219 protein-coding genes, 6 tRNA genes and 1 other RNA gene (2 of these 226 only partly in view) are annotated in these 225,414 nt (G+C 68.9%); 88 read left to right on the top strand and 138 right to left on the bottom strand.

All coding sequences use genetic code 11. From position 1 onward, the window contains the following. The 3 genes in view from ASE12_RS19035 to ASE12_RS19025 are tightly spaced (at most 3 nt apart) and all read left to right on the top strand, a layout consistent with a single transcriptional unit that may run on beyond the window. On the top strand, positions 1-651 hold the 3' portion of the coding sequence (locus ASE12_RS19035; protein ID WP_056404204.1) for a carbohydrate ABC transporter permease. 288 nt of this gene lie to the left of the window's left edge; only the last 651 of its 939 coding nucleotides appear in the window; the start codon falls outside the window, past its left edge; its stop codon occupies positions 649-651. A gap of 1 nt (position 652) precedes the next feature. After that, the gene (locus ASE12_RS19030) at positions 653-1,495 is read left to right on the top strand and encodes a carbohydrate ABC transporter permease (protein WP_056404202.1); all 843 of its coding nucleotides are present in this window, start codon (positions 653-655) and stop codon (positions 1,493-1,495) included. Positions 1,496-1,498: 3 nt separating this feature from the next. Beyond that, positions 1,499-2,662 carry an ABC transporter ATP-binding protein gene (locus ASE12_RS19025; RefSeq protein WP_056404200.1) on the top strand — a complete coding sequence of 388 codons (1,164 nt, stop codon included), beginning with the start codon at positions 1,499-1,501 and terminating at the stop codon, positions 2,660-2,662. 49 nt (positions 2,663-2,711) lie between these two features. Here ASE12_RS19025 and ASE12_RS19020 read toward each other — a convergent pair whose 3' ends face one another. From ASE12_RS19020 to ASE12_RS19005, 4 genes are read right to left on the bottom strand one after another with little or no spacing between them, the layout of a single operon-like run. Beyond that, the gene (locus ASE12_RS19020; RefSeq protein ID WP_200955053.1) at positions 2,712-3,566 is read right to left on the bottom strand and encodes a ParB N-terminal domain-containing protein; all 855 of its coding nucleotides are present in this window, start codon (positions 3,564-3,566) and stop codon (positions 2,712-2,714) included. 1 nt (position 3,567) lies between these two features. After that, positions 3,568-4,194, bottom strand: a complete 627-nt coding sequence (locus ASE12_RS19015) for a metallophosphoesterase (RefSeq protein WP_056404198.1) — start codon at positions 4,192-4,194, stop codon at positions 3,568-3,570. 40 nt (positions 4,195-4,234) lie between these two features. Then, the gene (locus tag ASE12_RS19010; RefSeq protein WP_056404197.1) at positions 4,235-4,576 is read right to left on the bottom strand and encodes a DUF4233 domain-containing protein; all 342 of its coding nucleotides are present in this window, start codon (positions 4,574-4,576) and stop codon (positions 4,235-4,237) included. Continuing rightward, positions 4,573-5,910 carry a folylpolyglutamate synthase/dihydrofolate synthase family protein gene (locus ASE12_RS19005; protein ID WP_056404195.1) on the bottom strand — a complete coding sequence of 446 codons (1,338 nt, stop codon included), beginning with the start codon at positions 5,908-5,910 and terminating at the stop codon, positions 4,573-4,575. Before ASE12_RS19005 ends, ASE12_RS19010 begins: the two co-directional genes overlap by 4 nt. A gap of 131 nt (positions 5,911-6,041) precedes the next feature. On the opposite strand from ASE12_RS19005, the gene ASE12_RS19000 reads away from it, so the two are divergent. Together ASE12_RS19000 and valS are read left to right on the top strand one after the other, a co-directional pair. Then, positions 6,042-8,159 (top strand): MMPL family transporter, encoded by a 2,118-nt coding sequence (locus ASE12_RS19000; RefSeq protein WP_056404193.1) that lies wholly within the window; start codon positions 6,042-6,044, stop codon positions 8,157-8,159. Between the two features lie 81 nt (positions 8,160-8,240). Beyond that, on the top strand, positions 8,241-10,820 hold the full coding sequence (gene valS / locus ASE12_RS18995; RefSeq protein ID WP_056404192.1) for a valine--tRNA ligase: 2,580 nt from the start codon (positions 8,241-8,243) through the stop codon (positions 10,818-10,820). 7 nt (positions 10,821-10,827) lie between these two features. Here the strand turns inward: valS and ASE12_RS18990 are convergent, their stop codons facing one another. The 17 genes from ASE12_RS18990 to ASE12_RS18910 form a co-directional block, all read right to left on the bottom strand. Further along, the gene (locus ASE12_RS18990) at positions 10,828-11,832 is read right to left on the bottom strand and encodes a cytochrome d ubiquinol oxidase subunit II (RefSeq protein ID WP_056404189.1); all 1,005 of its coding nucleotides are present in this window, start codon (positions 11,830-11,832) and stop codon (positions 10,828-10,830) included. Continuing rightward, positions 11,829-13,229, bottom strand: a complete 1,401-nt coding sequence (locus ASE12_RS18985) for a cytochrome ubiquinol oxidase subunit I (RefSeq protein WP_056404188.1) — start codon at positions 13,227-13,229, stop codon at positions 11,829-11,831. Before ASE12_RS18985 ends, ASE12_RS18990 begins: the two co-directional genes overlap by 4 nt. 84 nt (positions 13,230-13,313) lie before the next feature. Next, positions 13,314-14,468, bottom strand: coding sequence for a trans-acting enoyl reductase family protein (locus ASE12_RS18980; protein WP_056404186.1), 1,155 nt, complete (start codon positions 14,466-14,468; stop codon positions 13,314-13,316). Positions 14,469-14,504: 36 nt separating this feature from the next. Continuing rightward, positions 14,505-15,776 carry an ATP-dependent Clp protease ATP-binding subunit ClpX gene (gene clpX / locus ASE12_RS18975; protein ID WP_056404185.1) on the bottom strand — a complete coding sequence of 424 codons (1,272 nt, stop codon included), beginning with the start codon at positions 15,774-15,776 and terminating at the stop codon, positions 14,505-14,507. 133 nt (positions 15,777-15,909) lie between these two features. After that, positions 15,910-16,512: an ATP-dependent Clp protease proteolytic subunit gene (locus tag ASE12_RS18970; protein ID WP_056404183.1), complete on the bottom strand. Its 603-nt coding sequence runs from the start codon at positions 16,510-16,512 to the stop codon at positions 15,910-15,912. After that, positions 16,509-17,087, bottom strand: coding sequence for an ATP-dependent Clp protease proteolytic subunit (locus ASE12_RS18965; protein ID WP_157413119.1), 579 nt, complete (start codon positions 17,085-17,087; stop codon positions 16,509-16,511). Before ASE12_RS18965 ends, ASE12_RS18970 begins: the two co-directional genes overlap by 4 nt. A gap of 139 nt (positions 17,088-17,226) precedes the next feature. Then, complete coding sequence (locus ASE12_RS18960) at positions 17,227-18,234, bottom strand: Gfo/Idh/MocA family oxidoreductase (RefSeq protein WP_304439353.1); 1,008 nt, start codon at positions 18,232-18,234, stop codon at positions 17,227-17,229. Further along, complete coding sequence (locus ASE12_RS18955) at positions 18,219-19,370, bottom strand: Gfo/Idh/MocA family protein (RefSeq protein ID WP_157413060.1); 1,152 nt, start codon at positions 19,368-19,370, stop codon at positions 18,219-18,221. Before ASE12_RS18955 ends, ASE12_RS18960 begins: the two co-directional genes overlap by 16 nt. Beyond that, positions 19,367-20,245, bottom strand: a complete 879-nt coding sequence (locus tag ASE12_RS18950) for an ATP-binding cassette domain-containing protein (protein WP_200955052.1) — start codon at positions 20,243-20,245, stop codon at positions 19,367-19,369. Before ASE12_RS18950 ends, ASE12_RS18955 begins: the two co-directional genes overlap by 4 nt. After that, positions 20,242-21,333 carry an ABC transporter permease gene (locus ASE12_RS18945; RefSeq protein ID WP_056404179.1) on the bottom strand — a complete coding sequence of 364 codons (1,092 nt, stop codon included), beginning with the start codon at positions 21,331-21,333 and terminating at the stop codon, positions 20,242-20,244. Before ASE12_RS18945 ends, ASE12_RS18950 begins: the two co-directional genes overlap by 4 nt. Before the next feature lie 98 nt (positions 21,334-21,431). Further along, positions 21,432-22,394, bottom strand: coding sequence for a sugar ABC transporter substrate-binding protein (locus ASE12_RS18940; RefSeq protein WP_056404178.1), 963 nt, complete (start codon positions 22,392-22,394; stop codon positions 21,432-21,434). 51 nt (positions 22,395-22,445) lie between these two features. Beyond that, positions 22,446-23,942 (bottom strand): CoA-acylating methylmalonate-semialdehyde dehydrogenase, encoded by a 1,497-nt coding sequence (locus tag ASE12_RS18935; protein ID WP_056404176.1) that lies wholly within the window; start codon positions 23,940-23,942, stop codon positions 22,446-22,448. Continuing rightward, complete coding sequence (iolD, locus tag ASE12_RS18930) at positions 23,939-25,867, bottom strand: 3D-(3,5/4)-trihydroxycyclohexane-1,2-dione acylhydrolase (decyclizing) (RefSeq protein ID WP_056404174.1); 1,929 nt, start codon at positions 25,865-25,867, stop codon at positions 23,939-23,941. The genes ASE12_RS18935 and iolD overlap by 4 nt, the downstream gene beginning before the upstream one ends. Then, positions 25,864-26,703: a 5-deoxy-glucuronate isomerase gene (gene iolB, locus ASE12_RS18925; protein WP_056404172.1), complete on the bottom strand. Its 840-nt coding sequence runs from the start codon at positions 26,701-26,703 to the stop codon at positions 25,864-25,866. The genes iolD and iolB overlap by 4 nt, the downstream gene beginning before the upstream one ends. After that, positions 26,700-27,593 (bottom strand): hypothetical protein, encoded by an 894-nt coding sequence (locus ASE12_RS18920; RefSeq protein WP_056404170.1) that lies wholly within the window; start codon positions 27,591-27,593, stop codon positions 26,700-26,702. The genes iolB and ASE12_RS18920 overlap by 4 nt, the downstream gene beginning before the upstream one ends. Next, positions 27,593-28,540, bottom strand: coding sequence for a 5-dehydro-2-deoxygluconokinase (gene iolC, locus ASE12_RS18915; protein WP_255355475.1), 948 nt, complete (start codon positions 28,538-28,540; stop codon positions 27,593-27,595). The genes ASE12_RS18920 and iolC overlap by 1 nt, the downstream gene beginning before the upstream one ends. A gap of 112 nt (positions 28,541-28,652) precedes the next feature. After that, positions 28,653-29,546: a TIM barrel protein gene (locus tag ASE12_RS18910; RefSeq protein ID WP_056404168.1), complete on the bottom strand. Its 894-nt coding sequence runs from the start codon at positions 29,544-29,546 to the stop codon at positions 28,653-28,655. Between the two features lie 122 nt (positions 29,547-29,668). Here ASE12_RS18910 and ASE12_RS18905 point away from each other — a divergent pair, with 122 nt between their 5' ends. Further along, the gene (locus ASE12_RS18905; RefSeq protein WP_056404167.1) at positions 29,669-30,406 is read left to right on the top strand and encodes a GntR family transcriptional regulator; all 738 of its coding nucleotides are present in this window, start codon (positions 29,669-29,671) and stop codon (positions 30,404-30,406) included. A 63-nt stretch (positions 30,407-30,469) separates the two neighbouring features. After that, positions 30,470-31,111, top strand: a complete 642-nt coding sequence (locus tag ASE12_RS18900; protein WP_056404165.1) for a flavin reductase family protein — start codon at positions 30,470-30,472, stop codon at positions 31,109-31,111. Here ASE12_RS18900 and ASE12_RS18895 read toward each other — a convergent pair. The 6 genes from ASE12_RS18895 to ASE12_RS18870 form a co-directional block, all read right to left on the bottom strand. Next, on the bottom strand, positions 31,102-31,584 hold the full coding sequence (locus ASE12_RS18895; protein WP_056404164.1) for an SRPBCC family protein: 483 nt from the start codon (positions 31,582-31,584) through the stop codon (positions 31,102-31,104). The two genes, ASE12_RS18900 and ASE12_RS18895, sit on opposite strands and share 10 nt — an antisense overlap. 30 nt (positions 31,585-31,614) lie before the next feature. Next, positions 31,615-32,874 (bottom strand): triacylglycerol lipase, encoded by a 1,260-nt coding sequence (locus tag ASE12_RS18890; RefSeq protein ID WP_056404162.1) that lies wholly within the window; start codon positions 32,872-32,874, stop codon positions 31,615-31,617. Positions 32,875-32,931: 57 nt separating this feature from the next. Beyond that, positions 32,932-34,299 (bottom strand): trigger factor, encoded by a 1,368-nt coding sequence (gene tig / locus ASE12_RS18885; protein ID WP_056404161.1) that lies wholly within the window; start codon positions 34,297-34,299, stop codon positions 32,932-32,934. Between the two features lie 152 nt (positions 34,300-34,451). Then, positions 34,452-34,904 (bottom strand): VOC family protein, encoded by a 453-nt coding sequence (locus tag ASE12_RS18880; RefSeq protein ID WP_056404158.1) that lies wholly within the window; start codon positions 34,902-34,904, stop codon positions 34,452-34,454. A 22-nt stretch (positions 34,905-34,926) separates the two neighbouring features. Further along, entirely contained in the window at positions 34,927-35,808 is an 882-nt protein-coding gene (locus ASE12_RS18875) for a zinc-binding dehydrogenase (RefSeq protein ID WP_235508947.1), read from the bottom strand. A gap of 222 nt (positions 35,809-36,030) precedes the next feature. Beyond that, on the bottom strand, positions 36,031-36,501 hold the full coding sequence (locus ASE12_RS18870; protein ID WP_056404156.1) for a nuclear transport factor 2 family protein: 471 nt from the start codon (positions 36,499-36,501) through the stop codon (positions 36,031-36,033). A gap of 170 nt (positions 36,502-36,671) precedes the next feature. Here ASE12_RS18870 and sigJ point away from each other — a divergent pair, with 170 nt between their 5' ends. Continuing rightward, complete coding sequence (gene sigJ / locus ASE12_RS18865) at positions 36,672-37,592, top strand: RNA polymerase sigma factor SigJ (protein ID WP_056404971.1); 921 nt, start codon at positions 36,672-36,674, stop codon at positions 37,590-37,592. Positions 37,593-37,600: 8 nt separating this feature from the next. Here the strand turns inward: sigJ and ASE12_RS18860 are convergent, their stop codons facing one another. Beyond that, positions 37,601-39,244, bottom strand: a complete 1,644-nt coding sequence (locus ASE12_RS18860; protein ID WP_056404154.1) for an alkaline phosphatase — start codon at positions 39,242-39,244, stop codon at positions 37,601-37,603. 95 nt (positions 39,245-39,339) lie between these two features. After that, positions 39,340-39,416 (bottom strand) — tRNA-Pro (locus ASE12_RS18855). A 31-nt stretch (positions 39,417-39,447) separates the two neighbouring features. On the opposite strand from ASE12_RS18855, the gene ASE12_RS18850 reads away from it, so the two are divergent. After that, the gene (locus ASE12_RS18850; protein WP_056404152.1) at positions 39,448-39,993 is read left to right on the top strand and encodes a hypothetical protein; all 546 of its coding nucleotides are present in this window, start codon (positions 39,448-39,450) and stop codon (positions 39,991-39,993) included. A 47-nt stretch (positions 39,994-40,040) separates the two neighbouring features. Next, positions 40,041-40,114: transfer RNA gene (locus tag ASE12_RS18845), tRNA-Gly, on the top strand. Between the two features lie 183 nt (positions 40,115-40,297). On the opposite strand, the gene ASE12_RS18840 is transcribed toward ASE12_RS18845, so the two are convergent. Next, positions 40,298-40,843, bottom strand: coding sequence for a type 1 glutamine amidotransferase domain-containing protein (locus ASE12_RS18840; protein WP_056404151.1), 546 nt, complete (start codon positions 40,841-40,843; stop codon positions 40,298-40,300). 151 nt (positions 40,844-40,994) lie between these two features. On the opposite strand from ASE12_RS18840, the gene ASE12_RS18835 reads away from it, so the two are divergent. Continuing rightward, complete coding sequence (locus tag ASE12_RS18835) at positions 40,995-41,663, top strand: tripartite tricarboxylate transporter TctB family protein (protein WP_056404149.1); 669 nt, start codon at positions 40,995-40,997, stop codon at positions 41,661-41,663. Between the two features lies 1 nt (position 41,664). Here ASE12_RS18835 and ASE12_RS18830 read toward each other — a convergent pair whose 3' ends face one another. Further along, the gene (locus ASE12_RS18830; protein ID WP_056404147.1) at positions 41,665-42,237 is read right to left on the bottom strand and encodes a YdeI family protein; all 573 of its coding nucleotides are present in this window, start codon (positions 42,235-42,237) and stop codon (positions 41,665-41,667) included. 40 nt (positions 42,238-42,277) lie between these two features. On the opposite strand from ASE12_RS18830, the gene ASE12_RS18825 reads away from it, so the two are divergent. Continuing rightward, complete coding sequence (locus ASE12_RS18825) at positions 42,278-43,144, top strand: oxidoreductase (RefSeq protein ID WP_056404146.1); 867 nt, start codon at positions 42,278-42,280, stop codon at positions 43,142-43,144. On the opposite strand, the gene ASE12_RS18820 is transcribed toward ASE12_RS18825, so the two are convergent. The 7 genes from ASE12_RS18820 to ASE12_RS18790 all read right to left on the bottom strand — a co-directional run bounded on the left by ASE12_RS18820 (position 43,065) and on the right by ASE12_RS18790 (position 49,864). Next, the gene (locus tag ASE12_RS18820; RefSeq protein ID WP_056404144.1) at positions 43,065-44,237 is read right to left on the bottom strand and encodes a PP2C family protein-serine/threonine phosphatase; all 1,173 of its coding nucleotides are present in this window, start codon (positions 44,235-44,237) and stop codon (positions 43,065-43,067) included. The two genes, ASE12_RS18825 and ASE12_RS18820, sit on opposite strands and share 80 nt — an antisense overlap. 13 nt (positions 44,238-44,250) lie before the next feature. Further along, on the bottom strand, positions 44,251-45,063 hold the full coding sequence (locus tag ASE12_RS18815) for an Fpg/Nei family DNA glycosylase (RefSeq protein ID WP_056404141.1): 813 nt from the start codon (positions 45,061-45,063) through the stop codon (positions 44,251-44,253). Further along, complete coding sequence (locus ASE12_RS18810; protein WP_056404140.1) at positions 45,056-45,514, bottom strand: ribose-5-phosphate isomerase; 459 nt, start codon at positions 45,512-45,514, stop codon at positions 45,056-45,058. Before ASE12_RS18810 ends, ASE12_RS18815 begins: the two co-directional genes overlap by 8 nt. 33 nt (positions 45,515-45,547) lie before the next feature. Further along, entirely contained in the window at positions 45,548-47,086 is a 1,539-nt protein-coding gene (locus ASE12_RS18805) for a CDP-glycerol glycerophosphotransferase family protein (protein ID WP_157413059.1), read from the bottom strand. Positions 47,087-47,102: 16 nt separating this feature from the next. Continuing rightward, positions 47,103-47,996 (bottom strand): alpha/beta hydrolase, encoded by an 894-nt coding sequence (locus ASE12_RS18800; RefSeq protein WP_056404136.1) that lies wholly within the window; start codon positions 47,994-47,996, stop codon positions 47,103-47,105. A 78-nt stretch (positions 47,997-48,074) separates the two neighbouring features. Then, positions 48,075-48,719: a DsbA family protein gene (locus ASE12_RS18795; RefSeq protein ID WP_056404134.1), complete on the bottom strand. Its 645-nt coding sequence runs from the start codon at positions 48,717-48,719 to the stop codon at positions 48,075-48,077. Next, positions 48,716-49,864 carry a glutamate--cysteine ligase gene (locus ASE12_RS18790; RefSeq protein WP_056404133.1) on the bottom strand — a complete coding sequence of 383 codons (1,149 nt, stop codon included), beginning with the start codon at positions 49,862-49,864 and terminating at the stop codon, positions 48,716-48,718. The genes ASE12_RS18795 and ASE12_RS18790 overlap by 4 nt, the downstream gene beginning before the upstream one ends. A gap of 152 nt (positions 49,865-50,016) precedes the next feature. Between ASE12_RS18790 and pepN the strand changes: the two genes are divergently transcribed. After that, positions 50,017-52,536: an aminopeptidase N gene (gene pepN / locus ASE12_RS18785; RefSeq protein ID WP_056404969.1), complete on the top strand. Its 2,520-nt coding sequence runs from the start codon at positions 50,017-50,019 to the stop codon at positions 52,534-52,536. Between the two features lie 63 nt (positions 52,537-52,599). Here the strand turns inward: pepN and ASE12_RS18780 are convergent, their stop codons facing one another. Both ASE12_RS18780 and ASE12_RS18775 read right to left on the bottom strand, forming a co-directional pair. Further along, a complete protein-coding gene (locus ASE12_RS18780; RefSeq protein ID WP_056404131.1) occupies positions 52,600-53,583 on the bottom strand; it encodes a hypothetical protein in 984 nt (327 codons plus the stop codon). Positions 53,584-53,714: 131 nt separating this feature from the next. Continuing rightward, complete coding sequence (locus tag ASE12_RS18775; protein ID WP_056404129.1) at positions 53,715-53,999, bottom strand: hypothetical protein; 285 nt, start codon at positions 53,997-53,999, stop codon at positions 53,715-53,717. 33 nt (positions 54,000-54,032) lie between these two features. Here ASE12_RS18775 and ASE12_RS18770 point away from each other — a divergent pair, with 33 nt between their 5' ends. Both ASE12_RS18770 and ASE12_RS18765 read left to right on the top strand, forming a co-directional pair. Next, positions 54,033-54,956, top strand: a complete 924-nt coding sequence (locus tag ASE12_RS18770; protein ID WP_056404127.1) for a mechanosensitive ion channel family protein — start codon at positions 54,033-54,035, stop codon at positions 54,954-54,956. Further along, positions 54,953-55,339, top strand: coding sequence for a globin (locus tag ASE12_RS18765; RefSeq protein ID WP_056404125.1), 387 nt, complete (start codon positions 54,953-54,955; stop codon positions 55,337-55,339). The genes ASE12_RS18770 and ASE12_RS18765 overlap by 4 nt, the downstream gene beginning before the upstream one ends. Here the strand turns inward: ASE12_RS18765 and ASE12_RS18760 are convergent. The 3 genes from ASE12_RS18760 to ASE12_RS18750 are packed head-to-tail and all read right to left on the bottom strand — an operon-like array spanning position 55,323 to position 57,802. Next, complete coding sequence (locus ASE12_RS18760) at positions 55,323-56,048, bottom strand: thioesterase family protein (protein ID WP_056404123.1); 726 nt, start codon at positions 56,046-56,048, stop codon at positions 55,323-55,325. The genes ASE12_RS18765 and ASE12_RS18760 overlap by 17 nt on opposite strands. Positions 56,049-56,069: 21 nt before the next feature. Then, positions 56,070-56,294, bottom strand: a complete 225-nt coding sequence (locus ASE12_RS18755; RefSeq protein WP_056212772.1) for a biotin/lipoyl-binding carrier protein — start codon at positions 56,292-56,294, stop codon at positions 56,070-56,072. Then, a complete protein-coding gene (locus ASE12_RS18750) occupies positions 56,294-57,802 on the bottom strand; it encodes an acyl-CoA carboxylase subunit beta (RefSeq protein ID WP_056404121.1) in 1,509 nt (502 codons plus the stop codon). Before ASE12_RS18750 ends, ASE12_RS18755 begins: the two co-directional genes overlap by 1 nt. A 169-nt stretch (positions 57,803-57,971) precedes the next feature. On the opposite strand from ASE12_RS18750, the gene fabG reads away from it, so the two are divergent. From fabG to ASE12_RS18735, 3 genes are read left to right on the top strand one after another with little or no spacing between them, the layout of a single operon-like run. Beyond that, positions 57,972-58,727 carry a 3-oxoacyl-ACP reductase FabG gene (gene fabG / locus ASE12_RS18745; protein WP_056404120.1) on the top strand — a complete coding sequence of 252 codons (756 nt, stop codon included), beginning with the start codon at positions 57,972-57,974 and terminating at the stop codon, positions 58,725-58,727. A 1-nt stretch (position 58,728) separates the two neighbouring features. Then, positions 58,729-59,757 (top strand): phosphotransferase family protein, encoded by a 1,029-nt coding sequence (locus ASE12_RS18740; protein ID WP_056404118.1) that lies wholly within the window; start codon positions 58,729-58,731, stop codon positions 59,755-59,757. 10 nt (positions 59,758-59,767) lie between these two features. Further along, positions 59,768-60,385: a TetR/AcrR family transcriptional regulator gene (locus tag ASE12_RS18735; protein ID WP_056404115.1), complete on the top strand. Its 618-nt coding sequence runs from the start codon at positions 59,768-59,770 to the stop codon at positions 60,383-60,385. A gap of 138 nt (positions 60,386-60,523) precedes the next feature. Here ASE12_RS18735 and ASE12_RS18730 read toward each other — a convergent pair whose 3' ends face one another. Together ASE12_RS18730 and ASE12_RS18725 are read right to left on the bottom strand one after the other, a co-directional pair. Then, on the bottom strand, positions 60,524-60,916 hold the full coding sequence (locus ASE12_RS18730; RefSeq protein WP_056404113.1) for a holo-ACP synthase: 393 nt from the start codon (positions 60,914-60,916) through the stop codon (positions 60,524-60,526). Further along, positions 60,913-69,903 carry a type I polyketide synthase gene (locus tag ASE12_RS18725; protein ID WP_056404112.1) on the bottom strand — a complete coding sequence of 2,997 codons (8,991 nt, stop codon included), beginning with the start codon at positions 69,901-69,903 and terminating at the stop codon, positions 60,913-60,915. Before ASE12_RS18725 ends, ASE12_RS18730 begins: the two co-directional genes overlap by 4 nt. 185 nt (positions 69,904-70,088) lie before the next feature. Between ASE12_RS18725 and ASE12_RS18720 the strand changes: the two genes are divergently transcribed. The 4 genes from ASE12_RS18720 (at position 70,089) to ASE12_RS18705 (ending at position 74,336) form a co-directional block, all read left to right on the top strand. Beyond that, complete coding sequence (locus ASE12_RS18720; RefSeq protein ID WP_056404110.1) at positions 70,089-71,030, top strand: oxidoreductase; 942 nt, start codon at positions 70,089-70,091, stop codon at positions 71,028-71,030. Next, a complete protein-coding gene (locus ASE12_RS18715; protein WP_082582396.1) occupies positions 71,027-71,599 on the top strand; it encodes a TetR/AcrR family transcriptional regulator in 573 nt (190 codons plus the stop codon). Before ASE12_RS18720 ends, ASE12_RS18715 begins: the two co-directional genes overlap by 4 nt. Before the next feature lie 88 nt (positions 71,600-71,687). Then, complete coding sequence (locus ASE12_RS18710) at positions 71,688-72,647, top strand: LysR family transcriptional regulator (RefSeq protein WP_056404106.1); 960 nt, start codon at positions 71,688-71,690, stop codon at positions 72,645-72,647. A gap of 87 nt (positions 72,648-72,734) precedes the next feature. Next, a complete protein-coding gene (locus ASE12_RS18705) occupies positions 72,735-74,336 on the top strand; it encodes a M4 family metallopeptidase (RefSeq protein ID WP_082582395.1) in 1,602 nt (533 codons plus the stop codon). Between the two features lie 58 nt (positions 74,337-74,394). Here ASE12_RS18705 and ASE12_RS18700 read toward each other — a convergent pair whose 3' ends face one another. The 3 genes from ASE12_RS18700 to ASE12_RS18690 are packed head-to-tail and all read right to left on the bottom strand — an operon-like array spanning position 74,395 to position 77,540. Beyond that, positions 74,395-75,147: an SDR family oxidoreductase gene (locus tag ASE12_RS18700; protein ID WP_056404103.1), complete on the bottom strand. Its 753-nt coding sequence runs from the start codon at positions 75,145-75,147 to the stop codon at positions 74,395-74,397. After that, positions 75,147-76,364 (bottom strand): acetyl-CoA C-acetyltransferase, encoded by a 1,218-nt coding sequence (locus tag ASE12_RS18695; protein ID WP_056404100.1) that lies wholly within the window; start codon positions 76,362-76,364, stop codon positions 75,147-75,149. Before ASE12_RS18695 ends, ASE12_RS18700 begins: the two co-directional genes overlap by 1 nt. A gap of 30 nt (positions 76,365-76,394) precedes the next feature. Then, positions 76,395-77,540 (bottom strand): acyl-CoA dehydrogenase family protein, encoded by a 1,146-nt coding sequence (locus ASE12_RS18690; RefSeq protein ID WP_056404098.1) that lies wholly within the window; start codon positions 77,538-77,540, stop codon positions 76,395-76,397. A 99-nt stretch (positions 77,541-77,639) separates the two neighbouring features. Here ASE12_RS18690 and ASE12_RS18685 point away from each other — a divergent pair, with 99 nt between their 5' ends. Then, positions 77,640-78,215: a TetR/AcrR family transcriptional regulator gene (locus tag ASE12_RS18685; protein ID WP_082582394.1), complete on the top strand. Its 576-nt coding sequence runs from the start codon at positions 77,640-77,642 to the stop codon at positions 78,213-78,215. Here the strand turns inward: ASE12_RS18685 and ASE12_RS18680 are convergent. Continuing rightward, the gene (locus tag ASE12_RS18680; RefSeq protein ID WP_056404094.1) at positions 78,212-78,757 is read right to left on the bottom strand and encodes a YceI family protein; all 546 of its coding nucleotides are present in this window, start codon (positions 78,755-78,757) and stop codon (positions 78,212-78,214) included. The genes ASE12_RS18685 and ASE12_RS18680 overlap by 4 nt on opposite strands. Positions 78,758-78,856: 99 nt before the next feature. Here ASE12_RS18680 and ASE12_RS18675 point away from each other — a divergent pair, with 99 nt between their 5' ends. Continuing rightward, positions 78,857-79,330 (top strand): MarR family winged helix-turn-helix transcriptional regulator, encoded by a 474-nt coding sequence (locus ASE12_RS18675; protein WP_056404093.1) that lies wholly within the window; start codon positions 78,857-78,859, stop codon positions 79,328-79,330. On the opposite strand, the gene ettA is transcribed toward ASE12_RS18675, so the two are convergent. The 5 genes from ettA to ASE12_RS18650 all read right to left on the bottom strand — a co-directional run bounded on the left by ettA (position 79,327) and on the right by ASE12_RS18650 (position 86,258). Beyond that, entirely contained in the window at positions 79,327-81,009 is a 1,683-nt protein-coding gene (gene ettA / locus ASE12_RS18670; RefSeq protein WP_056404092.1) for an energy-dependent translational throttle protein EttA, read from the bottom strand. The genes ASE12_RS18675 and ettA overlap by 4 nt on opposite strands. 42 nt (positions 81,010-81,051) lie before the next feature. After that, positions 81,052-81,495, bottom strand: coding sequence for a single-stranded DNA-binding protein (locus ASE12_RS18665; protein WP_056404091.1), 444 nt, complete (start codon positions 81,493-81,495; stop codon positions 81,052-81,054). Between the two features lie 110 nt (positions 81,496-81,605). Continuing rightward, complete coding sequence (locus ASE12_RS18660) at positions 81,606-83,255, bottom strand: GTPase (RefSeq protein ID WP_056404090.1); 1,650 nt, start codon at positions 83,253-83,255, stop codon at positions 81,606-81,608. Then, entirely contained in the window at positions 83,252-84,967 is a 1,716-nt protein-coding gene (locus ASE12_RS18655; protein WP_235508946.1) for a GTPase domain-containing protein, read from the bottom strand. The genes ASE12_RS18660 and ASE12_RS18655 overlap by 4 nt, the downstream gene beginning before the upstream one ends. A 103-nt stretch (positions 84,968-85,070) precedes the next feature. Further along, positions 85,071-86,258, bottom strand: a complete 1,188-nt coding sequence (locus ASE12_RS18650; protein ID WP_056404089.1) for a PrsW family intramembrane metalloprotease — start codon at positions 86,256-86,258, stop codon at positions 85,071-85,073. A 93-nt stretch (positions 86,259-86,351) separates the two neighbouring features. Here ASE12_RS18650 and ASE12_RS18645 point away from each other — a divergent pair. Beyond that, positions 86,352-86,428, top strand: a tRNA-Arg gene (locus tag ASE12_RS18645). Positions 86,429-86,478: 50 nt separating this feature from the next. Here the strand turns inward: ASE12_RS18645 and ASE12_RS18640 are convergent. Further along, positions 86,479-86,766 (bottom strand): hypothetical protein, encoded by a 288-nt coding sequence (locus ASE12_RS18640; protein ID WP_056404088.1) that lies wholly within the window; start codon positions 86,764-86,766, stop codon positions 86,479-86,481. A gap of 74 nt (positions 86,767-86,840) precedes the next feature. On the opposite strand from ASE12_RS18640, the gene ASE12_RS18635 reads away from it, so the two are divergent. From ASE12_RS18635 to ASE12_RS18625, 3 genes are read left to right on the top strand one after another with little or no spacing between them, the layout of a single operon-like run. Then, positions 86,841-87,179 carry a helix-turn-helix transcriptional regulator gene (locus tag ASE12_RS18635; RefSeq protein ID WP_056404087.1) on the top strand — a complete coding sequence of 113 codons (339 nt, stop codon included), beginning with the start codon at positions 86,841-86,843 and terminating at the stop codon, positions 87,177-87,179. Further along, positions 87,176-87,625, top strand: a complete 450-nt coding sequence (locus ASE12_RS18630; protein ID WP_056404086.1) for an SRPBCC domain-containing protein — start codon at positions 87,176-87,178, stop codon at positions 87,623-87,625. The genes ASE12_RS18635 and ASE12_RS18630 overlap by 4 nt, the downstream gene beginning before the upstream one ends. Before the next feature lie 18 nt (positions 87,626-87,643). Then, positions 87,644-88,438, top strand: coding sequence for an alpha/beta fold hydrolase (locus ASE12_RS18625; protein WP_056404085.1), 795 nt, complete (start codon positions 87,644-87,646; stop codon positions 88,436-88,438). Here the strand turns inward: ASE12_RS18625 and ASE12_RS18620 are convergent. Together ASE12_RS18620 and ASE12_RS18615 are read right to left on the bottom strand one after the other, a co-directional pair. Then, positions 88,424-88,999, bottom strand: coding sequence for a hypothetical protein (locus tag ASE12_RS18620; RefSeq protein ID WP_056404084.1), 576 nt, complete (start codon positions 88,997-88,999; stop codon positions 88,424-88,426). The two genes, ASE12_RS18625 and ASE12_RS18620, sit on opposite strands and share 15 nt — an antisense overlap. A 46-nt stretch (positions 89,000-89,045) precedes the next feature. Beyond that, positions 89,046-89,927, bottom strand: coding sequence for a LysR family transcriptional regulator ArgP (locus tag ASE12_RS18615; protein WP_056404083.1), 882 nt, complete (start codon positions 89,925-89,927; stop codon positions 89,046-89,048). A gap of 70 nt (positions 89,928-89,997) precedes the next feature. On the opposite strand from ASE12_RS18615, the gene ASE12_RS18610 reads away from it, so the two are divergent. Genes ASE12_RS18610 through ASE12_RS18600 form a run of 3 tightly spaced genes read left to right on the top strand, consistent with a single transcriptional unit; the run spans position 89,998 to position 91,354 of the window. After that, a complete protein-coding gene (locus ASE12_RS18610; protein WP_056404082.1) occupies positions 89,998-90,624 on the top strand; it encodes a LysE/ArgO family amino acid transporter in 627 nt (208 codons plus the stop codon). Next, on the top strand, positions 90,621-91,001 hold the full coding sequence (locus ASE12_RS18605; protein WP_056404081.1) for a CrcB family protein: 381 nt from the start codon (positions 90,621-90,623) through the stop codon (positions 90,999-91,001). The genes ASE12_RS18610 and ASE12_RS18605 overlap by 4 nt, the downstream gene beginning before the upstream one ends. After that, positions 90,998-91,354, top strand: a complete 357-nt coding sequence (locus ASE12_RS18600; protein ID WP_056404080.1) for a CrcB family protein — start codon at positions 90,998-91,000, stop codon at positions 91,352-91,354. Before ASE12_RS18605 ends, ASE12_RS18600 begins: the two co-directional genes overlap by 4 nt. On the opposite strand, the gene ASE12_RS18595 is transcribed toward ASE12_RS18600, so the two are convergent. Further along, positions 91,355-92,068, bottom strand: coding sequence for a thioredoxin domain-containing protein (locus ASE12_RS18595; RefSeq protein WP_162255527.1), 714 nt, complete (start codon positions 92,066-92,068; stop codon positions 91,355-91,357). A 57-nt stretch (positions 92,069-92,125) separates the two neighbouring features. After that, positions 92,126-92,890: a thioredoxin domain-containing protein gene (locus ASE12_RS18590; RefSeq protein WP_056404078.1), complete on the bottom strand. Its 765-nt coding sequence runs from the start codon at positions 92,888-92,890 to the stop codon at positions 92,126-92,128. A gap of 135 nt (positions 92,891-93,025) precedes the next feature. Between ASE12_RS18590 and orn the strand changes: the two genes are divergently transcribed. Further along, positions 93,026-93,649: an oligoribonuclease gene (orn, locus tag ASE12_RS18585; protein ID WP_056404077.1), complete on the top strand. Its 624-nt coding sequence runs from the start codon at positions 93,026-93,028 to the stop codon at positions 93,647-93,649. Positions 93,650-93,710: 61 nt separating this feature from the next. Beyond that, a tRNA-His gene (locus ASE12_RS18580) sits at positions 93,711-93,786 on the top strand. A gap of 36 nt (positions 93,787-93,822) precedes the next feature. Here ASE12_RS18580 and ASE12_RS18575 read toward each other — a convergent pair. Genes ASE12_RS18575 through glpK form a run of 3 tightly spaced genes read right to left on the bottom strand, consistent with a single transcriptional unit; the run spans position 93,823 to position 97,915 of the window. Next, positions 93,823-94,596: a DUF4097 family beta strand repeat-containing protein gene (locus ASE12_RS18575; protein WP_056404076.1), complete on the bottom strand. Its 774-nt coding sequence runs from the start codon at positions 94,594-94,596 to the stop codon at positions 93,823-93,825. Next, the gene (locus ASE12_RS18570; RefSeq protein WP_056404074.1) at positions 94,596-96,344 is read right to left on the bottom strand and encodes a glycerol-3-phosphate dehydrogenase/oxidase; all 1,749 of its coding nucleotides are present in this window, start codon (positions 96,342-96,344) and stop codon (positions 94,596-94,598) included. Before ASE12_RS18570 ends, ASE12_RS18575 begins: the two co-directional genes overlap by 1 nt. Before the next feature lie 44 nt (positions 96,345-96,388). Beyond that, positions 96,389-97,915 carry a glycerol kinase GlpK gene (glpK, locus tag ASE12_RS18565; RefSeq protein WP_056404073.1) on the bottom strand — a complete coding sequence of 509 codons (1,527 nt, stop codon included), beginning with the start codon at positions 97,913-97,915 and terminating at the stop codon, positions 96,389-96,391. Positions 97,916-97,956: 41 nt separating this feature from the next. Here glpK and ASE12_RS18560 point away from each other — a divergent pair, with 41 nt between their 5' ends. Continuing rightward, positions 97,957-98,622, top strand: a complete 666-nt coding sequence (locus tag ASE12_RS18560; protein WP_056404071.1) for a histidine phosphatase family protein — start codon at positions 97,957-97,959, stop codon at positions 98,620-98,622. Between the two features lie 12 nt (positions 98,623-98,634). Here ASE12_RS18560 and ASE12_RS18555 read toward each other — a convergent pair whose 3' ends face one another. After that, a complete protein-coding gene (locus ASE12_RS18555; RefSeq protein WP_056404069.1) occupies positions 98,635-99,621 on the bottom strand; it encodes a pirin family protein in 987 nt (328 codons plus the stop codon). Positions 99,622-99,695: 74 nt separating this feature from the next. Here ASE12_RS18555 and ASE12_RS18550 point away from each other — a divergent pair, with 74 nt between their 5' ends. After that, positions 99,696-100,370 (top strand): DNA alkylation repair protein, encoded by a 675-nt coding sequence (locus ASE12_RS18550; RefSeq protein ID WP_056404067.1) that lies wholly within the window; start codon positions 99,696-99,698, stop codon positions 100,368-100,370. Between the two features lie 3 nt (positions 100,371-100,373). On the opposite strand, the gene ASE12_RS18545 is transcribed toward ASE12_RS18550, so the two are convergent. After that, the gene (locus ASE12_RS18545; protein ID WP_056404065.1) at positions 100,374-101,000 is read right to left on the bottom strand and encodes a UdgX family uracil-DNA binding protein; all 627 of its coding nucleotides are present in this window, start codon (positions 100,998-101,000) and stop codon (positions 100,374-100,376) included. Positions 101,001-101,052: 52 nt separating this feature from the next. Here ASE12_RS18545 and ASE12_RS18540 point away from each other — a divergent pair, with 52 nt between their 5' ends. From ASE12_RS18540 to ASE12_RS18520, 5 genes are all read left to right on the top strand, one after another. Next, complete coding sequence (locus ASE12_RS18540) at positions 101,053-102,615, top strand: NAD(P)/FAD-dependent oxidoreductase (RefSeq protein ID WP_056404965.1); 1,563 nt, start codon at positions 101,053-101,055, stop codon at positions 102,613-102,615. Further along, positions 102,606-102,678: transfer RNA gene (locus tag ASE12_RS18535), tRNA-Lys, on the top strand. The genes ASE12_RS18540 and ASE12_RS18535 overlap by 10 nt, the downstream gene beginning before the upstream one ends. 60 nt (positions 102,679-102,738) lie before the next feature. Beyond that, positions 102,739-103,092, top strand: a complete 354-nt coding sequence (locus ASE12_RS18530; protein ID WP_056404063.1) for a TraR/DksA C4-type zinc finger protein — start codon at positions 102,739-102,741, stop codon at positions 103,090-103,092. Between the two features lie 39 nt (positions 103,093-103,131). Continuing rightward, entirely contained in the window at positions 103,132-103,398 is a 267-nt protein-coding gene (locus ASE12_RS18525; RefSeq protein ID WP_056404061.1) for a zf-TFIIB domain-containing protein, read from the top strand. 153 nt (positions 103,399-103,551) lie between these two features. Beyond that, positions 103,552-104,403, top strand: coding sequence for an NAD-dependent epimerase/dehydratase family protein (locus ASE12_RS18520; protein ID WP_056404059.1), 852 nt, complete (start codon positions 103,552-103,554; stop codon positions 104,401-104,403). Here ASE12_RS18520 and ASE12_RS18515 read toward each other — a convergent pair. Next, positions 104,400-104,984, bottom strand: a complete 585-nt coding sequence (locus tag ASE12_RS18515; RefSeq protein WP_157413058.1) for a YitT family protein — start codon at positions 104,982-104,984, stop codon at positions 104,400-104,402. The two genes, ASE12_RS18520 and ASE12_RS18515, sit on opposite strands and share 4 nt — an antisense overlap. 36 nt (positions 104,985-105,020) lie before the next feature. Here ASE12_RS18515 and ASE12_RS18510 point away from each other — a divergent pair, with 36 nt between their 5' ends. Further along, entirely contained in the window at positions 105,021-105,317 is a 297-nt protein-coding gene (locus tag ASE12_RS18510; protein WP_056404056.1) for a DUF503 domain-containing protein, read from the top strand. Positions 105,318-105,324: 7 nt separating this feature from the next. Next, positions 105,325-105,939 carry an FMN-binding negative transcriptional regulator gene (locus ASE12_RS18505; protein ID WP_056404054.1) on the top strand — a complete coding sequence of 205 codons (615 nt, stop codon included), beginning with the start codon at positions 105,325-105,327 and terminating at the stop codon, positions 105,937-105,939. 66 nt (positions 105,940-106,005) lie between these two features. On the opposite strand, the gene ASE12_RS18500 is transcribed toward ASE12_RS18505, so the two are convergent. Both ASE12_RS18500 and ASE12_RS18495 read right to left on the bottom strand, forming a co-directional pair. Continuing rightward, complete coding sequence (locus tag ASE12_RS18500; RefSeq protein ID WP_056404052.1) at positions 106,006-107,622, bottom strand: hypothetical protein; 1,617 nt, start codon at positions 107,620-107,622, stop codon at positions 106,006-106,008. Positions 107,623-107,984: 362 nt separating this feature from the next. After that, positions 107,985-108,791, bottom strand: a complete 807-nt coding sequence (locus ASE12_RS18495; RefSeq protein WP_157413057.1) for a DUF4118 domain-containing protein — start codon at positions 108,789-108,791, stop codon at positions 107,985-107,987. Between the two features lie 212 nt (positions 108,792-109,003). Between ASE12_RS18495 and ASE12_RS18490 the strand changes: the two genes are divergently transcribed. Continuing rightward, a complete protein-coding gene (locus tag ASE12_RS18490; RefSeq protein ID WP_369797232.1) occupies positions 109,004-110,854 on the top strand; it encodes an amino acid transporter in 1,851 nt (616 codons plus the stop codon). Positions 110,855-110,863: 9 nt separating this feature from the next. On the opposite strand, the gene ASE12_RS18485 is transcribed toward ASE12_RS18490, so the two are convergent. From ASE12_RS18485 to kdpF, 6 genes are read right to left on the bottom strand one after another with little or no spacing between them, the layout of a single operon-like run. Continuing rightward, positions 110,864-111,538, bottom strand: a complete 675-nt coding sequence (locus ASE12_RS18485) for a response regulator transcription factor (RefSeq protein WP_056404046.1) — start codon at positions 111,536-111,538, stop codon at positions 110,864-110,866. Beyond that, positions 111,535-114,048, bottom strand: coding sequence for an ATP-binding protein (locus tag ASE12_RS18480; RefSeq protein WP_235508945.1), 2,514 nt, complete (start codon positions 114,046-114,048; stop codon positions 111,535-111,537). Before ASE12_RS18480 ends, ASE12_RS18485 begins: the two co-directional genes overlap by 4 nt. A gap of 27 nt (positions 114,049-114,075) precedes the next feature. Continuing rightward, positions 114,076-114,654, bottom strand: coding sequence for a potassium-transporting ATPase subunit KdpC (kdpC, locus tag ASE12_RS18475; RefSeq protein WP_056404042.1), 579 nt, complete (start codon positions 114,652-114,654; stop codon positions 114,076-114,078). Between the two features lie 2 nt (positions 114,655-114,656). Then, on the bottom strand, positions 114,657-116,675 hold the full coding sequence (gene kdpB / locus ASE12_RS18470) for a potassium-transporting ATPase subunit KdpB (RefSeq protein WP_056404041.1): 2,019 nt from the start codon (positions 116,673-116,675) through the stop codon (positions 114,657-114,659). Then, the gene (kdpA, locus tag ASE12_RS18465) at positions 116,672-118,330 is read right to left on the bottom strand and encodes a potassium-transporting ATPase subunit KdpA (protein ID WP_056404039.1); all 1,659 of its coding nucleotides are present in this window, start codon (positions 118,328-118,330) and stop codon (positions 116,672-116,674) included. Before kdpA ends, kdpB begins: the two co-directional genes overlap by 4 nt. A 7-nt stretch (positions 118,331-118,337) precedes the next feature. After that, complete coding sequence (gene kdpF, locus ASE12_RS19900; RefSeq protein WP_082582392.1) at positions 118,338-118,427, bottom strand: K(+)-transporting ATPase subunit F; 90 nt, start codon at positions 118,425-118,427, stop codon at positions 118,338-118,340. A 98-nt stretch (positions 118,428-118,525) separates the two neighbouring features. Between kdpF and ASE12_RS18460 the strand changes: the two genes are divergently transcribed. From ASE12_RS18460 to ASE12_RS18450, 3 genes are all read left to right on the top strand, one after another. Then, the gene (locus ASE12_RS18460; RefSeq protein ID WP_056404037.1) at positions 118,526-118,891 is read left to right on the top strand and encodes a cupin domain-containing protein; all 366 of its coding nucleotides are present in this window, start codon (positions 118,526-118,528) and stop codon (positions 118,889-118,891) included. An 88-nt stretch (positions 118,892-118,979) separates the two neighbouring features. Beyond that, complete coding sequence (locus ASE12_RS18455; RefSeq protein WP_056404963.1) at positions 118,980-120,029, top strand: CoA ester lyase; 1,050 nt, start codon at positions 118,980-118,982, stop codon at positions 120,027-120,029. A 9-nt stretch (positions 120,030-120,038) separates the two neighbouring features. After that, the gene (locus ASE12_RS18450; RefSeq protein WP_056404035.1) at positions 120,039-120,914 is read left to right on the top strand and encodes a CoA ester lyase; all 876 of its coding nucleotides are present in this window, start codon (positions 120,039-120,041) and stop codon (positions 120,912-120,914) included. Between the two features lie 60 nt (positions 120,915-120,974). On the opposite strand, the gene ASE12_RS20180 is transcribed toward ASE12_RS18450, so the two are convergent. The 4 genes from ASE12_RS20180 to ASE12_RS18435 form a co-directional block, all read right to left on the bottom strand. Next, positions 120,975-121,223 carry a hypothetical protein gene (locus tag ASE12_RS20180; protein ID WP_157413056.1) on the bottom strand — a complete coding sequence of 83 codons (249 nt, stop codon included), beginning with the start codon at positions 121,221-121,223 and terminating at the stop codon, positions 120,975-120,977. A 360-nt stretch (positions 121,224-121,583) separates the two neighbouring features. Next, complete coding sequence (gene phoA / locus ASE12_RS18445) at positions 121,584-122,999, bottom strand: alkaline phosphatase (RefSeq protein WP_056404034.1); 1,416 nt, start codon at positions 122,997-122,999, stop codon at positions 121,584-121,586. A gap of 226 nt (positions 123,000-123,225) precedes the next feature. Continuing rightward, entirely contained in the window at positions 123,226-124,344 is a 1,119-nt protein-coding gene (locus tag ASE12_RS18440; protein WP_056404033.1) for an aromatic acid exporter family protein, read from the bottom strand. A gap of 31 nt (positions 124,345-124,375) precedes the next feature. Next, the gene (locus ASE12_RS18435) at positions 124,376-124,624 is read right to left on the bottom strand and encodes a DUF3618 domain-containing protein (protein ID WP_056404031.1); all 249 of its coding nucleotides are present in this window, start codon (positions 124,622-124,624) and stop codon (positions 124,376-124,378) included. Between the two features lie 73 nt (positions 124,625-124,697). Between ASE12_RS18435 and bcp the strand changes: the two genes are divergently transcribed. The 3 genes from bcp to ASE12_RS18420 all read left to right on the top strand — a co-directional run bounded on the left by bcp (position 124,698) and on the right by ASE12_RS18420 (position 127,292). Then, positions 124,698-125,168, top strand: a complete 471-nt coding sequence (gene bcp / locus ASE12_RS18430) for a thioredoxin-dependent thiol peroxidase (protein ID WP_056404029.1) — start codon at positions 124,698-124,700, stop codon at positions 125,166-125,168. 546 nt (positions 125,169-125,714) lie between these two features. Beyond that, positions 125,715-125,796 (top strand) — tRNA-Leu (locus tag ASE12_RS18425). Positions 125,797-125,912: 116 nt separating this feature from the next. After that, a complete protein-coding gene (locus ASE12_RS18420; RefSeq protein WP_056404028.1) occupies positions 125,913-127,292 on the top strand; it encodes a bifunctional 2-polyprenyl-6-hydroxyphenol methylase/3-demethylubiquinol 3-O-methyltransferase UbiG in 1,380 nt (459 codons plus the stop codon). Positions 127,293-127,299: 7 nt separating this feature from the next. Here ASE12_RS18420 and ASE12_RS18415 read toward each other — a convergent pair whose 3' ends face one another. Beyond that, complete coding sequence (locus ASE12_RS18415; protein ID WP_056404027.1) at positions 127,300-128,058, bottom strand: SDR family oxidoreductase; 759 nt, start codon at positions 128,056-128,058, stop codon at positions 127,300-127,302. 89 nt (positions 128,059-128,147) lie between these two features. Here ASE12_RS18415 and ASE12_RS18410 point away from each other — a divergent pair, with 89 nt between their 5' ends. Next, a complete protein-coding gene (locus tag ASE12_RS18410) occupies positions 128,148-128,546 on the top strand; it encodes a hypothetical protein (RefSeq protein ID WP_082582388.1) in 399 nt (132 codons plus the stop codon). Here the strand turns inward: ASE12_RS18410 and ASE12_RS18405 are convergent. The 3 genes from ASE12_RS18405 to ASE12_RS18395 are packed head-to-tail and all read right to left on the bottom strand — an operon-like array spanning position 128,536 to position 130,507. Beyond that, entirely contained in the window at positions 128,536-129,162 is a 627-nt protein-coding gene (locus ASE12_RS18405) for a GntR family transcriptional regulator (RefSeq protein ID WP_056404025.1), read from the bottom strand. The genes ASE12_RS18410 and ASE12_RS18405 overlap by 11 nt on opposite strands. Further along, a complete protein-coding gene (locus ASE12_RS18400; RefSeq protein ID WP_056404024.1) occupies positions 129,159-130,052 on the bottom strand; it encodes a DMT family transporter in 894 nt (297 codons plus the stop codon). Before ASE12_RS18400 ends, ASE12_RS18405 begins: the two co-directional genes overlap by 4 nt. A 29-nt stretch (positions 130,053-130,081) precedes the next feature. Continuing rightward, entirely contained in the window at positions 130,082-130,507 is a 426-nt protein-coding gene (locus ASE12_RS18395; RefSeq protein ID WP_056404022.1) for an SRPBCC family protein, read from the bottom strand. 58 nt (positions 130,508-130,565) lie between these two features. Between ASE12_RS18395 and ASE12_RS18390 the strand changes: the two genes are divergently transcribed. The 3 genes from ASE12_RS18390 to ASE12_RS18380 all read left to right on the top strand — a co-directional run bounded on the left by ASE12_RS18390 (position 130,566) and on the right by ASE12_RS18380 (position 133,047). Next, on the top strand, positions 130,566-131,744 hold the full coding sequence (locus ASE12_RS18390; protein WP_056404021.1) for a benzoate/H(+) symporter BenE family transporter: 1,179 nt from the start codon (positions 130,566-130,568) through the stop codon (positions 131,742-131,744). Position 131,745: 1 nt separating this feature from the next. Further along, on the top strand, positions 131,746-132,210 hold the full coding sequence (locus ASE12_RS18385; RefSeq protein WP_056404961.1) for a tRNA (cytidine(34)-2'-O)-methyltransferase: 465 nt from the start codon (positions 131,746-131,748) through the stop codon (positions 132,208-132,210). Positions 132,211-132,357: 147 nt separating this feature from the next. Beyond that, the gene (locus tag ASE12_RS18380; RefSeq protein ID WP_056404019.1) at positions 132,358-133,047 is read left to right on the top strand and encodes an SGNH/GDSL hydrolase family protein; all 690 of its coding nucleotides are present in this window, start codon (positions 132,358-132,360) and stop codon (positions 133,045-133,047) included. Here the strand turns inward: ASE12_RS18380 and rdgB are convergent. The 13 genes from rdgB to ASE12_RS18315 all read right to left on the bottom strand — a co-directional run bounded on the left by rdgB (position 133,044) and on the right by ASE12_RS18315 (position 142,743). Then, the gene (rdgB, locus tag ASE12_RS18375) at positions 133,044-133,655 is read right to left on the bottom strand and encodes an RdgB/HAM1 family non-canonical purine NTP pyrophosphatase (protein WP_056404017.1); all 612 of its coding nucleotides are present in this window, start codon (positions 133,653-133,655) and stop codon (positions 133,044-133,046) included. The genes ASE12_RS18380 and rdgB overlap by 4 nt on opposite strands. Next, positions 133,652-134,371, bottom strand: coding sequence for a ribonuclease PH (rph, locus tag ASE12_RS18370; RefSeq protein WP_056404015.1), 720 nt, complete (start codon positions 134,369-134,371; stop codon positions 133,652-133,654). Before rph ends, rdgB begins: the two co-directional genes overlap by 4 nt. A gap of 13 nt (positions 134,372-134,384) precedes the next feature. Further along, on the bottom strand, positions 134,385-135,149 hold the full coding sequence (locus ASE12_RS18365) for an MBL fold metallo-hydrolase (protein WP_056404012.1): 765 nt from the start codon (positions 135,147-135,149) through the stop codon (positions 134,385-134,387). Then, a complete protein-coding gene (gene murI, locus ASE12_RS18360; protein ID WP_056404011.1) occupies positions 135,146-135,952 on the bottom strand; it encodes a glutamate racemase in 807 nt (268 codons plus the stop codon). Before murI ends, ASE12_RS18365 begins: the two co-directional genes overlap by 4 nt. A gap of 90 nt (positions 135,953-136,042) precedes the next feature. Continuing rightward, a complete protein-coding gene (locus tag ASE12_RS18355) occupies positions 136,043-137,020 on the bottom strand; it encodes a ribose-phosphate pyrophosphokinase (protein WP_056404009.1) in 978 nt (325 codons plus the stop codon). Between the two features lie 49 nt (positions 137,021-137,069). After that, positions 137,070-138,017: a PLP-dependent cysteine synthase family protein gene (locus ASE12_RS18350; RefSeq protein WP_056404008.1), complete on the bottom strand. Its 948-nt coding sequence runs from the start codon at positions 138,015-138,017 to the stop codon at positions 137,070-137,072. Position 138,018: 1 nt separating this feature from the next. Next, positions 138,019-138,297, bottom strand: coding sequence for a MoaD/ThiS family protein (locus ASE12_RS18345; RefSeq protein WP_056404006.1), 279 nt, complete (start codon positions 138,295-138,297; stop codon positions 138,019-138,021). Next, positions 138,297-138,758, bottom strand: coding sequence for a Mov34/MPN/PAD-1 family protein (locus ASE12_RS18340; RefSeq protein ID WP_056404004.1), 462 nt, complete (start codon positions 138,756-138,758; stop codon positions 138,297-138,299). The genes ASE12_RS18345 and ASE12_RS18340 overlap by 1 nt, the downstream gene beginning before the upstream one ends. 72 nt (positions 138,759-138,830) lie before the next feature. Next, complete coding sequence (locus ASE12_RS18335) at positions 138,831-139,688, bottom strand: ABC transporter permease subunit (RefSeq protein WP_056404002.1); 858 nt, start codon at positions 139,686-139,688, stop codon at positions 138,831-138,833. Continuing rightward, the gene (locus ASE12_RS18330) at positions 139,681-140,589 is read right to left on the bottom strand and encodes an ABC transporter ATP-binding protein (RefSeq protein ID WP_056404000.1); all 909 of its coding nucleotides are present in this window, start codon (positions 140,587-140,589) and stop codon (positions 139,681-139,683) included. The genes ASE12_RS18335 and ASE12_RS18330 overlap by 8 nt, the downstream gene beginning before the upstream one ends. Continuing rightward, positions 140,586-140,834, bottom strand: a complete 249-nt coding sequence (locus ASE12_RS18325) for an SHOCT domain-containing protein (RefSeq protein ID WP_056403997.1) — start codon at positions 140,832-140,834, stop codon at positions 140,586-140,588. Before ASE12_RS18325 ends, ASE12_RS18330 begins: the two co-directional genes overlap by 4 nt. 119 nt (positions 140,835-140,953) lie before the next feature. Beyond that, entirely contained in the window at positions 140,954-141,616 is a 663-nt protein-coding gene (locus tag ASE12_RS18320) for a response regulator transcription factor (RefSeq protein WP_056403995.1), read from the bottom strand. After that, a complete protein-coding gene (locus tag ASE12_RS18315) occupies positions 141,613-142,743 on the bottom strand; it encodes a sensor histidine kinase (protein ID WP_056404959.1) in 1,131 nt (376 codons plus the stop codon). Before ASE12_RS18315 ends, ASE12_RS18320 begins: the two co-directional genes overlap by 4 nt. 113 nt (positions 142,744-142,856) lie before the next feature. Here ASE12_RS18315 and ASE12_RS18310 point away from each other — a divergent pair, with 113 nt between their 5' ends. Together ASE12_RS18310 and ASE12_RS18305 are read left to right on the top strand one after the other, a co-directional pair. Next, positions 142,857-143,441, top strand: a complete 585-nt coding sequence (locus ASE12_RS18310; protein ID WP_056403994.1) for a TetR/AcrR family transcriptional regulator — start codon at positions 142,857-142,859, stop codon at positions 143,439-143,441. 18 nt (positions 143,442-143,459) lie between these two features. Then, positions 143,460-144,353, top strand: coding sequence for an alpha/beta hydrolase (locus ASE12_RS18305; protein WP_056403992.1), 894 nt, complete (start codon positions 143,460-143,462; stop codon positions 144,351-144,353). A gap of 9 nt (positions 144,354-144,362) precedes the next feature. On the opposite strand, the gene ASE12_RS18300 is transcribed toward ASE12_RS18305, so the two are convergent. Both ASE12_RS18300 and clpS read right to left on the bottom strand, forming a co-directional pair. Then, positions 144,363-144,947 (bottom strand): DUF2017 domain-containing protein, encoded by a 585-nt coding sequence (locus ASE12_RS18300; RefSeq protein WP_056403990.1) that lies wholly within the window; start codon positions 144,945-144,947, stop codon positions 144,363-144,365. Further along, positions 144,944-145,240, bottom strand: a complete 297-nt coding sequence (clpS, locus tag ASE12_RS18295; RefSeq protein WP_056212624.1) for an ATP-dependent Clp protease adapter ClpS — start codon at positions 145,238-145,240, stop codon at positions 144,944-144,946. Before clpS ends, ASE12_RS18300 begins: the two co-directional genes overlap by 4 nt. A gap of 75 nt (positions 145,241-145,315) precedes the next feature. On the opposite strand from clpS, the gene ASE12_RS18290 reads away from it, so the two are divergent. The 6 genes from ASE12_RS18290 to ASE12_RS18265 all read left to right on the top strand — a co-directional run bounded on the left by ASE12_RS18290 (position 145,316) and on the right by ASE12_RS18265 (position 150,116). Then, positions 145,316-145,681: a hypothetical protein gene (locus ASE12_RS18290; protein WP_056403988.1), complete on the top strand. Its 366-nt coding sequence runs from the start codon at positions 145,316-145,318 to the stop codon at positions 145,679-145,681. Position 145,682: 1 nt separating this feature from the next. Continuing rightward, positions 145,683-146,174: a hypothetical protein gene (locus tag ASE12_RS18285; RefSeq protein ID WP_056403985.1), complete on the top strand. Its 492-nt coding sequence runs from the start codon at positions 145,683-145,685 to the stop codon at positions 146,172-146,174. Positions 146,175-146,269: 95 nt separating this feature from the next. After that, positions 146,270-147,568 (top strand): nicotinate phosphoribosyltransferase, encoded by a 1,299-nt coding sequence (locus tag ASE12_RS18280; protein WP_255355473.1) that lies wholly within the window; start codon positions 146,270-146,272, stop codon positions 147,566-147,568. After that, a complete protein-coding gene (locus ASE12_RS18275) occupies positions 147,565-148,116 on the top strand; it encodes an isochorismatase family protein (RefSeq protein WP_056403981.1) in 552 nt (183 codons plus the stop codon). The genes ASE12_RS18280 and ASE12_RS18275 overlap by 4 nt, the downstream gene beginning before the upstream one ends. Before the next feature lie 219 nt (positions 148,117-148,335). Further along, positions 148,336-149,628 (top strand): GNAT family N-acetyltransferase, encoded by a 1,293-nt coding sequence (locus tag ASE12_RS18270; protein ID WP_056403979.1) that lies wholly within the window; start codon positions 148,336-148,338, stop codon positions 149,626-149,628. A gap of 2 nt (positions 149,629-149,630) precedes the next feature. Continuing rightward, a complete protein-coding gene (locus ASE12_RS18265; protein ID WP_056403977.1) occupies positions 149,631-150,116 on the top strand; it encodes a GNAT family N-acetyltransferase in 486 nt (161 codons plus the stop codon). Here the strand turns inward: ASE12_RS18265 and ASE12_RS18260 are convergent. From ASE12_RS18260 to ASE12_RS18230, 7 genes are all read right to left on the bottom strand, one after another. After that, positions 150,113-151,138 (bottom strand): LLM class flavin-dependent oxidoreductase, encoded by a 1,026-nt coding sequence (locus ASE12_RS18260; protein WP_235508943.1) that lies wholly within the window; start codon positions 151,136-151,138, stop codon positions 150,113-150,115. The genes ASE12_RS18265 and ASE12_RS18260 overlap by 4 nt on opposite strands. A 50-nt stretch (positions 151,139-151,188) precedes the next feature. Then, complete coding sequence (locus tag ASE12_RS18255) at positions 151,189-153,705, bottom strand: hypothetical protein (protein ID WP_056403973.1); 2,517 nt, start codon at positions 153,703-153,705, stop codon at positions 151,189-151,191. A 67-nt stretch (positions 153,706-153,772) separates the two neighbouring features. Next, positions 153,773-154,645, bottom strand: coding sequence for an oxygenase MpaB family protein (locus ASE12_RS18250; RefSeq protein WP_056403971.1), 873 nt, complete (start codon positions 154,643-154,645; stop codon positions 153,773-153,775). A 39-nt stretch (positions 154,646-154,684) separates the two neighbouring features. Beyond that, positions 154,685-155,629: an alpha/beta hydrolase gene (locus tag ASE12_RS18245; protein WP_056403969.1), complete on the bottom strand. Its 945-nt coding sequence runs from the start codon at positions 155,627-155,629 to the stop codon at positions 154,685-154,687. Positions 155,630-155,723: 94 nt separating this feature from the next. Then, a complete protein-coding gene (locus tag ASE12_RS18240; RefSeq protein WP_056403967.1) occupies positions 155,724-157,418 on the bottom strand; it encodes a DEAD/DEAH box helicase in 1,695 nt (564 codons plus the stop codon). Beyond that, complete coding sequence (locus ASE12_RS18235) at positions 157,408-157,677, bottom strand: DUF3039 domain-containing protein (protein ID WP_369797230.1); 270 nt, start codon at positions 157,675-157,677, stop codon at positions 157,408-157,410. The genes ASE12_RS18240 and ASE12_RS18235 overlap by 11 nt, the downstream gene beginning before the upstream one ends. A gap of 34 nt (positions 157,678-157,711) precedes the next feature. Continuing rightward, positions 157,712-158,260, bottom strand: coding sequence for a YqgE/AlgH family protein (locus tag ASE12_RS18230; RefSeq protein ID WP_056403962.1), 549 nt, complete (start codon positions 158,258-158,260; stop codon positions 157,712-157,714). A gap of 63 nt (positions 158,261-158,323) precedes the next feature. Here ASE12_RS18230 and ASE12_RS18225 point away from each other — a divergent pair, with 63 nt between their 5' ends. After that, complete coding sequence (locus tag ASE12_RS18225; protein ID WP_056403959.1) at positions 158,324-159,073, top strand: MerR family transcriptional regulator; 750 nt, start codon at positions 158,324-158,326, stop codon at positions 159,071-159,073. A 70-nt stretch (positions 159,074-159,143) separates the two neighbouring features. Here ASE12_RS18225 and ASE12_RS18220 read toward each other — a convergent pair whose 3' ends face one another. Next, the gene (locus tag ASE12_RS18220) at positions 159,144-159,659 is read right to left on the bottom strand and encodes a hypothetical protein (protein ID WP_056403957.1); all 516 of its coding nucleotides are present in this window, start codon (positions 159,657-159,659) and stop codon (positions 159,144-159,146) included. A 141-nt stretch (positions 159,660-159,800) separates the two neighbouring features. Here ASE12_RS18220 and ASE12_RS18215 point away from each other — a divergent pair, with 141 nt between their 5' ends. Next, a complete protein-coding gene (locus ASE12_RS18215; protein ID WP_056403954.1) occupies positions 159,801-160,451 on the top strand; it encodes a TetR/AcrR family transcriptional regulator in 651 nt (216 codons plus the stop codon). A 73-nt stretch (positions 160,452-160,524) separates the two neighbouring features. On the opposite strand, the gene ASE12_RS18210 is transcribed toward ASE12_RS18215, so the two are convergent. From ASE12_RS18210 to ASE12_RS18200, 3 genes are read right to left on the bottom strand one after another with little or no spacing between them, the layout of a single operon-like run. Beyond that, positions 160,525-161,562, bottom strand: a complete 1,038-nt coding sequence (locus ASE12_RS18210; protein ID WP_056403951.1) for a DUF3048 domain-containing protein — start codon at positions 161,560-161,562, stop codon at positions 160,525-160,527. A 54-nt stretch (positions 161,563-161,616) separates the two neighbouring features. Next, positions 161,617-161,976: a histone H1-like repetitive region-containing protein gene (locus tag ASE12_RS20280; protein WP_162255526.1), complete on the bottom strand. Its 360-nt coding sequence runs from the start codon at positions 161,974-161,976 to the stop codon at positions 161,617-161,619. Positions 161,977-161,979: 3 nt separating this feature from the next. Continuing rightward, positions 161,980-162,984 (bottom strand): OmpA family protein, encoded by a 1,005-nt coding sequence (locus ASE12_RS18200; RefSeq protein WP_056403949.1) that lies wholly within the window; start codon positions 162,982-162,984, stop codon positions 161,980-161,982. A 109-nt stretch (positions 162,985-163,093) separates the two neighbouring features. Here ASE12_RS18200 and ASE12_RS18195 point away from each other — a divergent pair, with 109 nt between their 5' ends. Beyond that, the gene (locus ASE12_RS18195) at positions 163,094-167,650 is read left to right on the top strand and encodes an ATP-dependent helicase (RefSeq protein ID WP_056403947.1); all 4,557 of its coding nucleotides are present in this window, start codon (positions 163,094-163,096) and stop codon (positions 167,648-167,650) included. Continuing rightward, on the top strand, positions 167,643-168,422 hold the full coding sequence (locus ASE12_RS18190) for a DNA-formamidopyrimidine glycosylase family protein (RefSeq protein WP_056403943.1): 780 nt from the start codon (positions 167,643-167,645) through the stop codon (positions 168,420-168,422). The genes ASE12_RS18195 and ASE12_RS18190 overlap by 8 nt, the downstream gene beginning before the upstream one ends. Here ASE12_RS18190 and ASE12_RS18185 read toward each other — a convergent pair. Together ASE12_RS18185 and ASE12_RS18180 are read right to left on the bottom strand one after the other, a co-directional pair. Then, positions 168,419-169,456, bottom strand: a complete 1,038-nt coding sequence (locus ASE12_RS18185) for a hypothetical protein (protein ID WP_056403940.1) — start codon at positions 169,454-169,456, stop codon at positions 168,419-168,421. The genes ASE12_RS18190 and ASE12_RS18185 overlap by 4 nt on opposite strands. Before the next feature lie 111 nt (positions 169,457-169,567). Further along, a complete protein-coding gene (locus tag ASE12_RS18180; protein WP_056403937.1) occupies positions 169,568-171,043 on the bottom strand; it encodes an NAD(P)/FAD-dependent oxidoreductase in 1,476 nt (491 codons plus the stop codon). A gap of 108 nt (positions 171,044-171,151) precedes the next feature. Here ASE12_RS18180 and ASE12_RS18175 point away from each other — a divergent pair, with 108 nt between their 5' ends. Continuing rightward, complete coding sequence (locus ASE12_RS18175) at positions 171,152-171,772, top strand: vitamin K epoxide reductase family protein (protein ID WP_056403933.1); 621 nt, start codon at positions 171,152-171,154, stop codon at positions 171,770-171,772. Here the strand turns inward: ASE12_RS18175 and ASE12_RS18170 are convergent. After that, positions 171,769-172,059 carry a 4a-hydroxytetrahydrobiopterin dehydratase gene (locus ASE12_RS18170; protein ID WP_056403930.1) on the bottom strand — a complete coding sequence of 97 codons (291 nt, stop codon included), beginning with the start codon at positions 172,057-172,059 and terminating at the stop codon, positions 171,769-171,771. The two genes, ASE12_RS18175 and ASE12_RS18170, sit on opposite strands and share 4 nt — an antisense overlap. Positions 172,060-172,089: 30 nt before the next feature. Continuing rightward, entirely contained in the window at positions 172,090-172,578 is a 489-nt protein-coding gene (locus ASE12_RS18165) for a hypothetical protein (protein WP_056403928.1), read from the bottom strand. A 136-nt stretch (positions 172,579-172,714) separates the two neighbouring features. On the opposite strand from ASE12_RS18165, the gene ASE12_RS18160 reads away from it, so the two are divergent. Both ASE12_RS18160 and ASE12_RS18155 read left to right on the top strand, forming a co-directional pair. Then, a complete protein-coding gene (locus ASE12_RS18160; RefSeq protein ID WP_056403926.1) occupies positions 172,715-173,221 on the top strand; it encodes a sigma-70 family RNA polymerase sigma factor in 507 nt (168 codons plus the stop codon). Then, entirely contained in the window at positions 173,218-173,886 is a 669-nt protein-coding gene (locus tag ASE12_RS18155; RefSeq protein ID WP_056403923.1) for an anti-sigma factor, read from the top strand. Before ASE12_RS18160 ends, ASE12_RS18155 begins: the two co-directional genes overlap by 4 nt. A 132-nt stretch (positions 173,887-174,018) precedes the next feature. Here the strand turns inward: ASE12_RS18155 and ssrA are convergent. The 9 genes from ssrA to ASE12_RS18115 form a co-directional block, all read right to left on the bottom strand. Next, positions 174,019-174,387: a transfer-messenger RNA gene (ssrA, locus tag ASE12_RS19890) on the bottom strand. 101 nt (positions 174,388-174,488) lie between these two features. Further along, the gene (locus tag ASE12_RS18150; protein ID WP_162255525.1) at positions 174,489-175,865 is read right to left on the bottom strand and encodes an MFS transporter; all 1,377 of its coding nucleotides are present in this window, start codon (positions 175,863-175,865) and stop codon (positions 174,489-174,491) included. A gap of 112 nt (positions 175,866-175,977) precedes the next feature. Beyond that, the gene (locus ASE12_RS18145; protein WP_056403920.1) at positions 175,978-176,853 is read right to left on the bottom strand and encodes an amidohydrolase family protein; all 876 of its coding nucleotides are present in this window, start codon (positions 176,851-176,853) and stop codon (positions 175,978-175,980) included. Positions 176,854-176,855: 2 nt separating this feature from the next. Further along, positions 176,856-177,329 carry an SsrA-binding protein SmpB gene (gene smpB, locus ASE12_RS18140; protein WP_056212575.1) on the bottom strand — a complete coding sequence of 158 codons (474 nt, stop codon included), beginning with the start codon at positions 177,327-177,329 and terminating at the stop codon, positions 176,856-176,858. 29 nt (positions 177,330-177,358) lie between these two features. After that, a complete protein-coding gene (locus ASE12_RS18135) occupies positions 177,359-177,838 on the bottom strand; it encodes a type II toxin-antitoxin system RatA family toxin (protein WP_056403917.1) in 480 nt (159 codons plus the stop codon). Between the two features lie 7 nt (positions 177,839-177,845). Beyond that, the gene (locus ASE12_RS18130) at positions 177,846-179,093 is read right to left on the bottom strand and encodes a peptidoglycan DD-metalloendopeptidase family protein (RefSeq protein ID WP_082582383.1); all 1,248 of its coding nucleotides are present in this window, start codon (positions 179,091-179,093) and stop codon (positions 177,846-177,848) included. 110 nt (positions 179,094-179,203) lie between these two features. Further along, positions 179,204-180,118, bottom strand: coding sequence for a permease-like cell division protein FtsX (gene ftsX, locus ASE12_RS18125; protein WP_082582382.1), 915 nt, complete (start codon positions 180,116-180,118; stop codon positions 179,204-179,206). 9 nt (positions 180,119-180,127) lie between these two features. Further along, positions 180,128-180,817: a cell division ATP-binding protein FtsE gene (gene ftsE, locus ASE12_RS18120; RefSeq protein WP_056403906.1), complete on the bottom strand. Its 690-nt coding sequence runs from the start codon at positions 180,815-180,817 to the stop codon at positions 180,128-180,130. Between the two features lie 47 nt (positions 180,818-180,864). Next, on the bottom strand, positions 180,865-182,073 hold the full coding sequence (locus ASE12_RS18115; RefSeq protein ID WP_082582505.1) for an ROK family transcriptional regulator: 1,209 nt from the start codon (positions 182,071-182,073) through the stop codon (positions 180,865-180,867). A 109-nt stretch (positions 182,074-182,182) separates the two neighbouring features. On the opposite strand from ASE12_RS18115, the gene ASE12_RS18110 reads away from it, so the two are divergent. The 5 genes from ASE12_RS18110 to ASE12_RS18090 all read left to right on the top strand — a co-directional run bounded on the left by ASE12_RS18110 (position 182,183) and on the right by ASE12_RS18090 (position 188,087). Continuing rightward, positions 182,183-183,715 carry a sugar ABC transporter ATP-binding protein gene (locus ASE12_RS18110; protein ID WP_200955049.1) on the top strand — a complete coding sequence of 511 codons (1,533 nt, stop codon included), beginning with the start codon at positions 182,183-182,185 and terminating at the stop codon, positions 183,713-183,715. Then, positions 183,712-184,725 carry an ABC transporter permease gene (locus ASE12_RS18105; protein ID WP_056403901.1) on the top strand — a complete coding sequence of 338 codons (1,014 nt, stop codon included), beginning with the start codon at positions 183,712-183,714 and terminating at the stop codon, positions 184,723-184,725. The genes ASE12_RS18110 and ASE12_RS18105 overlap by 4 nt, the downstream gene beginning before the upstream one ends. A 44-nt stretch (positions 184,726-184,769) precedes the next feature. After that, positions 184,770-185,816, top strand: a complete 1,047-nt coding sequence (locus ASE12_RS18100; RefSeq protein WP_056403898.1) for a substrate-binding domain-containing protein — start codon at positions 184,770-184,772, stop codon at positions 185,814-185,816. 79 nt (positions 185,817-185,895) lie between these two features. Further along, positions 185,896-187,083, top strand: coding sequence for a Gfo/Idh/MocA family protein (locus tag ASE12_RS18095; RefSeq protein WP_056403894.1), 1,188 nt, complete (start codon positions 185,896-185,898; stop codon positions 187,081-187,083). Continuing rightward, positions 187,080-188,087: a sugar phosphate isomerase/epimerase gene (locus ASE12_RS18090; RefSeq protein WP_056403890.1), complete on the top strand. Its 1,008-nt coding sequence runs from the start codon at positions 187,080-187,082 to the stop codon at positions 188,085-188,087. The genes ASE12_RS18095 and ASE12_RS18090 overlap by 4 nt, the downstream gene beginning before the upstream one ends. Positions 188,088-188,200: 113 nt before the next feature. Here ASE12_RS18090 and prfB read toward each other — a convergent pair whose 3' ends face one another. After that, complete coding sequence (prfB, locus tag ASE12_RS18085) at positions 188,201-189,307, bottom strand: peptide chain release factor 2 (protein ID WP_056403888.1); 1,107 nt, start codon at positions 189,305-189,307, stop codon at positions 188,201-188,203. 22 nt (positions 189,308-189,329) lie between these two features. Then, positions 189,330-189,512 carry a DUF5302 domain-containing protein gene (locus ASE12_RS18080; protein WP_056212555.1) on the bottom strand — a complete coding sequence of 61 codons (183 nt, stop codon included), beginning with the start codon at positions 189,510-189,512 and terminating at the stop codon, positions 189,330-189,332. 117 nt (positions 189,513-189,629) lie between these two features. On the opposite strand from ASE12_RS18080, the gene ASE12_RS18075 reads away from it, so the two are divergent. Both ASE12_RS18075 and ASE12_RS18070 read left to right on the top strand, forming a co-directional pair. Further along, positions 189,630-190,046, top strand: coding sequence for an HIT family protein (locus tag ASE12_RS18075; RefSeq protein WP_056403885.1), 417 nt, complete (start codon positions 189,630-189,632; stop codon positions 190,044-190,046). Between the two features lie 82 nt (positions 190,047-190,128). Next, positions 190,129-191,370, top strand: coding sequence for a carboxypeptidase regulatory-like domain-containing protein (locus ASE12_RS18070; protein WP_056403882.1), 1,242 nt, complete (start codon positions 190,129-190,131; stop codon positions 191,368-191,370). Between the two features lie 60 nt (positions 191,371-191,430). Here ASE12_RS18070 and ASE12_RS18065 read toward each other — a convergent pair whose 3' ends face one another. After that, complete coding sequence (locus ASE12_RS18065; RefSeq protein ID WP_056403879.1) at positions 191,431-191,883, bottom strand: helix-turn-helix domain-containing protein; 453 nt, start codon at positions 191,881-191,883, stop codon at positions 191,431-191,433. Positions 191,884-191,973: 90 nt separating this feature from the next. On the opposite strand from ASE12_RS18065, the gene ASE12_RS18060 reads away from it, so the two are divergent. Next, positions 191,974-192,570, top strand: a complete 597-nt coding sequence (locus ASE12_RS18060; protein WP_056403876.1) for a dihydrofolate reductase family protein — start codon at positions 191,974-191,976, stop codon at positions 192,568-192,570. Then, entirely contained in the window at positions 192,567-192,953 is a 387-nt protein-coding gene (locus ASE12_RS18055; RefSeq protein ID WP_056403875.1) for a PPOX class F420-dependent oxidoreductase, read from the top strand. Before ASE12_RS18060 ends, ASE12_RS18055 begins: the two co-directional genes overlap by 4 nt. Here ASE12_RS18055 and ASE12_RS18050 read toward each other — a convergent pair. The 8 genes from ASE12_RS18050 to ASE12_RS20275 form a co-directional block, all read right to left on the bottom strand. Next, on the bottom strand, positions 192,950-193,348 hold the full coding sequence (locus tag ASE12_RS18050) for a pilus assembly protein TadG-related protein (RefSeq protein ID WP_056403870.1): 399 nt from the start codon (positions 193,346-193,348) through the stop codon (positions 192,950-192,952). The two genes, ASE12_RS18055 and ASE12_RS18050, sit on opposite strands and share 4 nt — an antisense overlap. Next, on the bottom strand, positions 193,345-193,770 hold the full coding sequence (locus ASE12_RS18045; RefSeq protein WP_056403868.1) for a hypothetical protein: 426 nt from the start codon (positions 193,768-193,770) through the stop codon (positions 193,345-193,347). Before ASE12_RS18045 ends, ASE12_RS18050 begins: the two co-directional genes overlap by 4 nt. Further along, a complete protein-coding gene (locus ASE12_RS18040) occupies positions 193,767-194,153 on the bottom strand; it encodes a TadE/TadG family type IV pilus assembly protein (protein WP_056403866.1) in 387 nt (128 codons plus the stop codon). The genes ASE12_RS18045 and ASE12_RS18040 overlap by 4 nt, the downstream gene beginning before the upstream one ends. Positions 194,154-194,156: 3 nt before the next feature. Further along, positions 194,157-194,318 carry a hypothetical protein gene (locus tag ASE12_RS20430; RefSeq protein WP_200955048.1) on the bottom strand — a complete coding sequence of 54 codons (162 nt, stop codon included), beginning with the start codon at positions 194,316-194,318 and terminating at the stop codon, positions 194,157-194,159. A gap of 12 nt (positions 194,319-194,330) precedes the next feature. Then, positions 194,331-195,245, bottom strand: a complete 915-nt coding sequence (locus ASE12_RS18035; protein ID WP_235508942.1) for a type II secretion system F family protein — start codon at positions 195,243-195,245, stop codon at positions 194,331-194,333. Beyond that, complete coding sequence (locus ASE12_RS18030; protein ID WP_056403864.1) at positions 195,242-196,102, bottom strand: type II secretion system F family protein; 861 nt, start codon at positions 196,100-196,102, stop codon at positions 195,242-195,244. The genes ASE12_RS18035 and ASE12_RS18030 overlap by 4 nt, the downstream gene beginning before the upstream one ends. Beyond that, positions 196,090-197,328: a CpaF family protein gene (locus tag ASE12_RS18025; protein ID WP_056403861.1), complete on the bottom strand. Its 1,239-nt coding sequence runs from the start codon at positions 197,326-197,328 to the stop codon at positions 196,090-196,092. The genes ASE12_RS18030 and ASE12_RS18025 overlap by 13 nt, the downstream gene beginning before the upstream one ends. Before the next feature lie 106 nt (positions 197,329-197,434). After that, the gene (locus ASE12_RS20275) at positions 197,435-198,463 is read right to left on the bottom strand and encodes a putative Ig domain-containing protein (RefSeq protein WP_162255524.1); all 1,029 of its coding nucleotides are present in this window, start codon (positions 198,461-198,463) and stop codon (positions 197,435-197,437) included. A gap of 451 nt (positions 198,464-198,914) precedes the next feature. On the opposite strand from ASE12_RS20275, the gene ASE12_RS20270 reads away from it, so the two are divergent. Continuing rightward, entirely contained in the window at positions 198,915-199,328 is a 414-nt protein-coding gene (locus ASE12_RS20270; protein WP_162255523.1) for a hypothetical protein, read from the top strand. 61 nt (positions 199,329-199,389) lie between these two features. Here ASE12_RS20270 and ASE12_RS18010 read toward each other — a convergent pair whose 3' ends face one another. After that, positions 199,390-202,701, bottom strand: coding sequence for a hypothetical protein (locus tag ASE12_RS18010; protein WP_157413051.1), 3,312 nt, complete (start codon positions 202,699-202,701; stop codon positions 199,390-199,392). 206 nt (positions 202,702-202,907) lie between these two features. Here ASE12_RS18010 and ASE12_RS18005 point away from each other — a divergent pair, with 206 nt between their 5' ends. Beyond that, positions 202,908-203,426, top strand: coding sequence for a DinB family protein (locus ASE12_RS18005; RefSeq protein ID WP_056403848.1), 519 nt, complete (start codon positions 202,908-202,910; stop codon positions 203,424-203,426). Here the strand turns inward: ASE12_RS18005 and ASE12_RS18000 are convergent. Continuing rightward, the gene (locus ASE12_RS18000; protein WP_082582380.1) at positions 203,423-206,185 is read right to left on the bottom strand and encodes an Ig-like domain repeat protein; all 2,763 of its coding nucleotides are present in this window, start codon (positions 206,183-206,185) and stop codon (positions 203,423-203,425) included. The two genes, ASE12_RS18005 and ASE12_RS18000, sit on opposite strands and share 4 nt — an antisense overlap. 149 nt (positions 206,186-206,334) lie before the next feature. On the opposite strand from ASE12_RS18000, the gene ASE12_RS17995 reads away from it, so the two are divergent. Continuing rightward, on the top strand, positions 206,335-207,006 hold the full coding sequence (locus ASE12_RS17995; RefSeq protein WP_235508941.1) for a response regulator transcription factor: 672 nt from the start codon (positions 206,335-206,337) through the stop codon (positions 207,004-207,006). A gap of 9 nt (positions 207,007-207,015) precedes the next feature. Here the strand turns inward: ASE12_RS17995 and ASE12_RS17990 are convergent, their stop codons facing one another. Both ASE12_RS17990 and ASE12_RS17985 read right to left on the bottom strand, forming a co-directional pair. Next, complete coding sequence (locus ASE12_RS17990) at positions 207,016-208,662, bottom strand: histidine kinase (RefSeq protein ID WP_056403844.1); 1,647 nt, start codon at positions 208,660-208,662, stop codon at positions 207,016-207,018. Continuing rightward, positions 208,662-209,012, bottom strand: coding sequence for a response regulator transcription factor (locus ASE12_RS17985; protein ID WP_056403841.1), 351 nt, complete (start codon positions 209,010-209,012; stop codon positions 208,662-208,664). The genes ASE12_RS17990 and ASE12_RS17985 overlap by 1 nt, the downstream gene beginning before the upstream one ends. A gap of 110 nt (positions 209,013-209,122) precedes the next feature. Here ASE12_RS17985 and ASE12_RS17980 point away from each other — a divergent pair, with 110 nt between their 5' ends. The 3 genes from ASE12_RS17980 to ASE12_RS17970 all read left to right on the top strand — a co-directional run bounded on the left by ASE12_RS17980 (position 209,123) and on the right by ASE12_RS17970 (position 215,020). Further along, positions 209,123-212,881 (top strand): Ig-like domain-containing protein, encoded by a 3,759-nt coding sequence (locus tag ASE12_RS17980; protein WP_056403840.1) that lies wholly within the window; start codon positions 209,123-209,125, stop codon positions 212,879-212,881. Positions 212,882-212,985: 104 nt separating this feature from the next. Continuing rightward, on the top strand, positions 212,986-213,639 hold the full coding sequence (locus ASE12_RS17975) for a GIN domain-containing protein (RefSeq protein ID WP_056403836.1): 654 nt from the start codon (positions 212,986-212,988) through the stop codon (positions 213,637-213,639). A gap of 100 nt (positions 213,640-213,739) precedes the next feature. After that, positions 213,740-215,020, top strand: a complete 1,281-nt coding sequence (locus ASE12_RS17970; protein WP_056403834.1) for an HNH endonuclease signature motif containing protein — start codon at positions 213,740-213,742, stop codon at positions 215,018-215,020. A 67-nt stretch (positions 215,021-215,087) separates the two neighbouring features. On the opposite strand, the gene ASE12_RS20170 is transcribed toward ASE12_RS17970, so the two are convergent. After that, the gene (locus tag ASE12_RS20170; protein WP_162255522.1) at positions 215,088-217,868 is read right to left on the bottom strand and encodes an Ig-like domain repeat protein; all 2,781 of its coding nucleotides are present in this window, start codon (positions 217,866-217,868) and stop codon (positions 215,088-215,090) included. A gap of 184 nt (positions 217,869-218,052) precedes the next feature. On the opposite strand from ASE12_RS20170, the gene ASE12_RS17960 reads away from it, so the two are divergent. Both ASE12_RS17960 and ASE12_RS17955 read left to right on the top strand, forming a co-directional pair. Further along, positions 218,053-220,809, top strand: a complete 2,757-nt coding sequence (locus ASE12_RS17960; RefSeq protein WP_056403826.1) for a penicillin acylase family protein — start codon at positions 218,053-218,055, stop codon at positions 220,807-220,809. Between the two features lie 11 nt (positions 220,810-220,820). After that, positions 220,821-221,396: a hypothetical protein gene (locus ASE12_RS17955; protein ID WP_157413049.1), complete on the top strand. Its 576-nt coding sequence runs from the start codon at positions 220,821-220,823 to the stop codon at positions 221,394-221,396. Here the strand turns inward: ASE12_RS17955 and ASE12_RS17950 are convergent. Together ASE12_RS17950 and ASE12_RS20425 are read right to left on the bottom strand one after the other, a co-directional pair. Next, a complete protein-coding gene (locus ASE12_RS17950) occupies positions 221,387-221,977 on the bottom strand; it encodes a TetR/AcrR family transcriptional regulator (protein WP_056403822.1) in 591 nt (196 codons plus the stop codon). The two genes, ASE12_RS17955 and ASE12_RS17950, sit on opposite strands and share 10 nt — an antisense overlap. Positions 221,978-221,999: 22 nt before the next feature. Next, positions 222,000-222,254, bottom strand: coding sequence for a hypothetical protein (locus ASE12_RS20425; RefSeq protein ID WP_056403819.1), 255 nt, complete (start codon positions 222,252-222,254; stop codon positions 222,000-222,002). A 143-nt stretch (positions 222,255-222,397) separates the two neighbouring features. Between ASE12_RS20425 and ASE12_RS17940 the strand changes: the two genes are divergently transcribed. The 3 genes from ASE12_RS17940 to ASE12_RS17930 form a co-directional block, all read left to right on the top strand. Then, the gene (locus ASE12_RS17940) at positions 222,398-223,114 is read left to right on the top strand and encodes a response regulator transcription factor (protein ID WP_056403815.1); all 717 of its coding nucleotides are present in this window, start codon (positions 222,398-222,400) and stop codon (positions 223,112-223,114) included. 5 nt (positions 223,115-223,119) lie between these two features. Further along, positions 223,120-224,535 carry a cell wall metabolism sensor histidine kinase WalK gene (locus ASE12_RS17935; RefSeq protein ID WP_056403811.1) on the top strand — a complete coding sequence of 472 codons (1,416 nt, stop codon included), beginning with the start codon at positions 223,120-223,122 and terminating at the stop codon, positions 224,533-224,535. An 87-nt stretch (positions 224,536-224,622) separates the two neighbouring features. Next, on the top strand, positions 224,623-225,414 hold the 5' end (the start) of the coding sequence (locus ASE12_RS17930) for a glycosyltransferase family 39 protein (protein ID WP_056403808.1). The gene runs 1,230 nt beyond the window's last position; 792 of the gene's 2,022 nt are visible here — the first part of the coding sequence; its start codon is at positions 224,623-224,625; the stop codon falls past the right edge of the window.

Below are 225,414 nucleotides of genomic sequence, written 5' to 3'. Positions count from 1 at the left end.
GTCACCGTGACGATCGAGCTGGTCATCGGCTTCGCGTTCGCGATGGTCATGCACAAGCTGATCTTCGCGCGCGGCACGATCCGCACCTCGATCCTGATCCCCTACGGCGTCATCACCGTCGTCTCGGGCTTCGCCTGGCAGTTCGCGTTCTCCAACACCAACGGTTTCGTCAACGGGTGGCTGCCGTTCTTCGGCGACGACTTCAACTGGTTCGCCAAGTACGACTCCTCGATCGTCGCGATCATGGCGTCGGAGATCTGGAAGACCACGCCGTTCATGTCGCTGCTGCTCCTGGCCGGGCTCGCGCAGGTCTCCGAGGACATGCTCGAGGCCGCCAAGGTCGACGGGGCGACGTGGTTCCAGCGGCTCTACAAGGTGATCCTGCCCAACATGCGGGCGGCGATCATGGTGGCGGTGCTGTTCCGAGCCCTCGACGCCTACCGCATCTTCGACAACATCTTCGTGATGACCGCCGGTGCCAACCACACCGAGTCGATCTCGTTCCTGACCTACCGGCAGGTGATCGAGCAGTTCCAGCTGGGCATCGGCTCCGCGCTCTCCGTCCTGCTGTTCCTGTCCGTGCTGGTCGTGGCCTACGGGATCGTCAAGCTCTTCAAGGTCGACCTGTCGGCCGCACGACAGGAGAACTGAGATGAAGGACCTTCGCGGCCGCATCCTCACCGCAATCGGTGTCGTCTTCATCCTCTTCTGGTGCCTGTTGCCGGTGGCCTGGATCATCTCGCTGTCGTTCAAGTCCCAGGAGGCCGTCACCAACGGCAGCCCCGGCTTCTTCCCCTCTGACGGTGGCGGCGCCGGTTGGAAGAACTACAAGGACGTCCTCCACGACGAGCAGTTCCGGCACGCGATCTTCAACTCGATCGGCATCTCGCTGATCGCGACGGCACTCTCGGTGATCCTCGCGACCCTGGCGGCGTATGCCATCGCGCGGCTCGAGTTCAAGGGCAAGAAGTTCGTGCTGACGACGGCCCTGGTCATCGCGATGTTCCCGGTCGTCTCGCTCGTCGGGCCGCTGTTCGACATGTGGCGCACGTTCGGCATCTACGACACCTGGATCGGGCTCATCATCCCCTACATGTCGTTCACGTTGCCGCTGGCGATCTGGACCCTGTCGGCGTTCTTCCGCGAGATCCCGTGGGAGATGGAGCAGGCCGCCCAGGTCGACGGCGCCACGTCGTGGCAGGCGTTCCGCAAGGTCATCGTGCCGCTCGCGGCGCCCGGCGTGTTCACCGCGGCGATCCTCACGTTCTTCTTCGCGTGGAACGACTTCGTCTTCGGCATCTCGCTCACCTCGACCGAGAAGGCCCGCCCCATTCCCGCCGCCCTGTCGTTCTTCGTCGGGGCTGATCCGTTCAACCGGCCGGCGTCGCTGCTGGCCGCGGGTGCCGTCGTCGCCACGGTCCCCATCGTCGTCCTCGTCCTGTTCTTCCAGCGCAAGATCGTCGCCGGCCTGACCGCCGGCGCAGTGAAGGGTTGATCCATGGCTGCCATCGAGATGAAAAACATCGTCAAGAAGTACGGCGACGGCTTCCCGGCCGTCAACGACGTCAGCATCGACGTCGCCGACGGCGAGTTCATGATCCTGGTCGGACCGTCCGGCTGCGGGAAGTCGACGCTGCTGCGGATGATCGTCGGCCTGGAGGACATCACCTCGGGCGACATGATCATCGGCGGCACCCGGGTCAACGACCTCGCCCCGCGCGAGCGCAACCTGTCGATGGTGTTCCAGAACTACGCGCTCTACCCCCACCTCACGGTCTACGAGAACATCGCGTTCCCGCTGCGACTCCAGAAGATGAGCAACAAGGAGATCGACGAGAAGGTCCGCGACGCCAGCAAGACGCTCGACCTCGACGAGCACCTGCAGCGCAAGCCCGGCAACCTGTCGGGCGGCCAGCGCCAGCGCGTCGCGATGGGCCGCGCGATCGTGCGCGAGGCCAAGGCGTTCCTGTTCGACGAGCCGCTGTCCAACCTCGACGCCAAGCTCCGCGGCCAGATGCGCACCGAGATCGCCCGCCTGCAGAAACGGCTCGGCATCACGACGGTCTACGTCACGCACGACCAGACCGAGGCCATGACGCTGGGCGACCGGGTCGCGGTCATGAAGCGCGGCATCCTGCAGCAGCTCGCCACCCCCCGCGAGCTCTACGAGCAGCCGGTCAACCTCTTCGTGGCCGGGTTCATCGGCTCGCCGCCGATGAACTTCCTGCCCGCGACCGTCGAGGGTGACCAGGTCACCCTGCCGTTCGGCACGTTCTCGATCCCCAGCGCCAAGGCCGAGAAGACCGCCGGCAAGGGCCTGCTGATGGCCGGCATCCGACCGGAGCACTTCGAGGACGTCTCGGTGATCCAGTCCGGCTCCGTCGACGAGTCGCGCACGTTCAAGGCTCACATCGACGTCCGTGAGTGGCTGGGTGACCAGCAGTACGCGTACGTGCCATACGAGGCCGAGGCGGAGGTCCAGGCACAGCTCAAGGAGCTCGCCCGCGAGGCCGACAGCGACTCGCTGCGCACGCAGCTCGTCGTCTCGCTGGACTCCGACAGCAAGGTCAAGGAAGACGACGACGCCACGCTGTTCATCGACACCGACAAGATGCACCTGTTCGACCCGTCGACCGGCGAGAACCTCACCGTCGGGCTCTGACTGTCGTCATTTCGACGGGCTCAAGGATCCTTGAGCCCGTCGAGAGGACTCAGCGGCGCTTCTTGCCCTTGCGGCGGACCGCGTCCATGATCTCGGCGTCCCAGGCGTGGTCGCGGATCAGCCGATAGCGCTCCCCCGCGACCCGCAGGTAGGCCTCGGCGGGGCGCTCGTCCTCGCCACGCACGCCGGCCTCCTCGATCAGCTGCACGACCGGCGCGAACTCCTCGGCGTACCAGCGCGCCGCCATGGTCCGCTTGTCCATGTAGGCACCCTCGGCATGCATCGTGCGGGTCGCCCACGCCTCGACCGTCTCGGCGAGCACCCCGTACGCGAACGGGTCGTCGACCGCGACCGCGGCGCGGGCCTCGCCCGTGAACGGGACGCGCTGCAGCATGAGCCGGCGCCAGTACTTGAGCTCGAGGTCTGACCGCGCGGCGATGCCGACCGGTGCCAGGAACGTCTCGATCGCAGTGACCCGTGCCTCGATCACCTCGAGCTTGAGGCTGCGAGCGACCGAGACGCGGTGGTGCCCGTCGCGCACGAAGTAGTAGTCGCCGATCTGGTAGACGTCGATCGGCGGGATGACCTCGCCGGTGCGGCTGGCACGTGACAGTCGCTCCCAGCGCTGACGGCTGACCGCCGACGTCGGGCGGAACCGGCGGTCGAAGTCGCGCATCTTGTCGACCGAGCCGACGATCGCGTCGAGCGGGATGACCTTGATGCCGAGGTAGTTCTCGGCGCGCCGGCCGAGGGCCTCGACGACCTCGTCGAACGACAGGGACTGGACGACGTCGTCAGTGTCGTTGCGCAGCCGTGCCGCCAGTCCCGAGAGGAACTGGTGCCGCCGGGCGCGCATGAAGTCGCTCTCGGCATCCACGCGCGGCGAGCCGGAGTCGCGCATCATGTCAGCCCCGCCTCCCGGGTCCGGAGGCTGCCGGAGCCGACGCCGACTCGATCTCGATGACCTGCCACGGGATGACGTTGCGGATCGTCGTGGGGCCGAGCTCGCGATCGGGCTTGTGCATCCCGTACGGATGGATGTGGCCGTGCAGGTGCCACGCCGGCTGCAACGTCTCAAGGACTCCGACGAGCGCCGAGATGCCGACGTGCGGGCCATCGGGCTCGTCGCCGAGGCCGAGCGGCGGTGCGTGCGTCAACAGGACATCGACGGGACCCGCGGCCCGGGCCGCCTTGAGCAGCTTGCCGGCACGCCGGTCGTACTCCTTCTGCGTGTACTGGTGCGGGCCGTGGTTGTAGACGACGCAGCCACCCAGCCCGGCAATGCGCAGCCCGCCGACCGTGGCGACCCGGCCATCGAGATCGACGAAGCCACGGGGGCCCTTGCCGCCGGCTGTGCTGGGATCGTGGTTGCCGGGCACGTAGACCGCCGGCGCGTCGACGAGCGCGATCAGCGACTCCAGGTAGCCCCACGGCAGGTCACCCGCGGCGAGCACCAGGTCGACGTGCAGGTCACGCACCCGCGACTCCATCGCGGGCACCTCCTCGTCGGCGACCGCCAGAACGCGCACCATGACCTCGACACTAGCGCGGGAGGGAGGTGTCTGACACGCCTCAGGCGTCGCCGGCCTCCCGGGCCCAGCGAGCCTTGTCCTCCTCGATGCGGCGGCCCACGAAGAACGCGCCGAACCACAGCGCCGCGAAGATCGCGCCGACGAAGAACATCACCGTGACGAGGAAGCCGAGCGCGATCGCGCCGACCTGGATCGCGTGCCCCACGACGTACGCCTGGGGGCGACGCAACGCGCCTGCGGTCAGGATGCAGAGGAGCGCGAGCCCCAGGCCCGAGACCAGCGCCAAGGGCTTGCTGACGTCCTCGACCGAGATCATCACTGGGACGGCGAGCGCGAGAATGACGGCCTCGAGCGTCAGCATCGCCGAGCACATCCCCCTCATGAAGGCGTTCCCCCGAACAGCACGCGCGCCTCCCCGACCGTGATGACCGAGCCGGTGACCAGCACGCCGCCGCTGCCGATCGCGTCCTCGTTGCCCTCGGCGGAGTCGGCCATGGCCACGGCGCGCTCGATCGCGTCGTCGAGCCGCGACTCACGGATGACCCGTTCGGCGCCGAAGATGTCCTCAGCCATCTCGGCCAGCTCTGCTGCGGGCATCGAGCGGGGCTGGCTGTTCTGGGTGCATACGATCTCGGCCATGACGGGCTCGAACGTGCGCAGCATCTCCTCGACGTCCTTGTCGGCCATGACGCCGACGACACCGATCAAGGGGCTGAACGTGAACGCGTCCTGCACCGCCTCGACGGTCGCCCGGGCACCGTGCGGGTTGTGCGCGGCATCGAGCAGCACGGTGGGGCTGCGACGTACGACCTCGAGCCGGCCCGGAGAGGTGACCTGCGCGAACGCCTCGCGCACGAGGTCGGGGTCGAGCTCCTTGGTACCGGTGAACGCCTCGACGGCCGCCAGCGCGTACGCCGCGTTGTGCGCCTGGTGCGCACCGTGCAGCGGCAGGAAGATGTCGGAGTAGGCCGCCGCGACGCCCTGCAGGTCGATCTGCTGGCCACCGACCGCCGTCGTGCGGTGGTTGACGCCGAAGTCGACGCCCTCACGCAGCGCGATCGCGCCGACGTCGACCGCGCGACGCATCAGGACGTCCATGACGGCGTCCTCCTGCTGCGCGATGACGGCGTGGGACCCGGGCTTGATGATGCCGGCCTTCTCGACCGCGATGATCTCCGGACGATCGCCGAGGTAGCGCTCGTGGTCGACGCCGATCGGCGTGATCACCGCGACCTGGCCGTCGGCGACGTTGGTCGCGTCCCACGACCCGCCCATCCCGACCTCGATGACCGCGGCGTCCACCGGCGCGTCGGCGAAGGCCGCGAACGCCATGGCGGTGATCATCTCGAAGTAGGACAACGGGTGCTCCGATGAGTCGTCGACGATCTGGGCGTACGCCGCGACATCGGCGAACGCGTCGACGAACAGCTCCTCGGACAGCGGCACGCCGTCGAGGCAGATGCGTTCGGTCATCGACTGCAGGTGGGGACTCGTGAAGCGCCCCGTGCGCAGGTCGAGGGCACGCAGCAACGTGTCGACCATGCGGCTCGTCGAGGTCTTGCCGTTGGTGCCGGTGAGGTGGATGACCGGGTAGGCGCGCTGCGGATCTCCGAGGAGTCGGCAGATCGCGGCGATCCGGTCGAGGGACGGCTCGAGACGTGTCTCGGGCCACCGGCCGAGGAGCGCGCGCTCGACCTCCGCGTAGGTGACAGTCATCGTCGACCATTGTCGCAGGACATCAGGGGACGATCAGGGGCACCACCTATGTCACATTTGTCGGTGCATTACGTCATGATGTTGTCACCGTGTCTCGCGTCCCGATCGGACGCTCACCCGAGGAGAATTTCATGAACCGCCAGATCGCGGGCTGGATCGCCCACCGCTGGGCCAAATGGGTCACGCTCGGCGTGGCACTCGTCTTCATCATCGGAATGGCCATGCTGGGATTCAAGCTCACCAGCGTCCAGCAGAACGACATCGCTGCGTGGCTGCCCGGCGACGCCGAGTCGACCAAGGTCATCAACAAGTCCACAGCGTTCTCCGACCCGGACAGCGCTCCTGCCGTCGTGCTCTACGTCCGTGACTCGGGCATCACGCCGGCCGACCTGGCCAAGGCCAAGGCCGACGCCGAGGCGTTCAAGGACGTCAAGCTCGTCGGCGACGACGTGGTCGGCCCCATCCCCTCCAAGGACGGCAAGGCGCTCCAGGTCATCCCCACGATCAAGATGGGCGACGACGGCTGGGACAAGCTTCCCGACGCGGTCGAGGACATCCGTGACGTCGCCGACAAGAACACCGGTGGGCTCGACGTCAAGATCGCCGGCCCGGCCGCGCTCGGTGCCGACCAGGCCAAGGCGTTCGAGGGCATCGACGGTATTCTGCTCGCGTCCGCCGTCGGCGTGGTCATCATCCTGTTGCTGCTGACCTATCGCAGCCCCGTGCTGTGGCTGATCCCGCTGATCTGTGGTGTCGCCAGCGTGCTGACTGCTCAAGGAGTCGTCTACGTGCTGGCCAAGGGCTTCGGGCTCACCGTCAACGGCCAGAGCGCGGCCATCCTCAGCATCCTGACGTTGGGTGCCGGCATCGACTACGCCTTGTTGCTCGTGGCTCGCTATCGCGAGGAGTTGCGGCACTACCAGGACCACCACGAGGCGATGGCGCATGCGCTGCACCGCGCGGGTCCGGCCATCATCGCCAGTGGTGCCACCGTGATCATCGGCCTGCTCTGCCTGATCTTCGCCCAGATGAACTCCACCAGCAGCCTCGGTCCCGTGACCGCGGCGGGCATCGTCGTGGCGCTGCTCATGATGATGGTGCTGCTGCCGGCGCTGCTCGTGATCTTCGGCCGTTGGGTGTTCTGGCCGTTCATCCCGCACTTCGGTGACCCTGAGCGCAACGAGTCCGGCATCTGGGGCCGGGTGGGCCGTCGCATCGCCAAGAAGCCCCGCTTCGTCTGGATCGTCACCGCCCTGGTGCTCGGTGCGTTCTCCCTGGGGGTCTTCCAGCTCGACGCCAACGGCCTGACCAACGAGGACAGCTTCACCAAGACGCAGCCGTCGATCACGGCCGACAAGGAGCTGGCGAAGCACTACGACGGTGGGGCAGGCTCTCCCGTTGCGGTCATCACCAAGGCTGACCACGCAGATGCCGTCAAGACGGCATTCGCATCGGTCAAGGGGATCGACCCGGCGAGCGTCGAGGTCAAGGGGGATGCCAAGGGTGTCGCCTACCTCGAGGGCACGCTGACCTCGTCGCCCGACTCGACCACGGCGTTCGACACGGTCGACCGGGTCCGCGACGCGGTGCACAAGGTGCCGGGCGCCGACGCCCTGGTCGGTGGCAACACGGCGATCAACAAGGACGTCCAGGAGGCCTCGTCGGCCGACAACAAGCTGATCATCCCGATCGTCCTGATCGCGGTGTTCATCATCCTGGCGCTCCTGCTGCGGGCTCTCGCCGCGCCGCTGATCCTGCTCGTCACGGTCGTGCTGTCGTTCGGTGCGGCCCTGGGCATCGGTGCCCTGGTGTTCAAGCACGTGTTCGACTTCGCCGGGGCGGACTCGTCCTTCCCGCTGTTCGCGTTCGTGTTCCTGGTGGCGCTCGGCATCGACTACAACATCTTCCTCATGACGAGAGTCAGGGAGGAGTCGTTGCAGAACGGCACGCGCCGCGGAGCACTGATCGGGTTGGGTGCCACCGGTGGCGTGATCACGTCGGCTGGTCTCGTGCTGGCCGGTACGTTCGCCGTCCTGGGCTCGATCCCCGTGGTGTTCCTCGCCGAGCTGGGATTCGTGGTCGCAGTTGGCGTGCTGCTCGACACGATCATCGTTCGTTCGGTGCTCGTGACCGCGCTCAACCTCGACATCGGCCGGCACATCTGGTGGCCCAGCCAGCTGGCCAAGAAGGACGACGTCGAGATCGCCCAGCCCGGTGACGACGCCGTCTACGCCAAGGTCGACGCCTAGGTTCCGGTTGTCGGCGTCGCGGGTCACCACCACGGTGGCCCGCGACGCCGATGCCTGAGCGTCGACCCGTCGCACATAGACTTGCCTGCTGTGAACACAGTCCCGGAGAAGCCCGTCCTCGAAGGCCTCGAGGCCACCTGGTCCGCCCGCTGGGCCGAGCTGGGCACCTACACGTTCGACCGTACGAAGAGCCGCGACGAGATCTACTCGATCGACACTCCCCCGCCGACCGTCTCGGGCTCGCTGCACGTCGGTCACGTCTTCTCCTACACGCACACCGACCTCATCGCCCGCTACCAGCGCATGCGCGGCAAAGAGGTCTTCTACCCGATGGGCTGGGACGACAACGGCCTGCCGACCGAGCGCCGGGTCCAGAACTTCTACGGCGTCCGTTGCGACCCGTCCCTGCCGTACGACCCCGACTTCACCGCTCCGGAGAAGCCCGACGCCAAGCGCCAGATCCCGATCAGCCGGCGCAACTTCGTCGAGCTGTGCAACGAGCTCGTCGAGGAGGACGAGAAGGTCTTCGAGCAGCTCTGGCGCACGCTGGGACTCAGCGTCGACTGGTCGCAGCAGTACACGACGATCGGCAACGCCTCCCAGGTCGTCTCGCAGCGCGCTTTCCTGCGCAACGTCGCGCGCGGCGAGGCCTACCAGCAGGACGCGCCGACGCTCTGGGACGTCACCTACCAGACCGCGGTCGCCCAGGCAGAGCTCGAGGCCCGCGAGTATCCCGGCGCCTACCACCGCGTGGCGTTCCACGGCAGCGACTCCCCCGTGATCATCGAGACGACCCGCCCCGAGCTCATCGCGGCCTGCGTCGCGCTGATCGCGCACCCTGACGACGAGCGCTACCAGTCGCTGTTCGGCACCACCGTGACGTCCCCGCTCTACGGCGTCGAGGTGCCTGTCGTGGCGCACACCCTCGCCGATCCCGAGAAGGGATCCGGCATCGTGATGTCCTGCACGTTCGGCGACCTCACCGACGTCCAGTGGTGGCGCGAGCTGCAGCTGCCCAACCGGACGATCATCGGCCGCGACGGCCGCGTGCTGCGCGAGACCCCCGCGTGGATCACCGGTGACGGTGCCGCTCGCTACGAGGAGATCGCCGGCAAGACGACGTTCTCGGCCCGCGAGGCGGTCGTCGCCGCGCTCCGCGAGACCGGCGAGCTCGACGGCGAGCCGACCCCCACGCAGCGCATGGCCAACTTCTACGAGCGCGGCGACAAGCCGCTCGAGATCGTGTCGACCCGCCAGTGGTACATCACCAACGGCGGACGCGACGCGGACCTTCGCCAGAAGCTCGTGGCCCGCGGCGACGAGATCGACTGGGTGCCGGCCTACATGCAGTCGCGCCTGACCAACTGGATCGAAGGCCTCAACGGCGACTGGCTCGTCTCGCGCCAGCGCTTCTTCGGCATCCCGTTCCCGGTCTGGTATCGCCTCGACGCCGACGGTGAGCCCGACTACGACGATCCCATCTTCGCCGACGAGGCCAGCCTGCCGGTGGACCCGTCGTCCGAGGTTCCGCCGGGCTTCACCGAGTCCCAGCGCGGTGAGCCCGGAGGGTTCCTCGCCGACCCGGACGTCCTCGACACGTGGGCGACCTCGTCGCTGACGCCGCAGATCATCTGCGGCTGGGAGCGCGACCCCGACCTGTTCGAGCGGACGTTCCCGATGGACCTGCGACCGCAGGGTCACGACATCATCCGCACCTGGCTGTTCTCGTCGATCGTGCGCGCACACCTCGAGCACGGTGTCGCGCCGTGGACCCATGCCGCCCTCTCGGGCTTCGTCGTCGACCCCGACCGCAAGAAGATGAGCAAGTCCAAGGGCAACGTCGTCGTCCCCGACGAGATCCTCGACAAGTACGGCGCCGACGCGGTCCGCTGGCGCGCCGCCGGTGCACGCCCGGGCGCCGACTCGCCGTTCGACGAGGCGCAGATGAAGGTCGGTCGCCGCCTCGCGATGAAGGTCCTCAACGCCAGCAAGTTCGTGCTCGCCTCCGAGGAGGCCTACGGACTCGGCGCCGGTGCGAGCGACCTCGATCCCTCTCGCGTGACCGAGGCGATCGACCTCGCGATGCTCAGCCGCCTGCGGCTCGTCGTCGACGAGGCCACGGCCCGGTTCGAGGAGTACGACTACGCCACGGCCCTCGAGGTCGCTGAGAAGTTCTTCTGGGACTTCTGCGACGACTACCTCGAGCTCGTCAAGGAGCGCTCGCGGCGGGACGACGCTGCCGGTCAGTCGGCCCGGAGCGCGTTCGTGCTCGCCCTGTCGGTGCAGCTGCGCCTGCTCGCGCCGTTCCTCCCCTACGTGACCGAAGAGGTCTGGTCGTGGTGGCAGGAGGGCTCGATCCACCGATCCGCATGGCCGGTCAACGACGTCGACCTGGCGACGGACAGCCATGACCCGGCTCTGCTGAGCTCGGCGGCGTCGGTCCTGGCCGACATCCGCGGTGCCAAGTCGACCGCCAAGGTCAGCCAGAAGACCGAGATCAGCACCCTCACGATCAGTGCGACCAAGGCTCGGCTCGACCTCGTGCGGCTCGCGATCAGTGACGTGCTCGCCGCGGGCCGTGTCGTCGCGGAGCCGACCTATGTCGCCGACGAAGCCGTCGACGGCTTCGCGGTCGAGGCGACCCCGGCGCTCGTCGACTGACCGACCGTCAGTGGGTCTCGGTCCACCGATCGCTCTGGGTGAGCCAGAACAGGTAGGCCAGCGCGGGCACCACGATCACACCGGCGAGCCCGACGACGACCAGCAGTCCGGCGAGCGTCGCGTCGGCCCCTGCGGCGGCGGAGATCTTGACCTGGTCGACCAGCATCCATGGGTACTGCGCGACACCCCAGCCGACGACGACGGCGGCCACCGCGGCGACCGCCGTGACGCGTGCGGGTGCGAACCGGCGGCGGTACAGCAGGACGAGCGTGGCCAGACCGGCCGCGGCAGAGGCGACGATCAGCGGCGCGGCTGGCCCCAGCAGGCGGTCGCTCAGGGTCGGCGAGTCGTGCTTGATCGGCACGAGCGCCGCGAACACGACGATGCCCGTGACGATGCCGACTCCGATCGTACGGATTCGCAACGTCTCGCTCAGAGTCCCGTGACCCGAGCGGGCGGCATCCGCGGTCAGGAAGGCACCGGCGAGGAACGCGCACGTGCCCACCGCGATCAGGCCGCCGAACAGCGACGTCGGGTGCAGCCACGAGCTGAGCTGGTCGCCGTTGCCCTCGGCGGGTACGCGACCTGACGCGACCGCCCCGGCGGCCGCACCCAGGAAGAACGGCGTGATCAGCGACGACCCGGCGAACACCGCGCCGAAGAGCCTCGCCTGGGCCAGCGTCGCGGAGTACTTGCGGAACGCGAAGCTGGCACCGCGCAGCACGATGCCGACCAGCGCCAGCGCGAGGGGCAGCGTGAGCGTCGTGGTCGCGGCGGCGAACGTCTCCGGGAAGCCGGTCCACCAGATCACCAGGATGTAGATCAGCCAGACGTGGTTGGCCTCCCACACCGGCCCGATGCTGTGGTCGATCAGGACCCGCAGCTCGCCGCCGCGCTCCGACCCGCCCGCCGTCAGGTCGAAGAAGCCCGAGCCGAAGTCCGCACCGCCGAACAAGGCGTACAGCACGATCCCGGCGAACATCGCGACCGCGACCACGACTGCGAGGCTCATCGGGCGCTCCCGTCGACCGTCGCGGTGCCTGGTCCGTACGGGCTCGGGAGGTCCTCCTCGCCCGCGCGCCATCGGCGGGCCATCGACCGCAGGACCACGAACGCCCCGATCGTCATGCCGACGTAGACGACGACCGCGATGGCGTAGCTCCACCACAGGCCGGCGCTCTGGCTCGCGGCATCCTCGGTCCGCAGGATGCCCCAGACGACCCACGGCTGCCGGCCGACCTCGGTGGCGATCCAGCCGGCCTCCATCGCGAGGATCGCGAGCGGACCGGCGATGACGGCGCCGCGCAGGAACCAGCGCTTGGGCAGCAGGTCGTGGCCGCGCCAGCGGGCCAGCCAGAACAGCACGACGACGATGGCCAGCAGCGTGCCGATGCCGACCATCGACTGGAACGCCAGGTGGGTGATGTTGACCGGAGGCCGGTCCGCCGCGGGCACCGAGTCGAGGCCCGGGACGGGCTTGTCGAACGAGTTGCGGGCGATGAGCGAGCCGATCTTGGGGATGTCGATCGCGCCGTGCACCTTGCCGTCGATCAGGACACCGCCGAGGCGCAGCGGAGCAGGCTGCTCGGTCGTCGTCGCGAGCTCGAACGCCGCAAGCTTGGACGGCTGGGTGTCGCCGACGCGCAGGCCCAGGATGTGCCCGATGAACGGCTGCACGACGGCGGCGATCGTGGCGAACACGAACGGGACGGTGAAGCCCAACCGGTGGTGGGCGTCGACGCGGCCCTTGAGCATGCCCGCCGCGTAGACGCCGGCGACGACGAAGCCGACGACCATGAACGCGGCGAACCACATGTGCGCGAACTGCAGGTAGACGCCGTCGTTGAACATCGCACGCCACGGATTGACGTCGGTGACCTCTCCGTCGACGAGCTTGAAGCCAGTCGGGTTGTTCATCCACGCGTTGACCGAGATGACGCAGAACGTGCCGACGATGCCGGCCAGGCCCATCGGGATCAGCATCATGAGGTGGCGCCGCGGCAGCATGCGGTCCCAGCCGTACAGGTAGATGCCGAGGAAGATCGCCTCGACGAAGAACGACAGACCCTCGAAGGCGAACGGCAGGCCGAGGACGTCCCCGAACTTGCCCATCAGCCCGGGCCACAGGATGCCCATCTCGAAGCTCAGCACGGTGCCGGACACCGCCCCGATCGCGAACAGCACCGCCGAGACCTTGGCCCATCGCTTGGCGAGCCCCAGCGCGACCGGGTCGTCACGCACGATGCCGCGGCGATGGACGACGTAGATCATCGTCGGGAACGCGACGCCGAAGCACGCGAGGATGATGTGCCAGCCGAGCGACAGCGCCATCTGCTCGCGCGCCGGGAGGAGGCCCGGAGGGGCATCGCTCGAGGTCAGGACGGTGGTGACGACTCCGGCGAAGTCCATGCCTTCACCCTACGTCCGAGACGCCGCCGATTCCCGCGGGGCTGGTGTGAGAAGTTCGCCGCCACGAATAGGTCACACGCGCTGTTAGGACACGGTGCGGAACGTGATGCCGGCCGCCTGCAGCCGCGTGATCAGCGCGTCACCCATCGCCACGGCCGTGGTGGTCTGTCCCGCGACCTTGGGCACGTCGTCGTACGCCAGGCAGAGTGCGGACTCACTCAGCATCTTGGACGTCTCGGTGTAGCCGGGGTCGCCGCCGGTGACCTCTGCGTGCACCTTCTTGCCGCCGCCCTCGGCGAAGACGTTGAACGTGAACCAGGACTTCGCGCGCTTGGCCTCGGACGGACCGGCACCGGGGTCCTTGACCTTGAGCAGCAGTGCGCGGGTGGGCGGCAGCTGCGCACCGAGGAACGCGACGCCGAGACCGAGGCCGGAGGCGGCGACCATGCGGCGGGTCTTGAAGTGGGCGAAGTGCGAGTAGGTGAAGTCCGGGCCGTAGCGCCCGAGCGTACGTGCCGAGCGGAGCACGATCTGCGGGTCGATCGTGGGCATCGGGACGCCCCAGCCACCGAGCTCGGGCGCCTTGCCGAGCTTGCCGGAGCCCCGGACCTTGCGACCCTCGGGACGCGGCTCGGCCTTGCGTCGGGCGCCGGCGATCTTGCCCGACTCTCGCATCGACGAGAACTGGTTGATCGCCGAGTGGTAGGTGCCGCCGGAGAACTCCGCATTGGCGCGGATGTAGCCACGCACGTGGATCGGCACGTCCTCGGGCAGCTGCTCGACCGCGTAGAGGACACCGAGGTCGTACGGGATCGAGTCGAACCCGCAGGCGTGGATGATGCGAGCGCCGGTCTCGACGGCCCGCTCGTGGTACTTCAGCCACATGTCGTCGACGAACTGCGGCTCACCGGTCAGGTCGATGTACGCGATGCCGGCCTCGACGCTCGCCTTGACCGCGGCCTCGCCGTACTTGAGGTAGGGCCCGACCGTCGTGACCAGCACGCGGGTGCTCTTGGCCAGCGCGGCCATCGAGTCGGCGTTGCCGATGTCGGCGGAGATGATCTCGGGGCGGACGCCACCGAGCCGTTCGATGCGGTCCGCGACGGCCTCGAGCTTGGCCTGGTTGCGGCCGGCGATCGCCCACGAGCCGCCCGGCGGCAGGTGCTCGCCGAGATAGTCGGCGGTCAGCCCTCCGGTGAATCCGGTGGCTCCGAGCAGGGCGATGTCGACTGAGGTCATGCGCCCAACCTACCGACGGTACGGGTGGAGCAGAACCTAGGAGGCCTTCTTGGCCACTTCGTCGTGGGTGAGGATCGTCGGACCCTCGGTGCCGGCGACGGTCTCGGCCGTCACGATGACCTTGGCCACGTCGTCACGGCTCGGGATCTCGTACATGACCGGCTCGAGCACCGCCTCGATGATCGAGCGGAGTCCGCGAGCGCCGGTGCCCCGGGCCAGTGCCAGGTCGGCCATCGCTGCGGCCGCGTCAGCACCGAACTCCAGCTCGACGCCGTCGATCTCGAACAGCCGGACGTACTGCTTGGTCAGCGCGTTGCGCGGCTCGGTCAGGATCGCGACGAGGGCATCCTTGTCGAGGTTGTCGACCGCGGCGATGACCGGCAGGCGGCCGATGAACTCCGGGATCAGGCCGAACTTGAGCAGGTCCTCGGGCAGCACCTTGGAGTAGAGCTTCTCGGGGGCCACCGTCTTGCCGATGTCGACCTGCCCGGTGTTGAAGCCGAGGCTGGTCTTGCCGCTGCGCTGCTCGATGATCTGGTCGAGGCCGGCGAACGCACCGCCGACGATGAACAGCACGTTGGTCGTGTCGATCTGGATGAACTCCTGGTGCGGGTGCTTGCGCCCGCCCTGCGGGGGCACCGACGCGGTCGTGCCCTCGAGGATCTTGAGCAGCGCCTGCTGCACGCCCTCGCCCGACACGTCACGCGTGATCGAGGGGTTCTCGCTCTTGCGGGAGATCTTGTCGACCTCGTCGATGTAGATGATGCCCGTCTCGGCCTTCTTGACGTCGTAGTCAGCGGCCTGGATGAGCTTGAGGAGGATGTTCTCGACGTCCTCGCCGACGTAGCCGGCCTCGGTCAAGGCCGTCGCGTCGGCGATCGCGAACGGCACGTTGAGCATGCGGGCCAGGGTCTGCGCGAGGTAGGTCTTGCCGCAGCCGGTCGGTCCGACGAGCAGGATGTTGGACTTGGCCAGCTCGACCTGGTCGTCCTTGCTCCGTGAGCTGCCGACCTGGGCCTGGACGCGCTTGTAGTGGTTGTAGACCGCCACCGCCAGGGACTTCTTGGCGCCGTCCTGGCCGATGACGTAGCCGTTGAGGAAGTCGTAGATCTCGTGGGGCTTGGGCAGCTCGCCCAGGCTCAGCTCGGCGCCTTCGGCGAGCTCCTCCTCGATGATCTCGTTGCACAGGTCGATGCACTCGTCGCAGATGTAGACGCCGGGGCCGGCGATGAGCTTCTTGACCTGCTTCTGGCTCTTTCCGCAGAAAGAACACTTGAGCAGATCGGCGGTTTCACCAATGCGTGCCACGTGGAGAGTCCCTTCTTCGTCGTGCGCGGTTGGAGCCGGAGGCGGCCCGTGACCGAGAGAGCAACATTTTCACCCTAGCGGCGAATGTGCCCTGCGTCTCGGTCACGGCGCCGTATGTCGTCGTGCGTGTCGCCTAGACCGCGGGGACCTTGAGCGTCTCGAGAACCTCGTCGATCAGGCCGTACTCGAGCGCCTGCGCTGCGGTGAGGATCTTGTCGCGATCGACGTCGCGGCTGACTTCCTCGACGGGCTTGCCCGACGCGTCGGAGATCATCTTCTCCATCAGCTCGCGCATGCGCAGGATCTCGTTGGCCTGGATCTCGAGGTCGGAGATCTGGCCGCCGGTGCCCTCGGTGTAGGGCTGGTGGATCAGGATGCGGCTGTTGGGCAGCGCGAGGCGCTTGCCCGGCGTGCCGGCGGCGAGGAGCACCGCGGCGGCCGAGGCAGCCTGTCCGAGGCAGATCGTCTGCACGTCGGGCTTGAGGTAGCGCATCGTGTCGTAGATCGCGGTCAGCGCCGTGAACGAGCCGCCAGGGCTGTTGATGTAGATGCTGATGTCGCGGTCGGGGTCCATCGCCTGGAGGCACAGCATCTGCGCCATGACGGCGTTGGCGACGTCATCGCTGATCGGCGTGCCGAGGAAGATGATGCGGTCCTCGAACAGCTTGGCGTACGGATCGATGCGCCGGAAGCCGTAGGACGTGCGCTCTTCCCACTGCGGGATGTAGTAGCTCATGATGCCAGGTCTCCTGCGCTCGCGACGACGTGATCGATGAGGCCGTACTCCTTGGCCTCGGCCGGCGTGAACCACCGGTCGCGGTCCGAGTCGAGCTCGATCTGCTCGACGCTCTGGCCACTGTGCTGGGCCTGGAGCTCGTTGAGCTGCTTCTTGAGCAGCAGGCTCTGCTGTGCCTGGATCTTGATGTCCGACGCCGATCCGCCGATGCCGCCCGAGGGCTGGTGCATCATGATCCGCGCGTGCGGCAGGGCGTAGCGCTTGCCGGCCGTGCCCGCAGCGAGCAGGAACTGGCCCATCGAGGCGGCCAGGCCCATGCCGAACGTGGCGACGTCGTTGGAGATGAACTGCATCGTGTCGTAGATCGCCATGCCGGAGTCGACTGAGCCGCCCGGCGAGTTGATGTAGAGGTAGATGTCGGCCTGCGGGTCCTCGGCGTTGAGCAGCAGCATCTGCGCACAGATCGCGTTGGAGTTGGAGTCGCGGACCTCGGAGCCCAGGAACACGATGCGTTCCTTGAGCAGCCGCTGGTAGATGTGGCCGTCGAGATCCGAGGGGCCGGCCTCGCCGGCCATTCTCGGCGACATGGGGCTGGGGGTATCCGGTGTGTTCACGTCCCCAAACCTAGACGGCCCGGCGATCGAACACACGCGAAAACACGGCTGTTCGCTGACAGCGTGAACGCCGGCGCGCCCCACGCCTGACGACGCACGGTCAGGCGTACAGGCCCGGGCGCTCCGGTACGTCGACGGCCTCGCGCACCCCCGAGCCGAGGGCACGTACGCCTGAAGCGGCGACCAGGTTGGCGACGTAGCCGTCCCATGCGCTCGCGCCGACCACGGATCCGGCCAGCGATGCCTTGGCCCAGGCCGCGAGCTCGAGCCGGTAGGACTCGATGAAGTGGGCCACGAAGTCGCTGCCGATCGTGCTGCCACCCGTGCCGGCGATCCGGCGTACGACCGGGGTGCGCGGCTCCAGCGATGCCGAACCGCCCGTCCCGACGACCTCGACGCGTACGTCGTAGCCGTAGCCGGCGTTGACGAAGACCTCTGCGGTGATCATCTGGCCGCCGCTGGTCCACAACGTCGCGACCTGCGGGTCGCGGAAGCCGTCGACGATCGGCGACTCGACGCGGATGCCGACGATCTCGCCGTCGAGCAGCCAGCGGAACGTGTCGAACTCGTGGATCATCGACCCGGTCACGAGACCGGCGTCGTCGGTGCTCGTGGAGTTGGAGGCGTTGCGGTGGATGCCGTGCACGACGCGCACCTCGCCGAGCGTGCCGTCGTCGATCGACGCCTTGAGGTCGAGGAAGCCGGGGTCGAACCGGCGGTTGAAGCCGACCTGCACGAGCCGGCGGCCGAGGCCGACCTCCGCGTCGACGACGCGGCGCGCGTCGTCGGCGGTCACCGCGAGCGGCTTCTCGCACAGGACGTGCTTGCCGGCCGCGATGCAGGCGACGGCCAGGTCGGCGTGGGTGAAGTCGGGCGAGGCGATGACGACGGCATCGACGTCCGAGCCGGTCACGAGTGACTCCGCCGAGTCGGCGATCTCCGCGCCGACCGATGAGGCGATCTCCTTGGCGCGCGCGGTGTCCATGTCGAACACGCGCGTGACCTGGGCGGCCGGCACCCCGGCAGCCAGGGTGGCCACGTGCGATGCGCCCATCGCTCCGGCGCCCACGACGCCCACTCGCAGTCGCTGGTTCACAAGGACACCCACTTTCGTTCGTCGGCCGACACGATCATCGCGTCGACGGTGCGCGCTGCGATCAGCGCGTCATGGATGGTGGCGCCGTGCGGCTTGCCGTCGGCGATGGACTGCACGAGCCTGCGGGCCTCGATGACCTTGAGGTCGTCGAAGCCCATGGGGTTGTTGGCGCCGGGCTGGAACGCGCCGAACTCACCGTCGCCCGGCGTCGCGTAGCGGGTCGCGTAGAACGCGTCCTGGTAGTCCTGGTCGAGGCAGACCTGCAGCTCGTTCATGCGGCGGAAGTCCCATTTCAGCGCACCGGTCGTGCCGTGCACCTCGATGCCGTACGTGTTCTGCTCCCCCACGGCCGAGCGGCTCGCCTCGAGGATGCCGCGCGACCCGCCGGCGATCCGCAGGAGCGCGGAGACGTAGTCCTCGTTCTCCACCTGCCCCATGGCACCCGAGCCGCGCTCGTAGTGCATCGCGCCGGGCCGGGCCTCGGGACGCTCGGGGATGAACGTCGCCCGGTCGGCGATCAGCTCGTCGATGTCGGCGACAACGTAGCGGACGAGGTCCGCCGCATGGCTGACGAGATCACCGAGCACCCCGCTGCCGGCGAACTCGTTCCGGAACCGCCACGACAACGCGCCGTCGGGGTGTGCGGCGTAGTCGGACACGAAGCGTACGGACGTGTGCTCGACCGTGCCGAGCCGTCCGGATGCCACCAGCTCGCGGGCGAGCTCGACGGCCGGCGGGTTGCGGTAGTTGAACCCGGCCGCGGACTGGACGCCTGCTGCCTCGACCGCCGCGACGATCTCGGCGGTCTCCTCGGCGTTGCGTCCTGCGGGCTTCTCGACCCACACGTGCTTGCCGGCCCGGGCCGCGGTGACCGCGACGTCCCGGTGGATGAAGTTGGGACCCGTCACGCACACCAGGTCGATGTCGTCCCGGGCCACCAGCTCGCGCCAGTCGGTGAGCTGGTGCTCAAAACCGAAGGCCTGCGCGGCGCGTTCCGTACGGTCGTCGTCCGCCGGGTCGGCGACGGCGACGAGCCGGGGCCGCAACGGGCTGTCGGTGTAGTGCTGGGTCAGCCGGCTCAGCGCCCGGGCGTGGACCTGGCCCATCCAGCCCAGGCCCACGATGCCGACGCGGAGCTCTGCCGTCACGTGACGTCGGCCTTCAGCTCCTGGGCGATCGCCGAGTCGGCACCCATCGTCTCCGCGAGCTCGTGCGCGAGGGACTCCAGCTCCTCGCCGCCGGCCATCATCGCGGTGAGGTCCTCGAGCGTCAGGTCCGCCTTGGGGAAGTCGCCCATGCTCTTGCCACGCCGCAGCAGCATGAACCGGTCACCGACCGGGTAGGCGTGGTGCGGGTTGTGGGTGATGAAGACGACGCCGAGTCCGCGCTCGCGGGCCTTGGCGATGTACTTCAGCACGACACCGGACTGCTTCACGCCCAGCGCCGCCGTCGGCTCGTCGAGGATCAGCACCCGGGCGCCGAAGTAGACCGCACGGGCGATCGCGACGCACTGCCGCTCGCCGCCCGAGAGCGTGCCGATCGGCTGCTCCACGTCACGCAGGTCGATGCCCATCGCCGACAGCTCGGACTTCGTCGTGGCCTTCATGAAGTCGATGTCGAGCTTCTTGAGCGGTCCGACACCCTTCGTGATCTCGCTGCCGAGGAAGAAGTTGCGCCACACCGGCATGAGCGGAACGACTGCCAGGTCCTGGTAGACCGTCGCGATGCCCAGCTCGAGGGCGGCGCGAGGGCTCGACAGGGTGTGGCTCTCGCCGTCGATCAGCAGCTCCCCGTCGGTGTGCTCGTGTGCACCCGCGAGGATCTTGATGAACGTCGACTTGCCCGCACCGTTGTCGCCGAGCACGCACGTCACCTCACCGGCGCGTACGGACGTCGAGACGTCGCTCAGCGCGATGATGTTGCCGTAGCGCTTGCCGATGTCGCGGACCTCGATGATCGCCGTGCCGCGTGGCGGCGGGGCGTACACGTTGGTGACCGGTGATGCTGCTTCGTCCTTGCTCATTTTGCCGTCTCCGCCCGCTTGCGAACCCATTCGTTGAGGAGCACCGCTCCCAGGAGCATGACGCCGAGGAACGCCTTGAGCCAGTTGTTGTCCCAACCGGCGTAGACGATGCCCTGGCTGACCATGCCGTAGATCAGCGCGCCGAAGGCGGCACCGATCGCCGAGCCGTAGCCACCGGTCATGAGGCAGCCTCCGACCACGGCGCAGATGATGTAGATGAACTCCTGGCCGACGCCGGTGTTGCTCTGCACCGTGGACGTCGTGAAGATCAGCAGCATGCCGACGAGCCAGCCGGCGCCCGCGGTCGTCATGAACAGGCCGACCTTGGTCTTGAAGACCGGCACGCCGATCTGGCGCGAGGCGGTCTGGGCGCCGCCGACGGAGAAGATCCAGTTGCCGGTGCGCGTACGCAGCAGGACCCAGGTCGCGAGCGCGGTCACGCCGATCCACCAGAACACCGAGGCGTTGATCGTCAGCGGACGCGACCAGTCGAAGTCGAGGTGCATGAACTTGAGGTCGAGGTTGAACCAGTGCGGCTGGACCTCGAGCGCCGAGCCGAAGACCTTCTTGGCCTGGTCGTAGAACGGCACCTGGGTCATGCCCTGGATCGCCACCTGGCCGGTGAGGGCCTTGGTGCCGGCGAGGTCGATGCCCTGCAGGACGAAGAACGTCCCGAGGGTCACGATGAAGCTCGGAAGGCCTGTGCGCATCACCAGGATGCCGTTGATCGCGCCGATCACGAGGGCGAGGGCGAGGGACACGAGGATCGCGGCCCAGATGTTGACGCCGTACTCACGGGTCAGCACGCCGACCACGAGGCCGGTGAACCCGGTCATGGCGCCGGCGGAGAGGTCGAACTCGCCGCCGATCATCAGCAGCGCGACCGCGACGGCCATGATGCCGATCGTCGAGGCGCCGCGCAGCCAGGTGCTGGAACCGCTCGGGGTGGCGAACGCGTCGGTCGACAGGGCGAAGAACGCGAAGATCACGATGGCCGCGACGAGCGCACCGATCTCCGGGCGTTTCAGCAGCTTGGTCAGGGTCGACGTACGCGCGATGCGTTCGTCGTCCAGGGTGGCTGTGGTCATAGGTGACTCCGTTCGTCGACGCCGTGAGTGATCGTCGAGCCTGCAAGTGAATGGGGATGAGGGCCGGGGGCCCGGCGGTTGCCGGGCCCCCGGTCAGCTCAGCGTGTGCCGTTTGCGGCGTACTTCAGGACGGCTGCGGCGTTGTCCTTCGTGATGAAGGCCGGGCCGGAGTTGATCGGCTGTCCACCACCGATGTCGTTGCCGTTGATCGACTTCAGGTAGAGACCCGTGACGGCCAGGAAGCCCTGGACGTACGGCTGCTGGTCGACCGCGAACAGGATCGATCCGGCCTGGATGTCCTTGATGACGTCCTCGGAGAGGTCGAACGTCGCCACCTTGGCGCTGCTGCCGGAGTCCTTGACGGCGCCCACGGCGTCGATCGCGTACTGGCCACCGAGCGTCAGCACGGTGTCGATCGACTTGTCGGCCTGGAGCTTCGACGTGATCGTCGACTGGACCGCGCTGTCGTCCGTGCCGTCGACCTGCAGGTTCTGGACCTTGCCGCCGAACGTCTCGGCAACCGCCTTGCAGCGCTCCTCGAGGCCGATGTTGCCGGCTTCCTGGATGACGCAGATGGCGTTCTTGAGGCCTTCGCCCTTGAGTCGCTCACCGACGGCCTGGCCGGCGATCGTCTCGGTCTGGCCGATGTGGGTGATCGCGCCGAACGCCTTGAACTTGTCGACGCCGGAGTTGATCGTGATGACCGGGATGCCTGCGGCGACGGCCTTCTTGACACTGTCCTCGAGGCCGTCGGGGTTGGCCATCGAGACGACGATGCCGTCGACCTTGTCGGCGACCGCGCCGTCGATCAGCTGCGACTGCTTGGCGGGATCGCCGTCCGAGCTGTACTCGACCTTGACGCCGTAGTCCTTCCCGGCCTGCTCGGCACCTGACTTGACCCGGTCCCAGAAGGCGTCGCCGGGCGAACCGTGCGTCACGACCGCGTAGGTGTAGTCCTTCTTGGCGGTCTTGTCCGTGCCTTCGTCGCTGCCGGTGCCACTGCATGCGGCCAGCAGAGCGCCGGCGGCAACGATCGCGCCGACAATCTTGATTCTCTTCATGTGGTGGTGTTCCTTCTCTTCTCGGGTCCCGGGGCCATTGGATGGTCGGGCTTAGTGTGCCGTCGGGAAGTTCAGCTGGGCGAGGGAGTCCTCGCTGACGTGCGGCCACCGGGTGGTGACCACCTTTGCCTGGGTGTAGAACCTCACCCCTTCGGGACCGTGGATGTGGTGGTCGCCGAACAGTGAGTCCTTCCAGCCTCCGAAGGAGTGGAAGGCCATGGGGACCGGGACCGGCACGTTGATGCCGATCATGCCCACATGGACCTTCCGCTGGAAAGTACGTGCCACCTCACCCGAGGAAGTGAACACCGCTGTGCCGTTGCCGTACGGATTCGAGTTGATGAGCTCGATGGCAGCGTCCAGCGTCGGAACCCGCAGCACGGTGAGCACGGGTCCGAAGATCTCGTCGGTGTAGACCGACATGTCAGTGGTGACCTGGTCGAGCAGGGTCGGGCCGACGAAGAAACCCTCTTCGTGGCCCTCGACGACCAGGTCGCGGCCGTCGACGACGACCTTGGCGCCGGCGTCCTCGCCCTGGCCGATGTAGTCGATGATGCGGTCACGGGACGCCGCGGTCACGACGGGGCCCATCTCGGCGTCGGGATCGGTGCCGACCGAGACCTTGAGGTCGGTCGAGCGCTCGCGGATCTTGTCGACGAGCGTGTCGGCGGCGGGTCCGACGGCGACGACGGCGCTGATCGCCATGCACCGCTGCCCGGCCGAGCCGTAGCCGGCCGCGACGATGTGGTCGGCGGCGAAGTCGAGATCGGCGTCGGGCATCACGACGGCGTGGTTCTTGGCACCACCCAGCGCCTGCACCCGCTTGCCCGTACGCGAGGCGCCCTCGTGGACGTACTTGGCGATCGGGGTCGAGCCGACGAACGACACGGCGGCGACGCCCGGGTGCTCGAGGATCGCGTCGACCGCGACCTTGTCACCGTGCACGACGTTGAACACACCGTCGGGCAGGCCGGCCTGCTGGTAGAGGCGTGCGACCAGGTCGGACGCGCCCGGGTCACGCTCGGACGGCTTGAGGACGAACGTGTTGCCGCACGCGATCGCGACGGGGTGCATCCAGAGCGGCACCATGATCGGGAAGTTGAACGGCGTGATGCCGGCGACGACGCCGATCGCCTGGCGGAACGTGTGGGAGTCGACGCCACCGGACACCTGGTCGTTGAACTCGCCCTTGAGCAGCTGCGGGATGCCCGCGGCGAACTCGACGACCTCGCGGCCGCGCACGACCTCGCCCTTGGCGTCGTCGAGCGTCTTGCCGTGCTCGGACGAGATGATCGCGGCGAGCTCGTCCTCGTGCTCGACGAGCAGCTGCCGGAAGTCGAACATGATGCGCGAGCGCGCCGTCACCGACGTCTCGCTCCACGTCTCGTACGCCGTGGCGGCGGCCTGCACGGCGGCGTCGACGTCGCCGGCGGTCGCCAGGCGTACCTGCGACTTCGGCTTGCCGACGGCAGGGTCGTAAACGTCGGCGAACCGGTCGCTCTCGCCGGGCACGCTCGCTCCGGCGATCCAGTGGTCGTACGTCGTCATCCGTGGTCCTTCTCGTTGTCGGTGGGCGCAAGGTGGCTGCGCTGGTGGGTCTTGTGCTCGTCGTACGCCGCGCGGGCCTGCTGGGTGCTGTCGAGAGCGGAGACCTCGGCCACCGGGACGTCCCACCATGCCGGACTGTCCGGAGCGGGGACGAGCGGGTCGGTCTCGACGTGGATCACGGTCGTCCGGCTGGACTGCTTGGCCTTGAGGATCGCCGCGCGGAAGTCCTCGATGCCGGTGACCGGCAGGACGTCGGCGCCGAGGCTCGCGGCGTTGGCGGCGAGGTCGACCGGCAGTCGGTCGCCGTCGAGGCCCGTCTCGGTGCGGTAGCGGTACTGCGTGCCGAACCGCTGGGACCCGAGCGACTCGGACAGGGCGCCGATCGAGGCGAAGCCGTGGTTCTGCACCAGCACGACGATGATCTTGACGCCCTCCGCGACCGCGGTCACGAGCTCGGTGTTCATCATCAGGTAGGAGCCGTCGCCGACCATGACGAACACGTCGCGGCCGGCCTCGTCAAACAGAGCCTCCTCGTCGAGGGCGGCCAGCTTGACCCCGAGTCCGCCGGCGATCTCGTAGCCCATGCAGGAGAACCCGTACTCGACGTGATAGCCCTTGCGGTCGCGCGTGCGCCACAGCTTGTGCAGGTCACCGGGCATCGAGCCGGCGGCGCACAGCACGATGTCGCGCGGGTCGGACAGCTCGTTGACGGCGCCGATGACCTGGGACTGGGCCGGCAACGGCTGGTGGTCCTGGTCGTACGCAGCCTGGACGATCGAGTCCCACTCCCCCGCGAGCTGCGTCGCCCGCTGGGTGTGAGCCGCGTCGGCCTGCCAGCCGTCGAGGGCTGCCGTGAGGGCATTGAGGCCCACGCGCGCATCGGCCACGAGGCTCGTCGCGGCGAGCTTGTGCGAGTCGAAGGCCGACACGTTGAGGTTGACGAAGCGGACGTCGGCGGCGGCGAAGACCGTGCGCGACGCCGTCGTGAAGTCGCTGTAGCGCGTGCCGACGCCGATCACGAGGTCCGCCTCTGCCGCGAGGGCATTGGCGGCCGTCGTGCCGGTGGCGCCGATCGCACCCACGGCCTGCGGGTGGTCGTACGCCAGAGCGCCCTTGCCGGCCTGCGTCTCGGCGACCGGGATGCCGGTGGCCTCGGCGAAGGCGCGCAACGCGTCGTTGGCACGGCTGTAGGTGACACCACCGCCGGCGACGACCAGCGGCTTGCGGGCCGAGCGGATCGCGGCGACCGCACGGTCGAGCGCCGCGGGCTCGGGGACGGGACGGGAGACGTGCCAGACCCGGCGGGCGAACAGCTCGTCGGGCCAGTCCCATGCCTCGGCCTGCACGTCCTGCGGCAGCGCGAGCGTCACGGCGCCGGTCGCGGCCGGGTCGATCAGCACCCGCATGGCCTGGAGCAGGGCCGGCGCGAGCTGCTCAGGGCGGTGCACGCGGTCGAAGTAGGCCGAGACCGGCCGGAACGCGTCGTTGACGGAGATGTCGCCGTTGGCCGGGTCCTCGAGCTCCTGGAGGACGGGGTTGGCCACCTTGGTGGCGAACGTGTCGCCCGGCAGCAGCAGCACGGGGAGACGGTTGATCGTCGCGAGCGCCGCGCCGGTGACCATGTTGGTGGCGCCGGGGCCGACTGACGCGGTGACGGCCATCGTCGCGAGCCGGTCGCGCTGTCGGGCGTACGCCACGGCGGCGTGCACCATGGCCTGCTCGTTGCGGCCCTGGAGATAGCGCAGGTGCGACGGATCGCCGGCGACCTCACGCTCGAGGAGCGCCTGGCCGACGCCGGCGACGTTGCCGTGACCGAAGATGCCCCAGCAGCCGGCGAAGAACGGGTTCTCGGCGCCGTCGCGCTCGACGTGCTGCGCCTCCAGGAAGCGCACCAGCGCTTGGGCGACGGTCAGACGTGTGCTCATGCGGTCCTCCCGAAAGGCAGTCGTGGGTCGACGAGCTGGTCGGCCCAGGTGTCGCGGACCCAGGTGTGCGCCGGGTCGTCGCAGATCAGCCACGCCCGCTCGGCGCCGGGGCCCGCCATGACGTTGAGGTAGTAGAGGTCGTAGCCAGGAGCGGCGATCGAGGGCCCGTGCCAGCCGTGCGGGATCAGCACGGCGTCGCCGGTGCGGATCTCCGCCGTCACGTCGATGTCGGCGCCCTCGTGGCCGTAGACGCGCTGGAAGCCGATGCCGGGTCCGTTGGGGCCGTCAGCGACCTCGAACCAGTAGATCTCCTCGAGCGCCGTCTCGCCCTCGCGCTCCTCGTCGTGCTTGTGCGGCGGCCAGGACGACCAGTTGCCACCGGGAGTCAGGACCTCGCAGGCGATGATCCGGTCGGCGTCGAGCACGCCGGGGATGCCGAAGTTGTTGACCTGGCGGCTCGACTGGCCGGCGCCTCGCATCTCGACGGGCACGTCGGCCTTGGGCAGGTAGGCGGGCTCGAGGCGGTTGTCGCAGCGCGCCGACGTCAGCGCGAAGCGGCCGCCGGCTGCCGAGGTGACAGTCAGCTCGGCGTCGCGCGGGGCGTACACGACGTCGCTCGGGCCGGCGAACACGCTGCTGCGGCCCTCCAAGGCGTACGTGTGGCCGTCGACCGTCACCTCGGCAGAGCCGCCGAGCGACAGGACGACGTACTCAGAACCGTCGGTGCTGAGGGTCTCGCCCTCGCCGGCAGCCAGCTCGAGGATCCGCAGTCCGCAGTAGGCCCAGCCCGCCGACTCCGGCGTGATCTCCTCGACCGTACGCAGCACCGGGTTCACGGCGTCATCATCTCAACGGTCGCGTCGACGGCGCCCTCGACGTCGCCGTCGGGCGGGAACAGGAGCGTGCGGCCGACGACCATGCCGCGGACGTTGGGGCTGGCCAGCGCCTTGGACCACGCGGCGAACTGGGCCTCCTGGTCGGCAGACACCTCGCCACCGAGCAGCACGACCGGGAGGGTCGTGGCGGCCAGCACGGCGTCCATGTGGTCGACGACCGGCAGCTTGAGCCACGTGTAGGCCGACGTGCTGGCGAGCCCGGCCGCGACGGTGGCCGACCGGACGACGGCCTCGGTGGTGAGGTCGTTGCGGATGCGGCCTTCGGCGTCGCGACGCGAGATGAACGGCTCGACCATCGCCATGACCTGCTGCGCGGCGAGCTCGTCGACCGCGTTGGCGCACGCCTGCATCGTTGCCGGGGTCGCGGGGTCCTCGGGGTCGATGCGGAACAGCATCTTGCCGCCCTGGTAGCCCGCCGCGGCGATCGCTCCGGCGTCGTAGCCGGTGAACCGGTCGTCGATCTCGAACACCGTGCCGGCCAGGCCGCCGCGGTTCATCGAGCCGATGACGACCTTGCCCTCGAGCGCACCGAGCAGCAGCAGGTCCTCGATGACGTCGGCCGTGCCGAGCACGCCGTCGACTCCCGGTCGCTCGAGCGCCCGCACCATGCGGCTGAGCAGCTCGGCACGATCACCCATCGCCAACGCGTCGTCGCCGGCGCGCAGGGCTCCACGAGCCGGGTGGTCGGCGGCGACCAGCAGCAGCCGGCCGGTCTCCCCCACGAGCCCCGACGGCTGCCGGCGGGCAGCGGCCAACTCGGCGATCCGCTCGGGATGGAGCGCGCGCGTCGTGACGACGCTCGCGATGCTTTCGGCGTTGACGGTGGTCATCAGACCTTCCCCCGTTCGAGCACCGCGGCGACCTGGTCGGCGGTGGGCATGGCATCGGCGCAGGACAGCTGCCCGGCGACGTAGGCACCGGCGGCGTTGGCGAACGCCAGTGTGGTCGTGAGGTCCCAGCCGCTGAGCAGGCCGTGGACGAGCGAGCCGCCGAACGCGTCGCCGGCACCGAGGCCGTTGACGACGTCGACGGGCACCGGGGGGACGACGACCGACTCGTCACCGCGTACGCCGAGCACGCCCGCAGGGCCCTGCTTCACGACGGCCAGCTCGACGCCGGTGGCCCGCAGCGCCTTGGCGGCGGCCTGGGGATCGGTCTCGCCGATCGCCACCTGGCACTCCTCGCGGTTGCCCACAGCCACCGAGACGTACGGCAGTGCGGCCTGGATCTGGGCGGTGGCCGCCTCGGCGGACTCCCAGAACATCGGGCGGTAGTCGAGGTCGAGCACCGTGATGCCCCGCTTGCCACGTGCCTCGAGGGCGGCGAGATGAGCGGCGCGGCTGGGCTCCTGCGACAACCCGGTGCCGGTGACCCAGAAGACGTCGGCGGCACGGATCGCGTCGTAGTCGAGCTCGTCGACGTCGATCTCGAGGTCCGGCGCCTTGGGCTCGCGGTAGAAGTAGAGCGGGAAGTCGTCCGGCGGGAAGATCTCGCAGAACGTCACGGGGGTCGGCAGGCCGGCGACGGGGGTCACCCAGGTGTCGTCGACGCCGAAGCCCTTCAGGGCCGTGTGGATGAACCGGCCGAACGGGTCGTTGCCCGTACGCGTGATGGTGGCGACCCGGTGGCCCAGGCGCGACGCGGCCACGGCGACGTTCGTGGAGCTGCCACCGAGGAACTTGGCGAACGAGGTGACGTCCTCGAGGTGGACGCCGACCTGCTCGGGATAGATGTCGACGCCGACGCGCCCCATCGTGATGAGCTCGAACTCGGTCACGCCGCAACCTCCGTTGAAGAGCAAAGATACGGCGGCAGCGGCGTGAGCCCTGCCTCATGGTGACCGCCCCCTACTCGCGGGGCTCGTGGGGGTGCCCCCAGCTGGCGCTCGGTCACGCCAGAACAGCCTTCAGGTAGTCGAGGCTCGCGCGTACGTCCGCGATCGGGCCTTCGCCCTCGGGCTCGCCGTCCTTGAACATGACGTCCTGCTCCAGGACGTACCAGCCGTCGTAGCCCGCGCCGTGCAGCGCCTCCACCATCGCCTTGACGTCGACGTCGCCGGTGCCGAGCACGCGCCACATCCCGTCAGCGACCGCGTCGGAGAACGTGATCTCCTTGGCGACGACCTTGGCCGCCTTGGCGGCGTCGACGTCCTTGAGGTGCACGTGCTTGACCCGGTCGAGGTTGTCGAGGGTGATCGCGACAGGGTCCGCGCCCGCTGCCTTGAGGTGGCCGGTGTCGATGCAGAAGCCGATGTGCGATCCGTCGACGACGCGCTGCACATCGGCGGCGTCCTCGACCATCGTGCCGATGTGGGGGTGCACCACGGCGAGCACGCCGCGCTCGGCGGCGTGGTCGGCGATGCGGTCGAGGTTGGTCAGCAGCGTCTTCCACTGCACGTCGTCGAGGACGGGGCGCTCGTCATAGCCGTCGTGTCCGGTCGAGGCGGCGAGCACGACGACCTCTGCACCGGTCGCGAGGCAGCCGTCGATGAACGTGTCGACCTCCGCCATGGGTTCGTGGGCGGGGTCGTGCAGCAGGACGGGCAGGAACCCGCCGACGGCCTGCAGCCCGTACGTCGTGAGGAACGCCGCCTTGGCCTCAGGGTCCTCGGGCAGGAACCCGTCAGGGCCGAACTCCGTCGCCGTCAGCCCGAGACGCTCCATCTCGGTCATGACCCGCTCGGGCGGCATCTGCCAGCCCCACCCGGGGACCTCGCAGACCCCCCACGAGATGGGGGCACCGGCCACTCGGGGGCCGGTCGGGCGGAGCTCGCTCGCGGTCATGCTGTTCCTTTGCGGGTTTGTGCTGACAAACTATCAAGGTTGAGTGTGTCGGCCCTCACACGCCATGTCAACCCTTTGTCCTGACATATTGACGTCTAGTCATGAGTCGATACATTGTCCGCATGCCAGGCCCCAGGTTCACGCTCGACCGGTCGAGTCCCGTCCCGCTGTACTTCCAGGTGGCCGAGCAGTTCGAGAAGGCGATCCTGACCGGTGAGATCGCTCCCGGCGAGCGGATCGACAACGAGATCGCGCTGGCGAAGGACCTCGGACTGTCCCGCCCCACGATGCGCCAGGCGATCCAGGTGCTCGTCGACAAGGGCATGCTGGTGCGCAAGCGCGGCGTCGGCACCCAGGTCGTGCACGGCAAGATCCGCCGCTCCGTCGAGCTGACCAGCCTGTTCGACGACCTCAGCGCCGCGGGCCAGAAGCCGCGCACGGAGGTCATCGCGGTCGGCAAGGTGCCTGCTGAGGAGGATGTCGCCCACGAGCTCCAGCTCGAGATCGGCGAGGACGTCTGGTCGCTCGAGCGCCTGCGCTTCGTCGGCAAGCAGCCGCTCGCGCTGATGCACAACTTCATCCCCGTCGACGTCGTCGACCTCGACGAGGTCGACCTCGAGAAGACCGGGCTCTACGCGCACATGCGCACGTCGGGCATCCTGATGCGCGTCGCACGGCAGCGCATCGGAGCGCGCGGCGCGGGCGCCGACGAGGCCACGCTGCTGGGTGAGAAGAAGGGCGCTCCCCTGCTCACGATGCAGCGCACGGCGTACGACAACGCCGGCCGCGCCGTCGAGTACGGCCGCCACGCCTACCGCCCTGATCTGTACGCCTTCGAGCTCACCCTCGTCGACCGCTGACCCCCCGAACGCCAGGTCCGAAAGCCGCCGGTCCAAGCGCCGGAAGTCCCGGACGATGGACGCATGACCATCACCACGCAGACCCGCGATCCGCACATCGTGATCGACCCCGCGATCCTCTACTTCGGCACCCCCGTCGTCCTGGTGACCTCGGTCAACCCCGACGGCAGCACCAACATCATGCCGATGTCGTCGGCGTTCTGGCTCGGCCACACCGGCATCCTGGGCATCGGTGCCCGCTCGCAGACCGCGGCGAACCTGCGGCGCAACCTGGGGTGCGTCCTCAACCTGCCCTCGGTCGACCTCGTCACGGAGGTCGACCGCCTGGCCCTCACGACAGGACGCGAGGACGTGCCGCCTGCAAAGGCGGAGCGCGGCTACCGCTACGAGCCGGACAAGTTCGCCCGCGCCGGCCTGACGCCCCTGCCTGCTGAGACGGTCGCTGCCGAGCGCATCGCCGAGTGCCCGGTCAACCTGGAGGCGCACGTCGTGGACCTCAAGCCGGTCGACGACGGCATCCTGATGTTCGAGGTCCAGGTCGACCGCGTCCACGTGCACGACACGATCCGCATGCCGGGCACCGAGCACCGCATCGACCCCGATCGCTGGCGGCCGCTCATCATGAGCTTCCAGCACTTCTACGGCCTCGGGGAGCGCGTCCATCCGTCACGGCTGGCGAGCATCGACGAGGAGCTCTACCGCTGAGCGACCTGCTCGACATCGGCCTTGATCGCGGCGAGCGTGCGGTCCATGCCGTCGCTCAGCTCGCGGTCGTGGGCGTCCGCCCCGCCCAGCGCGAGCCGTGCGGTCCACCGGACGCTCGGCGACGGGTCGGGCAGCGCGGTACGCCTCTCGGTGAGCCGCGTGCCGCCGTCGGCGGGCTCGATCTCGTAGGACCAGTCGACGTTGGTCGGCCACACGTGGAACCGGAACACCCCGCGGCCGTTGTCGTTGGCCGGCGGCTTCCACTGCACGACGCGGCTGAACGTCGGCCACACGAAGCCCTTGCGTCGGTTGAGGTTCACGCCCCGCCGGCCGGCGCGCGGCGGGCCGAACAACCACATGCCGACCAGCTCCGGGCTGCGGCGGTGCATCGCCTTGACGTCCGACACCGCGGCCCAGACCTCGTCAGGTGTCGCGGCGATCGTGGTGGTCGACTCGAGCGGGGGTTGCCCCATGGGTCAGGCCTTTCGTGGTGCGGAAGTGGCTCAGGCGCGCCGCGGCGCGGCAGGCAGGGCGCGCACGTTGCGCGTACGGGAGTTGAGCCACTCGACGAGCCAGTCTCCCACCCTCGGGTGGTTGAGCAGCGCGAAGTGATGGGCGCTCGGCAGGTACTCGAACGTCGCACCGTCGACGATCGGACCGGCGCGGCCGACTCCTGTCGCCGACGAGAAGTGCACCAGGAGGTCGCCGAGCACCGCGCTGAGAGGATGACGCTGCGAGGCTCCGAGCGTGGCCGCGACGAAGTGGTACTCCGCATGCGGCAGCGGGGCGGCCGCGATGCGGTCGAGCCCCCACTGACCCGTGAGGTCCTGGCCCTCCCACTCGTCCTTCGTGATGTAGCCGTGACGCAGGTCGACGATGCCGGCCGAGCGGCTCTCGAGGATCGAGCTGAACGGCGCGGACTCCGGCCAGAACCGCAGCAGCCGTGACCCGAGGTGGGCGACCTTCTCGAGGTTGGCTCCTGCGTGAGGGGTGCCGAGGCAGACCACATCACGTACGAGGTGCTGCCAGGTCTGACCGGATGCCGTCGCGTGGTTGGTGGCGGCGCGGGCGACGAGACCACCCATCGAGTGGCCGATCAGCGTGATGCGGGTGACCGGGACGGGCCAGGACTCGACGACCTGCTGCAGGAGCGAGTCGAGGTGCTTGCCGTTCTCGGAGATGTGGAGGCCGGTGTTGTAACGGATCATGACCGGCGTGCCGTCGGTCTCGGCGAGGATCCGTTCGGCGTACGTCGTGCCGTGCACCTTCGCGCCGTTGGCCCACGACTCGTCGTTCTCGCACAGGCCGTGGAGGAACACCACGGGGTGGCTCGTGCCGTCGCGGAACGCCTCAGCGAGCGGCCATGACGTGGCAGGCACGTCCTGGCCCTCGTGCCGGATCGCCATCGTGATGGCCTGAGGATCGTCGAGCATGCGCAGCTCGTCACCGATCAGCCCGTTGACGGCAGCGACCACGAGACGGCCCCGCCTGGTGTCCTCGATCGGCCGGCCGACGCCGCGGGTCGCGAGCGCCCGGACCGAGCCGCTGGAGACCCTCAGCACACCGGAGATGGCACCGTAGACCGACGTCACGACCGCGTCGTGCAACGACTCCGGCACATGCCCCCCGACGACACGCGTCGCCTTGAACACACGCTTCGTCACGGCTGAGTGCAGGTCGCGAACAGTCCCGACGATCAGGCGGTCGCTGTAGTCGAGAGCCAGCGCCGCGACGTCAGTCGTCCGTGCAGGTTCATCGGGCATGGGTACATACTGCCGGTATCCGAACCGAAAATGAACTCCCGCGCGGGGAGTCATTGGTCACGCCTCGGCGGGAGCCTCTGCGTCGTCGGCCTCGTCGGCGTAGGTGCCGTCGGCGAGGAGCTTGGACAGGTCGATCGTGTTGCCCGACTTGTCGGTGACCTTGGCGGACTCCACGAGCGATGCGAGCGCCTTGCCGCGCAGCACCTCGCTCACCATCTCGGGCACGTGGTTGTGCTCCATGATGTGCTGGATGTACGCGTTGGGGTCCTCACCCGACTGCTGCGCGCGACGCATGATGTGCTGCGACAGCTCGGCGTCGTCGATGCCGAACTCCTCGTTGGCGACGATCTGGTCGAGCACGAACTGTGCGATCAGCGAGTCGCGCACGCGCTTCTCGAGGTCGGCCTCGAACTCGTCGATCGTCTGCTTCTCGTCGTCGAGGTAGGTCTGGAACTCGACGCCGGCCATCGCGAGCTGCTGCTCGATCTGCTGGCGACGGCTGTCGATCTCCTCGGTGACGAGGTTCTCGGGCAGCGGGGCGTCGATCTTGCTGACGATCTCGTCGAGCACGAGGTCACGGGCCTCGTTGGCCTGCTGCATGCGCTTGCCACGGGTGACGCGGTCGGCGAGGTCGGCGCGGAGCTCCTCGATCGTGTCGAACTCCGAGGCGGTCTGTGCGAACTCCTCGTCGAGCTCGGGGAGCTGCTGCTCCTTGACGTCCTTGACCGTGACCGTGACGTCGACGTCCTGGCCCGCGAGCTCGCCACCGACGAGCTTGGTCGTGAACGTCTTGGACTCGCCGGCCTTGAGGCCGATCAGGGCCTCGTCGAGGCCGTCGAGCATCGTCGCGCGGCCGATCGTGTAGGGCATGCCCTCGGCCTGTGCCGCCTCGATGTCCTCACCGTTCTGCGACGCCGACAGGTCGATCGTCAGGAAGTCGCCCTCGGCGGCGGCGCGGTCGACCTCGGCGAACGTCGCGAAACGCTCACGGAGCGCGGTGAGCTGCTCCTCGACGTCGTCATCGCTGATCTCGGCGTCCTCGACGGTGACCTCGATCGTCGACACGTCGGGCAGCTCGAGCTCCGGACGGACGTCGAGCTCGGCGGTGACCTCGATGGGCTCGCCGTCCTCGAACTTCGACAGGTCGATGTCGGGCTGGCTCAGCGGCTGGATCTTGGTGTCCTGCAGCGCCTGGCTGTACCAGCCGGGCAGCGCGGAGTTGATGGCCTCGTCGAGGACCGCGGTGCGTCCGACGCGCTGGTCGACGATCGCCGCGGGGACCTTGCCCTTGCGGAAGCCGGGGATCGTGATCTGCGAGCCGATGGTCTTGTAGGCAGCATCGAGGCTGGGCTTGAACTCCTCGAACGGCACCTCGATGGTGAGCTTGATCCGGGTGGGGCTCAGTGTCTCGGTGGTGCTCTTCACGTGACTGACTCCTGCATGATCTCGATGCTTGACGGTTGGGGGCTGCAGCCGGCATGTGCGCGGCGAATACAGCGACGTACCAGTCTCTCATGAGCGCCAAGAAGCCCCGAATCGAGTCTCGGCCTGACCGCCCCGCCCCATGCTCACCGTGGTCAATGCAGGCCCTCGCCGGAGAATGCTGCTGACGCGAGGGCCTGCAACGTGTCCGGCGGGATGTCCTCCAGGTGCTGGGTCAGTCCCCATCGATGGCCGAACGGGTCGCTCAGCTGCCCTTCCCGCTCGCCCCAGAAGGCGTCCGTGATCGGCCGCAGGATCTCGGCCCCGGCCGAGACTGCACGCTGCCACGCCGCGTCGACGTCGTCCACCTGGAGGTAGATCGCGCCGTACGTCCCGCCGAGATGAGCGGGGCCGAACGACTGGAGCTCGGGAAACTCGTCGGCCAACGTGATCAGGAGGTCACCGATGCGCAGCTGTACGTGGATCAGCTTGTCGCCGGGAAGGTGGATGCGAGTCAGCTCGGTCGCGCCGAACGCCGCGGTGTACCAGCGCGAGGCGGCATCGGCGCCGTCGACGGTGAGGTGCACGGCGTGGGACGAGATGGTCATGTTGCCTCTTCCAGTGGTTGGGTCATGGGATGAGGAGCGCCTTGCCGCGTACGGTCCGGTTCTCGATGGCCCGGTGGGCGGCGGTCGCCTCCGAGAGGTCGAACTGCTTGTCGATGACGGGCCGCAGTCGACCCGCTGCTGCCTCCGCGAGCGCCCGCGTCGCCAGCCGCACCATCTCGGGAGCCTCGAACTGGACGTGCTCGATGCCGCGGACGGTGATGTCCCGAGCGCGCACCACGTCGTCGTCCAGCCGTGCAAAGCCCCCAGCCGCCACGCCGTGAGTCGAGACCCGCCCCTTGTCCCCGACCAGCGCGAATGCCGCTGCGCCGAGCTCACCGCCGACACCATCGAGCAGGACATCGATGGAACGCCGGTCCGCGGCTTCTCGCACGCGTTCGATCCAGTCCGTCTCCGAGTAGTCGACGGTGGCGTCGGCGCCAAGACCCTTGACGAGATCGAGCTTCTCCACGCCTCGGGCGGCTCCGATCACGTGGGCACCCGCAGCGTGCGCCATCTGGACCAGCAGGGTCCCCATCCCGCCACCGGCCCCGAGGATGAGCACCCGCTCGCCCAGCGTGATCTCCATCGCCTCGACCAGCCCCGTCGCAGTCACCCCGTCATGAGCCAGGGCAGCGGCCTCGGGCAGACCGAGATCGTCAGGGACGGGCACGAGCCGATCGATGGCCGTACGGACGAGCTCAGCGTAGGCACCGGTCGTTCCGGGACCGGCAAGGACTCGGCGGCCGGTCCACGTCGGATCGACCCCCGAGCCGACCGACTCGACGGTGCCCGCTGCCGCTCCGCCCGGCACATAGGGCGGCTCGACCCCGAACGCCTCGCCCCAGCCCCCTCGAATCAGCGTGTCCAGGTAGATCGTGTCGATCGCCGCTGCTCGTATGACCACGTCATCAGCCCCTGGCACCGGGTCCGGCCTCTCCACCGGAACGAGCACCTCGGGCCCACCGAATCCGTTCACCTCGATCGCGCGCACGCGTGCCACCTCTCAGCATCGTTCGGACGACCTGAGTGCGCCCGGTTCGTCAGATTCTCAAACCTCAACAATGGTTCATGTCAATGGCGTCCAACTCACACAGGCAGGTCCCCGAGACGCCCAACCGCGACACGTTCACGGCTGACGTTGACCGCCGACGTCCAGCACACCTGTGGGAACAGCTCCAGCGAGAGGCGTCGAGTCGAGGTAGCGGATCTCGAAGACGCGCTCGTCGAACTTCCAGCCGTCCGGCGTACGCGCGTAACGGTCGTGGTAGATCGCGTAGTTCACGTGCGCCGTCCCGTCCTTCATCTGGAACAGCTCGTAGATGTACGCCCGGCCGGACGCCACGTCCCCGTCGATCTCGATCGGACCCCCGTGCGTGTTCTGCACGAAACACGTAGCCAGCGACTCTCGCCGCTCCCCCATGGCCCGGATCTGAGCCGGTCCGACGGCCTCCATCGCAGCGTCCGGAATGCGCACTGCGCCGTCCGCGGTGAACAACGATCCGAGACGCTCGTGGTCGTTCATCATGGCGGCGTCCGTGAACTCGTGGCGGAGTGCCTCGATCTCGAAGTGGTCGGCCATCTGTCCCGGTTCGATCATGTCTCTCAGCCCTTCTGCTGGGTCGGTCGGTGGGTGTCATGCAGTTCGACGAGACGGGGGGTTGAAACGTCAGGTCGGCATCACGCGGCCGCAAGCGGTCGGATCGGTCACGTTCTGCCCCCGGCGTCCGTCAGGGCAGGGAGATGCCAGACGCCGAGGAGGCGACGCCGATGAGCACGCAGTCACGTCTGCAGGGGGACGACTCCGGCCTGGAAGCCGTCCTGGACGAGAGGGCCCGGCTGACCAAGCTCGCCTATCGCATGCTCGGGTCCCTGGCCGAGGCGGAAGACGTGGTCCAGGAGACGTGTGCCCGCTGGTACACCCTGACGAGAGCCGAGCGGGACGACATCGACTCACCGGGAGCCTGGCTCACGACAGTCGCCAGCCGCATCAGTCTCGACGTCCTCAAGTCAGCGCGGGCCCGACGGGAGTCCTACGTCGGGGAATGGATCCCCGAGCCGCTCCCGGACCGCGTCGAGTGGAGCGACCGGAGCTCGTCGATCACGGTCGATCCGGTCGACCGGATCTCGTTGGACGAGTCGGTCGACATGGCCTTCATGGTCCTGTTGGACACGATGACCCCCGCTGAGCGTGTCGCGTTCCTCCTGCACGACGTCTTCCGGTACTCGTTCTCCGAGGTGGCAGAGGTGGTGGGCCGGACACCGGCAGCGTGCCGGCAGCTGGCTGCGTCAGGGCGACGCAGGATCCGGGAGGCGGGTCCCGTCACGGCCCCTTCAGCTCACACAGCCGGCATCGTCCGGCAGTTCAAGCGTGCGTGGGTGAGCAAGGACATCGCCGCCCTGATCCAGCTCCTGGACCCCGCCGCGACGGTCATCGCGGACGGTGGCGGTGTCGTGCCGGCTTCGCTCCAGCCGATCGTCGGGGCCGAAGCCATCGCCCGGTATCTCATCGACCTGGCGACGCGGGCGGGTGCGATCACGCTGCTCGAACGTACGGTCAACGGCCAGCCCGGCCTGGTCGGCACGCATGAGGGCGTGGCCGCGACGGTGTTCGCCTTCGACGTCCAGGACGGACGGATCCAGCGGGTGTGGGGGGTGCGGAACCCGGCCAAGCTCCGGATGTGGAGGTGACGACTCGCTCACGCTCGCGACGTCCGGTCGACCGGCTCGATGCGCGCGTTGCCGGAGCGGACGGCCCACGAAGCGAGGCGCCGCGACCCCGATCGGGGATCGCGACGATCGGCCACGGCGTACCAGTCCATCTGGACCCGCTCCGGTGTCACCTCGAGGACACAGTGCCCGTGGTCGTCGAGGTTGACGAAGCGCACGTGCGGGTTCTCCGTCTGGATCGCGGCCTCCAGGGTCAAGGAGACCGTGCGTGGGGGCGCGCCGATGAAGTCGTCGACGTTGTTGCTCGTGATCGAGCTGCAGACGAATTCCGTCGCGACGACGCTGCCACCCGGCCCGGGCACCTCGTTGGCCCATGCCGTGTGCACGTCGCCGGTCAGGAAGACGACGTCCGTGGTCCCGGCCGACTCGACCCGCCCGAGCAACCGTCGACGGTCCGAGGGATAGCCGTCCCACTCATCGGTGTTGGGGGTCGATGACCTGAGCGGGGTGAGGCTCACGGTCTGGCTCAGGGCGAACTCCTCGGCCGCCGGCCTGGGCGGCAGCCTGACCGGCGCGATCATGACCGGGTTGCCGACGAGCTTCCATCGGCACGGCGAGGTGGCGAGATTGGCGGACACCCAGGCGAGCTGGTGCTCCCCCGTGATCGTGCGCCTCGAGTCGTCGATCTCCGGATCGTCCTCGTCGACGCGTTTGCTGCGATAGCTCCTGAGGTCGAGCATGGACAGGTCGACCAGCGTGCCGAACTGCAGCCGCCGATAGATCTTCTGGCCGTCGCCGGCCACCGCGGTGCCCGAGATCCGCACCGGCATCCACTCGTCGTACGCCCGCCGCGCGGCTCGTGCTCGCGTGGCGTACGACCCCTCGCGGGCCTGGTGCTCGAAGGCGCCGTGCGCCCAGCTGCCGTCGGCCACCTCGTGGTCATCCCAGGTGACGATGAACGGCACCGCCGCGTGAAGCGCCTGCAGGTCGCGGTCGGTCTTGTACTGGGCGTGCCTGCGGCGGTAGTCACTGAGGCTGACGGTCTCGCGTGGCGGGTCGTGCCGGCGTACGTCCTCGTTGCGGTGCCCGTACGAGTACTTCCCGGGCTCGTACTCGTAGAGGTAGTCGCCCAGGTGGATCACGGCGTCGAGGTCGCCACGCTCGGCAAGGTGCCGATAGGAGCTGAACCACCCGGCTTGCCAGTTGGCGCACGACACGACCCCGAACCTGAGTCGCTCCGGCGAGCTGCCCGGCGCCGGTGCCGTTCGCGTACGCCCGGTGGGCGACACAGCATCGGCGTACGTGAAACGGAACCAGTGGTCCGTGGCCGGTGCCAGTCCCATCGCGTCGAGCTTGACCGTGTGGTCACGTCCGGCGTCGGTCGCGACGGCGCCGGAGCGTACGACCTTGGTGAAGGCCGCGTCGAGCGCGACCTCCCAGCGGACCGTGGCTCGCGGCCCACGGCCAGATCCCGGCAGCGACTGCTCGGTCGGCGTCACCCGCGTCCACAGCACGACGGCGTCCGGGAGCGGGTCACCCGAGGCCACCCCGTGCCGGAAGGGCGACACGGTCGACGAGGCTGCGGGCGTCGACATGACCTCCGACCCGAGGACGCCCAATCCTGCGGCGAGACCGACACCGCCGATCAGGAACTGCCTGCGATCCGTACTCACACGCCCATTCGGGCAGGAGCACAGGACCAACCCTCCAGTGGAGGGTGAACGTCACGCGGCGGTCAGACGTACGTCTGGTGCCGATGTCGTGGTCATGGTCGGGATGACAGGATTTGAACCTGCGGCCCTCCGCTCCCAAAGCGGATGCGCTACCAAGCTGCGCTACATCCCGTAGCCGCGCCAGTCTAGTGGACACTTGGCCCGTGACCTCGCATCGGTACGACGACCTCGTCGAGCTCATCCGCGAACGGCAGGCGGCGTGTGGCTCCACGAGGGTCGTCGCGGTTGACGGCCCGAGTGGCTCGGGCAAGACGAGCTTCGCCGGCGAGCTGGCCGAGGCGGCGGGTGCGGCAGTGCTGCACCTGGAGGACCTCTACCCCGGGTGGCACGGGCTCGCCGCGACTCCCCCACTCGTGCACGCGGTCCTCGAGGCGATCGCTGTCGGCAACGTCGGCACCGCCCCACGCTGGGACTGGGTCGGTGACCGGCCCGGGCCGCTCGTGCACGTTCCTCCGGCCCGGATCCTCGTCCTCGACGGCGTCGGAAGTGGGGCGGCGATGCTCCGGCCGTTCGTCAGCCTGTTGATCTGGGTCGAGGCACCCGTCGACGTACGCAAGCGGCGCGCCTTGGCGCGAGACGGTGACGTGTACGCCCCGTTCTGGGACATCTGGGCGGCGCAGGAAGCGGTGCACTTCGCGGCCGAGCAGACCCGGCGCCACGCCGATGTCGTGGTGCACACCGGCGCCTGATCCGAGCCGGCCATGTGGCAAGATGGATGTCGTTGCCGCAAGGCTTCGCGGACGTAACTCAATTGGTTAGAGTCTCTGCCTTCCAAGCAGAATGTTGCGAGTTCGAGTCTCGTCGTCCGCTCCCATCACCGCGTAGCGGTCCGTCGAGTGGACGACGAGACTCATGGGCCCCTCAGCGCGGCGAAGCCGCCATCTAGGGATCGTCGTCCGCTCTCTTCTACGCGTAGCGTTCAGCTGCGCGGACGACGAGACTCATGGGCCCCTCAGCGGCCCGAAGGGCCCACCTAGGGATCGTCGTCCGCTCTCAACGCGAAGAGGCCACTGCCGAGACCAGTGCCTCGCAGAATGCGTCGAGGTCCTCGGGCGACCGGCTCGTGATGAGGTTGCCGTCGGTCGCGACCTCCTCGTCGACGACGTTCGCGCCCGCGTTGCGCAGGTCGGTGCGGATGCTCGGGAACGACGTCACCGTCCGGCCCGACACGACCTCGGCCTCGACGAGGCTCCAGGGACCGTGGCAGATCGCCGCCACCGGCTTGCCGCTCTCGACGAAGGCCCGCACGAACGCCACCGCAGACTCGTCCGCCCGAAGCTTGTCGGGATTGACCGTGCCGCCGGGCAGCAGCAGTGCGTCGAACTCGTCGACCGAGGCGTCCTTGACGACCCGGTCCACGTCGAAGGTGCCCGCTTCCTCGAGGTCGTTGTCGCGAGCGGCGATCTCCCCCTCCTCGAGCGACAGCAGAGTCGTGTCCGCGCCGGCCTCCATCAGCGCCTTGCGTGGCCGCTCCAGCTCCACTCGTTCGACGCCGTCGGCAGCCAGGATGGCGACGCGACTTCCGTTCAGATCAGTCATGCTGTCCCCTTTCGTCATTGCTGCGATACCCAGGGCGCCGGCATCGAACCACGTGCCACCGCCTGGAGTTTTGCTTGAAACCACGGTGGAACGGGTACTCCCGCCAGGCAAGCCTCCGCGTGAGGACACGCAGCTGGAACAGGAGACGGCCATGATCTGGAACAGGGACAAGGGCAATCACGTCGACACCGACACCCGTACGCGTGACGGCGACCGCACGGCGTACGTCGATCCGGACCAGCGTGACGGTGACCGCACGGCATACGTCGATCCGGACCAGCGGGACGCCGAGGTCGAGGAGCACCAGCGTGAGCGCTGGGGCGGGATGAACCTGGGCGCGGGATTCTTCGGCTGGCTCGTCGCGGTCGGCATGGCGGTGCTGCTCTCGAGCATCATCGGCGCCATCGCGGCAGCCGTCGGCGACGCGAACGACGTCACGCAGTCGGACATCGAGCGCCAGAGCGGAGAGATCAGCGTCGCGGCGGCGATCGTGCTGCTCGTGGTGCTGCTGATCAGCTTCTACGCGGGTGGCTACGTCGCCGGCCGGATGTCTCGCTTCGACGGCGCACGACAGGGCTGGGCCGTCTGGCTCATCAGCCTCGTGGTCGTCGTGATCGCAGCGATTGTCGGCGCCGTGTGGGGCTCGGAGTACGACGTCATGAACCGCGTCGACATCCCCGACGTACCGATCCCGACCGACGACCTGACGCTCGGCGGCGCGATCACGATCGCCGCGGCGATCTTCGCGACCCTGCTTGCCGCACTGGCCGGCGGCAAGGCGGGCACGCACTACCACCGCAGGGTCGACCGCACCGTGTAGGTCAGTGCAGGGTCTCCCCGCGCTCGAACATCGACACGAGCTTCTCGATCCTCCGGGCGCGGGTCTCGGGCCGCTTGGCGTGGTGCAGCTGGTAGTAGACCGCGAACGTGTTGCGCTTGTTGAGCGTCGCGAAGAACGCCTTGGCGGCTGGGCTCGCCTCGAGGGCCGCGAGGAAGTCCTCAGGCACCTCGGCCGTCGAGGGGCTCGCCGTTGCCGCGTCCCACCTGCCGTCCTGCTTGGCCCGCTCGACCTCCGCGAGGCCGGCAGGACGCATCCGCCCTGCCGCCATCAAGACCGCGACCTTGTCCCGGTTGATCTGCGACCACGGGCTCCGCTGGCGCCGCGGCCCGTACGACTGTAGATAGGCCTGGTCGTCGAGTGAACGCCGTTGACCGTCGATCCAGCCGAACGCGAGGGCGAGGTCGAGCAGCTCGGCCAGCGTGGGCGTCTCGAGGTTCGACCCCTTCTTGGCGATCACGAACCACGCGCGATCGGTGTCCGCGTGGTGGGCCTCGTACCAGGCCTCAGCCTCGGCCGCGTCGGAGAATCGGATGGGCTCGCGCTCGTCGGCCATCTCCGTATCGTAATCACGGCGGCGCCGCCATACTGACCGCATGACCGATCGCACCGCACGAACCGTGCTCATCACCGGCTGCTCGTCCGGGATCGGAGAAGCGACTGCAGCACGGCTGGCCGGCGCCGGCTGGACGGTCTACGCGACCGCCCGCAAGCCCGACACCCTGGCTGGGCTCGCGGCCGCGGGCTGCCGCACGGTGGCGCTCGACGTCACCAGCGAGGAGTCCATGAGCGCTGCGGTCGACACCGTGCTGAGCGAGGCCGGGCGGGTCGACGCGCTCGTCAACAATGCGGGCTACTCGCAGTCCGGCGCCGTCGAGACGCTCGACCTCGACGACGTCCGCCGGCAGTTCGAGACCAACGTCTTCGGGCTCGTACGGATGTGCCAGCTGGTCCTGCCGACCATGCGGGCGCGAGGCAACGGGCGCATCGTCAACATCTCGTCAATGGGCGGCCGGCTGGTGTTCCCAGGCGGCGGGGCGTACCACGCGACGAAGTATGCCGTCGAGGCGTTGTCGGACGCCCTGCGCTTCGAGGTCGCCGGGTTCGGGGTCAAGGTCGTCATCGTCGAGCCCGGGCTGATCACCACGAACTTCGAGAACGCAGCCGTCGCCTCGATGGCGGGCAACGCCGATGGCCCGTACGCGGCGTTCAACGCCGAGGTCGCCAAGGCGACGAAGGAGGTGTACGCCGGGCCGATGCGCCACCTGGGAGGTGGTCCCGACGCCGTCGCCAAGGTCATCGAGAAGTCCCTGACTGCACGCCGGCCGCGGATCCGCTACACCGTGACGCCGTCGGCCAGCCTGTCGATCCGGACTCGCAGCCTCATGGGAGCGCGAGGTTGGGACGCGATGCTGAAGACCCAGTTCCCTCAGCCGGCCGCTTCCGAGCACCAGGACGACTGAGGATCAGGACCGCCCGGTCGTCGTCACCCGAGGTCACGAGCTTGAGGATGCGTCGGGGGGCCTGCTCGAATCCGTGCGAGACGATCGTGGCGGCCTCGGTGCGCAGCCACTCGATGCCGGCCGTGAAGTCCTGCGTACGCGACTCGACGACCCCGTCGGTGTAGAACATCAGCGCGTCGCCGGGCTCGAGCCGTCCGGTGGTCTGGTGGAAGTCGGGGCGCTTCATGATGCCCAGCGCCGTCCCGCGTGCGCCGTCGATCTCCCAGACGCCGGTCGTGGCCTCCCAGCGGAGCGCCGGGGGGTGCCCGGCGTTGATGATCGAGTAGTCGCCCGTCGTGAGGTTGACCAGCACGTGGACCGCCGTGGCGAAGCCCTCGTCCCAGTTCTGCCTGATCAGGAAGTCGTTGCCTGCGGAGAACAGGCCGAGAGGCGGCAGCGCGCCGATCAGGCCGCCGAGGGCGCCGGCGAACTGCAACGACTGGGTGCCTGCTGCCACGCCCTTGCCGCACACGTCGACCAGGACCATCTCGAGCCTGGTCTCGTCCTCGGACAGGTTGGCCACGAGGAAGTCGCCCGCGAACTTGGCACCACCCGCCGACAGCATCGCCGACTGGGACCTCCACCCCTCGGGCAGCGGCGGCACGACGCCTTGCGCCTGCAGCCGGTCCTTGAGCTCGACGAGCATCGCCTCGCCGAGCGGACCCGGCAGGCCGCTGCGATGCCGGCTCGACTCGAACAGCACGAGGACCGCGACGACCGCCATCACGACCAAGGTGCTGATCCGCCCTGTGGTCATCCCGCTGGAGATCGTCTCGTGGGTGACGGTGATCGCGGTGGCGACGACGATGAACATCACGAGGGCCAGCAACGGCTTGTAGCGCAGGGCCATCGTGCCGAGCAGCATCGGGATCACGAACGTCGCGGCGGGGAACGTGTTGTAGCTGATCAACGACACGAACATGATGCCGGCCGACAGGAAGATCAACGCCAGGAGGACAGCGACCTGGCCCTCGCTCGTGCCTGTCCGCCATCTGACGATGCGGTCGTCGACATAGCTCGCCACGTTGGGCAACGCACGTCGCAGGCCGGCCATCACACCATCGACCCTATCCACGATGCTGGCACGCCGGGCACCAAAACAGGTTTCTCCCGGCCACGACCCGACGGCGGACGGGGGTCTCGCAGACGAGGCAGGGCTGGTGCTCGCGCCGGTAGACGTACACCTCTCCCCCGTGATCGTCTGCTCGCGGCTCGCGACCCATCGCCTCCGGCTCGTGCTCCGGCCGCACGGTGTCGATGCGACCCGTCCGTACGCCCTCGCGCATCAGGCCGACCAGGTCGGCCCACATCGCGTCCCAGCGCTTGCGGGTGACACGACTGCCCGCCGTCATGGGTGCGACCTCGTTGCGGAACAGGACCTCGGCGCGATAGACGTTGCCGACCCCGGCGAGCACCGACTGGTCCATCAGCAGTGTCGCGATCGGCATCGAGGAGCGATGGATGCGGCGCCAGGCCAGCTCCGGATCGGCGTCGTCGCGCAGGGGATCAGGGCCGAGCCGGGCCATCAGCGCCTCGACCTCGGGCGGTGTCAGGAGCTCGCACGCGTTGGGTCCGCGGAGGTCCGCGGTCGAGTCCGCCTCCAGCCGCCACCGCACCTGGCCCACGACCGGGCGTTCGACGCCGGGAGTGACCAGGAACGTGCCGTAGAGGCCGAGATGGACGTGCACCTGCTCAGGCAGGTCCGCGAACGACACGAAGACATGCTTGCCCCACGCCTCGGCACCCTCGAGGACGCGGCGGTCGATCCGTGCCGCCTCGGCCGCGAACCGGCCCTGCGGGCTCGACGACGCGACGACGCGCCCGCCGTAGACCGTGCGGAGCTCGTCCGCGAGCCGATGGAGCGTGTGCCCCTCAGGCAAGCTCGCCGGTCTCCTCGTAGGCCAGCAGCATGTCGATGCGGCGCTGGTGCCGCTCGGCGTGGCTCCACGGCGTCGTCAGGAACGTCTCGACGATCGCGGTCGCCTCGTCTGCCGTGTGCATGCGTGCGCCGACGGCGATGACCTGGGCGTCGTTGTGCTGCCGCGCGAGCGACGCGGTCTCGGTGCTCCACCCGAGTGCGGCACGTGCGCCCTTGACCTTGTTGGCGGCGATCTGCTCACCGTTGCCTGAACCGCCGATCACGACACCGAGCGAGCCCGGCTCGGCCACGGCTGCGGTGGCGGCGGCGATGCAGAACGGCGGGTAGTCGTCCTCCGCGTCATAGGCGTGAGCACCATGGTCGACGGGCTCGTAGCCGTTGTCGGTGAGCCAGGCGATCAGGTGGGTCTTGAGCTCGAAGCCGGCGTGGTCGGAACCGATGTGGACGCGCATGCGCTCAGTCTTCCAGTCCGTGCGACGGCACGCTCACGCACCTCGGACCAGATCGCGTACGTACGCGGCGAACGCGTCCGCGGACTCCTCACCGACGAAGTCACCGAGCACGTAACGCTTGCGCTCGGCACGCGCTGTCGCCAGCGGGTCGCGCACCAACAGGTCGTCGAGCACCTCGTCGAGGTTGGACAGGTCGCCGAGCAGGACGTACGCCGTCTCGGCCACCGAGAACTCCTCGCGGAACGCCTCGATGCCTGCCCGCATGCTCGTCATGGCGTACGGCTTCTCGGACTGCAGGAAGTCCGACACGACGCTCGACACGTCGGAGATCAGCGCGTCGGACCGGTTGGCGCAGTCGATCACGCTCCAGGTGTTCTCGGCCAGGTTGCCCCAGATGTGCTTGCGGCCGGTCTTCGCCTTGTCGTCGCGGAGGATCGCCTGGATCTCCTTGACGACCGCGCGCCGGATGCGCCAGCGGTTGCTCAGCGGGTGCGGCCTGAAGATGACCTTGACTCCCCGGTCGAGCAGGGCACGCACGATCTCGGGGCCACGCTCCAACGACGAGAAGTTGACCGCCTCGTCGAGGCCTTGCCAGGTCGGGGCGTAGAGCACCGTCTTGGGGTCCAGCTCCGCGATCGGACCGCGCGCCGGGCGTACGCCTGCCGCCTGCGGCCGGCCGAGGACCTGGAACTTCTCGGGTGCCACGTGGATGCCGTGCCGCTCGTAGCGGTCGATCCCGGCCTGCCCGCACACCACCAGCACGTCGTAGAGCGCGTGCCGGGGGTTGAAGTTGGCCGGCTTGTCGGAGTCGCCGTGGTTGAGCCACACATGGGTGAGGTTCTTGTGGGCCATGAAGCCCTTGTTGGCCTGGGCGTTCTGCACGTAGAACACGGCGCGGATCGACGGCACCAGCAGTGAGTCGAGGTCGCGTGCCCCACGGGACCCGAGCTGCACCAGCGGCGACGTCAGGTTGGCGCCGTCGAGGATCAGGGGCAGGTACTTCTCGTGCAGCGTGATCACGACGCAGCGCTCGCCGGAGCGCAGCAGGTAGGGCTCCCACATGCGAAGCTGCCACGGGCCTCCGGACCGGCCCGCGAATCCCATCGCGATCGTCGGCGCGTACGCCTCGAGGGCCTGCCGCACCCGTCGGCCGTGCCGCAGGTAGCGCAGCATCGTGGCGGCGCACGCGAGCCACGCCACGACCGCGACGCCGGCCAGGGCCGCGAACGCGGGCCACGAGGCGCCGGCGACCGTGAGGAGCACCGCGACGGCGGCCGCGGCAAGGCTGACCCACGTGTGCGCCTCGACCGGGACGCGGCTGGGCTTGGGCGGGCCGTCCGGCACGCCCGGCAACCCGTACGCGTACGACGGCGACTCGGAGATCCGAGGGACCAGGAAGGTGCCGGCGAGCAGGACCAGCAACGACGCGAAGGTGCCGGCGTCGGGCAGGAGCACCAGGAGCACGACCAAGGCCACGCCCACGACCGGCAGGACGACGAGTCGCGGTCGTTCGACGACCTGCTTGCGGAGGGTCTGGGTGCGCTTGTTCGACTTCCGCACGTCCCCGGTCACGCGCACAGTATGCCAGTCAGCGTGCGCGCGCCCGACGGGCGTCGAGCAGCGCGCCGACCATCGTCACGGTGGCCCGAGCCGCGTCGAACAGCGCCGGCTGCCGCCAGTACGAGTGCACCATGCCGAGCGCGCGGAACGCGGCGACGTCGACGCCGGCGTCGGCCAGCAGCGCAGCGTAGGCCTCGCCCTGGTCGCGCAGCAGGTCGTGCTCGTTGGTCACGACGAACGCCGGTGGCAGCTCGGCCAGGTTGGTCGCGTTGACGACCGACACCTCGGGCAGGTCCCCGGTGTCGCCCGGCGCGTACGACTCCCAGAACCAGTCCATCTCGTCGCGCTCGAGCGCCGCGTTCTCGTCGGGCCCGCCCAGGTCGGCGCGCCGGTCGACCGGCGGGTACATCAGCACCTGGAAGTCGATCGCGTCCGGCTGGCGCACCGCCAGCCCGGCAACCAGGTTGGCGCCGGACGAGTCACCGATCGCCGGCAGGTATGACGCGTCGACCCGGTGCTCACGATCGTGCGTGCGCAGCCAGGCCGCCGCGGTCTGCACGTCGTCGAGCGGTGCCGGGTAGGGGTGCTCCGGGGCCCGGCGGTAGTCCGCCGCCAGCAACGCCCATCCGGTCGTGTGGGCCAGGTAGCGGCAGAAGCTGTCGTGCGTCTCGAGGTCGTGCAGCACCCAGCCGCCGCCGTGCACGTAGAGCGCGACCGGCGCGCCCTGACGCGGACGGTAGAGGCGACAGGTCACTCCGTCGGCGTCGACGTCACTGACGTGGTCGAGCCCGATCCGATCGGTGCTCTCGAGAGCGGCGGCGCGGGCCGTCGCCCGGACCTCCGCGTACGACTCGGCGAGCGGGCCGGACGCGGAGGAGCCGAGCAGGTCGAGCAGCTCGCGGGACTGCGGGTGAAGACTCATGCGCAAGAGCCTAGTAGTCCCCTCCGGTCCTTGAGCCTGTCGAAAGGACGTCCCCTGGACAAGCTCAAGGTCCGAGGCTCAGTCGAAGTTGAGCTCCCCCTTGCGGGTGCGCTTGAGCTCGAAGAAGTCCGGATAGCTCGCGAGCAGCCGGGCGCCGTCGAACACCGACCCGGCGACCTCACCGCGGGGAATGCTCTGGAGGACCGGACCGAAGAACGCGGTGCCGCCGATGGCGATCACGGGCGTGCCGACCTCCTCGCCCACGCGGTCGATGCCGATCTTGTGCGAGGCGCGCACGGCGTCGTCGAGCGACGTGTCCTCGGCGGCGTTGGCCAGGTCGACCGGCAGGCCGATCTCCTCGAGCACCTCCTCGTACAGAGCCTTGTCGAACTCACGCTTCTCGTTGTGGTGCTGCGTGCCGATCGACGTGTAGAACGACCGCAGCGCCTCGGGACCGTGTCCCTGCTCGACCGCGATCGCGAGGCGTACGGGGCCCCAGCCACGCTCGAGCATGTCCTTGTAGCGCTGCTCGACGTCCTTGTCCTCGTTGAGCACGGACAGGCTCATGACGTGGAACGTCGTGCGTACGTCGCGAACCTGCTCCACCTCGAGCATCCAGCGGGACGTGATCCAGGCGAACGGGCACAGCGGGTCGAACCAGAAGTCGACCGTCTCGGTCGAGGTCGAGACGGTCGGGGACGTGGCGGTGTCAGTAGAAGTCATGGGAAGTTCAACAACGGACGACCCGCGCGCATTTCCTCGACGAGAGATCCGACCACGGCGTCGAGCTCTCCGCCGTTCATCGCGGCGACTCTGCGCTGGCGCTGGTAGGACGCGCCGCCCGAGATGATGTCGTGGATCCCGCCGAGCTCCTCGGTGCACTTGAGTCGCTCGGCGACCGGCGCGAGCTGCTCGAGCACGCGGTGCAGGTGTGTCGTGACGAGCTCCTCGTCGGCGTGCTTGTCGAGGATCAGGATGGCGTCCATGCCGTAGCGGGCGGACCGCCACTTGTTCTCCTGGGCGAACCACGGCGGCACGGTCGGCAGCTCGCGGCCCGCGTCGAGTTCGGAGGAGAAGAACTCGACCAGGCAGTGGGTCAGCGCCGAGATGCTCAGCAGCTCGGCCATCGACGGGATCCCGTCGCACACGCGTACCTCGAGCGTGCCGAACTTGGGTGACGGACGCAGGTCCCAGCGGATCTCGTCGAACACGTCGATCACTCCGGTGTGCAGCATGTCGTCGACGTAGCCCTCGAGCTGGCTCCACTCCTCGAACTGGAACGGCAGCCCCGCTGTCGGCAGCTGCTGGAACATCAGCGCGCGGTTGGACGCGTAGCCGGTCTCCTTGCCGCCCCAGAACGGGGACGAGGCGCTGAGCGCCTGCAGGTGGCCGTAGTAGGTCAGCAGGGCGCGGCTGATCGGCAGGACCTTGTCGCGGTCCTCGATGCCGACGTGTACGTGGACGCCGTAGATCAGCATCTGCCGGCCCCACCACTGCGTACGGTCGATCAGCGTCGCGTAGCGCTCCTTGTCGGTCACCTTCTGGTGGTCCCAGGCAGCGAAGGGGTGGGTGCCGGCGCACATCAGCTCGACCCGCAGCGGGTCGGTCACGGCGCGGATCTCCTCGATCGCCCGCTCGAGGTCCGCCCCGGCCTCGCGCACCGTGTGGCACACGCCCGAGACGATCTCGACGGTGTTGAGCAGCAGCTCCTGCCGGATGTGCGGATGCTCGCCGCCACCTGCCGGCGCGACCGCGTCGAGGACGGTCTGGGCGACCTGGCGGAGGTCTCCTGAGTCCGTGTCGACGAGCGCGAGCTCCCACTCGATGCCCACAGTGGAGCGCTCGGACTCGGCGAACGGGATGTTCATGACCCGACCTCCAACAAGAGCCAACGATACGGAGGCCGGGTCATGACTGCCTGATGTTTCGCTCGCTGCGCTCGCTCATGACTCCATCCTGCCCGAGATCGGACCATCCACCCGCCTCGTCCCATGGACGGCAGCGTGAAAGCATGGCGAACATGCCTGGTACCAATCTCACCCGCGAAGAAGCCAGCGAGCGCGCCTCGATCGTCTCCACAGAGACCTACGACGTGCAGCTCGACCTCACCCTCGACTCCGACACCCGCTTCGGCTCGGTCACCACGATCCGGTTCGGCGCGACTCCGGGGTCCTCGACCTTCGTCGATCTCGTCGACGCCGAGGTCTCCTCGATCACGCTCAACGGCGACCCGGTCGACGTCTCGGCGTACGCCGACAACCGCATCGCGCTCAGTGGTCTCGCCGAGAGCAACGAGCTCGTCGTCGACGCCACCTGCGCCTACTCGCGCTCCGGCGAGGGCCTGCACCGGTTCGTCGACCCCGTCGACGAGCGCGTCTACCTGTACACGCAGTTCGAGGTGCCGGACGCGCGGCGCGTGTTCACGACGTTCGAGCAGCCGGACCTCAAGGCGATCTTCACGTTCCACGTCACAGCGCCTTCGGACTGGGCCGTCGTGTCCAACTCCCCCACGCCCGAGCCCGTCGCGGCCGGCGAGGGCACCTCGACATGGCACTTCGAGCCGACCAAGCGGATGTCGACCTACATCACCGCCCTGATCGCCGGTGAGTACGTCTCGGTGACCGACTCGTACCGCGGAGCGTACGAGGAGATCCCGCTCGGCATCTTCTGCCGCCAGTCGGTCGTCCGGCACCTCGACGCCGACGACATCTTCCTCGTCACGAAGCAGGGCTTCGAGTTCTTCGAGGGCGCGTTCGAGATGGCCTACCCGTTCGGCAAGTACGACCAGCTGTTCGTGCCGGAGTACAACATGGGCGCGATGGAGAACGCCGGCGCCGTGACGTTCCGCGACGAGATGATCTTCCGCAGCCGGCAGACCGTCGCCGCGTACGAGCAGCGGGCCAACACGATCCTGCACGAGATGGCGCACATGTGGTTCGGCGACCTCGTGACCATGAAGTGGTGGGACGACCTGTGGCTCAACGAGTCGTTCGCGGAGTTCGCCGCGTCGCACTCGGCGACCAACGCGACCCGGTTCACCGACTCGTGGACGAGCTTCACGAACGCGCGCAAGAACTGGGCCTATCGACAGGACCAGCTGCCGTCGACGCACCCCATCGCGGCCGACAACTACGACCTGCACGCCGTCGAGGCCAACTTCGACGGCATCACGTACGCCAAGGGCGCCTCGGCGCTCAAGCAGCTCGTGGCGTGGGTCGGCGAGAAGGACTTCTTCGCGGGCCTGCGGGCGTACTTCGGCAAGCACGCGTACGGCAACACCGAGCTCAAGGACCTGCTCGTCGAGCTCGAGGCGGCATCGGGCCGCGAGCTGAGCGAGTGGGCCGAGGAGTGGCTGCAGACGTCGGGCGTCAACACGCTGCGGGCGACGTTCGAGACCAACGACGAGGGCTACTTCACGTCGTTCTCGGTCGAGCAGAGCGCCATCGACGCCTACCCCACGCTGCGGCGCCACCGCATCGCGATCGGCCTCTACGACCAGGTCGAGGGCAAGCTCGTGCGCACGGAACGCGTCGAGACCGACATCCGCGGCGCGTCGACGCAGATCACCGAGCTGATCGACACCAAGCAGCCCGACCTGATCCTGCTCAACGACGACGACCTGACGTACGCCAAGATCCGGCTCGACGAGCGCTCGTTCGCGACGTTGATCGAGAGCATCGCCACGTTCGAGGACTCGCTCCCCCGGGCGCTGTGCTGGGGATCGGCGTGGGACATGACGCGCGACGCCGAGCTGTCGTCGTCGGACTTCGTCACCCTCGTGCTCGCCGGTGTCGGGTCGGAGACCGATCTCACTGCCGTCGGATCGCTGCTGCGCCAGGGGCTCAGCGCGGTCAACCTGTTCACGCCCGACTCGGCCCGTCCCGAGCTCAAGGAGCGCTGGGAGTCCGGCGTGCGCGCCCTGATGGAGGCCGCCGAGCCCGGCAGCGACCACCAGCTGGCGCTCGTACGCGCGTACGCGTCGGCGGCGTCCGGTCCCGAGCGCCTGCGCGAGATCCTCGACGGTGGGCTCGAGGGCCTCTCGGTCGACACGGACCTGCGCTGGACGATCGTCACCGCGCTGGCCCGCATCGGCGCTGCGGACGAGGCCGAGATCGCCGCGGAGCTCGAGCGCGACAACACGATCTCCGGCACCGAGAACGCGTCGGCCGCCCGCGCGATCCGTCCGCTCGCCGAGGCCAAGGCCGCGGCGTGGCAGATCGCCGCGATCGACCCCTCGACGCCCAACGAGACGCGTCGCCAGACCGCCTTGGCGTTCCAGGTCGCCGGGCAGGCCGAGCTCCTCGAGCCGTACGTCGACCGATACCTCGAGATGGCCAGCACGATCATCGACGACATGGGCGTGTGGATCGGCCAGGTCGCGCTGATCTACCTGTTCCCGTCGGCCAACCCGTCGCAGGCGACGCTCGACAAGGTCGATGCGTGGCTCTCGTCGACGAACGCCAACCCGGCGGCGAAGCGCTACGTGTCCGAGGGCCGCGACGACCTCGCCCGAGCCCTGAAGGCCCAAGCCGCGTTCTAAGGTCCCGTTCCCGCTGAGCCTGACGTTTCTGCTGCGACACGCCGCGCCGTGTGTGCAGAAACGTCAGGCCCAGCGACGGGCCGGCGACCATGAAGCCCACCAGTCGGGCTGTTCCAGCGTCCACAGCCTGTGGCGTGCCCTGGCCGCGTCGGTCCATGCGCGGTTGATGCGGCCCACTGTCGCCCACCGGTCTGCGTGGTCGAGCGAGGTCACCCGACATACGACTAGCCCGGCCCGCTCGAACTTCTCTTCGCGCACGTTGTCGTCGGTGTGCCTGGAGAGCTCACGGTGGCCCGATCCGTCGGATTCGATGACGAGCCCAGTCTCGGGATCGATCAGGTCCGCGACGCCCAGAAGATTCTCGGATAGGTCGAAAACCGGGACGTTTACCTTGAGTTCCTTGATTCCGATGTCCAGCTGGGCCAGCAGACGGGTGCGCGTCTCCCACGGGCTTGCGGATCGAGACGTTCCGAGGTCGAGCGCGTTTCTCGCTTGAACGATCCCGCGCGTCTTGTGATGCGAGTCGATGACCCTGCGGACGGCAGCAAGTGTGGTGTGAGCGACCTCCGAAGTCGTGCTCACCGCCATGTCCAGAATCACGACCGCCTCACGGAGATTCCTCGCCATCCGCATCTCGTCATATGCCGAGCGCGCGAGCGTTGTGACGTCGTAGTGCCCGAGCGAGTCAATTTCGTCGGGGTGCAGATCCGCTTGGCTCGGCAGGATGCCCGGCCGGACTCGTAGCTGCGAGCCGGCCAGGCAATGGACCAAGACGTCACGAGAGTCGCCAGCGCGGTCCAATCCGTCGAACCACGTGTTGCCCTGCACCCAGAGCGACCCCCAGCCACCCAGCACGTTCGCGCGACCCATCAGCGCGACGGCATCCGCCACCCTGGCCGAGATCGGGTCTACCGCGAAGAAGGCAGGCCGTACGACGCCGTGTGCCACGTGCTGCCACTGATTGCCTCGAAGCTCACCGGCAGTGAATCCAAGCTCCCGAGCTCGTCTGACCCGGAGTGACACCAACGTGGGATCGATGTGGTCCATCCGGCGATCGTGCGGGACGTACCCGCGACGCGCTTGTCGCCGTCCACAGCCCTCACTGGGACTGACGATTCTGCTGACCTCCCACGGCGTTTCGCGACAGAAACGTCAGGCTCAGCGGCGAGCCACCAAAGTCAGTGGTGGGGGGTGGGGCTGTTGTCCGTACGGACGTGGATCTCCTTGCCGGGCGCGGGAGGCACGTAGTTGTTGCGGGCCGTCAGCAGGGCGAACAGCGAGATGATGATGAACAGCCCGACCGTGCCACCGCCGAAGAGCACCAGCAGCCACAGGTCGCTGCGCTCCTTGCCGTCGGGCCAGGCCCCACCCGTCGGCTGATCGGCGAAGGCCGCGGCCGATCCGGCGAAGAACGTGATCACGAAGGCAAGCGCTGGTCCGAGCAGGCGGGCGGGAGTCCTCATGAGCCCCATCGTATCCACCCGTAGGCTGGAGGAATGTCACCCCTCGACGTGAACTGGGACCTGCCCGCAGGCACGGCGTACGACTGGTTCGTCGCCGCGCCGCTGTCGATCCTCCTGATCATCGTCCTCGGTCTGGCGTTGCGGTGGTTCATCAACCGCGCGATCAACCGGCTGGTGGCGCGGGCGATCAAAGGCACGGTCCCCGGTGTCATCGCCAACTCCAAGGCCGGCGAGTTCCTCGCCGACCTCCGGCCGGGCTCCAACGAGCGCCGCAAACAACGCGCCGAGACCATGGGCTCGCTGCTCAAGAGCATCTCGACGGGCGTCATCTTGTCGATCGTCATCGTCATGGTGCTGGCGCAGCTCAGCGTCAACATCGCCCCGATCATCGCCAGTGCCGGCATCGTCGGCGTGGCACTGGGGTTCGGCGCCCAGAACCTGGTGAAGGACCTGCTGTCGGGCATCTTCATGATCCTCGAGGACCAGTACGGCGTCGGCGATGTCGTCGACCTCGGTGAGGCCAGTGGCACCGTCGAGGCGGTCGGCCTCCGCGTCACCCGGCTCAGGGACGTCAACGGCACGGTCTGGTACGTCCGCAACGGCGAGATCCTCCGCGTCGGCAACCAGAGCCAGAACTGGGCCCGTACGGTCCTCGACATCACCGTCGACTACGAGGCCGACCTCGACCGGGTGCAGACCGTGCTCGAGGAGGAGGCCACCGCGATGTACCAGGACGAGCAGTTCCACGACGTCATCATCGAGCAGCCCGAGGTCTGGGGCGTCGAGCGCTTCGACAAGGACGGCGCCGTCGTACGCGTCGTGCTCAAGACCGCGCCGCTGCAGCAGTGGCTCGTCGCCCGGGCCATGCGCCAACGGGTCAAGGCGCGGTTCGACAAGGAAGGCATCCGCATCCCGACGACCTTCCGCACCACGATCGACGAGGAGCCCCCCGCGTGAGCGAGCAGACGACGACGTTCTACGAGGCGATCGGCGGGCACGACACGATCAAGCTCATCGTCGACACGTTCTACGAGGGCGTGGCGACGGACGAGGTGCTGCGGCCGCTCTATCCCGAGGAGGACCTCGGCCCGGCGGCGCACCGCTTCACGATGTTCCTCGAGCAGTATTGGGGCGGCCCCACGACGTACTCCGAGCAGCGGGGGCACCCCCGCCTCCGCATGCGCCACGCACCGTTCGCCGTGACGCCGGAGGCGCGCGACCGCTGGCTCGTGCACTTCCGCGAAGGGCTCGACCGGGCCAAGCTGTCGCCCGAGCTCGACGCGCAGTTCTGGGCGTACGTGCAGCACGCCGCCGACTTCATGGTCAACCAGGCAGGCTGAGCGAGGCGAACTCGCTCTTCTCGGTGTCGCTGAGCGGCCGGGAGCGCTGACTCTCCAGGTCGAACCCGACCAGGATCGATCGGCACTGCGCCATGACCTGGTCGCCGTCGGCGAGCTGCGACTCGATCGTGACCGAGGACGACCCAACCCGGCTGACCCAGTTGTACGTCTCGTAGGGCTCGACCCGCCACGGCATGGGAGCGGCGTACGCGACGTCGACGTGCCCGACCACGAACCGGCCGGGGGTCATCTCCGTCAGCCGCTGCGACAGGTGGAGGACGCGAGACTCCTGGAACAGCTCGAACATCTGCGTCGTGCTGACGGCGCCAGAGAGGTCGAGGTCGCTGCGCCGCACACGCGTCGGCAGCGGACCGGCGGCGCCGCTCTGACGCGTGAGCGGCTGTGGCTCGTCGAACGTCGTCACGACGCGGGCGAACGCGGTGTCGGAGTCCTGCGGGCTGATCTCCTGCGTGAGCTGGGCGCCCTCGAACGTCGACGCCACCTGGACGGGCCGGGACGTCAGGAGCAGCGGACGGAGGAAGTCGATCGCGATGCGTGTGACGACGGCACCACCGTCGAGCAGGCCCTCGTCGGCGAGCATCGCACGGCTCTCGGCGGCGTAGTCGAGGTAGACGACGTTGTTGACGTGATTGAGCGAGTCCAGGTCGGCCCAGCGCATGGGCAGCTCATGGACGACGGTGGCGGACACCCGCCGATGATGCCAGACGCCTCAGGCGTGGCTCTCGTCGATCTCGATGAGCGGGTCGCCCTCCTGGACGATCTGCCCCACCTCGACGAGGACCTTGCTGACGAACCCGGACGCCTCGGCGTAGACCGGGATCTCCATCTTCATGCTCTCCAGGACGGCCAGAACGTCACCGACCCCGACCTGGTCACCCTCGCGGGCGACGATCTTCCAGACGTTCGCGACGATCTCGGCCCGCGCAGCGAACATCAGAGGGACGACTCGTGCGTCAGCATGCGCAGGGCGGCAGCCATGCGGTCGCGGGTCTCTTCGGGCAGGATCACGTCGTCGACGATACCGGCTTCGGCCGCGATGTAGGGGCGCGCGACCTCTTCGCGATAGACCGCGGCGAGCTCGTCGCGCAGCTTGGTGGGCTCCTCGGCCTCCTTGAGGGCACGACGGTGCAGCAGCGCGACCGCGCCACCGGGACCCATGACGGCGATCTCCGAGCCCGACCAGGCCCAGTTGACGTCGGCACCGAGCGAGGCAGCACCCATCGCGATGTACGCGCCGCCGTACGCCTTGCGGACCACGACGGTCAGCTTGGGCGACTTGGTCTCGACGTACGCCTTGAGGAGCTTGGCGCCATGCGTGATGACGCCGCGGCCCTCCTCGACCGTGCCGGGCAGGAAGCCGGGCACGTCGACGAACGTCAGGACCGGGAGGTCGAAGCGACCACAGAACTCGACGAAGCGGGCGGCCTTGACCGAAGCCTTGGAGTCGAGGATGCCGCCGCGGGCGTTGGGCTGGTTGGCCAGGATGCCGACCGCGTGGCCGTCGAGACGGCCGAACAGCGTCAGGATGCTGGGCGCGTGCGTCGGCATGAGCTCGAGCCGGGCACCGTTGTCGAGGACGCCGTCGAGCAGGGCGTTCATGTCGAACACGACGCTCGACTTGTCCGGCACGAGACCGGGGAGCCGCTCGACCGCACCCGGGTTGGCCGGGACCGGGCTCTGCCGCTTCTGCGGGGCGCCCTTGTGCGTCGGCAGGAACGACAGCAGGAGGCGGGTCGCGTGGAACGCCTCTTCCTCGCTGTCGACCTCGAGGTGCGCGACCCCGCTGATGTTGGTGTGCAGCGCCGATCCGCCGATGTCCTCGGCAGACGCGTCCTCACCCGTCGCGGCCTTGACGATCTCGGGGCCGGTGAGGAACATCTGTCCCTGCTCCTTGACCATGATGGTCCAGTCGGTCAGAGCCGGCGAGTACGCCGCGGCCCCGGCGCACGGGCCGAGGATCAGGGAGATCTGCGGGATCCGCTGCTGCGCCTCGATGTTGTTGGCGAAGATGCCGCCACAGCCGTGCAGCGCGAAGATGCCGTCGTGGATGCGGGCTCCGCCGGAATCGTTGATGTAGACGATCGGGTAGCCCTTGTCGATCGCGAACCGCTGGGCCTTCATGATCGCGTCGGCCATGACGGCGCCGATGGCACCCGAGGCCACGGCCGCGTCGTGCGAGACGACGACAACCGCGTGACCGTCGGTCGTACCCCAACCGGCGACGACGCCGCTGCCGGCGCCTCCGCCCGCCGTGCGCAACGGCGTCATCTCGACGAAGGAGCCATCGTCGACGAGCATCTCGGCCCGCTCGCGCGCCGTGAAGACACGCTTGCCCTTGGGTTCGACCCGGGCGAACCGATCCTGCCGGCGCTGCGTGAGCGTCGAGCGGTGATCGGCCTGGTCGGGCGCTGAAACCACCGAGGGGGTGTCGAGCTGCGTCACGAGGACTCCTAAAACATGAGGTTTTCCTCAACTATACACAAACATGAGGGTTCCTTCATCTTCAACGCCACCAATGTCGACGGTGATCTCGCACACGCGGGCCTCGTGCGATAACGTGCGGAAGGAATTCACTAAGCAAGCGCTTAGGCGCCCGTCGAAGGAGCATCTCGTGACCGAAACCCGTACCGCGATCGTCACCGGAGCCGCACGAGGCATCGGCGCGGCCGTCTCGCAGCGGCTCGCCGCCGACGGCTTCCAGGTCGCCGTCGTCGACCTCGACGAGGCGTCCTGCGCCGCCACCGTCGACGCCGTGACCGCCGCCGGGGGCAAGGCCCTCGCCGTCGGCGCCGACGTGAGCAACGAGGAGCAGGTCGCCGCCGCGTTCGAGCGCATCACTGCCGAGCTCGGTGCGCCGACCGTGCTGGTCAATAACGCCGGCATCATCCGCGACAACATGCTGTTCAAGATGACCGTCGACGACTGGGACGCCGTCATGAACGTGCACCTGCGCGGCGCGTTCCTGATGACCAAGGCGGCCCAGAAGCACATGACGGAGGCCGGCTTCGGCCGCATCGTCAACCTCTCGAGCACCTCGGCGCTCGGCAACCGCGGCCAGGCCAACTACTCGGCCGCCAAGGCCGGCATGCAGGGCTTCACCAAGACCCTCGCGATCGAGCTCGGCAAGTTCGGCATCACCGCCAACGCCATCGCCCCCGGCTTCATCCAGACCGACATGACCGCCTCGACGGCCGAGCGCATGAAGATCCCCTTCGACGACTTCATCAAGTGGAACGCCGAGCAGATCCCGGTCGCCCGCGTCGGTCAGCCCGAGGACATCGCGCACACCGTGTCGTTCCTCGTGAGCGAGGGCGCGGGGTTCGTGTCCGGCCAGGTCATCTACGTCGCCGGCGGGCCCAAGGCCTGACATGTCGAGCGATCCCAAGGGCCTGGACCTCGCTGCGCTGCAGAACTGGCTGGAGCGCGAGCGTCCCGAGCTGGTCACCGGGCCGCTGACGGCGAGCCTCATCACGGGCGGCAAGTCCAACCTGACGTACACGCTGAGCGCCGGCTCCCGCGACTACGTCGTACGCCGTCCACCCTTGGGTCACGTGCTCGCGACGGCGCACGACATGGGCCGCGAGTATCGCGTCATGGCGGCCCTGGCACCGACCAACGTGCCGGTGCCGCAGATGATCGCCCACTGCGAGGACGCCGACGTCATCGGTGCGCCGTTCTACGTCATGGAGAAGGTCGCCGGCACCCCGTACGGCCGGGCGGCGCAGCTCGAGCCGCTGGGCCCCGAACGTACGCGCGTCATCAGCGAGCGCATGGTCGACACCCTGGTCGCCCTGCACGCCGTCGACTACGCCGCCGTCGGCTTGGGCGACTTCGGCCGCCCGGACGGCTACCTCGGCCGCCAGGTCGCTCGTTGGAAGAAGCAGCTCGAGGCATCGACCAGCCGTGAGCTGCCCGGCATGGACGAGCTCGTCGCGCACCTGGAGTCCCACATCCCCGCCAACGGGGACGGCACGATCGTGCACGGCGACTTCCGGCTCGACAACCTGCTGGTCGACGACCAGGACCAGGTCACCGCGGTGCTCGACTGGGAGATGAGCACGCTCGGCGATCCGCTGACCGACGTCGCGGTGCTGCTGGCCTACCAGCAGCTCGCCGAGGTCGCTCCCCCGTCGGGCGACGCCGCGATGGTCACGGATGCCCCGGTCGCGCCCGGCTACCTCAGCCGCGACGAGGTGCTCGCCCGGTACGCCGCAGAGTCGGGTCGGGACGTCAGCGACATCGGCTTCCACCTCGCCCTGGCGTTCTTCAAGCTCGCCGTGATCCTCGAGGGCATCCACTACCGCCACTCGCACGGGCAGACCGTCGGGGCGGGCTTCGACGGCATCGGCGACATGATCGTTCCCTTGATCGCCGCAGGACGCGCCGCTACGGGATAGGGTTGCGCCCGTGACGGCCGAGATCCTCGAACCCCGGCGCCGCCCGACGCAGGAGCGTAGCCACAAGAAGTTCGACCACCTGTTGCAGGTGTCGCGCGAGCTGCTGCTCGACGTCGGCTTCGAGTCGTTCACGTGCGAGGAGGTCGCTCACCGAGCGGGTCTGCCGATCGGCACGCTCTACCAGTTCTTCCAGAACAAGTACGTCATCGTGTGCGAGCTCGACCGGGTCGACGCCGTGGCCGTACGCCAGGAGCTTGCGAGCTTCGCCGAGGCGATCCCGACGCTCGACTGGCTGAAGTTCCTCAACCGGCTCGTCGACCACATGGCCGAGCTCTGGGTCAACGACCCGTCACGCCGGGCCGTGTGGCTCGCCGTGCAGTCGACGCCGGCGACCCGCGCGACCGCTGCGGTGACCGAGCGGGAGCTTGCGGCCGAGGTGGCGCGCGCACTGGCCCCGCTGACCCCCGGCACGCCGCGCGAACGCCGCCAGATCATGGCCGAGGTGCTGGTGCACGTCGTCTACTCGATGCTCAACTTCTCGATCCGCGACGGCCAGGAGCACGCCGAGTCGATCATCGAGCTCAAGCGGCTCGTCACGGCGTACCTGCTGAGCGCCGAGCACGCCTAGCCCGAAGGGCTTGGCGGTTTACCAAGAGGTCAGGGCGAACAGCCACTTCTCACGGCGCGCACACCCTGAGGTGTGGCGGTTTGCCCTGCGGAGCTGCCAGCTTGCCCTGACCTCTTGGTAAACCGCCACCGAGGAGCCTCAGGCGCGGGACAGGACGACGTACGCGATGGCGTAGTCACCGTCGTGGCTCAGCGAGACCTCGAGGGTGTGATCGGCGAGCCACTTCGCCACCTCGCCGTGCAGGCGTATGCGCGGGCGACCCCACGCATCGGCGACGACCTCGATGAGATGGTGCACGTGCTCGTCCATGACCGGCGGCTCGCCGTGGAGCGACGCCGACCAGGCCTTGATGACCGCCTCCTTGGCGGCCCAGCGCACGGCGAAGTGACGCGCGGAGTCGGAGGGACGACTCCGCACGTCACTTCGCTCACCGGGCAGGAAAGCCGTGGCGAACGTGGTTCCGGGTTGTTCCAGCTGGTCCGCGAAAGAAGGGACGTGGACCAGATCAACACCGACACCGACAACCGTCACTGGCACGACGCTCCGAAGTAGACGTCGTCCTCACCCAGCCGTGCCTGCGGGTCCAGGAGAAGTCCAGCCTCCCGGGTCCGCACTCCCTCACTGCCGAGGCGCCGATCGGCAGGACGCTCGTACAGCGACGCTCCGCCGTACATGGCCCTGACGAGACGCATCCGACCCTCGATGAGCCGTGCTTCCGCACGGGCGGCGTAGGAGGCGCGCTCCTCGTCGCTCAAGGTCGCAAGGAATGCCTGGGGGTGTGCGAGCGCGATGAGGCCCGCGACGTGACCGAAGCCAAGGCTCGTGAGGATGCCCGCCTTGAGCTGACCCGTGGCCAGCGGCTTGCGCAGCCAGACCAGGTGCTCGTGCTCGGCGAGGTCGTCCATGACGCAGTCGAGGCTGCGGTTCGGCGGGATGACCCCACCGGACAGCACCTGGCAGAGCCCGATGACCTGGAACGCCGCGGCGCCACCCTTGGTGTGCCCCGTGATGCTCTTCTGCGAGATCACGTAGAGCGGGTTGCCCTCGCTGCGGCCGATCGCCGCTGCGAGCCGCTCGTGCAGCTCGGACTCGTTGCGCTCGTTGACCCCGGTCGACGTGTCGTGCTTGGACAGCACGCCGATGTCGTCGGCGGTGAGGCCGAGCGTGCGCAGCGACTTCGCCAGCGCGGACTCGCGACCACCGAGGCCGGCCGCGAGAGCGCCCATGCCCGGAGCCGGGATCGACGTGTGCACGCCGTCGGCGAACGAGCCGGCGTACGCGACGACGCCGAGGACCGGGAGACCCATGCGCAGCGCGAGGTCACCGCGGGCGAGCAGGATCGTGCCGCCACCCTGCGACTCCACGAAGCCGCCGTAGCGACGGTCGTTGGCCCGGCTGAAGTAGCGGTCCTCGAGCCCCTTGGCGCGCATCGCCGCGGAGTCCGCGGTCGCCGACATGTCGGCGAAGCCCACGATGCCCTCGACGCTCAGGTCGTCGAACCCGCCGGAGACCACGAACTCGGCCTTGCCCAGCTTGATCTTGTCGACACCCTCCTCGACCGACACGGCCGTGGTGGCACAGGCGGCGACGGGGTGGACCATCGCACCGTACGAGCCGACGTACGACTGCACGACGTGCGCGGCGATGACGTTGGGCAGCGCCTCCTGCAGGATGTCGTTGGGCTTGCTCTCGCCCAGCAGCGTGTCGAGGTAGAGCGACTGCATCGACTGCATGCCGCCCATGCCGGTGCCCTGCGTGTTGGCGACGAGCGCCGGGTGGACCCAACGCATCAGCTCGGACGGGTTGAACCCGCTCGAGAGGAACGCGTCGACCGTGCAGATGAGGTTCCACAGCGCGACCCGGTCGATCGAGTCGACCATCTCGGCCGGCACACCCCACACCGTGGGGTCGAAGCCGGTCGGGATCTGGCCGCCGACCGTACGCGTGAGCGCCATGCGACGCGGCACGCGGATCTCTGTGCCGGCCTTGCGGGTCACGGTCCAGTCGCCGTCGGCTGTCGCCGCGATGACCGTACGCTCGGGGTCGGCGTCACGCAGCGCGCGCGCCTCCGCCTCGTTGGACACGGTGAACGACAGGTCCTTGTCGAGGAACACCGACGTCAGCAGCGGGGCCGAGTTGTCGACCATGTTGCCCTCGTCGACGTAGCGCCGGATGCCGACCGCCTCGCGGACCTTGTCCTCGTAGCGCTCGACGAGATCGGCCTCGTCGACCTTCTCCTGCGTCTCGGTGTCGAACCAACCGCCACCCTGCTCGTCCCAGCTGACCAGACCCGTGGTCCAGGCCAGCTCGAGGACGCCGGCGGCCGACAGCTCGTCGGAGACCTCCATCTCGAAGCGTGTACGAGAGGAGCCGTAGGGGCCGAGCTCGCCGGCACCGACGATGACCACGAGGTCCTCGGGCCTGGCGTCGACGGGTGCCCAGTCGAGCTGCTCGACGCGGTCGAGCTGGGCCGGCGAAGCGGCGAGCGCGGCGATCATGCCGGTCTCGTCCTCGTCGGCGGCGGACGGACGCGCGACGCCCTCGGCGAGCGCCTTCATGTCGAGCTTGACGCCCGCGAGGCCACCCGTGAGGTCGACCGTCAGCGGCTCGATGCGCGCAGCGGCGCGAGCCTCGGCGGTTGCGGTCTCGAGCAGGGCGGTCGCCATGTCCTCCGGCGACCAGGTGCGGACACCGGCAGCCTCGACGGCCTCGACCAGCGGGTCGTTGCCGCCCATGAGGCCCGTGCCGCGGACCCAGCCGATGATGGCGTGGCTCAGCGTGACGCGATCGGCCCACGTACGTTCTGCGGACCAGCGGGCCACGACGGCGTCGAGCGCGGCCTTGGCCTCGCCGTATCCGCCGTCGCCGCCGAACATGCCGCGGTTGGGCGAGCCCGGGAGCACGACGTGCAGCGTCGAGGTCAGGTCGCGGTCCTGGATGCCGGCCGAGAGCTGCCCGATCAGGCGCTCGACGGACCACAGCAGGATGCGCATGTCGACCTCGGTGCGGCTGCCGGCGTCGGTGAGGTCACCGGCGACGCGACCGGCCGCGAACGGGAACAGCAGCGTCGGCGTCATGGCCGGCTTGGCAACCGTCGTGACACCCGCACGGGTCTGCGTCTGCTCGCTGGTGAGCCAGCTCGTCAGCGCGTCGACGTCGGCGTACGACGCCATGTTGGCCGGGACGACCCACAGGACAGCTCCGGCGACGGCGTGCGTGCGGTAGAGCTCCTTGTAGAACGCGAGCCGCTTGGCGTCGAGGCTCGAGGTGGTCGCGACGACCGTCGCACCGCCCGCGAGCAGCTTGCCGGTGACGCCTGCGGCGATCGAGCCCTGGCTGGCACCCGTGACGACCGCGAGCTCTCCGGACCAGGTCTGGTCCGTCGGGCTGAGGGCGTCAGCGGCGATCTGCGTGAAACGCTCGGCCAATCGCGGGTCGGCGTGGTCCGCGTGCCAGCGGGCCTGCGCAGCGACGACCTCGCCGGCGCCGACGAAGCTGGCCTCGACGGTCTCGCCTGCGGCGATGCGGGCGAGGTCCTCGCGGGCGCTGGCCCAGCGGTCGTCGAGCACGACGGCCTTGAGCGGGTCGAACGCCGGAGCCGTGAGCTTGGCCCAGTCGCTGCCGAGCTCGGTCTCGACGCGGGCCAGGATCTCGGCCTCTGCCTCGTCCGTCTCGACGACGGCCGGTACGTCCGTGAGTCCGAGCTGGTCGAGCACCAGGCGCGCCGACGAGGCCAGGACACCGTCGGGACCGGTGATCTGTGCGGTGAACTCACCGAGGGCGGCCGCGTCGATCGTGGCGCCCTCTCCCCCGCCCGTGGACGGCAGGTCGACGCTGATGCCGTGGCGTGCGGCCACGGCCTGGACGCTCGCGTCGATCGCGGCGTCGACGTCGGCACCGGAGGCGAGGCCGCTCAGCGAGCCGTACTCGCCACCACGGACGCTCGACCCCTCGCGGCTCGACAGCGCGAGCTCGACGAGTGCGTGACTCGCCCAGCCCGGCCCGAGCTGCCAGACGTCGGCGACGCGCTCGGCGACGGCCGACTGGCGCTTGCCGGTCGGGCCGAGGACCTTCTTGAGGTGGTCGCCGAGGGCCTCGGCGAGCACCGGGCCGAACGGCTTGTAGCCGCGAGCCAGGCCCTTGACCTGCGCAGACAGCGTCGGCAGGTCCGCGTCAGCGGCGCCGTCGATCGCGCCGAGGCTGAGCTCACCACCGAGGTCGACGAGCAGCTGGTTGCGTCGCGACGAAGCGCCGTCACACAGCGACTCGATCGTGTCGGCGGCGCCGATCTGGTCGAGGCGCATCTTGGTCCACCAGGCGATGAGCACCGTGGTGGCGTCGGCGGCGTCGAACGTCAGGTCGGCCGGACGCGGCCCGCTCGAGGTCGCCGGAGCGGCAGCGGGGGCCGCAGCAGGAGCCGAGGCCTCGGGCGGGGAGGACTCCACCGGAGCTTCCTCCTGCTCGACGACCTGCTCCTCGTCGGTCGCGAAGACCGCGGCGCCGTCGCGCTCGAAGTTGAGCACCTCGACGGGTCCGCCGAAGCGGCCCGGGAGCTTGAGCGTCGAGGACGCGAGGTTGGCCACCGTGGGGGCCTGGCCGACACCGACCTCGATGAAGCGCTCGACACCGAGGTCGCCGAACAGCAGGTCCTGCGTCTCGATCCAGCGGACCGGGCTGGCGAACTGCCAGGCCAGCAGCTCGATCAGGACGACACGGCACAGCTCGCCGGGCTTCGCCGACCAGGTCGCGAAATCGGCCAGGACCGCGTTGAGCGGCTCCGACGGCACGAGGTCGGCGATCTCCTGCAGGAATGCACGGTCGAGCGAGAACGGCTTGGGCACGAGGTTGGGGACGTAGCGACCCTCGAGGATCGCGGGGTCGATCGTCGCCGGCAGCAGCTCGGTGAGGCGGTCGCGGAAGTCCGGGACGCCGTCGCGCAGCACCGTGGAGTGGAACGGCACGTCGATGCCGGGCACGAGGATGTAGGCAGCCTTGCCGCCGAACTCCTCGCGGCGACGCGTGATGTCCTCCTCGAGGATCTCCAGGCCGCGCACCGTGCCGGCGATCGCGTACTGCGAGTCGCGCAGGTTGTAGTTGACGATCTGCAGGAACTCGCCGGACTCGTCCGCGATGCGGTCGACGTACGCCGTGACGTTGTCGTCGTTGAGGCCGATCTGCGCCGGGCGGATCGCCGCGAGGCGGTAGTTGCTGCGGCCCTCGGCGTCGCGGGGCACGAGCGTGTGCATGACCGAGCCGCGCTGGAACACGACCTCGACGACGGCCTCGAGCGGGATGACGCCCGAGACGGCCGCGAGCGCGTTGTACTCGCCGACGGAGTGACCCGCGAGGATCGAGCCCTCGACGAACGCGCCGGACTCGCGGAGCTCCGCCATCTGTGCGGCACCGAGCACCGCCATCGCGACCTGCGTGAACTGCGTGAGGAACAGGACGCCGTCGGGGTGCTTGTGCGTCACGCCGTTGGTCACCAGGACCGTCGGGTTGTCGCGCACGACCGTGAGGATCGAGAAGCCGAGCGCGGCGCGCGTGTGCGCGTCGGCGCGGTCCCAGATCTCACGGGCAGCCTTGGAGCGCTGGTAACCCGCCATGCCCATGCCCTGGTGCTGGATGCCCTGGCCCGGGAAGGCGTACGCCGTGCGGGGCGCCTCGAGGCGGGCGGTCGCCGACATGACGACCTCGCCCTCGGCGCGGCACGTGATGTCGACCAGCTCGGCGCCGTTGTCGAGACCGATGCGGTCGGCCTTGACGTCGACCTTCACGCCCGGGCGGACCGGTGCGAGGAAGCGCGTGGTCCAGCCCGTGATGCGGCGGCCGGAGAGCACCTGCTGGGCCGCGGCGGAGACCCACATGCCGTGCACGATCGGCGCACCGAGCCCCGCGAGGCGGGCGGCGGCGATGCTGGTGTGGATCGGGTTGTGGTCGCCCGTGACGGCGGCGAAACCACGCAGGTCGGTGGGCGCCGTCAGCGTCGCCGCACCGCGCGACTTGCGCGGCGTGTCCTTGATGTCGTCGCCGAGCGCTCCGCCGGCGCGTGCCGGGTCGGAGAGCTCGCCGGCTCCGGTACGTCCGCGGATCGCGAAGCGCTCACGCAGCGTCGCGACCTCCCCTGAGGCGGAGGACACCGTGACGTCGACCGCGACGACCCGGCCGAAGCCGGTGTCCTCGATCGACTCGACGACCGAGGTGATCGTGAGCTCTGCGGGAGCGACGGGCAGCGCGTCGTGGAGGGCGATCGCGTGGTCGAGGTGGACCAGGTCGAGCATGCCCTCGATGACCGGGATGCCGGTCGAGGTGGTGGCCTCGCCGAGCACCGCGAAGACCGACGGCCAGGCGAGACCCACGAGCACGTCGGGCACGGGGTGGACCGGCACGTCTGCACCGGTGACACCGGCGTGGTCGGCGATCAGGTCCGGGTCCCACTCGACCGTGACGGTCGCGCGGCCGTTGTTGACCGACGGGACGTCGCCACCGGCAGCACCGGCGACGAGAGAGGACATCGCGGACGCGGCGACCTCGGTCGACACGACCGGGGCGGCGCCGGCGAGCACGGAGTCGTCGACCGCGATGCGCAGCGAGAGCGGACGTGCGAGCGGCACCTGCAGCTCAGCGGTGCGACCGTCGACCGCGACGAGCGCGGCGCCCGTCTCGGGGTGCTCGGCACGCTGCGGGTCGACGATGACCCACTCGGCACCGAGGCGGTGGACGGGGTTGCGAACGGTGCGACCGGCCCAGACGAGGTCGGGAGCGGCGAGCACGAGCGAGAGCACGTCACCGGCGCCCTCGACACGACGGCGACCGGTGACCCGCTGGGCGGCGCGGCCCGAGGCGAGCAGGCCGTCGATCGTGGCGTCCTCGAAACGGCGCAGCAGGTCGGCGACGGGCTCGTCGAGCCGGTCGATGCCGGCGACGGAGACGGTGCCGGGGATGACGCAGACCTCGTCGGCGGCGTAGCGCGGGTCGTGCGCCTGCCACAGCGAGTCCGAGCGCCACCAGCGGCGTACGTCCTGGTCGAGCACGGGCACGAAGTTGGCCGGCTTGCCCGGCGTCCGGCACTGGTCGACGAAGAACAGCACGTCGGCCGGGTGGAGGACGACGTCCTCCGCGCGCGGGTACGCCTCGAGCAGGGTGGTGATTGCCGCGGCGCCGTCGTCGACCAGGGAAGCGTCGGCGAAGAGCGTGGGGATGGTGCCGCGATCGGCAGCGTTGAGGCGGGCCTCGGCGCGCTGCAGCATCGCGTGGAAGCGGTCGCGGATCGTGACGTCGAGCCACGACGGCGTGCCGGACAGCTCGACGTAGCGGCGGAGCCACTGCGCGTACGTCATGGTGTCGACGTCGCCGAAGTAGGGCTTGGCCGTACGGTTGAGCGCCTCGATGATCTCGTCGCGACGTGCGGCGACCGCCTTGGCGTCGCCGGCGACCTCGTCGAGCAGGCGACCCGTGCGCGACGCCGTGTTGTCGATCTCGTGGATGTCGGCGCCGAGCTGGCTGCGGCCCGAGGCCATGCCGCCCTTGGCGCTGCCCGCGCCGACCCAGGTGCCCGTGCCGCGCGTGTCGACGAGCAGCTGCTTGACCTCGGGCGAGGTCGTCGCCTCCAGCGTCGCCATCGCGGCGGTGCCGACGAGGATGCCGTCGAGCGGCATGACCGGGAAGCCGTGGCGGCGTGCCCACTCACCCGTGAGGTAGGCCGAGGCGACCTCGGGCGTGCCGATGCCGCCACCGACGGCGACGACGACGTTGTCGAGGCTGCGCAGCTCGCCGTACGTGGCGATCAGCAGGTCGTCGAGGTCCTCCCACGAGTGGTGACCGCCAGCGCGGCCGCCCTCGATCTGGACGATGATCGGCGTCGGCGCGACGGCCTTGGCGATCGCGAGCACCTGGCGGATCTGCTTGACCGTGCCCGGCTTGAACACGACGTGCGTGATCTCCGCGGCGCGGAGCTCCTCGACGAGCTCGACGGCCTCGTCGAGCTCGGGGATGCCGGCGGTCACGATGACCGCGTCGATCGCGGCACCGGCAGCGCGGGCACGCTGCACGAGCCGCTTCTGCCCGAGCTGCAGCTTCCAGAGGTAGGGGTCGAGGAACAGCGAGTTGAACTGGTACGTCCGGCCGGGCAGCAGCAGCTCGTCGAGCTCGGCCACGCGATCGGCGAAGATCTCCTCGGTGACCTGGCCGCCGCCGGCGAGCTCGGACCAGAAGCCGGCGTTGGCCGCTGCGGCGACGATCTTGGCGTCGACCGTCGTCGGCGTCATGCCGGCCAGCAGGATCGGCGACTTGCCGGTCAGGCGGGTGAAGCGGGTCTCGACGTGCAGGCTGCCGTCGGGCAGCGTCACGACGCTGGGGGCGTATGCGGACCAGGGGGTCGCCAGGCGCGGTGCAGCACCGGCGGCGGTCAGCTCACGGTGGCCGCGACGCGTCGTCGTGGCGATGATGCCGGCTCCGCGGCTGCGCAGGTCACGCGCGGAGAGCCGGGCGGCGATGTCGGACGGGCCGAGGTCGAGGACCCACGTCGCGCCGGCGTCGAGTGCAGACTCGAGCGACGCGACCCAGTCGACGGGGTCGACGATCGAGCGCATCGTGAGCGTACGGGCGCGGGCACCGTCGAAGCCACAGGCCTCGGCCCAGGTGGCGACCAGGTCAGCGGCCTCGGCGAGGTCGGGGTGGTGGAAGGCGAGCTGGGCCGGCAGCGGCTCCAGGACGGGGGCGAACGGCGAGCCGCCGGTGACCTTGCGCTCACGATCGGCCTTCTCGGCCGCGGCGACCTCCTCGAGGCGAGCCTCGACGACGCGGAGACTGTCGGCGGGGCCGGACAGCACGACGCCGCGGCGACCGTTGCGGAGGCGCGAGACGACGCGCAGCGATGCCGGAAGCTCGGCGAGGATCGCGTCAATGCGCTCCGGCACGACGTTCGACACGCTCAGCATCGTCGAGCCGAGCAGGCCGCGGCGGCGGCCCACGAGCTGCGCCGCTGCACCCATGAGCCGGGCGAGGGCCAGCAGCTCGACGTCGTCGACGCCCGCCAGCGACTGCGTGGCGAGGTCACCCTGCGAGTGGCCGATGACGGCGACCGGGGCGGTCAGCTGCGTGTCGACGCCCTGGCGGCGCAGCGCGCGGAGGCCGGCGAGCTGCGTCAGGAGGATGCCGGGTACCGAGGCTCCGGGTGTATCCAGCACCGCGGAGCTCGGCAGTTCAGGTGCGTCGTCGTCCTCGGCGGACTCGCCGACGGCGATGACATCGGCCCACTCGAGGGGCGTGAACGTCACGCCGACCCGGGCGAGCTCCGCGGCGACCGGAGCGAGGCGCTCCTCGGCCTGCGACACGAGGGTCTCGAGCTCGGCCTCGAGCGCGAAGTCACGGATGAGTCCCGCGAGCGGCTCGAGCCACGGAGCACCCTGGCCGCCGAACGCGATGGCGTACGGCGTGCCGGTCGAGAGGCGATCGACCAAGGCGCCGCGGCGCTCGGTGGGCTGGATCGTGGCAAGCGGGGTGTCGATGGTCGTCACGTGGAATCCCTCGGGGTCACTGCCGTCGCTGGATCGACGGGCGGTCCCACCATCCTCTCAAAACATGAGGCTTTCCTCAAGTTTAATGCGAGGGTTTCCTCATGTTTTTCGCGAGATCTGGATCACCTTGACTCGGCAGACGGTGCAGGCTTAAATGAATGAACATTCAGTCATAGGAGACTCCCGTGAGTTGGACCCAGAACGACATCCCCGATCAGACGGGCCGCACCGTCGTGGTGACCGGCGCCAACGGGGGCCTCGGCCTCGAGTCCGCCGAAGCGTTGGCGGGCGCTGGCGCCCACGTGGTCATGGCCGTCCGCAACCAGGAGAAGGCCCAGGACGCCGTCGATCGCATCCGTGCCGCCCACCCCCACGCCTTGCTTGAGCTGGTCCCCCTCGACCTCGGAGATCTCGCCTCGACTGCGGCGGCAGCGAAGCAGATCCTCGCCAAGCACGACTCCATCGATCTGCTCATCAACAACGCCGGAGTCATGGCGATGCCGGAGCGCACCACGGTCGACGGATTCGAGATGCAGATGGGTGTCGACCACCTGGGCCACTTCGCGTTCACGGCCCACCTGCTGTCGGGCATCCTCGCGGCCGATGCCGCCCGAGTCGTCACCGTGACCAGCATTGCCCGGTTCCAGGGACGCCCGTTCGATCCCGCCAACCCGCACATGAAGGGCAACTACGGCGCCTGGAGGGCTTACGGACAGGCCAAGCTGGCCAACTATCACTTCGGTCTGGGACTGCAGAGCAGGTTCAAGGCCGCCGGCGTCGCCGCCGAGAGCCTCATCGCGCATCCAGGCCTGTCGCACACCGACCTCCAGAGCACGACCGCTGCCGAAGGCGGCGGCGGATGGCTCGGCCGAGCCTCCGAGACGTGGGCCGCACGCACGGGGATGCCGCCACACAAGGGAGTACGCCCGCAGCTGCGCGCCGCCACGGACCCGAGAGCGAAGGGCGGTCAGATGTATGGCCCGCTGCTCGCGTCCAACGGTCCGGCCGTCAGACGACCCATCCTTCGACGCATCGGGCTCGACAGGCGCATCAACGAGCTGTGGGACATGTCCGAGCGCGAGACCGGCGTGATTCTCGACGTGGCACGCGCTGCGAGATCGACATGATGAGCCCCGTCGCGGTCGATCGAGCCGAAGCGGTACGCCACGCCCTGATCCGGCTGGTGGCCCGCGACGGGTTCCACGGCACGTCGATGGCCGCCGTCGCCAAGGAGGCCGGGGTCGCGACCGGCACTGCGTACGTCCACTACGCGTCGAAGGACGAGCTCGTGATGGCCACGTACGTCGAGGTCAAGCACGCTCTGGGTGAAGCGGCACTGGCATCGGTCGACGCCGGCTCGCCGCTGCGAACACAGTTCGCTCAGCTGTGGACCGGTGTCCAGAAGCACCTCGAGGCCAATCCCGAGCGCGCCCGGTTCCTGGTGCAGGCTGACGGCTCGCCGTATGCCGAGATCGCGCACGAGCGCGCCATCTCCGCGATCAGCGACCCCTTGATGTCCTCCCCTGTGGTGGCCAACCTCCTCGAAGGGATGGTCGATCTACCGCCGGAGATCTTGTTCGACCTTGCAGTGGGCCCGGTCGTCCGGCTCACCGCAACCCGGCGCGGCATCGATGAGTCCCTCGTCGAGCCCTTGATCGAGGCGTGCTGGCGCGCCGTCACCGACTCGAGGAGCTGAACGCTCAGATCTGAGGCACACGTTCCGGCCCGGATTTGCCCCGCGCGTTCGGGGCATCCCGCGACTAGGCTGACGCCAGGGGGACGACATGGAGATCGAGACGCGCCATCTGCGGATGGTCAAGGCCGTGGCCGACGAGGGCAGCATCACCAAGGCGGCATCAGCGCTGGGCACGACGCAGCCGGCGCTCACCCGACAGCTCCGACGCATCGAGGACAACCTCGGCGGTCCCCTGTTCCAGCGTTCGCACGCCGGGGTCGAGCAGACACCGCTCGGCCGGCTCGTCGTCGGCCGTGCCACCGCCGTGCTCTCGGTGCTCGACACCCTCAAGACCGACGCGTCCAGCCTGCGCACAGCCCCCGCCCAGGTACGCATCGGGGTGCGCTTCGGCAACGCCCTGGTGGGTCTCATCCGCGGCCTGCGCGCGACCTTGCCGAGCACCGAGATCGTCACCGAGAGCGAGACCCGCATCGACGGCCTGCTCGACCTGCTGGGCTCGCACCGCATCGACTTCGCCGTGATCCACGAGTACGTCGGCAACGAGATCCCGCTCGACCCACGGCTGCTCGTACGCCCCGTCGGCTGCGAGCCCGGATTCGTCCTGATGTCCGCCGACCACCCCCTCGCGGACCGCGGCGAGCTCGACCTCGCCGACCTCGCGGACGAGACCTGGCTGCTGTCCCCCCTCGACGTCGACCGTGAGGCGGACTGCATGACCCGCATCTGCTGGGACGCCGGCTTCACCCCCAAGATCGGCCACTACCTCAGCGACGGGCTCAGCGTCGAGCTGATCCGCGCCGGCGAGGCGATCGCCCTCAGCACCCCGACCAACCGCGACTCCGGCATGGTGCTCAAGCCCTTGGCGGGCACCCCGATGCAGGTCCGGCGTCTGCTGCTGACCGAGCGGGACAACCCCTTCGCCGACCACCTCGACAAGCTGGCCCGCTTCACCGCCGACGTCCTGACCGAGACCCTCGAGCGTCAGCCCGTCTACCGATCCTGGGTCGAGCACCACGGTCCGCTGGCGATGACGCGACCACGGTCCTGACCTCCGATGGCATGGTCATCTGGCATGACCCAACGCCTCTCGATGTGACTAGCGTCACGCCTACGTCAACCGAGAGGACCACCACTCATGAAACATGTCTTTGCCATCGGAGGAGCAACCCTCCTCGTGGCCGGGCTGGGCGTTGCCACGCCCTCTCTGAGCGCAGCAGCCGACAACAGCGGCGATCCCGCTGTCGTGGCCAAGGAGTACATCCAGGAGCATCCCGCCAAGGTCGAGGGCACGTCCAAGGACGCCTACCAGCTCGTCGACACAGTCGGATCGAGCAACGGCGCCAGCCACGTGCGGTTCAACCGTACGTACGACGGCCTGCCGGTGCTCGGCGGTGACCTCGTGGTCCACCTCAGCGCCGCCGACAGCCCGCAGAGCGTGTCCGTCGCGCAGACGGCTCCCGTCGCGGTGAGCACGACGCCCAAGGTGTCGTCGGCCTCCGCCGCCGACCGGGCCCGAGACGAGTTCGCCGGGCGGAGCGTCAGCAAGGCGGGCTCGCCGAAGCTCGTCGTCGACGCGCGCCACGGCAAGGCCGTCCTCGCCTGGCGGTCGATCGTGACCGGCGTTCAGGCCGACGGCCAGACGCCGAGCCGGCAGGTCGTCGTGACCGACGCCAACACCGGCAAGGTCCGCAGCGCCGAGGAGACGATCCTGACGCCGATCAAGGTCGGCACGACCACCAACCAGAAGGCAGCCGCCAGGCCCGGCGTCGCTGCGACCGGGACGGGTCGCGGCATCTTCGTCGGCACGGTCTCGATCAGCACGACCGGCAGCGGCAGCAGCTACACGATGGTCGACGCGACGCACGGCAACGGACGTACGTGCGACCTCAGGAACCGCACCTCCGGCACGTGCACGACGTTCGCCGACGCCGACAACGCATGGGGCAACGGCACCGTCAGTGACCGCGCCTCAGCGGGTGTCGACGCGCACTACGGCGCCGCCAAGACGTTCGACTACTACAAGTCGAGCTTCGGCCGTCAGGGCATCTTCGACAACGGCAGCGGCGTACCCTCACGGGTCCACTACGGCAACGGCTACGTCAACGCCTACTGGGACGGCAGCCAGATGACGTACGGCGACGGAGCCGGCAACCGGGCACCGCTGGTCGAGCTCGACGTCGCGGGCCACGAGATGTCCCACGGCGTCACCGAGAACTCCGCCAACCTCGGCTACTCCGGCGATGCCGGCGGTCTCAACGAGGCCACCAGCGACATCTTCGGCACGATGGTCGAGTTCTACGCCAACAACCCGAACGACACGCCGGACTTCCTGATCGGCGAGGAGATCAACATCAACGGCGACGGCACGCCGCTGCGCTACATGGACGATCCTCGTCGCGACGGCGCGTCCTACGCGTGCTGGAGCACCGCGGTCCCCCGGTCGGATCCGCACTACTCCTCCGGAGTGGGCAACCACTTCTTCTTCCTGCTCGCCAACGGCAGTGGCCAGAGCACGTACGGCAACAGCCCGACGTGCAACGGCTCCACCGTCGCCGGAATCGGCCGGGCCAAGGCCGCGGCGATCTGGTACAAGGCGCTCACCGAGCGCATGACCAGCACCGAGACGTACGCCAAGGCGCGAGTCGACACGGTCGCCGCCGCGACGACGCTCTACGGCGCCAGCAGCCCCGAGGTCGCTGCGGTCAAGGCAGCGTGGTCGGCGGTCAGCGTCAGCTGACCGCACACAAGCGTGCGGCCCATCTCCTCTCGGGAGATGGGCCGCACCGCGTGGTGGCTCAGACGCCGCCGGTGAGCGTCAATCCACCGTCGATCGTGATGGTCTGGCCGGTGATCCAGGCGGCGTCCTCGGACAGCAGGAACGCCACGACCGAGCCGATGTCGTCCGGCACGCCGAGCCGCTTGAGCGGGTACGCCGAGGCGACCTCTTCCTCGCGGCCCTCGTAGAGCGCCGTCGCGAACTTGGTCTTGACGACGGCCGGCGCCACCGCGTTGACGCGGATCTCCGGTCCGAGCTCCACGGCGAGCTCCTCCGTCACGTGGATCACGCTGGACTTGGACGCGCCGTAGACGCCGATGCCGGGCGCGGGCTTGAGGCCGGCGACCGACGCGATGTTGACCATCGCGCCGCCGTTGGCCTCCATCCAGGCGCGGTAGACCTTCTGCGCCCACGCGATCGACGAGACGACGTTGACCCGGAAGATCTTCTCCGCAGCCTCGAGATCGATGTCGATCATGCGCCCGTACGCGGGGTTGATCCCGGTGTTGTTGACCAGGAAGTCGATGCGGCCGAACGCGTCCATCGTCGCCGCGACTGCCTCGTCCTGATGGGCTGCGTCGTCCGCAGCCCCAGCCGCGAAGATCGCGTTCTCCGCGCCGCCGAGCGACTCGACGGCCTCGGCCAGAGGGCCGGGCTTGCGGGCCGTCAGGCACACGCGTGCGCCGTCAGCCACGAGACGTTCGGCGACGGCAAGGCCGATACCCCGGCTCGCGCCGGTGACGATCGCGACCTTGCCGTCGAAGCGGCCCATCAGGAGAGGCGCTCCAGCACCATCGCCATGCCCTGTCCGCCGCCGACACACATCGTCTCGACGCCGAACTGCTTGTCGTGGTGCTGCAGCGAGTTGATCAGCGTGCTCGTGATGCGCGCGCCGGTCATGCCGAACGGGTGGCCGACCGCGATGGCGCCGCCGTTGACGTTGAGCTTGTCGATGTCGATGCCGAGCGCCTGCGCCGAGCCAAGCGCCTGGACCGCGAACGCCTCGTTGATCTCGAACAGGTCGATGTCGTCGATGCCCATGCCGGCGTGGCGCAGCGCCTGCTTGACCGCCTCGACCGGGCCGAGGCCCATGATCTCCGGGGACAGACCCGTGACGCCCGTCGAGACGATGCGGGCCAGCGGGGTGAGGCCCAGCTCCTTGGCCTTGGTGTCGCTCATGATGACGACTGCGGCTGCGCCGTCGTTGAGCGCGCAGCAGTTGCCGGCCGTGATCGTGCCGTCGGGACGGAACACGGGCTTGAGCTGCGACACCGCTTCGTACGTGACGCCGGCGCGGGGTCCGTCGTCCGTGCTGACGACGGTGCCGTCGGGCAGCGTCACCGGCGTGATGTCCTTGGCCCAGAAGCCGTCGGCAAGAGCCTTCTCGGCGAGGTTCTGGCTGCGTACGCCGAACTCGTCCTGCTCCTGGCGGCTCATGCCGATGAGCTGCTGGACGTTCTCGGCGGTCTGGCCCATCGCGATGTAGGCGTCGGGCAGCGTGCCGTCCTCGCGCGGGTCGTGCCACGCCTCGGCGCCGCCCTGGGCACGCTTGTCCGTACGGCTGACCGCCTCGTCGAAGAGCGGGTTGTGCGCGGCTGCCATGTCGGCCATGCCGTTGGCGAACCGGCTGACGGTCTCGACGCCGAGCGACAGGAACACGTCGCCCTCGCCGGCCTTGATCGCGTGGAACGCCATCCGCGTGGTCTGCAGGCTCGACGAGCAGTAGCGGTTGACCGTGACGCCGGGCACGTGGTCCATGCCGGCCTGCACGGCGACGATGCGTCCGAGGTTGTTGCCCGACTCACCCGCCGGCTGGCCGACGCCCAGGTGCAGGTCGACGATGTCACGCCGGTCGAGCTCGGGGACCTTGGCGAGCGCGGCCTCGAGCATCATGACCGAGAGGTCGTCGGGACGCATGTCCTTGAGCGATCCCTTGACGGCTCGGCCGATGGGCGAACGGGCGGTGGAGACGATGACTGCTTCGGGCATTGCGTTGCCTTCCTGATGGGTGGTCCGGCCTCAGAATCCGAGGTCGCGGCCGATGAGCTCTTTCATGATCTCGTTGGATCCGGCCCAGATCTTGCTGACGCGGGCATCGCGCCACGCACGCGCGACACGGTACTCGTTCATGAAGCCGTATCCGCCGTGCAGCTGGACGCAGTGGTCGAGGACGTCGTTCTGGATCTCCGACGACCACCACTTGGCCTTGGCCGCGTCGATCGCGGTCGCCTCACCGTTGCTGTGGGCGAGCACGGCCTGGTCGACGTACGCCTCGGCGACCTCGATCTTGGTCACCAGCTCCGCGAGCAGGAATTTGTTGTGCTGCAGGCTGCCGATCGGCTGCTTGAACGCGACCCGGTCGTGGGCGTACTGGATCGTCTCGGCGAGGATCTGCTTGGCGTGGGCCACGTTGGACACGGCGCAGGTCAGTCGCTCCTGCGGGAGCCGCTCCATCATGTAGATGAAGCCGCGGTCGACCTCGCCGATGATCCGGTCGTCGCCGACGCGCACGTTCTCGAAGAACAGCTCGGACGTGTCGGCCTCGCTCTGCCCGACCTTGTCGAGCTTGCGGCCCCGGCTGAAGCCCTCGTCGGTCGCCTCGAGCCCGAACAGCGTGATGCCCTTGGCCCCCTTGTCGGGGGACGTACGGACCGCGGTGAGCACGAGGTCGGCGGAGTAGCCGTTGGTGATGAACGTCTTGGAGCCGTTGATGACCCACTCGTCGCCGTCACGCACCGCGGTGGTCTTGAGCGCAGCAAGGTCGGAGCCGCCGCCGGGCTCAGTCATGCCGATCGCCGTGACGATCTCACCGGTCGCGCAGCCGGGCAGCCAGCGCTGCTTCTGCTCTTCGGTGGCCAGGTCGACGATGTAGGGCACCGCGATGTCGGCATGGATCGCCATGCACGACGCGAGCGCCGCGTTGAGCTTGCTCAGCTCCTCGGCCCAGATGGCGTTGAACCGGAAGTCGCCGGCCTCCGCGCCGCCGAGCTCCTCGGGGATCTCCAGGCCCAGGAACCCTTCGGCGCCCGCAGCGAGCCAGAAGTCGCGCGGGAGCGCCTTCTCCTCGAGATACGTCTCGAGGTTGGGGGTCACATGCTTGGCCAGGAAGGCCGCGCAGGAGTCCCGGAACGCCTCGTGGTCCTGGTCGTAGATCGTCCGCCGCAATGCACTGCCTTCGTGATCAGGGAAACTGGGGGAAACGCGCTAAGCGCTTGCTTAGCATGCAAGCCCTCCGTCATGCTGTCAACCGAAAGAGGAGTGGACATGACGACCATCACGGCACGTGAGCGGCTCATCAATGCCGCGATCGAGGCGTTCGCGGAGAAGGGCTTCGCCGGTACGACGACCCGCGACATCGCCTCGCGCGCCGGCATGAGCCCCGCCGCGGTCTATGTGCACCACGACTCCAAGGAGAGCCTGCTCTTCACAGTCAGCATCGAGGGTCACCGCAGCGCGTTCGACGTCATCACCCGCGCGTCGGCGTCGAGCACCGACCCCGTCGAACGGCTCCGGTCGATGGTCTACGACTTCAGCCTCTGGCACGCCGACAACAGCCGCGTCGGGCGGATCGTGCAGTACGAGTACCACGCACTGACCGACGAGCACCGCGCCGAGGTCGCGACGTACCGGCGCAGCATCGAGAAGACGATGCAGGACGCCCTGGCCGACGGTGTCGACCAGGGCGTCCTGCATGTCGATGACGTCCCGGGGACCGCGTTCTCGCTGCTGTCCCTCGGCGTCGATCTCGTGCGGTGGTTCGAACCGGGCGGATCACGCTCCGGCCATGAGCTGGCCAGCCTGCATGCCGATCTGGCAGTCAGGATGACCCGCCGCACCTAGGCCTGGAGAACGGCTTCGGCGTTGATGTGGATCGAGATCTTGTCGCCGACCATGACCTTGCCGCCCTCGAGCGGGATGTTGAAGTCGATGCCGAACTCCTTGCGGCTGATCTCGGCCGTGGCCTCGATGCCGACGCGGGTGCCGCCCCACGGGTCGCCGCCCTCACCGAGGAACTCGGTCGCGAGCTCGACGGGCTTGGTGACGCCCTTGATGGTCAGGTCGCCGACGACGACGAAGTCCGTGTCACTCTTCTGGATGATGTTCGTGGAGACGAACGTCATCGTCGGGTGGCTCTCGACCTCGAAGAAGTCGGCGGAGCGCAGGTGGTTGTCGCGGTCGGCGGTGCCCGTGTTGATCGTGTTGAGGTCGACCGTGACGTTGACCGAGGAGGCCGTGATGTCGTCCTTCGTGACGATGGTGCCCTCGAAGCCCTCGAACTTGCCGCGGACCTTGCTCACCAGGTGACGGACCGAGAAGCCGATCTCGGTGTGCGAGGGGTCGATCGTCCAGGTGCCGGTGCTGACTGCAGTTGCGGTGGTCATGAATTCTCCTCAGAAGTATGTAGTTGATCCTTCAACAAGATAGACTCTACCACGAGGTTGAAAATTCAATCAACAGTCTCACAGAGTAGGATAGATCACATGGAGACGACGACAGCCACCCCGTGGCTCACCGAGGAGCAGCAGCGCATCTGGCGCTCATTTCTCGGGGGCACCACCGTCCTGATGGACCGCCTCGACCGGGACCTGCGCGCGGCGCACGGTCTGTCGATGCCCGAGTACGAGATCCTCGTGCGGCTGTCAGAGGCGCCGGGCCGCGCGATCCGCATGGCCGAGCTGGCCGATGCCGTCGCACACTCGCGCAGCCGGGTGACCCACACGATCGCCCGCCTCGAGCGCGAGAACATCGTCGTACGCGGGCAGTGCTCCGAGGACGGCCGTGGCGTGTCCGCCGTGCTGACCGACCACGGCTTCAGCGTGCTCGAGTCCGCCGCGCACACCCACGTGCAGGGTGTGCACGACTACCTGATCGAGAACGCCGACGCCGAGGACTTCATCGCGATGGGCCGCATCATGCAGAACGTCGTCGAGCAGCTCCACGGCAAGAACTTCTAGTCGCGCGTCAGCTTGCGGTAGGTCACGCTGTGCGGGCGGGCAGCCTCTTCGCCGAGGCGCTCGACCTTGTTGACCTCGTAGTCCGCGAAGTTGCCCTCGAACCAGAACCAGCGGGCCGGCGTCTCCGCGTTGCCCTCCCACGCCAGGATGTGCGTGGCGACGCGGTCCAGGAACCAGCGATCGTGCGAGACGACCACGGCGCAGCCGGGGAAGTCCAGCAGGGCGTCCTCGAGGGACTGCAGGGTCTCGACGTCAAGGTCGTTGGTCGGCTCATCGAGCAGCAGCAGGTTGCCGCCCATCTTGAGCGTCAGCGCCAGGTTGAGCCGGTTGCGCTCACCGCCTGACAGCACGCCGACCTTCTTCTGTTGGTCGGGACCCTTGAAGCCGAACGACGCCACGTAGGCGCGGCTCGGGACCTCGTAGTTGGCGACCTTGATGAAGTCGAGCTCGCCGGAGACGAGCTGCCAGATGTTGAGGTCGTTGTCGATGCCGCCACGCCCCTGGTCGACGTAGGAGATCTTGACCGTCTGGCCGACCTCGAGCGAGCCCTCGTCGGGTTTCTCCTCCCCCACGATCATGCGGAACAGGGTCGACTTGCCGACACCGTTGGGGCCGACCACACCGACGATGCCGGCGCGCGGGAGGTCGAACGTCAGGCCGTCGAACAGCTCCCGGTCGCCGAAGCTCTTGTGCAGGTCTTTGGCGTTGAGCACGACATCACCGAGGCGCGGCCCGGCGGGGATGTTGATCTCCTCGAAGTCGAGCTTGCGGCCGCGCTCGGCCTCGGCGGCCATCTCCTCGTAGCGGCTCAGGCGGGCCTGGTTCTTGACCTGGCGCGCTTTGGCGTTGGACCGCACCCACTCGAGCTCCTTGGCCAGGATCTTGGCGCGCTTGGCGTCCTTCTTGCCCTCGACCACGAGCCGGGCCTGCTTGGTCTCGAGGTAGGTCGAGTAGTTGCCCTCATAGGGATGGGTCTTGCCGCGGTCGAGCTCGAGGATCCACTCGGCGACGTTGTCGAGGAAGTAGCGGTCGTGGGTGATGGCCAGGACGGCGCCGGGGTAGGACGCGAGGTGCTGCTCGAGCCACAGCACGCTCTCGGCGTCCAGGTGGTTGGTGGGCTCGTCGAGGAGCAGCAGGTCGGGCTGCTCGAGCAGCAGCTTGCAGAGCGCGACGCGTCGGCGCTCACCACCGGAGAGGTGGTCGACCAGCTCGTCGGGCGGCGGGCACCGCAGGGCGTCCATCGCCTGGGCCAGCCGGGAATCAAGGTCCCAGGCGTTGGCGTGGTCGAGGTCGGTCTGCAGCTCGCCCATCTCGGGCAGCAACGTGTCGTAGTCGGCGTCCGGGTCGGCCAGCTCCTCGCTGATCTTGTTGAACCGGTCGATCTTGGCCTTGATCTCGCCGACGGCCTCCTCGACGTTCTCCAGCACCGTGCGGCCCTCGGTCAGCGGCGGCTCCTGCAGGAGGATGCCGACGGTCGCGTCGGGGTCCTTGATCGCATCGCCGTTGTCGGTCTGCACGATGCCGGCCATGATCTTGAACAGGGTCGACTTGCCGGTGCCGTTGGGGCCGACGACACCGATCTTGGCGCCGTGGAGGAACGACAGCGTGACGTCGTCGAGCACGACCTTCTCGCCGAGCTTCTTGCGGACGTTGCGGAGGGTGAAGACGTAATCGGCCATATGGACAAGCCTATAGATCCGCGCCCAACCCGACGAATCGGATCAGGCCGCAGGTGTCTGTGCCGGCTCACCCTCGAGGGCGGCCAGGGCTGCTCCCGTGTCCTCACGCGCGGCGGCCGGCGGCTGCCGGTCCACCCGCTGCAGCTTGGTGACGCCCCACGTGAGGTCGTGGCCGATCAGGCTGGCCTCGAGCACCGTGCTCTCGCGGGGCTCGCCGTCCTGCGTCGTCCACTTCTCGGTGCGCATCTTGCCGATCACGACGACCGGATCGCCGACCTCGAGCGAGTCGGCGACGTTCTGCGCGAGGTTGCGCCACGCCTTGACCGAGATCCAGATCGTCTCGAGGTCACGCCACGTGCGGGTCGCCTGGTCGAAGTAGCTGGGCGTCGACGCGACCCGGAACAGGACCCACGGCACGGTGCCCTCTCGCAGCTCGACCTTGGTGCCGACGCGGCCATGGAAGGTCAGGGTGTTGTCGTTGGACATGGAGATCTCCTTCGCGGTTGAGGAGCTCCAGCCTCGTCACCCTCGGCACGCGACGACAGCCACGTCGTACGTCCTGTGGATCGGCCGACGGCCGCAGGCACGCCTGTGGATCAGGACAGGGCGGCGAGGATGCCCGCGCGGTAGGCGGCGTAGGAGTCGAGCTCGCGCTGGATCGGCGCGATGACCCGCTCTGCGGTGACCCGGTCGATCGCCTCACGGAGCTGACGGTCGGCGCGTCGGGCCTTGCGGCGCCCACCGATGCGTGATGCGATGCTCGACACGGCGGCGAGCACAAGACCGGCGACCAGCGAGCCACCTGCCACCACGGCTGCCATCGGCACACCGCCGACCTTGCCGAGATCAGGCAGGTCGAACGAGGCGAGCTGCTGGATGCCCTGCGCGGCGAGCCAGCCGAGCCCGCCCAGCATCGCGACGAAGAGCAGCAGCTGCAGGACCTGGACGAGCCGCCACCAGACCGCGGGACGGGCGACGCCGAGGCTCGTCTCGTGGATGGCACGGTCGAGGGCGTCGATGATGTCATCGCCCGGCGGGTTGGAGGCGTCGCGGATCGCGTCGCGCCACGGTCGCTCCAGTCCGACCGACGCCTTCTCGGCGGCGTCACGGATCGCGAGCTCGGCATTGGCGCGCTGCACGTTGCCGGCCTCGGGGACGGCGGCACGTGCGAGGGAGGACATCGACAGGTCGTCGCCGAGTCCCAGCTCCTTGAGCGGGTCCTTGCGGAGGCGACCGAGCCATCGAGCGATCGGCCAGCCCGTACGCTGTGCGGCCCGGCGGCGGGTCGACCAGGAGACGGCGTCGACGATCTGCGGCACTCCGGCGCACTCCACGAGAGCCTCGTCGAGGGCTTCGCGATCGGCGGGAGCCAGCCCTGGCGTCTCGCTGGTGCCGCCGACCTGCGCGATGACGCCCGCCGCGGCGGAGATGTCGGAGGCGAGCCGGGACTTGGCGGCGGACTTGGCCCGGATGCGGCTCGCCATCTCGCGCTTGAGGTCCTCGATGCCGTCGCCGCGGGTGGCGGACACGCCGACGACCGTGACGTCGGGCAGCCCCTCGTCGGCGAGGATGCGCCTCACGTCGGTCAGTGCGCGTTCGCGCTGCTCGAACGGGATGCGGTCGATCTGGTTGAGCACGACGAGCGTGACGTCGGCGTAGGACGCCATGGGCCGGATGTAGCGGTCGTGGATCGCCGCGTCGGCGTACTTCTGCGGGTCGAGGACCCACACGAGGAGGTCGGCGTACTTGATCAGGCGGTCCATCTCGAGGTGGTGGGAGACCTCGGTGGAGTCATGGTCGGGCAGGTCGAGCAGCACGAGACCGTCGAGCTTGGTGTCCTCGGCGGAGTGGTCGAGCATGCTCATGCGGGACACCTGGTGGCGTGCCGGGATGCCCATCCACTCCAGCAGGCCCTGGGCACCGTCGGGCCCCCAGGCGCAGGCGAGTGCCCATGACGTGGTCGGCCGGCGTACGCCGACACCGGCGAGCTCGAGGTCGGTCAGCGCGTTGAACAGTGACGACTTTCCGGAGCCCGTGGCGCCTGCGAGAGCGACGATCGTGTGGTCCCCGGACAGCTTGAGGCGCTCGGCAGCCCGGCCGGAGAGCATCTCCGCGGGCGCGAGGATCTCACCGTCGATGCGGCCACGGCTCGCCTCGACCGCTTGCGTGAGGCCGTCGAGCCGCTTCGCGACATCGTTACGGCCGCCGCCGAACACTGCTTCGGCGGCGTCGCTCGGCGCTGTCATGACGTCGTCTCTCCGTTCAGGAAGTCGGCATGCCGAGCGTATTCGGCCTGACGGGCAGATTCACGGAGGACGGCCTGGTGCGCCTTGATGGTGTCGGGCGACTCCACGAGGTCGAGGAACCGCTGCATCTCGCCCTCGAACAGCGCGGCGACCCGTGACTCGAGGTCGGCCTGGGCACGCGCAGCGAGGCTCGCGACGACCTCCTCGCCGAAGATCGCGTCGAGCAGCTTGTGGCCGAGGGCCGCGGTGCCGCCGGCCTCCTTGCCCTCGCCGTTGCGCGAGAACATCACGATCATCAGGGCGACACCGATGCCGTTGACGCCGAACGCGAGGAACCTCGCGGTCATGCGCTTGTCGGCACCCTCGACGCGTACGAGCTCGAGCACGGCCTGCCGCCAGTCGTGCACCATGCGCTGGGCCCGCACGCGGAAGTCGCGGGAGGCACGGTCGATGCCGCGGTTGGCGTCGAGCAACTTGCGACCGGCCGGGTTGGCCGCCCACGCGCGGGACGCTGCCTCGGCAGCCGCCTCGGCGTGCTCGACCAGGAGCATCTGCACCCCGGTCTCGATGGCTTCGACGACCTCGGTGGATCGTGTGCGCTTGCCGGTCACGCCGTCGACGAAGCGGTCGCGGATGCGGCTGACCTTCTCCTCGACCGAGCGCAGCAGCTCGCCGGTGCCGACGAACTCCTGCCAGCGCGCGAGCACCTCGCCCTTGAGCACCGTGCCGTCGCTGACCTGCACCGTGAACGTCTCGAGCGCCTTGCGATAGATCGTGTCGATCTCGCCGTGCATGACCTCGGAGGCCGCGATCTGGGCGTCCATCGCGTCGGCGACGTCGTGGGTGCGCAGGACGACGTGGCGTACGGCGCCGTCGAGCGTACGGGCCATGACCATCTTGCGGGCGGCGGGATCGGCGGCGAGCTCGTGCAGCCAGACGACGATCGGCGAGACCGCCTCGCGGGGCAGCAGGCCATCGGCGTCGACGCCCGACTCGGGCACCGTGAACAGGGGCGAGTCCGACAGCCCGCGCGACGTCATCATGCGAGCGAGGTGGCCGCGCACCTCCATGACCGCGTCGGCGGTCGTGCGGTCGAGGACGACCGCGACCGAGGTGCTGCGCTCCGCGGCCTGGCGCAGGTAGTCCCAGGGCACCTGGTCGGCATAGCGCGCCGCCGAGGTGACGAAGAGCCACAGATCGGCGGCGGCGAGGAGCTGGGCGGCGAGCTCGCGGTTGCCCTTGTCGATCGAGTCGACGTCGGGCGCGTCGAGGATCGCGAGACCCCGAGGGATCTTCTCCGAGGTCGCGAGCCGCAACGCATAGGTGTCGTTGGTCGGCACGTTGGTGCGCGGCAGGTCGGGCAGGATGCGGTCGGGGAGGAACCACTCGGCGTCGTCGGGGTGGTGCACCAGGACCGGCGAGCGTGTGGTCGGGCGGAGCACGCCGGACTCGGTGACCCGCTCTCCCACCAGGGAGTTGACCAGGGTGGACTTGCCGGCGCCGGTCGACCCGCCGACCACCGTCAGCAGCGGCGCGTCGAGCTGGACGAGCCTGGGCAGGACGTAGTCGGACAGCTGGTCGGCGACCTTGGCCTGCGTGCCGCGCGCCTCGTCGACACCGTCGACCTCGAGGCGCAGCGTGATGTCACGAACGCTCGTGAGGAGCTTGCTCATCGCGCCAAGGAGCTCGGCCGAAGCGTGTTCGCTGGCCACTGGGTGCTCCTCTCGTCGACGGCGGTCCGTGCGCAATGCGGGTCTCTGCACAGATTAGTGGACGAGGGGGCACTTCGCCGCCACGCCTCGTGCTGCGCACGAGTCAGGAGTGACGGACGGTGCTCTGCAGCGCAGGCGGGAATCGCAACAACGGCCGCAGCGCGTACATGTCGTCGAGCAGGGCGTACGTACGCTCGACACCCCGCGGGATCTGCCGGCCGCTCATGAGGGCGTCGTGCAGGAACGCCATCTCCGTGGCGAGGGTCTGGTATCGCTTGACGACCTGCGCCGCGACCTTGCCGTCGTGGCTCTTGGCATAGCGGCGCGCGGCCTTGCGGTAGCCGAACCGCGACAGGTAGGGGATCTCGGCGGGGTGGATCCAGCCGCGCTGCGCGACGTACGACAGGGATCGCTCCAGGATGCGGACCTGGCGGTTGCGCACGATGATCGCGAGCACCGCAAGGCCTACCAGCACCGCCCCCAGGGCGAGGTAGGCGAGGACGAACCCCAGCCCGCCGCCATAGCTCAAGGAGCCGTTCCACAGGCCGTGCAGACCGGCGCTGACGAGCAGCCCGGCCGCGCAGATCAGGACCTTCATGGTCTTGGTCCTGCGGGCGGCGGCGAGCCCGACGGCGATGCCGAACGCCGAGGTGAACAGTGGGTGGGCGAACGGGCTGAACAGCCCGCGGACGACGAACGTCGCGGTGGCACCCTCGGCGCCGGCGACCTGGATGTCGGGTGAGCCGAGGTAGCTGCTCGCGTAGTAGCCGATGTTCTCGACGAACGCGAAGCCGATGCCGACGATGCCGGCGTAGATCAGGCCGTCCAGATAGCCGTCGATGACCCGGCGCGCTCGTACGAACGTGAGCATGAGGAACAGGCACTTGGCCGGCTCCTCGACGATCGGCGCGATGAACGCGGCCATCTGCTTGTCGCTGAGGTCCCAGATGTTCTGGATCGAGATCTCGAGGGTGAGCGCGATCGCCACGGCGACGACGCCGCCCCACACGAACGCCGCGAACTTGTAGCGGCGTGGCTCGGGCTCGTAGCGGTCGAGCCACCAGTAGACGAACCACAGGAGCGGCAACGGGATCAGCGCGTAGCCGATCGAGAGCGTGGAGCCGGCCGCGTCGCCGTCGCTCCCCCGCCACGCGATCCACGCCGCACCGAGCACGCCAACGACTGCGACGCCGATGAAGATGATGAGCAGCGCCTTGCGGCCACGCTGACGAATCGCCTCGTTGTACTTGGGCAGCGCGGCTGGAATCGCGGCGGCAGTCGCTTCTGTCACCCGCAAATCCTAGGGCATGCCGGGCACCCCGACGCCGGGTCCGCCTGCTCGGCCACCCGCGCCGATAGGCTTGGTCCGGGTTTCACGACCCGAGCGCCCGTAGCTCAGCCGGATAGAGCAAGAGCCTTCTAATCTCTAGGTCGCAGGTTCGAATCCTGCCGGGCGCGCCAACGAGAAGTGAGTGCACCCGCCGACTCCCGGCGTCCAGGATTCGGGGAGGCTAGGAGCGGTTGCCGATCTGGACGCCCTTGGCCACGGCGGCGACCATCAGCGCGAAGAAGCCGACGATGCTCATGAGTGAGCCGAGCAACGCGGCGAGCCCCGAGGCGGCTGAGTCTCCCTGGTTGACGCTGACGGCGGTGATCGCGCCGCCGACGACCAGCAGCACGAACCCGATGATCCCCCAGCCGCCGATCTCGTCACCGTGCGTCTCCGTCGGAGTCGACGGCGAGGTGGGCTCCGTAGGAGCGGGGACGAAGGAGCCGAGGTCGCGGAACTCATCAGTCATGCTGTCACCTTAACCGCCGCAGCTTTGACAACTGACTGGTTGTGCAAATGCTCGGTTGTGCATATGCTCACCACATGACCGTGATCGAAGAAGACCTCGACCTCGTGTTCGCGGCGCTCGCCGACTCGACGCGGCGCGCGATCCTGTCGCGACTGGCCGAGGGCGAGGCGACCGTGAGCCAGCTCGCCGAGCCCTTCGACATAACGCAGCAGGCGGTGTCCAAGCACCTCAAGGTCCTCGAACGAGCCCGCCTGATCTCCCGCACCAGGGAGGCACAGTCCCGGCCGTGCCGCCTGGATGCCGAACATCTCGACGAGGCCGTCGGCTGGATCGAGCGGCACCGCGCGATCTGGGCCGACCGCCACGACCGTCTTGCCGACCACCTCGCGACGCTGCCGAAGGAGACGTCATGACCGAGACCGGTGAGATGAGGTTCAGCCGGGTGCACCAAGCGTCCCCGGAGCGCCTCTTCGACTGCATGACGACGCCGGAGCACCTCGCCCAGTTCTGGGGACCGACCGGCACGACGACACCGGCCGACAACATCACGGTCGACCTGCGGCCCGGCGGCGCGTTCGAGACCACGATGGTCAACGACGCCGACGGCAGCACGTACACGATGAAGGCGGTGTACGCCGAGGTCAGCCGCCCCGACCGGCTCGTCTGGATCGAGGCGGGTGTCGAGGGTGGCATGCGCACGGAGATCACCTTCATCGACCTCGGCGACGGTCGCACCGAGGCCGTGACGCACCAGACGAACGTGCCGCAGGCCTATCTCAGCGCCGAGGCGCAGGCCGGGTTCAGGACGAGCCTCGACCGCCTCGACACCTACCTCGCCTCGCTCGACTCCGAGCAGTGACCACGACAGGAGACCCACATGCCCGAGCTCACCTCACCTGACGGCACGACCATCGCGTACGACGCGATCGGTGCCGGACCGCCGATCGTGCTCGTCGACGGCGCGATGTGCTTCCGCGGCGCCGGGCCGATGGATGCCCTCGCTGCCCTCCTCGCGCCGCACTTCACGGTGCTCACGTACGACCGTCGCGGCCGCGGCGAGAGCACCGACACCGCGGCGTACGCCATCGAGCGCGAGGTCGAGGACCTGCGCGCGCTGATAGACGCGGCGGGCGGCGAGGCGTACGTGTACGCGATGTCGTCGGGCGGGGCGCTGGCCCTGGCGACGGCAGCCGCAGGAGCGCCGATCACCGGTCTCGCGCTCTACGAGCCCCCGTACGTGGCCGAGTCCGAGGGCGACGCGCCCGGAGCCGACTACACCGCCCGCCTCGGTGAGCTGCTCGATACCGGCGACCGTGGCGGCGCGATCGCGCTGTTCATGAGCCGGGTCGGCATCCCGTCAGAGGTGATCTCGGGCATGCAGGCGAGCCCCGGCTGGGCGAGGTTCGAGGCGATCGCGCCCACCCTCGCGTACGACGACCGGCTGCTCGCAGGCGGCCGGGTGCCGCGTGACCTCGCCGCGACCATCGCGACACGCGCCGTGGTGCTGAGCGGGAGCGCCAGCCCGGACACCCTCCAACGGGCGGCCGAGGCGACGGCCGCGGCGCTGCCGAACGCCGAGCACCGGACACTCGAGGGGCAGACCCACGACGTGGCACCGGACGTGCTCGCGCCCGTGCTGGTGGACTTCTTCGAATCGTCAGTCCCGGCGTAGGCCGAGCGCCGAGAGGGCCTTCGGCGTGAGGGCTCCCCCGGCTTCACCGCGGGCGACCGGCGTGAGGAACCCCCGCTTGCGCGACTCGGCGACCCGGTTGGTCCACGTGCCTGCTGCGCCGCCGAAGCGCTCGGCCAGGGCCTTGGAGGGTGTCCGTACGCCCGACTCGACCAGCGAGACGTACTCGAGGGCGAGCGTGGCCAGTGCATCGTCGCCACTGCCGAACGCCCCACCGCTCTGCTCGAGCACGTCGGCGAGGTTCAGTCGCGGCGTCGGCGGCGATGCCGTCAGGGAGTCCTTCGTGGCGAGCCGCTTGGCCTCGGACAGCAACGAGCCCAGGGGCAGCTCGCGGACGTCGTTGCCGCTGATGCCTGCATCGGGGTCCAGCAGCCGAAGCGTGACCTCACGGACGTTCCACTGCCGATGGGTGCCGCGACGGTGGAGGCGTACGCCGACGCCCCAGTCGTCGGCCAGGCGGAGCGCCACGAGGCGGTCGCCGTCGTCGTCGGTGCCGACGGCGTGAGGTTCGAGCAGGTGGTCGAGCATCTCCTCGAGACTCATCGCCGCTCCTCGGTGGTAGTGACTTGACGTTACCACCGGCGCCACCTCACGTCAGGTGGTCGGCGGCGGCTTCCCGGATCGCGCGGGCGGTGATCTCCAGGGCCGGGGTCTGCAGGGCCCATTGCTGCCAGTGCAGCGTGACGTCGACATGCCGGCCGGGATCGAAGTCGACCAGCAGGCCGGCCCGCTGACGCTCCTCGTACTGCTCCTTGGGCAGCATCCCCCACCCGAGGCCGAGCGAGATGGCCTCGGCGAACTGTGACGACGCGGGGATGTGATGGCGCGGCGGGGCGAGCCTGCGGCGGCTGCGCTGTCGCAGGTAGGCGTCCTGCAGGTCGTCGTTGCGGTCGAACACGACGACCGGGGCGAGCGCCAGGCTGGCCGCGTCAACCCCGTCGGCGAACCACGCGTCGACGAATGCCGGGCTCGCCATCGGCCGGTAGCGCATCGTGCCGAGGCGTGTCGAGCGGCAGCCCTGCACCGGCGCCGCGTCCGACGTGATCGCCGCCATCACGGTGCCGGAGCGCAGCAGCTCGGCCGTACGTCCCTCGTCCTCGCGTCGCACGTCGAAGTAGGCCGTACCGGCGAGCGCGGCCAGGGCCGGCAGCACCCAGGTCGCGAGGGAGTCACCGTTCACCGCCAACGGGATCGTCGGCGGCCGCTGCTCAGCGGGGTCGACCTCGACACGTACGTCCTGCACGAGCGCCTCGACCTGGCGTGCCAGCCGCAGGTAGGCGTGGCCCGCCTCAGTGGCTTCGGTCGGCTTGGTCCGGCGCACCAGGACCCGGCCGGCGGACTGCTCGAGCGCCTTGATGCGCTGGCTGACCGCCGACGGCGTCAGGTGGAGCGCCGAGGCCGCAGCATCGAAGGAGCCCTCGTCCACCACTGCGGCGAGTGCCCTGAGCTGCGACAGGTCCAAATCCGGCACATCAGTGATGCTAATGCATCGTTCGAAACATGAACTGGTCTTATGCCCCTCCAGCCCGTTGGATGGAGGCATGGACCAGACCGCGCTGCTCGCCGCGCTCGCCGGGATGGGCTTCGGCCTGTCCCTCATCGTGGCCATCGGTGCGCAGAACGCGTTCGTGCTGCGCCAAGGCTTGCGGGGCGAGCACGTGCTGGCGGTCGTCCTGATCTGCGCGATCTCCGACGTGGTGCTGATCGCGCTGGGGATCGCCGGCATCGGCAGCCTGCTGGACCTCGCACCGTGGCTGCTCGACACGATGCGGATCGGTGGAGCGGCGTTCCTCCTGACGTACGCGGTCATCGCCGGTCGGCGCGCACTGAACCCGGGCGAGCTCGACGCCGAGACCGCGGGCGCGGCCACACCGCTGTGGCCCACCGTCATGACCGCGGTCGCCCTGACCTGGCTCAACCCACACGTCTACCTGGACACGATCCTGCTGCTGGGCTCCGTGGCCGGCACCCACGGGGACGCTCGCTGGTGGTTCGGTCTCGGTGCGGCGACCGGGTCGATCGTCTGGTTCTCGGCGCTCGGCTTCGGCGCGCGCCTGCTGCGGCCGCTGTTCGCGCGGCCCATGGCGTGGCGCGTCCTCGATGCGTTGATCGCCGTCGTCATGGCGGCGATCGCGCTCAGCCTGCTGCACGGTCTAATGGAGGGGTGAGGTCCTTCGCGCTCGTCGCCATCGGTGGCGCCGCGGGCACCCTCGCCCGCCACGGCATCGCCGAGGCACTCGCCGGCGACCGGCTCTTCCCGCTGCCGACGTTCCTCGTCAACGTGACCGGATCGTTCGCCCTGGGCGCGCTGCTCGCGGTGCTGCTCGTACGCGACCACCGTGCGTCCGCCAACCGCCTGCGGGTGCTGCTCGGCACGGGATTCCTCGGCGGCTACACGACGTACAGCGCGCTGGCCGTCGAGACCGACACGCTGCTGCGCGGCGATCACATCGCGCTCGGGGTCACGTACGCGGTGGGCAGTGTCGCCGCCGGGCTCGTGGCGGCACTCGCGGGAGTCGCGGCGGGCCGGGCGGTGGCGCGATGACGACGCTGCTGATGGCGATGGCAGGCGGTCTGGGTGCCGGGACCCGCTGGTCGCTCGACGCGTGGTTGCGTCCGCGTGTCTCGTCGACGCTCCCGTGGTCGACGCACCTGATCAACATCAGCGGGTCACTGCTGCTCGGGCTCGTCGTGGGCCTGGGCGCCGACGACACCTGGCACACCGTGCTCGGCACCGGGTTCCTCGGCGGCTACACCACGTTCAGCACCGCGAGCGTCGAGTCGGTGCACCTGGCCCTTGACGGCCGCTACCGCGCCGCGACGGTCAACGCCGTCGGCATGCTGGTGCTCAGCGTGGCGGCAGCGTCGCTCGGCTACGCCATCGGCCGAACCTGGTAGCTACTTCGCCGCGGCGATGGCGGCCCTGATGTCTGCTTGAGTCGGTGTGATGCTCTTGCCTTCAATCAGAATCGTCGGGGTCCCCTTGTGGCCGTCATCGAACGCAGCAGCCTTCGCCTTGCGGACCCACGGCGCGTAGGTCTGGTCCTTTACATCCGCGTCGATTCCAGTGACGCCGGCCTGCTTCGCGAGGTCGATCAGCGTCACATCGGAGAGGCCGTCGCCTCCTTCAGGCGGCTGGTTGGCGTAAAGCAGGTCATGGAACTTCTTGAACGCCGCGACCCCGCCCTTGTCGAGCACCGCCATGGCAGCACTGGCCGAGCGGGTGGAGTACTCAGTCGAGCTTTGTCCGTCCAGGAAGGCGAACATCCGGTACTCGATCGTGATCTCACCCTTCTTGACCAGATCGTCGAGGAAGGCGCCGTTCTGCTCTTCGAACGACTTGCAGATCGGACACTGGAAGTCCTCGTAGAGCACGACCCGAACCGGATCGGTGCCCGCCGTGCCACCGGCGTCGGCTGCGGAGTAGTCGAAGCCGTACGACGCGTTGGTGTGCGCCGGCGTGACCAGCGGGCCGACGGGCTTGTCGCCGTCCCCGCCCGCCGTCGAGACAGCCCACGCACCCACAGCAATCAGCGCGACGACCACGACGACGATCGCCACGCTGATCAGGTTGCGCTGCTTGCGGTCGGCCTTCTCCCGCTCCTTGCGCATCTGCTCCGCCCGTTCAGCGCGTTGCGTGCGGTCGGAGGGTGACGCCATGTCAGCAGGCTACGACTTCTTGGCGGCGTCGATGGCCTTCTGCATGTTCTCGGCCGTCGGCGTCTTGACGTCCTTGCCACCGATGCGGACCCAGGGCGTGCCCTGGAAGCCGTCGGACTGGGCCTTCTCGTACGCCTTGTCGAGCCACGGACCGTAGACCTTCTTGCGGATGCAGCTGTCGACGCCGGTGACGCCGACCTGCTTGGCGTCGGAGATCAGCTCGGCGTCCTCCGGACCAGCCGTGTTCTCCTCGGGCTGGTTGGCGTAGAGGAGGTCGTGGAACTTCTTGTAGTCCTCGACCCCACCCTCGTTCAGGACGCACATCGCGGCGTTGGCGGCGCGGCTCGAGTACTCGTTGGAGCTGCTGCGGTCGAGGAAGCTGATCGGGCGGTAGTCGATCGTGATCTCGCCCTTCTTGACCAGGTCGTCGAGGAACGCACCGCTCTGCTCCTCGAACGCCTTGCACACGGGGCACTGGAAGTCCTCGGTCAGCACGACCTTGACCGGGTTGGCTCCGGCCTTGCCCCCGGCGTCGGCTGCCGTGTAGTCGAACCCGAAGGTCTTCTTGTCGGTGTGAGCCGGGTAGACCAGCTTGTCGGAGTCGGTGTTGCTGTCCTGGGCGTTCTTGACCGCGAAGCCGGCGACGGCGATCAGGGCCACGACGACGACGACGATCCCGACGGTGATCAGGTTGCGCTGCTTGCGGTCGGCCTTCTCGCGCTCCTTGCGCATCTGCTCGGCGCGGGCGGCACGCTGCTGACGTTCGTTGCTCACTGATATCTCCTGGGTCGGGCGGTCACCATGGGGACCAACGCGGCTCGCTCGTTGAAGGTTCCATCAGACCCTACCGGCCCGCCCGAATGGCGGTGTCCACATGTCGCGTCCGACAGGCGTACTAAGGTCGAGCGCGTGAATGACAAGCTGGTGTGGATCGACTGCGAGATGACCGGACTCTCGCTCGAGACCGATGCATTGGTCGAGGTGGCCGCCCTGGTCACCGACTACGACCTCAACGTCCTCGGCGACGGGATCGACCTCATCGTCAAGCCCCCGCAGGCTGCGCTCGAGCAGATGAACGACTTCGTCCGCGAGATGCACACCAGCTCCGGCCTGATCACCGAGCTCGACAACGGCCTGAGCCTGCGCGAGGCCGAGGAGCAGGTGCTCGCGTACGTCCGGGAGTTCGTCAAGGAGCCCGGCAAGGCACCGATGGCCGGCAACACGATCGGCACCGACCGGTCGTTCCTCGCCCGCGACATGGCCGAGCTCGAGGGCTGGCTGCACTACCGCGTCATCGACGTCTCGTCGATCAAGGAGCTGGCTCGTCAGTGGTTCCCGCGGGCCTACTTCGCGGCGCCCGCCAAGGCCGGCCACCACCGCGCCCTGGTCGACATCCAGGAGAGCATCGAGGAGCTGCGCTACTACCGTCGCGCGGTTTTCACCCCGGATCCCGGGATCGACTCCGACACCGCCAAGGCCATCGCCGCCGAGGTCGCCGGTTCGTTGACCGGCGAAGGCCGGGCTACGGTCTGAACCGCCTCAGGCCTGCGTTAGACTGACCGACGCCGTGTCGGGCGTATGCCCGGCACGCGTGGTGGGCGTAGCTCAGTTGGTAGAGCACCGGCTTGTGGTGCCGGTGGCCGCGGGTTCAAGTCCCGTCGTCCACCCCACGAAGACCCTCGGTTCCGCAAGGACCGAGGGTCTTGTCATTGGTTGGCCAGGCGGATGTCGCCGCTGGTGGTGATCGCCCGGACGAAGCCCTTCTGGGCATCGGCCACGGACAGCGAGCTCTTGACGTCACCGTCGAGCGAGTTGGAGATGTTGCCGGACTTGGACGAGACCACCACGGCATACTTGCGCTTGCCGGCCGGCATCGACGCGCGGATGTCGCCGCTCGTGGTGATGACCTTGAGCCCGAACGGCTGCGTCGCGAACGTCGCCTTGATGTCGCCCGAGCCGGTCTTGGCGTCGAGCTCGTCGACCTTGAGATCGGCCACCGAGATGTCGCCGCTGCCTGACCTCACGGTGAGCGACCCCTCCGAGAGGGAGTCGGCCTTGACGTCGCCCGTCGTGCTCTTGACGACGATCGGCATGCCCTTGGGCACCTCGAGGGTGGTCGACACGCCGCAGCCCGGCGACAGCCAGGTCTTGCACGACGAGACGATCTTGATCTCGTTGCCGCGGCGGCCGAGCTGGTAGTCGGTCTTCTGCAGGCCCGAGGTGATGCGCGAACGGATCCTGACCATGCCCTCCTCGCCCTCGACGAGGTGCACGTTGGCGGACCCGGCGTTGATCACGAGCTGCGAGAGCTCGCCGAGCTCGACGTCGGCCGTGGCGACGCGGGTGTCGCGCTTGACGAACGACGCGCCCACCACGAAGCCCCCGAGGAGCAGCACGGTCACGATCGTGCTGATCACGGTCAGCAGGGTGCGCGACGCCGGTGAGCGTACGTCGTAGTCCGCGACGGTCTCTTCTGCCATCAGGCGGTCTTCGCCTTCGTCGCGGTGGTCGCGATCGGCACGACGTCCTCGGCGCCCATGCGCGCGGCGTCGGCGGTCTCGTCGTCGGGCATGGTCTGGCTCTCGCGCTCGGCCTCGACCCGCTTGAGGTAGTGGTCGACCTCGTTGTCGCGCTGCGCCTCGGTCCAGCCCAGGACACCGGCCATCAGCTCGGCGACCTCGACGGCCACCTCGGTGCCGCGGTCGAACGTCTCGATCGAGATGCGCGTACGACGGGCGATCGCGTCGTCGAGGTGCCGGGCGCCCTCGTGCGTGGCCGCGTAGACGACCTCGGCACGCAGGTAGTCGTCGGCGCCGGTCAGCGGCTCGCCCAGGTCGGGGCGCTCGGCGACGAGGTCGAGGACCTCGAGCGTCAGTGAGCCGTAGCGGTGCAGCAGGTGCTCGATGCGGCCGACGCCGAGGCCGCTCGACGCGGCGAGCATCTGGCGCTGGTTCCACATCGCTTCGTAGCCGTCAGCGCCGAGCAGCGGTACGTCCTCGGTGCACGAGTCCGGGACCTTGCGATCGAGCAACGACGACATGCCATGCACCGCTGCGTCGACCGCGTCCTTGGCCATGATCCGGTAGGTCGTGTACTTGCCGCCGGCGATGACGACGAGTCCCTTGACGCTGGTGCCGACCGCGTGCTCGCGGGACAGCTTGCTGGTGGCCTCGTCCTCACCGGCGAGGAGCGGCCGCAGACCGGCGTACACCCCCTCCACGTCGTCGTGCGTCAGCGGCTCCACGAGCACCGAGTTGACGTGGTCGAGGAGGTAGTCGATGTCGCTGCGGCTCGCCGCCGGGTGGTCCTTGGACAGCGACCAGTCGGTGTCGGTCGTACCGATGATCCAGTGACGACCCCACGGGATGACGAACAGCACCGACTTCTCGGTGCGCAGGATCAACCCGGACTCGCCACGGATGCGGTCGCGCGGCACCACGAGGTGCACACCCTTGCTGGCGCGCACGTGGAACTGGCCGCGCTCGGAGGTCAGCGCCTGCGTCTCGTCGGTCCAGACCCCGGTGGAGTTGATGACCTGCTTGGCGCGGATGTCGAACTCGCGGCCCGACTCCAGGTCCTTCACCGTGGCGCCGGTGACCCTGTCACCCTCACGGAGCAGTCCGACGACGCGCGTACGACTGGCGACGTGTGCGCCGTACGCCGCAGCGGTGCGTGAGAGGAACATCGTGTGGCGGGCGTCGTCGACCTGCCCGTCGTAGTAGTGCAGCGCGCCGATCAAGGCGTCCTTGCGCAGTGCGGGCATCATGCGACGCGCTCCCCTGCGGGTCAGGTGACGGTGCAGCGGCACGCCCTGGCCGTAGCCCGACGCCTTGCTCATCGCGTCGTAGAGCGCGACGCCGGAGCCGGCGTAGAACCGCTCCCACACGCGGTGCGTCAACGGGTAGAGGAAGCCGACCTCGCGCACGAGGTGCGGTGCGAGCTTCTGCAGGCTCAGGCCGCGCTCCTTGAGCGCCTCGGCAACCAGCCGGAAGTCGAGCATCTCGAGATAGCGCAGCCCGCCGTGCATGAGCTTGCTGGAACGGCTCGACGTGCCGGAGGCGAAGTCGCGGGCCTCGACAAGACCGACCGACAGGCCTCGGGTCGCGGCGTCGAGGGCCGCTCCGCCGCCGACGACGCCACCGCCGATGACGAGAATGTCCAGCGGGGTCTCCGCCATCGCGTCGAGAGCGGCTTGACGGTTCTCAGGTGACAGGGCTACCGATCGCATGCCCCCAGTCAATCAGTCGGCCGGTTACGGAGCGACCCTCGGTGCTAGTCGACGTCGATCCAGCCGAACGTACGCTCGACGGCCTTCTTCCACTGGGCGTGACCGGCCTCACGCTGCTCCGGCGTCGAGGTCGACTCCCAGCGCTTGGACTCGTGCCAGTTGGCCACGAGCTCGTCCGTGCCGGCCCAGAACCCCACCGCGAGCCCGGCCGCGTACGCCGCACCGAGCGCCGTCGTCTCCGCGACGACGGGCCGGCTGACGGGCACGCCGAGGACGTCTGCCTGGATCTGCATGCACAGCTCGTTGGCCGTGACTCCGCCGTCGACCCGCAGGATCGTGAGGTCCAGCCCGGCGTCGGCCACCATCGCTTCGACGACGTCCCGGCTCTGGTAGCAGATGGCCTCCAGAGCGGCCCGCGCGATGTGGGCGACGGTGTTGAAGCGCGAGAGCCCGACGATCACGCCCCGCGCGTCGCTGCGCCAGTAGGGCGCGAACAACCCGGAGAACGCCGGGACGAAGTACACCCCACCGTTGTCGTCGACGCTCTCGGCGAGGCTCTCGGAGTCCGCAGCGGCCTTGATGATGCCGAGCTGGTCGCGCAGCCACTGGATCGCCGAGCCGGTCACCGCGATCGAGCCCTCCAGCGCGTAGACCGCCGGGGCGTCGCCGAACTTGTAGGCCGGTGTCGTGATCAGCCCGTTGGTGGACTTCACGATCTCGGTGCCGGTGTTGAGCACCAGGAAGTTGCCGGTGCCGTACGTGTTCTTGAGCTCGCCGGGCTGGAAGCACACCTGGCCGACGAGTGCGGCGTGCTGGTCGCCGAGATCGCCCGCGATCGGCACTTCGCCGCCGAACGGCCCGTCGGCGCGCGTGTGGCCGTAGACCTCGGACGACGACCGGATCTCGGGGAGCATCGCGCGCGGCACGCCGAACAGCGCCAACAGCTCGTCGTCCCAGTCCAGCGTCACGAGGTCCATCAGCATCGTGCGGCTCGCGTTGGTCACGTCGGTGAGGTGCAGCCCGCCGTCCGGTCCCCCGGACAGCCACCACATCAGCCAGCTGTCGGTGTTGCCGAACAGCGCGTGGCCGGCCTCGGCGTCAGCGCGTACGCCGTCGACGTTCTCGAGGATCCACTGGATCTTGCCGCCGGAGAAGTAGGTGGCCGGCGGCAGGCCCGCGCGGTCGCGGATCAGATCGCCGTCTCCGCTCTTGTCGAGCGCGCTGGCAATCGAGTCCGTGCGCGTGTCCTGCCAGACGATGGCGTTGTAGTAGGGCTCACCCGTGCGCCGGTCCCACACCACGGTCGTCTCGCGCTGGTTGGTGATGCCGATCGCGACGAGGCCGTCGGCGGTGATGCCGGCCCGCGTCAGCCCGGTCTCGATGACGTCCTGGGTGGCCTCCCAGATCTCGTGCGGGTCGTGCTCGACCCAGCCGGCGCGCGGCAGGATCTGCTCGTGCTCGAGCTGGTGCCGCGCGACCTCGTGCCCGTCGTGGTCGAACACCATGAACCTCGTGCTGGTGGTGCCCTGGTCGATCGCGCCGACGTACCTCGCCTGTTGCCCTGTTGCCATGCGCGAGAGCCTAGCGAGACGGCGACGCATAAGGTCAGAACATGCGTTTGATCCTCGTCCGCCACGGCCAGACCCCCGCAAATGTCGAGGGCATCCTGGAATCGACCGTGCCCGGACCAGGGCTCACGGTGCTCGGGCAGCAGCAGGCCGAGGAGCTCGTCGAGGCGCTCGCCGACGAGAAGATCGACGCGATCTTCGTGTCGTCGATGATCCGGACCCACCTCACCGCGGCTCCGCTCGTCGCCGCACGCGGGCTCGAGCCGGTCGTCCGCGACGGGCTCCGCGAGATCGCCGCCGGCGACGTCGAGGGCCGGTCCGACGAGGACTCGGTCCACCAGTACGTCCACACGCTGCTCGCGTGGTGCGCCGGTGACCTCGAGGTGCGCATGCCGGGTGCGGAGACGGGCCAGGAGGTCATCGCGCGCTTCGACGAGGTCGTCGCCGAGGCCGAGTCACTGGGCGTCGACAACGTGGTGCTGGTCAGCCACGGGGCGATGATCCGCGCGTGGACCGCCGCACGTACGAGCAACGTCGACCTCGACTTCGTCAGCGACCACTACGTCGTCAACACCGGCATCGTCGTCGTCGAGGGATCGAGCGGGACCGGCTGGGAGGTCGAGTCGTGGCTCGGCGAGAGCGTCAGCGAGGCCGCGGCCCGAGGTGTCACCTCCGACCACAGCCCCGCCTCCGAACCGCTCGACGACTGAGCCGCCGCAGGATCAGTCCTGCAGCATCTCCCCGTGCACCTCGGCGTGCGGCACCGTCGGGATCGTGCCGAGGCGGCCCTTCTGGAAGTCCTCGAACGCCTGCATGACCTCGGCCTTGGTGTTCATGACGAACGGACCGGCCCAGGCGATCGGCTCGCGGATCGGCAGGCCGCCGAGCAGGACGACCTCGAGTGCGGGGTGCCGGCTGTCCTGCTGCTGATCGGCGCCGACGGTGATCGTCTCGCCGTGCCCGAGGACCGCGAGCTGGCCCGACTCGATGGGCCGGCGCTCGCGGCCGACGTAGCCGCTGCCGCTCATGACGTACACGAGCGCGTTGAAGTCCGTGCGCCACGGCACGGTCATCTCCGCGCCCGGCAGGACGGTGGCGTGGACCATGGCCATCGGCGTGTGGGTCGAGCCCGGGCCCTTCACGCCGTCGACCTCGCCGGCGATGACCCGCAGGAGCGCCCCGGCGTCGGGGGTGGAGCCCAGGCCCACGTCGGCGCTGCGGATGTCCTGGTAGTGCGGCGGCAGCCACTTGTCGGCCTTCGGCAGGTTGACCCACAGCTGCAGGCCGTGGAACAGCCCGCCCTTGACGACGAGCCACTCCGGCGGCGCCTCGATGTGCAGGAGACCACTGCCGGCGGTCATCCACTGGGTGTCGCCGTCGGTGATCGAGCCGCCACCACCGTGGCTGTCCTGGTGCTCGAACACGCCGTCGACCAGGTAGGTCACGGTCTCGAACCCGCGGTGCGGGTGCCACGGCGTGCCCTTGGGCTCGCCGGGCGCGTACTCGACCTCACCCATCTGGTCCATGTGGATGAACGGGTCCAGCTTGCTCGGGTCGACACCGGCGAACGCCCGGCGCACCGGGAAGCCCTCGCCCTCGTAGCCCTTGGGCGCGGTGGTCACGGTGACCGGCGCACGGTCCTCGGTCTGGGTCGGCGCCGCGATCACGCGGGGCAGGACGGTCCAGTCGGCGACATTCACAGCAGGCATCTCATGCTCCTTGGTAGGTCCTCAATCTAGTTTAACCTTCAACCATCGTCAAGCATTCCCTTATCCTTCTCGCCATGAGTGCCGCTCCCCTCGTCTCGCAGATACGCGATGCGTTGCGTGCTGCCGCGGACGACGAACGTGCCCCGCGCATGCAGGCGTACATGAAGTCGGAGATGCCCTACCTCGGTGTGCCGATGCCGGCCGTACGGGCGATCACGAAGGCCGCGCTCCGGGCGCAGCCGCTCCGTACGCTCGACGAGCTCGAATCCGCCGTGCGTACGTTGTGGGACGAGGCCACGTTCCGCGAGGAGCGCTACGCCGCGAGCGGGCTGCTCGCGACGAAGCTCGCCGCCGGGCGGCTCGAGCTCGTCCCGCTGTACGAGCACCTCGCCACGACCGGCGCCTGGTGGGACCACGTGGACGACCTCGCCCACCGGATCGCCGAGCTCCACGACGCGCACCCCGACGAGGCGGCAGGCGTCGTACTCCGATGGAGCACCGCCGACGACCTCTGGCTGCGGCGCCTCGCGATCATCAGTCAGCTCGGCCGCCGTGACCGGGTGGACCCGGCACTGCTGTCGGCGGTCATCGAGCCCAACATCGCGGACCGGGAGTTCTTCGTCCGCAAGGCGATCGGGTGGGCGCTGCGGGAGTACGCCCGCGTCGAGCCGGACTGGGTGCGCCGGTTCGTCGCCGAGCATCCCGAGCTCAGCGGGCTCTCCCGGCGCGAGGCGCTCAAGCACCTCTGACCGTCAGTCCGCAGCGGCTGCCGCCACCCGGAGATCGCCGACGAACCCGTCGAACGCCTCGCCCCACTCGCTCCGGTCCCGCAGGCGCAGCAGCGCGGACGGGTGGGTCGTGATGACGACCTGCGGGCCGCCCGGCTCCGGTTCGATCAGCCGGCCCCGCTCGGCGCCGATCCGCACGGCGCGCCCGAGGACGGACCGCCCGGCCGTGGCGCCCAGGCACACGACGACGTGTGGTCGTACGACCGACAGCTCCGCCTCGAGCCACGGGTGGCAGGCGACGATGTGCCCGACGGCCGGCTTCTCGTGGATGCGGCGCTTGCCGCGCACCGTGTGGCGGAAGTGCTTGACGGCGTTGGTCAGGTAGACCCGCGACGGATCGATGTCTGCCGCTTCCAGTGCATCGGCGAGCACACGGCCCGCGGGGCCGACGAACGGCTCGCCGGCCCGGTCCTCCTGGTCACCGGGTTGCTCCCCGACCAGCGCCAGCCGTGCCGAGGCTCGCCCGCGCGAGAACACGACCTGCGTGGCGTCCTCCCACAGCTCGCAACCGCGACACTCCTCCGCCGCCGAGGCCAGCTTCGCGACGCTGCGCGTCGACGGGACCCATGCCTCGGCGCCTTCGTGCTCCATGCGCGCGACGTACCCGCGACCTCGAGGGCATAACCGGTCCTAGTCTGGGGCCATGGAACGAGAAGCCGAGAAGCACGACGTCGTGATCGTCGGCGGTGGCCACAACGCGTTGGTCGCCGCGACCTACCTCGCACGCGCCGGGCGCAGCGTCACGATCCTCGAACGGCTGCCTCACGTCGGCGGCGCCGCGATCAGCGCTGCGGTGTTCGACGGTCTCGACGCCCGGCTGTCCCGCTACTCCTACCTCGTCAGCCTCATGCCGGAGGCTCTGATCGCCGAGCTCGGGCTCGACCTCGAGCTCCGTTCGCGGGACACCGCGTCCTACACGCCGTACGACGGCGGCGGCCTGCTCGTCGAGACGGTGCCGGGCCAGGCGACCGAGGAGTCGTTCCGTACGCTCACGGGCTCTGACGACGAGCTCACCGCGTGGCGCCGCTTCTACGCCGAGGTCGCCACGGTCGCCGACGCGATCGCGCCCACGCTGCTCGAGCCGCTCCCGCACATCGGTGAGCTGCGCGACCAGGTCGAGATGGCGATCTGGACCGACCTCGTCGACGAACCCATCGGCACGGCCCTCGAGCGGCGGTTCGCCGACGATCTCGTGCGCGGGGTCGTCGGCACCGACGCGTTGATCGGCACGTTCGCCTCGCTCCACGACCGCACGCTCGTGCAGAACCGCTGCTTCCTCTACCACCTCATCGGCAACGGCACCGGCGAGTGGCGCGTCCCGGTCGGCGGCATGGGCGCGGTGACCGCCGAGCTCGAACGGGTGGCGCGCGAGGCCGGCGTCGACATCCGCACCAACTGCGAGGTCGACGGGATCGACGCGTACGACGTCGGCGCGACCGTCTGCGGCGACGGCTTCGTCATCGAGGCGGACTGGGTGCTCAGCGGTGTCGCCCCGTACGTGTTGGAGCGGCTGCTCAGCAACCCGACACCGTCCAAGCCGTCGGGCTCGCAGTTCAAGATCAACCTGCTCGTCTCGCGGCTCCCACGTCTCAGGTCCGGCATCGACCCGGCGATCGCGTTCGCCGGCACGTTCCACCTCGGCGAGTCGATGAGCGAGCTCGAGCGCGCGTACGCACAGGCAGCCGCCGGATCGTTGCCGGACTTCGCCTCCGGCGAGCTCTACTGCCACACCCTCACGGACCGCTCGATCCTCGGCGCCGACCTCGCCGCGACGGACGCCCAGACCCTGACCTACTTCGGGCTCCACACGCCGTACGAGGTGCTGCCGGACGAGGCGGCCGCCGCCACGGCGTACGCGCAGTTCCTCACCGCGCTCAACGCCCACCTCGACGAGCCCATCGAGCCGCTGATCCTCGGCGTCGAGCACAAGACGCCCGCCCAGATCGAGGAGGCGCTCGCGATGCCGGGCGGCCACATCTTCCATGGCGACCTGCAGTGGCCCTGGCTCGAGGAGGACGAAAAGCCCCGGCATCCCGCGGAGCGCTGGGGCGTCGCGACGAGCCATCCGCGCGTCCTGCTGTGCGGCAGCGGAGCCCGGCGCGGGGGCGCGGTGAGCGGCATCGCCGGCCACAATGCAGCGCACGCGATCCTCGATTATGAGGGACCGGAGGCGGCTGATAATGTTGCACCCGCTTCGCGGCATTAGCTCAATTGGCAGAGCAGCTGACTCTTAATCAGCGGGTTCGGGGTTCGAGTCCCTGATGCCGCACTGTGAAGGCCCCGTTCCTCGCCGAACGGGGCCTTCACGCATTCTCAGGAGGCGAACCGCATGGACCAGGCCCGGGCCCTCGTCCTGCTCGACGAGGAACGCTCGGCCGCCCTGCAGATGCTCGCGACGCTGACCCGCGACTTCACCGGCATCGTCGATGCCTCCCTCGACTCCAACGCCGACGACGAGCACGACCCGGAGGGCTCGACGATCGCGTTCGAGCGCTCGCAGGTCAGCGCGTTGATCGAGCAGACCGAACGACGCCTCGCCGAGGTCGACGCAGCACGAGCCCGCATCGACGAGGGCACGTACGGCCGCTGCGAGGTGTGCGGCGAGCCGATCGCGGACGGCCGGCTCGAGGCTCGGCCGGTCGCCCGTACGTGTGTGACGCATGCGGCCGGTGGGAACTCCTGAGCGCTGCGCCGAGTTGAGCGTGGCAAGGAGGAATCATCCATGAAGTGTCCGACCGACAACGCCACCCTCGTCATGAGTGAACGTGCCGGCATCGAGATCGACTACTGCCCCGAGTGCCGTGGGGTGTGGCTCGACCGCGGGGAGCTCGACAAGATCCTCGACCGCGCGACGGCCGACGTTCCTGCTGCCGCTCCGGCGCAGCCGCAGTACGCGGAGCCGCGCTACGAACAGCCGCGCCATGACAACCGGCAGCAGCCGTACCGCAAGAAGAAGAAGGAGCACTGGCTCACCGAGCTGTTTGACTGAGGTCGAGGCCGCCAGCGGCCGAGCGCCGAAGTCAGGTTGAGCGATCGCGGCGAAGCCGCCCGATGACGAAACCCGGCGAGCCGACATCGCAACGCAACCACCGTGTGAACCACGTCACGAAATAGCGCTCCCGCTCCCCCGGTTGGCATTGTCATGAAGATCTTGCTCACCGGGGGAACCGGTTTCATCGGGTCAGCCGTGCTCGACCAGCTGGTCGCCACCGGACACCGCGTGACCGCCGTCGTCCGCAGCCAGAAGTCCTCGCTCCACGTCCAGGATGCCGGCGCCACCGGCATCATCGGTGACCTGTTCAATGCCGACTGGCTCGCTGCAGAGCTGCGCGGCCACGACGCCGCGATCCACACCGCGGCGGGAGGCGACGAGCGCGACGCCGAGCTCAACGAGGCCGTGATCGACGCCGCGATCGCGGCGTTCAGCGGCACCCAGAAGCCGTTCGTCCACACCGGCGGCATCTGGGTCTACGGCAACAACCCGGCCATTACCGAGACGAGCCCGCTCGCGGCGCCGGACCTCACGGCGTGGCGCGTGGCAAGCGAGCAGCGACTGCTCGAGTCCGGGATCAGGGCATCTGTCGTGCAGCCGGGCATCGTCTACGGCCACGGCAAGGGCATCCCCGCGATGCTCGCCGCCTCGCCCGAGGCCGGCACCGTGGCGCTGTTCGGCACGGGTGACCAGCGCTGGACCACGGTCCACGTCGACGACCTGGCAGATCTGTACGTCCGCGTGCTCGAACAGGCGCCGGGCGGTCGGACGTACGTCGGCGTCAGCGGGCAGAACCCGACCGTCCGGGAGCTCGGCGAGGCCCTCGGTGAGGTCGTTGCGGAGGACCCGGCCGCGACCATCGAGCGCCTCGGCGGCTTCGGCGAGGCGTTGCTCCTCGACCAGCAGGCCAGCGGGCAGCGCGCGAGAAGCGAGCTCGGCTGGCAGCCGACCCGGCCCAGCCTGGTCGACGAGCTGCGGGCCGGATACGGCGAGGCTGCCTAGCCCGCACGCTCGATCGAGAGCAGGGAGAACCGCGCAGAGAGCAGGTCGACGAGCGGGCCCAGCAAGAAGATCACGAGCAACGTGCCCGGGCCGACCGCGGCACCGCACGCCCAGCCCAGGAGCGCCCCGCCGGCCTGCACGACGCTGTAGCTCCACCTGAACGGCACGGGAGGGTCGAACGCCAGCGCCGCGGCCTCCGTCGGCCCGGCGCCTGCGTCGACGGCGAGGTAGCCCGCCACCCCGACGGCGAGCACCGGGAACGCCAGCACGAGCAGCCCGACGCGCGCCCACCAGGCATCGGGCTCGGCGAACGCGTCCAGGAGCCCCGAGACGACGAAGCCGACGACGAGTGGCTGGGTGATCGTGCCGAGCCCCGGCCTGAGCCCGCGCGCCCAGGCCATCAGGACGAGAGCGATGCCGACCACGAGGTTGACGATCCAGAACTCCACGTCGAGCGCGATCGACAGCCCGTTGATCATCGTGGAGTAGCCGTCAGAGCCGAGGGCCGCGATCAGGATCATCGCGACGCCGACGCCGAGGATCGCGCAGGACACCACGAGACGTACGAGCTGTGACACCACGGACACGATCCTCGCAGCCCCTGTCATGATCGTGGCATGTGGATCGGTTGGATCGAGTTCGACATCGTGCTCGGCGACGTGCACTCGCTCAAGACGAAGCGGTCGATCGTGCGGCCGCTCGTGGCCGACCTGAGGCGTACGTTCAGCGTCTCGGCGGCCGAGACCGGGAGTCTCGACCTGCACCGCCGCGCGGGCGTGGGAGCCTGCCTCGTCGGGGCCGACAGCCGCCACGTCATCGACGTCCTCGACGCCGTGGAGAACTTCGTCGCGGGCCGTCCCGAGCTCGAGCTCCTCTCCGCCCGCCGCGGCATCAGCAACAGCGACGACGTCTAGGAGCGGCATGTACATCCCCCGTTTCAACGTGATGGACGACCCCGACGACATCCGCGCGTTCGTCGAGGCTGTCGGCAGTGCTGAGCTCGTGACGATCGGCTCCGACGGCACCCCCGTCGCGACCCTCCTGCCCGTGCTGTGGAGCGCCGACGGCGGCACCGTCATCGCCCACATGGCCCTGGCCAACGACCACTGGCGGCAGATCGGCGAAGGCGCCCGCTGCCTCGCGATCGTCGCCGGCCCCCAGGCCTACATCTCGCCGTCGTGGTACGCCGCCAAGGCCGAGCACGGCCGGGTCGTGCCCACCTGGAACTACTCGGCGGTGCACCTCACGGGCACCGTCCGGGTGCACGACGACCCGGCATGGGTGCGCGACGCGGTGACCCGCCTGACCGACCACCACGAGCACCCGCGCGAGCAGCCCTGGGCCGTGACCGATGCCCCCGAGACGTACATCGCCAAGAACCTCAAGGCGATCGTCGGGCTGGAGCTGACGGTCGAGCGCGTCGAGGCCAAGGCGAAGCTCAGCCAGAACCGCTCGGATGCGGACCGGGCCGGAGTGGTCGCCGGCCTGCGCGCCGAGGGCGGCGACCCCGCCGTCGCCGATGCCATGGACGACTGACGCCCGCAGACGCGAGAAGGGGAGCCGCCGAAGCGACTCCCCTTCTCTCTCGTGATCAGTGCCTGATCAGCGACGTCCTCCGCGGAGGAACGAGCCGATCGCTGCCACGACGTTGCCCACGGCCTTCATGAAGCCGATGTGCTGTGTCGAGGCGTGCGCCCGCTTGATCCCGGCCGGCTTCTTCACCGGCGGAAGGATCAGCGAGTAGGACGGCATCCGACCGCTGGTGGACGCGTGGCTCACCGGCTCGCGACGCATCAGGACCAGGAGTCCTGCTGCCGTCATCGGACCTGCGAGGAGCAGCACCCAGAGGGGCAGACCACCTGTGTCAGGCAGCAGGTCGTCCTCCTTGGCGGGCTCTTCGTCGTCGTTCGGCGACACGCAGTCCGCTGTCGGCAGCTTGCCACCGACCGCGACCTCGAACACCGTCTGGCCGACGAGCACGAACTCCTCGTCCGTCACGCTCGCGGTGATCGTGTAGTCACCGGGACCGTTGAACACCGGCTCGACCAGGTACTGCACGTGGTCGGTCTCGGGCAGGACGAGCGATCCGTCTTCGTCACAGTCAGCCGGATCGGCGAACGGCGGATCAGCGGTGATCTCGGCCGGGATGATCCCGGCGCCGTCGCACTTGCCGTCGTTGTAGAAGGCGATGCCCTCGGCGGTCCAGTTCTGGCCTGGATACTCCACGTTGTCGAACGTGTACGGCGGGATGATGTCGCCCCACTCGATGTGCTGCGCCTTCAGCGTCGGATCCCACAGGGGGCCTTCGTGCTCCGTGTCGTGCCCGTGGACGATGCCGGCCGTGGCCGGCCCGATCGCGTTGTACGGGTTGACGTTGCTGTCGGTGCGGTGACAGATCGTCAGATCGGTGCTGTCCACCAGCACGCACTGGGGATCGTCGCCGGCCAGCTTCTCCAGGACGAGGAAGTCCCAGTGAATCGTCGCCTGGTCGTCGATGATGTAGTTCGCGTTCGCCGTCGCGTCCACATCGACATCTCCAGGCGAGTTCGACGGTGTGATCGTGTACGTCACGCCCTCGGACGTCGGGAGCTGGACGAAGCCGTCAGCCACACACGTCGGCCCGACCAGAGTGGGATCATCGGTCCCGACCTCGGTCAGCCCAGGCGCGTCACCACAGGGGTTCGCAGCGTTGGTGTTGCGGCCCGGGTACTGCTTGACGTCGTCGCCGTCCATGTACTCGAAGGCGGGGATCCAGTCCTGCGAGTGGGCAGCGTTGTTCTTGCCGTGTCCCTCGCCCTTCACGATGGAGTTGTAGCTCACCGAGATGGCGTGGGCGTTTGCGGGGTTGCCCGGCGGGACGTGGCAGATGGTCACCTTGGCTTCGAGATCGACGGCGGCGGCAGATGCTGCGGCGCCTTCGGTGTCGTCCTCGTTGGGTGCGTTGCCCGAAGTAGAGTCGTCCGGCGTGTCGGCCGGCTCATTGGCGTCACCTACGGGAGCGACAGGGTCGTCGTTGACGACCGGTTCCGGCTCGGGATCGGCTGCCGGAGGCGTGGTCTCGGCCGGCGCTTCCTGCTGCGGCTCGGAGGTCTCCGGTGCCGGAGCCTCGTCAGCTGCCTCCTTCGGCGCGTCTGTGGTGTTCTCGACGGCCGGCTCGGCCGGCGCGTCTCCCTCGTCGGCGACGGCGGGCTGCGCGAGGAACACGCTGGCCGCAATCATCGCTAGTACGAGCAATATCTTTTTCATGACAGATAACTCCATCCGTATCGCCCCTGCACGGAACGGTTCGAGTCGTAGTCAAGGGGGAGTCCTCGGCTGCGGGTCGGCCGCGGCAAGTGGGAGTGCGCCGTGACCTGTGCACCTAGACAACGCCACGTGGCTGGGCTACGTCACGTCGAACGGTCCCGAAATGGCCGGAATTTCGGCGATCGAGGCAGATTTGATCACGACGGGCCACACCGCCTAGTCCCGATGAACTAGGGCGGATAATGACTAGACCTTAATGGCCGATCCCGCAACTTTTAGGCCGATTTTGGTTGCATGATGCGTCATACCTCGAACTGGAGGTGCGGGGGCGATTCCTAGTCAAGCGGTGGCGCAGATTCCTGAGACGCGTGCGCCGCGCCCGCCTGGTCTGCCAGCGCCACCGCAACCCGTCGCTGCTCGAGCGTCGGCCGTACGATCCTGGTGGCTGCGACGATCAAGAACGCTCCTTCGACCACACCGCGGTGCCGAGCGGGCAGCACGACTTCGCCCAGCACCGGCAGGCCGTCACGATCGACGTTGACCAGACTCCCGCGGATCGTCACCTCACCGTCGGGTCCGAGCACGGCACTGTCGCGACGAATGGCGCCGGCCTCGACGAAGTCGCACGCGTCCACCTCGAGCAGCTCGGCGATGTGAGCGCCCACCTGATCGATCAGGGCTGTCGTCGACACCTGCGCCGAGACGATCTGCGAGGTCGCCATGAGCCCGTTGAGGTAGCCCGCTCGGCGACTGGCCTTTGCCTGCTGACGTCCGCCCCAGATTGCGAGCTCTGTCACGCCGATTCCCACCAGGACCAGCAGAAGCGTCACCTCGATGTCGTCGGAGTCCTCAATGGTGAACCGGTGAAACGGCTTGGTGAGGAAGTAGTCGAACCACAACCCTCCGGAGGCCGCCGCGACCACACCGGCCAGTCGATCTCCCGTCGCGGAGGCTGCCACGACCACGGCGACCAGCACGAGCGCCGCGGTTGCTGCGGTGACGTCCACACGCATCCGGGCGGCAACCGAGCACCACACGAGCGGCAGACCTGCAGCGATGCCGATCAAGGCAGGGCGGTGGCGCTCGAACCAAGCGTTTCCCATGCCTCCATGGTTGCGCGCGACAACGGAGTAGACAGTCACGCGGCGAAATCTTGACGCGATCTTGACGCCCTGCGGTCCCAGAACGGATGAACCGCCAAATTTTCGTCCGTACGATGGCGCGGACGACCAAGTCGGTGGTCCAGTGAGGACGCAACCCAGTGACGAGCACGGCTCCCAGGACAGGCCTTCGACGGTGGATGTTGGACGGGCTGAGTGACACCGCCGGTGAGCTACACGGCCCGCATGGCAAGGTGTCTGAGGATCACCGCCGCCACCCGTGGTGGCAGGTCATGTGCCTGACTGGCGTCGACTACTTCTCCACGCTCGGTTATCAACCTGGCATCGCCGCCCTCGCGGCCGGCGCGGTCGCGCCCATCGCCACCCTCGTGCTGGTGGCGCTGACGCTGTTCGGCGCGCTGCCGGTCTATCGCCGCGTGGCCCGCGAGAGCCCACATGGCGAAGGGTCGATCGCCATGCTTGAGAAGGTCCTGCCGTGGTGGGCGGGCAAGCTGTTCGTGCTCGTGATGTTGGGGTTCGCGTGCACCGACTTCCTCATCACCATGACGCTCTCGGCAGCCGACGCCTCAGCGCACGTGCTCGAGAACCCCTTCGCCCCTGACTTCCTCGAGGGCCACGTCGTCCTGATCACCCTCGTGTTTCTCGCTGCGCTCGGTGCAGTGTTCCTGCGCGGATTCAAGGAGGCCATCGGCATCGCCGTGGTCCTGGTGATCGCATACCTGGCTCTGAACGCCGTCGTCCTCGTCTCATCATTCATTGAGATCGCTCGCAATCCCCACGTCTTCGGCGACTGGCACAAGCTTCTGATGTCCGAGAATCACAACTGGTTCGCCGTTGCCGCGGTGGCTCTGATCGTCTTTCCGAAGCTCGCCCTGGGTCTCTCGGGGTTCGAGACCGGCGTCGCGGTCATGCCGCAGATCGCAGGAGCACCGGACGACACCGAAGCCAAGCCTGAAGGTCGGATCATCGGGGCCCGCAAGTTGCTGCTGACAGCGGCCGTCATCATGAGCATCTACCTGGTGTTGTCGAGCATTGTGGCCGCCCTCTTGATCAAGCCGGACGACTTCGAGGTCGGCGGCGAGGCCAACGGTCGCGCATTGGCGTTTCTCGCGCACGAACAGCTCGGCGCCACGTTCGGGACCGTGTACGACGTCAGCACCATCGCGATCCTCTGGTTTGCCGGCGCGTCGGCGATGGCCGGCCTGCTCAACCTCGTCCCCCGCTATCTGCCGCGCTATGGCATGGCACCGTCGTGGACCAAGGCAGTTCGCCCTCTGGTCCTGGTCTTCATGGCCGTCGCGTTCTTCGTGACCTGGATCTTCGACGCCAGCGTCGATGCGCAAGGCGGCGCGTACGCCACCGGAGTGCTGGTGCTGATCAGCTCGGCCTCCGTCGCGGTGACCCTGACCGAGTACCGGCGTCGGCACCGCAATGCCACGATCGCCTTCGCAGCCGTGTCCACGGTGTTCTTCTACACCACGATCGCGAACGTCTTCGAACGTCCAGACGGGGTCAAGATCGGTGGCCTTTTCATCTTGGCGATCGTGCTCGTCTCGTTCGTGTCCCGCACGCGCCGGTCGCTGGAGCTGCGGGCGGTCAGTATCGAGATGGACGAGACGGCCACGCACTACATCGCCGGGGCAGCCAAGTGCGGCACCGTTCGGCTGATTCCCAAGGAACCGGGTGAGGGCACCGCCCGCATGTACAGGGAGAAGGCCACCGAGGTGCGCGAGGACAACGGCATACCGGCGTGGGCGCCACTGATCTTCGTCGAAGTCACCGTCGCTGATGCTTCCGACTTCGAGGGCGACCTGGAGGTCATCGGCGAAGAGCGGTTCGGCTACCGGGTCCTCAAGGTGCGCAGCTCGGTCATCGCCAACACGATCGCTGCGTTGCTGATGGACATCCGTGAGAGCACCGGGACGATCCCGCATGCGTACTTCAGCTGGACCGAGGGCAACCCGATCGTCAACTTCCTGAGGTTCCTGTTTGTCGGGGACGGGGAGATCGCGCCGGTCACGCGCGAGGTGCTCCGGGAGGCCGAGCCGGACCCGGACCGACGTCCCCGCGTCCACGTGGGCTGACCGCAGACCTCAGACGACGAGCCGGTAGCCGATGCCGGGATCGGTCAGGAACATCGTCGGCTTGGACGGATCGCGCTCGAGCTTGCGCCGGATCTGTGCGAGGTAGACCCGCAGGTAGTTGGTCTCGCGGTCATATGCCGGGCCCCACACCTCGTGGAGCAGCTCGCCCTGACGCACCAAGCGACCCTCACGACGGGCGAGCACCTCCACGATGTGCCACTCGGTCGGGGTGAGGCGAACGTCCTCCCCTGACCGCGTGGCCACGCGTTCCGTGATGTCGAGGCGTACCTCCCCGGACTCCACGACGAGCGGAGCACCGTCGCCTCCGCTTCGCCGGATCGCCGCCCGCACCCTCGCCAGCAGCTCCTCGATGTCGAAGGGCTTGGTGACGTAGTCGTCCGCCCCTTCGTCCAGCGCCTCGACCTTGTCGTCCGACTCGTGGCGGGCGGACAGGACGACGACCGGCACGCGGGTGTGGCCGCGAAGTCGCTTGAGCACGGCGACGCCGTCGAGGTCGGGCAGGCCCAGGTCGAGGATCACGACGTCCGGCATCCGTTCGTCCACGATCTGCAACGCCGATCGACCATCACCCGCCGTCTCGACGTCATACCCTCTGGCCCGGAGATTGATCGAGAGCGTCCGCAAGATGGCCGGGTCGTCATCGACTGCGAGCACGAATGTCATGGCTGCCCTCCACCGAGCACGGAGCGGGTTCCCGGCAGGTCGAGGATGAACGTCAGTCCTCCGCCGGGGGTGTCCTCGACGGTCAACGTACCGTCCATCGCCTCGGTGAGACCGCGGGCGACCGCCAGGCCGAGCCCGATGCCCTCACCGCGCGGAACGTCGCCCAGCCGTTGAAATGGCTCGAACAGCCGATCGCGCTGGTCCAGCGGCACCCCCGGACCTGTGTCGACGATCCGGATCAGCACGCGCTCCCCTGCCGTCGAGGCGTCGACCTGGACCTTGGAGTCGTCGCGAGCATAGGTGAGAGCGTTGCCGACGAGATTTGCGATCACGCGCTCGAGCAGTCCCGCATCGCCGGCGAGGAGAGCCGCGTCGTGGGCGACAGTGACGTCAACGCGCTGACGTCCGGCCAACGTCGCGACAGCCGTACGAATCGTTGCTTCCACCTCGACCTCGTCGACGTGGGCGTTGACCACACCCATCTGCAGTCGACTCATGTCGAGCAGGTTGGCCACGAGGTCGTCGAGGCGATCCGCCCCCTCCTCCACGGTTGCGAGCAGCGCCCGCTCATCCTCGGGCGACCAGGTGATCTGGTCGTTGCGGAGACTGCTGACGGCAGCCTTGACGGCTGCCAACGGCGAGCGCAGGTCGTGGGAGACCGCGGCGAGGAGTGCCGTACGTGTTCGGTCGGTCTCTTCGAGCACGCGCCGCTCACTGCTCTCCTTCATCGCACGACGGCGCTCGCCCAGCACCGACGCATGTGCGGCGTACGCCTTGAGCAGTCGTTGGTCGGCGGCGGCGAGGGATCGGCCGACGAGCGCCAGGTAGGACTCGTCATCAACCCTCACGGTGACGTCCGCAGAGGCGAGATCGGTGACCGGCGCACCGTAGCCGATCGAGACGTCGCCGTCGGGGCCGATAATCGCCGCGCCCCGCATCCCGAACAGCTCACACGCTCCGGCCAGCAGCGTTCGCATGTCACCGGCATGGAGCAGGCTGTGCGACAAGACCGAGAGGGCATCAGCTTCCGCGCTCGCCTTCTCGGCCTGCACGGTTCGGCGAGCCGCTAGGTCGACGACCGACGACACCGCAATCGCCACCACGACGAACAGCAGCAGGGCGAACGCGTTCTCGCCACTGGCCACGGTCAGCTTGTGGAGCGGCGGCGTGAAGAAGAAGTTCAGCGCGAAACCGCTGACGAATGCACTCACGACCGCCGGGACGAGGCCGCCGGCGATGGCGGTCGCCACGACCAGGGCCATGTAGAGCATCGACTCGGTCGGCAGGCCGTGGAAGTCCGGCGTGGCCAACAGAAGTGCGGACAGCACCAACGGCCCGACGGCGCCCATGACGAAGCCGCACGCGCGCCGCCGTCCGCTCAGCTCCGAGGCCCGGCGCATGGTGCGGCGCTTCTTGCGCGCCTGGTCGTGCGTGACGATGTGCACGTCGATGTCACCCGACTCGGCGATCACGACTTCGCCGATGCCCGGGTTGGCCAGCGTCGACAGCCGGCCGCGGCGACTGGCACCGATCAGGACCTGGGTCGCGTTCTCGGCCTTGGCGAAGTCGAGGATCGCCACCGCCGGGTCATCGCCCATGACAGTGTGGAACGTCCCACCCATGTCCTCCGTCATGACGTGCAGCTTGTGGAGGCGAGCGGGGTCCATCTGGACGAGGCCGTCGCCCCGGGTCACGTACAGGGCCATCCACTCCCCGCCACCGGTGCGTGACGCGATGCGAGAAGCACGCCGCAGCAGCACCTCCGACTCGGGTCCCCCGGTCACCGCGACAACGATCCGCTCACGAGCTGCCCAGGTCGAGTCGATCCCGTGCTGGTCCCTGTACCGGTCGAGCCCCTCGTCGACCCGATCGGCCAGCCAGAGCAGCGCGAGCTCTCTCAACGCCGTGAGGTTGCCCTCGCGAAAGAACTGCGAGAGCGCCGCGTCGACCTTGTCGGCGGCGTAGATGTTGCCGTGCGCCATGCGACGTCGCAGTGCCTGCGGGCTCATGTCAGTGAGCTCGATCGCATCCGCCTGACGGACGACCTTGTCGGGAACGGTCTCCTGCTGACGGATGCCCGTGATCGACTCGACGACGTCGTTGAGCGACTCGAGGTGCTGGATGTTGACCGTCGTGATGACGCAGATGCCCGCCTCGAGAAGTGCCTCGACGTCCTGCCAACGCTTCTCGTTCTGGGCACCGGGGATGTTGGTGTGAGCCAGCTCGTCGACGAGGACCACCTCAGGTCGACGAACGAGTATCGCGTCGAGATCCATCTCCTGGCGTGCCGTCCCCAGGTACTCGATGGTGCGGCGCGGTATCAGCTCAAGCTCGCCGATCTGCTCTTCGGTGTGGACCCGCCCATGCGTCTCGACGTATCCGATGACCACGTCGGTCCCTCTGGCGGCACGGCGCTGCCCCTCATCGAGCATCGCGAAGGTCTTGCCCACCCCCGGCGACGCGCCGAGGTAGACCCGCAGGACACCTCGCTGCCTCGCTTCGTGCTGCACGTCTTCAGTGTGCACCTCGCGGACGCCTCACTGTCGCTCGAGCGCCAGGTTGAGCTCGAGCACGTCAACCTTCGGCTCGCCGAGGAAGCCGAGCTGCCGCCCCGACGTGTACCTCTCGACGAGCCTCTTCACACTGGAAGCGGACAGGCCACGTTCCCTGGCGACACGGGCGACCTGCAATGCGGCATAGGCGGGCGAGATGTAGGGGTCGAGACCCGAGGCGGAGGCCGTGACTGCGTCGGCGGGAATCCGCGAGACGGGGACCTCCTCCACCTTCGCGATCTGCTGCTGGCGCTTCTTGACCGACGCCAGCAGGTCCGGGTTCGACGGACCGAGGTTGGACGAAGCCGACGCCAGCCCGTCGTACTCTGCGGCTGATGGCCGGCCGTGGAACCACCGGTCGTCCGCAACCTTGAAGTTCTGGCCGATGATGGCCGAACCGACGTCATGCCCGCGCTGTGACACGATCTGTCCGTTCGCCTTGTCGTGGAACGCTACCTGCCCGACGCCCCACACTGCTGCTGGGTACGCGACCCCGAGCACGACGGTCATGACGAGCAGGATCTTGAGCCCGACGAAGGTCTGGCGGATGAAGTCTGTGTTCATGGTTACCCGATTCCTGGGATGGTCGAGACGATGAGATCGATGAGCTTGATCCCGACGAACGGTGCGATGACTCCTCCGAGGCCGAAGACCAGGATGTTGCGACGCAGGACCGACTCAGCCGAAGCGGCGCGGAACTTGACCCCCTTCAAGGCGAGCGGGATCAGCGCCACGATGACCAACGCGTTGAAGATCACGGCAGACGTGATTGCCGAGGTCGGCGTCGAGAGCTTCATGACGTTGAGCGAGTCCAGCGAGGGGTATGCCGCCAGGAACATCGCCGGGATGATCGCGAAGTACTTGGCCACGTCGTTGGCGATCGAGAACGTGGTGAGAGCTCCACGTGTGATGAGCAGCTGCTTGCCGATCGCCACGATGTCGATCAACTTGGTCGGGTCGGAGTCGAGGTCGACCATGTTGCCGGCTTCCTTGGCGGCGGACGTGCCTGAGTTCATCGCCACGCCGACGTCGGCAGCAGCCAGCGCGGGAGCATCGTTGGTGCCGTCACCCGTCATGGCGACGAGGTGACCGCCCTCCTGCTCCTTGTGGATCAGCCGCATCTTGTCCTCCGGCGTGGCCTCAGCGAGGAAGTCGTCGACGCCTGCCTCACGTGCGATGGACGCGGCGGTGAGCGGGTTGTCACCCGTGATCATCACCGTCCGGATGCCCATGCGGCGCAGCTCGGCGAATCGTTCGGTCATGCCCTCCTTGACGACGTCCTTGAGGTGCACGACCCCGAGGACCTTTGTGCCAGCGGCATTCATCTCGGCGACCACGAGAGGCGTGCCGCCGCTCCCGGCGACCTCGTCGATCGTCAGCTGAACTCCATCCGGCAATCCCGTGGATCCCGATCCTGTCGCAGGGCCAACCCATGCGGCCACGGACGAACCGGCGCCCTTGCGGATGGTTCGTCCGTCGGCAAGGTCGACTCCGGACATCCGAGTCTGCGCCGTGAACTCGACGAACTCCGCCCCGACGGGAAGGTCGTTGTCGTCGGCGCCCTGAGCCAGCGCGAGCTCGACGATCGAGCGGCCCTCCGGCGTCTGGTCCGCGAGGCTCGAGAGTCGGGCCGCATCACGCATCTGCTCAGCGGTGACCCCCTCCGCCGGGACGAACCGCGAGGCCTGCCGGTTGCCGTACGTGATGGTGCCGGTCTTGTCGAGCAGCAGTGTGCTGACGTCACCGGCGGCCTCGACTGCGCGACCCGACATCGCGAGGACGTTGACCCTGACGAGCCTGTCCATGCCGGCGATGCCGATGGCACTCAGCAGCGCGCCGATCGTCGTCGGGATGAGGCACACCAGGAGGGCGACAAGCACCAACGTGCTCTGCGGTGCGCCGGCGTAGGCCGCCATCGGCCGCAGGGTCGCCACGGCGAGCAGGAACACGATCGTCAGGCTCACCAGAAGGATCGAGAGAGCAATCTCGTTCGGCGTCTTGCGGCGTGACGCGCCCTCGACCAGCGCGATCATCCGGTCGAGAAAGGTCTCTCCCGGCGCCGAGGTGATCTCAACGACGATCTGGTCCGACAGCACCTTGGTGCCACCGGTGACGGCCGAACGATCGCCGCCGGCCTCCCGGATGACGGGGGCGGACTCGCCGGTGATGGCCGACTCGTCGACCGAGGCGACGCCCTCGACGACGTCGCCGTCTCCGGGGATGACCTCACCGGCCCGGACCAGGACGCGGTCCCCCTTCTTGAGCTCCGTGCCGGCGACCTGCGACTCGGTGCCGTCGGGGTTGATCCGAAGCGCCGTGACATCCGTACGAGCGGCCCGCAGCGAGGCCGCCTGCGCCTTGCCGCGGCCCTCCGCGACGGCTTCGGCGAGGTTGCCGAAGATGACCGTCAGCCAGAGCCACACGGCGACGGTCCAGGCGAACACGCTGGGATCGGTGACCGCGATGACTGTCGTCATCAAGGACCCGATCCAGACGATGAACATGACCGGGCTGCGCCACAGGTGGCGCGGGTCGAGCTTGAGCAAGGCCTGGGGCAGCTGAGACAGCAGGGAGTGGAGCGTCATGACAAAGCCTCCGCGAGGGGTCCGAGGGCCAGCGAGGGGAAGAACGTCAGGCCGGTGATCAGGAGGATCACGCCGACGAGGAGCCCAGCGAACAAAGGTGTGTGGGTGGGCAACGTGCCGGCCGTGACCGGGACCTTGCCCTGTCTGGCGAGCGAGCCGGCGAGGGCGAGCACGAAGATGATCGGGATGAACCGGCCGAGCAACATCGCCGCCGCCAGGGAGAGCTGGAAGAAGTCTGAGGTCACGGTGATGCCGCCGAACGCACTGCCGTTGTTGTTGCCTGCGGACGTGAAGGCGTACACCACCTCGCTGAATCCATGGCCGCCCGGATTGCCCATGACGTCACGTGTGGTCGATCGTGCGATCGCCGCGCCGATGCCCACCAAGACGATCGCCGGCACGCTCAGCGTGTACAGGGCGACGTACGTCATCTCCTTGCGGCCGATCTTCTTGCCGAGGAGCTCTGGCGTACGCCCGACCATGAGCCCGGCGATGAACACGGTCAGGATCGCCATGACAAGGATGCCGTAGATGCCGGCGCCGACGCCGCCCGGCGAGACCTCACCGAGCATCATGTTGACCAGGACCGTCCCTCCACCGACCGGCGTGAAGGAGTCGTGCGATGCGTTGACGGCCCCGGTCGAGGTGCCGGTGGTGAACACCGCGAACATCGACGAGAGCCACGTGCCGAACTGGGTCTCCTTGCCCTCCATCGCTCCGCCGGCGAGCCTGGCAGCCGGCGAGTGTGCACCGACCTCGGCCCAGGTCGTCAGGGCCAGGGCGACACCCATCAGGAAGGTCATCGCGCCCAGGATCGACAAGCCCTGCTTGCGACTGCCGACCATCGTGCCCAGCGTGCGGGTCAGGCTGACGGGGATGACCAGGATGAAGAACATCTCGAGCAGGTTGCTGAACGGTGTGGGGTTCTCGAACGGGTGCGCGGAGTTCGCGTTGAAGAACCCGCCACCGTTGGTGCCGAGCTCCTTGATCGACTCCTGGCTGGCCACCGGTCCACCGGGGATCACCTGAGAGCCGCCCGAGATCGCGTGCACCGTGTGGTCGCTGAAGTTCTGGATCGCACCCTGTGAGATCAGCAGGATGGCACCGACGAACGCGATCGGCAGCAGGATGCGCAAAGTTCCGCGCACCAGGTCGACCCAGAAGTTTCCGAGCTCACCGCTGCGTGAGCGCACGAACCCGCGAATCAGGGCGACCGCAACGGCGATTCCGACCGCAGCCGACAGGAAGTTCTGCACCGCGAGCCCCCCGGCCTGGGCGGCGAAGCCCAGCGTCGACTCACCACCGTACGACTGCCAATTGGTGTTCGTGACGAACGAGATCGAGGTGTTGAGCCCCATCTCCCAAGGCATGCCTGGCAATCCGCGATCGAAGGGCAGGAGGCTCTGCCCGACAAGGATCACGTAGAGCGCGATGATGCTGATCAGCGAGAACCCGAGGACGCTGAGCGTGTACGAGCGCGCGGTCTGCTCCGAGTCCGGGTTCACCCCGATCAAGCGATAGAGGCGCTTCTCGATCCGCCAGTGCGACGACGTCGTGAAGACCCGCGCCATGTAGTCGCCGAGCGGGGCGTACACGGCAGCGAGCAGAACGAAGAGAGCAGCGAGCGTGAGGAGGCCGGAGACGGTGTCGTTCATGCGCGGCTCAGAACTTGTCGGGCAGGATCAGGGCGGCGACGAGATAGGCCAGCAAGCCGATCACGATCACCAGCAGGACTGCGGAATCGAAGGTCATGACCTCATCGCACACCCACGACCCGCGTTCACGGCCCGCCTTGACGCGGCGCTAGCGAACCTTGACGGAACCTTGACGGCAGGTGAGACGATGGCCACATGGACTCGTGCCGTCTCGATGACGTCCTCGCCTCGTTCGACGAGCACTGGGAGCCGCGCCTCGTCGCAACCGTCAACGACCACGACGTCAAGGTCGCGAAGATCCAGGGCGAGTTCATCTGGCACGCCCACCCCAACTCCGACGAGCTCTTCATAGTGCTCGACGGCGAGCTGACGATCGAGCTGCGTGACGGCAACGTCGTGCTCGGCCCACGCGACATGTACGTGGTGCCCAGAGGCGTCGAGCACCGGCCGGTGGCCGAGGCGGAGACCGCGATCATGATGGTCGAGCTGCAAGGCACGGTGAACACCGGCGACGCCGGCGGCGACCGCACGTTCGAGCCGGTCGACCTGACCCGGCTGTGAGGGTGTGACCCCCGCCCTAGCCGCTGACCTCGGCCGATGGACATACTGAGAGAAGTTTTGTCCTCATCAGGGAAGAGAAGTGAACCGCGTGCGAAACCCCCGAGCCTTCCTTCGTCCTCTGGCCGTCGGCGCACCCGCGCCGGTGGCGGACGTGCCGTTCCGGCCGAGCCGGATGATCCACTTCTTCGACCCGAGCAACGAGAAGATGCAGGCGAAGGTCCCCGAGATCGCGGCCAAGGTCGACATCATCCTCGGCAACCTCGAGGACGCCATCAAGACCGAGAACAAGGAAGCCGCCCGCCAGGGACTCGTCGACATCGCGAAGCAGACCGACTTCGGCCAGACCCAGCTGTGGACCCGGATCAACAGCCTCGACTCGCCGTGGGCGCTGGACGACCTCATCACCCTGGTCACCGAGATCGGCGACAAGCTCGATGTCGTCATGGTGCCCAAGGTCGAGGGCGCGCAGGACATCCACTACGTCGACCGCCTGCTCGCGCAGCTCGAGGCACGCGCCGGCCTGACCCGGCCGATCCTGGTCCACGCGATCCTCGAGACCGCGGAAGGCATGACGAACGTCGAGGAGATCGCCGCCGCGAGCCCGCGCATGCAGGGCATCTCCCTCGGGCCGGCCGACCTCGCAGCGAGCCGTCGCATGAAGACGACGCGCGTGGGCGGCGGCCATCCCGGCTACCTCGTCCGCGAGGATCCCAAGGGCGACGACCTCTACGCGGGCCGGACGACGTACCAGCAGGACCTCTGGCACTACACGATCGCGCGCATGGTCGACGCGTGCGCGGCCAACGACATCCTGCCGTTCTACGGCCCGTTCGGTGACATCAAGGACGTCGTCGCGTGCGAGGACCAGTTCCGCAACGCGTTCCTGCTCGGCTGCGTCGGCGCGTGGAGCCTGCACCCCGTGCAGATCGACATCGCCCGCAAGGTCTTCTCCCCCGACCCGGCCGACGTCGCCCATGCCAAGGAGGTCGTCGAGGCGATGGGCGACGGCTCGGGCGCCGTCATGATCAACGGCAAGATGGAGGACGACGCCTCCTGCAAGCAGTGCCAGGTCATGCTCGACCTCGCCAAGGCCCTCGCCGAGCGCGATCCCGAGCTCGCCGCCGCCTACGACCTCTAGGAGCTCCCCATGACTGACACCCTGCTGCGGCCCCGACGCTCCGTCCTCTACATGCCCGGCGCCAACGAACGGGCGCTCGAGAAGGCCAAGGGCATCGACGCCGATGCCCTGATCCTCGACCTCGAGGACGCTGTCGCGCCCGACGCCAAGCCCGAAGCACGCGACCGGGTGTGCGCCGCCGTGACCTCCGGCGACTACGGCCACCGCGAGCTCGCGATCCGCGTCAACGGCATCGGCACCGAGTGGCACGACGCCGACATCGCCGCGGCCGCCAAGGCCGGCCCCGACGCCGTGCTCGTCCCCAAGGTGAACTCGGCCGCCGAGGTCCTCCAGCTCGTCGCCGCGCTCGAGCAGGCCGGTGCGCCCGACACGACGGCGCTCTGGGCCATGGTCGAGACGCCGGTCGCGCTGCTCCAGGCCGGCGAGATCGCCGCTGCCCATGACCGGCTCACCGTGATCGTCATGGGCACGAACGACGTGGTCAACGAGACGTACGGGCTTCACGTGCCGGGGCGCAACCCCGTGGTCCTCACCTCGTTGTCGATCGCACTGCTCGCCGCCCGCGCTGCCGGCAAGGTCATCCTCGACGGCGTCTACAACGACGTGAAGAACCTCGAGGGCTTCGACGCCGAGGCGCGACAGGGCCGCGAGATGGGCTTCGACGGCAAGACGCTGATCCACCCGAGCCAGGTCGAGCCGGCCAACGCGGTGTTCGGGCCCTCCCATGACGAGGTCGAGCACGCCAAGGCCATGATCTCGGCGTTCGAGGAGGCCAAGGCTGCAGGACAGGGTGTGGTGACGTTCAACGGCCGCATGGTCGAGGAGCTTCACGTACGGGATGCGCGACGCATCCTGGCCCTCGACGAGGCCATCTCCGCGCGCTGAACGCAGACGAGCGGCGGGCGGGGACTGCTCCCTGCCCGCCGCTCGCTCATTCAGCTGCGATCAGCGCATGCTACGCAAACGGTAGATCTCGTTCTGGATCGCGAGGTTCTGCTTCTGGACCTTGCGGCGCTGACGCACCGACTCCAGGAGCACGACACGGTCGATCTCGGACATCTCGTCCCAGGCGCGCTTGCGGCCCTGACGGGAGTTGAGGATACCCACGGCCTTCACCCCCTCTCGATCGTTTCCTGTGGTCGGATCGGTCGGGTTCTGTGCGGGCATGAGTCGTGTATCGGGCTTCGTGGTCATAGCGCGCCTCCTCTCTTGAAGGTTGGATGGGTGGAGTAGATGTTCGGACAAAAGAAAAACCGCCTCAGATCGAAGATCCGAAGCGGCAGAAGTGCCAACGAGTGTGGGCTACTTCAGGTGCACTGCTCCGGAGATGGGACCGGCAAAAGACGCGACGGCATCGCGCCAGATCGGGGCGAGAGTCGTGGTGTTGAGCTTCTTCATGAGGTCCACCTCCTTCTACAGTTTCGTCGCTCCGGCTGGGAGCAGTCAGAGAAACGTATCGTATCCCGATACATGTTGTAAACATTCGGCGTGTCGCGGCCGTCGCGAGCCCCGTGCGTGACGGAGTCGGACGGCCGCGACCGCTGCGGCGGCGGGCTACGGCTTGAGCTTCAGAGCCCGCGAGATGGTGAAGAACATGTCGGTCTGGTCGGTCAGTCCGACGAAGTTCGCCGCTTGGGGTCCGTACGCCGCGACCCGGAGCTGCGTGCCCGTGTGCTGCTGCGAGCCGCCGGCCGGCGAGGTGCCGTAGTTGAGGGTCATCGGGCTGCCCTCGTTGGTCAGCAGGTTCGTCGTGAGGCCGGGCGAGGTGCTGCCGGCTTCGATGATCTGGCTGGTGTGGGCGTGGTCGGCCGTGACGATGACCGTCGTGTGCTTGTCCTTCTTGGCGAAGTCCAGGGCCACCTTGACCGCCTCGTCGAGGTCGACCGTCTCACCGATCTGGCCGCACGCGTCGGCCGCGTGGTCCTGCTTGTCGATGCTGGCGCCCTCGACCTGGAGGAAGAAGCCCTTCTTGTTGCCGCTGTCGAGCAGCTGGATCGACTTCTTGGTCATCGCGGCCAGCGACGGCTGCGACGCCGGACGCGCCGAGTTGTCCTTGCAGCGTTCCGCCGGCTTCTTGCTGCCGTCGATCGTCGCGGCCGGTCCGACCCAGCGCACCGGCAGGTTGCCCGGACCGAAGAGGCCGAGCACCGGCTTCTTCTGGTTGGCCTTCGTGATCTTGTTGAGCGAGGCCAGATCGGTCGGCAGCTGGTAGCCGCGGCGCTCGGCCTGGTCGAGGAGAGTGAGGTTCTTCCACTTCCCGGCCGTCGCCTTCTCGTTGAACGTCGCCGCGCCTCCGCCAAGGGTCACGTCGGGACGGGTCTTGAGCAGCTGCTCACTGATCGAGCCGGGGCCGCCGTTCTCCAACGCTGCCTCGGGGCACGTCGCGGCCGTCTTGACCGGGCCGTAGCAGGAGCGGGCCGAGATGTGGGAGACCTGCACGGCCGGCGTCGCGTCCTGGATCTCCGAGGTCGTGACGTCGCCGGTCTTGAGACCGCGCTTCTTGGCCAGCTCGAGCAGGGTCGGCTGCGCCTTGCCGCGGATGTCGACCGACACGGCGTTGTCGTACGTCTTGGTGCCCGTCGCCCAAGCGCTTCCGGTCGCGGCCGAGTCGGGGACGTAGTCGGTCTTGCCGTCCTTGGTCAGCGAGAACGTCGTGTACTGGCCCGTGAACGGCAACGCGTCGATGCCGGGGAACCGGCCGTCGGCGCCGTACTGGTAGTTGCGTGCCGAGGTGATCTCGGAGTCGCCCATGCCGTCGCCGATGAGCAGGATGACGTTGTCAGCCCGGCCGCCGTCGATGGCGGACTTGAGGGTCTTGCTCTGGTCGCCGGAGAGCCGAGTGGCACCTCCGTGGGCCGAGAGGTCGTGTGTCGCACCGATCGCACCGGCGGCGGTGACGCCGACCACGACGGCTGCTGCTGCGATGCCGGCGACGGTTCGTCTGTTGATGTTTCCCCTGTATGAGTTCATGCCCGCAGCCCATCGAATGTGGATGAACTCAGCGAGAACTCACCGCTACTTGAACCTGAAGGTTGGCTGAGGGACTCGGTGGTTGAGGTGCGGAGGCCGGCCGCGGCCGCCCTCGAAACCACCTTTGGTGGCGTTGAGTGGTGAGCTCGCGAGGTTTCATCATCGGGCGCCTTCGGCGCGATCGCTCAACCTGACTTCGGCGCTCGCTCGCAGAACTCGCTCGACCTCAGTCAAACTCGAGGCGGTCGTCGATCTCGTCCCGGGTGTAGCCGCTGGCGTAGAGCAGGTCGGCGGCGAGCGAGCGGACCTGGGCGGCGATCGAGGCGCTGTTCATCGTCATCGCCGCGGGCAGCGCGACCGTGGCCATCCGCGCTGCCTCGATGAGCTCCTGCCGCGCATGGTCGAAGTCTTCGTGCTCCGACAGGTCGTCGGCGAAGATGCCGACGGCCCGGGCCAGGGCGTCGATGGCCTGGTCCATGTCAGGCGGCACGACCTCGCCCCGACGCAGGAGCGTCGAGGTCTTGCGCGCCAGCACCCGTGCGTCGCGGATCGCGTTGTCGAGGTCGCGAACCGTCGCCACGTACGTCTCGACGTGCTCTCGCTGCTTCCAGCGCATCGGCGACATGCGGGCGATCTCGCTGACGTTGGCCGCGGTGGAGGTCATCGACTCGACCTGCGGCTGCATCGATCGCGCCTCGTCGAGGGCGATGTCCGCGAGTGCCGCATCGACGGTGCGCAGCGCCTGCGCCGTACGACTGAGGATGCCCGCCAACCGCCGCAGGAAGCCCTGAACCTCGCGGTCGATGTCACGGACCGGGTTGCGCGGGATCAGCAGCACCATCGCGAGGCCCACCGCGCCGCCCACCAGGGCGTCGAGGAACCGCGTCACGGCCGGGTTGCCCGAACCCGCGACCGGGATCACCGCCGCGAGCAGGACCGATGACGTCGCGGACTGTGTGAGCGCCAGACCCTTGAGGCCGAGCAACGTCCCGACGACGACCGTCAGCGTCACCACGAGCGCCATCTGCCACGTCCCTCGACCGATGCCGAGGATCAGGAGCTCCCCCACCAGGACGCCGAGTGACACGCCGACCACCAGCTCGTACGACGTCCGGCCGCGCAGGCCGGCACCGGCGATCAGCACGATGATGCAGGCGATCGGCGCGAAGAACGCCTGCCGGTGGTCGAGGACGTGTGTCGCGATGTAGTAGGCGATCGCCGTGCCGAGGCTCAGGCGTACGAGGGTGCGCCACCGTCGGCGCAGCACGTAGAGCCGGTCCTGCAGCGACTCGGCCGGCTTGCGCAGCCGGAGGCGACGCAGCGGGATGTCACGCGCCGGGCTCACGGTCAGCTCCGGCGCGAGGACGTACGCATGGTCAGCGCACGAGTCGGCGAATGACGATGATGCCCGCGACCACGGCGACCGTGCCGCCGACCAGCGGGACGATCGTGCCGAGCTTGGGCGAGCCCGTCTCGTCGACGAATCGCGAGCGGAGGCTGTAGAGGCCACGACGCGCGATGTTGCGAGGATTCGTGCGGTCGATCAGCGCGTCGACGGTGTCCGCCAGTCGCTCGCGGATCTCGTCGATCTCGTCGACCATCTCGTCGGGTTTGGCCTTCGCCACGTCGCGCCTCGCTCACCTGGGTCTGCGGAGGGTGCAGGCCACTCACCTGCACACGTACGTCAGGATAGTGCCCATGACGACGCGGCTGCAGCCTGGCGACACGGCACCCGACTTCACCCTCACGAACGACGCGGGCCAGGAGGTCACGCTGTCGGACCTCAAGGACCAGAAGGTCATCGTCTACTTCTACCCCGCGGCGATGACGCCCGGCTGCACCAAGCAGGCCTGCGACTTCAGCGACTCGATCGATCGCCTGCAGGCCGAGGGCTACACGGTGCTCGGCATCTCGCCTGACAAGCCCGAGAAGCTTGCGAAGTTCCGCGAGCGCGACGGCCTGACGATCACGCTGCTGTCGGATCCCGATCGCTCGGTGCTCGAGGCGTGGGGCGCGTTCGGCGAGAAGAAGCTCTACGGCAAGGTCGTCGAAGGGGTCATCCGGTCGACGTTCGTCGTGGACGGCGGCACGATCACGCTGGCGCAGTACAACGTCAAGGCCACGGGCCACGTCGCGAAGCTCCGCAAGGACCTCGGCCTCGGGGCATAGCTCCAGTGTCGGTCCCCCCGTCTAGCTTCGACGCATGGGGACCCCACGCAAATACACCCGGGAACTCCTGATCCCACTGGTCGCGCAATCAACCTCAGTGGCAGGCGTCGTTCGACTACTCGGTTTGCGGGAAGATGGCGGCACCCACACGCACATCAGCCGCACGATCAAGAAGCTCGACCTAGATACTTCGCACTTCCAGCGATATCCGCCAGGCGCCAGAAGGGTCCGACTTTCACCTGGACAGGTTCTGGTTCGCCAATCGGACCGAGGCAGGCGTCAGAAGCCCGCGCTTCTTCGGCGAGCCCTGGTTGAGTCGGGGGTTCCATACATGTGCGCCATGTGTCGCAACGACGGCTCTTGGCTTGGATCGCCGCTGACTCTCGACGTCGATCACATCGACGGCGACTTTCACAACAACCAGAGGGCCAACTTGCGTTTTCTGTGTCCAAACTGCCACCGTCAGACCCCCAATTTCGCTGGGCGCAGCCGGGGCCGATTCACTGCAACCGGCTCTCAGGGGGAGGACTAGGATCAGTGCCGCAAGCCGATGTGGTGGAACTGGTAGACACGCGGCACTTAGGATGCCGTGTCTTCGGACGTGCAGGTTCAAGTCCTGTCATCGGCACCCGACGAAACGCTCACGTGAGCGACGGAGCCCAGACCTCCGAACGCACCCCACCCGCCGATCACCACGGCACGTCAGGTGAGAGCCCGTCACCGCGGCGCACTAGTGTTCAGCGGGTGACTTCGACGCCGTCCCTGTTCAGCCGGGTCCGCACTCGCCTTTCCCGAACCCCGTCTGCCGCCCCTCGTCCGGGCGCACCCATCCCGGCCGACGGCATACCCGGCCGCTGGCTCCGCGTCACCGCTGAGCCCACGCCCGGAGAACAGCCGCTGGACCGCGAGGGCACCGACCCGACCGAGGCCGCCGCCGTACGGGCCGGCTGGTTGCTGCTCGACGCCCACGAACGGCTCAGCAAGCGGGGCGCCGACCGGGTGTTCGGCCATGAGACGGAGGCGTGGCACGCGTACGCCGAGGAGACGATCGGCGAGCTCACCTACACGCTGTCCGACGGCAAGCAGCTCGTCCCCGAGACCAGGAAGAACCGGCTGAGGTTCCGCCGTACGCTCGACTTCGCCCGTCACGGCGAGGTGGTGTTCGACGTCGGATTCGGACGTGGACTCCTGGCGGCCCAGCTCATCAAGGACCGCGGCGTGCAGAGCTATCACGGCATCGACGTCGTCGACCGCTACGTGCCGATCGCGACCGACCTGTTCCGCGTCAACGACCTGTCGCCGGAGTCCCTCAACCTCGAGGTCGGCGACCTCTATGAGCTCACCCGCGAGCGCATCGAGGAGACCGGCGCCACCCTCGTCATCTGCTGCGAGGTGCTCGAGCACGTGCCGGACGCCGAGCTCGCCCTCAAGACCCTCGCCGAGTCGCTGCCCGAGGGCGCCGATCTCCTGTTCTCGGTCCCGATGCACGGACGGATCGAGTCCGAGTGGGGGCACGTCTCGGTGTTCGACGTGGCTCGGCTCAAGGCGATGCTCGCCGGCGCCGGCCTGTACGCCCATCACGTGGAGCCGCTCGCCAACGCCTGGTCGCTGGTCGTGGCCTCTCGCGACCCCGGACCGTCGCGTCGGGTCCGCGAGGCGACCGGACGATCTCGCCGCAGCGTCTCCGTGCCGTTGTCGTCGCACCGTGACTTCGTCTACGTCGATGCGGCCGAGATGTCAGCCGTGGGTCCCGCGACGGTGACGGCCAGGCCGACGTTGGCGATCTGCAGCGTGAGCTCCGGAGGCGGGGTCTCGTTCCCCGTGACGTCGCTCGAGGCGCTGCGGCTGCGCTTCAGGTTCACCGATCCGGGCACCGTGACCCAGATCGTCGCCACCGCACATGCCGGTGACGAGGTCGTGGCGCGATGGACGTGGAAGCCCAGGCCCGGGCAGCTCACCGCTGGAGTCACGACGACCACCTCGATGCGGCCCGGCGAGACGAGCACGATGTTCGTCGGCGGCCGGCACGACCGCGCGGACCGGGCGGACCGGATCGACGTGACCTGCACGCTCTCGGGCGACGCCGACGCCACGTTCAACCTGAAGGCCGCCTACCTACCGTGAGCCGGGCTCACCACGGGATGGGCCCGTCGAGATCGACGAACGTACCCGTCGGGCCGTCGGCCGGCACGAGCGCCATCTGGACGACCGTGCGCGCCGCCTCCATCGCCGGCGTGGGTGCCGCTGCGCGGTTGTCGGGTCCGCCGAGATCGGTCTGGACCCAGCCCGGGCACACGGAGTTGACCCGCACCCGGGTGTCGCTCAGCGACTTCGCCAGCGCCACGGTCAGGCCGTTGAGGGCGGCCTTCGAGCTCTGGTAGGCCGGCAGCACCATCGAGGCGTACGGCGACGTGGGATCCAGCTGGTCGGTCAGGGAACCCATCCGGCTCGACACGTTGACGATGCGGCCGGCGTCCGAGGCGCGGAGCAGCGGCAGGAACGCCTGCGACACCGCGGCGGCACCGAACACGTTGGTGTCGAACGTACGACGGAAGAGCCCGAGGTCGAGCGGTCGGTCTGCATCCGGCGTCGTGGCCTCCGGGAGGATCCCGGCGTTGTTGACGAGGATGTCGAGCCGCCCGTGGTCCCGCTCGACCTGCTCGGCCGCCGCCACGACGCTCGACTCCGAGTCCACGTCCAGCGTGAGCGGCCAGCACGCGAGGCCTTCGTCACGCAGCTGTGCCGCGGCGAGCTCGGCCTTCGCGGTGCTGCGGGCGGCGACGAGCACGGTGGCTCCGCCCTCCGCGAGCAGCCGCGCCGTGGCCAGTCCGAGCCCCCGATTGGCGCCGGTGACGAGTGCGATAGTGGTGGTCTCATGTGTCGTGGTCATGAGTCCATCGTCGGTGCGGGGACATTGCCGTGCTGGCGCCAATCAGACGTCCAGCTGGAGCGACGTTGACTCCGGTCTACCGCGCGCCGATGCGGTCGCGCCGCGACGACATCGACCCGGCCATGTCCGTCCAACGCGCGCTCGCCCAGGGCGTGTGCGGGATGGGTGAGGTCACGGATCCCCGGGCCGAGCGCCGGCTGGAGCGGCTCGCCTCCGCGCCACTCGAGGCATTCGTCTGGACGCGTACGCCGGACGGTGAGACGTACGTCGGGCGGCTGACGGGGCCGCTGCGGTACGACGCCGGCGGCGCCGAGGTGGACCTCGTCAACGTCCGCGACACCGACTGGATCCGCGAGCCCGTGGACCCCGTCCTCGTGCCGGCCGGCGTGGCACACACCTTCGCGCGGGGTGGTCGCAACTTCCAGCGCATGCACACCGAGGGCGTCGAGCCACAGACCGCGGCGCTCTGGGAGCGACTCACGGACTGAGTCGTGAAGCGAGCAGCATCGCCGTCGAGTCGGCCAGGTGCTGACGCACGGCGGCATCGCCTCGTCGTTGCACGGCGCTGAGGTAGTCGCGGTGCTCCGTGCAGAGGCGGTGGCCGTCGTACGCCGAGCGCAGCTGCCGAAGGAACAGCAGCATCTCGGTGTCGAGCCGCTCGTACGCCTCGGTGATGCGGGGACTTCCGGCCGCCGCGACCAGGGCGCGGTGGAACGCCGAGTGCGCCTGCTCCGGCGAGGGGTCGATCGCCATGCGGTCGGCCGCGTCGAGCAACGGCGTGACCAGCTCCGACGGCCATGACTCGCCGTGGTCGGCACGGATCAGCCGGACAGCCTCCGACTCGAGGGCTGTGCGGAGCTGTTGCAGGGCCACGACGTCCGCGTCGCTGAACGACGTGACCCGGACTCCGCGGTACGCCTCGGAGACCAGCAGCCGATCCGCGACGAGCCGCTCGAGGGCGCGTCGTACGGTGTGCCGCGAGAGCGCGTACTCCTCGGCCAGCGCCTCCTCGCGCAGGGGTGCGCCGGGCACGAGCTCACCCGACAGCACACGCTGCCGCAGCTCGGCGGCGAGCCGATCGGCGCCGGTCGCACGTTCAGTCATACGGCCACCACCGCCGCACGACGCGACGGCACCGCCAGCAGCACCACGCCGCAGAGCAGGATGCCGAGGCCCACCCAGCCCGGCGCTGACAGTCGTTCGTCGAGCAGCACGATGCCCAGCAGGCACGCGGTCATGGGCTCGACGAGGGTCAGGGTCGAGACCGTCGAGGCCTTGAGGCTCCGCAGGCCGATCGCGAACAGGACGTACGCCAGCGCCACCGTCGCGGCAGCGAGCCAGGCAACCATGGCGAGCCCCGACACCGAACCGAGCCAGGAGAGGTCGACCAGCAGCAGGAACGGAGCGCCCAGCACCGCCGCGACACCGAAGATGCTGCCGATCGCGGTGGTGGCGCTCGCCCCCTCGTCGAGCAGGCGCTTGGCCGCGAGGGCATAGATCGCGTACGACAGCGCCGCACCGAGCGAGCCGGCGATGCCGGGCAGGCTGATCGACGCGTCAGCCTCGTCCAGCAGGCCGCCGAGCAGCCCCACGCCGATCACGGCGCATCCGGTGGCGACGAACCACGGCCGCGACGGCAGCCGGCGGGTGACCAGCCACTCCAGCAGTCCCGTCAGCGCCGGCGCTGCGCCGAGCGCCATCACGGTGCCGACAGCCACACCGTTGGAGCGCACGCCGGCGAAGAACGTCGGCTGGTACGCCAGCACCGCGGCCCCGCCGAGCAGCACGACTCCCGGCGACAGTCTCGGCACGGCCGCTCGTACGGGCGAACGCCGAGCCGCCAACCACGCCACCGCCGCGAGCAGGCTGCCGCCGGCGACGATGCGGGTCAGCCCCACTGCGGTGGTCGACGCCGCGTCGGGTCCGTACGCCTGCGCGGTCCCAGTCGTGCCGAAGCACACCGCGGCGGCAACGACGAGCAGGACGGGACGCACGCCATATTGTTACACAATCTGGCCGACGGTCACGGCGTCAGCTTGGCCAGACCCTTCTTGATGTTCGCCTGGACGACCTTGCCGACCAAGGCCGCCATGCCGGGGACCAGCATGTCGAAGCCGATCGTGTAGTCGAGGTGCGTGCCGCCGTCCGCGGTCGGAGTGAGCTTCTGGACGCCCCAGTGGTTGCGGAGCGGGCTGCCCTTGCTGATCTTGTACTCGATCAGGTGATGGGGTTCGGCCTTGGTGGTGGTCTCGTGGAACGCCGGCAGCGGCCCGATCTTGAGGGCCCGCGTCGAACCGGGGCCGTTGCGTGACGTGTCGCCGTCGCAGATGCGCGTGATCTTGGCACCGAACATCGGCCCGAGGTTCTCGTGCTCCGAGAGCTTCTCGAAGACGGTGACGGGATCGGACGTGTACGTGTGCGTGACGTGGACGCGCTGAGGTGAGGCCATGGTCGGTGAGTCTAGGCTGACTTGCCATGGAGCGGCACTGCATCGTCTCGGGTCGCGGATGAGCCGGTCGGAGCTGCAGCAGCCGGTCAGCGCCGGGATCATCGCGATGGTCGTGGGCTACACGAGCTCGTTCGCCGTGGTCCTCACCGGGCTGGTCGCCGTCGGGGCCGATCGCCACCAAGCCGCATCGGGGCTGTTGGCGCTCTGCCTCACGCAGGCTGTCGGGGTCGTCTGGCTCAGCCGGCGACACCGGATCCCGATCGTCCTGGCCTGGTCGACCCCCGGGGCCGCGTTGCTCGCGAGCATGGACGCGGTCGACGGCGGCTGGACCGCTGCGGTCGGAGCGTTCATGATCGCCGGAGTGGCGTACGTGATCACCGGCTTCTGGCCGGCGCTCGGCCGGTTGATCGGCCGGATCCCGGCACCCGTCGCACAGGCGATGCTCGCCGGCGTCGTCCTCGAGCTGTGCATCAAGCCGGTCAAGGGCGTGGTCGACAACCCGGGAGCGATCGTGCCGATCGCCCTGGTCTGGCTGATCGTCGTACGGCTCGCACCGCGCTGGGCCGTGCCCGCGGCCTTCGTGACCGCCGGCGTCGTGATCGGCATCGACATGATCCGCCGCGGCGATGGCATCGCCGCGTCGTCCCTGCTGCCCGAGCTCAGCCTGACGACCCCGTCGTGGACCTGGGAGGCGGTCGTCGGCATCGCGCTGCCGCTCTACATCGTCACGATGGCGTCCCAGAACGTGCCGGGGGTGGCGATCATGAAGTCGCTGGGATACGACGTGCCGTGGCGGGACACGATCGTCACGACCGGCCTCGCCACCGTTGCCGGGGCGTCGGCCGGCGGGCACTCGGTCAACCTCGCCGCCATCAGCGCCGCCCTCGCCGCCGGGCCCGACGCCGGACCCGACAAGAGCCGTCGGTGGATCGCGTCGCAGTCGGCCGGCGCCACGTACGTCGTGCTGGCCGCATCGTCGGCGGCGCTCGCCGCACTCGTCGCCGTCGCCCCGACCGGCGTCATCGCCACGGTCGCCGGCCTGGCGCTGCTCGGCACGCTGGCCGACTCCCTGGAGGGCTCGATGTCGCAGCGCAAGGGCCGGGAGGCAGCCGTCGTCACGTTCCTCGTCGCCGCCTCGGGCGTCACGGCGCTCCACATCGGGTCGGCGGCATGGGCGATCGTCGCGGGCCTCGTGGTCCACGGCGTGCTGAGCTGGAGCCCGAAGGGGCGTGGCTGACGTGTTCCGCATCCTGTTCTTCGAACCACGCATCGCCGGCAACACCGGTGCGGCGATCCGGCTCGCCGCGGTGACCGGCGCGGAGCTGCACCTCGTCGAGCCGTTGGGCTTCGACCTCGAGGAGTCCAAGCTGCGGCGTGCCGGTCTCGACTACCACGACCTCGCGGTCATGTCGGTGCATCCCGATCTCGATGCCGCCCTCGCCGCCCTGGCGCCGGCGCGCGTGTACGCGTTCACGGCCGGCGGCGACGAGCTCTACACCGACATCACGTACGAGCCGGGCGACGTCCTCATGTTCGGCCCCGAGCCCACAGGACTCCCGCCCGAGGTGCTCGCCGACCCACGCGTCACGGCCCGCGTACGACTGCCCATGCTGCCTGGACGGCGCTCGATGAACCTCGCCAACACCGCCTCGGTCGCGGTCTTCGAGGCCTGGCGTCAGCAGGGGTTCGCACTGCCCGAATAGCTCATCGAGTCAGGTTTTCATGAACCGTTCGGATGAGGTTTGGTGACTTTTGGGTTGACTTCGGCCATTCTGTCGGGCCGGGCGGGATTTCCGACCTAGAGTTGCGCTGACTTCAGCAGAGAAAGCGCACGCATGACGATTCCCAGGGTGACCACTCGACGGTCCGTCGTTCTCGCCGTGCTGGTCGCGCTGCTGGTCGCCCCGTTCATCGCCTGGCAGGGCGCCACGGGTGACGAACGTGTGGCCGTCTCGCCGCTCGCACCGCGGGGCATCGTCGTCGTCGGTGACTCGATCACGGCCCGCTACAACGACAAGCCCGGCGATGCCGACCAGGGCTGGTGGAGCATCACCGGCGACCACTTCCACGCGACGGTCACCCGCTACGCCCAGTCGGGCTCGGGCTACCTGCGTCCCGGTCACTCCTGCACGGGCGACACGTTCATCGATCGCCCCAAGGCCTACTCCGGCCCGGCTCCGTCACTGTTGATCGTCGAGGGCGGTCGCAACGACTGGGCCACCTGCCAGGACGGCCGGTTCGTCACCGCCTCCGACGGGGTCATCGACCACGCGGTCGACCGCTACCTCGACACCCTGCAGACGTTCCTGCCGAAGTCGACCCGCATCATCGTGCTCGGGCCGCCGTGGGGGCCCCGAGACCCGCAGAACCAGAAGCGGGTCACCGCGATCATCGCGGCGCAGGCCAAGCTGCACGGCATCCAGTTCGTCAGCACCCGAGGGGCGCTGACCGCCGACCGTGTGGTCGACGGCGTGCACCCCAACCGCAACGGCAGCCTGGCGATCGCGCGGCGGGTCATCGCCGCGCTCGACCCCCGCTAGCTCAGCGCGTCGACCACAGCGGGCGCGATGGCGGTGAGCGCCTTGCCGCGGTGGCTGATGCGGTCCTTCTCCCCCGCCGGCAGCTCAGCGGTCGAGACGTCGTAGCCGTCGGCGGCGAACAGCGGGTCGTAGCCGAAACCACCCTCGCCGTGCTCAGCGCGCAGGATGCGGCCCGGCATCTCGCCGAGCTCGATGATCTCGCTGCCGTCGGGCGTGCACAGGGCGACAGCACAACGGAACTGGGCCGTGCGGCGCTCGTCGGGCACGTCCGACAGCTGGCTCAGCAGCAGTGCGTTGTTGGCCGCGTCTCCCCCGGCGTCCTTGGCCACGCCGGACCAGCGGGCCGACAGCACGCCCGGCATGCCGTTGAGGGCGTCGACGCACAGTCCCGAGTCGTCGGCAAGCGACGGGAGGCCGGTGACGGCGAGGCAGGCCCGCGCCTTGATCAAGGCATTGCCCTCGAACGTCGGCTCGGTCTCGGCCGGCTCGTCGTACGGCGTCACGTCGGCGAGGCCGAGCACCTCGATGCCGGGGACGAGCGGCTCGAGGATGCGGCGCAGCTCGGCGAGCTTCTTGGCGTTGTTGGACGCCAGCACCACCTGGGTCATCGGCCGAGAGCCTCGTTCTGGAGCTTGGTCAGGTCGGCGCAGCCCTTGGCGGCGAGCTCGAGCAGGGCATCGAGCTCGGGCTTGTCGAACGGCGCGCCCTCGGCGGTGCCCTGCACCTCGATGAACTTGCCGCCGCCGGTCATCACGACGTTCATGTCGGTCTCGGCACGGACGTCCTCGACGTACGGGAGGTCGAGCAACGGGACGCCGTCGATGATGCCGACACTGATCGCGGCGATCGACTCGACAAGCGGCTCGCCGGTCAGCGCCCCCTTGCCACGGAGGTGCTCGACGGCGTCGGCGAGGGCGACGTACGCCCCGGTGATCGCGGCCGTGCGGGTGCCACCGTCGGCCTGCAGCACGTCGCAGTCGATCGTGATGGTGTTCTCGCCGAGCGCCTTGTAGTCGATCGCGGCGCGCAGCGAGCGCCCGACGAGGCGGGAGATCTCGTGCGTACGGCCGCCGACCCGGCCCTTGACCGACTCACGCGGCGAGCGGTCGTGCGTCGCCTGCGGCAGCATCGCGTACTCGGCGGTGACCCAGCCCAGCCCGGAGCCCTTGCGCCAGCGCGGCACGCCCTCGCTCGCACTGGCGGCGCACAGCACCTTGGTCTTGCCGAACTCGATGAGGCACGAGCCCTGCGCGTGGTCGAGCCAGTTGCGGGTGATGGTCACGGGTCGGAGCTGATCGGCACTGCGGCCATCTTCGCGGGTCATGCCGCGAGCCTATCTAGGACAGGTCGTAGGTCGAGCCGGCGGTCACCAGGTCGTACGGGCCCTCCCACGTCGTCTTGACGTCGGACTCGACCTCGGCGCGATCGGTCCACGCCGGGATGTGGGTGACGAGCAGCCGGCCCACGTCGGCTCGGGTGGCGTAGGTGCCCGCCTCGGCGCCGGTGAGGTGCAGGTTGGGCGGGTTGTCGGCGGACTCGACGAACGACGCCTCGCACAGGAACAGGTCGGCGCCGGCGGCCAGCTCGACCAGCTGGTCGGTCGGTCCCGTGTCACCGGAGTAGGCCAGCGAGTGACCGCCGGCGGCGACACGGATGGCGTACGCGGGCACCGGGTGGTCGACGAGCACCGACGTGACGGCGAACGGTCCGAGCTGGACGGTCCCGCCGTCCTGCCAGTCGCGGAAGTCGAACTGCTCGGTCATGCCGACCGGTTCGTGGATGCCGTACGCCGTGGCGAGGAAGTCGCCGGTGCCGGCCGGGCCCAGCACCGGGATGCGGTCGAGCTGGCCGTCGGGGTGGTACTTGCTGACGACGTAGAGGCCCGACAGGTCGAAGCAGTGGTCGGCGTGCAGGTGCGACAGCGCGACGGCGTCGACGTCGCGGAGGTCGCAGACGCGCTGCAGCTCGCCGAGCGCACCGGAGCCGAGATCGATGAGCAGCCGGTAGGTGCGGCCCTCGAACGGCGCCTCGACGAGGTAGCAGCTCGCGGGTGAGTCCGGTCCGGGGAACGAGCCGGCACAGCCGATCACGGTGAGCTTCATACGCCGATCCAGGCGAACTGGTCGACGGTCTCGATCTCGGGCCCGAGGAAGCGGCGGCCGAGCTCGCGGAACTGTTCGGGCCGTCCGGTGGTCAGGAAGCGGTGGGTCGGCTCGGGCAGCGACAGGTCACGCTCGAGGCCCTCACGCACCAGCAGGGCGTAGACGTCCTTGGCGGTCTCCTCGGCGCTCGAGACGAGCGTGACGCCGTCGCCCATGACGTAGGAGAGGACGCCGGTGAGCAGCGGGTAGTGCGTGCAGCCCAGCACCAGCGTGTCGACGTCGAGGGCGAGCAACGGCCGCAGGTAGCCCTCGGCGGCCGCCAGGAGCTCGGGGCCGCTCGTGATGCCGGCCTCGACGAGGTCGACGAACCGCGGGCAGGCCTGGGTGTGCAGCGTGATGCCGGGATTGGCCGCGAACGCGTCGTCGTACGCCCGGGAGGTCGCCGTCGCCTCGGTGCAGATGACACCGATCGAGCCGTTGCGGGTGGCACTGACGGCGCGCCGCGTGGCCGGCACGATGACCTCGACGACCGGCACGTCGTAGCGCTCGCGCGCATCGCGGAGGACCGCAGCGCTGGCGGAGTTGCACGCGATGACGAGCGCCTTGACGCCCTGGGCGACGAGATGGTCGAGGCACTCCAAGGCGTACTCACGGACCTCGGAGATGGGCTTGGGGCCGTAGGGCTGGCGCGCGGTGTCGCCGAGGTAGAGCACCGGTTCGTGCGGCAGCTGGTCGAGCACGGCGCGGGCGACCGTCAGGCCGCCGAAGCCGGAGTCGAAGATGCCGATCGGTGCGTTGCTCACAAGCGAAAAGGTTACGGGGGCGGAGTGTTACGACAAAGTGAACTGGCCGCAGATCACACGTGAGTCTCACCTCCCACGCTCAGCGCGGAGCTACAGCGGGAGCTTGGGCTGCGGCGGGGCGTGCGCGGGGTCGACGCCGTCGAACAGCGACGAGACCGACTCACCGGCGTGGATGCGGGCGATCGCCTCGGCGAACAGGCCGGCCACGGAACGCACCTGCAGCTCGGGCCAGTCGGCCGGCGGCGGCACGGTGTCGGTCGTGACGACCTCGGTGATCGACGGGTGGTTGCGAAGCCGCTCGACCGCCTTGCCGGTGAACAGCCCATGGGTGCACGCGACCGAGGCCTCGGTGCAGCCCTCGGCCTCGAGCTTGTCCATCAGCTCGATGATCGAGCCGCCGGTGGCGATCTCGTCGTCCAGGACGATCGCCGTCTTGCCGGCCACGTCACCGACGATCGCGTCGATGACGACCTTGTCGTCGGCCTGGCGCTGCTTGCTGCCGGCGGCGACCGGTACGCCGAGCAGTCGGGCGAACAGCGACGCGGTCTTGGCGTTGCCGAGGTCGGGCGACACGACGACGGTGTCGGTCAGGTCGCGGTTGCGGTAGTAGTCGGCGAGCTCGCCGATCGCCGTGAGGTGGTCGACCGGGACGCTGAAGAACCCGTGCACCTGGGGCGCGTGCAGCGTCATCGTGACGACCCGGTCGGCGCCGGCGGTGGTGAGCATGTCCGCGACGAGGCGACCGCCGATCGAGATGCGCGACGCGTCCTTCTTGTCCGAGCGGGCGTACGCGTAGTGCGGGATCACGGCGGTCACCGAGTCGGCGCTGGCTCCGCGAGCCGCATCGATCATCAGCAGCAGCTCCATGAGGTGGTCCTGCGTCGGCGGGACCAGCGGCTGGATGATGAAGACGTCCTTCTTGCGGCAGTTGGCGAGCAGCTGCACCTGGAGGCAGTCGTTGCTGAACCTGATCGTGTCGGACGCCGACAGGGGCTGACCGAGCTCTGAACAGATCTTCTCGGCGAGGGGTCGATGAGCGCTTCCGGAGAACACCACGATCTGGCTCACGGCACGAGGCTAACCGACGACATGCCGTCGCGATACGGGTTGGGCGGGATCAGGCCCAGAGCTGGCCGTCGAGCTTGTCCTCGGCCTCGTCGAGCGTGCCCTCGTACGCCCCGGTGGAGAGGTACTTCCAGCCGCCGTCGGCGACGATGAACGCGATGTCGGCGGCCTCGCCGGCCTTGACGCACTTGGCCGCTTGGGCGAGGGCGGCGTGCAGGATCGCGCCGGTGGAGATGCCGGCGAAGATGCCCTCGGCCTCGATCAGCTCACGCACCCGGCGTACGGCGTCGCGGGGGCCGACGCTGAACCGCGAGTCGATCAGCGACGCGTCGTAGAGCTCGGGCACGAAGCCCTCGTCGAGGTTGCGCAGCCCGTAGACGAGCTCGCCGTAGCGGGGCTCGGCGGCGACGATGCGGACCTCGGGCTTGTGCTCGCGGAAGAACCGGCCGACGCCCATCAGCGTGCCGGTCGTGCCGAGGCCGCCGACGAAGTGGGTGACCTCGGGCAGGTCGGCGAGGATCTCCGGCGCCGTGCCCTCGTAGTGCGCATCGGCGTTGGCCGGGTTGCCGTACTGGTAGAGCATGACCCAGTCGGGGTGCTCGGCCGCGAGACCCTTGGCGACGCGTACGGCCTCGTTGGACCCTCCCGCGGCGGGCGACGGGATGATCTCGGCGCCCCACATCGTCAGGAGCTGCGTGCGCTCGATCGAGGTGTTCTCGGGCATGACGCAGATGAGCTTGTAGCCCCGCTGGCTGGCGACCATCGCGAGCGAGATGCCGGTGTTGCCGCTGGTGGGCTCGAGGATCGTGGCGCCGGGCGTGAGCCGGCCGTCCTCCTCGGCACGCAGGATCATGCTGAGCGCCGCGCGGTCCTTGATCGACCCGGTCGGGTTGTGGTCCTCGAGCTTGGCCCACAGGCGTACGTCCGGCGTCGGCGAGAGCTTGGGGAGGCCGACGAGCGGCGTGCCGCCGACGGAGTCGATCAGGGAGTCGAAGCGCATCTCAGGCTGCGCCGCCGGCCACGGCCGGCAGGATCACCACGGTGTCGCCGTCGGCGACCGCGGTGTCGAGGCCACCCGTGAAGCGGATGTCCTCGTCGTTGACGTAGATGTTGACGAACCGGCGGGCCTCGCCGTTCTCCAGCAGCCGCTCCTGGATGCCGGGGTGGTCGACCTCGAGCTTGTCGATCAGCTCGGAGACGGTCGCTCCGCTGCCCTCGACGGCACGCTCGCCGCCGGTGTAGGTGCGCAGGATCGTGGGGATGCGGACCTCGATGGCCATCAGTGTTCTGCCTTCTGTTGGGTTGCGGCTACGTCTTCATAACGGTCGACGACGCGAACTTCTTCCTCGGTGACCTCGCCGTCGACGATCCGGTAGGACCGGAACTCGACGGGTCCGGACTGGTCGGCACCGTCACGGGTCGACACGAGGACGTAGTGCGCGCCGGGCTCGCCGGCGAGGTTGATGTCGGTGCGCGACGGATAGGCCTCGGTCGAGGTGTGCGAGTGGTAGACGACGACGGGCTCCTCGTCACGGTCGTCCATCTCGCGGTAGAGCTTGAGCAGGTCGCCGGAGTCGAACTCGTAGAACGTCGGTGACATCGCGGCGTTGAGCATCGGGATGAACCGCGCGGGCACGTCGGAGCCGATCGGCCCGGCGACGACGCCGCAGGCCTCGTCCGGGTGGTCGCGCCGCGCGTGCGCGATGATCGCGTCATGCGTGGCTCGGTCGATGGTCAGCACCTGCCGAGTTTATCGGCCCGCGTCACGACGTCTCAGCGACGGTCAACCGCTGAGACGCCGTGCCGGGGCGGGTCAGGCCACGTCGCGTCGCCGGTACGTCCACAGCGCCACGGCGAGGCAGACCACGACGTAGCAGGCCACCGTGAGGAGCGCCCGGCCGTCGGCGACGTCGGCGTTGACGCCGGGAGGCGACTCCATGCCCCGAGGACGCGCGGGCATCACGGCTGACGCCAGCGATCCGGCGTTGATGCCGGGCATCACGTCGCGGAGTGGACGCAACGCCGTGAGCACCGAGCTGGCGACGCCGGCGATGAGGTTCTCGACGCCGAGCACCCAGACGACCCCGAGGCCGATCGGCAGGGCGACACCGCGGAGCACGACGCCCAGCATCCCGCCGAGGCCGGCCCACATCAGCATGATCGCGACGCCGGCGCCGTAGCCGGCGAGCAGGTCGAGCACGGACGGGAACGCCGTCGACTCGCCCTGGCCGAGGGCGATGGCGGTCGAGCTCACCGCGCCGAGGACGAAGAGGACCAGCACGCCGACCGCGACCGAGACGCCGAGGGCGATGGCCTGGCCGGCCAGCACGGTCGTACGTCCCGGGCGCTGCGTCAGCACGGTCTTGACCGTGCCCCAGCCGTACTCGCTGCCGAGCACCAGCGCACCGAACACGAGAGCCAGGGCACCGGCGAAGACCGGGAACCCGCCGAGCGTGCTGGCGACGATCTGGTCCGGCAGCGTGCTCGCCAGGATCGCCTCCTTAGACGCACCCTCGATGGGGCCGGAGCCGTCGCCGGCGAACGACAGGTAGGGGATCAGGTAGCCGAACACCTGGCTCAGCAACGCCGCGGCGGCGAGCAGCGTCCACGCCGCCGGGCGGCGCACGAGCTTGAACAGCTCGGCGCGCGAGACGTTGACGACATCAGACATGGCTGGACTCCTTTGCGGTGATCTCGAAGAACACGTCCTCGAGCTGGCGGTCGATGCGACGCACCTCGCGGACGTCGACACCGGCGAGCACCAGGGCGCGGGTGACCTCGCCGGTGTGGCGCTCGTCGACGCGCAGGCGCAGCTCGTCGTCGAGTGTGCGGATGGACTGGACGTACGCGAGCTGGTCGAGCGTCGCCCTGACAACGTCTGCCGGTGCGGCGCGGATGACGAGCTCGCTGTCGCCGCGGAGCTCCTCGACGGTGCTCTCGACGACCATGCGCCCGGCGTTGATGACGCCGACCCGGTCGCAGATCTGCTGCACCTCGCCGAGCATGTGGCTCGACAGGATCACGGTGCGGCCCGAGTCGCCCAGGCGCCGGATCAGCGCCCGCATGTCGCGCATGCCGGCCGGGTCGAGGCCGTTCGTGGGCTCGTCGAGCACCACGAGGTCGGGGTCCTTGAGCAGCGCCGCCGCGACGCCGAGGCGCTGCTTCATGCCGAGTGAGTACGTCGAGAACTTGTCGCCGCCGCGCGAGGCCAGGTCGACGGTCTCGAGCGTCTCGTCGATCCGCCCTGAGCCGGTGCCGGCGTAGCGGGCGACGACCTCGAGGTTGGCCCGGCCGGTCAGGAACGGGTAGAACGCCGGGCCCTCGATCATCGAGCCGATCCGTGCGAGCACACCGGCGTCCCCCGGCCGGCGACCGAGCACCGTGAGGTCCCCGCTCGTCGGACGGATCAGGCCCAGCAGCATGCGCAGCGTGGTCGTCTTGCCGGCGCCGTTGGGGCCGAGGAAGCCGTAGACCTCGCCGCGCCGCACGCTCAGGCTGACCTGGTCGACGGCCGTGACCGCGTCGTAGCGCTTGGTCAGGTCACGGATCTCGACGACCGTCTCGGCGGTCACTTGTCCCGCTCCCGGAGGACGGCGAGACGCTCGCGGTACTCCGACTCGTCGATCTCGCCGGCGGCGTAGCGCTCGGCCAGGCGGGACTCCCCCGCGTACGAGCCACGGTGCCAGCGGCGGCGACCGAAGCGCCCGAAGACGCCGAAGACGAGCACGAAGAACGCGATCCAGAACAGCGGGAACAGCGGCCACCACGGGCCCGGACCGTCCCAGTTGTCGTGGGCGAGAAGCTGGGTGGACAACATGACGAAACTCCTTGAACGAGACTGAACAACTGACTCCTCGAGTCTCGTGAGAACCGGTCGCCGGCGAATCGGCCACGGGGAGTCTCTTCACGTACGCCCGAGGGCGTACGTGGGGCGCCTCAGGACCAGCCGGGGCGTACGAGGCCGGACTCGTACGCGATCACGACGAGCTGGGCGCGGTCGCGGGCGTCGAGCTTGATCATTGCGCGGCTCACGTGCGTCTTGGCCGTGGCAGGGCTCATGAACAGCCGGGCGCCGATCTCGTCGTTGTTGAGCCCTTCGCCGACCAGGGCGACGACCTCCCGCTCGCGGTCGGTGAGCGGCTCGAGCACAGCCGGGCTCACCGTGCCGCGGCTGCGGCCGGCGAACTCCGAGATCAACCGGCGGGTGACCCCCGGCGACAGCAGCGCGTCGCCCGCCGCGACGGCGCGGATGCCGGCCAGCAGCTCTGCGGGTTCGGTGTCCTTGACGAGGAAGCCGCTCGCACCGATGCGGACGGCCTCGAAGACGTACTCGTCGAGGTCGAACGTCGTCAGGATGACGACGTGCACCGCCTCGAGCCTCGGATCAGCGGTGATCCGGCGCGTCGCCTCGAGCCCGTCGACTTCGGGCATGCGGATGTCCATGAGCACGACGTCGGGGACGTGGCGCGCGATCACCTCGACGGCCTCGTCACCGCCGGAGGCCTCGGCGACGACCTCGATGTCGTCCTCGGCGTCGATCAGCGCACGGAAGCCCGCACGCAGCAACGCCTGGTCGTCGACCAGCACGACCCGGATCATGAGCGGCTCCTCAGCGGTAGCGACGCGTGCACGCGGGTGCCCCCGGCCGCGGACCGGCCGACCTCGAGCGTGCCGCCGAGCGTCTCGGCGCGCTCCCGCATGCCGATGATGCCCGTGCCCCCGGCGTCGCCCGGAGCGAAGCCCCGGCCGTCGTCCTCGACCGTCACGCTCAACGCCGCCTCGTCGTACGCGAGCTCGATCTCGGCGTGGGTCGCACCGGCATGGCGTACGACGTTGGTGATGGCCTCCTGGACGATGCGGAGGGCGGCGAGCTCGACCGACGACGGCAGCGGGCGCACGTCGCCGCGCACGGTCTTGTGCACCTGCAGCCCGGCGTGGGCACTGCGCTCGACGAGGTCCTCGAGCGATGCCAGCGTGCCCGACGGCCGGCGCGGCGCCTTCTCGTCGACGTCCCGCAGCACCCCGACGAGCGATCTGAGCTCGACGAGGGCGTCCTTGCTGGCGTCCTTGATCGCCTCGAGCGCGGTCTGCGCCTGCTCGGGCTTGCGGTCGACGATGTGCAGCGCGACGCCGGCCTGCACGTTGATCAACGAGATGTGGTGGGCGACGACGTCGTGGAGCTCGCGGGCGATCTGCAGGCGCTCCTCGTTGGCCTGGCGGCGCGACGCCTCGGCCCGGGCCTGCCGCGACGCGCTGATGCGTTCGCGCCGCACCCGGATCACCTCGCCGACGGCCACGACGAGCAGCGCCCAGGCCACGACGCCGGACAGCCCGGACCACGACCACGGATGGTCGTACGCCAGCCGTTGGATCGCGAAGACCCCGACGACGGCGCCCAGTCCGGCCCACGCGACGAGGCGATGACCGCGGACGACGGTCACGACCGTCGCGATGGCCAGACTCGCGAAGACCGGGCCGTACGCGTAGTCGCGCAGGAGGTAGGCCGCGGTGATCGCGACGACGAACGCCAGCACCTGCCGTGGCCACCTGACGCAGGCCACCAGGGACAACGGCCCCAGCACCGCGATGACGACCGCCAAGGCGTCGAGCCCGCGATGCCCGGTCTGGTGGCTGCTCGCGCCAACGGTGCCCGCGACCTGGATGATCGTCAACGGGACCAACCCGAAGAGCGCGGGCCGCGGCACGGCTCTCAGGTCGACGGACATGCCCTCACGGTAGGCGAACCGGGACTGCAGGGGCATCGCACCGGCGGAGCATTCCGGCGTACGCCCGTGGGAGTAGTCGACAGGAAAAGAACGACCGTGCTATAACTGGAAGCATGTCCAAGGGCGACGAGACGCGACACGCGATCCTGACCGAGGCGACCGCCGTCGCCGCCAAGGTCGGGCTCACCGGCATGACGATCGGCCAGCTCGCTGCGCACACCGGGATGTCCAAGAGCGGCCTCTATGCCCACTTCGCCTCCAAGGAGGCGCTGCAGCTGGAGATCCTGCGCCACACCCGCGAGCGGTTCGTCGACCAGGTCGTACGCCCTGCGCTGCAGACTCCACGCGGCGTCGCCCGTCTCCGGGTCCTGTTCGACGCGTGGGTCACCTGGTCCGAGTCGATGGAGGAGGGCGGCTGCCTGTTCGTGGCCGCGAGCTCCGAGCTCGACGACCAGCCCGGTCCGGTCCGCGACGCCCTGGTGCGCGACGAGCGTGACTGGCTCGAGATGATCGCCACGGTCGCCGGCACCGCCGTCAGCGAGGGCGAGTTCCGCCACGACCTCGACCTCGAGCAGTTCGCCTACGAGGTCCACGCCCTCACCCTCGCCCACCAGCACGCCTCACGGCTGCTCCGCGACCCCAAGGCCCTCGAACGCGTGCACCGCGCGTTCGACTCACTCGTCACGCACGCCGCCTAACCCGCAAAGGAATCCGTCATGACCGTCACAGCCTCACAAAAAAGCACGACCGTTCGGCCTTCTCAACGTCTCGTCCGCGCCGGCTTCAGGGCGCTCGAGCTGGTCGCACCGGCGCTCGGGGCCCGCTGGGCCGACCGCTGGTGGTTCACCCTGCCGGCCTCCCCGGTCAGCGACCTGCCGCCCGGCGGCACGGCGTTCGAGGTCGAGTCCGAAGGCCACGTCGTCCGCGGCCACCGTTGGGGATCCGGCCCGGTGGTCTACCTCGTGCACGGCTGGGGCGGCAACGAGACCCAGCTCGCCCGCTTCGTCCCGCCCCTCCTCGCAGCCGGGTTCTCGGTCGTCACGCATGACGCGCCGAGCCACGGCAGCTCCGGCCCCGGCGCCGTCGCGGGCCAGGGCCATGCGGTCGAGATGGGTCGCGCACTCGACGCCGTCGCGGCCGTGCACGGTCCCGCCCACGCGGTCGTCGCGCACTCGATGGGCGGTCTCGCCACCGGGCTCGCGCTGCGCTACGGCTGGCTCGGCACCGAACGGCTCGCGCTGGTCGCGCCCATGGTGCGTATCGGCGACCACCTGCCAACGCTCGAGGCCGGGCTGGGGTTCGGTCCGCGCATCCGCGAGCGGCTCAAGCAGCGCGCGTACGACCGCGTCGGCCTGGCCGTCGACGAGGTCGATCTCGTACGCATCGCCGATGAGATCGAGCGTCCTGACCTGCTCGTGATCCACGACCCGGCGGACCGGCTGGCGAGGTTCGCCTCGGCCACGGAGCTCGTGAGCGCGTGGGACGGTGCCCAGCTCACCACCGTCGAAGGGCTCGGTCACCACCGGATCCTGCGCGACGACGCGGTCGTGCGCCAGGTCGTGGCGTTCGTCGTCGCCGGTCAGCTCGACGAGCTGGAGCGCAGCGCCTGAGCTCCGCGCTCAGTCGAGCGCGGAGATCAGCGTCTCCTGCACGTAGCCCAGCCAGTCGTAGATCTCGGACATCGCCGCGATCGCCTCGTCCTCGGACTGCGCGATGAGCATCGCGTCGTCCTCGTCCTCGATGCCGAGCCGCACGGCGAGCGACAGGCGTACGTCGGTGAGGGCCCGCAACCACGCCTGCACCTCGGCGTCGTCGAGCTCGATCTCGATCTGCTGCTCGTCGTCCTCGACGGGCGTGCCGAACGTGAGACCGCCGTCGACGAGGGAGCCGATCAGCGCCTCGGCGTTGGCGACCTTGGCCGACGTCAGCGACCGCTCCGTGAACCGCCGGAACTCCCCCGCGCCCTCCTCGTCGTCGCGGTAGGCGTCGGGCAGCAGTCGGCGCAGTACCGGGTCCTCGGGCGGCAACGACGGTCCGCCCATGCCCAGCTGGGTCGCAAGGGGGTCGGCGGTCGACTCGTCGGCGCCGTTGCGGTCACGCAGCAGCTCGACGACCTGGCCGGACAGGCTGGCGAGCAGGTGCGCCTCGCCGGCCTCGAATGTCGCGGTGATGCCACCTCGACGGCGCTTCTTGAACGGCTTCATGCGTCCTGCCGTTCCAATGTGGCCCACAGGCCGTACTCGTGCATGGCCTGCACGTGGCGTTCCATCTGCTCGCGGCTGCCGCTCGAGACAACGGCCTTGCCCTCATGGTGCACGGCGAGCATCAGCTCGTGCGCCTTCTCCTCGGTGTAGCCGAAGTAGTTGCGGAAGACGTAGGCCACGTACGACATCAGGTTGACCGGGTCGTTCCAGACGATGGTGACCCAGGGATCCTCGAGCTCGACGATCTCGTCAACGTCGGGCTCCGCGATCTCGACGGGCGACGGCGTGGTCATACGGCCATTGTGTCTCAGGCACCTGACGGAGTGAAACCGCGCTGTCGTTCTCCGCGCCTCCGTCATACTCGACGCATGCCGGCCGACCGGGGACAGATGATGCGCGCACCGTCGTGGGCGTTCGTCCCCGTGATTCCCGCTCTTGCTGTCATGGCGGGATATTCGGGCGGCCACGATCACCACGACGCGGCCGACGTGCTCTGGACGGTCTTCGGCGCCGCTCTCCTGGGATCCGCGCTGCTGCCGGCCGTGCGCGCGTACGCCCGGCCGACGCGCCGCAACGTGGAGACGACGGCACTGGTCGTTGCCGGCGCCATCCTCACGGCGATCGGGCTCGCCGCTCATGGCGATGCGTACGACAGCACGGTGTTCGGCCCGTTCCTGCTCATCCCGGTTGGCGTCGTGATGTGGCTGTGCGGCTGCCTACGACGGCCCGACTGACATGACACGTTTCGACGTCACCCCGGAGCAGGCCGCCCAAGGACGTATCGTCGAGGACCGAGACCTCCCGATGCTCGCGGCCCAGTGGCTCACCGAAGGGTGGGACAGCCCAGCGGTCCGCGAGCTCGCCGGACTCACCCGGCACCAGGTGAACGACGCCGTCGGATTGCTCCAGCGAGCCGTGAACGAGCTCGGCTTCGCGCAACCCGCATCACACTTCCCCTGGGACGACGCACCATGGCACGGTCACTGGCAAGGGATCTGGTGGGCCGTCGACCAGATGGACAAGAAGCTGTCCCCATACGCCGCAGCACAGGAGGTCTTGGAGACAGTCGGAGATGTCCCAGATCTCTGGAAGCCCGGCCACGGCGACGAGCTCATGCAGCTGCTCGAGCGGTGGCGTGAGCATCCCGAGGACCGGGAGGATGTCGCCGAACGGCTCCGCTCCTTGCTCCGGAGCCTGACTGAGGACGACGTACCTCCGGCGGTCTGACCCGCAATACTCCGCGATTCGTCACGAGATGCACCGCCCAGGGCGCTCGGCCACGTGCCCGTCGTCACGGATCGCGGGGTCCTAGGCTGGACACCGTGAACGCCTCCACGGCACTGCTGACCGATCGCTACGAGCTCACGATGCTGCAGGCGACGCTGCGCGACGGGACGGCGCACCGGCCCTCGGTGTTCGAGCTGTTCGCGCGCAGGCTCCCGGAGGGCCGCCGGTACGGCGTGGTGGCCGGCGTCGGGCGACTCCTCGATGCGCTTGAGGCGTTCCGGTTCGGAGCCGCCGAGCTCGACTGGCTCCGCGAGGCCGACGTCGTCGACGAGGACACCATCCAGTGGCTCGCCGACTACCGGTTCAGCGGGACGATCTGGGGCTACCCCGAGGGCGAGCTCTACTTCCCGCAGTCCCCCGTGCTGATCGTCGAGGGCACGTTCGCCGAGTCGGTGATCCTCGAGACGATTTTCCTGTCGATCCTCAACCACGACTCGGCGATCGCCTCCGCCGCAGCGCGCATGATCACCGCGGCCGGCGACCGGCCCTGCATCGAGATGGGCTCCCGGCGCACGCACGAGGGGGCGGCCGTCGCCTCGGCCCGAGCCGCGTACATCGCCGGGTTCGCCGCGACCTCCAACCTCGAGGCCGGTCGCACGTACGGCATCCCGACCACCGGCACCAGCGCCCACTCCTTCACGCTGCTGCACGACACCGAGCGTGACGCGTTCGAGGCTCAGGTACGCGCCCTCGGTCCCGGCACGACGCTGCTGGTCGACACCTACGACATCCCCGAGGCGATCCGCACAGCGGTCGAGGTCGCCGGCCCCGAGCTGGGCGGCGTACGACTCGACTCGGGCGACCTGGTCGCCCTCGCCGCCGAGGTCCGCAAGCAGCTCGACGACCTCGGCGCCACGTCGACCCGCATCACCGTGACGAGCGACCTCGACGAGTACGCCATCGCGGCCCTCGCCGCGGCACCCGTCGACGGCTACGGCGTCGGCACCGCCCTGGTGACGGGGTCCGGGGCGCCTACCAGCGGCTTCGTCTACAAGCTGGTGTCGCGCGAGGCCTCCGGCGGCGAGATGGTGCCCGTCGCCAAGAAGAGCAAGGACAAGGTCTCGGTCGGCGGCCGCAAGTCGGCGCTGCGCCGCCGCGACACCGGGGGCACGGCGCAAGCAGAGGTCATCGGCATCGATCTCACCCCGGTCGACGACGGCGACGACCGTACGCTGCTGGTCGAGCTCGTCCGCGACGGTGTCCGTGTGCACCACGAGACGCTCGACGACGCCCGCGGCCGGCTCCGGGCATCCCTCGCCGAGCTGCCACAGTCGGCGATGCAGCTCATGCGCGGCGAGCCGGCCATCGACACCGTCTACGAGGAGCGCACATGAAAGCATTGATCGTCGTGGACGTGCAGAACGACTTCTGCGAGGGCGGCTCGCTGGCCGTTGCCGGTGGCGCCCAGGTCGCCGCCGATGTCGCCGAGCTGCTCGCCACCAAGGCGTACGCCACGGTCGCCGCGACCCGCGACCACCACATCGATCCGGGCTCGCACTTCTCGGACGATCCCGACTTCGTCGACTCCTGGCCGCGCCACTGCGTCGTCGGCACCTCGGGCGAGGAGCTCCACCCGCCGCTCGAGCCGGCGATGTTCGACGAGATCTTCTACAAGGGCGAGTACGCCGCCGCATACTCCGGCTTCGAAGGCTCGTCCGCCGACGGCGTACGCCTCGCCGACTGGCTCCGCGCTGCCGGCGTCGACGCGGTCGACGTGTGCGGCATCGCCACGGACCACTGCGTACGTGCGACTGCTCTGGACGCCGCCCGCGAAGGGTTCGCCGTGCGCGTCCTCGAACGACTCACCGCCGCGGTGTCACCGGACAACCTGCCGACGGTGCACCGTGAGTGGGCCGACGCCGGAGTGGCGTTCAGCGACTAGGACCGCGGCGGCACGACGACGGCGGCCACCGATCCGACGACCAGCCCGACGAGCGTCGGACCCGCGAGGAAACGCGCCAGCAACGACCAGCGGGACGGCAGCGTGATGTCTGACATGACTCGACGATCCCGCCCCGGGCCGACGAGCGATCGACGACAGGATGAACACCGCAGGATCGGTGGGCGTCAGGTTGTCCGCCGGCATGGATAGCCTGAGCAGATGGGCAACGACTACCTCGACCTGCCGATCGACCCCGCCTCTCGCGAGCGGCTCGCCGCCGAAGGGCTGCGACTCGAGCTCGTCGACATCTCCGACAAGCCGGCGTTCGCCGCCTGGGCGCGGGCCGAGTCACGCGGGTTCCACAGCCCCCTGCAGACTGACGCGGCGATCGAGCAGCGTCACGGCTACTTCGCCGACCGCCGCATCACCGGGGTCTACGACGACTCCCTCCCCGTGCCGGAGGAGCCGGTCGCGACGACCATGGTCTGGCCCGCAGACCTCACGGTGCCGGGCCACCGCGCGGTCCAGTCCTGGGCGATCAGCGACGTCACGGTCGCGCCCACCCACCGGCGGCGCGGCGTCGCTCGCGCCCTCATCGAGGCCGAGCTCCGCACGGCACAGGCGCACGGCGCGCCCATCGCCACGCTGACGGTGTCCGAGTCGACCATCTACGGCCACTTCGGCTTCGGTCCGGCGGCGCTGGCGCGCGACCTCACGATCGACGCCCGGCGGGCGAGCTGGACGGGCCCGCGGCCGGCCGGGCGGGTCCACTTCGTCAACGCCGACCAGCTCCTCGAGCCCGGCCTTGCCCTGGTCGAGCGCGTACGCCTCGCCACCCCCGGCCAGATGGCCTACGACGGCATCCTCTGGGACCGCCAGCTCGGCCTGATGGTCGACGACGAGGTCGCCAAGAAGCAGCGACACGTCCGCTACGACGACGAGCACGGCCGGATGCAGGGGTGGGCCAGCTACACGCTGACCCAGAACCCCGACGACTTCACCCAGCACCGGCTCGACCTGCTGCACCTGGTGACGGCGACCGACGACGCCTATGCCGCGCTGTGGCGGTTCGTCCTCGAGATGGATCTCGTGTCCGAGGTGAAGGCGCACCTGCGGCCGGTCGACGAACCCGTGCGCTGGATGGTGTCGGACTTCCGGGCCGTCAAGGTCGCCGAGCTCGACCACCTCTGGATCCGCATCCTCGACGTCCCGGCTGCGCTGGAGGCGCGCACCTATGCAGGGCCGGGACGCCTGGTCCTGGGCGTGACGGACCCGTTCGGTGCGGGCGAGGGGTCGTTGGCCCTCGAGGTCGACGATGCGGGCGAGGCCACCGTCACTTCGACCGACGAGCCGGCCGACGTGTCCCTGTCGATCGAGGACCTCGCCGTGATCTACCTCGGCGGCACCTCGCCCCGTGTGCTGCAGTCGGCCGGACGCCTTCACGGCGACGCCGGCAAGCTCGAGACACTGTTCCGCTCCCCCGTCGCGCCGTTCCTGAGCATCTGGTTCTGAGCATGCAGCTGCGAGATTTCGAGACGGACGACTGGGCACAGGTGTGGCCGATCGTGCGTGAGGTCGTACGCGCTGCCGACACGTTCACCTACGACCCGGCGATGACAGCCGAGCAGGCCTACGCCACCTGGGTGCAGCCGCCGCCCGGGCGCACCGTCGTCGCGCACGATGGCGACGCCGTCCTCGGCACCGCGCACATGAACACCAACCGCCCGGGCCCCGGCTCCCACGTCGCGACGGCGAGCTTCATGGTCGCCGCAGACGCCCGCGGCCAAGGCGTCGGCGGAGCACTCGTCCGCGACGCCCTCGACTGGGCTCGTGGGCTCGGCTACGCGGGCATGCAGTTCAACGCCGTCGCGGCGTCCAACACGTCAGCGGTCGAGCTCTACGAGCGCCACGGCTTCACGATCGTCGGCACCGTCCCCGGAGCGTTCGAGCACCCGGCGCAGGGCCGGGTCGGTCTCCACGTGATGTACGCCGAGCTCTAGAGCAGCTCCTTCGCGAGCAGCTCCAGCGTCTGCTCGCGTCCCGGTGCCGTACGCGGATCCGTGCCACGCCGGGCCGACGCGACGGGGTTGACCATGACCTCGTCGACGCCGAACTGCGCGGCGAGCTCGCGGACCTGCGTCGCGGCCTGCTCCGGCGTCCCGACCACGGCTCGCGCCAGGGCGGAGTCGACGATCGCGGCCGCCTGCGGGTGCAGCTCCAGCGCCTGGGCGTCCTCGACCAGGTCGAGCGCCGTCAGCGGCTGCCCCGTGCGCAGGCGGGCCATCATGTGCAGGTTGGGCAGCATCAGCGCCGCGGCCTCCTCCTCGGTCGTCGCGACCGACGCGTTGACCGTCAGGAACGTGACCGGCTCCGAGGCCAGGTCGCTGGGCTGGAACTCTGAGCGATAGACGTCAAGCGCCTCGGCTGTGCCCTGGCCCGAGAAGTGGTGCGCGAAGACGTACGGCAGGCCCTTCGCCGCGGCGAGGTGCGCCGAGTACATCGACGATCCCAGCAGCCACATGCGCGGCTCCGTCGACGCCGCCGGCGTCGCCTTGAGGACGTAGTTCTGGCGGGGCACCGCCACACGTACGCCCTCGGCGCCCATGAGCGCCACGACGTCGTCGAGGTACTGCGGGAAGTTCTCGATGTCCGTGTCGTCACGACCGGCGGCCCCGCGCAGCGCCATCGAGGTGACCGGGTCGGAGCCCGGGGCGCGCCCGATGCCGAGGTCGATGCGGCCCGGCGTCGCGGCCTCGAGCAGGGCGAACTGCTCGGCGACCGCCAACGGTGCATGGTTGGGCAGCATGACGCCGCCCGAGCCGAGCCGGATCGAGGTGGTCTGCGCGCCGAGCATCGCGATCAGCACCGGCGGCGACGTCGCGGCGACGGCCGGCATGTTGTGGTGCTCGGCGACCCAGAACCGGGTGAAGCCGAGCCTGTCGGCGACCTGGGCCAGGGACACAGTCGCGGCCAACGCGTCGCCGGTCGACTGGTCGGTGCGTACGGGGACGAGGTCCAGCACGGAAAGTCTCACGTCATGGGCAACGCGCGACCCGCGCCGATGCTTCCCGGCTAGCTGATCTTGGTCACCTTGCCCGTCGGGCCGAACGTCACGGTGCGGGTGACCTGCGTCCCGGCGGCGTTGCGTGCGCAGTAGGTGAACGCCGTCGCGAGCCGCGTGTGAGGCTGACCGGCCTTGAGCAGCACGTTCTGCACCGTGGTGCCGATCGGGATGCCCTTGATGACGCTCTCGGCCTTGATGGCCCGGGAGTCCCGGCACGCATCGTTCGTCACGCCGACCGCACGCTCCCACATGTCGAGGTACGCCTCAGCGCCTCGCGCCATGTCGTCGGCGATCTCCTGCCCACCCTGCTTGCGCAGGTCCTCGATCCAGTCGGGATAGAGGCCGTAGTGCGCGACGCCGTCGACGTTGATGTCGTACGTCCGCTTGCCGCTGACCTGCTTGTCGATCGTGACGCCGCCGAGACCGGTGAACGGGTAGGTCACCTTGTCGGGGGCATCCGCGCCGCGCGGGTTGCCCTGCGCCCCGAGACCGTTGATGTCCGCGCCGTAGCCGAAGCCGAAGTAGTAGCGCGGGTCCGCCCAGGTCAGGTGCTTGCGCCACTTCTCGACGAAGCCTGCGCTGTCCCCCGCGTACGGCGTCACGACACCGCCGAGCTCGTAGATGCGCGGGTACGCGTCGGGGGTCGCCCACGAGTGGCTGGACACGACGCCGGGATACTTCAGCTTCTCGGCGAGGTCCAGCGACGACTTCCGGGCCACGACACTCATGTGGTCGGGGTCGAAGATCATCTTGCGCTTGGCCATCTCCTCGATCGTGTGGTCACCGAGGTTCGTGAGGCCGCGCGCGTTGCAGTGCGGTCCCGAGGCGTACAGCGGCAGCTTGATCGGCACCGCCAGCCCGGCGATCGCGCCGAACAGCGCGTCCTGCTGCGGCGCGACGGACGGCAGCGCGAGCTGGTCCTTGTCGTGCACTTCGGGATCACTGCCGTCGGGGCACTTGCGCATGTCCCAGAACGACCCGGTCTCGAGGAAGTTGGCGGCGTTGATCAGAGGGGCGGCGGTGCCGGTGTCGCCCGCCACGCCGGCGAGCGCGTTGTCGAACTTGTTGACGAGCTCCATCTGCCGCACGCCGAGCGCCTGCACCTCGTCGAGCTGCTTGTCGATCGAGGCTGAGGTGCACTGCGGCACGTCGAGCTTGCTCGAGCAGCCGAACAGCGCGCTGGTCTCGATGCCCATGACGACCGCGAGCTTGCCCTGGTTGATGACCTGGCGCGCCTGGAACGGGTCGGTCACGATGCGGTACCAGCCCTTGCCGGGGCCGCCGCTCTGTGCGTCGATGTAGCGCTCGAGCTTGCGCATGTCGGAGGCCTGCAACCGGATCGAGTCCATGTCGTTGCACGAGTTGCGCTTCAGCGGGTAGAGCAGGCACAGCTGGTCGTTCTCCACCAGCAGGTTGACCAGGATGCGCTGGCCGCCGCGCCACGACCGCTCGAGCCACTTGTAGTAGGTGCCCTCGTGGGTCAGCGAGTCCGGTGCCGGCCAGTCCTTGAACGTCGGCCAGCCGACGGTGTCGTGCGGCTCGATCGTGCCGCCCTTGAGGAAGTTCTCGAGCACCGCGCCGCTGCCGCCGGTGAGCTCGTGGTCGATGCAGTCCTTGAGCGCGTACGCCACGCCGTACGGGTGCCACGGACGACCGCAGTGCACGTCGCCGCCGAGGAACTCGAACGCCATGCCGTGCGTGTGCGCGTCGAGGTAGCCGCGCACCTCCTGGTAGGGCGTCGTGCCCGCGAACGGGTTGCCGGTGACGTTGACGTCGACCTCGGGCCACGCCGCGCAACCGCTCGTCAGCCTGAGGTTGAACGGCGCGGCGGTGCCGTTGACCAGCACACCGGTCGACGAGCGGCCGAGCGAGATCTTCTTCGCCGGCAGGGTGAACGTGAACGTCGAGCCGGTCCTGGTCACGGTCCAGTCGGACATCGTGCTGGGGTTGAGGTGCGGGTTGGGCCGGGCCAGGGTGCTCGCACCGAGGTACGTCTTGTCGGGGCCGAACAGCAGGTAGGTCCCGAGGTCGGTCGCCTGGAAGTGGAACGGCAGCGCGCCCGTGAGGGAGGTGCCCGTGGCGCCGTAGCCACCGCCGTCCCGCACGACCCACTTGCCAGTCGTCGCGGACTGCAGGGCGTAGCACCCGCCTGCCATGGCGTAGCGGTCCTGCGGCACGGCCGCTCTCGCTGCGGGCGAGGCCGTGGGCACGAGCGTCGGGTCCGGCTCGTCACGCTGCGCCGTCACGCCACCGAGGTGGTCAACCGCCTGCGTGAGGGTCGTGGGGTCGGCGGTGTCCGCCGACTGCGGCGCGCGGGAGATCGCGTTCTTGGTCGCCGGGTCGTTGTGCGTGTGGGGCTTCGACTCGTCGATCACGCCGCCGCTCGCGGTCGCCGCCTGGGCCGGCCGGTCGTGGAACTGCTGCGCCCAGCTCGCGTAGGCGGGGAACGAGCCCATCGTGACGGCGATCGTGGTGACCGCGACCGTGATGGGCCAGAAGTGACGGTGGCGTGAGACCGGCCGCATGAAGCCTCCCAAGTTACTTGGGAGTCATAACGAGACGTGCGTCACGAAAGTCACGCGGATGTCCAACTCAGGCGACGTCGTCCATCTGCGGCATCGTCGAGGGGAAGGTGCCGAGGCGCTCCACCATGAATCCCCCGGGGTAGGACTTGATGCGCTTGAGGTCGCGGGCGTACTGGGGCTTGCGGCGCGGCGGCATGAACCGCTCGACGTGACCTCGCAGCCGCAGGCCACCGCGGGCCAGCGTCACGACGAGGCGTGACGGCTTCTCGTAGCCGAATGCTGCGAGCAGCGCGTCGTCCATCAACGCCCGGCTGAACACCTCGACCGGCTTGGCGAGAACACGTGGATAGAACGAGACGAGCAGCTCCAGCGTCGCGTCGGCGACCGCGCGGGTCTTGGGATCGGGCGCGAAGTGCTCCGCCTCGTACGAGTCCATCAACTCCTCGAACCCGGCGAGATCCCGCGGGATGTCCTTGATGCCCATCAGTGCGCCGAGCCGCTGGTAGTACCTGACGCCGGCGGTCACCTCGCCCTCGCCGGGCTTGCGCCAGCCGTAGTCCTGCAGCCATCGGTGCGGCACCACGACGAACGTCGCCAGGACGTAGCGCAGGTCGTCGTTGGAGATGTCGTAGCTGCCGTGCATCTGGTTCATCCGGCGCACAGCAGCCCGGCCGTCCTGCGACTCCATGCCGTCGACGAGCACGGACTCGAGCACCAGCGCGGTGTCGTCGTGGCGCTTCTGGGTCCGCTCGGTGAACTCCCCCGTGTCGTACAGCAGCCGGCCGATCGACGGCACCGCGTACGTGCGGAACAACGCGAAGCTCAGCGCCTGCTGGTAGTCCCAGGGGAACTCGTGGTGGAGGCCGATCCGCGCGATCTCCTCGTACTGGGTCTCCGGGTCGAGCTCGGCGATCCTGCGTTGCCAGTGGTCACGTCGCATGGCCTGACGTTACCGTGACAGCGACACTGTCACAATGCCTCAGAGCGTGCGGTCGAGGTAGTCGACGATGTCGTCGAGCGCACGTCTGGCCACCGGCACGACCCCCGGCAGGCTCATGAATCCGTGGATCGCTCCCGCGTACTCGGCGTACTGCACCGGCACGCCCGCGGTCTCCAACGCGTCGCGATAGCGGGCCCCGTTGTCGAGCAGCGGGTCCAGCTCGGCCGTCAGGATGAACGCCGGGGGCAGGCCGGCGTGCGACGCCGCCCGGATCGGCGACGCCCGGAAGTCCTCGTCGCCGTACCGCTCCCCCATGTAGAGCCGGGCGAAGGCGCGCATGTTCTTCGACGTGAGGACGGGCGCCTCGGCGTGACGGTCCTCGGACGGGAAACGGTCGTACATCTCGGTGCCCGGATAGATCAGCACCTGCGCACGGATCGCGGGCCCGCCGGCGTCGCGCGCGAGCAGCGCCAGCACAGCGGCGAGGTTGCCGCCGCCGCTGTCACCCATCACGGCGATGCGCTCTGCGTCGATGCCCAGCTCGTCGGCGTGCGCGACGACCCACTCCAGCGTCGCCCAGCAGCTCTCGACGCCGGCAGGGAACGGGTGCTCAGGCGCCAACGCGTACGTGGGCGAGATCACGACGGCCTGGTTGCGTACGGCGACGCGGGTCGTCAGCCACTGCGACTGCTCGGGGTTGCCCTGCACCCAGCCGCCGCCGTGGAGGTTGATGACGCAGGGCAACGGTGCTGTGGCCTCGGCAGGGCGATGGACGAGCGCGCGGGACCCGGCGCCGACCGTGATCTCCTCGACGACGGCACGGGAGTCGGGCCGCCCGAAGACGTACCGGCCAGGGAGGGAGCGTTGCAGCTTGACCCGCTTGGCCCGGTGCGCCGGGAGGTCGACGACGTCCTCGATGCCCTTCTCCGCGAGGCCCAGCAGAGCTGCGAACGCGCGCGTACGCAGCGCCATCGTCGAGGTCACGCCCGCGAGCGTAGCCGTTCGGTCCCCGGCGCACCCGGCGAGCCGTACGCTCGGTGGCACCGGAGAGAGCGAACCGCGGCTCCCGCTGGTTGAGCTAGCCGGAGGCCTTGAGCGCCCAGGCACGGATGGCGTCGATGCGCTCCTGCAGCTGCGCTGCCGACGCCTGCGCCGCCGGGGGTCCGCCGCACTGCTGCCGCAGCCGGCTGTGCGTCACGCCGTGTGGCGCGCCCGTGCGGTGGTGCCACGCTCCGACGAGGGCGTGCAGCTCACGCCGCAGCTCGCTGCGCTTCTCGAACGCGACGTCGGCCTCCGGCGCAGACGCGTCCTTGGACTTCGCCTTGGCCCGCTTGGCCCGCGACGTACGCAGGAGCTCGGCGACCTGGTCGTGGTCGAGCAGTCCCGGTATGCCGAGGAAGTCCAGCTCGCCGTCGTCGTCCGACAACGCGTCGTAGCCGAACTCGCCGCCGTCGTAGACGAGCCGGTCGAACGAGGCGTCGCTGCCGAGTGCGCGGTACTCGCCCAGCTGGTCCGAAGCACCCTGGTCCTCGTTGGCCTTGGCCATCAGCTCGGCCTCGGCGGCGAACAGGTCCTCCTCGTCCTTGACCGGCCGGCCGATGACGTGGTCGCGCTGCGCCTCGAGGTCGGACGCGAGCTGCAGCAGCCGCGGCACGCTCGGCACGAAGATCGAGGCGGTCTCGCCCTTGCGCCGGGCACGGACGAACCGGCCGACCGCCTGGGCGAAGAACAACGGGGTCGAGGTCGTGGTGGCGTAGACGCCCACGGACAGGCGTGGCACGTCGACGCCCTCGCTGACCATGCGCACGGCGACCATCCACGGAGTCATGCCGGCGGAGAACTCAGCGATCCGCGCACTGGCGCCGGCCTCGTCGGACAGCACGACAGTCGGCACCGCACCGGAGATCTCGGCCAGCACTGCGGCGTACTGCCGCGCGGTGTCCTGGTCGCTCGCGATCACCATGCCGCCGGCGTCCGGGACGTCGCGGCGCACCTCCATCAGGCGGGTGTGTGCCGCGGTCAGCACCTCAGGAATCCAGGAGCCGTTGGGATCCAACGCCGTGCGCAGCGCCTGCGCCGTCGCCGCTCGGTCGAGGGGCTCACCGAGCCGGGCCGCCACCTCGTCGCCGGCACGCGTGCGCCAGTGCATCTGGCCGGAGTAGGCCATGAACAGCACCGGCCGGACGACGCGGTCCTTGAGGGCCTGGGCATAGCCGTAGGAGTAGTCGGCGATGCTCGTCATCGTGCCGTCGTGCTGCGGGGCGTAGGTGACGAACGGGATCGGGTTGTCGTCGGAGCGGAACGGCGTGCCGGTGAGCGCGAGGCGCCGCACGGCGGGATCGCACGCCTCCTGGACGGCGTCGCCCCACGACAGCGCGTCGGCGGCGTGGTGCACCTCGTCGAGGATCACCAGCGTGGCCCGGTGCTCGATGCGGGCCCGGTAGGCGTTGGGATTGACCGCGAGCCCGGCATACGTGACGGCGAAGCCCTGGAAGTCCTTGCCGAGCACGCCCTGACCGGCCAGCGACGGGTCGAGCGTGATGCCGATGCCGGAGGCGGCGAGTGCCCACTGGGTCTTGAGGTGGTCCGTGGGCGTGACGATGACGACCCGCTCGATGACGCCGCGGGCGAGCAGGTCGGCGGCGATCGTCAGGGCAAAGGTCGTCTTGCCGGCGCCCGGCGTGGCGACAGTGAGGAAGTCGCGCGGTTGCGCGCGCTGGTAGAGCTCGAATGCCTCACGCTGCCAGACCCGGAGGTGCTGGCTACGCGTCACCCGAGGGGTCCCCCTCGTCGCCGTCTTTGAGGCTCTCCCAGATGTCTTTGCACTCGGGGCACACCGGGAAACGCTCCGGATCACGGCTCGGCACCCACACCTTGCCGCACAGTGCGACGACGGGATGACCCATGATCATCGCCTCGGTCAGCTCGTCCTTGGGGACGTAGTGCGAGAACTTCTCGTGGTCACCCTCTTCGGTGCGCATGTCGGTGCGCTCGTCGACAACCGTCTGAGTACCTCGCCCGAAGAAAGCCACGTGCCCAGTCTAACGAGTCCTCAGGACACGCGGGTCAGTTGGCGGAGGGGTCGTCGGGGAATGTCGTCCAGAACCTCACGTCGTTGTCCTGGCGTCGCAGCACCTCGCGCCAGAGCGTCTCGGGCTGCGGCGAGATGAGGTCCGAGTCGTACGCCTCGACGACCAGCCACGCCCCCTCGTCGAGCTCGGCCTCGAGCTGCTCTGCGCCCCACCCGGCATAGCCCGCGAACACCCGGATGCCGGCGAACTCGCCGTTGCCGGGCAGCGGTCCCTCGAGGTCGACGAGACCCACACGACCGGCCATCTGGCGCCAGCCGATGGGCGGCGCGACGTCGGCGATGACGCCGAGCGCCAGCGCCGAGTCCATCGCGACCGGCCCGCCGTCGAACAGGCACACGGGTGCGTTGACGAGTCCGGCCCAGTCGGGCAGGACGTCGTCGACCTCAGAGTCCAGGGGGCGGTTGAGGATCACGCCGAGGGCGCCGTCGGCGTCGTGGTCGAGGACGAACACGACGCTGCGCATGAACGGGCCGGACTCGATGGCCGGCGTGGCCACCAGGAGCTTCCCTCTCAACGTGTCCATGCCTCCATGATGCCCCCTGCCACCACGCCACGCTCGCAACTCGGCGCCCCCTATGATTCCTGCATGCCAGAGGATGCAACGGGCGGCGAGGAGTACACCGTCGACGAGCTCGCTGCGCGGGCCCAGATGACGGTGCGCAACGTCCGGGCGTACGCCGGGCGCGGCCTGATCGACGCGCCGCGGCTCGAAGGGCGTACGGGCTACTACAACCGCGAGCACCTGCAGCGGCTCCAGCTCATCCGTCAGCTGATCGAGCGCGGCTTCACGCTCGCGGCGATCGAGAAGGCGATCCTCAACGCACCCCACGCGGCCGGGCACACGCTCGACCTCATCGCGATCCTCGACCAGCCCGATACTGCTGAGCCCGAGACCATGTCGCGCGACGACCTGGCTGCCTTGGCGGGCGTGCACCGCGACGACACCTTGATCGAGTCGCTGGTGGGACTCGGCCTGGTCGAGAAGCTCGGCACCGACGAGGTCCGGCTGATCGAGCCGGCCGTCGTACGTTCGGGCGCCGCCGCCGTCAAGCTGGGCCTCGCACCCGAGACCGTCATCGCCCTGTTCCCGTTGCTGCAGTCGCACCTGCGCACGATCGCGGACGCGTTCGTGCGTGAGGTCGTCAAGGAGCTCGTGCAGCCGTTCGTCGACGCGGGGCTGCCGGAGGACGACTGGCCGCAGGTCCTCAACGTCGTCGAGAGCCTGCTGCCCATCGCGAGCCAGGTGACCCTCGGCATCTTCCGGTCGGAGTTCCGCGACGCGATCGAGGTCGAGGTCGGCGAGCAGATCACCGGGCTGGCGTCGAAGCGCTCCTGAAAAGACACAACCCCGCCTGGCGCCCTGAGGGAGGGCGGCGCCAGACGGGGTGGTCCTGGTCCGGAGGGACCTACGCGGCGATGACGCTGCGCAGCTTGGCGACGAGTCCCGTGCGGGGCTCCTCGTCCACGATCTCGGTGTCGGTGTCGACGACGGACTCACGAGCGGAGTCCATGATGCGGCGACCGTGACCCGTGAGGTCCGGGTGGTCCATCGGCACGCCGGCCGATGCGGCCAGGAACGCCTGCTCCTTGGCGAATGCCTTGGCGAGCGCGGGTTCCTGGAGATGGGCGTCGAGCAGGGCGCGTGCGCCGGGCATCTCTGCGGCGGCGTTGACCCATGCGGTGACGGCCATCAGCTCGGGCGTCTCGACGCTCTCGCTGACGAGGCGGTCCAGCTGTCCACTGAGGCGCTGGAACCAGGCCATCTGGAGATCGAAGAGGAGCTCGGTCTCGTTCGCGAAGGCGTTGCGGCCCGCGTCGACCGTGTCGAGCAGTTCGGTGAGTGTCAGGTCGCGGCGCCGATCGGCGATCGCGAGCAGGTCTCGGAGTGTTTCCTTGCGACGGTTGTAAGCATCCCAGGTCATGGTGTGCTCCTTTCTGTTCCCGTCGATCGAGAGTTCCATACTCTCGGTACGTACTCTTAGTATGTTCGAGACTCGGTCGAAAGACAAACCCTCGGTATGTGATTCGCCCCACGAGGGGTCTCGGGCCGTAGACTGGTCGTCATGCCACATCACGCACGCGTGACGAAGACCGTCCTGCGCACCGCGCGCAAGACGACGCGACGCCAGGATTACTCGTCCAGCACCAAGCGCGCCCTCCTCGAGAGCGCGACCACGTTGTTCACCGACCACGGCTACGCCGGGACCTCGCTCGACGAGGTCGTGGCCGCTGCGCGGGTCACCAAGGGCGCGCTCTACCACCACTTCCCGAGCAAGCTCGCGCTGTTCGAGAGCGTGTTCTTCCGCGTGCAGGAGGCCACCGCCAACGACGTCGAGAAGGCGATCAACGCCTCCAAGGACCCGTGGGAGCGAGCCCAGATCGGCCTCGAGAAGTTCCTCGAGGTCTGCCGCGAGCCGCAGTTCCGCCGCATCTGCATGCAGGAGGGCCCGGTCGCGCTGGGACACGAGCGGTGGGCCGAGGCCGAGCGCGCCTCCTCGTTCGGCATCGTGCAGCGCACGGTCGATGACCTGCTGGCCGACCTGGGCGGCGGGGGCGAGCTCAACGAGGCCTTCGGCGCGGTGTTCTACGGCGCGATCCGATCGGCGTCCGAGTTCGTCGCCGACGCGGAGGACCCGGATGCCGCGAGCGAGCACGTCCAGGCCGCCATCGGCACGATCCTCGCCGGTCTGCGGCTGCTTCCCTCGATCGACTGACCCGCGCAACCGCTCACTGAGCCGCGCAACCGCTCCTTGAGCCGCGCAACCGCTCCTTGAGCCTGTCGAAAGGTCAGCCGAGCGTGACCTTGCCGTCGCCCTTGGGCACGAGCTCGAAGAACACCTTGCCCGGGTCGATCGTGTAGGGCTGACCGGCCTTGGTCGAGAACGTGATGGACTCGTCGAGGCTCGGCTTGTGCCACTCGACCTCGGTCACGGTGCTGCCGTGGAACACCAGCGCCCGGCCCTTGCCCTCGAACTTGGTCTCAGGCACCGGGTTGCCGGCCGGATCGGTGTAGCCGGCGTCGCCGACGCGGCAGAACATCACGATCATCGTGGTGGCCTTGAAGTCCTGCCCCGCGGCGGCATGCCCGTTGGTCCGCTGCCAGGTGCCCCCGGCCAGCTTCCAGCGGGTCGTGGTCGAGTTGGAGAAGCGTACGCTCGCGGCCCGCGTGGTCTTGTGCCGCGGCGGTGCCGGGGTCGTGCCGCTGGGCGCCGGGGTCTTGGCGCTCGACGTGCGGGGGGTCCACGGCAGGTAGGGGCCCAGGATCTTGGTCGCCTTGGCCTTCTTGGCGACGGTCTTGAGGTTGATCAGACGGTTGTAGGGCCGCACCTTCGACGGGTCGCTGCTGAAGCCCGGCGCGCCACCGTCCTCGGAGAAGACCGTGACGCCGGCTCGTTCGACCCGCCGGTATGTTCCGGCGGCGCCGCCGGATGCCACGACCTGGCCGCCGACCGGTGAGGCGATGCCGATGTCGGTGTCGCGCAACGAACGCACGTGGCCGATCTTGGACGGCAGGTTGGAGTAGTAGAACGCCGCCAGGCGGGTCAGGCCGCCCTCGACCAGCTCCTCCATGACGAGGTCAGCCTTGTTGAGGCCGTACTGCGGGGCGCCGCCCTCGGTGTTCTCCACCTTGACGACGAACACCGGGTTGGCCGGCCGACCGTGCGGCATCGGCCGCCCGGTCAGCGGCGAGATCTCGACGAGCTTCTCGGCGGTGCCCTTGGTGGCCTCTGGCTTGCCCGGGTCCTTCTTGCCGTCCGACGACGACGAGCAGGCGGTCAGGGTGAGAGCCGCCGCGGTGACCGCGACGAGCAGGCGCAACTTCATGCCGCCAGCATGCCCCATCGAGGGTGGCACTCGGCGTACCGCCACGGCCTGTCGTCAGGTGTCGTCGGGGTCGCGCGGCGGCGCTGCCTTCTTCGCGGCCGGACGCTTCGCCGGCGTCTTCTTCGCGGCGGCCTTCTTCGCCGCCGCCTTCTTCGCCGGCGCCTTCTTTGCCGGCGCCTTCTTCGCCGGTGCCTTCTTCGCCGCCGCCTTCTTCGCCGGCGCCTTCTTGGCGGGAGCCTGCTCGGCTGCGGGCTGCACCTCGACAGGCTCCGGCTGCGGAGCCGGAGGTACCTCCGCGGGCACCTCGACGCTCCGACGCAGCCTCAGCTCGCGAGCGACCCAGCCGAGGACGAAGCCCAGGACCGCCGCGAGCAGCAGCCAGACGACGATCTCGCCGATGGTGTAGGTCGACATGGCTCAGGCCCCGTTCACGACGAAGTCGACGCGGCGGAACTGCTTCGTCCACGGATTCAGTGTGCGGCTGTCGGACGCGAACGTGCGGGTGCTGACTCGCGCCGGGCTGATGCCCGCCCGGACGAGGTACGCCTTCACGGCCGCCACGCGAGCCATGGCGAGCAGCTCACCCGCTGCTGGATCGCGCGGACCCGCGTGGGCACCCGCCTGGATCGAGATGCCGGGGTTGCGGCTGAGCGCGTCGGCGACCAGGTCGAGCACGCCCTTGCTGCGCGCACGCAGGCTCGCGGAACCCGAAGCGAAGTAGACCGTCGCCGCGTTAAGCACCCTCGCGTCCGCCGCCGACAGGGAGCCCGGTCGTATCTCGAGGCGCTCATCGATGGTGAGGTCCGGCGCGGCTCGGGCGACCAAGCGGCGTACGTCGTCGGCCCCCGCACGGCTCTCGATCGAGCCGGACAGCTCGAGCGTGCCGGACCCGTCGATCGTCAGCCCGAGCTTCTTGACGCCCACGATGTCGCCGAAGACGTCGGGCAGCTGGGCGATCCAGGGCGCGCCGCCGACCGCGGGATCGATCGTCAGGTCCCCGGTGACCGGGACCGCGAAGTCCTCGGCGACCCGCGCCTTGATCCCGGCCGCGGCGTCTGCGTCAGGCACCGTGCCGCTGATCGTGATGCCGGCTCCGGTGTGCCTGAGCTCGAGTGTCGGGGTGGTGTCAGGTCGGTCCAGCGTCGCGGCGTCGTCGACGTCCGCCCAACGGACGCCGTGGATGTCCTCGACGATCCGCTGGGCCCGGCCCAGCTCGTCGGCGCTGCCGCCGCTGAGCGTGGCCTCGCGTCCGTCGAAGGTCACGCGAACCCCGTCGAGGCCCGCCGAGGCCAGTGCCCGCTCCGCCGTCGTCTGCAGGTCGTCGGCGGAGGCTTTCGAGCCGAGGAACGCGCCCCCGGTGATCACGACCAGGAGGACGATCCCGACCAGCGCGGCGATGCCCTTGAGCCGCTTCTCCGACACTCCCGCTCCCCTTTGCTGGACGCCCGGACCAGTGCTCAGACTATCCGGCCCGAGCCTCCCGTCCGGGCACTCCCGGGCGCATGTCGGTGGTGGCTGCGACGATGGGACGATGACCGGCACGCTCGACCGTTTCGCCCCCGCCACCCGGCAGTGGTTCGACGAGTCCTTCGACGCGCCGACGCCGGCACAGCTCGGTGCGTGGGACGCGGTCGCCGGCGACGAGCACGTCCTGGTGGTCGCACCGACCGGGTCCGGCAAGACCCTCGCGGCGTTCCTGTCCTCGATCGACCGGCTCATGCACGCCGGCGAGTCCGAGGGCACCCGCGTCCTCTACATCTCCCCGCTCAAGGCCCTGGCGGTGGACGTCGAGCGCAACCTGCGTTCGCCTCTCGTCGGCATCACGCAGGCCGCGGCGAGGCGTGGCGACGAGTTCCGTGAGGTCACGGTCGGCGTACGCTCCGGCGACACGCCTCAGCGCGATCGCCGGGCGCTCGTGACCCATCCGCCCGACATCCTGATCACGACGCCTGAGTCGCTGTTCCTCATGCTGACCTCGGCGGCTCGCGAGACGTTGCGGACGGTCGAGACCGTCATCGTCGACGAGATCCACGCCGTGGCCGGCACCAAGCGTGGGGCGCACCTGGCCCTCTCGCTCGAGCGGCTCGACGCGCTGCTCGAGCGGCCGGCCCGTCGCATCGGGCTCAGCGCGACGGTGCGCCCGCACGACGAGGTCGCGCGCTTCCTGGGCGGGGCCGCCAGGGTCACCGTCGTCGCCCCTGAGTCACCTGCGCGCCTGGCCCTCGAGGTCGAGGTGCCGGTCGACGACATGACCAGCATCCCCGCGCCGCCGCGCGACGAAGGCAGCGCGGCCCGCGGCATCGACGACGAGCAGCCTCGAGGCAGCATCTGGCCGCACGTCGAGGACGCCATCATGCGGCGGGTGCTCGAGCACCGCTCGACGATCATCTTCGTCAACTCCCGTGGCGTGGCCGAGCGGCTGACCGCGCGTCTCAACGAGGCGTACGCCGATCACGTCGGCGCCCAACCCGTCGGGGCCGGCGCGGGGCGGCCACCGGCCCAGCTCATGGGCGGCAGCGCACAGACCCGGCCGTCTCAGGAGGACGGAGAGGTCCTGGCCCGGGCCCACCACGGATCGGTCAGCAAGGAGCAACGTGCGCTGATCGAGGACGAGCTCAAGACCGGCCGGCTGCGGTGCGTGGTGGCGACCTCGAGCCTCGAGCTGGGCATCGACATGGGCGCGGTCGACCTGGTCATCCAGGTCTCCTCCCCACCCTCGGTCGCCAGCGGACTGCAGCGGGTCGGCCGTGCCGGTCACCAGGTCGGCGAGGTGTCCCAGGGCGTCACCTTCCCGACGTCCCGCCAGGACCTGCTCGGCGCCGCCGTCACGACCTCGCGCATGCAGCAGGGCCTGATCGAACGCCTCGACATCCCCGCCAACCCGCTCGACATCCTCGCGCAGCAGACCGTGGCGGTCACGGCGCTCGAGCCGGTCGACGTCGAGGAGTGGTTCGACACCGTACGCCGCAGCGCCCCGTTCGCGACGCTGCCGCGCTCGGCCTACGACGCGACGCTCGACCTGCTCGCCGGTCGCTATCCCTCCGACGAGTTCGCCGAGCTGCGGCCACGGCTCGTCTGGGATCGCGATGCCGGCACCCTGACCGGGCGTCCCGGCGCCCAGCGCCTCGCCGTCACGAGTGGCGGCACCATCCCCGACCGGGGCATGTTCTCGGTCAACCTCGCCGCGGGCACCGACGACTCCGGCGCGAGCCGCAAGGTCGGTGAGCTCGACGAGGAGATGGTCTACGAGTCGCGCATCAACGACGTCTTCGCCCTCGGTGCGACGAGCTGGCGCATCCAGGAGATCACTCACGACCGGGTCATCGTCACGCCGGCGTTCGGGCAGCCGGCACGGTTGCCGTTCTGGAAGGGCGATGCCGTCGGGCGCCCCTATGAGCTCGGTGAGGCCATCGGCGGCTTCGTCCGCGAGGCGGCCAACCTGTCGCCGGCCAAGCTCGCGGAGCGCACATCGGCCCTCGGCCTCGGGCGCCAGGCGTCGGACAACCTCGCGGCCTATCTGCGCGACCAGAAGGACGCCACCGGCCAGGTGCCGTCCGATCGCACCCTCGTGGTCGAGCGGTTCCGCGACGAGCTCGGCGACTGGCGGGTCGTCCTGCACTCGCCGTTCGGCCGGCGCGTCCACGCGCCGTGGGCACTCGCGATCGGCGCCCGCATCGTCGAGCGGTTCGGCATGGACGGATCCGTCGTGGCCAGCGACGACGGCATCGTTGCGCGCATCCCCGACACCGAGACCGAGCCCCCCGGCGCCGACCTGTTCGTGTTCGACACCGACGACCTCGGCAAGATCGTCACCGAGGAGGTCGGCAGCTCGGCGTTGTTCGCGTCGCGATTCCGCGAGTGCGCCGCGCGGGCTCTGCTGCTCCCCCGCCGCAACCCGGGCTCCCGGGCACCGCTGTGGCAGCAACGCCAGCGCTCGGCCCAGCTGCTCGACGTCGCGCGCAACCATCCGACGTTCCCGATCCTGCTCGAGACGGCCCGCGAGTGCCTCCAGGACGTCTACGACCTGCCGGCCCTGATGGCCCTGACCAAGCGGCTGGCCTCGCGCGAGGTGCAGATCGCCGAGGTCACGACCGAGCGCGCGTCCCCGTTCGCCCAGAACCTGTTGTTCGGCTACGTCGCGGCGTTCCTCTACGAGGGCGACACGCCCTTGGCCGAGCGCAGGGCGTCGGCGCTGACGCTCGACCCGACCCTGCTCGCCGAGCTGCTGGGTCGCGCCGAGCTGCGCGAGCTGCTGGATCCCACCGTGATCGAGCAGACCGAGCTCGAGCTGCAGCGGCTGACCGACGACCGGCGAGCCAAGGACATCGAGGGCGTCGCCGACCTGCTCCGCATGCTCGGACCGCTCACCACCGCAGAGGTGGCAGCGCGGCTCCAGCCCGACGTGGCCGACCATGCCGCCACGTGGCTCGGCGAGCTGCAGGCGGCGCGGCGCGCGATCGAGGTCGCCATGGCCGGCGAGGTGCGCTGGGCCGTGGTCGAGGACGCCGGCCGGCTCCGCGACGCCCTGGGCGTCGTCGTGCCGATGGGCGTTCCCGAGGCCTTCCTCGAGGTCACCGCCGACCCGCTGACCGATCTCATCTCGCGCTTCGCCCGCACGCGTGGGCCGTTCACGACCGACGAGGCAGCCGCTCGTTTCGGGCTCGGCAGCTCCGTGGCACTCCAGGTCCTGCGCCGGCTGTCCCGCGACGGCCGGCTGACCGAAGGTGAGTTCAGGCCTCAGGCCACCGGCACCGAATGGGTCGAGCCCGGCGTCCTGCGCCGGCTGCGCTCACGTTCGCTCGCCGCCGCGCGCCACCAGGTCGAGCCCGTCGACCCGCTGACCTACGCCCGGTTCCTGCCGTCCTGGCAGGGCGTGGGCGGCAACCTCCGCGGTCCCGACGGGGTGCTCACCGCGATCGACCAGCTGGCGGGGCTGGCCCTGCCGGCATCAGCGTGGGAGTCGCTGGTGCTGCCTGCCCGCGTCCGCGACTACTCCCCGGCGATGCTCGACGAGCTCACGACCGCCGGTGAGGTCATGTGGTCGGGAGCCGGCACCCTCCCGGGCAACGACGGCTGGGTCCAGCTGCACCCGTCCGACCTGGTGCTCCGCGCCGCCGGCACGACCCCACCCGAGCCCGACTCGCTGCAGGCCACGATCGCCGAGGCGCTCGACGGTGGCGGCGCCTTCCTCTTCCGCCAGCTCGCCGACGCGGTCGGCACCGACGACCACGGTGCACTCGCCGAGGCCCTGTGGGACCTCGTGTGGTCCGGCCGGGTCAGCAACGACACGTTCGCCCCCGTCCGTACGCTCGTGGGCCGCGGTGGCGCGCACCGCACGACGCGGCCGACCCCGAGAGCCCGCATCCACGGTCGGCGCGCCCGGTCTCCCCGCGTCGCGCTGCAGGGCCCGCCGACCGTCAGCGGCCGCTGGTTCACGCTGGCCGAGACGACGAGCGACACCACGAGCCTCCAGCTCGCCCGCACCGAGTCCCTCGTGGGCCGTTACGGCGTGGTGACCCGCGGCTCCGTCATGGCCGAGCAGACCCCCGGCGGGTTCGCCGGCGTCTACCGCGTGCTGCGCGAGCTGGAGCAGACGGGCGCCGTGCTGCGCGGCTACTACATCGAGACGCTCGGCGCGGCCCAGTTCGCCGCACCCGCCACGGTCGACCGCATGCGTGGCCACGCGACCGACGACGACCGGCCCAGCGACGCTGCTGCACTCACGCTGGCCGCGACCGATCCCGCCAATCCTTACGGTGCCGCGCTGCCGTGGCCCGAACGCGCCGTCGATGACGAGGGCACCCGACACCGGCCTGCTCGCAAGGCCGGATCGCTCGTCGTCCTCCACGACGGCCGCGTCGTCGTCTACCTCGAGCGCGGCGGTCGCAAGGTGCTGGTGTTCGACGACGATCCCGCACGGCTGTCGGCCGCGGCCACCTCGCTCGTCGGCACGGTGCGCGCCAAGCGCATCAGCCGTCTGACGATCGAGACCGCCGACGGCCGGCCGGTCGCCTCCACGGCGTTCGGTGAAGCCCTGCTCGAGGCCGGCTTCGAGCGCACGATCAAGGGCCTGCGCCTCGATGCCTGAGGGTGACACCGTCTGGCGCGCGGCCCGCCACCTCCACGAGGCGCTGGCCGGCCGCGAGCTGACCCGCACCGACTTCCGCGTGCCGGCCTACGCCACGGTCGACCTCAGCGGCTCGCGGGTCGACGAGGTGGTCAGCCGCGGCAAGCACCTGCTGATCCGGACGCCCGAGCACTCGATCCACTCGCACCTCAAGATGGAGGGCGCCTGGCACGTCTACCGGCTCGGCAGCCCATGGCGCCGGCCCGGCCACACCGCACGTGCCGTCCTCGAGAACGACGAGTGGCAGGCCGTGGGCTACTCCCTCGGCATCCTCGAGGTGCTCGCCCGCGGCGACGAGGAGTCGGTCGTCGGCCACCTCGGCCCCGACCTGCTGGGCGGCGACTTCGATCTCGACGAGGCGACACGGCGAGTGGCCGCCGACCCCGCCCGCGCGGTCCATCTCGCCCTCCTCGACCAGCGCAACGTCGCGGGATTCGGCAACGAGTACGTCAACGAGCTGCTGTTCCTGATGGGCCTCCTGCCGACCCGTCCGGTCGGTGAGGTCGCCGACATCCGCCGGGTCATCGCGCGGGGCCAGAAGATGCTCGACGTCAACAAGTCACGGATCGAGCGGTCGTTCACCGGCAGCGCCCGGCATGGTGAGGAACGCTGGGTGTACGGCCGCGAGCGAGCGCGTTGCCGCCGCTGCGGCACGCCGCTCCGCAGCGGCACGCTCGGCGATCGACCCACGACCGAGCGCAACACCTTCTGGTGCCCGCACTGCCAGACCTAGAGCTTGCCGATCGCCGCGCGCTCGTCCTTCAGGCCGGCCAGAAGCCGCTTGTCGACGTGCGCGAAGAAGATGTCGGTCCACGACGGGCTCGCCTTGAGGTCCTTCGACTTCTTGAGCTCCGGCGCCACCTTCAGGACGGCCGCGCGATCCGCCTTGACCGCAGCCTTCCACGCCTTCCGCTCCTTGGCCTGCCTCTTGTCGATGCCGTTGTTGCCGACGGTGCTGGCCGTCTTGCGGATGAAGGTGTACGACGCGAGGCTCGTCCTGACCGTCGACGCGTACGACTTCGCCAACGTGACGCAGGCCCGGCCGTACGACGTGGCCTCGCAGTCCTTGGACTTCAGCAGGGCCAGGGTCTTGCGCTGCTCCTTGAGCGCTCGGATGCGCAGGTCCGCGTACTTGTTCTTCTTCTTGGTGATCGACGAGATGCAGACCTTCTCGCTGCAGGTGACTCCCGGCTCGGAGCCAGTTCCCTTCATGAGGTACTTCTCCGTGTCCTTCCACAGCTTGTTGGGCTTGACCGCCGAGGTGTTGTAGGCGATGTTCCAGCGGCAGTCGCGCTCCACCTGCGCCAGCGTCTTGGATGCCGTGCTGACGTAGGTGGCCACCAGCTTGGCTCGCCGTTCGGACCGGTCACCCGCGTCGCTGTACTTCGAGCTCACCTTCGCCATGAACCCGCTGTCACCCATGGTCGGCAGGCGTCGGGCTGCGTCAGCAAGGTCCTCACGGGCGGCAGCGACGGCGTCACAGCCCTTCTTCTGCTTGGCGAGTCCCTTGGCCGACGAGGTGTCCTTGCGCAGGTAGGTGTCCACCGGCAGCTTGGCCGTCGCAGCCAGGAGGACGGCCTTGTCCTTGGCCTTCCAGGCGGCGTACGCGTCGTCGTAGTCGGACGCCTTGCCGTTCGCCGCCGACGCCGCGTACAGGAACGAGCCGACGATCAGTGCGATCACGACGACCAGGACCGCCGCGAGGACGATGAGCAGCCGTCGGCGGCTGGTGGGCTGGTTCGGTTCGGTCGTGGCAGTGTCGGTCATGCGGTCCCCCGGGCACCTGGTCGTGACGACACGCCAGAGGAGGTGCGATCCCCCGACGCGCAGCCACCATCATGGACTGCCCGCAGACATGCTGGCGCACCACCCCCGCGTTCAGGCGGGGACGGACACCTTCGCCTTCTCGAACACCATGTCCTGCTCCAGGTCGGTCCGCTTCATGTCGTACGAGTCGAGCAGCCAGTTCTGGCGGATCGTCCACGGCGAGCTGGTGCCCTGCTGCGGCAGCAGGTCGGCCACGCGCGTGACGTAGCCCGACGTCAGGTCGAGGATCGGCCGCGCCTGGCCCGCCGCGCCCGCCGGATCGGGCATCCCGAACGCGTAGCCCTTGGCGTCGAGGTGGTTGAGGTACTGGCACACGTACTGCGACGACAGGTCGGCACGCAGCGTCCACGACGCATTGGTGTAGCCGACGCACCACGCCATGTTGGGCACGCCGCTGAACATCAGGCCCTTGTAGACGTAGACGTCGTGCGGGTCGATGCGCCGGCCGTCGACCTCGATCTCGAGCTGGCCGAACGCGACGACCTGCAGGCCGGTCGCGGTCACGACGATGTCGGCGTCCAGGTGCTCGCCGGAATCCAGGTCGATGCCGTTCGGGGTGAACGTCTTGATCGTGTCGGTCGCGATCGACGCCTTGCCCCTGCGGATCGCCCGGAACAGGTCGCCGTTGGGCACGACGCACAGGCGCTGGTCCCACGGCTTGTAGCGAGGCGTGAAGTGCCTCATGTCCGACCCTTCGGGCAGCTGCCGCTTGGCGCGGCCCAGGAGCAGCTTGGTCGCAGCAGTCGGGAACCGCCGGCAGAACTGGTAGAAGCCGATCGTGACGATCGCGTTCTTGCGGCGGACCGCACGGTGGGCGAGCTTCGCCGGCAGCACCTTGCGCATGAGCTGGGCGAGCTTGTCCTCGGCCGGCAGCGTCGTGATGTACGTCGGGGAACGCTGCAGCATCGTGATGTGCTCGACGTCGTCCGCCATCGACGGGATCAGGGTCACCGCCGTCGCACCGCTACCGATGACCACGACCTTCTTGCCCGCGTAGTCCAGGTCCTCCGGCCAGAACTGCGGGTGCACGACCCGGCCCTCGAACGAGTCCAGGCCGGGGAACTCCGGCTGGTAGCCCTTGTCGTAGTTGTAGTAGCCGCTGCAGAGATAGAGGAACGAGGCGGTCTGCACCACGGTCGTCCCACCGACCTGCGAGGTGACAGTCCAGCGTGCGTCGTCGGACGACCACGTTGCCGAGACCACGCGGTGGCCGAACTGGATGTGGTCGGCGATGCCGAACTCGTCTGCCGCGTCACGGATGTACTCGCGGATGTGCTCACCGTCGGCGATCGACTTGCGGTTGGTCCACGGGCGGAACGGGAAGCTCAGCGTGTACATGTCGGAGTCCGAGCGGATGCCCGGGTAGCGGAACAGGTCCCACGTGCCACCGACGGCCTCGCGCGCCTCGAGGATCGCGTACGACTTGCCGGGGCACTGCTCCTGGAGCCGGTATGCCGCGCCGATTCCGGAGAGTCCTGCTCCGACGATGATGACGTCGACGTGCTCTGGGCTGGTGTGCGCGCTCATGGTGACCTCTCACATACTGTTGGTATGCCAAAAAGCGTAACCCAAATAATCGGGTTACGCCAGTGATCGGTCCGTGTGGAGTTGCCCACTCACCCTAGGATCACCGTTATGACCGATCTGATCGACGACGTCGACACCACCGACGAGAACACCCTGGCGAGCCGGGGACTCGGGCTCCTGCTGACGATCGGCGGTGCGATCGGGCTGTTCTCCGCCGCGAGGCTCATCATCGAGAAGGTCAATTATCTCCAGGACCTCGCTGACGGCAAGCCGGGCAGCACGTCGTGCGACATCAACCCCATCGTCGGCTGCGGCAAGGTCATCAACACCGACCAGGCCTCGGCATTCGGCTTCCCCAACCCGATCATCGGGGTGGCCGGCTTCGCGATCGTCGTGGTGATCGGCGTCCTCGTGCTGGCCCGGGTCGCGCTGCCGAAGTTCGTGTGGCTCGGCCTCCAGCTCGGCGTCATCTTCGGGATCGCGTTCGTCACGTGGCTGCAGTACCAGAGCATCTACGAGATCCACGGCCTGTGCCCCTACTGCATGGTGGTGTGGACCATCACGATCCCGATCTTCGTCTGGGTGACCGCGCGCAACCTGCGGGCGTACGCGCCTCACAACCCCGTCTCCCGGATCGTGACCGAGTGGACGCTGCTGATCAACATCCTCTGGTACGTCGCCGTGATCTCCGCGATCTGGTTCAAGTTCGGCAGCGACCTCTGGGCCTAGGCGACGGCCCCCGCCACCCGCTCGAGGACGTTCGCGAGCTGGATGTCGCGGCCGGTGACCCCGCCGACATCGTGGCTGCTGAGCCGGATGTCGACCCGGTTGTAGACGTTGGTCCACTCCGGGTGGTGGTCCATCTCCTCGACCGGCCCCGCAGCGCGGTTCATGAAGCTGAGCGCCGCGCGGAAGTCCGCGAACTCGTACGTCCGGACGATCGCCTCGCCCTCCTGTGACCACCCGGGCAGCGACTCGAGGGCTTCTTCGATCTGTGCATCAGTGAAGGTCGACATGCCTTCGACGATACGTCGGCCCGCCAGCGCTCAGTAGCCCCCGCCGCCCGTGGTGTCAGGGCTGTCGGTGATCTTGTCGCCGGCCGGCGACACGACCCACCAGATGCCACCCTCGGCACCCTGCCCTTCGGTGTCACCCGGGTCCTCGTCGTCATGGAACGTGTAGAGCGGCCGGCCGTCGAGCGTGACCTGCTTCGCTCCGTCGGTGCCCGTGATCGTGCCGACCTTGCCGGTCACGCCGTCGACCTCGGGCTGGTCCGACGACGTGGTGATCGCCGGCCACTCCTCGACGCACTCCCCCGTGCAGGCGCTCTTGCCGGAGCCCGGGGAGTCCTTGTCGAAGACGTACGCCGTCATGCCCTTGCCGTCGACGACGATCGTGCCGAACGAGGTGTCTGACGTACCGATGACGGACCCCTTGGCTGGGACGTCGCCCGCCGAGTCGGAGCCTCCGCATGCCGTGAGGCCGAGCAGGGCGAGCGAGCCGCCTGCCGCGGCGAGGATGAGCCTGCTGTTCATGACGATCAACTTCCTTCGAGCCATGGAGGCGCGCGTACGCCCCTGATGTGAGGACGAGAGCGACGCACAAGGCGTTCAATGACCTGAGGAGTTGAACGAAATGGCCCTGCTTCCCGTTGTAGGGCCTGGAGGACGGATGCCCAAGGACCAGGACGAGCTGCTGCGTGCGCTGCACGACACGCACGCGCCTGCCCTCCTGCGCTACGTGACCCGGCTGACGTACGACCCGGCGCTCGCCCAGGACGTCGTGCAGGAGGCGCTGTTCCGTGCCTGGAAGCGCCCCGCGATCCTCGAGCAGGGCGACGCCGCGTCGCGGGCCTGGCTCTTCACGGTGGCTCGCAACCTGGTGATCGATGACCGACGCAGCGCTCGCCACCTCCACGAGGTGTCGAGCGAACGACTGCCCGAGACGTCGCGCAGCGACGGCACCGACGCGACCCTGGACCGGTGGCTCGTGTCCGACGCCCTCAGGTCGCTGTCGCCCGAGCACCGCCAAGCCGTCGTCAACTCGTACTACCTCGGCCGCTCCGCCGCCGAGGTCGCTCGCGAGGAGGGCATTCCCGAAGGCACGGTCCGCTCACGCATGCACTACGCGCTCCGCGCCCTACGACTCGCGATGCAGGAAAGAGGTGTCACGCGATGAACGACGATCCGTTCCACGACTGGGACGCCGCGTACGTCCTCGGCCAGCTCGGGCCCGACGACCGGCGGGCGTACGAGGCTCACCTCGCCACCTGCGATGCCTGCTCGGCGGCTGTCGCCGAGCTCGCCGGGATGCCCGGCATCCTCGCCACCCTGAGCAAGGACGAGGCACTCGCCCTGCTCGAGCCCGTCGAGGAGCCCCACTCGGACGGCCTCGTGACCCGCCTGGCCACGGCTGCCGCGCGTCGTCGCCGCCGCGTGCGCGTCGCGATCGCCGGCGCGGGCGTCGCCGCGGCCTTGGGCCTCGGTGTCGCCGGCTACGCCGTGGGGTCGGCGGACGACCAGCCTTCTGGCCGGTTCGTGGCGATGAGCGAGGTGCAGCCCGGCGTCATGACCGCCAGCCTGCGAGTCGAGAAGAAGGCCTGGGGCACCCGGCTGGACTGGAACTGCCGCTACCTGGCGACCAGCGGCTACAGCGCCAGTCGTGTGTACGAGCTCGTCGTCATCGACACGTCCGGCCGAGAGACGGTCGCCGCGTCGTGGGTCGCCACCGATCCCACGGCTGCATCACTGTCCGCCTCGAGCGCCGTGCCCAAGGCCTCCATCGCCAAGGTCGAGATCCGCGTCGCCGGCTCTGCCGAGCCGCTGACCGAGACGGAGCTGTAGGTGCGGGGAACTGCGGGGATCCCTTCATGAGCGGCTTCGCCGCGACGGAGGGGCCCACTCGATTCACTCTGCTGGTTTCACGACATGACAAGACCCCGTCGCCCAAAACCGGGGCGGCGGGGTCTTGTCATGTCGTGGAGCTGCCGGGAATCGAACCCGGGTCCTATGGCGCTGAGTCAGGGCTTCTCCGGGTGCAGTTCGTCTGTCGCTTTTCTCGGCCCCGACGCTCGGACGAACGCGTCGCCGACAGGCCCAGTCGCAGAAAAGTCCCGATCACACGCTGCGACGCCGTGTGATCAGCAAGTCCCCTAAATGAGACTGGCGATCCGGAGCGGGAACGCCCCCGGGCCAGCCCTTCACCTATCGCTTAAGCAGCGAGGGCGAAGTCAGTGCGCTTTGAATCGGCACTTGTTGGTTTCCAGAGATCGTTTAAGAGATAACCCTGGATCCTCTACCCGCTTCACCTGAATCGAACGACCTTAGTCGAAACCGATCAGCCCCTCTTGAGTTTTCAAACGCTGCCGAAGCAACGTCACCATCCTACTCCTGTACAACCTCCGGACCGACCCAGGAATTCCGAGAGCGGGTCGTACGGCGGCTGCCTAGTCCTCGGCCAGCAGGGCTTCCGGGCTCACCGCACGCCCGTGGATCAGGGCTGCGGCGCAGGCTCCGGCGACGACCAGCATGCCGACGCAGATCAGCATGCCCATGCGGAAGCCGGGCGCGAACACGTCGGGGTCCGCGAAGTCGGAGCCGGCGATCCCGGCGATCGGCGGGATCGCGGCGACGGCGAGCAGCGACGCCGTGCGGGCAACCGCGTTGTTGATGCCGGACGCGATGCCGGTCTGCATGTCGGGGGCCGCAGCCAGCACGGCGGTGGTGAGCGGCGCGACGAGCAGCACCAGGCCGATGCCGAAGACCACCGAGCCGGGCAGCACGTCGATCCAGAAGTTGGTGTGCTCGTCGATCATGAGCCACCACAGCAGGCCGCCGGCCGCCACCAGTGGACCGAACGTCATGGGCCACCGAGGACCGATCCTGGTCGCGAGCGCACCGGACTTCGCGGAGAACAGCAGCATCAGGATCGTCGCGGGGATCGTCGACAGGCCCGCCTCGAGCGGCGAGAACCCCGCGACGTACTGGAGCTGCAGCACCAGCAGGAAGCCGGATGCCGCGAGCGCGCCGTAGATCGCGAACGTGCAGATGTTGGCCGCCGTGAACACCCGGTTGGCGAACAGCTCGAGCGGCACCAGGGCGTGCGGCGTGACCTTCTGATGGACCACGAACGCCGCCAGGACGATGACGCCGCCCACCGACCACATCCATGACTCCTCGACCAGCCCGTACGTCAGCAGGGCCAGGCCGATCGCGGTCAGAGCGGCGCCACCGAGATCGAGCTTCTTCTGCTCACCGGTCGTCTCCGGCACGTGCTTCACCGACAGGTAGACGACGGCGGCCGCGAGCGGCACGTTGATCCAGAAGATCGACCGCCAGCCCACCGAGTCGACCAGCCAGCCTCCGACCAGCGGGCCGATGGCCGTCGTGACCCCGGCGAGCCCCGACCAGACGCCGATCGCGGGGCCGCGGTCCTCCGGCACGAACGACGCCGAGATGATGGCCAGGCTGCCGGGCGTCAGCAGCGCCGCGCCGACACCTTGCAGGCCGCGTGCCGCCACGAGCACCTCGATGGTGGGCGACACCGCGCACACGACGGAGGCCGCCGCGAACCAGACGACACCGACGACGAAGACGCGCCGTCGGCCCAGGCGATCACCCAGCGAGCCGCCGACGAGGATCAGTGCCGCGAGCGTCAGCGTGTAGGCGTTGACGGTCCACTGCTGACCTGGCAGGCCACCGCCCAGGTCACGGGTGATGGCCGGCAGCGCGAGCCCCACGATCGAGCCGTCCAGGAACGCCATGCCCGATCCGAGGATCATCGCCGCCAGCAGCCACTTGCCCTGCGCGCTCGCCAGCCTCATGTCGACGCCCGCAGGAAGAGCCCACGACATGCGGGCGACGGCATGACTGCTGCCACATGATTCCCGCCCCCTACTCGCAGGGCTCGTGGGGGTACCCCCAGCTGGCGCTCGGTCATGCCGAGACCCCGAACAGCTCGGCGCCGTTGTGCCAGAGCACCGAGCGCAGCCAGTCGTCGCCGAGGTCGAGCCGCTCGAGCACCTCGACCTGGTGCGCGTACGCATAGGGGATGTTGGGGAAGTCGGTGCCGAACAGGATCTTGTCCTGCAGCCCCGCGAGGCGCGGCGCGACGCCGTCGGGGATCGGGAGTCCCCAGAAGTCGACGAAGGCCATCGTGGTGTCGAGCCGCACGTTGGCGTAACTCTCGGCGAGATCGAGGAATTCCGAGATCTCGGGCATCCCGAGGTGCGCGATGATCAGCGCCAGGTCCGGATGGCGGGTGAGGACGTCGGCGACGCCGGCGGGCCCGGTGTAGGTGCCGGGCGCGGGGCCGGACCCAGCATGGAGGACGATCGGCGTGCCGCTCTCGGCGAGGGCGGCCCACACCGGCTCCAGCACCGGGTCGTTCGGCGCGAAGTCACCGACCTGCACGTGCGCCTTGAAGACGTCGACCCCGTCGGCGATGCGCTTCGGCACGTAGGTCGCCGCCTCCGGCTCGGCGTAGAACGTCGCCGAGTGCAGGGCGTCAAGCGTGTTCGCCGCGAACTCCGCGGTCCACTCGTTCATGAACTCCGCGACGCCCGGCTTGTGGGCGTACGACAGCGCCGAGAAGCGCTTGACTCCCATCGCGCGCAGCTGGGCGACGCGCTCGTCGTCGCTGCCGCGGTAGGTCACCGGCCACGGGCGCCCCAGCAGCGGGCCCGCCGAGTCGAAGTAGGCCCACACCTTGGCGAGGATCGCCGGCGGCATGAAGTGCGTGTGGACGTCGACGATGCCCGGGATGCCGAGCTTCTCGGTCCATGCCGGGAGGTCGGCGTCCTGCAGAGCCACCGCTACATGCCCTTGAGCCGACGCCCGAGGTCGCGCTCAGCCTCGCGGGTCGCGTCGCGCTCGGCGATCGCATGCCGCTTGTCGTACGTCTTCTTGCCCTTGGCCAGGGCGATCTCGACCTTGGCCCGGCCGTCCTTGAAGTAGAGCGAGAGCGGGACGATCGTCAGGCCCTTCTCGGACGTACGCCGCTCGATCCGGTCGATCTCCTGCCGGTTGAGCAGCATCTTGCGGCGACGACGCGTCTCGTGGTTGGTCCACGTGCCCTGCGTGTACTCCGGGATGTGCACGTGCAGCAGCCACGCCTCGCCGCGCTCGATCTCGCCGAACCCGTCGACGAGGGATGCGCGACCCGCACGCAACGACTTCACCTCGGTGCCGGTGAGGACCAGTCCGGCCTCAAACGTGTCTTCGATGTGGAAGTCGTGGCGCGCCTTCTTGTTCTGCGCAACGAGCTTGCGCCCGGTTTCCTTGGCCACACACCCATGTTCTCATGTCGGGCAGACAGTCAGCGGCGTACGGCCGCCAGCACCACGGGATCGGTGCAGCCCCGGGCGAAGCCGGCGATCCGGCGATCGATGTCGCGGCGCAGCACCCGGGCGCCGATCCACTCGACGACCGGCGCGAGCCAGCGGGGCCGGCAGCGGAAGTTGTAGCGCCAGGTCGCCCGGGTGCCACCGCCGCCGGAGACCGGGGCGAAACGCCAGCCGCCGGCGAACGACTCGAAGAACCACGGTCCCTCGAGCATCTTCATCCCGACATTGGTCGGCGGGTTGAACGACACGTACTCGCTGGTCATCCGCAGGATCCTGAGGCGGTGCCGGGTCGCGGTGCGTACGCCCTTGGCGGGCGCCGTGGCCCCGTCCAGCAGGTGCTGCTCGTGGATGAACGGGTCCCACCGCAGGCGCGTCTCGCCGGTCGTCTGCGACACAGCGAAGGCGGTGGCGGGATCGACTCCGAGGATCACGCTCGACTCGACGACCGGCACGGGTCTCCTACAGCCAGCCCATGGGGTTCACGGTGGACCCGTTGACGAGGACCATGAAGTGCAGGTGGCAGCCGGTCGAGTAGCCGGTCGTGCCGGAGTAGCCGATCGTCTCGCCGCGCTTGACGTGCTGCCCCGGGCTCACGGTCCAGCGGGTCAGGTGGTTGTACGTCGTGACGATCCCCTTGCCGCGCATGCGGCCGTTGTTGAGGATGATCCGGTTGCCGTAGCCGCCGTTGTAGTACGTCTGCAGGACCGTGCCACCAGCAGCGGCGTGGACGGGCGTGCCGCACGGGGCGCCGAAGTCGGTGCCGTCGTGCAGCTTCCAGACGTGCAGCACGGGATGGAAGCGCATGCCGTACGGCGAGGTGATCGGGAAGCCGCTGACCGGGTAGGACAGGGTGCCCCCACCGTCGCCGCCGGCGTCCTTGACCTGCTTGGGCGTCAGTGCCCGGATCTTGGCCTCGGTCTGGGCCCGCTCGTTCTCCAGCGAGGCGAGCTGCTTCTTGTCCTCCGCACGGAGCTTGGCTGCGGTCCAGCGGGCGCCCCTGCGAGCGGTGACCAGCTTGACGACCTCGGCCGCCTGGTCCGCCGCCGCGGCTTCGAGCTGTTGCTTGCGTACGAGGTTGGCGGCGGCGGCCTCACGCTGCACCTTGACCTGGTTGCGGAGCCTCGTCACCTTGTCGCGCTTGACCTCGAGGAGCACCCGCGTCGCGGCGAGATCCTGCATCGTGGCGGTCTGGTCGTCGCTGACCGCGTCGTTGAGACTCATCTGCTCGGTGAACGCGGTGGGATCCTCGCCCTGCAGCAGCCCGCTGAACGCACGCATGCCCGGGTCACCCTGCTCGATGTTCTGGACCGCGAACTGCTCCACCTTGGCCTCGGACTCGCGCAGCTCGGCCTTGCTCTGGGTGAGTCGCGCCTTGGCGGCATCGAGCTCGGCCTGGGTCGAGATGAGCTTGGCCTGCATCTGTGCGTCACGTGCCTTCGCAGTCGCGAGGGCGCCGCGGGTGTTGCTGAGCTTGGCCTGGGCGGCGTTGAGTCTCGCCTGGGCGCGGTTGAGGGCAGCCACCGCGTTGGCGTACTGCTTCGTCGACTGCTCGAGGTCCTTCTTGGCGTCGCCGATCTTGCCGCTGACGTCCTTCTTGTGCTTCTCGAGGTCATCCCTCTTGTCGGCGAACGACGGAGTCGTCAGCGCAGCGATGAGTGCTGCGACCAGCAGCACCGCCAGCGATGCTCTGCGGGTGGTGGAAAGCATGACCTCGACCTCGGGGGAAGATCCTCCCCGGAGGGAGGACGTGTCGGTTGTCTCTCCCGCACCTTACGTCACATCAGTCACACCGGGAAGCATTTGACCGCCGGGAGTGGCTAGACGTCGAGGTACTTGCGGGTCATCACCAGCGTCGGGACGAGCGCGAGCGCCAGGGCGAGCAACGTCGTCCCGCCCATGACGACCAGCGCCTCGTGCCAGCCCACCCACGTCGTGAGTTGACCCAGGGTGTGCCGGAGGTAGCGGTAGACCACGAAGTACATGAACGCGGCCAGGCCCCCAGCGGCCAGTGCCGCCGAGAGCAGCGCCGCGATCAGCGACTCCAGCACGAACGGCAGCTGGATGTGCCAGCTCGAGGCGCCGACGAGACGCATGATGCCGATCTCGCGCCGGCGCGCGTATGCCGTCATGCGGATCGTGTTGGACACCTGCAGGATCGCCGCGACGATCAGGAGCAGCGCGACCGCCCAAGCACCGACCTTCATGTTGGTGAGGAAGTCGAACAGCGGGCTCAGCAGCTTCTTGAGCGAGTTGACGTTGCCGACCCCGTCCATCCCGGCAACCTGGCTGACGACGCCGTCGTACTTGTCGGCGTCCTTGAGGGTCACGAAGTAGGACTCGGGGAACGAGTCCGGGCTGAGGGTCTCGAGCTGCTTGCGCCCGCTGTCGGACTGGCCGAGAAGCGCCCGTGCCCGCTCGTAGTTGTCGTTGGGCGTACGGACGTCGAACGACTTGACCTCAGGGTTCTCGCGCAGCGCCTGCTGCACGGCCTTCTTCTGGTCGTCCGTCGCGACGCCGCCGAGGCAGTTGGAGCTCGGCGAGTTCTTGGTGCACAGGTTGACCTGCAGCTGGAGCTTGGAGCCGAAGTACTTCTCGGTCCGGTCGGCCTGGCTCTGGATCAGCAGACCCAGTGCCACGAGCAGCAGGGACACCGTCATCGTGACGACCAATGAGATCGTCATGGACTTGTTGCGGGACAGGCTTTGACGCAGCTCGCTCAAGGTGCTTCGCATCGACGTCTCCTAGTTCTGGTAGCCGTAGATGCCGCGGGCCTCGTCACGGACGACGAGTCCGTTGTCGAGCTCGATGACCCGCTTGCGCATCTGGTCGACGATCGACGAGTCGTGCGTCGCCATGACCACGGTGGTGTCAGTGCGGTTGATCCGGTCGAGCAGCTTCATGATGCCGACGCTCGTCGCGGGATCGAGGTTTCCGGTGGGCTCGTCGGCGATGAGGATCATCGGCCGGTTGACGAACGCGCGCGCAACGGCGACGCGCTGCTGCTCGCCACCCGAGAGCTCGTCGGGCATGCGGTGACCCTTGCCCTCGAGCCCCACCATCTCCAGCGTCTCGGGGACGACCCGGTTGATCTCGCTGCGCGACTTGCCGATGACCTGCAGCGCGAAGGCGACGTTCTCGGTCACGGTCTTGTTGGGCAGCAGCCGGAAGTCCTGGAACACCGTGCCGACCTGGCGGCGCAGCTTGGGCACCTTCCAGCTCGAGAGCTTGTTGATCTCCTTGCCCGCAACATAGACGCGACCGGTGGTCGGCCGGGCCTCGCGGAGGATCAGGCGCAGGAACGTCGACTTGCCCGAGCCGGAGGAGCCGACGAGGAAGACGAACTCGCCCTTCTCGATCTCCAGGTCGACGGCATCGAGCGCAGCGCGCTTCTGGCCGGGATAGGTCTTGGTGACCTTGTCGAATCGAATCACCCGTCGAGTGTAGGTGGGCGACCCCACCTGTCGTCGGACCCGGCTGACTAGGCCGTTTGCGCTGCAGCCTGTCTCGCCACGTACTCGTCGACAGCACGCGGCGCCAGCACGGCGTCGACCACCATGGCGCTCGCGCCGAGGATTCCCCCGCGGCTCGCGGCCGACGTGCTGACGATCCGCAGGTCATGCGTCGCCAGCGGCAACGAACGCTGGTAGACGACCTCGCGTACGCCCGCCAGGAGGTACTCCCCGGCCTCTGAGAGCTTGCCGCCGATCACGATGACGGACGGGTTGAGCATGTTGACGCAGGTCGCCAGCACCGAGCCGAGGTCGCGACCCGCCTCGCGTACGGCCTGGAGCGCGGCGATCTCGCCGGCGACGACCGCATCGACGATGTCCTGCGAGCCCTCGACGTCGAGCCCGCGCTCCCGCAGCTTGGCCGCGATCGCCGGGCCGGCCGCGACGGCCTCGAGGCAGCCGGTGTTGCCACAGCGGCACACCACGTCGTCCCGGGCTCCGGCGACCTGCACGTGCCCGAGGTCGCCGGCCGAGCCGAGAGCCCCACGCATGAGCCGGCCGTCCGAGACGATGCCGGCGCCGATGCCGGTGGCGACCTTGACGAGGAGGAGGTGCGGGGCCGACTGCCACGACGTGGCGTACTCCCCCAGCGCCATGAGGTTGACGTCGTTGTCGACGAGGACGGGACCGACGAACGTCTTGCCGAGGTGCGCCGGGATGTCGAAGTCGTGCCAGCCCGGCATGATCGGCGGGTTCGCGGGCCGGCCGGTGGCGTGTTCGACCGGTCCGGGCACGCCGATGCCGACGCCGGCGACGTCGCTGAGCGGGCGGTCGATCGCGGTCAGCAGCTTGCGACCGATCGCCGTGACACGGTCGAGGACCTTCTCGGGGCCGTCCGCGATGTCGCTGTCCACGGTCTTCTCGTCGAGCACCTGACCGGACAGGTCGGTCACGGCGACGCTCGCGTGCGACGCGCCCAGGTCGATCGCCAGCACGACCCGGTTGTCGCGGTTGAGGGCGAAGCGGGTGGGCGGGCGGCCGCCGGTCGACGCGGCTTCGCCCACGGGTGCGAGCAGGCCGGAGGCGAGCAGCGCATCGACCCGCGCGGTCACGGTCGACCGCGCGAGGGACGAGAGCTGGGCGAGCTCGGCTCGCGTACGAGGGGTGCCGTCGCGCAGCAGCTGGAACAGCTCACCCGTGCCGGCGAGGGTCGGCGGCAGCGCGGGAGGCACGGTCATGGCCATGAGTAAACCATGCCCCCTTTCATGACGATTGTGAACCAAGTATGCCGACCAGCATCATACTTTTGCTTGACGAACGACAAAACGTGTGACTAGCATCACCGCCATGCCACAGCCCCTGCTCGAGATGCGCGGCATCGTCAAGGAGTTCCCCGGCGTCCGCGCCCTCGACGGTGTCGACCTCGTCGTGCGCGCCGGCGAAGTGCACTGCCTGCTCGGGCAGAACGGCGCCGGCAAGTCGACGCTGATCAAGGTCCTGTCGGGCGCCCACGACGTCGACGAGGGCACGATCCTCTGGGAGGGCGAGCCGGTCAGCTTCTCGGACCCGCAGGCGGCGCTGGCGACGGGCATCGCGACGATCTACCAGGAGCTCGACCTCATCGACGGGCTCAGCGTCGCCGACAACATCTTCCTCGGTCACGAGAAGGCACGCGGCGGCGTCACCCGCGACCGCGACATGAACCGCGCGGCGCGTGAGCTGCTGCGCCGGCTCGGCCACCCCGAGATCCGGCCGACCCGCGAGGTGGGCAGCCTCTCCGCCGCCGGCAAGCAGATCGTGTCGATGGCTCGCGCCCTGTCCCGCAACGCGCGCGTCATCGTGATGGACGAGCCCTCAGCCGTCCTCGACCCGGACGAGGTCGACGGCCTGTTCCGCGTGGTCGAGGACCTGCGGTCGTCCGGCGCGGCGATCATCTACATCTCGCACCGGCTCGAGGAGATCCGCCGCATCGGCGACCGGCTCACGGTGCTCAAGGACGGCCGCACCGTCGCGACCGACCTGCCGGCCCGCGAGACGCCGACCTCCGAGCTCATCACGCTCATGACCGGGCGCACCGTGTCGTCGGTGTTCCCCCGGCGTACGGCCGAGCTGCCCGACGTCGCTCCCCTGCTGAGCGTCGACTCGATCAGCCGCGACCGCGAGTTCACCGACGTGTCGTTCGACGTACGTCCTGGCGAGATCGTCGGCATCGCCGGACTGGTCGGCGCCGGGCGCAGCGAGATCATCGAGACGATCTACGGCGCTCGACGAGCCGGCTCCGGCTCGGTCACCGTCGACGGGCGCACCTTGCGCAACGGGTCGGTCTCGGCTGCCGTCTCCGCCGGCCTGGGGCTGTGCCCCGAGGAGCGCAAGTCGCAGGGCCTCGTGCTCGACGACGCGGTCTACCGCAACATCTCGCTGGCGAGCCTCGACCGGTTCGCGCAGTACGGCATCTCGCGTGAGGGCGCGGAGCGTCGCGCGGCTCATGAGGCCGCCCGCTCCGTCGACGTACGCCCCGACGATCCCGACCGCATCATCCGCACGCTCTCGGGCGGCAACCAGCAGAAGGTCGTCCTGGCCCGTTGGCTGCTGCGGTCGTGCAAGGTGCTGCTGCTCGACGAGCCGACCCGCGGCGTCGACGTCGGCGCCCGAGCCGAGATCTACACGCTGATCCGGGAGCTCGCCGACTCCGGCGTGGCCCTCGTGATCGTCTCCAGCGACATCGAGGAGGTGCTCGGGCTGTCCGACCGGGTCCTCGTCGTCGCAGACGGCCGGGTCGTCCACGACGGCCCGACCGACGCCATCGACGCCTCCGGCGTGCTCGACCGCATCCTCGCCGAGCACGAATCGCCCCCGATCCAGGAAGAAGACATCGCGTGAGCGCCTCCCTCCAGAACGACCCCTCGCTGACGGTGCCCGCCCCCACGAAGGGGGACGGCGGCGGCACGCTCAGCATCGCCCGCAACCTGGGACTGGTCATCGCGCTGGTGATCCTGTGCGTCGTCGGCGTCATCACGGCGGGCGACCGGTTCGCCAGCACCGAGAACCTGCTGACGATCCTGCGCCTCGCCGCCGTGGTCGGCGTCGTGTCGATCGGCATGACGTTCGTCATCACGGGCGGTGGCATCGACCTCTCGGTCGGCGCGATCCTGGCACTCGCATCGGTGTGGGCGACCACGACCGGCACGCAGGACATGGCCGACAGCATCGGCTGGATCGCGATGGTCTTCAGCGCCCTGCTGGTCGGCACCTGTGCAGGCCTCATCAACGGCATCCTCATCGCGTACGGCAAGGTCGTCCCGTTCATCGCCACGCTGGCGATGCTCGCCTCGGCCCGCGGTCTCGCCGAGGTCATCGCCGACCGCAAGACCCAGATCATCCGCAACCAGGGCTTCACCGACTTCTTCGGCGGCGAGCCGCTGGGCATCCCCGTCATCGTCATCATCTTCGCGTTGGTCACCGTCGCCGGCTGGTTCCTGCTCAACCGCACGACGTTCGGCCGGCGCACCTTCGCGGTCGGCGGCAACCCCGAGGCCGCCCGGCTGGCCGGCATCAAGGTGCAGCGTCACACGGTCTATCTGTACGCCCTGCTGGGCCTGACCTGCGGCATCGCCGCCGTGATGCTGATGTCCCGCACCACGACAGGGTCCTCGACCCATGGCACGGGCCTCGAGCTCCAGGCCATCGCAGCCGTCGTGATCGGCGGCACGCTGCTCAGCGGTGGCCGCGGCACCGTCACCGGCACGTTGCTCGGTGTCCTGATCTTCACGACCCTCACCAACGTCTTCACGCTCAACAACCTCTCGACGTCCACCCAGGCCGTCGCGAACGGCGTGATCATCGTGATCGCCGTGCTGCTCCAGCAGCAGGTCGCGAACCGCAAGACCTGACTTCTCCACGCCCGTCCGCCCCCACCACAACAGGAGTCCACACCATGTCCGTTTTCCATCATCGTCGGCGTCGCGGTCTCGCGATCGTCGGTGCCTTTGCAGCAGCCACGCTCGTGCTCGGTGCCTGCGGCAACAGCTCCGACGGCGGAGGCGACTCCAACGTCAGCAAGAGCAACACCGACAACGACAAGGACGGCAAGAAGGTCGTCATCGGCTTCTCCGCCCCGGCAGCCGACCACGGCTGGATGGGTGCGATCACCAAGGCCGCCGTCGCCCAGGCCAAGCAGTACGGCGACGTCCAGCTCAAGGTCGCCGAGGGCACCAACGACGTCAACCTGCAGATCTCGCAGGTGGAGACGTTCATCAACGACAAGGTCGACGCGATCGTCCTGCTGCCGTTCGACGGCGCCGCGATGACGTCCGTGGCTCGCAAGGCCATGGACGCCGGCATCGTCGTGATCAACGTCGACCGTGAGTTCGACTCGCCGTTCGCCGCCCGCACCACGGTGCTGGGCGACAACTACGGCATGGGCGTCTCGGCCGGCACGTACGTCTGCGACCACGCCAAGGGCGACAAGAACAAGATCGTCGCCGAGATCGCCGGCATCGACTCGCTGCCCCTGACGCAGGACCGGTCCAAGGGCTTCGCCGACGCGCTCAAGAAGTGTGGCCTCAAGGTCAACAACCGCGTCGCTGCCGAGTTCACGGTCGAGTCCGGTGAGAAGGCGGCGTCCAACCTGCTGCAGGCCGCGCCCAAGATCGACTACCTGTGGAACCACGACGACGACCAGGGTGTCGGCGTCCTCGCGGCGATCAAGAACGCCAACCGCGACGAGTTCACCATGATCGGTGGCGCCGGCTCGGCCAACGTCATGCGCGACATCAAGGCCGACAACACGGTGCTCAAGGCGACGGTCATCTACCCGTCGACCCAGGCCGCCGACGGCATCAAGCTCGCCCGCCTGCTGGTCCAGGGCAAGTCGATGTCGGACCTCTCGGAGGTCGAGGTGCCGCGTCAGATCAAGCTGGCCGCACCCGTGGTCACCAAGGACAACGTCGACACCTACATCAAGTCGGCTTTCGAGTCCTGACCGGTCGGGGGCCCGCGGTCACCGCCGCGGGTCCCCACCCACCACGCCACACTGAGACCACTCACACGAGAGCAGGGACATGACCGACACACGTACCGAGCTCGGGATCGGCATGGTCGGCTACGCCTTCATGGGCGCCGCCCACTCCCAGGCCTGGCGCACCGCCCCCTCCTTCTTCGACCTGCCGCTCCGTCCGCGGCTGACCGCGATCTGCGGCCGCAACGAGGACGCCGCCGGTGACGTCGCCCGGCGCTTCGGCTGGGAGTCCGTCGAGACCGACTGGCGAGCGCTGCTGACTCGCGACGACATCGACGTCATCGACATCTGCACCCCCGGCAACACCCACGCGGAGATCGCGATCGCCGCCCTCGAGGCCGGCAAGCACGTGCTCTGCGAGAAGCCGCTCGCCAACACCGTCGAGGAGGCCGAGGCGATGGCCGCCGCAGCCGCCGAGGCCGCGAAGCACGGTGTACGCGCGATGGTCGGCTTCACCTATCGACGTACGCCGGCCGTCGCGTTCGCCCGGCAGCTCGTCGCGGAGGGCCGCATCGGGACGATTCGCCACGTACGCGGGCAGTACCTCCAGGACTGGCTCGCGGACGAGAACGCTCCCCTGAGCTGGCGGCTCGACAAGTCGCTCGCGGGATCCGGCGCACTCGGGGACATCGGAGCCCACATCATCGACATGGCGCAGTTCGTCACCGGCTCGTCGATCACGTCGGTGAACGGCCTGATGGAGACGTTCGTCAAGACCCGTCCCATCGCGGGCGAGAGCGCGACGCTCGGCGGCACCTCCAGCGCCGACGCGGAGCGCGGACCGGTGACCGTCGACGATGCGGCCGCCTTCACCGCCCGCTTCGCCGACGGCGCCATCGGCGTGTTCGAGGCGACCCGGTTCGCCACGGGCCGCAAGAACGCCCTGCGGCTCGAGGTCAACGGCACGCGCGGCTCGATCGCGTTCGACTTCGAGGACATGAACGTGCTCGAGCTGTTCGACGCGACCGAGGATCCCGCCATCGCGGGGTTCCGCCGCATCATGGTCACCGAGGCCACCCACCCGTACATCGCGGCCTGGTGGCCGCCGGGGCACGGCCTCGGCTACGAGCACGGCTTCACCCACCAGGTCGTCGACCTCGTCACCGACATCGCCAAGGGTGCCGACCCGGTCCCCTCGTTCGCCGACGGCCTCGCGGTGCAGCGGGTGCTGGCCGCGGTCGAGGCGAGCGCCGCCGACGGCACGACGCAATCGACAGGAGCAACCTCATGACTCGTCCGATCACGTTGTTCACCGGCCAGTGGGCCGACCTGCCGTTCGAGGAGGTCGCGCGCCTGGCCTCCGGCTGGGGCTACGACGGTCTCGAGATCGCCTGCTGGGGCGATCACCTCGACCCGTGGGCCGCTGTCGAGGACCCCGGCTACATCCAGACCCGGCTCGACATCCTCGAGCGTTACAACCTCAAGGTCTACGCGATCTCCAACCACCTCAAGGGTCAGGCGGTCTGCGACGACCCGATCGACCAACGGCACCAGGACATCCTCTCGGCGCGCGTGTGGGGCGACGGTGACCCTGAGGGCGTACGCCAGCGCGCCGCCGAGGAGATGAAGCACACCGCTCGCGCGGCCAGGATGCTCGGCGTCGACACCGTCATCGGGTTCACCGGCTCGTCGATCTGGAAGTACGTCGCGATGTTCCCGCCCGCGTCGGAGGCGATGATCGCCGCCGGCTACCAGGACTTCGCCGACCGCTGGAACCCGATCCTCGACGTGTTCGACGAGGAGGGTGTGCGCTTCGCGCACGAGGTGCACCCCAGCGAGATCGCGTACGACTACTGGACGACGCATGCCGCCCTCGACGCGATCGGTCACCGCGAGGCGTTCGGGCTCAACTGGGACCCGTCACACTTCGTCTGGCAGGACCTCGATCCCCTGGGCTTCCTGTGGGACTTCAAGGACCGGATCTACCACGTCGACTGCAAGGACGCCAAGAAGCAGACCGGCAACGGACGCAACGGCCGGCTCGGCTCCCACCTGCCCTGGGCCGACCCGAGGCGCGGCTGGGACTTCGTGTCGACGGGGCGTGGGGACGTGCCGTGGGAGGCGTGCTTCCGGATGCTCAACACGATCGGCTACGACGGACCCATCTCGGTGGAGTGGGAGGACGCCGGCATGGACCGCCTGCTCGGAGCGCCCGAGGCCCTGGCGTTCGTCAAGGCCAACCTGTTCGACGCCCCCACCGCAGCCTTCGACGCCGCCTTCAGCTCCGGGGACTAGGGACCTCGGAACGCTGCGTCGACGGCCCACCAGGTCTCGTCACCTGACGCCTTCGGCGTGATCGCTCGACCCGCCTCAACGCAGTCTGCTGACTCGGCCGCGGGCGGCCTCCTCTACGCAGACTGGTTTCGGCGCCAGCGGATGCCGGCCTCGATGAAGTCGTCGATCTCGCCGTCGAGCACGGCCTGCGTGTTGCCGGTCTCGTGCTCGGTCCGCAGGTCCTTGACCATCTGGTACGGGTTGAGGACGTAGTTGCGCATCTGGTCGCCCCACGACGCCTGCACGTCGCCGCGCAGCTCGTCGAGCTGCGCGCGCTCCTCGGCCTTCTTGAGCGCCAGCAGCTTGGCCTTGAGGATCACCATCGCGCTGGCCTTGTTCTGCAGCTGGCTCTTCTCGTTCTGGCAGCTGACGACCGTGCCGGTCGGGATGTGCGTCAGGCGTACGGCCGAGTCGGTCGTGTTGACGCTCTGGCCGCCGGGGCCCGACGAGCGGAACACGTCCACCCGGATCTCCTCTTCGGGGATGTCGATCTCGTCGGTCTCCTCGAGCACCGGCACGACCTCGACGGCGGCGAACGACGTCTGGCGGCGGCCTTGGTTGTCGAACGGCGAGATGCGGACGAGGCGGTGGGTGCCGGCCTCGACCGACAGCGTTCCGTACGCATAGGGCGCCTTGACCGCGAACGTCGTCGACTTGATGCCGGCTTCTTCGGCGTACGACGTGTCGTAGACCTCGACGCTGTAGCCGTGGCGCTCGGCCCAGCGGATGTACATGCGCTGGAGCATCAGGGCGAAGTCGGCGGCGTCGACGCCACCGGCGCCGGAGCGGATCGACACGAGGGCGTCGCGCTCGTCGTACTCACCGGACAACAGGGTGCGGATCTCGAGCGAGTCGATCGCCTTCTGGATGCGCACCAGCTCGGCGGCGACCTCGGCCGTGGCCGAGGCGTCGTCCTCCTCGATGGCCATCTCGTGCATGATCTCGAGGTCGTCGAGGCGCCCGCGCAGGCTCGTGACACGTTCGACCTCGGCCTGCAGCGCCGAGAGCCGGCTCGTCACACGCTGGGCGTTGGCCTGGTCGTCCCACAGCCCGGGATCGCCGACCTCCTCCTGGAGCGTCGCGATCTCCGCGCGAATCGAGTCGAGATCGAGGACCTTCTCGATCGACGTCAGGGTCGCGTCGAGGGCCTTGGTCTGCTCTGCAAAATCCGGTGTCACCACCCGACGAGGTTACAGGGAGAGGTCAGATGCTCTTGCGCCGGAACTCGGGCGACTGCGTCGGACCGTTGGCTCCGTGCGACTTCTCGCTGCCGTCGTGCTCGGCGCCCTCGGCGGTCGCGTGGTGCTTGCCCTTCTTCTTCTCCAGCGCCTCGCGGAACTTGGCCTTCATGTCGGACTTGTTGTCGGTGCCTTCTGATTCAGCCATGCCTCCACCCTATGCCCATGTGTGATGGGATCGAGCCATGACCGAGCGCCAGCGAGGGAAACGAAAGGACTCATGCCGTCGCCTCCGTATGGTGGGCTTCTTGGTGGAGGTGACGGCATGACTTCCGACTGCCTGTTCTGCGGGATCATCGCCGGCACGACTCCGGCGACGATCGTCCTGGAGACCGATGACGTCGTCGGGTTCCTCGACGTACGGCCGGTGTTCAAGGGGCACACGCTGCTGGTGCCTCGCGAGCACGTCGTGACGCTGTCCGACCTGCCCGAGGCACTGATCGTGCCGCTCTTCGGCACGGCTCAACGCGTCGCCGACGCCGTCACATCGGGCCTCGGTGCGCAGGGCACGTTCGTCGCGATGAACAACGTCGTCTCGCAGAGCGTCGCGCACCTCCACGTGCACGTCGTGCCTCGTACGAAGGGCGACGGCCTGCGCGGGTTCTTCTGGCCTCGTACGAAGTACGCGGACGGTGAGGCCGAGGAGTACGCCGCCAAGCTGCGGGCAGCCCTCGAGGCCTGACGAAAAGTTGCCGCCCGAGGACAACCAAACCCGTCCCGCGCGCATCACCACCAGAAGACACTCGAATCCTCAGGGGGAATGCATGAAGCACCTGGTCCGTACGTCAGCCCTGCTGACGCTGCTCGTCGCACTACTGACACTGGGACTGGTCGTGCCCAGCACGGCCGCGACCTCGACCGGCTACGTGAAGGGCGTCGTCACCCTCGACGGCGCGCCGCTCAAGGGCGCGACGATCGAGCTCTACTACAAGGGCGACGACGGCTACGAGGGACCCAAGCTGGCCGTCGACACGACCGACAGCAAGGGCGCCTACTCGTTCACGATCAACGTCAACGGCCTCTACGGGCCGGCCGACTACCTTGGCCACACGATCCTCATCAAGGATTCGCAGCACCGGATCGTCGCCACGTCCCGCTCGTTCACGGGTCTTGCGGGCAAGACCGTCACGCGCAACGCCACGGTCACGAAGGCGGCGACCATCACGGGGTCGGTCAAGCGCGGCGACGGCGTGTCGACACAGAATCTGCGCGTGAACGTCTTCGGCCCGTCCAAGTCGATCGACCCCGACCGTGACCTGCCTTTGGCCTACGACGAGGTGGTCTCTGTGGCCTCGGACGGCTCGTTCGCCCTCTACGGACTGCCCGCAGGCGACTACAACCTCGGGTTCACCGATGCGGGCAAGACGTACTTCCCGCAGTGCTACGACAGCGCTCCCTTCTCGCAGTTCTGTGAGGACGCCACCGTGGTCCACGTCGACACCGGGCAGAAGCTGGGCACGAACCCCCAGGTGATGACCACCAAGGGCAGCCGCATCGCGGGCACGGTCACCGACACCTCCGGCCGACCCATCGCGGGCGCCTACGTCATTGTCGAAACCGACAAGGGCGACTTCGACAGCAAGTCCACGTCGACCGGAGCCTTCAAGATCGGTCCGCTGACCGACGGCACGTACGAGCTCGATGTCAATGCCCCGTCCCCGTGGGTGTCGGCCGGCGCTGTGGCCTCGGTGGACGTCGCCGGCAAGGACGTCCAGGGAGTGCAGATCAAGCTCAAGTCCAAAGCCTTCCTCACGGCGACGATCACGCCCGGCAAGGGCACCGCCACGACCGCCTTCAAGGTCATCCGCCGGGCAACTGGCATGCCGGCCGGCGGCTCCGTCACGGTGAGCTGGCAGTCGATCGCCAAGACGGTCAAGCTCGTCAACGGCAAGGGCACCGTGAAGCTGACGGGACTGCCGAAGGGCCGGCGGAAGATCACGTTCACCTTCTCCGGCTCGTCCTCCACCGCGCCAGTCACCAACGTCGTCGCCACGACGGTGAAGTAGCGCAGGACACGAAGGGGCCGCGGTCCGCGCCGTCGCGCGGTCCGCGGCCCTTCGTCATGCCTAGGCAGCGGCTCCCGGGCCGGCCTCCACGTCGATGTCGTCCGCGTGCATCGGCTCTCCGCAGCCGGAGCAGCGCAGGTCGACGCTGCTGATCTCGCCGCACGCGTGGTGGCGGTAGAGCACCGGCGGACCGGCCTCGCCGGCCAACCATGTGTCACCCCATCGCACCATGACCATCAGGACGTCGATCAGCTCGGTGCCCTTCTCCGTCAGGTGGTACTCGTGGCGCGGGCGGTTGTCGTACGGCCGGCGCTCCAGGACGCCGTGCTCGACGAGGTGGTTGAGCCGCTCCGTCAGCACCTTGCGGGAGATGCCGAGGTCGGCCTGGAGCTGCTCGAACCGGTTCATGCCGACCCATACGTCACGCAGGATCAACGGCGACCAGGGCTCGCCGATGACGTCGAGGGTGCGCGCGATGGAGCAAGCCATGGCGCCGAAGTCCGTACGTTGCATGATGCGATCCTAACGCATCGGGGTTCCCTCAAGAAACTTTAGATGCTACGTTCTTGGAGTCTCTTCAAGGAACTCGAAAGGAACGACACCATGAGCAAGGTCTTCACCGCCATGTCGGTCTCGGTCGATGGCTTCGTCACCGGGCGCGACGCGCGCCCCGGGCACGGACTCGGGGACGGCGCCGCACTCTTCGACTGGTTCTTCACCGGGGACGTCCCCAGCCGGATGTTCAGCGGCTTCAGGCTGAGCGAGGCCAGCGCGCCGATGTTCGAATCCATGGCCGAACGCGTGGGCGCCACGGTCGCCGGGCGCAAGACGTACGACGACTCCGAGCAGTTCGGCAACGACGGTGCACCGCACCCGACCGCTCCCCTGTTCGTCCTGAGCCATCGGCTCGCCCCTGACATGGGCGAGCGCCAGACGCTCGTCACCACGGGGATCGAGGACGCGATCGCTGCGGCCAAGGGTGTCGCCGGCGACAAGGATGTCGCCCTGATGGGCGGCGGCATCGTGACCGAAGCCCTCAAGGCCGGGCTGGTCGACGAGCTCGTGCTCAACCAGGTCCCGATCCTGCTCGGCGCCGGTCGGCTGTTCTTCCAGGAGCTGCCTGCGCACATCCAGCTGCGCCTGATCGAGGCCGTGCCCGCCCCCGGCGTGACGCACCTCCACTACGAGGTGCAGCGATGATCGACCCCGAAGTCCGCGAGGTCCTCGACGGCACCTCGACCGCCCACCTCGCCACGATCCTGCCCGACGGCGCTCCACACTCGGTGCCGGTCTGGGTCGGGACCGAGGGCGAGCGCGTCGCGATCCTCACCGGCCCGGAGACCCTCAAGGCCCGCAACCTGCGGCGAGACCCCCGCGTGGCACTGTCGTTGACTCCGGTCGACAACCCGTTCCACCCGATCCTCATCCGTGGCCGGGTCGTCGAGTGGCTCGAGGGCGACGCCGCGTGGGAGGTCGTCGACCGGATCGCGCAGAAGTACATCGGTCAGCCGTACGGGCGCGACGCCGAACGGGTCGTCGCCCTCATCGAGCCCGTACGCCAGATCGCCGGCCGCAACGGCTAGTCGCCGAGCCGGAGCTGCGAGGTCGCCTCGGAGACGATCGTCGTCCGCGACGTCCAGCCCGGCGGGGCTATGGCGAGGCTCACGGTGCGCTCCAGGCGTACATGGACCTGGTCACCATCGGTGCGGACGGCGACGACCCGGATGCCGTCACCCGAGACGTACTCGCCGATCAACCGCCGCGCCTCGGCGTCGTCGAGCGTGACCTCGCCGCGCCGGTAGAAGTCGGCCTGGCTCAGTCCGTCCGCAGCGGCCAACGCGGCACCGTCGGCGACGTTGTCGAGCTGCTGGCGCTGGAGGAAGGCGGCCGAGGAGTTCACCACCACGACCGCCATCAGGCCGAGGAAGACGAAGAACCCGATCGTCATGACCGTGATCTGGCCGTCCTCACGCTTCACCGCTCCCTCCGATAGGTGCCGTAGGGCTCCGTGTGCGTGCTGTCGACCGTGATGCCGCCGAGCTGCGAACCGAGCGCGCTCGGCGTGAGCGGCAGCTGCTGGGTCGTACGCACGACGACCCGGACCGACGACCCGGGCCGGAGGCAGTCCGCCGGAGAGGGCAGACAGGTGATCTGGACGCTCGCGGCGGCCAGGCCCTGGTCGTCGAGCGCCACCCGCGCGGCCAGCCTCGCGCGTTGTTCGCCGGACGCCGGGTCCGGCGCTTGCAGGAACGCTCGTGCCGCCGAACGACTCGCCGTCGACACCCCGTACGACGCGCGCTGGGCGTCGAACACCGCGACGAGGATGTAGACGAAGGGCACGAGGAGCAGGATCGAGAGCCAAACGAACTCGACCGTGGCGGTGCCTTCCTCCCGGTTCATGGTTCGACGTCGCTCACCGCGTGGCCACGCACGGTGATCGGGACCGAAGGCCCGAAGAGGCCGAGCGCTGGGACACGAGCACGTACGACGACCTCGGTGCCCGGCATCCCGCCGATCGACGTGCGAGTCGCGGTCACGTCATCGGCGTAACGGTCGGCGAGCGCCTCGCGAATCATGGCGCGGGTGCGCGCCGCGCCGTCAGCGGGCGTGGCTCCGAGCGGGGCGGCAGACCGGGCGCCCTCGGACGCTGCCGCCGCAGCCGTGTTGCGGACGTGCAGCACGAGCGCCACCTGTGCCACCCCGAGCACCAGCGGGACGAGCAGCACCATGATGAGCACGAAGTCGACGACTGCCGCCCCGCGCTCGCGAGTGGCCCGGCCCATGACTCAGCCGCCGACCGCCGACAGGGCCTGGGTCAGCATCTGGCGCAGCTGCGGGCCGGCGACCGCCGACAGCACGGCCACGATTCCGGCGCTCATCACGGTGATCATGACCCAGCCCGGCACGTCGCCACGCTCGTCATGACGAGGAGATCGGAATTGCCACATGTGAGTTCCTTCCTACATACCTGAGGTCAGGTGGAGTCCGATGTAGCCGGGATAGAACGCGAAGACGATGGTCACCGGAAGGATCAGGAACACGACCGGCACCATCATCGCGACCTCCTTGCGACCGCCCGCCTCCATCAGCTCGCGCCGACCGGCTTCGCGTACGTCCGCCGCCTGGGCGTGCAGCACGTCGACGAGCGGCGTGCCGCGTTCGACCGCGATGGCCAGGCCTTCGGCGAATCGCGCGATGCTCGTGACGCCAGTGCGCGCGGCAAGGCCGTCGAACGCCTGCGCCATGGCGGTCCCGGTACGGATGTCGGCGACGACTCGGGCCAGCTCGTCGGACAAGGCGCCGTGGCAGACCTTCATGATGCGTTCGAGCCCGGCGACGGGGCTCTCGCCTGCAGCCACTGCGAGGGCCAGAAGGTCGGCGACCACCGGGAACTCCGCCTGCAGCTCCTGCTCGTGAGCCTTCACCCGGCCGGACAGGTGGTTGTCGCACATCAGGACGCCGCTCACGAAGCCGATCACGCAGATGACGAGCAGCACCGGGACGCCCGTGTCCCGCTCGGACCACAGCAGCGCCGAGATGCCGACCGCGCCGGCGAGCCCGGTCGCGCCCCACAGCACCTGCTGGATGCGGAAGTCCTCGACCGTCATGGTCGACCCCAGCCGTACGAGGCGTCGCGACACGCTCGCGGAACCGCCGACGAGGTCACCCACGACCTGCCCGGCTCGGCGCACCGACGGTCCGAACACCGCGTCCACGACACCGTGGGACCGGCCGGGCACGACGGCGTACGGATGGACGTCGCGCAGGTAGGGACTCAACCGTTGGTCGAGCGACGGTCGTCTCGTGCGCGCCCAGCCGGAAGCGACCAGGAGAAGACCGCTGGAGAGCAGCAACCCGATCATCGCCCCGGTCACGCCAGGATCCGCTTCTCGGTGGGCAGCCGGCCGATCCAGAGCATGAGCCGATAGGCCACGACACAGAGAACCGCACCACTGACGAGCACGATCAGTCCCGTGGTTGTCGCGAAGCGTTCGACGACGTCCTGCTGCAGGCACATGAACAGCAGGACGCCCCAGGGAGCAGCCACCGCGAGGCGCGCACCGTTGACGGTCCAGGACTGGCGCGACTCGAGCTCTCCGCGCGTACGGAGGTCGTCGCGCAGGAAGCCCGAGAGCGACCGCAGCATGCGTCCGAGGTCACCGCCACCGACCTCGCGTGCAATGCGGAGCGCCTCGATGACCCGGTCCCCCACCGGATCGGCCAGCCGCGCCTTGAGCAGATCGAGGGAGTCGTGGAAGCGTCCGGTGGCCTGGTAGTCGCGGCCGAACTGGCCGAACGGCGCTCGGAGACCCTCGGGGCCGCGCTCCCCCAGCTGCATCAAGGCCTCTGGCAACGAGAGCCCGGCACGTACGGCGGACGAGAGGTTGTCGACGGCGTCGGGCCACAGGGCGGCGTGCTCGCCGGCTCGTCGCTCGGCTCGTCCACGCAGGATCGCGATGGGTACGGCACCTGCCATCAGGCCGAAGATGACCCCGATCGCAGGTACGCCCGAGGCTGCGGTCAGGACCACGGCCCCGAGCACGAAGGCCACGACGCACATGCCGACGACCTGTGCCGGGGAGACGCCTTCGACACCAGCGCGTGCCAGCAGGTCAGCGAGGCGACTGGTGCGCCGCGCACTGCGACGAGCCGGCCGCCAACCAGGCTCGGCAAGCGCCCAGCCGATCAGCAGCAGGCCGGTGCCGGCCATCAAGCCGATCAGGGCACCCATCGACCGACCCCCAACACATCGTCGAGGTCGATGCCGACCTGTTCGTAGGCGTCACGGCGGAACGGCACGCCGTGTCCACGCTCGAGCCGGCCCGCGCGGCGTACGAACACCGGCTCGGACTCAATGAGGTCGTTCTCGACCCGGCCGGTCACCGCGACGATCTCGCGGACGGCGCGGGACCCGTCGGCGTCGATGCCCGTGTGGACCACGAGGTCGACCGACGAGGCGACGGTCGGGACGACGAACCTCGAACCGATGTTGTCGCCGGCGAGCAGCGGGAGCGTGCACATCTTGACCAGTGCTTGCCGCGCAGAATTGGCGTGGATGCTGGCCATGCCGGGCAGCCCGGCGTTGAGCGCGAGCAACAGGTCGAGGCACTCGGCGGCCCTGACCTCGCCGACGATGATCCGGGACGGCCGCATGCGCAGCGCCTCCTTGACGAGGACGCGCAGCGAGATCTCGCCCGTACCCTCGAGCCCCGCCTGTCGTGTCTGCATCGCCACCCAGTCCGGGTGCCCGCACTGCAGCTCGAAGACCTCTTCGACCGAGACGAGCCGCTGGGATCCCGGGATGGACGCGGCCAAGCAGTTGAGCAGGGTCGTCTTGCCGGCCTGCGTACCCCCGGAGACGACGATGTTGAGGCCGGCGATGACGCTCGCATCGAGGAACGCGGCACTCTGCTCGTCGAGGGTGCCGAGCGCGACGAGATCTGTGAGCGAGTGGGCGCGTGCGACGAACTTGCGGATGTTGACGGCGGCGAAGCCTCGCGAGATGCCGTCGAGCACGACATGCAGGCGGTGGCCGCCGGGCAGCATCGCATCGACGAACGGCTGGCTGATGTCGAGGCGCCGGCCCGAGGAGCTCAGCATGCGCTCGACGAGCTCGCGGACCTGCTCGGCGGTGAGGATCAACGAGGTCAGCTCGTGCCGGCCGCCGCGTGCGATGAAGACGCGGGAGGGATCGTTGATCCAGATCTCCTCGACCGTGTCGTCGTCGAGGAACTGCTGCAGCGGCCCGAACCCGGACACGTCGGCGACGATCTGGCCGATCACGAGCTCCGGCTCGTCGAGCGAGCGTACGGCGCCGGTCAGGCTGCGGGACTCGTGCTCCGCGATGACGTCGAGGGCTGCCTGGCGTACGGACACCGCGTCGGTGCGCGGGTCGATGCGGCGTTGGCGCACGAGATCGCGCACGCGGTCGGACAGGGCCGACGTCGACGATTCCACTCCCAGAACCTCTTCCCCCGAAGAAGTGACTCCGATGATCTTGTCGAACCTCGTGCGGTTTGTGAAGGGCCGTCGCGAAGATCTGTGGAACAACGGCGCTGAGGTGTCAGCCGATCGTGAGGGTCAACGTCCTGGTGGCGACGTTCGCGGGCGTCGAGGCGTCGCGGACGCTCACGGTGAAGGTGTACGTACCTGCCGCCGTCGGCGTGCCAGAGATCGTGCCGCTGGTGGCCAGGCGCACGCCGGGCGGGAGTGCGCCGGCCGAGATCGTGGAGACCAGGGTGCCCTTGCCGCCGCTGAACGCGAGCTTGGTGGTGTAGTACCTCTTCGCCGTGCCCGCGGGAAGGCTGGTCGTGACGATCGACATCGGGGTGACGGTCAGCGACAACGTCGCGCTCGCCGTCCCGTGCGGCACCGCGGCGTCGGTCACGAGCACCGTGAACGTCGACGTGCCCACGGTCGTCGGCACCCCCGTGATCTGGCCGCCGCTGGCCAACTTCAGCCCGGCGGGCAAGGCACCAGAGGTGATGACCCATTTCAACGTCGGCTTGCCACCAGACGTCTTGAGCGTCGTCGAATAGGTCCGGCCAACCGGCGCTGCGGGAAGCGACGACGTCGCAACACTCATCGGCACGACATTGATGGTGAACGTCTTCGTGGCGACGTTGGCCGGTCTGGCAGCGTCGGTGACCTGAATCGTGACGGTGGTCGAACCCATCACGGTGGGCGTACCCGACAGGACTCCCGCGGTGCTGAGGTACAACCCCTTCGGCAAGGTGCTGCCTGCGGCGACCTTCCAGACGTACGTCTTCTTGCCGCCGAGCACGGTGAACGCCTGCTTGTAGGCGGCATAGACCGGCGCTTGTGGCAGCGAGCTGGTCGTGATCGTCATCGGTTTGATCGTGATGCTGATCGGGAGCGTTTGCGTCGTGTCGCCGTCGGTCGCCCGGACGGTGAAGGTCGAGGTGCCCACGCTCGTCGGCGTACCGGCGAAGTTGCCGGCGGAGGAGAACGTGACCCCGGTGGGGAGTGCGCCAGACGCGATGGACCACGTGATGGGGCCGTCTCCGCCAAAGGCGAGGGTGTGCGCGGTGTAGGCGGTGTATACGACGCCATCGGGCAGCGTCGGGCTCACGATCTGTATCGGATTCGGGGTGACCTTGAGGGTGAGTTCCTGCGTGTCAGAGTTGTGCAAGAGTGACTCAGTCACCCGTACGGTGAAGGTCCACGTCCCGAGGGTGTTCGTCCCACCGCCGAGACGGCCATCGGACGTGAGCGAGAATCCCGGTGGCAGCGTCCCCGAGACGAGGTCCCAAGTGTAGGAGCCCTGCCCGCCTTCGGCAGTGAGGCCCTGGCTGTAGGTGGCGAGCTTGTGCGCGTCCGGAAGCGATGTGGTCGTGATCGTCGGCGTGCATTGCAGCTCGAACGCCTGGACCGCAGAGGTGAAGGTCGGGTTGCCTCGGGTCGGGTTCGCCTTCAGGACGAGCGGGAACTGGGCGAGGGTGGTCGCGGGGCCAGAGCCTGAGCTCTCGCAGGAGACAGCCGCGCTGACAGTGATGTAGCAATCAGAGCCGTTTGAGTCGTTCGTGCAGGTCCCGCCGGTGATCGTGGTGCCGGGCGGCACGGTGCCGGCGCCGATGGACACGTCACCGCAGCTGGTTGGCCCGCATGACGTGAACGGGACCGGGGACACGACCCCCATCGCAAGCCTGAAGGTGGCGGTGTTCGTCGCGGTCGTCGGTGGCCCCCAGAGGCACCAGTCCGCGGTGACCACCGAGGTCGGCGACGTCTGGAACGTGATGGTTCGAGTGGTGTTGTTGCAGTACTGCTGCGGCGACACGTACGCGGCGGCCGTCGCACTGGTGTCGACCCTCGCGCTGACGTCAGCCGTCGCGCTGCCCGATTCGACGATAACGAAACTGCCCATGACCAACGCCGCAACCACTGCCAAGACAACTCGACGCATGACCGTCTCCCTGTTCGATTGCGTACGACGCTAAGGGAGTTCGACCCACCGAGTCGTCCGTGCCAGCACGGATCTCTGACGCGCGTGCCAGACCGTCAACCGACCAGGTTCACGTTGTCCGCGGCAATCGGGTCCGCAGTCTTCGCGGTCGTTCCCGCAAGGGTTCGGGCGACGCCCTGGAGGAACGCCACCTTGTGCTTCTCGCCAATGACGAAATGCATGGCGTGCACGAGGTCATCGACGGCCCAGTGCTGCTTCGCTTTCAGCGCCTTGTCGAGACTGCCGAGCACCTTCCTGGACTTGGTCACGCGAATTTCTGCCAGGAAGTCGACCAACGCATTGCGGGCGGCCAATATCTGCCGGCCGTTGTAGCGCCCCAGCTCTCGGTACGCGATGTACGTCGAGCTGTCGAAGAACTGGTCGTTCGTCGTGATCGTCGGGTAGTCCGGGTGGGTCTCTCGGTAGCCGAGCATCGAGGCCGGCATGTCCTTCGTCAAGCCCGGCTTCGAGTACCAGATCACGCCGGCGTTGTCCCATTCAGAGCCCCGCCTGAAAAAGCCGACAGTGGTGGTGCGCACTGAGTATCCGCGGCCATCCACTGACGCGGTTGAACGCAGCGGGTCGAGATTCGCCTGGATGTGCACGTCACACTCCAGGGGCGCGAGGTCCATGGCCTTGCCCAGAGAGCTGGTTGCCACCAAGGAGCCGCAGTCGGCATCGATACACACGACTTCTTGGATGTCCTTGCGACGGAGCATCTCCACCAGACCAGTGTTCTCCCAGTGCCCTCCGTCGGTCATGTAGACGTACGGGTCGCTCAAGTCGTGGATGCCGAGAAACTCCTTGAACAAGTAGCCGAGACCTGTCGGTGGATATCCGATCGGTTGCGCCACACGGTTCTCGTGCGAAAGCTCGGTCATCGGACCCGGATCGGCGCTCCCATCGACGTACGCGTTTGCGTACCGAGGGTTGGGCATCCAGACACCCAGCCGAATGTTGGCGAAGGCCAGAAGCATCCTTGTGGGGCCGATCTTGATCCTGCCCATCGCCGGAGAGACCGCGGCGCTCGCAATCGCGACGGCAAGCATGGTCGTCACGCGCTTGTGCCCGGCTGCTCCCATCGCGTTGATGACCTCGGTCGGTGCTTGGTGCACGCTCCAGCTGCCGTGGTCGCTGGTCGGCACGTGAACTGCGACGTGCTGTGGATCAAAGGTGACGCTCAACGCCGGGATGCCGTAATGCGTCTTGACTGACCGCGAAGACACTGTCGCCGTGGCGCAGACGGTCAGCGGCGTCGAGGGCCTGCCAGCCTGGCGGAACGAGTGCAGCCAGGGCTCACGCAGATGCTTGTCGCTCGTCGCGTTGTCGTTCTGATAGACCGAGAGCTTCACCTCGCCGGGAGCGCACGGTTTGTCGGTTCGGTACGTGGCATAGCCGATGCGGAGCTTGCCGCGGTAGAACGCCGCAAGCGACCATCGTTCCGGGCTGAAGAACAGCTGTACGGCCACGAGCAGGACCACAACGATCACCCACCACCACCCTGACTGCTGATGTTCGCCAGGCAGGAAGGACGACCACACCACTTTCATGCTCGCGCTCCGCCCCGTCCACAGGCCCGCGATCAACGTGGCGAACACGATGAAGGCAGCACCGCCGATGTAGGGCGCAAACTTGGCACCGGGCTTCTTGACGATTCGAGCTGCCGCGCCCAGCACTCCTCCCAGTCCCGCGGCGGTCCCCGAGAATGTCGGCACACCGGAGTCCAGCCATCCCGCAAGCTTCGGCAAGCCGTAGAGGCCCACCAGCAGCACGATTCCCAAGGCCAACGACCCGTACCCGGCATACATGCATGACCGGAACAAGCCCTGCTTCTTGGTGTTGCTGGCAACATCGCGGCTCAGGAACTGGCCCAGCAGCACCCACACCATGACGAGCAGCACTCCCGCGGCCACCAGCGCCAGACCCGGGAAGACCAGGTTGTGACAAGCGAGGAGTTTCTCGTGATCCTTGTCGTTCAAGGGCCCGTCATTCAATTGCGAAAGGAGCCAGCCGAACGGGGTCACGAGCACCCACAAGAACGCACTCAGCACGGCGGCATTCAAGAGGAATCCCGCGAGCACGGTCGCGATGGCGGAGGGTCGGTAGGTCTGCGATTTGGCGGCCGGGGTGTCATCCGCGGCGATCTCGGCATCCGTCGCAGGGGCCTCCGAGCTGTCCGCCGTAGCCCGTGGACTGGAAGCGAGCAGATAGCCCAGGTTGGCGAAGAGGTGCTCCTCCTCGAGCGTCATGCCGGACTGCATCGACCATGGTGTTCGAAGCGTCTCGGGCGGACGCTCTGCTCCAGGAACGTCAGTGGCGGGCGGGTCGAGACGATCCTGCGCGCCGTACACCTCCGTGTCGTAGTACGAGCGGGCGAGACTGAAGCCTGCGGCCATGTTGGAGCCACCGGACACCGCGGTGACCACGGAGGCGCTGTCCCACCCGAAATTGTGGCGCCGACCGTCCCCGCCCTCCAAGACCTGCAACGCCCCAAGGGAGATCGACGAGGCGCGGATGCCCCCACCCGACAGGGCAATCCCGAAAGGCTTGTCGCTTCTCCTGGTCGCCGTCGAGTCATCATCCGAGGCCGGAGCGGCCTCGGGCAGCGCCCATGAAGCTTTGCGGACCCAGGGGGGCGTGAAGAGCCAGGCCCACACGCCACCGCACACGTAGACGGCGGCCACGAACACGATGGCGAACTTGGCCCATGCGCACGTTGCTGCGATCTCCCACGTGAGGTCGCGCTTCTCCCACCACGAATGGTTGTCCCCGAGGGCCATGAGCCCGTTCTCGAGAAGGTCGAAAGCACCCGCCCCGAGGATGGCGAACGACAGGGCAACTCGCGCCCGGCGGAGTCGTTCCAATCGGTAGTAGCAACCAGCCCATCGCGTCAAGAACACGAGCAGCAGGACGTACGAAGCGATGAACGCGCAGTCGGCTCGAAGCGCCGCCTCCAGGACACCAGAGTCATACGAGATCTTTGCGGCCTCGCGCGCAGAACCGGCGAGCTCGAGCCGAACGATGCTCGGACCCGACTTCGGCGTTGCCCAGCCGCCGAGAATCACGACAGGAACGACGGCGACTGCGAGGGTGACCCATCTCAACCACCCATGCCTGAGCCACTTTTCAGGGTTGGCACGAGAGTCGGTGCTGAACGTTCGGGTCGCCAACAGCGTGATCGCGACGACGACAAGCACGCCCAGAATCGACCACCACGCGGCGGCGGTACGTGCCAGTGACCCGTCGTAGTCACGCGAATCCGCAACCGCAAGCCCGCCGGCCACGGCAGCAGCGCCAGCGACCACACCCACGATCAGACCGATGACACGTCGCCCGTACGACCAGGCAAGCGAGCCCTTCGCGTTCACCTTCCCCACCCGCTCACGGCGCGATGGAGTGGAACGACTGATTCGCGATCTGACTTGGTCACGAGGGACCTCCGGTTCAACCTCCGCTACGCGACAGCATGGCACCGATCCACAGGTCCTGACAGGTCACTTCGAACTAGTTCGACTTCGGACTTGAGCCGATCCTCGCGGGACTGACGCGACCAGTGCATGACACGATCGGGCGTATGACCTGGACCGTACCGACCCCGACTCCTGCGCCCGAGGGCCCGATGACCGGCCCCGACCGGCCGCTGCTCGAGGAGATGCTGGCGCATCATCGCGTCACGCTGCTCAACATCTGCGCGGGCCTGACCGCCGAACAGCTCGCGTCGCGGCCCATCCCGTCGACGAGCATCACGTTGCTGGGGCTCGTACGCCACATGGCCAAGGTCGAGCGCATCTGGTTCCGCAAGCGGTTGGCGCAGCAGGACATCCAGCACCTGCACAACTTCGAGGCCCGTGACGACACCGACTTCAAGGTCATCGACCCGGCGGATGCCGAGCGTGCCGTGGCCGAGCTGCTCAACGAGCAGCGTGAGGCCGACGAGGCAGCCAAGGCACTCGACTTCGACGTGACGTTCGACAGCCACGGCGACGACATGTCCCTGCGCATGCTCTACATCCACATGATCCAGGAGTACGCCCGGCACAACGGTCACGCCGACCTGATCCGCGAGGCGATCGACGGCGTGACCAGCCGTTAGTTGACCCTGACGTAGACGCTGGCCCTGCTCGAGGCGTAGCCGGTGTCGCCGTAGAAGACCGCGGTCAGCAGGTGTTTGCCCCGCACCGTCGGGTGGAACACCGTCGACACCTGACCATCCTTGACCTTCATCGTCCGGGTCACCCGGCCGCGATAGAACACCTTGATCGTCCCGGTCGGGACCACCTTGTAGCCCTTGACCGTGAACGTCGCCCGCAAAGCGTCCCCGCTGTCGAGGGTCTTGGTGTTCAGCACGATCCCGGTCGACGTCTTGGCGCTGCTGATCGCACCCGCCGAAGCAGTGGCGCTACCCGCCGGATCACCACCACGCTTGGCCGTGACCTTCACCGACACCACCCTTCGGGCGTCAGCAGTCGTCAGCCGGTACGTCTTGCTCGTCGCACCATCGATCGGCACGCCACCACGCATCCACGCATACGTCACATCCAGACCGCTCACGTCCCACGCACCAGTACCAGCCGACAGCAGACGACCCACCATTCGGGGCCCGGAGACCACGGCTGCTGGATCACACACGTCACCCACACCGTCGTGATCGGCATCAGCCTGGTTCGGGTTCGCCGTCAGCGGGCAGTTGTCCGCCCAGTCGAGGTCGGTGTCATTGTCCTCATCGTGGTCGCACGGCTCGCCGACGCGATCGGGCACAGTGCCGTGCCGAAGCGGCAGGAAGCCAGCCTGGCCGTCAAACCACACCGAACCGTCCGCGCCGCCCTGGATCCCCCACGCACCCATCTGGGATCGGATGTACGCGACAGTCTCCGGGGACTGGCCGTCAGCGATGGGATACGAGAAGTTCGGCGCCTCGGCCTTGTACAGCGTCACCGCGCCGTCAGTCGTGATCCGACCGATGCCGTCGAAGCTTCGCATGCCGAACCACAGGTCGCCGCCAGCGGACGTGATGCTGAAGGGGACGCTCTGGTCCGGTATCCCGGTAGCGAACCACGTGATCTCACCGGCCGGGGTCATCTTGCCGATCCGGCCACCTGCGTCAGTGATCCAGAGATTGCCGTCGGGTCCTGCGGCGATGTCGCCCAGCGTGGTCTGGCCAATGTTCGGGTCGACCGGAATGAGGTCCGGGGTGAACTCGGTCAGAACGCCTTGGGGAGTCAGGCGACCGATCCGCTCGCGGACCACCGCACCGCCGTCAAGAACCCTGCCTTCGAGAACCCACAAGTTGGCGCCAGAGCGGACAATCTTGAGCGGTGTGTCAGTTGTTGTTGCTGGCAGCTCGGTGACAGTCCCGTTGGGCGTGATCCGACCGATACGTTTCGTCCCCTGCTCACTGAACCACAAGTTCCCGTCAGGACCCATCGTGATGCCGCCCGGCTGACTGCCTGGCGTGATCCCCGCGCTGAAGCGGGTGACCGAGCCATCCTGATTTTGGCGCCCGATCCGGTCCCGGTCGATCTCGGTGAACCAGATGTCTCCGCCCGGAGTGAGGGCGATGCCTGACAGCCTCGCGAGCGAGACGGCGCCAGCCACGACCGGCGCCTCGGCAACCCCATCCGGCTTCACGTAGCCGAGCACTCCAGCGAACAAGCCGGTGTACCAATACGTGCCGTCGGGCGCGACGGCGGCATCAGCAGAGACGTCTCCGGCACCTCCGATGAAGGAGTTGGTGGACCAGTCAGCCGGATTCACCCTGGTCGGCACGAAGATTCCGGTCGAGAGACCGCCGGAGAGAACCCAGAGCTTGCCGTCCGTGGCGAAGATCGGCGACTTCACCGGGACCTGGATCGTTTGGGGCGGCATTTGGCCGTCGTACGGAATGGTGATGCTGAGCGTATGCAGGATGCTCACCTGACCGGCGGTTGTGACGCGGCCGATCCGACCGCTCCAGTAGTCGGTGAACCACAGACTTCCGTCGGGCGCCGGAGTGATGTGAGTGAGCGAGAGCGGGCGATCTGGATCGGGGTCCGCAGGCACCGGATAGTCGGTGATCTGACCTGCCGGTGTGATCCGGCCGACCCAGCCCGCGGCTTCGATGAACCACATGTTCCCGTCTGATCCCGTGACGAGGCTACCCGGCGGCGCAGTGCCGCTGATCCCGTCACTGAACCGGACGATCTGGTCACCGGCGGTGCTCATCCGGCCGATGAAGGGGTCGCCGTCACGACCACTGAACCACAGGTTGCCGTCAGGTCCGGCGGTGATGGACAGGAGCTGCACCGAGGAGGTGCCGATCTCGAAAGTTGTGACATCACCTGTGCTCGGGTTGAACCGGAGGACTTTGTTGGTGGCGGCACCGATCACCCACAAGTTGCCGTCGGGCCCGGCAGTGAGGTCGTTGAGCTTCCAGCCTGGGTCGATGCCATCGAAGAACTTGGTCACTGTGCCGCTCGGGGTGATCCGGACCAGTCCCGCAACCGGCTCTCGCAAGGTCACCCACATGTTGCCGTCGGGTCCGCGTGCGATGTTGGACGGGAAAGAGAGTGTTGGGTCGAGAGTGCTCTTGAACATCGGGAACATGGTGATGGCGCCCGACGGCTTGACCTGGCCGACGCCGTTGACCCAGTCTGCGAACCAGATGTTGCCGTCTGGGCCCATCGCCGATTCGGCCGGAAAACCTGCCGGAGTGAAGGACTTGAACTCGCACAGGCTCGAGAGGTCCGTGTCCGCAGCCGATGCCGCTGACGCCGGAGAACCCGGCGAGGCCGTCGTCCACGTCAAGCACGACACGGCCAGCACCAAAATGAGCAGCAGTGTCCTGCCCGTCGACACAGATGTACGTCGGAGCATGCTGATCCCCTCAGCTGATCGCGGGACGACAGACTCGCCCGCCTGGGAGTCAGACTAGGAATCCAGAGACCGCCTGTCGTCCGTGCCAGCACGTACGAGACTCAGCATTTCGCTGCGGCGCTGAGGGCTCGCGCGACATACTTGTCGGCGTGGCTGCGCTCCGGGTGATGCTGGTCGACGACGCCCCGCTCGTCCGCGAGGGCATCGCGCGCCTCCTGCGGGATGACGGCGTCGACGTGGTCGCCCAGCGGGCCGATGCGATCGGCATCCTGCCCGTCGTCGAGCAGGACCGTCCGGACGTCGTGATCCTGGACGTCCGGATGCCGCCGACCCACACGACCGAAGGGCTGCAGGCGGCCGTCGAGATCAAGGAACAGCACCCCGACGTCGGCGTGCTGGTGCTGTCCCAGTACGTCGAGACGCACCATGCCGTGGACCTGCTGATCCGGGCGCGCCGAGGCGTCGGCTATCTGCTCAAGGAGCGGATCACGGCCCACGCCGACCTGGTCGCCGCCATCACCCGCGTTGCCGACGGTGGCACCGTGATCGATCCCGAGGTCGTCCGGAACGTCCTCGAGACACCGCGGCAGTCCGACCCGCTCGACCGGTTGACCGAGAGGGAACGCGAGGTGCTTGCCCTGGTGGCCGAGGGGCACTCCAACGCGTCCATCGCCGAGCTGCTGGTGACCAGCGGACGGACGATCGAGACCCATACCAACCGGATCTTCGCCAAGCTCGATCTCGAGGTCACCTCGACCACGCATCGCCGCGTGCTGGCCGTGCTCGCGCACCTCCGCGCCGGCGTCACCAGCGCCAGCTGAAGGGCCCGGTCAAACCGAGGGCAAGAAGCCGCGAGGCAGCACGGGCGCAGCGACGGCGTTGAAGCGTCGGCGTCGCAGCCCGGCGTCGGCCACGACGATCGCGCGCAGCTCATCGAGCTCCTCGCGAGAGATCCCCAGCTCGTCGGTCGACCGCTCCAGACGTTCGATCTCGTCGGCGGTCAGGGGCCCGTCGATGGAGCACATGCGGATGGCGTCGTAGAGCTGGCCCCGAGCGATCTCGGGGAGCCCCGGAATCTTCATCAAGCCTTCGAGGGTGTCGGAGTCGTCGTACGTCCTGACGGCCTCGATGACCCAGTCAGCGTCGCGCGCAGCCGTGAGGTAGCCGATCAACCATTCGCGTTCCCGCTCGGTGATCCGCGCGTTGCCTCCGGCAGCGAGCAGGATCGCCTTGGCGGCCACGAGGTTGTCCTCGTCGGTGATCTGGTCGACGACCTCACCGGGCATCTCCCAGTTCTCGTGCACGAACCACCGCAGGGCAGTCATCCGCCGCTGCTCGGCATCGGTGGGCAGGGTCTGGACGAGCGGGATCTCGGCGGTCACCGTGGTGCCGGCCGCAGCCGGGCTGACAATCCCGAACCCACCGCCCAGTGCGGCAATCCGGTCGGCCAGCCCCTGCAAACCGGAGCCGGGTGATCCCTCGGCTCCCCCGGCGCCGTCATCGCTCACGGCCACGTGAAGGACGCCGTCCACCACCCGTGACCGCACCGTCACGCGGGTGGCGTCCGCATGCTTGTTGGCATTGGTGAGCGCTTCGGCGACCAGGTAGTAGCCGGCGACCTCGACGACCTCGGGAAGCCGGTCGGGGAGGTCGACCTGCAGATCGACCGGTATGCCTGGGCGTTCGGCGAGCGACTCGAGCGCGCCGCGCAGTCCGGCGTCATCGACGATCGCCGGATGGATGCCACGGGTCAGCTCGCGCAGCTCGGAGATCGCGTCGCTGAGCTCGCGGGCGGCGTCGGTCAGCAGGGCCGTGAGCTCGGCGTCTCCAGTGGCGCGTCGGCTCGCCAGCCGGAACATCAGCGCGAGACCGACCAATCGTTGCTGCGCGCCATCATGCAGGTTGCGCTCGACCCGGCGGAGCTCTCGATCGCCGGCATCGATGATGCGGGAGCGGGACGCGTGTGCCTCCATGAGCTCGGCCCGCAGCTGGGCCTTGAGGCGTTCGTTGTCGAGTGCGAGGGAGGCCACGTCGATGGCAGCCTGCAGGCGCCCCGGATGCCGCAGCAGGCGTCGATCGTGGACGAGACCGGCAACCGGCTTGCCACCGCGATCGATGGGGGTGAACGCCCGTCGTGCGCCCGAGTCCGGCTTGGTTGTCTGCTCACCGAGGCCGGTGATCCAGCCACCGCGGCCGACCTGGGTGTAGACGATCTCGAGGTCGGGGTCCGCGAGCGCCCTGCGGAGCGCATCGCGGACCGTGTCGTCCGGGCCACCCGTACCGAGACCGGCGAGCGCGAGCGCCAGCCGTTCGTCCGCGGTGCGGGCGAGGAAGAACCAGGCCGCCAGGATCAGCGGCGCCGCACCGACGACGAGCTGCAACCAGAAGTCGTACGGATGGTCGATGTCGAACAGGAGCAGCGCGGCGGCGGCGAGCAACGCGACGACGACAACGCCGATCCGCAGCGCGCGGCTCATCAGTCGAGGAGCTCGGTGATCGCAGCGAGCGAGAGCTCGTCCTTGGGGATGTAGCCGGCCGCGAGGCCGTCGGCCAGCAGACGGCCGTGATCGGCGTCGAGCGTCGAGATCAGGATCACCACGGTCGTACCGACCTTCCCTTGAAGCCGTCGAGCGACCTCCATGCCGTCGATGCCGGGCATCCGGACGTCGACGAGGACGACATCAGGGTAGCAATCCTCGACCGCGGTGACCGCGTCTCCGCCGTACGCGATCTCGGCCAGGATCTCGACGCCCTCGGCCTCGAGCGCACGGCGCGCAGTCGTGCGGAATCGCTTGTCGTCATCGACAAGAACGATCCGTAGCGCCATGGCCCCCACCTTGTCACCGACAGGGGTCAGACCGGATCCGTGCTGGCACGGACGACACGGGCACGCGGGATGCCTAACGTCGGTCCCAACCCTCCCGAATGGACACTCGCATGACCACTCCCAGGTCTTCCTGGTCGGCGCGCAAGCACGTCGCGCTCACCCTTGCCCGGCTGCTCGTGCTCGCAACCACGGTGTCCGTGCTCGTGCTGGGGCAGGCCGGCGCGGCCAGCGCCACCTCTGCATCGTTTGCGCCCGCGATCGCCTACGACTCTGGGGGCTTCCCGATCGCCATGACGAGCGGCGACTTCAACGGCGACGACTATCCCGACCTCGCGGTCGTCAGCGACTCCAGCGGCGTCTGGGTGCTGCTCGGTGGTGCCGGCGGAACCTTCGGTGCGCCGACCAGGTACCCGGTCGGGTCCGAGCCCCGATCGATCGCGACCGGCGACTTCAACGGCGACGGCAACCCAGACCTCGTCGTTCCCAACGCAGCCAGCAACAATGTCTCCGTGCTGCTTGGCGCTCCCGACGGGACGTTCGGCGGGGCGACCAACTTTGCGGTCGGGACCTTCCCGGTGTCGGTTGCCATCGGCGACTTCAACGGCGACGGCGACCCCGATCTCGCGGTCGCCAATCAGCATTCCTACGACGTCTCCGTGCTGCTAGGCGGCACTGGCGGGACCTTCGGTGCGCCAACGAGCGTCCCTGCCGGCGACAATCCGTCCTCAGTTGCGGTGGGCGACTTCAACCACGACAACGATCCAGACCTCGCGATCGGCAACTACGGTGCAACCGTGTCGGTGCTGCTGGGTGGACCGGGGGCAACGTTCGGCTCTGCCACCGGCTATCCGGCAGGTAGCACCGACGACCCCGTCACATCAATCGTGGTCGACGACTTCAACGCCGACTCCGACCCCGATCTCGTGGTCGGTTACGACAGCGGCGTCGGGGTCACCGTTCTGCTCGGTGCGGCCGGAGGAAGTTTCGCTGCGCCCACCACGTACGCGATTCCCCACGCATTTGACGTCGCGGTCGCTGACCTGAACGACGACTCTCACTCCGACCTCGCGGTCGCAGAAAACGGCACGGAGGCTCCCGACGGCACCGTCCACGTGCTGCACGGCAACGGCGACGGAACGTTCGGAGACGAGACGCAGTTCCCAACCTTTGGTGGCGCTCAGTCGGTGGTGATCGCAGACGTCAACGCCGATCACGAACCAGATCTCGTGGCGGGCAACTACGCCTCGAGGACCCAGAGCGCTGGCGGCATCGCGGTACTCCTGAACACTCGCGCCGCGCCGGACACGACCATCACGGCCGGTCCGAGCGGGCCGACCAATGAGGCCACGCAGACGTTCACCTTCACGTCGTCGAAGGCGGGATCGACATTCGAGTGCCGTCCCCACAGTGACCAGCCATTCACGGCGTGTACCTCGCCGTACACGACAGGCCCCTTTGTCGCCGGGACAAGGACGTTCGAGGTGCGCGCGACCGATCCCACAGGCAACATCGACCCGACCCCCGCGAGCCGTACGTTCACCGTGGACATCACCGCGCCGAACACCACGATCACCGGCGGGCCGGACGGTCTGACCAACCAAGACACGCCCACGTTTACGTTCACCTCGTCCCAGGCAGGGTCGACATTCGAGTGCCGCAGGGACGTCGACGAGCCGTTCGAAGCCTGCACCTCGCCCTGGCAGTTCCCGGCTCGCGTGGACAACGGGCCGCACACCTTCGAGGTACGTGCGACCGACACTGCGGGCAACGTCGACCCGACGCCGGCCACCCGTGACTACAACGTCGACACCACGCCGTCCCAGGCGTACTTCACCGATGGTCCCAGCGGGCCGACGAACGATGCGACGCCGACATTCACCTTCCAGTCGATCCAGTCCGACGCGACGTTCGAGTGCCGAGTCGACGGCGGGGACTTCACGGCCTGCGACTCGCCGTTCACGACCTCGGAGCTGCCAGACGGTGAGCACACGGTGTCCGTCCGCGCGATCGACTCGCTCGGCAACGTCCAGCCGGTGCCGGACACCCGTACGTTCACCGTCGACACGGTCGCAGCCGACACGTCGATCACGGGTGGCCCGGACGGCCCGACAAGCGACAACACACCAACCTTCACGTTCACCTCACCCGAACCGGGTGTGACATTCGAGTGCCGACTCGACGACGCACGCTTCAACCCATGCACCTCGCCGTACGACACCGGCCTTCTCGGTGGCAGCGACTTCACGTTCCAGGTGCGGGCACGGGATGCTGCGGGCAATGTCGACCCGACGCCGGCAACTCGGTCGTTCACGGTCGACCGGAACCCGCCGACCACTTCGATCACGTCAGCTCCGGGCACCGTGACGAACGACAACACGCCGACGGTCGGGTTCACCTCGTCCAAGCCCGACTCGACATTCGAGTGCCGAGTCGACGACGCGGCCTTCGCGGCATGCACGCCACCGCACACGTTCCCTCAGCTTGCCGACGGCGAACACGTCGTCGCCGTGCGCGCAACTGACTCCATCGGCAACGTCGACCCCGACCCAGCCGAGCGCACGTTCCGGGTCGACACGGCCCCGCCGGACACCACGATCAACTCCGGACCGAGCGGGCTCATCAACGACAACACGCCCGAGTTCGGTTGGGACGCCACGTCTGATGCGGCGACGTACGAGTGCCACGTCGACGACAAGCCGTTCGCCGCGTGTGCGTCGCCGGAGACGACCGCAGCGTTGAGCGACGGCCAGCACACGTTCGAGCTGCGGGCGATCGACGCTGCCGGCAACGTCGACCCGACGCCGGCCAAGCGCACATTCACGGTCGACACCACCGCACGGGTCACGGGGATCACCGGAGGCCCGAGCGGCCTGATCAACGACCCCACTCCGACGTTCACCTTCGCGACGTCGGACGCGGACAGCACGTTCGAGTGCCGAGTGTCGCCCAGGTCGTTCGGTCCCTGCACCTCGCCCTACACCTCCCCCGCGGAGCCTGACGGTGAGCACACCTTCCAGGTACGTTCAATCGACCCGGCAGGCAACGTGGAAAGCCCGCCAGTCAGTCGCACGTTCACGGTCGACACGAACGCGCCGGACACCAGCATGACGTCCGGACCGACCGGCACGATCGACGACCAGACGCCGACGTTCGGCTTCAGCTCGCCGGAGTCAGGAGCCACGCTCGAGTGCCGGGTCGACGATGCCGACTTCGGACCGTGCGCGTCGCCCTACACGACGGCGTTGCTCGGCAACGGCAGCCACACGTTCGAGGCACGCGCCACCGACGCGGCGGGCAACACCGACGCGACCCCGGCCAGCCGTACGTTCACCATCAAGGTCGACGCCACCCCGCCGAAGACCGTGATCGACTCCGGGCCGGCGGATCTCAGCAACCAGGTCAAGCCGACGTTCACCTTCTCGGCGAACGAGCCGTCGACGTTCGAGTGCAAGGTCGATGCGGGCTCCTTCGTGCCGTGCGAGTCGGGCGACACGTTCGGCCCCCTCGGTGAAGGCAGCCACACGTTCGCCGTACGAGCGACGGACCTGGCCGGCAACGTCGACCCGACGACCGCCACTCGCGACTGGATCATCGACACCACGCCGCCGCAGACGACGATCACCAGCGGACCGTCGCCGTTGAGCCTGACGATGAAGGCGACACTCGCGTTCACCTCCTCCGAGGGCGGCTCGAGCTTCCAGTGTCAGCTCGAGGGTGGCGCGTGGCAGGCCTGCTCGAGCCCCAAGACGTACACGAATGCGCTCCTGGGCAATCACACCTTCGCCGTACGCGCGATCGACCCGGCCGGCAACACCGATCCCACCCCGGCGACGCGAAACTGGTTCACGCTCGGGCTGATCGTCCTGTGAGCCCGCGCAACAGGTGACGTCGACTTTGCGGTGGGCCTAGACCCACCGCAAAGCCGGGATTCGGCCCCACTGACCTGGCCGCGGATCGTTCCTACGGTTGACCCATGACCTCATCCACAGCAGTCAACCGAACGGCCCGACGCTGGGTCACCGCAGGCGTACTCACCTCCGTCGCCGCCGTCGCGCTCTCCGGGTGCGCGGACGACGGGCCGAAGACGACCGACGCGCGCGACGTCGCCGCGTTCACGCACGTCACCAACGACAGCTCGGCCGACGTGCGGATCCGCGTAGGACGGCCGCTGCACGTGCAGGTCGTCGCGCCCAAGAAGGTGGTCGACGACGTACGCACCGAGGTCCGTGACGGCACACTGCACGTCACCCACGGCGTCACCCACGCGGTCGTCGAGGTCGACGTCCCGAGCCTCGACGCCCTCGGCAGCTCCGGCTCCGGCGACGTCTCGGCCAAGGGCATCGACAGCGACGCACTGGCCGTGGAGGCAGACGGCTCGGGGGATCTCGAGCTCACCGGCACGACACAGCAGCTGACGGTCGACCAGCGCGGCTCGGGCGATCTCGACCTCGGGCACCTGTCATCGGCTGACGCGCAGGTCAGCACGAAGGGCTCGGGCGACACCGACCTCTGGGTCGAGGCCAGTCTCGACCTTCGTACGGACGGCTCCGGTGACGTCGAGTATCGCGGCGATCCGGCCGTGACGAAGGACCTCAACGGTTCAGGTGACGTGGAGCAATCCGACTGAGAAACGGTTTGTCCACACCTCGATTTTCGTTCATGGACAGTGTCGGAGGTCTGTTGTAGATTGGGGTCAGTCGAACATATGTTCTAGTGATCGGGGGATCATGGTCGCCGAGCTCGTCCCAGCACCGCCACCGCTGGTGGGCTGCCTGGACGCGCTCGACCAGATCCTGGACGACATGCCGGTCGAGGCTTACGCCTCGTTGGATCCGGCGATGCAGCGGCATGCGGTCGAGCGGTTGCGGCGGCTCAAGGCGCGGATCGCTGGTCAGGAGCTCGCTGCTGTACGGGCGTTGGATGCGGGGTTGGGTGACAAGGTCCGCACCGGTGAGGTGCTGGCCCGTGGGTTCGGACGCGACAAGTACGAGGCCGACCGGTCGGTGCGGGTCGCGAACGCGTTGTCCGCTGCGCCGAAGACTGAGGATGCGTTGGCCGCTGGTGAGCTGGCCGAGTCCCAGGCTGCGGTGATCGCCGGCACGATGGCTGACCTGCCCGATGGTGTGACCGCCGATCAGCGGGCGGCGTGCGAGGCCAGCCTGATTGCTGATGCGAAGCGGTTCCCGATCAAGGACCTGCGCCAACGCGCCCTGCGTGTCAGTGATGCGTTCAAGGAACCCGCCGACGCCGCCGCCGATGAGGACGAAGCCCTTCGGTTGCGTGAACGGCGGGCGTGGGCGCGCACCGAGCTGTGGACCGCTGACGACCAGGACGGCACCTGCCGGTTCGGTGGCCGGTTGACCGCCCTGCACATGGAAATGCTCAAAGCAGCCCTCGACGCGATCGCCGCACCCCGCCGCCGCCACCTCACCCCAGAACAAGAACGGGACCAGGACGAGCTGACCTACCCACAACGCATGGGTCGGGCCTTCGCCCATCTGATCGAACGGTTGCCCACCGACAAGCTCCCGACTGCTGGTGGCACCCCGGCGGTCATCACCGTCAACATCGACCTCGACGACCTCAAGAAGAAGGTCGGCGCCGCGACTCTGACCACCGGGACGCGGATCAGCTCCGGTGAGCTACGCCGGTTGGCCTGCAACCACGGCATCCTGCCCATGGTCTTCGACGGCAAAGCACTCCCGCTGGACATGGGCCGAGCCAAACGACTGTTCACCCCGGCTCAGCGGATCGCGATCGCCAACCGCGACCTCGGCTGCATCACCCCCGGATGCGAAGCACCACCCGGCTGGTGCGAAGGCCACCACTGGCGAGACGACTGGGTCGACGGAGCCACCACCAACATCGACGACGGGACACTCATGTGTTCCCGACACCACCACCAAGCCCACGACGAAAACTGGCAATTCCGCCAAGCACCCGACGGCATCATCGAAATCCGCAAACCCCGAGACGTCTGGCAACGCAACCACCGCTGGCGACCCTAAAGCCCCGACGCAGCACGAACAACCCGGCATGACCGGGCCATTCGTGCTGCCCAAAAGGCAACTGCGACTAGTTGACCCTGACGTAGACGCTCGCGCGGCTCGAGGCGTAGCCGGTGTCGCCGTAGAAGACCGCGGTCAGCAGGTGTTTGCCTCGCACCGTCGGGTGGAACACCGTCGACACCTGACCGTTCTTGACCTTCATCGTCCTAGTCACCCGCCCGCGATAGAACACCTTGATCGTCCCCGTCGGGACCACCTTGTAGCCCTTGACCGTGAACGTCGCCCGCAGAGCATCCCCACTGTCGAGGGTCTTGGTGTTCAGCACGATCCCGGTCGAGGTCTTGGCGCTGCTGATCGCACCGGCCGAAGCAGTCGCACTCCCAGCCGGATCACCACCACGCGTCGCGGCGACCTTCACCGACACCACCCGACGGGCATCCGCAGTGGTCAACCGGTACGTCTTGCTGGTCGCACCATCGATCGGCGTGGCGCCCCGCATCCAGGCGTACGTCACGTCCAAACCACTCACGTCCCAGGCACCAGTGGCGGCCGACAACAGACGACCCACCGTCCGAGGCCCCGTGACCACAGCGGCGGGATCACACGCGTCACCCACACCGTCACCATCGGCATCAGCCTGGTTCGGGTTCGCCGTCAACACACAGTTGTCGACACCATCCAGCTTTCCGTCATTGTCAGCGTCCGAGTCGAACGGCTTCGGGTCGTCGGCGTCGACCAAACCGTCGCCGTCTTCGTCCGGCTCGCACGGCTCGCCCACGGTGTCCGGTGAATGGATGTGGTTGACCTTGAAGAATCCCGAGGCACCGGTGACCCAGAGGCTGCCGTCTGCACCAGGCGCGAGGGCCGTCGGCTGGCTGAGCCCCAACACGGTGAACGGGCTCTGGTTGGAGACGTCGAAGTAGTTATCCGCCATCGCGCTGAAGCCGGCGAACTGGCCACCCGTCGTCACGCGGACGACCCGACCCAACGAGGGAACCGAGAACCATAGGCTGCCGTCGGCCGCCACAATGTCCGCGACGGTGATGGCCCCGTTGAGCACACCTTCGTACTCGGGGAGCCCGACATCGGTCGGGGTCAGCTCGGTAGTGGTGACGGTGCCGGACGTCGTGACCTGTCCGACCCGGCCGGCCAGGTCGGTGAACCACAGTCGTCCATCGGGTCCTGCCGCGATGCTGTTCAGCGCTGACTGGCCGGACGAACCGACGGTGACGGCGAACTCGGTCACCTGGCCGGTCGGGGTGATGCGCCCCACCGCGGCGGTCTCGGTGAACCACACGTTGCCGTCCGGACCAGCTGTGATGGCGACAGGTGCGCTGCCGGCCGTGACGCCGGACTCGAACTCGGTCACCACACCCTGAGGCGTGATGCGACCGATCCGGTCGCTGCCGTGCTCGGTGAACCAGAGGTTGCCGTCAGGTCCGGCCGTGATCGCCCACGGGTGACTTCCAGCCGTGATCCCGGTGCTGAACCACGTGATCGTGCCGCCCGGAGTGATGCGACCGATCCGGTCGTGCAGCGGCTGGGTGAACCAGAGGTTGCCGTCAGCTCCGCTGGCGATGCCGTACGGCAGGTCGCCGGAGTCCGCGACGTCGAGCGGGAACTCCTTGATCCGGCCGGTCGGACTGATCTGACCGATGCCGGAGGCGGTGTACCAGATGTTCCCGTCGGGTCCTGGCGTGACGTCACTCAGCGCGGGCGTCTGCCGGAAGGCTCCGCGCTGCGTGATGACGCCGCTCGGGGTGATCCGGTTGATCCCGCGCTCCGCGGCGAATGCGCTTCCGCCGTCGGTGAACCAGAGGTTGCCATCAGAACCGGCCTGGATCGCCGCCGGTTGCGTGGAGAGCTCGGTGCCGAGCTGATCGATTCTCAGGCCATCGGTGTAGAAGGTCATGTCGCCGTCCGGCGTCACCTTCCCGATCCGGCCACCGGCTTGATCGGTGAACCAGACATTGCCGTCAGGGCCTGCCGCGATGGACGGGGAGGGACCGCCCGCACCGCCCACCAGACCCGATGGCGGCACGGTGAACTCGGTGACGACACCCGCAGGCGTGACGCGCCCGACGGTGCCGCCAGTGGCCGCACTGAACCAGACGTTGCCATCGGGGCCCGTGGTGATCGCGGACAAGGCAGCGGCCGCGCTCGCGGGGAATGTCGTGACCGCTCCGGTCGGAGTCATGCGGCCGATGCCAGGCGCGCCTCCGAACGTACCGCTGAACCAGAGGTTCCCGTCGGGGCCCGTCGTGATGTCGTACGCGGTGCCGGTAGCGCCGAGGGGGAACTCGGTGATGACACCGTCAGGCGTGATCCTCCCGAGCGAGTGCGAGCCGACCTCGATGAACCACACGTTGCCATCGGGCCCGGTCGTCATCCTGGTCGGCAAGGCGCCAGCACTCATGCCGGCGGTGAACCACGTGACCTTCCCGGCCGGGGTCACGCGACCGACGCGGTTGCCCATGGCATCACTGACCCAGACGTTGCCGTCGTCGCCGGCGGCCATACCGATCAACGTGGTCTGCAACGCGAACGCATGGGCGAACTGCCGGATGTCTCCGCTGGGCGACATCCGGTCGAGCGAGTTGGTCTCCAGAAGCCACAGGTTGCCCGCCCCGTCCCACGCCGACTCAGAGGGCGGAGAGGAGAGGTTGGCCGGAGAGCTGATGGAGCCGATCCCCTCGACGCAGCGAGACGTCGTCAGGTCGGGCTCCGGGTCGGCCGCACTGGCAGCGCGGGCCGCCGCACCCACCACCGTGAGCGCACTCGCCGCCATCAACGCGGCGACCGCCGCGGACCTCCAGGCGCGCCGTTTCATGCCACCGTGCGAGTGCATGCCGATCCCCTTGCAGCCGAGGGCAGGACGACAGCCTCGTCCGCCTGGAGCCAGAGTAGGAATCCTGAGACCACGTGTCGTCCGTGCCAGCACGTACGACCGGCCCGCTCGACGAATGTGTAACTCTGTGTCACCTTCAATCGTTGTGACCTGCAACACTTTTCTGAGTCAGAGGAGCACCTTCGTGCGTCGTCTTGCCGTCACCGTCTTCAGCGTCCTGGCCGTCGGCGCAGCCGCGACGATTCCCGCCGCCGCTGCGACCACCACGCCCTCCCCCGCGACCGCCGACTCGTACGGCACGGTGCGCAACATCGTGCCCGCCGGGCAGCGCGGCTCGATCAACGCGGTGCAGCTTGCGCAGGTGCTGCTCGGCGGTGGGCTCGTGGCCAAGGACGGCAAGAACGCGCCGAAGAACTACGCCGACCAGCTCGAGATGTACGACGACCTGGCGAAGCACACGCCGGCGCAGATCACCGATGCCGTGGTCGACAAGGACTACAAGAAGGCCGGCTTCGTGCCGGAGAAGGTCGTCAGCACCGAGACCCCCAAGGCTGGCGTGACGATCGTGCGCGATGCGTACGGCGTGCCGTACATCACCGGCAAGACGTACGAGGACACGATGTACGGCGCCGGGTTCGCCGGCACGCAGGACCGGATGTTCCTGATGGACGCGCTGCGCCACCTCGGCGCCGGCCGCGGTGCGGAGTTCGTCGGCGGCACGCCGGGCAACATCGCGATGGACCGGGCGCAGGTCCGCTCGGCCTACTACACACCCAAGGAGGCGCAGGACCAGCTCCAGGTCATCGCCGACGAGAACGGCGCCGAAGGCCAGCGACTGCTCGACGGCGCTGACGCCTACCTCGCCGGCATCAACGCGGCGCAGAACCAGATGTGCCCGCTCGGGCTGCCGACCGGGCTCAACTGCCCGGCGGAGTACCTCGCGCTGCAGAAGAAGCCGACGCCATGGACCCGGGCCGACCTGACGTACGTCGCCTCGCTCGTCGGCGGCATCTTCGGCAAGGGCGGCGGTCAGGAGTACGCCAACAGCATCTACTACGGCCAGCTCGTCAAGAAGTTCGGCACCGCCAAGGCCGACAAGATGTTCGCCAGCCTGCGCGAGAAGAACGACAAGGAAGCACCCACCACCTCGACGCTGTCGTTCCCGTACGACAACAAGGCGTTCAACCCGCACCAGCCCGGTGTGGCGATCCCCGACCTCAACGGGGCGCACGGCACCGGCTCGGGCGACGACGCCGGCAGCACCAGCCCCATCGAGACGTTGCTCGACGCGCTCAAGCTCGGCCTGACCGGTGTGCCCAACCAGGTCGAGACGCCGTCGGGGACGATCGACCTCAGCAGCCTGTTCGCCGCCAACGGCATGAGCAACGCGCTGCTCGTGGGCGCCAACAAGACCAAGACCGGTCACCCGCTCGTGGTGTTCGGCCCGCAGACCGGCTACTACAACCCGCAGCTGCTCAACGAACAGGTGCTGATGGGTCCCGGCGTCTTCGCGCGCGGCGTGTCGTTCGCCGGCACCAACTTGGTCGTCGAGCTCGGTCACGGCCTCGACTACGCCTGGTCGGCGACCAGCTCGGGCAGCGACAACATCGACACCGTGATGGAGAAGCTCTGCAACGCGGACGGGAGCGCGCCGACGGTCAACTCGACGTCGTACCGCAAGGACGGCGGCGCGTGCGTGCCGATGACCTACAACGAGCACAAGGAGACCGTGATCCCCAACATCTCGGCCCCCACGCTGCCCAAGACCCTCAAGATGCAGGTCTGGCGCACCAACCACGGCATCGTGCAGACCCGTACTACGGTCAAGGACGTGCCGGTCGCCGTCGTGATCGAGCGCAGCACGTACGGCCGTGAGGCCGCATCGATCCTGGGCTTCTCGCGGTTCAACAATCCCGACTACGTCAAGGACGCGACGACGTTCAAGAAGGCCGCCAACGGCATCGACTACACGTTCAACTGGTTCTACGCCGACAACCGCGACATCGCCTACTTCTCGTCGGGCCGCCTGCCCGTACGCGCAGCAGGCACCGACACCGACATGCCGCGCTGGGCCGGCAAGGCGTACGACCCGACCGGTTGGCTGAGCGCCGCCAAGCACCCGCAGCAGATCAACCCGCCGACCGGATATCTCGCGAGCTGGAACAACAAGCCGGCGCGTGATTTCGCGGCCGCCGACGACAAGTGGTCCGACGGCTCGGTGCACCGCTCCGAGGCGCTCAGCCGGCGCGCGTCCGCGGCGATCGCCGCAGGCAAGGTCGGCCGCGCACAGCTCGCCGGGATCGTCGAGGATGCCGCGACCGAGGACGTACGAGCCAAGTCGCTCCTGCCGGGGCTGCTCAAGGTGCTCGGCGCCGACCCCAAGACCGTCGAGGCGCGCAAGCTCCTCTCCGCGTGGCTGGCCGCTGGCGCGCACCGCGTCGACTACGACCGCGATGGTGCGTACGCCCATCAGGCCGCGATCCAGATCTTCGACACCTGGTGGGAAGACGGCGCCAACTCCCTCGCGTACGACTTCGCCAAGCCGGGCCTCGGCTCGGTGCTGGCCCGCGCGCTCCCACAGCCGCTCGACGACCACCCCCGCACGGGTCAGGGCTCGTCGTGGCTCGGCTCGCCCTGGTACGGCTACATCGACAAGGAGCTGCGCGGACTGACCGGTTCGACGGTGCAGAGCCCGTACGCCTATCGGCTCTGCGGCTCGCTCACGACCTGCCGCACGACCCTGCGGGCGTCGTTGCTCAGCGCGGTCCAGCGGGCCGAGGCGGCGCAGAAGGTCAGCAGCCCGAGCCAGCTGACGTACGACAAGTCACTCGACTACATCCGGCCCACCACCGGCGGCGTCGTGGAGGTCCGGCCGATCGACTGGCAGAACCGTCCCACGTTCCAGCAAGTCGTTGACTACCGGACGCATCGGGCTCGGTGATACTGGTCGGCATGAGACGGACTCTGCCGGCAGCCTTCGCGATCTTGTTGCTCACCGCCGGGTGCGGTGGGTCCGACGAGCCCAAGGGCTCCGACGACCCCACGACCGCGCCGGCGACGACGACACCTACGCCGACGGTGACCACTGCGACGACGCCGCCGCCGACCACGACGCCGACTCCCACGGAGCCCACGAAGGCCTCGACGCTGATCGACTACGGCGATGACCAGATCACGGTCGCGCGCGCCAGCGACGTCGCGAAGCTGACCGGCGCGCCCGAGGACTTCAAGGCCTTCATCGTCGCGGACCTGCAGCGTCAGCAGGACACCAAGGACGAGGTCTGCACCAAGCGGCCCGAGATCCACGTCGGCAAGGTCGACACCCGCGGGTGGGCGGCCGGCGGCATCTTCATCCCGCAGTGCGGCGGCAACGCAGCGCTGTGGGCAAAGGTCGCCGGAGGGTGGCGTGAGGTCTGGGGTGGCCAGACGCTGCCCGATTGCGCCGTCCTCGAGAAGTACCGGTTCCCGTCCGGCGTGGCGGGCGACGAGTGCGGCACCGCCGACGGCAAGACCCGCCGCTACCCCTGAGGCGTGATCGCCGCGACCAGGGGCTCGACGAGCCGCAGGAAGCGGTCCGGCGTCGCGTCGGGGTTGACCGACTGCCGCATCGCGAGCCCGATCGCATAGTCGACCGCGGCCTCGGCGAGCACCTCGACCATCTCGTCGTCCATCGAGCCGGACGGCAGGAGCGAGCGTACGACCGCGACGGCCTGCTGGATCGACGCCGTCTGGCGCCTGGTCTGCGCAGCGGCCAGTCGAGGGTCGTTCATGGTGTCGAGCAGCAGCTCGAGCTCGAGCCGGACCCATCCAGACGACATCGCCTCGGCAGCCCACTGTCGTACGCGGTCGAGGACGTCGCCGGACGCCTCGCCGACGCGCTCGCCCAAGGCGCCGATCTGCTCCGCCTGCAGGCGCTCGAGGACGCTCAGTGCAAGGTCGGCCTTGCTGCCGAAGCTGGAGTAGACGATGCCGGTGGTGAAGCCGGCCTCCTTGGCGACCGACGCCAGTGACGTCGCGACGTAGCCGTCACGGAGGAACGCGCCACGGGCGACCTCGAGCACCGTCTCGCGATTGCGGTCCTGCACCTGGGATCGGGTGAGCCGCGTCATGGGCTCAGCGTAGTGACCGGAGTCAGTTGTTGGTGGCGTTGCCCTGCGTGGCGGGCTGCTGCATGCCGGGGCCGCCGCCGGGCGGCTGCTGCCCGCGCTGCATGCCGGGGCCGCCGCCCGGGCCACCTCCCATGCCCCCGTCGGAGCTGCCGCCGGCGGCTCCGAGGGCCGCACCGGCTCCCAGGCCGAGTACGACCGCGGTGATCGCGGCGGCCACGAGCGTACGGGTCGACCACGAGGTCGGCTGGGCAGAACTGTCGTCAGCGATGTCATTCATGGCCGCCACGATGCGGGCCCGACCTGTCATCGCCCTGTGCGCCGGCCCATCACCCGCTGGGTCCGGCCACGACCTCCGGCACTCACAGGTTGCTCACAGGTCGTTCTCACGCGCTCCGGGTCTGGGGGATCCACACTGAACTCATGGCTTCCACACTGACCCGCGCCGACGGGACCCCCCTGCGCGTCCTCGTCGTCGACGACGAGATCAACATCGCCGAGCTGCTGCAGATGGCGCTGCGCTACGAAGGCTGGGACATCCAGATGGCGCACACAGGGCGCAAGGCCGTGGCCGCCGCCAAGGAGTTCATCCCCGACGCGATCGTCCTCGACATGATGCTGCCCGACTACGACGGCATGGAGGTCCTGCGCAAGGTACGCGCCCAGTCGCCGGAGATCCCGGTGCTGTTCCTGACTGCACGCGACTCGGTCGAGGACCGCGTCGCCGGGCTGACCGCCGGCGGCGACGACTACGTCACCAAGCCCTTCAGCCTCGAGGAGGTCGTCGCCCGCCTGCGCGGGCTGATGCGGCGCGCCGGTGCGATGGACGCGCGACCCAACTCGGTCATCACGGTCGGCGACCTCAGCCTCGACGAGGACAGCCGCGACGTCGTGCGCGACGGCCGCGAGATCGAGCTGACCGCGACGGAGTTCGAGCTGCTGCGCTTTTTGATGCGCAACCCGCGCCGTGTGCTGTCGAAGGCGCAGATCCTCGACCGGGTCTGGGACTACGACTTCGGCGGCCAGGCCAATGTCGTCGAGCTCTACATCTCCTACCTGCGCAAGAAGGTCGACGCCGGGCACGAGCCGATGATCCACACCAAGCGCGGCGCCGGCTACGTCCTGAAGCCTGCAGAGTAGGTCTCGTGCGCAAGCTCCTCCCCTCCTCGCTGACCGGCCGCCTCATCGTCACGGTGGTCGCCCTGGTCGCCGTCGCGAGCCTGCTCGTCGCCGGTGCCGTGACCGTGGTCATGAGTCACTACCTCACCGATCGGCTGGACGAAAAGCTGAAGGACTCGATGGGCCGGGCCCAGCACGCGCCGAACCTGCCCCGCTCTGACGGCGATCTCGGCGACCGTCGTCCTGACGCCGGCCGTGGTCAGGATGTCGGGCTCATCATCGTGATCCCGGGCCAGCCTGGGTCGATCGTCACTGCCAGCGGCGGGCTGCCCCAGATCTCGACTGCCGCACGTGACCTGCTGGCCGATGTCACTCCCGACGACGAGGCCCACAACGTCGACCTGCCGAAGTACGGCTCGTACCGCGTCCTCGCCCAGGAGGGACCGGACGGATCGACGTACATCGTGGGTCTGCCGCGAGATGACGTCGAGGAAACCATCGCCAGCCTGATCTGGTGGGAAGCCCTGCTCGCGCTGGGAGCCATCGCCGCCGCGGCGGTCGCCGGGCGTGTGCTCGTACGCCGACAGCTCCGGCCGCTCCGCGAGGTCGCCGCCACGGCCCATGAGGTCATCGCGATGCCGCTGTCGTCGGGAGAGATCGGCGAGACCGTACGCGTACCCGTCGAGCTCACCGACCCCGCGACCGAGGTCGGCCAGGTCGGCGGCGCGCTCAACCAGCTCCTCGGCCACGTCGAGGAAGCGCTCGACGCCCGGCACGAGAGCGAGCAGCAGGTACGCCAGTTCCTCGCCGACGCGTCGCACGAGCTGCGCACTCCCCTGTCGACGATCAAGGGCTACGCCGAGCTCAGCCGGCGTACCGGTCGCGACGACCCCGACCAGATCCTCGCCAAGGTCGAGTCCGAGGCGGGCCGCATGTCAACGCTCGTCGAGGACATGCTGCTGCTGGCTCGTCTCGACGCGGGGCGCGAGGTCGACCGCAGGCCGGTGGACCTGACCCGGCTCGTCGTCGAGGCCGTCAACGACGCCCGCGTCGTCGATCCGGAGCGGCAGTGGACGTTCGACGTGCCCGACGAACCCGTCACCGTGACCGGCGACGAGCAGCGGCTCCACCAGGCCGTCACGAACCTGTTGACCAATGCCAGCCGGCACACCCCGCCGAAGACGACCGTCGACGTACGCCTGCAGGTCGGCGACAACGTGCGGGTTGAGGTGCACGACGACGGCCCCGGCATCGACCCTGCGCTCGTACCGACGATCTTCGAACGCTTCGTGCGCGGCGACTCGTCCCGCACGCGGGCCTCGGGGGGAGCCGGCCTCGGCATGTCACTCGTACGCGCGATCATGCACGCCCACCACGGCACCGCGACGGTCGAGAGCACCCCGGGCGACACGACGTTCACCCTCACCCTGCCCCGCAACTGAGCCCTGCGGCGACAGGGCTGAACGCCTCACAGAGGTGGCACAGACGAGCCACACGGTCGTGCCAGTCCGGTCTCGCACCGTGGAGGCATGAACCAGACGACACTCATCGCGCCGGCGGCCGAGCGCCGCACCGAGGCGCCCGCCCCTGTCCGAACACCCTCTCCTCCGACGTGGACGACTCGCCTATGGCGCGGCAAGCCCGACGACTCGCCCCTCGTACGCCCGGCGCTGCTGGGCCTGCTGCTCGCGACCGCAGTCCTCTACCTGTGGGGGCTCGGCGCGTCCGGGTGGGCCAACTCGTTCTACTCCGCGGCGGTGCAGGCCGGCTCGGCGTCGTGGAAGGCGTTCTTCTTCGGCTCCTCCGATGCGTCGAACTCGATCACGGTCGACAAGACACCGATGTCGCTCTGGCCGATGTCGCTGTCGGTCCGCATCTTCGGGCTGTCCTCGTGGAGCATGCTCGTCCCGCAGGCGCTGATGGGCGTCGGGTCTGTGGGACTGCTGTACGCGGCGGTGCGGCGTACGACTCACAACGCGTGGGCCGGGCTGCTCGCGGGTGCGACCCTCGCGCTGACGCCGGTCGCCGTGCTGATGTTCCGCTTCAACAACCCCGACGCACTGCTGACGCTGTTCCTCATCGCGGCGGTCTACGCCACGCTCCGGGCGATCGAGTCGCCCGAGCGGGCAGTGCGTTGGCTCGTGCTGGGTGGCACGCTGGTCGGCTTCGCCTTCCTCACCAAGATGCTGCAGGCGTTCCTGGTGCTGCCGCCGCTCGCCCTCGTCTACCTCGTGGCCGCGAAGCCCTCGATCGGCAAGCGGCTGTGGCACCTGCTCGTTGCGTTCGGCTCGATGATCGTCGCCGCCGGCTGGTGGATCGCG

The organism is Aeromicrobium sp. Root236, assembly GCF_001428805.1.
In the GTDB taxonomy this organism is placed as follows: Bacteria; Actinomycetota; Actinomycetes; order Propionibacteriales; family Nocardioidaceae; genus Aeromicrobium.
Note: the sequence above shows the minus strand (reverse complement) of the source record. Positions and strands in the feature narration are given on the sequence as shown.

Excerpts from the sequence above, each read along its gene's own strand:
- ASE12_RS19030 (WP_056404202.1), top strand. The coding sequence starts at position 653 with ATGAAGGACCTTCGCGGCCGCATCCTCACCGCAATCGGTGTCGTCTTC.
- ASE12_RS19025 (WP_056404200.1), top strand. The coding sequence starts at position 1,499 with ATGGCTGCCATCGAGATGAAAAACATCGTCAAGAAGTACGGCGACGGC.
- ASE12_RS19020 (WP_200955053.1), bottom strand. The coding sequence starts at position 3,566 with ATGATGCGCGACTCCGGCTCGCCGCGCGTGGATGCCGAGAGCGACTTC.
- ASE12_RS19015 (WP_056404198.1), bottom strand. The coding sequence starts at position 4,194 with ATGGTGCGCGTTCTGGCGGTCGCCGACGAGGAGGTGCCCGCGATGGAG.
- ASE12_RS19010 (WP_056404197.1), bottom strand. The coding sequence starts at position 4,576 with ATGAGGGGGATGTGCTCGGCGATGCTGACGCTCGAGGCCGTCATTCTC.
- ASE12_RS19005 (WP_056404195.1), bottom strand. The coding sequence starts at position 5,910 with ATGACTGTCACCTACGCGGAGGTCGAGCGCGCGCTCCTCGGCCGGTGG.
- ASE12_RS19000 (WP_056404193.1), top strand. The coding sequence starts at position 6,042 with ATGAACCGCCAGATCGCGGGCTGGATCGCCCACCGCTGGGCCAAATGG.
- ASE12_RS18990 (WP_056404189.1), bottom strand. The coding sequence starts at position 11,832 with ATGAGCCTCGCAGTCGTGGTCGCGGTCGCGATGTTCGCCGGGATCGTG.
- ASE12_RS18985 (WP_056404188.1), bottom strand. The coding sequence starts at position 13,229 with ATGGACTTCGCCGGAGTCGTCACCACCGTCCTGACCTCGAGCGATGCC.
- ASE12_RS18980 (WP_056404186.1), bottom strand. The coding sequence starts at position 14,468 with ATGACCTCAGTCGACATCGCCCTGCTCGGAGCCACCGGATTCACCGGA.
- ASE12_RS18970 (WP_056404183.1), bottom strand. The coding sequence starts at position 16,512 with ATGAGCTACTACATCCCGCAGTGGGAAGAGCGCACGTCCTACGGCTTC.
- ASE12_RS18965 (WP_157413119.1), bottom strand. The coding sequence starts at position 17,087 with ATGGCCGGCGAGGCCGGCCCCTCGGATCTCGACGGCCACATCTACCAG.
- ASE12_RS18950 (WP_200955052.1), bottom strand. The coding sequence starts at position 20,245 with ATGAGCAAGGACGAAGCAGCATCACCGGTCACCAACGTGTACGCCCCG.
- ASE12_RS18945 (WP_056404179.1), bottom strand. The coding sequence starts at position 21,333 with ATGACCACAGCCACCCTGGACGACGAACGCATCGCGCGTACGTCGACC.
- ASE12_RS18940 (WP_056404178.1), bottom strand. The coding sequence starts at position 22,394 with ATGAAGAGAATCAAGATTGTCGGCGCGATCGTTGCCGCCGGCGCTCTG.
- ASE12_RS18935 (WP_056404176.1), bottom strand. The coding sequence starts at position 23,942 with ATGACGACGTACGACCACTGGATCGCCGGAGCGAGCGTGCCCGGCGAG.
- iolD (WP_056404174.1), bottom strand. The coding sequence starts at position 25,867 with ATGAGCACACGTCTGACCGTCGCCCAAGCGCTGGTGCGCTTCCTGGAG.
- ASE12_RS18920 (WP_056404170.1), bottom strand. The coding sequence starts at position 27,593 with ATGACCACCGTCAACGCCGAAAGCATCGCGAGCGTCGTCACGACGCGC.
- ASE12_RS18910 (WP_056404168.1), bottom strand. The coding sequence starts at position 29,546 with ATGACCGCGAGCGAGCTCCGCCCGACCGGCCCCCGAGTGGCCGGTGCC.
- ASE12_RS18905 (WP_056404167.1), top strand. The coding sequence starts at position 29,669 with ATGCCAGGCCCCAGGTTCACGCTCGACCGGTCGAGTCCCGTCCCGCTG.
- ASE12_RS18900 (WP_056404165.1), top strand. The coding sequence starts at position 30,470 with ATGACCATCACCACGCAGACCCGCGATCCGCACATCGTGATCGACCCC.
- ASE12_RS18895 (WP_056404164.1), bottom strand. The coding sequence starts at position 31,584 with ATGGGGCAACCCCCGCTCGAGTCGACCACCACGATCGCCGCGACACCT.
- ASE12_RS18890 (WP_056404162.1), bottom strand. The coding sequence starts at position 32,874 with ATGCCCGATGAACCTGCACGGACGACTGACGTCGCGGCGCTGGCTCTC.
- ASE12_RS18880 (WP_056404158.1), bottom strand. The coding sequence starts at position 34,904 with ATGACCATCTCGTCCCACGCCGTGCACCTCACCGTCGACGGCGCCGAT.
- ASE12_RS18870 (WP_056404156.1), bottom strand. The coding sequence starts at position 36,501 with ATGATCGAACCGGGACAGATGGCCGACCACTTCGAGATCGAGGCACTC.
- sigJ (WP_056404971.1), top strand. The coding sequence starts at position 36,672 with ATGAGCACGCAGTCACGTCTGCAGGGGGACGACTCCGGCCTGGAAGCC.
- ASE12_RS18840 (WP_056404151.1), bottom strand. The coding sequence starts at position 40,843 with ATGACTGATCTGAACGGAAGTCGCGTCGCCATCCTGGCTGCCGACGGC.
- ASE12_RS18835 (WP_056404149.1), top strand. The coding sequence starts at position 40,995 with ATGATCTGGAACAGGGACAAGGGCAATCACGTCGACACCGACACCCGT.
- ASE12_RS18830 (WP_056404147.1), bottom strand. The coding sequence starts at position 42,237 with ATGGCCGACGAGCGCGAGCCCATCCGATTCTCCGACGCGGCCGAGGCT.
- ASE12_RS18825 (WP_056404146.1), top strand. The coding sequence starts at position 42,278 with ATGACCGATCGCACCGCACGAACCGTGCTCATCACCGGCTGCTCGTCC.
- ASE12_RS18820 (WP_056404144.1), bottom strand. The coding sequence starts at position 44,237 with ATGGCCGGCCTGCGACGTGCGTTGCCCAACGTGGCGAGCTATGTCGAC.
- ASE12_RS18810 (WP_056404140.1), bottom strand. The coding sequence starts at position 45,514 with ATGCGCGTCCACATCGGTTCCGACCACGCCGGCTTCGAGCTCAAGACC.
- ASE12_RS18800 (WP_056404136.1), bottom strand. The coding sequence starts at position 47,996 with ATGAGTCTTCACCCGCAGTCCCGCGAGCTGCTCGACCTGCTCGGCTCC.
- ASE12_RS18795 (WP_056404134.1), bottom strand. The coding sequence starts at position 48,719 with ATGACTTCTACTGACACCGCCACGTCCCCGACCGTCTCGACCTCGACC.
- ASE12_RS18790 (WP_056404133.1), bottom strand. The coding sequence starts at position 49,864 with ATGAACATCCCGTTCGCCGAGTCCGAGCGCTCCACTGTGGGCATCGAG.
- pepN (WP_056404969.1), top strand. The coding sequence starts at position 50,017 with ATGCCTGGTACCAATCTCACCCGCGAAGAAGCCAGCGAGCGCGCCTCG.
- ASE12_RS18780 (WP_056404131.1), bottom strand. The coding sequence starts at position 53,583 with ATGGACCACATCGATCCCACGTTGGTGTCACTCCGGGTCAGACGAGCT.
- ASE12_RS18775 (WP_056404129.1), bottom strand. The coding sequence starts at position 53,999 with ATGAGGACTCCCGCCCGCCTGCTCGGACCAGCGCTTGCCTTCGTGATC.
- ASE12_RS18770 (WP_056404127.1), top strand. The coding sequence starts at position 54,033 with ATGTCACCCCTCGACGTGAACTGGGACCTGCCCGCAGGCACGGCGTAC.
- ASE12_RS18755 (WP_056212772.1), bottom strand. The coding sequence starts at position 56,294 with ATGTTCGCTGCGCGGGCCGAGATCGTCGCGAACGTCTGGAAGATCGTC.
- ASE12_RS18740 (WP_056404118.1), top strand. The coding sequence starts at position 58,729 with ATGTCGAGCGATCCCAAGGGCCTGGACCTCGCTGCGCTGCAGAACTGG.
- ASE12_RS18715 (WP_082582396.1), top strand. The coding sequence starts at position 71,027 with ATGATGAGCCCCGTCGCGGTCGATCGAGCCGAAGCGGTACGCCACGCC.
- ASE12_RS18710 (WP_056404106.1), top strand. The coding sequence starts at position 71,688 with ATGGAGATCGAGACGCGCCATCTGCGGATGGTCAAGGCCGTGGCCGAC.
- ASE12_RS18705 (WP_082582395.1), top strand. The coding sequence starts at position 72,735 with ATGAAACATGTCTTTGCCATCGGAGGAGCAACCCTCCTCGTGGCCGGG.
- ASE12_RS18700 (WP_056404103.1), bottom strand. The coding sequence starts at position 75,147 with ATGGGCCGCTTCGACGGCAAGGTCGCGATCGTCACCGGCGCGAGCCGG.
- ASE12_RS18695 (WP_056404100.1), bottom strand. The coding sequence starts at position 76,364 with ATGCCCGAAGCAGTCATCGTCTCCACCGCCCGTTCGCCCATCGGCCGA.
- ASE12_RS18685 (WP_082582394.1), top strand. The coding sequence starts at position 77,640 with ATGACGACCATCACGGCACGTGAGCGGCTCATCAATGCCGCGATCGAG.
- ASE12_RS18680 (WP_056404094.1), bottom strand. The coding sequence starts at position 78,757 with ATGACCACCGCAACTGCAGTCAGCACCGGCACCTGGACGATCGACCCC.
- ASE12_RS18675 (WP_056404093.1), top strand. The coding sequence starts at position 78,857 with ATGGAGACGACGACAGCCACCCCGTGGCTCACCGAGGAGCAGCAGCGC.
- ettA (WP_056404092.1), bottom strand. The coding sequence starts at position 81,009 with ATGGCCGATTACGTCTTCACCCTCCGCAACGTCCGCAAGAAGCTCGGC.
- ASE12_RS18665 (WP_056404091.1), bottom strand. The coding sequence starts at position 81,495 with ATGTCCAACGACAACACCCTGACCTTCCATGGCCGCGTCGGCACCAAG.
- ASE12_RS18660 (WP_056404090.1), bottom strand. The coding sequence starts at position 83,255 with ATGACAGCGCCGAGCGACGCCGCCGAAGCAGTGTTCGGCGGCGGCCGT.
- ASE12_RS18640 (WP_056404088.1), bottom strand. The coding sequence starts at position 86,766 with ATGACTGATGAGTTCCGCGACCTCGGCTCCTTCGTCCCCGCTCCTACG.
- ASE12_RS18635 (WP_056404087.1), top strand. The coding sequence starts at position 86,841 with ATGACCGTGATCGAAGAAGACCTCGACCTCGTGTTCGCGGCGCTCGCC.
- ASE12_RS18630 (WP_056404086.1), top strand. The coding sequence starts at position 87,176 with ATGACCGAGACCGGTGAGATGAGGTTCAGCCGGGTGCACCAAGCGTCC.
- ASE12_RS18625 (WP_056404085.1), top strand. The coding sequence starts at position 87,644 with ATGCCCGAGCTCACCTCACCTGACGGCACGACCATCGCGTACGACGCG.
- ASE12_RS18620 (WP_056404084.1), bottom strand. The coding sequence starts at position 88,999 with ATGAGTCTCGAGGAGATGCTCGACCACCTGCTCGAACCTCACGCCGTC.
- ASE12_RS18610 (WP_056404082.1), top strand. The coding sequence starts at position 89,998 with ATGGACCAGACCGCGCTGCTCGCCGCGCTCGCCGGGATGGGCTTCGGC.
- ASE12_RS18600 (WP_056404080.1), top strand. The coding sequence starts at position 90,998 with ATGACGACGCTGCTGATGGCGATGGCAGGCGGTCTGGGTGCCGGGACC.
- ASE12_RS18595 (WP_162255527.1), bottom strand. The coding sequence starts at position 92,068 with ATGCGCAAGGAGCGGGAGAAGGCCGACCGCAAGCAGCGCAACCTGATC.
- ASE12_RS18575 (WP_056404076.1), bottom strand. The coding sequence starts at position 94,596 with ATGGCAGAAGAGACCGTCGCGGACTACGACGTACGCTCACCGGCGTCG.
- ASE12_RS18570 (WP_056404074.1), bottom strand. The coding sequence starts at position 96,344 with ATGCGATCGGTAGCCCTGTCACCTGAGAACCGTCAAGCCGCTCTCGAC.
- glpK (WP_056404073.1), bottom strand. The coding sequence starts at position 97,915 with ATGGCAACAGGGCAACAGGCGAGGTACGTCGGCGCGATCGACCAGGGC.
- ASE12_RS18560 (WP_056404071.1), top strand. The coding sequence starts at position 97,957 with ATGCGTTTGATCCTCGTCCGCCACGGCCAGACCCCCGCAAATGTCGAG.
- ASE12_RS18555 (WP_056404069.1), bottom strand. The coding sequence starts at position 99,621 with ATGCCTGCTGTGAATGTCGCCGACTGGACCGTCCTGCCCCGCGTGATC.
- ASE12_RS18550 (WP_056404067.1), top strand. The coding sequence starts at position 99,696 with ATGAGTGCCGCTCCCCTCGTCTCGCAGATACGCGATGCGTTGCGTGCT.
- ASE12_RS18545 (WP_056404065.1), bottom strand. The coding sequence starts at position 101,000 with ATGGAGCACGAAGGCGCCGAGGCATGGGTCCCGTCGACGCGCAGCGTC.
- ASE12_RS18540 (WP_056404965.1), top strand. The coding sequence starts at position 101,053 with ATGGAACGAGAAGCCGAGAAGCACGACGTCGTGATCGTCGGCGGTGGC.
- ASE12_RS18530 (WP_056404063.1), top strand. The coding sequence starts at position 102,739 with ATGGACCAGGCCCGGGCCCTCGTCCTGCTCGACGAGGAACGCTCGGCC.
- ASE12_RS18525 (WP_056404061.1), top strand. The coding sequence starts at position 103,132 with ATGAAGTGTCCGACCGACAACGCCACCCTCGTCATGAGTGAACGTGCC.
- ASE12_RS18520 (WP_056404059.1), top strand. The coding sequence starts at position 103,552 with ATGAAGATCTTGCTCACCGGGGGAACCGGTTTCATCGGGTCAGCCGTG.
- ASE12_RS18510 (WP_056404056.1), top strand. The coding sequence starts at position 105,021 with ATGTGGATCGGTTGGATCGAGTTCGACATCGTGCTCGGCGACGTGCAC.
- ASE12_RS18505 (WP_056404054.1), top strand. The coding sequence starts at position 105,325 with ATGTACATCCCCCGTTTCAACGTGATGGACGACCCCGACGACATCCGC.
- ASE12_RS18500 (WP_056404052.1), bottom strand. The coding sequence starts at position 107,622 with ATGATTGCGGCCAGCGTGTTCCTCGCGCAGCCCGCCGTCGCCGACGAG.
- ASE12_RS18485 (WP_056404046.1), bottom strand. The coding sequence starts at position 111,538 with ATGACATTCGTGCTCGCAGTCGATGACGACCCGGCCATCTTGCGGACG.
- kdpC (WP_056404042.1), bottom strand. The coding sequence starts at position 114,654 with ATGAACACAGACTTCATCCGCCAGACCTTCGTCGGGCTCAAGATCCTG.
- kdpB (WP_056404041.1), bottom strand. The coding sequence starts at position 116,675 with ATGACGCTCCACTCCCTGCTGTCTCAGCTGCCCCAGGCCTTGCTCAAG.
- kdpA (WP_056404039.1), bottom strand. The coding sequence starts at position 118,330 with ATGAACGACACCGTCTCCGGCCTCCTCACGCTCGCTGCTCTCTTCGTT.
- kdpF (WP_082582392.1), bottom strand. The coding sequence starts at position 118,427 with ATGACCTTCGATTCCGCAGTCCTGCTGGTGATCGTGATCGGCTTGCTG.
- ASE12_RS18460 (WP_056404037.1), top strand. The coding sequence starts at position 118,526 with ATGGACTCGTGCCGTCTCGATGACGTCCTCGCCTCGTTCGACGAGCAC.
- ASE12_RS18450 (WP_056404035.1), top strand. The coding sequence starts at position 120,039 with ATGACTGACACCCTGCTGCGGCCCCGACGCTCCGTCCTCTACATGCCC.
- ASE12_RS20180 (WP_157413056.1), bottom strand. The coding sequence starts at position 121,223 with ATGACCACGAAGCCCGATACACGACTCATGCCCGCACAGAACCCGACC.
- phoA (WP_056404034.1), bottom strand. The coding sequence starts at position 122,999 with ATGAACTCATACAGGGGAAACATCAACAGACGAACCGTCGCCGGCATC.
- bcp (WP_056404029.1), top strand. The coding sequence starts at position 124,698 with ATGACGACGCGGCTGCAGCCTGGCGACACGGCACCCGACTTCACCCTC.
- ASE12_RS18415 (WP_056404027.1), bottom strand. The coding sequence starts at position 128,058 with ATGACCACGACACATGAGACCACCACTATCGCACTCGTCACCGGCGCC.
- ASE12_RS18410 (WP_082582388.1), top strand. The coding sequence starts at position 128,148 with ATGCGGTCGCGCCGCGACGACATCGACCCGGCCATGTCCGTCCAACGC.
- ASE12_RS18405 (WP_056404025.1), bottom strand. The coding sequence starts at position 129,162 with ATGACTGAACGTGCGACCGGCGCCGATCGGCTCGCCGCCGAGCTGCGG.
- ASE12_RS18395 (WP_056404022.1), bottom strand. The coding sequence starts at position 130,507 with ATGGCCTCACCTCAGCGCGTCCACGTCACGCACACGTACACGTCCGAT.
- ASE12_RS18390 (WP_056404021.1), top strand. The coding sequence starts at position 130,566 with ATGAGCCGGTCGGAGCTGCAGCAGCCGGTCAGCGCCGGGATCATCGCG.
- rdgB (WP_056404017.1), bottom strand. The coding sequence starts at position 133,655 with ATGACCCAGGTGGTGCTGGCGTCCAACAACGCCAAGAAGCTCGCCGAG.
- rph (WP_056404015.1), bottom strand. The coding sequence starts at position 134,371 with ATGACCCGCGAAGATGGCCGCAGTGCCGATCAGCTCCGACCCGTGACC.
- ASE12_RS18365 (WP_056404012.1), bottom strand. The coding sequence starts at position 135,149 with ATGAAGCTCACCGTGATCGGCTGTGCCGGCTCGTTCCCCGGACCGGAC.
- ASE12_RS18350 (WP_056404008.1), bottom strand. The coding sequence starts at position 138,017 with ATGCGCTTCGACTCCCTGATCGACTCCGTCGGCGGCACGCCGCTCGTC.
- ASE12_RS18345 (WP_056404006.1), bottom strand. The coding sequence starts at position 138,297 with ATGGCCATCGAGGTCCGCATCCCCACGATCCTGCGCACCTACACCGGC.
- ASE12_RS18335 (WP_056404002.1), bottom strand. The coding sequence starts at position 139,688 with ATGTCTGATGTCGTCAACGTCTCGCGCGCCGAGCTGTTCAAGCTCGTG.
- ASE12_RS18325 (WP_056403997.1), bottom strand. The coding sequence starts at position 140,834 with ATGTTGTCCACCCAGCTTCTCGCCCACGACAACTGGGACGGTCCGGGC.
- ASE12_RS18320 (WP_056403995.1), bottom strand. The coding sequence starts at position 141,616 with ATGATCCGGGTCGTGCTGGTCGACGACCAGGCGTTGCTGCGTGCGGGC.
- ASE12_RS18315 (WP_056404959.1), bottom strand. The coding sequence starts at position 142,743 with ATGTCCGTCGACCTGAGAGCCGTGCCGCGGCCCGCGCTCTTCGGGTTG.
- ASE12_RS18310 (WP_056403994.1), top strand. The coding sequence starts at position 142,857 with ATGTCCAAGGGCGACGAGACGCGACACGCGATCCTGACCGAGGCGACC.
- ASE12_RS18305 (WP_056403992.1), top strand. The coding sequence starts at position 143,460 with ATGACCGTCACAGCCTCACAAAAAAGCACGACCGTTCGGCCTTCTCAA.
- ASE12_RS18300 (WP_056403990.1), bottom strand. The coding sequence starts at position 144,947 with ATGAAGCCGTTCAAGAAGCGCCGTCGAGGTGGCATCACCGCGACATTC.
- clpS (WP_056212624.1), bottom strand. The coding sequence starts at position 145,240 with ATGACCACGCCGTCGCCCGTCGAGATCGCGGAGCCCGACGTTGACGAG.
- ASE12_RS18290 (WP_056403988.1), top strand. The coding sequence starts at position 145,316 with ATGCCGGCCGACCGGGGACAGATGATGCGCGCACCGTCGTGGGCGTTC.
- ASE12_RS18285 (WP_056403985.1), top strand. The coding sequence starts at position 145,683 with ATGACACGTTTCGACGTCACCCCGGAGCAGGCCGCCCAAGGACGTATC.
- ASE12_RS18275 (WP_056403981.1), top strand. The coding sequence starts at position 147,565 with ATGAAAGCATTGATCGTCGTGGACGTGCAGAACGACTTCTGCGAGGGC.
- ASE12_RS18270 (WP_056403979.1), top strand. The coding sequence starts at position 148,336 with ATGGGCAACGACTACCTCGACCTGCCGATCGACCCCGCCTCTCGCGAG.
- ASE12_RS18265 (WP_056403977.1), top strand. The coding sequence starts at position 149,631 with ATGCAGCTGCGAGATTTCGAGACGGACGACTGGGCACAGGTGTGGCCG.
- ASE12_RS18255 (WP_056403973.1), bottom strand. The coding sequence starts at position 153,705 with ATGCGGCCGGTCTCACGCCACCGTCACTTCTGGCCCATCACGGTCGCG.
- ASE12_RS18250 (WP_056403971.1), bottom strand. The coding sequence starts at position 154,645 with ATGCGACGTGACCACTGGCAACGCAGGATCGCCGAGCTCGACCCGGAG.
- ASE12_RS18230 (WP_056403962.1), bottom strand. The coding sequence starts at position 158,260 with ATGGACACGTTGAGAGGGAAGCTCCTGGTGGCCACGCCGGCCATCGAG.
- ASE12_RS18225 (WP_056403959.1), top strand. The coding sequence starts at position 158,324 with ATGCCAGAGGATGCAACGGGCGGCGAGGAGTACACCGTCGACGAGCTC.
- ASE12_RS18220 (WP_056403957.1), bottom strand. The coding sequence starts at position 159,659 with ATGACCTGGGATGCTTACAACCGTCGCAAGGAAACACTCCGAGACCTG.
- ASE12_RS18215 (WP_056403954.1), top strand. The coding sequence starts at position 159,801 with ATGCCACATCACGCACGCGTGACGAAGACCGTCCTGCGCACCGCGCGC.
- ASE12_RS18210 (WP_056403951.1), bottom strand. The coding sequence starts at position 161,562 with ATGAAGTTGCGCCTGCTCGTCGCGGTCACCGCGGCGGCTCTCACCCTG.
- ASE12_RS20280 (WP_162255526.1), bottom strand. The coding sequence starts at position 161,976 with ATGTCGACCTACACCATCGGCGAGATCGTCGTCTGGCTGCTGCTCGCG.
- ASE12_RS18195 (WP_056403947.1), top strand. The coding sequence starts at position 163,094 with ATGACCGGCACGCTCGACCGTTTCGCCCCCGCCACCCGGCAGTGGTTC.
- ASE12_RS18190 (WP_056403943.1), top strand. The coding sequence starts at position 167,643 with ATGCCTGAGGGTGACACCGTCTGGCGCGCGGCCCGCCACCTCCACGAG.
- ASE12_RS18185 (WP_056403940.1), bottom strand. The coding sequence starts at position 169,456 with ATGACCGACACTGCCACGACCGAACCGAACCAGCCCACCAGCCGCCGA.
- ASE12_RS18180 (WP_056403937.1), bottom strand. The coding sequence starts at position 171,043 with ATGAGCGCGCACACCAGCCCAGAGCACGTCGACGTCATCATCGTCGGA.
- ASE12_RS18175 (WP_056403933.1), top strand. The coding sequence starts at position 171,152 with ATGACCGATCTGATCGACGACGTCGACACCACCGACGAGAACACCCTG.
- ASE12_RS18170 (WP_056403930.1), bottom strand. The coding sequence starts at position 172,059 with ATGTCGACCTTCACTGATGCACAGATCGAAGAAGCCCTCGAGTCGCTG.
- ASE12_RS18165 (WP_056403928.1), bottom strand. The coding sequence starts at position 172,578 with ATGAACAGCAGGCTCATCCTCGCCGCGGCAGGCGGCTCGCTCGCCCTG.
- ASE12_RS18160 (WP_056403926.1), top strand. The coding sequence starts at position 172,715 with ATGCCCAAGGACCAGGACGAGCTGCTGCGTGCGCTGCACGACACGCAC.
- ASE12_RS18155 (WP_056403923.1), top strand. The coding sequence starts at position 173,218 with ATGAACGACGATCCGTTCCACGACTGGGACGCCGCGTACGTCCTCGGC.
- ASE12_RS18150 (WP_162255525.1), bottom strand. The coding sequence starts at position 175,865 with ATGAGGCTGGCGAGCGCGCAGGGCAAGTGGCTGCTGGCGGCGATGATC.
- ASE12_RS18130 (WP_082582383.1), bottom strand. The coding sequence starts at position 179,093 with ATGCTTTCCACCACCCGCAGAGCATCGCTGGCGGTGCTGCTGGTCGCA.
- ftsX (WP_082582382.1), bottom strand. The coding sequence starts at position 180,118 with ATGCGAAGCACCTTGAGCGAGCTGCGTCAAAGCCTGTCCCGCAACAAG.
- ASE12_RS18115 (WP_082582505.1), bottom strand. The coding sequence starts at position 182,073 with ATGACCGTGCCTCCCGCGCTGCCGCCGACCCTCGCCGGCACGGGTGAG.
- ASE12_RS18110 (WP_200955049.1), top strand. The coding sequence starts at position 182,183 with ATGCCACAGCCCCTGCTCGAGATGCGCGGCATCGTCAAGGAGTTCCCC.
- ASE12_RS18100 (WP_056403898.1), top strand. The coding sequence starts at position 184,770 with ATGTCCGTTTTCCATCATCGTCGGCGTCGCGGTCTCGCGATCGTCGGT.
- ASE12_RS18095 (WP_056403894.1), top strand. The coding sequence starts at position 185,896 with ATGACCGACACACGTACCGAGCTCGGGATCGGCATGGTCGGCTACGCC.
- ASE12_RS18090 (WP_056403890.1), top strand. The coding sequence starts at position 187,080 with ATGACTCGTCCGATCACGTTGTTCACCGGCCAGTGGGCCGACCTGCCG.
- ASE12_RS18080 (WP_056212555.1), bottom strand. The coding sequence starts at position 189,512 with ATGGCTGAATCAGAAGGCACCGACAACAAGTCCGACATGAAGGCCAAG.
- ASE12_RS18075 (WP_056403885.1), top strand. The coding sequence starts at position 189,630 with ATGACTTCCGACTGCCTGTTCTGCGGGATCATCGCCGGCACGACTCCG.
- ASE12_RS18070 (WP_056403882.1), top strand. The coding sequence starts at position 190,129 with ATGAAGCACCTGGTCCGTACGTCAGCCCTGCTGACGCTGCTCGTCGCA.
- ASE12_RS18065 (WP_056403879.1), bottom strand. The coding sequence starts at position 191,883 with ATGCAACGTACGGACTTCGGCGCCATGGCTTGCTCCATCGCGCGCACC.
- ASE12_RS18060 (WP_056403876.1), top strand. The coding sequence starts at position 191,974 with ATGAGCAAGGTCTTCACCGCCATGTCGGTCTCGGTCGATGGCTTCGTC.
- ASE12_RS18055 (WP_056403875.1), top strand. The coding sequence starts at position 192,567 with ATGATCGACCCCGAAGTCCGCGAGGTCCTCGACGGCACCTCGACCGCC.
- ASE12_RS18045 (WP_056403868.1), bottom strand. The coding sequence starts at position 193,770 with ATGAACCGGGAGGAAGGCACCGCCACGGTCGAGTTCGTTTGGCTCTCG.
- ASE12_RS18040 (WP_056403866.1), bottom strand. The coding sequence starts at position 194,153 with ATGGGCCGGGCCACTCGCGAGCGCGGGGCGGCAGTCGTCGACTTCGTG.
- ASE12_RS20430 (WP_200955048.1), bottom strand. The coding sequence starts at position 194,318 with ATGTGGCAATTCCGATCTCCTCGTCATGACGAGCGTGGCGACGTGCCG.
- ASE12_RS18030 (WP_056403864.1), bottom strand. The coding sequence starts at position 196,102 with ATGGGTGCCCTGATCGGCTTGATGGCCGGCACCGGCCTGCTGCTGATC.
- ASE12_RS18005 (WP_056403848.1), top strand. The coding sequence starts at position 202,908 with ATGACCTGGACCGTACCGACCCCGACTCCTGCGCCCGAGGGCCCGATG.
- ASE12_RS18000 (WP_082582380.1), bottom strand. The coding sequence starts at position 206,185 with ATGCTCCGACGTACATCTGTGTCGACGGGCAGGACACTGCTGCTCATT.
- ASE12_RS17990 (WP_056403844.1), bottom strand. The coding sequence starts at position 208,662 with ATGAGCCGCGCGCTGCGGATCGGCGTTGTCGTCGTCGCGTTGCTCGCC.
- ASE12_RS17985 (WP_056403841.1), bottom strand. The coding sequence starts at position 209,012 with ATGGCGCTACGGATCGTTCTTGTCGATGACGACAAGCGATTCCGCACG.
- ASE12_RS17980 (WP_056403840.1), top strand. The coding sequence starts at position 209,123 with ATGACCACTCCCAGGTCTTCCTGGTCGGCGCGCAAGCACGTCGCGCTC.
- ASE12_RS17975 (WP_056403836.1), top strand. The coding sequence starts at position 212,986 with ATGACCTCATCCACAGCAGTCAACCGAACGGCCCGACGCTGGGTCACC.
- ASE12_RS17970 (WP_056403834.1), top strand. The coding sequence starts at position 213,740 with ATGGTCGCCGAGCTCGTCCCAGCACCGCCACCGCTGGTGGGCTGCCTG.
- ASE12_RS20170 (WP_162255522.1), bottom strand. The coding sequence starts at position 217,868 with ATGCACTCGCACGGTGGCATGAAACGGCGCGCCTGGAGGTCCGCGGCG.
- ASE12_RS17955 (WP_157413049.1), top strand. The coding sequence starts at position 220,821 with ATGAGACGGACTCTGCCGGCAGCCTTCGCGATCTTGTTGCTCACCGCC.
- ASE12_RS17950 (WP_056403822.1), bottom strand. The coding sequence starts at position 221,977 with ATGACGCGGCTCACCCGATCCCAGGTGCAGGACCGCAATCGCGAGACG.
- ASE12_RS20425 (WP_056403819.1), bottom strand. The coding sequence starts at position 222,254 with ATGAATGACATCGCTGACGACAGTTCTGCCCAGCCGACCTCGTGGTCG.
- ASE12_RS17940 (WP_056403815.1), top strand. The coding sequence starts at position 222,398 with ATGGCTTCCACACTGACCCGCGCCGACGGGACCCCCCTGCGCGTCCTC.